The organism is Sphingomonas sp. UYP23 (assembly GCF_054059235.1).
On the sequence record NZ_JBSSBX010000001.1, the window covers coordinates 449,123 to 672,215 of the forward strand.

The 223,093-nt window shown below is 66.4% G+C and carries 214 protein-coding genes, 1 tRNA gene, 1 other RNA gene and 4 pseudogenes (2 of these 220 cut by a window edge); 107 read left to right on the forward strand and 113 right to left on the reverse strand.

Going from position 1 to position 223,093, the window contains the following annotated elements; genetic code table 11:
- The 7 genes in view from ACVWYO_RS02400 to ACVWYO_RS02430 are tightly spaced (at most 36 nt apart) and all read left to right on the forward strand, a layout consistent with a single transcriptional unit that may run on beyond the window.
- Positions 1 to 527, forward strand: the 3' portion of a protein-coding gene (locus tag ACVWYO_RS02400) for a head-tail connector protein (protein ID WP_457348609.1). 130 nt of this gene lie to the left of the window's left edge; the window shows 527 of its 657 coding nt (coding positions 131–657); its start codon lies beyond the left edge, outside the window; its stop codon occupies positions 525 to 527.
- The gene (locus ACVWYO_RS02405) at positions 527 to 868 is read left to right on the forward strand and encodes a phage head closure protein (RefSeq protein WP_457348610.1); all 342 of its coding nucleotides are present in this window, start codon (positions 527 to 529) and stop codon (positions 866 to 868) included. Before ACVWYO_RS02400 ends, ACVWYO_RS02405 begins: the two co-directional genes overlap by 1 nt.
- Positions 868 to 1,401, forward strand: coding sequence for a hypothetical protein (locus ACVWYO_RS02410; RefSeq protein WP_457348611.1), 534 nt, complete (start codon positions 868 to 870; stop codon positions 1,399 to 1,401). The genes ACVWYO_RS02405 and ACVWYO_RS02410 overlap by 1 nt, the downstream gene beginning before the upstream one ends.
- Complete coding sequence (locus ACVWYO_RS02415) at positions 1,398 to 1,808, forward strand: hypothetical protein (protein WP_457348612.1); 411 nt, start codon at positions 1,398 to 1,400, stop codon at positions 1,806 to 1,808. Before ACVWYO_RS02410 ends, ACVWYO_RS02415 begins: the two co-directional genes overlap by 4 nt.
- A 36-nt stretch (positions 1,809 to 1,844) precedes the next feature.
- Positions 1,845 to 2,276 carry a phage tail tube protein gene (locus ACVWYO_RS02420; RefSeq protein ID WP_457348613.1) on the forward strand — a complete coding sequence of 144 codons (432 nt, stop codon included), beginning with the start codon at positions 1,845 to 1,847 and terminating at the stop codon, positions 2,274 to 2,276.
- Positions 2,277 to 2,309: 33 nt separating this feature from the next.
- On the forward strand, positions 2,310 to 2,609 hold the full coding sequence (locus ACVWYO_RS02425; protein WP_457348614.1) for a hypothetical protein: 300 nt from the start codon (positions 2,310 to 2,312) through the stop codon (positions 2,607 to 2,609).
- Positions 2,609 to 3,031: a hypothetical protein gene (locus ACVWYO_RS02430; protein ID WP_457348615.1), complete on the forward strand. Its 423-nt coding sequence runs from the start codon at positions 2,609 to 2,611 to the stop codon at positions 3,029 to 3,031. Before ACVWYO_RS02425 ends, ACVWYO_RS02430 begins: the two co-directional genes overlap by 1 nt.
- 83 nt (positions 3,032 to 3,114) lie before the next feature.
- Here the strand turns inward: ACVWYO_RS02430 and ACVWYO_RS02435 are convergent, their stop codons facing one another.
- Together ACVWYO_RS02435 and ACVWYO_RS02440 are read right to left on the reverse strand one after the other, a co-directional pair.
- The gene (locus tag ACVWYO_RS02435; protein ID WP_457348616.1) at positions 3,115 to 3,576 is read right to left on the reverse strand and encodes a hypothetical protein; all 462 of its coding nucleotides are present in this window, start codon (positions 3,574 to 3,576) and stop codon (positions 3,115 to 3,117) included.
- Positions 3,577 to 3,599: 23 nt separating this feature from the next.
- The gene (locus ACVWYO_RS02440; RefSeq protein WP_457348219.1) at positions 3,600 to 4,532 is read right to left on the reverse strand and encodes an IS5 family transposase; all 933 of its coding nucleotides are present in this window, start codon (positions 4,530 to 4,532) and stop codon (positions 3,600 to 3,602) included.
- 247 nt (positions 4,533 to 4,779) lie between these two features.
- Between ACVWYO_RS02440 and ACVWYO_RS02445 the strand changes: the two genes are divergently transcribed.
- Entirely contained in the window at positions 4,780 to 5,337 is a 558-nt protein-coding gene (locus ACVWYO_RS02445; protein ID WP_457348617.1) for a hypothetical protein, read from the forward strand.
- Between the two features lie 633 nt (positions 5,338 to 5,970).
- On the opposite strand, the gene ACVWYO_RS02450 is transcribed toward ACVWYO_RS02445, so the two are convergent.
- From ACVWYO_RS02450 to ACVWYO_RS02470, 5 genes are all read right to left on the reverse strand, one after another.
- Positions 5,971 to 6,432 (reverse strand): hypothetical protein, encoded by a 462-nt coding sequence (locus tag ACVWYO_RS02450; RefSeq protein ID WP_457348618.1) that lies wholly within the window; start codon positions 6,430 to 6,432, stop codon positions 5,971 to 5,973.
- Between the two features lie 10 nt (positions 6,433 to 6,442).
- Complete coding sequence (locus tag ACVWYO_RS02455) at positions 6,443 to 6,616, reverse strand: hypothetical protein (RefSeq protein ID WP_457348619.1); 174 nt, start codon at positions 6,614 to 6,616, stop codon at positions 6,443 to 6,445.
- Between the two features lie 104 nt (positions 6,617 to 6,720).
- Positions 6,721 to 6,951, reverse strand: coding sequence for a peptidase S24 (locus ACVWYO_RS02460; RefSeq protein ID WP_457348620.1), 231 nt, complete (start codon positions 6,949 to 6,951; stop codon positions 6,721 to 6,723).
- Positions 6,948 to 7,337, reverse strand: coding sequence for a hypothetical protein (locus ACVWYO_RS02465; RefSeq protein WP_457348621.1), 390 nt, complete (start codon positions 7,335 to 7,337; stop codon positions 6,948 to 6,950). Before ACVWYO_RS02465 ends, ACVWYO_RS02460 begins: the two co-directional genes overlap by 4 nt.
- Positions 7,338 to 7,362: 25 nt before the next feature.
- A complete protein-coding gene (locus ACVWYO_RS02470) occupies positions 7,363 to 7,605 on the reverse strand; it encodes a hypothetical protein (protein WP_457348622.1) in 243 nt (80 codons plus the stop codon).
- 140 nt (positions 7,606 to 7,745) lie between these two features.
- Here ACVWYO_RS02470 and ACVWYO_RS02475 point away from each other — a divergent pair, with 140 nt between their 5' ends.
- Both ACVWYO_RS02475 and ACVWYO_RS02480 read left to right on the forward strand, forming a co-directional pair.
- On the forward strand, positions 7,746 to 8,627 hold the full coding sequence (locus tag ACVWYO_RS02475) for a S1 family peptidase (RefSeq protein WP_457348623.1): 882 nt from the start codon (positions 7,746 to 7,748) through the stop codon (positions 8,625 to 8,627).
- Positions 8,628 to 8,701: 74 nt separating this feature from the next.
- Entirely contained in the window at positions 8,702 to 9,124 is a 423-nt protein-coding gene (locus tag ACVWYO_RS02480) for an HIRAN domain-containing protein (RefSeq protein WP_457348624.1), read from the forward strand.
- Between the two features lie 35 nt (positions 9,125 to 9,159).
- Here the strand turns inward: ACVWYO_RS02480 and ACVWYO_RS02485 are convergent, their stop codons facing one another.
- From ACVWYO_RS02485 to ACVWYO_RS02500, 4 genes are all read right to left on the reverse strand, one after another.
- Positions 9,160 to 9,585: a hypothetical protein gene (locus ACVWYO_RS02485; RefSeq protein ID WP_457348625.1), complete on the reverse strand. Its 426-nt coding sequence runs from the start codon at positions 9,583 to 9,585 to the stop codon at positions 9,160 to 9,162.
- A gap of 11 nt (positions 9,586 to 9,596) precedes the next feature.
- Positions 9,597 to 10,871, reverse strand: coding sequence for a tyrosine-type recombinase/integrase (locus ACVWYO_RS02490; protein ID WP_457348626.1), 1,275 nt, complete (start codon positions 10,869 to 10,871; stop codon positions 9,597 to 9,599).
- Positions 10,865 to 11,443 carry an integrase arm-type DNA-binding domain-containing protein gene (locus ACVWYO_RS02495; RefSeq protein WP_457348627.1) on the reverse strand — a complete coding sequence of 193 codons (579 nt, stop codon included), beginning with the start codon at positions 11,441 to 11,443 and terminating at the stop codon, positions 10,865 to 10,867. The genes ACVWYO_RS02490 and ACVWYO_RS02495 overlap by 7 nt, the downstream gene beginning before the upstream one ends.
- 185 nt (positions 11,444 to 11,628) lie before the next feature.
- Positions 11,629 to 11,715 (reverse strand) — tRNA-Tyr (locus tag ACVWYO_RS02500).
- 242 nt (positions 11,716 to 11,957) lie between these two features.
- Between ACVWYO_RS02500 and rlmB the strand changes: the two genes are divergently transcribed.
- On the forward strand, positions 11,958 to 12,704 hold the full coding sequence (gene rlmB, locus ACVWYO_RS02505; protein WP_457348628.1) for a 23S rRNA (guanosine(2251)-2'-O)-methyltransferase RlmB: 747 nt from the start codon (positions 11,958 to 11,960) through the stop codon (positions 12,702 to 12,704).
- A 106-nt stretch (positions 12,705 to 12,810) separates the two neighbouring features.
- Here rlmB and ACVWYO_RS02510 read toward each other — a convergent pair whose 3' ends face one another.
- Entirely contained in the window at positions 12,811 to 13,128 is a 318-nt protein-coding gene (locus ACVWYO_RS02510) for a 2Fe-2S iron-sulfur cluster-binding protein (RefSeq protein ID WP_457348629.1), read from the reverse strand.
- 71 nt (positions 13,129 to 13,199) lie between these two features.
- On the opposite strand from ACVWYO_RS02510, the gene ACVWYO_RS02515 reads away from it, so the two are divergent.
- Genes ACVWYO_RS02515 through ACVWYO_RS02525 form a run of 3 tightly spaced genes read left to right on the forward strand, consistent with a single transcriptional unit; the run spans position 13,200 to position 15,030 of the window.
- Positions 13,200 to 13,823, forward strand: coding sequence for a DNA-3-methyladenine glycosylase family protein (locus tag ACVWYO_RS02515; protein WP_457348630.1), 624 nt, complete (start codon positions 13,200 to 13,202; stop codon positions 13,821 to 13,823).
- A complete protein-coding gene (locus tag ACVWYO_RS02520) occupies positions 13,823 to 14,167 on the forward strand; it encodes a hypothetical protein (RefSeq protein WP_457348631.1) in 345 nt (114 codons plus the stop codon). The genes ACVWYO_RS02515 and ACVWYO_RS02520 overlap by 1 nt, the downstream gene beginning before the upstream one ends.
- Positions 14,164 to 15,030, forward strand: coding sequence for an S-methyl-5'-thioadenosine phosphorylase (locus ACVWYO_RS02525; RefSeq protein WP_457348632.1), 867 nt, complete (start codon positions 14,164 to 14,166; stop codon positions 15,028 to 15,030). Before ACVWYO_RS02520 ends, ACVWYO_RS02525 begins: the two co-directional genes overlap by 4 nt.
- A 36-nt stretch (positions 15,031 to 15,066) precedes the next feature.
- Here the strand turns inward: ACVWYO_RS02525 and ACVWYO_RS02530 are convergent, their stop codons facing one another.
- The 5 genes from ACVWYO_RS02530 to ACVWYO_RS02550 all read right to left on the reverse strand — a co-directional run bounded on the left by ACVWYO_RS02530 (position 15,067) and on the right by ACVWYO_RS02550 (position 23,244).
- Entirely contained in the window at positions 15,067 to 15,882 is an 816-nt protein-coding gene (locus tag ACVWYO_RS02530; RefSeq protein WP_457348633.1) for an HpcH/HpaI aldolase/citrate lyase family protein, read from the reverse strand.
- Complete coding sequence (locus tag ACVWYO_RS02535; protein WP_457348634.1) at positions 15,879 to 17,375, reverse strand: efflux transporter outer membrane subunit; 1,497 nt, start codon at positions 17,373 to 17,375, stop codon at positions 15,879 to 15,881. Before ACVWYO_RS02535 ends, ACVWYO_RS02530 begins: the two co-directional genes overlap by 4 nt.
- Entirely contained in the window at positions 17,372 to 20,560 is a 3,189-nt protein-coding gene (locus ACVWYO_RS02540) for an efflux RND transporter permease subunit (RefSeq protein ID WP_457348635.1), read from the reverse strand. The genes ACVWYO_RS02535 and ACVWYO_RS02540 overlap by 4 nt, the downstream gene beginning before the upstream one ends.
- Positions 20,557 to 21,765, reverse strand: coding sequence for an efflux RND transporter periplasmic adaptor subunit (locus tag ACVWYO_RS02545; RefSeq protein WP_457348636.1), 1,209 nt, complete (start codon positions 21,763 to 21,765; stop codon positions 20,557 to 20,559). The genes ACVWYO_RS02540 and ACVWYO_RS02545 overlap by 4 nt, the downstream gene beginning before the upstream one ends.
- 210 nt (positions 21,766 to 21,975) lie before the next feature.
- Positions 21,976 to 23,244, reverse strand: a complete 1,269-nt coding sequence (locus ACVWYO_RS02550) for an amidohydrolase family protein (protein WP_457348637.1) — start codon at positions 23,242 to 23,244, stop codon at positions 21,976 to 21,978.
- Positions 23,245 to 23,297: 53 nt separating this feature from the next.
- Here ACVWYO_RS02550 and ACVWYO_RS02555 point away from each other — a divergent pair, with 53 nt between their 5' ends.
- Positions 23,298 to 25,487 carry a penicillin acylase family protein gene (locus ACVWYO_RS02555; protein ID WP_457348638.1) on the forward strand — a complete coding sequence of 730 codons (2,190 nt, stop codon included), beginning with the start codon at positions 23,298 to 23,300 and terminating at the stop codon, positions 25,485 to 25,487.
- Between the two features lie 5 nt (positions 25,488 to 25,492).
- Here ACVWYO_RS02555 and ACVWYO_RS02560 read toward each other — a convergent pair whose 3' ends face one another.
- The 8 genes and pseudogenes from ACVWYO_RS02560 to ACVWYO_RS02595 form a co-directional block, all read right to left on the reverse strand.
- The gene (locus ACVWYO_RS02560; RefSeq protein WP_457348639.1) at positions 25,493 to 27,928 is read right to left on the reverse strand and encodes a TonB-dependent receptor domain-containing protein; all 2,436 of its coding nucleotides are present in this window, start codon (positions 27,926 to 27,928) and stop codon (positions 25,493 to 25,495) included.
- Complete coding sequence (locus tag ACVWYO_RS02565; RefSeq protein WP_457348640.1) at positions 27,852 to 28,808, reverse strand: FecR family protein; 957 nt, start codon at positions 28,806 to 28,808, stop codon at positions 27,852 to 27,854. Before ACVWYO_RS02565 ends, ACVWYO_RS02560 begins: the two co-directional genes overlap by 77 nt.
- A complete protein-coding gene (locus ACVWYO_RS02570) occupies positions 28,798 to 29,358 on the reverse strand; it encodes an RNA polymerase sigma factor (protein WP_457348641.1) in 561 nt (186 codons plus the stop codon). The genes ACVWYO_RS02565 and ACVWYO_RS02570 overlap by 11 nt, the downstream gene beginning before the upstream one ends.
- Before the next feature lie 96 nt (positions 29,359 to 29,454).
- A complete protein-coding gene (locus ACVWYO_RS02575; RefSeq protein ID WP_457348642.1) occupies positions 29,455 to 30,327 on the reverse strand; it encodes a glycosyltransferase in 873 nt (290 codons plus the stop codon).
- Positions 30,328 to 30,599: 272 nt separating this feature from the next.
- Positions 30,600 to 32,066, reverse strand: a complete 1,467-nt coding sequence (locus ACVWYO_RS02580) for a hypothetical protein (RefSeq protein WP_457348643.1) — start codon at positions 32,064 to 32,066, stop codon at positions 30,600 to 30,602.
- The gene (locus ACVWYO_RS02585; RefSeq protein WP_457348644.1) at positions 32,063 to 33,352 is read right to left on the reverse strand and encodes an N-succinylarginine dihydrolase; all 1,290 of its coding nucleotides are present in this window, start codon (positions 33,350 to 33,352) and stop codon (positions 32,063 to 32,065) included. Before ACVWYO_RS02585 ends, ACVWYO_RS02580 begins: the two co-directional genes overlap by 4 nt.
- 27 nt (positions 33,353 to 33,379) lie before the next feature.
- Positions 33,380 to 35,736, reverse strand: a pseudogene (locus ACVWYO_RS02590) (transketolase).
- Between the two features lie 52 nt (positions 35,737 to 35,788).
- The gene (locus tag ACVWYO_RS02595; RefSeq protein ID WP_457348645.1) at positions 35,789 to 36,778 is read right to left on the reverse strand and encodes a LysR family transcriptional regulator; all 990 of its coding nucleotides are present in this window, start codon (positions 36,776 to 36,778) and stop codon (positions 35,789 to 35,791) included.
- 159 nt (positions 36,779 to 36,937) lie between these two features.
- On the opposite strand from ACVWYO_RS02595, the gene ACVWYO_RS02600 reads away from it, so the two are divergent.
- On the forward strand, positions 36,938 to 38,236 hold the full coding sequence (locus tag ACVWYO_RS02600) for a spinster family MFS transporter (RefSeq protein WP_457348646.1): 1,299 nt from the start codon (positions 36,938 to 36,940) through the stop codon (positions 38,234 to 38,236).
- Positions 38,237 to 38,283: 47 nt separating this feature from the next.
- Here ACVWYO_RS02600 and ACVWYO_RS02605 read toward each other — a convergent pair whose 3' ends face one another.
- On the reverse strand, positions 38,284 to 40,821 hold the full coding sequence (locus ACVWYO_RS02605) for a TonB-dependent receptor (RefSeq protein WP_457348647.1): 2,538 nt from the start codon (positions 40,819 to 40,821) through the stop codon (positions 38,284 to 38,286).
- Between the two features lie 133 nt (positions 40,822 to 40,954).
- Positions 40,955 to 43,006 (reverse strand): tetratricopeptide repeat-containing sulfotransferase family protein, encoded by a 2,052-nt coding sequence (locus ACVWYO_RS02610; RefSeq protein ID WP_457348648.1) that lies wholly within the window; start codon positions 43,004 to 43,006, stop codon positions 40,955 to 40,957.
- Positions 43,007 to 43,497: 491 nt separating this feature from the next.
- On the opposite strand from ACVWYO_RS02610, the gene ACVWYO_RS02615 reads away from it, so the two are divergent.
- The 5 genes and pseudogenes from ACVWYO_RS02615 (at position 43,498) to ACVWYO_RS02635 (ending at position 48,650) form a co-directional block, all read left to right on the forward strand.
- Entirely contained in the window at positions 43,498 to 45,303 is a 1,806-nt protein-coding gene (locus tag ACVWYO_RS02615) for a two-component system sensor histidine kinase NtrB (RefSeq protein ID WP_457348649.1), read from the forward strand.
- A pseudogene (locus tag ACVWYO_RS02620) lies at positions 45,282 to 45,533 on the forward strand (response regulator); the annotation flags it as partial. The gene ACVWYO_RS02615 and the pseudogene ACVWYO_RS02620, both read left to right, overlap by 22 nt.
- Before the next feature lie 79 nt (positions 45,534 to 45,612).
- Positions 45,613 to 45,894 carry a response regulator transcription factor gene (locus ACVWYO_RS02625; RefSeq protein ID WP_457348650.1) on the forward strand — a complete coding sequence of 94 codons (282 nt, stop codon included), beginning with the start codon at positions 45,613 to 45,615 and terminating at the stop codon, positions 45,892 to 45,894.
- Positions 45,895 to 46,080: 186 nt separating this feature from the next.
- The gene (locus ACVWYO_RS02630) at positions 46,081 to 48,153 is read left to right on the forward strand and encodes a catalase (protein WP_457348651.1); all 2,073 of its coding nucleotides are present in this window, start codon (positions 46,081 to 46,083) and stop codon (positions 48,151 to 48,153) included.
- 35 nt (positions 48,154 to 48,188) lie between these two features.
- Positions 48,189 to 48,650, forward strand: coding sequence for a hypothetical protein (locus tag ACVWYO_RS02635; protein WP_457348652.1), 462 nt, complete (start codon positions 48,189 to 48,191; stop codon positions 48,648 to 48,650).
- A gap of 105 nt (positions 48,651 to 48,755) precedes the next feature.
- Here the strand turns inward: ACVWYO_RS02635 and ACVWYO_RS02640 are convergent, their stop codons facing one another.
- Positions 48,756 to 50,858, reverse strand: coding sequence for an AsmA family protein (locus ACVWYO_RS02640; protein WP_457348653.1), 2,103 nt, complete (start codon positions 50,856 to 50,858; stop codon positions 48,756 to 48,758).
- A 161-nt stretch (positions 50,859 to 51,019) separates the two neighbouring features.
- Here ACVWYO_RS02640 and ACVWYO_RS02645 point away from each other — a divergent pair, with 161 nt between their 5' ends.
- From ACVWYO_RS02645 to ACVWYO_RS02690, 10 genes are all read left to right on the forward strand, one after another.
- Positions 51,020 to 51,220: a hypothetical protein gene (locus tag ACVWYO_RS02645; RefSeq protein WP_457348654.1), complete on the forward strand. Its 201-nt coding sequence runs from the start codon at positions 51,020 to 51,022 to the stop codon at positions 51,218 to 51,220.
- Between the two features lie 79 nt (positions 51,221 to 51,299).
- Entirely contained in the window at positions 51,300 to 52,280 is a 981-nt protein-coding gene (locus tag ACVWYO_RS02650; RefSeq protein ID WP_457348655.1) for an aldo/keto reductase, read from the forward strand.
- A 208-nt stretch (positions 52,281 to 52,488) separates the two neighbouring features.
- The gene (locus ACVWYO_RS02655; RefSeq protein ID WP_457348656.1) at positions 52,489 to 53,610 is read left to right on the forward strand and encodes an 8-amino-7-oxononanoate synthase; all 1,122 of its coding nucleotides are present in this window, start codon (positions 52,489 to 52,491) and stop codon (positions 53,608 to 53,610) included.
- Complete coding sequence (bioD, locus tag ACVWYO_RS02660) at positions 53,607 to 54,233, forward strand: dethiobiotin synthase (RefSeq protein ID WP_457348657.1); 627 nt, start codon at positions 53,607 to 53,609, stop codon at positions 54,231 to 54,233. Before ACVWYO_RS02655 ends, bioD begins: the two co-directional genes overlap by 4 nt.
- Entirely contained in the window at positions 54,230 to 55,489 is a 1,260-nt protein-coding gene (locus ACVWYO_RS02665; RefSeq protein WP_457348658.1) for an adenosylmethionine--8-amino-7-oxononanoate transaminase, read from the forward strand. Before bioD ends, ACVWYO_RS02665 begins: the two co-directional genes overlap by 4 nt.
- Positions 55,490 to 55,554: 65 nt before the next feature.
- Positions 55,555 to 57,690 carry a TonB-dependent siderophore receptor gene (locus ACVWYO_RS02670; RefSeq protein ID WP_457348659.1) on the forward strand — a complete coding sequence of 712 codons (2,136 nt, stop codon included), beginning with the start codon at positions 55,555 to 55,557 and terminating at the stop codon, positions 57,688 to 57,690.
- 18 nt (positions 57,691 to 57,708) lie between these two features.
- Positions 57,709 to 58,011, forward strand: coding sequence for a hypothetical protein (locus ACVWYO_RS02675; RefSeq protein WP_457348660.1), 303 nt, complete (start codon positions 57,709 to 57,711; stop codon positions 58,009 to 58,011).
- Positions 58,008 to 59,549, forward strand: coding sequence for a PepSY-associated TM helix domain-containing protein (locus ACVWYO_RS02680; RefSeq protein WP_457348661.1), 1,542 nt, complete (start codon positions 58,008 to 58,010; stop codon positions 59,547 to 59,549). Before ACVWYO_RS02675 ends, ACVWYO_RS02680 begins: the two co-directional genes overlap by 4 nt.
- A complete protein-coding gene (locus ACVWYO_RS02685; protein ID WP_457348662.1) occupies positions 59,546 to 59,833 on the forward strand; it encodes a DUF3325 domain-containing protein in 288 nt (95 codons plus the stop codon). The genes ACVWYO_RS02680 and ACVWYO_RS02685 overlap by 4 nt, the downstream gene beginning before the upstream one ends.
- Positions 59,834 to 59,908: 75 nt before the next feature.
- Complete coding sequence (locus ACVWYO_RS02690) at positions 59,909 to 61,153, forward strand: NAD(P)/FAD-dependent oxidoreductase (protein WP_457348663.1); 1,245 nt, start codon at positions 59,909 to 59,911, stop codon at positions 61,151 to 61,153.
- A 4-nt stretch (positions 61,154 to 61,157) separates the two neighbouring features.
- Here ACVWYO_RS02690 and ACVWYO_RS02695 read toward each other — a convergent pair whose 3' ends face one another.
- The 15 genes from ACVWYO_RS02695 to ACVWYO_RS02765 all read right to left on the reverse strand — a co-directional run bounded on the left by ACVWYO_RS02695 (position 61,158) and on the right by ACVWYO_RS02765 (position 74,245).
- Positions 61,158 to 61,859: a haloacid dehalogenase type II gene (locus ACVWYO_RS02695; protein ID WP_457348664.1), complete on the reverse strand. Its 702-nt coding sequence runs from the start codon at positions 61,857 to 61,859 to the stop codon at positions 61,158 to 61,160.
- Entirely contained in the window at positions 61,856 to 62,950 is a 1,095-nt protein-coding gene (hisC, locus tag ACVWYO_RS02700) for a histidinol-phosphate transaminase (RefSeq protein WP_457348665.1), read from the reverse strand. The genes ACVWYO_RS02695 and hisC overlap by 4 nt, the downstream gene beginning before the upstream one ends.
- Positions 62,951 to 63,141: 191 nt before the next feature.
- Entirely contained in the window at positions 63,142 to 64,857 is a 1,716-nt protein-coding gene (locus tag ACVWYO_RS02705) for a DEAD/DEAH box helicase (RefSeq protein WP_457348666.1), read from the reverse strand.
- A 90-nt stretch (positions 64,858 to 64,947) separates the two neighbouring features.
- Positions 64,948 to 65,199, reverse strand: a complete 252-nt coding sequence (locus tag ACVWYO_RS02710; protein ID WP_457348667.1) for a hypothetical protein — start codon at positions 65,197 to 65,199, stop codon at positions 64,948 to 64,950.
- Positions 65,196 to 65,612, reverse strand: a complete 417-nt coding sequence (locus ACVWYO_RS02715) for a type II toxin-antitoxin system HicB family antitoxin (protein WP_457348668.1) — start codon at positions 65,610 to 65,612, stop codon at positions 65,196 to 65,198. Before ACVWYO_RS02715 ends, ACVWYO_RS02710 begins: the two co-directional genes overlap by 4 nt.
- A gap of 9 nt (positions 65,613 to 65,621) precedes the next feature.
- Positions 65,622 to 65,813 carry a type II toxin-antitoxin system HicA family toxin gene (locus ACVWYO_RS02720; RefSeq protein WP_457348669.1) on the reverse strand — a complete coding sequence of 64 codons (192 nt, stop codon included), beginning with the start codon at positions 65,811 to 65,813 and terminating at the stop codon, positions 65,622 to 65,624.
- Positions 65,814 to 65,849: 36 nt separating this feature from the next.
- Positions 65,850 to 67,028, reverse strand: coding sequence for an NAD(P)/FAD-dependent oxidoreductase (locus ACVWYO_RS02725; RefSeq protein ID WP_457348670.1), 1,179 nt, complete (start codon positions 67,026 to 67,028; stop codon positions 65,850 to 65,852).
- 55 nt (positions 67,029 to 67,083) lie between these two features.
- Positions 67,084 to 67,437 carry a HesB/IscA family protein gene (locus ACVWYO_RS02730; RefSeq protein WP_140851629.1) on the reverse strand — a complete coding sequence of 118 codons (354 nt, stop codon included), beginning with the start codon at positions 67,435 to 67,437 and terminating at the stop codon, positions 67,084 to 67,086.
- 126 nt (positions 67,438 to 67,563) lie between these two features.
- Complete coding sequence (locus tag ACVWYO_RS02735; RefSeq protein ID WP_457348671.1) at positions 67,564 to 68,025, reverse strand: SUF system Fe-S cluster assembly protein; 462 nt, start codon at positions 68,023 to 68,025, stop codon at positions 67,564 to 67,566.
- On the reverse strand, positions 68,022 to 69,236 hold the full coding sequence (locus ACVWYO_RS02740) for an aminotransferase class V-fold PLP-dependent enzyme (protein ID WP_457348672.1): 1,215 nt from the start codon (positions 69,234 to 69,236) through the stop codon (positions 68,022 to 68,024). The genes ACVWYO_RS02735 and ACVWYO_RS02740 overlap by 4 nt, the downstream gene beginning before the upstream one ends.
- Positions 69,237 to 69,363: 127 nt before the next feature.
- The gene (locus ACVWYO_RS02745) at positions 69,364 to 70,116 is read right to left on the reverse strand and encodes a SufD family Fe-S cluster assembly protein (protein WP_457348673.1); all 753 of its coding nucleotides are present in this window, start codon (positions 70,114 to 70,116) and stop codon (positions 69,364 to 69,366) included.
- A 133-nt stretch (positions 70,117 to 70,249) separates the two neighbouring features.
- Positions 70,250 to 70,993 (reverse strand): Fe-S cluster assembly ATPase SufC, encoded by a 744-nt coding sequence (sufC, locus tag ACVWYO_RS02750; protein WP_457348674.1) that lies wholly within the window; start codon positions 70,991 to 70,993, stop codon positions 70,250 to 70,252.
- A gap of 358 nt (positions 70,994 to 71,351) precedes the next feature.
- Positions 71,352 to 72,836: a Fe-S cluster assembly protein SufB gene (gene sufB / locus ACVWYO_RS02755; RefSeq protein WP_457354835.1), complete on the reverse strand. Its 1,485-nt coding sequence runs from the start codon at positions 72,834 to 72,836 to the stop codon at positions 71,352 to 71,354.
- Positions 72,837 to 72,874: 38 nt separating this feature from the next.
- The gene (locus tag ACVWYO_RS02760; protein ID WP_457348675.1) at positions 72,875 to 73,288 is read right to left on the reverse strand and encodes an SUF system Fe-S cluster assembly regulator; all 414 of its coding nucleotides are present in this window, start codon (positions 73,286 to 73,288) and stop codon (positions 72,875 to 72,877) included.
- 87 nt (positions 73,289 to 73,375) lie between these two features.
- The gene (locus tag ACVWYO_RS02765; protein ID WP_457348676.1) at positions 73,376 to 74,245 is read right to left on the reverse strand and encodes a helix-turn-helix domain-containing protein; all 870 of its coding nucleotides are present in this window, start codon (positions 74,243 to 74,245) and stop codon (positions 73,376 to 73,378) included.
- A gap of 289 nt (positions 74,246 to 74,534) precedes the next feature.
- Between ACVWYO_RS02765 and ACVWYO_RS02770 the strand changes: the two genes are divergently transcribed.
- The 3 genes from ACVWYO_RS02770 (at position 74,535) to ACVWYO_RS02780 (ending at position 79,253) form a co-directional block, all read left to right on the forward strand.
- Entirely contained in the window at positions 74,535 to 75,581 is a 1,047-nt protein-coding gene (locus tag ACVWYO_RS02770; protein ID WP_457348677.1) for a quinone-dependent dihydroorotate dehydrogenase, read from the forward strand.
- Between the two features lie 80 nt (positions 75,582 to 75,661).
- Positions 75,662 to 77,410, forward strand: coding sequence for a gamma-glutamyltransferase (gene ggt / locus ACVWYO_RS02775; protein WP_457348678.1), 1,749 nt, complete (start codon positions 75,662 to 75,664; stop codon positions 77,408 to 77,410).
- 58 nt (positions 77,411 to 77,468) lie between these two features.
- Positions 77,469 to 79,253 carry an AMP-dependent synthetase/ligase gene (locus ACVWYO_RS02780; protein WP_457354837.1) on the forward strand — a complete coding sequence of 595 codons (1,785 nt, stop codon included), beginning with the start codon at positions 77,469 to 77,471 and terminating at the stop codon, positions 79,251 to 79,253.
- An 8-nt stretch (positions 79,254 to 79,261) separates the two neighbouring features.
- Here the strand turns inward: ACVWYO_RS02780 and ACVWYO_RS02785 are convergent, their stop codons facing one another.
- Positions 79,262 to 79,666, reverse strand: a complete 405-nt coding sequence (locus ACVWYO_RS02785; protein WP_457348679.1) for a M67 family metallopeptidase — start codon at positions 79,664 to 79,666, stop codon at positions 79,262 to 79,264.
- A 16-nt stretch (positions 79,667 to 79,682) separates the two neighbouring features.
- On the opposite strand from ACVWYO_RS02785, the gene ACVWYO_RS02790 reads away from it, so the two are divergent.
- The 4 genes from ACVWYO_RS02790 to mtgA are packed head-to-tail and all read left to right on the forward strand — an operon-like array spanning position 79,683 to position 83,633.
- Positions 79,683 to 80,633 carry an RluA family pseudouridine synthase gene (locus tag ACVWYO_RS02790; protein WP_457348680.1) on the forward strand — a complete coding sequence of 317 codons (951 nt, stop codon included), beginning with the start codon at positions 79,683 to 79,685 and terminating at the stop codon, positions 80,631 to 80,633.
- 57 nt (positions 80,634 to 80,690) lie between these two features.
- Complete coding sequence (gene rpoH, locus ACVWYO_RS02795) at positions 80,691 to 81,596, forward strand: RNA polymerase sigma factor RpoH (protein WP_010186101.1); 906 nt, start codon at positions 80,691 to 80,693, stop codon at positions 81,594 to 81,596.
- A 4-nt stretch (positions 81,597 to 81,600) separates the two neighbouring features.
- Positions 81,601 to 82,863, forward strand: coding sequence for a flavin monoamine oxidase family protein (locus ACVWYO_RS02800; RefSeq protein WP_457348681.1), 1,263 nt, complete (start codon positions 81,601 to 81,603; stop codon positions 82,861 to 82,863).
- Positions 82,864 to 82,886: 23 nt separating this feature from the next.
- Positions 82,887 to 83,633: a monofunctional biosynthetic peptidoglycan transglycosylase gene (gene mtgA, locus ACVWYO_RS02805; protein WP_457348682.1), complete on the forward strand. Its 747-nt coding sequence runs from the start codon at positions 82,887 to 82,889 to the stop codon at positions 83,631 to 83,633.
- Between the two features lie 62 nt (positions 83,634 to 83,695).
- Here the strand turns inward: mtgA and ACVWYO_RS02810 are convergent, their stop codons facing one another.
- The 5 genes from ACVWYO_RS02810 to ACVWYO_RS02830 form a co-directional block, all read right to left on the reverse strand.
- Positions 83,696 to 83,944 carry a hypothetical protein gene (locus ACVWYO_RS02810; protein WP_457348683.1) on the reverse strand — a complete coding sequence of 83 codons (249 nt, stop codon included), beginning with the start codon at positions 83,942 to 83,944 and terminating at the stop codon, positions 83,696 to 83,698.
- Positions 83,945 to 84,049: 105 nt separating this feature from the next.
- A complete protein-coding gene (secA, locus tag ACVWYO_RS02815) occupies positions 84,050 to 86,785 on the reverse strand; it encodes a preprotein translocase subunit SecA (RefSeq protein ID WP_457348684.1) in 2,736 nt (911 codons plus the stop codon).
- Between the two features lie 86 nt (positions 86,786 to 86,871).
- A complete protein-coding gene (locus ACVWYO_RS02820; protein ID WP_457348685.1) occupies positions 86,872 to 87,135 on the reverse strand; it encodes a hypothetical protein in 264 nt (87 codons plus the stop codon).
- A 62-nt stretch (positions 87,136 to 87,197) separates the two neighbouring features.
- Positions 87,198 to 87,653, reverse strand: a complete 456-nt coding sequence (locus tag ACVWYO_RS02825) for an energy transducer TonB (RefSeq protein WP_457354839.1) — start codon at positions 87,651 to 87,653, stop codon at positions 87,198 to 87,200.
- A gap of 42 nt (positions 87,654 to 87,695) precedes the next feature.
- A complete protein-coding gene (locus tag ACVWYO_RS02830; RefSeq protein WP_457348686.1) occupies positions 87,696 to 88,538 on the reverse strand; it encodes an EF-hand domain-containing protein in 843 nt (280 codons plus the stop codon).
- 230 nt (positions 88,539 to 88,768) lie between these two features.
- On the opposite strand from ACVWYO_RS02830, the gene argJ reads away from it, so the two are divergent.
- Both argJ and ACVWYO_RS02840 read left to right on the forward strand, forming a co-directional pair.
- On the forward strand, positions 88,769 to 89,995 hold the full coding sequence (gene argJ, locus ACVWYO_RS02835) for a bifunctional glutamate N-acetyltransferase/amino-acid acetyltransferase ArgJ (RefSeq protein ID WP_457348687.1): 1,227 nt from the start codon (positions 88,769 to 88,771) through the stop codon (positions 89,993 to 89,995).
- Positions 89,996 to 90,046: 51 nt separating this feature from the next.
- Entirely contained in the window at positions 90,047 to 90,946 is a 900-nt protein-coding gene (locus ACVWYO_RS02840; RefSeq protein WP_457348688.1) for a glutathione S-transferase family protein, read from the forward strand.
- Between the two features lie 4 nt (positions 90,947 to 90,950).
- Here the strand turns inward: ACVWYO_RS02840 and ACVWYO_RS02845 are convergent, their stop codons facing one another.
- From ACVWYO_RS02845 to ACVWYO_RS02900, 12 genes are all read right to left on the reverse strand, one after another.
- A complete protein-coding gene (locus ACVWYO_RS02845; RefSeq protein WP_457348689.1) occupies positions 90,951 to 91,349 on the reverse strand; it encodes a PEGA domain-containing protein in 399 nt (132 codons plus the stop codon).
- A gap of 100 nt (positions 91,350 to 91,449) precedes the next feature.
- A complete protein-coding gene (gene trxA / locus ACVWYO_RS02850) occupies positions 91,450 to 91,773 on the reverse strand; it encodes a thioredoxin TrxA (protein WP_457348690.1) in 324 nt (107 codons plus the stop codon).
- Between the two features lie 65 nt (positions 91,774 to 91,838).
- A complete protein-coding gene (gene addA / locus ACVWYO_RS02855) occupies positions 91,839 to 95,285 on the reverse strand; it encodes a double-strand break repair helicase AddA (protein ID WP_457348691.1) in 3,447 nt (1,148 codons plus the stop codon).
- Between the two features lie 207 nt (positions 95,286 to 95,492).
- A complete protein-coding gene (gene addB, locus ACVWYO_RS02860; RefSeq protein ID WP_457348692.1) occupies positions 95,493 to 98,453 on the reverse strand; it encodes a double-strand break repair protein AddB in 2,961 nt (986 codons plus the stop codon).
- Positions 98,446 to 99,207: a nucleotidyltransferase family protein gene (locus ACVWYO_RS02865; protein WP_457348693.1), complete on the reverse strand. Its 762-nt coding sequence runs from the start codon at positions 99,205 to 99,207 to the stop codon at positions 98,446 to 98,448. The genes addB and ACVWYO_RS02865 overlap by 8 nt, the downstream gene beginning before the upstream one ends.
- Positions 99,204 to 100,193 carry an aminoglycoside phosphotransferase family protein gene (locus ACVWYO_RS02870; protein WP_457354841.1) on the reverse strand — a complete coding sequence of 330 codons (990 nt, stop codon included), beginning with the start codon at positions 100,191 to 100,193 and terminating at the stop codon, positions 99,204 to 99,206. The genes ACVWYO_RS02865 and ACVWYO_RS02870 overlap by 4 nt, the downstream gene beginning before the upstream one ends.
- Positions 100,190 to 100,630, reverse strand: coding sequence for a tRNA (adenosine(37)-N6)-threonylcarbamoyltransferase complex ATPase subunit type 1 TsaE (tsaE, locus tag ACVWYO_RS02875; protein WP_457348694.1), 441 nt, complete (start codon positions 100,628 to 100,630; stop codon positions 100,190 to 100,192). Before tsaE ends, ACVWYO_RS02870 begins: the two co-directional genes overlap by 4 nt.
- A gap of 1 nt (position 100,631) precedes the next feature.
- A complete protein-coding gene (locus tag ACVWYO_RS02880) occupies positions 100,632 to 100,910 on the reverse strand; it encodes a CcdB family protein (protein ID WP_457348695.1) in 279 nt (92 codons plus the stop codon).
- On the reverse strand, positions 100,849 to 101,106 hold the full coding sequence (locus ACVWYO_RS02885) for a type II toxin-antitoxin system CcdA family antitoxin (RefSeq protein WP_457348696.1): 258 nt from the start codon (positions 101,104 to 101,106) through the stop codon (positions 100,849 to 100,851). Before ACVWYO_RS02885 ends, ACVWYO_RS02880 begins: the two co-directional genes overlap by 62 nt.
- A 55-nt stretch (positions 101,107 to 101,161) precedes the next feature.
- Positions 101,162 to 103,513, reverse strand: a complete 2,352-nt coding sequence (locus tag ACVWYO_RS02890; RefSeq protein WP_457348697.1) for a PAS-domain containing protein — start codon at positions 103,511 to 103,513, stop codon at positions 101,162 to 101,164.
- Positions 103,514 to 104,000: 487 nt separating this feature from the next.
- Complete coding sequence (locus tag ACVWYO_RS02895) at positions 104,001 to 104,324, reverse strand: YbaB/EbfC family nucleoid-associated protein (protein WP_140851660.1); 324 nt, start codon at positions 104,322 to 104,324, stop codon at positions 104,001 to 104,003.
- Positions 104,321 to 105,973, reverse strand: coding sequence for a DNA polymerase III subunit gamma/tau (locus ACVWYO_RS02900; RefSeq protein WP_457348698.1), 1,653 nt, complete (start codon positions 105,971 to 105,973; stop codon positions 104,321 to 104,323). The genes ACVWYO_RS02895 and ACVWYO_RS02900 overlap by 4 nt, the downstream gene beginning before the upstream one ends.
- A 149-nt stretch (positions 105,974 to 106,122) precedes the next feature.
- Here ACVWYO_RS02900 and ACVWYO_RS02905 point away from each other — a divergent pair, with 149 nt between their 5' ends.
- On the forward strand, positions 106,123 to 106,842 hold the full coding sequence (locus tag ACVWYO_RS02905) for a hypothetical protein (protein WP_457348699.1): 720 nt from the start codon (positions 106,123 to 106,125) through the stop codon (positions 106,840 to 106,842).
- Between the two features lie 101 nt (positions 106,843 to 106,943).
- On the opposite strand, the gene ffs is transcribed toward ACVWYO_RS02905, so the two are convergent.
- The 5 genes from ffs to ACVWYO_RS02930 form a co-directional block, all read right to left on the reverse strand.
- An RNA gene (gene ffs, locus ACVWYO_RS02910) (signal recognition particle sRNA small type) lies at positions 106,944 to 107,041 on the reverse strand.
- Between the two features lie 67 nt (positions 107,042 to 107,108).
- Entirely contained in the window at positions 107,109 to 107,324 is a 216-nt protein-coding gene (locus ACVWYO_RS02915; RefSeq protein WP_457348700.1) for a hypothetical protein, read from the reverse strand.
- 44 nt (positions 107,325 to 107,368) lie between these two features.
- Complete coding sequence (locus ACVWYO_RS02920; RefSeq protein ID WP_457348701.1) at positions 107,369 to 107,701, reverse strand: 2Fe-2S iron-sulfur cluster-binding protein; 333 nt, start codon at positions 107,699 to 107,701, stop codon at positions 107,369 to 107,371.
- Positions 107,698 to 109,008, reverse strand: coding sequence for a cysteine desulfurase family protein (locus ACVWYO_RS02925; protein WP_457348702.1), 1,311 nt, complete (start codon positions 109,006 to 109,008; stop codon positions 107,698 to 107,700). Before ACVWYO_RS02925 ends, ACVWYO_RS02920 begins: the two co-directional genes overlap by 4 nt.
- Complete coding sequence (locus ACVWYO_RS02930; RefSeq protein ID WP_457348703.1) at positions 108,966 to 110,135, reverse strand: cysteine desulfurase family protein; 1,170 nt, start codon at positions 110,133 to 110,135, stop codon at positions 108,966 to 108,968. Before ACVWYO_RS02930 ends, ACVWYO_RS02925 begins: the two co-directional genes overlap by 43 nt.
- Positions 110,136 to 110,177: 42 nt before the next feature.
- On the opposite strand from ACVWYO_RS02930, the gene ACVWYO_RS02935 reads away from it, so the two are divergent.
- Positions 110,178 to 110,834, forward strand: a complete 657-nt coding sequence (locus ACVWYO_RS02935) for an alpha/beta hydrolase (RefSeq protein ID WP_133186743.1) — start codon at positions 110,178 to 110,180, stop codon at positions 110,832 to 110,834.
- A 144-nt stretch (positions 110,835 to 110,978) separates the two neighbouring features.
- Here the strand turns inward: ACVWYO_RS02935 and ACVWYO_RS02940 are convergent, their stop codons facing one another.
- On the reverse strand, positions 110,979 to 113,885 hold the full coding sequence (locus tag ACVWYO_RS02940; protein WP_457348704.1) for a M16 family metallopeptidase: 2,907 nt from the start codon (positions 113,883 to 113,885) through the stop codon (positions 110,979 to 110,981).
- Positions 113,886 to 113,981: 96 nt separating this feature from the next.
- Here ACVWYO_RS02940 and ACVWYO_RS02945 point away from each other — a divergent pair, with 96 nt between their 5' ends.
- From ACVWYO_RS02945 to ACVWYO_RS02975, 7 genes are all read left to right on the forward strand, one after another.
- Entirely contained in the window at positions 113,982 to 114,554 is a 573-nt protein-coding gene (locus ACVWYO_RS02945) for a NifU family protein (RefSeq protein ID WP_140851666.1), read from the forward strand.
- Between the two features lie 2 nt (positions 114,555 to 114,556).
- Positions 114,557 to 115,144, forward strand: coding sequence for a malonic semialdehyde reductase (locus ACVWYO_RS02950; protein ID WP_457348705.1), 588 nt, complete (start codon positions 114,557 to 114,559; stop codon positions 115,142 to 115,144).
- Between the two features lie 5 nt (positions 115,145 to 115,149).
- Positions 115,150 to 115,773 carry a tRNA (adenosine(37)-N6)-threonylcarbamoyltransferase complex dimerization subunit type 1 TsaB gene (gene tsaB, locus ACVWYO_RS02955; RefSeq protein WP_457348706.1) on the forward strand — a complete coding sequence of 208 codons (624 nt, stop codon included), beginning with the start codon at positions 115,150 to 115,152 and terminating at the stop codon, positions 115,771 to 115,773.
- Positions 115,770 to 116,243: a GNAT family N-acetyltransferase gene (locus ACVWYO_RS02960; protein ID WP_457348707.1), complete on the forward strand. Its 474-nt coding sequence runs from the start codon at positions 115,770 to 115,772 to the stop codon at positions 116,241 to 116,243. Before tsaB ends, ACVWYO_RS02960 begins: the two co-directional genes overlap by 4 nt.
- Before the next feature lie 108 nt (positions 116,244 to 116,351).
- Positions 116,352 to 116,774, forward strand: a complete 423-nt coding sequence (locus tag ACVWYO_RS02965; RefSeq protein WP_140851670.1) for a MucR family transcriptional regulator — start codon at positions 116,352 to 116,354, stop codon at positions 116,772 to 116,774.
- A 115-nt stretch (positions 116,775 to 116,889) separates the two neighbouring features.
- Entirely contained in the window at positions 116,890 to 117,312 is a 423-nt protein-coding gene (locus tag ACVWYO_RS02970) for a Fur family transcriptional regulator (protein WP_140851671.1), read from the forward strand.
- Positions 117,296 to 118,213: a lysophospholipid acyltransferase family protein gene (locus ACVWYO_RS02975; RefSeq protein WP_457348708.1), complete on the forward strand. Its 918-nt coding sequence runs from the start codon at positions 117,296 to 117,298 to the stop codon at positions 118,211 to 118,213. Before ACVWYO_RS02970 ends, ACVWYO_RS02975 begins: the two co-directional genes overlap by 17 nt.
- On the opposite strand, the gene ACVWYO_RS02980 is transcribed toward ACVWYO_RS02975, so the two are convergent.
- Positions 118,210 to 119,289, reverse strand: coding sequence for an IS630 family transposase (locus ACVWYO_RS02980; protein ID WP_457348493.1), 1,080 nt, complete (start codon positions 119,287 to 119,289; stop codon positions 118,210 to 118,212). The two genes, ACVWYO_RS02975 and ACVWYO_RS02980, sit on opposite strands and share 4 nt — an antisense overlap.
- A 118-nt stretch (positions 119,290 to 119,407) precedes the next feature.
- Here ACVWYO_RS02980 and miaB point away from each other — a divergent pair, with 118 nt between their 5' ends.
- The 9 genes from miaB to ACVWYO_RS03025 all read left to right on the forward strand — a co-directional run bounded on the left by miaB (position 119,408) and on the right by ACVWYO_RS03025 (position 128,176).
- Positions 119,408 to 120,733, forward strand: a complete 1,326-nt coding sequence (gene miaB, locus ACVWYO_RS02985) for a tRNA (N6-isopentenyl adenosine(37)-C2)-methylthiotransferase MiaB (protein ID WP_457348709.1) — start codon at positions 119,408 to 119,410, stop codon at positions 120,731 to 120,733.
- A 156-nt stretch (positions 120,734 to 120,889) separates the two neighbouring features.
- Positions 120,890 to 121,036 (forward strand): hypothetical protein, encoded by a 147-nt coding sequence (locus ACVWYO_RS02990; protein ID WP_457348710.1) that lies wholly within the window; start codon positions 120,890 to 120,892, stop codon positions 121,034 to 121,036.
- Between the two features lie 115 nt (positions 121,037 to 121,151).
- Positions 121,152 to 122,153, forward strand: a complete 1,002-nt coding sequence (locus tag ACVWYO_RS02995; RefSeq protein WP_457348711.1) for a PhoH family protein — start codon at positions 121,152 to 121,154, stop codon at positions 122,151 to 122,153.
- Positions 122,154 to 122,207: 54 nt separating this feature from the next.
- Positions 122,208 to 122,465, forward strand: a complete 258-nt coding sequence (locus ACVWYO_RS03000) for a type II toxin-antitoxin system VapB family antitoxin (RefSeq protein WP_457348712.1) — start codon at positions 122,208 to 122,210, stop codon at positions 122,463 to 122,465.
- Complete coding sequence (locus tag ACVWYO_RS03005; RefSeq protein WP_457348713.1) at positions 122,462 to 122,860, forward strand: type II toxin-antitoxin system VapC family toxin; 399 nt, start codon at positions 122,462 to 122,464, stop codon at positions 122,858 to 122,860. The genes ACVWYO_RS03000 and ACVWYO_RS03005 overlap by 4 nt, the downstream gene beginning before the upstream one ends.
- Entirely contained in the window at positions 122,860 to 123,369 is a 510-nt protein-coding gene (ybeY, locus tag ACVWYO_RS03010) for an rRNA maturation RNase YbeY (RefSeq protein ID WP_457348714.1), read from the forward strand. Before ACVWYO_RS03005 ends, ybeY begins: the two co-directional genes overlap by 1 nt.
- Positions 123,370 to 123,378: 9 nt before the next feature.
- Positions 123,379 to 124,308, forward strand: a complete 930-nt coding sequence (locus ACVWYO_RS03015; protein WP_457348715.1) for a hemolysin family protein — start codon at positions 123,379 to 123,381, stop codon at positions 124,306 to 124,308.
- A gap of 119 nt (positions 124,309 to 124,427) precedes the next feature.
- Positions 124,428 to 126,674: a catalase/peroxidase HPI gene (gene katG, locus ACVWYO_RS03020; protein ID WP_457348716.1), complete on the forward strand. Its 2,247-nt coding sequence runs from the start codon at positions 124,428 to 124,430 to the stop codon at positions 126,672 to 126,674.
- 179 nt (positions 126,675 to 126,853) lie between these two features.
- Positions 126,854 to 128,176: a PQQ-dependent sugar dehydrogenase gene (locus tag ACVWYO_RS03025; RefSeq protein ID WP_457348717.1), complete on the forward strand. Its 1,323-nt coding sequence runs from the start codon at positions 126,854 to 126,856 to the stop codon at positions 128,174 to 128,176.
- A gap of 18 nt (positions 128,177 to 128,194) precedes the next feature.
- Here ACVWYO_RS03025 and ACVWYO_RS03030 read toward each other — a convergent pair whose 3' ends face one another.
- Both ACVWYO_RS03030 and ACVWYO_RS03035 read right to left on the reverse strand, forming a co-directional pair.
- Entirely contained in the window at positions 128,195 to 128,497 is a 303-nt protein-coding gene (locus ACVWYO_RS03030) for a polyhydroxyalkanoic acid system family protein (protein WP_457348718.1), read from the reverse strand.
- A gap of 10 nt (positions 128,498 to 128,507) precedes the next feature.
- On the reverse strand, positions 128,508 to 128,924 hold the full coding sequence (locus ACVWYO_RS03035; RefSeq protein ID WP_457348719.1) for a VOC family protein: 417 nt from the start codon (positions 128,922 to 128,924) through the stop codon (positions 128,508 to 128,510).
- 88 nt (positions 128,925 to 129,012) lie between these two features.
- Here ACVWYO_RS03035 and lnt point away from each other — a divergent pair, with 88 nt between their 5' ends.
- Together lnt and metK are read left to right on the forward strand one after the other, a co-directional pair.
- The gene (lnt, locus tag ACVWYO_RS03040; protein WP_457348720.1) at positions 129,013 to 130,539 is read left to right on the forward strand and encodes an apolipoprotein N-acyltransferase; all 1,527 of its coding nucleotides are present in this window, start codon (positions 129,013 to 129,015) and stop codon (positions 130,537 to 130,539) included.
- A gap of 73 nt (positions 130,540 to 130,612) precedes the next feature.
- Positions 130,613 to 131,833, forward strand: coding sequence for a methionine adenosyltransferase (gene metK, locus ACVWYO_RS03045; RefSeq protein WP_457348721.1), 1,221 nt, complete (start codon positions 130,613 to 130,615; stop codon positions 131,831 to 131,833).
- Between the two features lie 42 nt (positions 131,834 to 131,875).
- Here metK and ACVWYO_RS03050 read toward each other — a convergent pair whose 3' ends face one another.
- The 3 genes from ACVWYO_RS03050 to ACVWYO_RS03060 all read right to left on the reverse strand — a co-directional run bounded on the left by ACVWYO_RS03050 (position 131,876) and on the right by ACVWYO_RS03060 (position 134,088).
- The gene (locus ACVWYO_RS03050; protein ID WP_457348722.1) at positions 131,876 to 132,517 is read right to left on the reverse strand and encodes a hypothetical protein; all 642 of its coding nucleotides are present in this window, start codon (positions 132,515 to 132,517) and stop codon (positions 131,876 to 131,878) included.
- Positions 132,518 to 132,614: 97 nt separating this feature from the next.
- Positions 132,615 to 133,217, reverse strand: a complete 603-nt coding sequence (locus ACVWYO_RS03055) for a phosphatase PAP2 family protein (RefSeq protein WP_457348723.1) — start codon at positions 133,215 to 133,217, stop codon at positions 132,615 to 132,617.
- 61 nt (positions 133,218 to 133,278) lie between these two features.
- On the reverse strand, positions 133,279 to 134,088 hold the full coding sequence (locus tag ACVWYO_RS03060) for a formate/nitrite transporter family protein (RefSeq protein WP_457348724.1): 810 nt from the start codon (positions 134,086 to 134,088) through the stop codon (positions 133,279 to 133,281).
- A gap of 82 nt (positions 134,089 to 134,170) precedes the next feature.
- On the opposite strand from ACVWYO_RS03060, the gene trmB reads away from it, so the two are divergent.
- From trmB to ACVWYO_RS03090, 6 genes are all read left to right on the forward strand, one after another.
- Positions 134,171 to 134,860: a tRNA (guanine(46)-N(7))-methyltransferase TrmB gene (trmB, locus tag ACVWYO_RS03065; RefSeq protein WP_457348725.1), complete on the forward strand. Its 690-nt coding sequence runs from the start codon at positions 134,171 to 134,173 to the stop codon at positions 134,858 to 134,860.
- 109 nt (positions 134,861 to 134,969) lie between these two features.
- Positions 134,970 to 135,824 carry a hypothetical protein gene (locus ACVWYO_RS03070; RefSeq protein ID WP_457348726.1) on the forward strand — a complete coding sequence of 285 codons (855 nt, stop codon included), beginning with the start codon at positions 134,970 to 134,972 and terminating at the stop codon, positions 135,822 to 135,824.
- A complete protein-coding gene (locus ACVWYO_RS03075; RefSeq protein ID WP_457348727.1) occupies positions 135,821 to 136,114 on the forward strand; it encodes a hypothetical protein in 294 nt (97 codons plus the stop codon). The genes ACVWYO_RS03070 and ACVWYO_RS03075 overlap by 4 nt, the downstream gene beginning before the upstream one ends.
- A 112-nt stretch (positions 136,115 to 136,226) precedes the next feature.
- Positions 136,227 to 136,724 carry a 2Fe-2S iron-sulfur cluster-binding protein gene (locus ACVWYO_RS03080; RefSeq protein ID WP_457348728.1) on the forward strand — a complete coding sequence of 166 codons (498 nt, stop codon included), beginning with the start codon at positions 136,227 to 136,229 and terminating at the stop codon, positions 136,722 to 136,724.
- Entirely contained in the window at positions 136,721 to 137,695 is a 975-nt protein-coding gene (locus ACVWYO_RS03085; RefSeq protein ID WP_457348729.1) for an FAD binding domain-containing protein, read from the forward strand. Before ACVWYO_RS03080 ends, ACVWYO_RS03085 begins: the two co-directional genes overlap by 4 nt.
- On the forward strand, positions 137,692 to 139,917 hold the full coding sequence (locus tag ACVWYO_RS03090) for a molybdopterin cofactor-binding domain-containing protein (RefSeq protein WP_457348730.1): 2,226 nt from the start codon (positions 137,692 to 137,694) through the stop codon (positions 139,915 to 139,917). The genes ACVWYO_RS03085 and ACVWYO_RS03090 overlap by 4 nt, the downstream gene beginning before the upstream one ends.
- A 121-nt stretch (positions 139,918 to 140,038) precedes the next feature.
- Here the strand turns inward: ACVWYO_RS03090 and ACVWYO_RS03095 are convergent, their stop codons facing one another.
- Both ACVWYO_RS03095 and ACVWYO_RS03100 read right to left on the reverse strand, forming a co-directional pair.
- The gene (locus ACVWYO_RS03095) at positions 140,039 to 140,311 is read right to left on the reverse strand and encodes a UvrB/UvrC motif-containing protein (protein ID WP_457348731.1); all 273 of its coding nucleotides are present in this window, start codon (positions 140,309 to 140,311) and stop codon (positions 140,039 to 140,041) included.
- Positions 140,312 to 140,317: 6 nt separating this feature from the next.
- A complete protein-coding gene (locus tag ACVWYO_RS03100; RefSeq protein WP_457348732.1) occupies positions 140,318 to 141,451 on the reverse strand; it encodes a GNAT family N-acetyltransferase in 1,134 nt (377 codons plus the stop codon).
- Positions 141,452 to 141,534: 83 nt separating this feature from the next.
- On the opposite strand from ACVWYO_RS03100, the gene ACVWYO_RS03105 reads away from it, so the two are divergent.
- Positions 141,535 to 141,987, forward strand: a complete 453-nt coding sequence (locus ACVWYO_RS03105; RefSeq protein WP_457348733.1) for a DUF2721 domain-containing protein — start codon at positions 141,535 to 141,537, stop codon at positions 141,985 to 141,987.
- Between the two features lie 77 nt (positions 141,988 to 142,064).
- On the opposite strand, the gene ACVWYO_RS03110 is transcribed toward ACVWYO_RS03105, so the two are convergent.
- Both ACVWYO_RS03110 and ACVWYO_RS03115 read right to left on the reverse strand, forming a co-directional pair.
- Entirely contained in the window at positions 142,065 to 143,642 is a 1,578-nt protein-coding gene (locus ACVWYO_RS03110; RefSeq protein ID WP_457348734.1) for an amidase, read from the reverse strand.
- 525 nt (positions 143,643 to 144,167) lie between these two features.
- Positions 144,168 to 144,722, reverse strand: coding sequence for a hypothetical protein (locus ACVWYO_RS03115; RefSeq protein ID WP_457348735.1), 555 nt, complete (start codon positions 144,720 to 144,722; stop codon positions 144,168 to 144,170).
- 190 nt (positions 144,723 to 144,912) lie between these two features.
- Here ACVWYO_RS03115 and ACVWYO_RS03120 point away from each other — a divergent pair, with 190 nt between their 5' ends.
- Entirely contained in the window at positions 144,913 to 145,281 is a 369-nt protein-coding gene (locus ACVWYO_RS03120; protein ID WP_133186673.1) for a PRC-barrel domain-containing protein, read from the forward strand.
- Here the strand turns inward: ACVWYO_RS03120 and ACVWYO_RS03125 are convergent.
- From ACVWYO_RS03125 to uvrB, 3 genes are all read right to left on the reverse strand, one after another.
- Positions 145,278 to 145,676, reverse strand: a complete 399-nt coding sequence (locus ACVWYO_RS03125) for a HigA family addiction module antitoxin (protein WP_457348736.1) — start codon at positions 145,674 to 145,676, stop codon at positions 145,278 to 145,280. The genes ACVWYO_RS03120 and ACVWYO_RS03125 overlap by 4 nt on opposite strands.
- The gene (locus tag ACVWYO_RS03130; RefSeq protein WP_457348737.1) at positions 145,570 to 145,851 is read right to left on the reverse strand and encodes a type II toxin-antitoxin system RelE/ParE family toxin; all 282 of its coding nucleotides are present in this window, start codon (positions 145,849 to 145,851) and stop codon (positions 145,570 to 145,572) included. Before ACVWYO_RS03130 ends, ACVWYO_RS03125 begins: the two co-directional genes overlap by 107 nt.
- Positions 145,852 to 145,949: 98 nt before the next feature.
- Complete coding sequence (uvrB, locus tag ACVWYO_RS03135) at positions 145,950 to 148,157, reverse strand: excinuclease ABC subunit UvrB (protein WP_457348738.1); 2,208 nt, start codon at positions 148,155 to 148,157, stop codon at positions 145,950 to 145,952.
- Between the two features lie 81 nt (positions 148,158 to 148,238).
- On the opposite strand from uvrB, the gene ACVWYO_RS03140 reads away from it, so the two are divergent.
- Positions 148,239 to 148,802: a DUF3617 domain-containing protein gene (locus ACVWYO_RS03140; protein ID WP_457348739.1), complete on the forward strand. Its 564-nt coding sequence runs from the start codon at positions 148,239 to 148,241 to the stop codon at positions 148,800 to 148,802.
- A gap of 44 nt (positions 148,803 to 148,846) precedes the next feature.
- Here ACVWYO_RS03140 and ACVWYO_RS03145 read toward each other — a convergent pair whose 3' ends face one another.
- The 5 genes from ACVWYO_RS03145 to ACVWYO_RS03165 all read right to left on the reverse strand — a co-directional run bounded on the left by ACVWYO_RS03145 (position 148,847) and on the right by ACVWYO_RS03165 (position 152,556).
- A complete protein-coding gene (locus tag ACVWYO_RS03145) occupies positions 148,847 to 149,302 on the reverse strand; it encodes a hypothetical protein (protein WP_457348740.1) in 456 nt (151 codons plus the stop codon).
- Between the two features lie 156 nt (positions 149,303 to 149,458).
- The gene (locus tag ACVWYO_RS03150; RefSeq protein WP_457348741.1) at positions 149,459 to 150,379 is read right to left on the reverse strand and encodes an EamA family transporter; all 921 of its coding nucleotides are present in this window, start codon (positions 150,377 to 150,379) and stop codon (positions 149,459 to 149,461) included.
- Positions 150,380 to 150,410: 31 nt separating this feature from the next.
- Entirely contained in the window at positions 150,411 to 150,704 is a 294-nt protein-coding gene (locus ACVWYO_RS03155) for a type II toxin-antitoxin system RelE/ParE family toxin (RefSeq protein ID WP_457348742.1), read from the reverse strand.
- A complete protein-coding gene (locus ACVWYO_RS03160; RefSeq protein ID WP_457348743.1) occupies positions 150,692 to 150,964 on the reverse strand; it encodes a CopG family ribbon-helix-helix protein in 273 nt (90 codons plus the stop codon). The genes ACVWYO_RS03155 and ACVWYO_RS03160 overlap by 13 nt, the downstream gene beginning before the upstream one ends.
- A 74-nt stretch (positions 150,965 to 151,038) precedes the next feature.
- Positions 151,039 to 152,556 carry a fumarate hydratase gene (locus ACVWYO_RS03165; RefSeq protein WP_457348744.1) on the reverse strand — a complete coding sequence of 506 codons (1,518 nt, stop codon included), beginning with the start codon at positions 152,554 to 152,556 and terminating at the stop codon, positions 151,039 to 151,041.
- A gap of 140 nt (positions 152,557 to 152,696) precedes the next feature.
- Here ACVWYO_RS03165 and ACVWYO_RS03170 point away from each other — a divergent pair, with 140 nt between their 5' ends.
- Entirely contained in the window at positions 152,697 to 154,802 is a 2,106-nt protein-coding gene (locus tag ACVWYO_RS03170; protein WP_457348745.1) for an EAL domain-containing protein, read from the forward strand.
- Between the two features lie 37 nt (positions 154,803 to 154,839).
- Here ACVWYO_RS03170 and ACVWYO_RS03175 read toward each other — a convergent pair whose 3' ends face one another.
- Positions 154,840 to 155,520 (reverse strand): hypothetical protein, encoded by a 681-nt coding sequence (locus tag ACVWYO_RS03175; RefSeq protein ID WP_457348746.1) that lies wholly within the window; start codon positions 155,518 to 155,520, stop codon positions 154,840 to 154,842.
- A 122-nt stretch (positions 155,521 to 155,642) separates the two neighbouring features.
- Between ACVWYO_RS03175 and ACVWYO_RS03180 the strand changes: the two genes are divergently transcribed.
- From ACVWYO_RS03180 to ACVWYO_RS03195, 4 genes and pseudogenes are all read left to right on the forward strand, one after another.
- Positions 155,643 to 156,302, forward strand: a complete 660-nt coding sequence (locus tag ACVWYO_RS03180; RefSeq protein WP_140851706.1) for a response regulator — start codon at positions 155,643 to 155,645, stop codon at positions 156,300 to 156,302.
- Between the two features lie 172 nt (positions 156,303 to 156,474).
- Positions 156,475 to 157,905: an ATP-binding protein gene (locus ACVWYO_RS03185; protein ID WP_457348747.1), complete on the forward strand. Its 1,431-nt coding sequence runs from the start codon at positions 156,475 to 156,477 to the stop codon at positions 157,903 to 157,905.
- A 401-nt stretch (positions 157,906 to 158,306) separates the two neighbouring features.
- Positions 158,307 to 160,247, forward strand: a complete 1,941-nt coding sequence (locus ACVWYO_RS03190; RefSeq protein ID WP_457348748.1) for a ribonucleoside-diphosphate reductase subunit alpha — start codon at positions 158,307 to 158,309, stop codon at positions 160,245 to 160,247.
- Between the two features lie 253 nt (positions 160,248 to 160,500).
- Positions 160,501 to 160,833: pseudogene (locus tag ACVWYO_RS03195) on the forward strand (endonuclease domain-containing protein); the annotation flags it as partial.
- Between the two features lie 168 nt (positions 160,834 to 161,001).
- On the opposite strand, the gene ACVWYO_RS03200 reads toward ACVWYO_RS03195, so the two are convergent.
- Complete coding sequence (locus tag ACVWYO_RS03200) at positions 161,002 to 161,262, reverse strand: DUF2171 domain-containing protein (protein ID WP_457354843.1); 261 nt, start codon at positions 161,260 to 161,262, stop codon at positions 161,002 to 161,004.
- A 71-nt stretch (positions 161,263 to 161,333) separates the two neighbouring features.
- Between ACVWYO_RS03200 and ACVWYO_RS03205 the strand changes: the two genes are divergently transcribed.
- The 4 genes from ACVWYO_RS03205 to ACVWYO_RS03220 are packed head-to-tail and all read left to right on the forward strand — an operon-like array spanning position 161,334 to position 163,336.
- Entirely contained in the window at positions 161,334 to 161,642 is a 309-nt protein-coding gene (locus ACVWYO_RS03205) for a hypothetical protein (RefSeq protein WP_457348749.1), read from the forward strand.
- Positions 161,639 to 161,839 carry a hypothetical protein gene (locus tag ACVWYO_RS03210; protein WP_457348750.1) on the forward strand — a complete coding sequence of 67 codons (201 nt, stop codon included), beginning with the start codon at positions 161,639 to 161,641 and terminating at the stop codon, positions 161,837 to 161,839. The genes ACVWYO_RS03205 and ACVWYO_RS03210 overlap by 4 nt, the downstream gene beginning before the upstream one ends.
- Before the next feature lie 50 nt (positions 161,840 to 161,889).
- On the forward strand, positions 161,890 to 162,954 hold the full coding sequence (locus ACVWYO_RS03215; protein WP_457348751.1) for a ribonucleotide-diphosphate reductase subunit beta: 1,065 nt from the start codon (positions 161,890 to 161,892) through the stop codon (positions 162,952 to 162,954).
- A 40-nt stretch (positions 162,955 to 162,994) separates the two neighbouring features.
- Positions 162,995 to 163,336, forward strand: a complete 342-nt coding sequence (locus ACVWYO_RS03220; protein ID WP_457348752.1) for a hypothetical protein — start codon at positions 162,995 to 162,997, stop codon at positions 163,334 to 163,336.
- An 801-nt stretch (positions 163,337 to 164,137) separates the two neighbouring features.
- Here the strand turns inward: ACVWYO_RS03220 and ACVWYO_RS03225 are convergent.
- The 3 genes from ACVWYO_RS03225 to ACVWYO_RS03235 all read right to left on the reverse strand — a co-directional run bounded on the left by ACVWYO_RS03225 (position 164,138) and on the right by ACVWYO_RS03235 (position 165,482).
- The gene (locus ACVWYO_RS03225; protein WP_457348753.1) at positions 164,138 to 164,425 is read right to left on the reverse strand and encodes a type II toxin-antitoxin system RelE/ParE family toxin; all 288 of its coding nucleotides are present in this window, start codon (positions 164,423 to 164,425) and stop codon (positions 164,138 to 164,140) included.
- On the reverse strand, positions 164,415 to 164,588 hold the full coding sequence (locus ACVWYO_RS03230) for a hypothetical protein (protein ID WP_457348754.1): 174 nt from the start codon (positions 164,586 to 164,588) through the stop codon (positions 164,415 to 164,417). Before ACVWYO_RS03230 ends, ACVWYO_RS03225 begins: the two co-directional genes overlap by 11 nt.
- 195 nt (positions 164,589 to 164,783) lie before the next feature.
- A complete protein-coding gene (locus ACVWYO_RS03235) occupies positions 164,784 to 165,482 on the reverse strand; it encodes a DUF6629 family protein (protein ID WP_457348755.1) in 699 nt (232 codons plus the stop codon).
- A 235-nt stretch (positions 165,483 to 165,717) separates the two neighbouring features.
- Between ACVWYO_RS03235 and ACVWYO_RS03240 the strand changes: the two genes are divergently transcribed.
- Positions 165,718 to 166,305, forward strand: a complete 588-nt coding sequence (locus ACVWYO_RS03240; protein WP_457348756.1) for a hypothetical protein — start codon at positions 165,718 to 165,720, stop codon at positions 166,303 to 166,305.
- 87 nt (positions 166,306 to 166,392) lie between these two features.
- Here the strand turns inward: ACVWYO_RS03240 and dxs are convergent, their stop codons facing one another.
- The gene (gene dxs, locus ACVWYO_RS03245; RefSeq protein ID WP_457348757.1) at positions 166,393 to 168,318 is read right to left on the reverse strand and encodes a 1-deoxy-D-xylulose-5-phosphate synthase; all 1,926 of its coding nucleotides are present in this window, start codon (positions 168,316 to 168,318) and stop codon (positions 166,393 to 166,395) included.
- Positions 168,319 to 168,437: 119 nt separating this feature from the next.
- Between dxs and ACVWYO_RS03250 the strand changes: the two genes are divergently transcribed.
- A complete protein-coding gene (locus ACVWYO_RS03250; RefSeq protein ID WP_457348758.1) occupies positions 168,438 to 168,977 on the forward strand; it encodes a GNAT family N-acetyltransferase in 540 nt (179 codons plus the stop codon).
- On the opposite strand, the gene ACVWYO_RS03255 is transcribed toward ACVWYO_RS03250, so the two are convergent.
- On the reverse strand, positions 168,974 to 169,432 hold the full coding sequence (locus ACVWYO_RS03255) for a Fur family transcriptional regulator (protein WP_010185354.1): 459 nt from the start codon (positions 169,430 to 169,432) through the stop codon (positions 168,974 to 168,976). The two genes, ACVWYO_RS03250 and ACVWYO_RS03255, sit on opposite strands and share 4 nt — an antisense overlap.
- Positions 169,433 to 169,484: 52 nt before the next feature.
- Positions 169,485 to 169,877, reverse strand: coding sequence for a MerC domain-containing protein (locus tag ACVWYO_RS03260; protein ID WP_140851722.1), 393 nt, complete (start codon positions 169,875 to 169,877; stop codon positions 169,485 to 169,487).
- 142 nt (positions 169,878 to 170,019) lie between these two features.
- On the opposite strand from ACVWYO_RS03260, the gene ACVWYO_RS03265 reads away from it, so the two are divergent.
- The 5 genes from ACVWYO_RS03265 (at position 170,020) to ACVWYO_RS03285 (ending at position 174,318) form a co-directional block, all read left to right on the forward strand.
- Positions 170,020 to 170,601 carry a hypothetical protein gene (locus ACVWYO_RS03265; RefSeq protein ID WP_457348759.1) on the forward strand — a complete coding sequence of 194 codons (582 nt, stop codon included), beginning with the start codon at positions 170,020 to 170,022 and terminating at the stop codon, positions 170,599 to 170,601.
- Positions 170,602 to 170,669: 68 nt separating this feature from the next.
- Entirely contained in the window at positions 170,670 to 171,707 is a 1,038-nt protein-coding gene (locus tag ACVWYO_RS03270) for a COX15/CtaA family protein (protein WP_457348760.1), read from the forward strand.
- 150 nt (positions 171,708 to 171,857) lie between these two features.
- Positions 171,858 to 172,337, forward strand: a complete 480-nt coding sequence (rplM, locus tag ACVWYO_RS03275) for a 50S ribosomal protein L13 (RefSeq protein ID WP_010185350.1) — start codon at positions 171,858 to 171,860, stop codon at positions 172,335 to 172,337.
- Entirely contained in the window at positions 172,337 to 172,888 is a 552-nt protein-coding gene (gene rpsI / locus ACVWYO_RS03280; RefSeq protein ID WP_457348761.1) for a 30S ribosomal protein S9, read from the forward strand. Before rplM ends, rpsI begins: the two co-directional genes overlap by 1 nt.
- Before the next feature lie 503 nt (positions 172,889 to 173,391).
- The gene (locus ACVWYO_RS03285) at positions 173,392 to 174,318 is read left to right on the forward strand and encodes a sensor histidine kinase (protein ID WP_457348762.1); all 927 of its coding nucleotides are present in this window, start codon (positions 173,392 to 173,394) and stop codon (positions 174,316 to 174,318) included.
- 11 nt (positions 174,319 to 174,329) lie between these two features.
- Here the strand turns inward: ACVWYO_RS03285 and ACVWYO_RS03290 are convergent, their stop codons facing one another.
- The 3 genes from ACVWYO_RS03290 to ACVWYO_RS03300 form a co-directional block, all read right to left on the reverse strand.
- Complete coding sequence (locus ACVWYO_RS03290) at positions 174,330 to 175,097, reverse strand: metallophosphoesterase family protein (RefSeq protein ID WP_457348763.1); 768 nt, start codon at positions 175,095 to 175,097, stop codon at positions 174,330 to 174,332.
- A complete protein-coding gene (locus ACVWYO_RS03295) occupies positions 175,094 to 175,924 on the reverse strand; it encodes a diacylglycerol/lipid kinase family protein (protein ID WP_457348764.1) in 831 nt (276 codons plus the stop codon). The genes ACVWYO_RS03290 and ACVWYO_RS03295 overlap by 4 nt, the downstream gene beginning before the upstream one ends.
- 69 nt (positions 175,925 to 175,993) lie before the next feature.
- Positions 175,994 to 176,440: a MarR family winged helix-turn-helix transcriptional regulator gene (locus ACVWYO_RS03300; RefSeq protein ID WP_457348765.1), complete on the reverse strand. Its 447-nt coding sequence runs from the start codon at positions 176,438 to 176,440 to the stop codon at positions 175,994 to 175,996.
- Between the two features lie 125 nt (positions 176,441 to 176,565).
- Here ACVWYO_RS03300 and ACVWYO_RS03305 point away from each other — a divergent pair, with 125 nt between their 5' ends.
- Complete coding sequence (locus ACVWYO_RS03305) at positions 176,566 to 178,512, forward strand: OPT family oligopeptide transporter (RefSeq protein ID WP_457348766.1); 1,947 nt, start codon at positions 176,566 to 176,568, stop codon at positions 178,510 to 178,512.
- A 182-nt stretch (positions 178,513 to 178,694) separates the two neighbouring features.
- Here the strand turns inward: ACVWYO_RS03305 and ACVWYO_RS03310 are convergent, their stop codons facing one another.
- From ACVWYO_RS03310 to queF, 3 genes and pseudogenes are all read right to left on the reverse strand, one after another.
- Complete coding sequence (locus ACVWYO_RS03310) at positions 178,695 to 179,975, reverse strand: glycoside hydrolase family 130 protein (protein ID WP_457348767.1); 1,281 nt, start codon at positions 179,973 to 179,975, stop codon at positions 178,695 to 178,697.
- A 42-nt stretch (positions 179,976 to 180,017) separates the two neighbouring features.
- Positions 180,018 to 182,292: pseudogene (locus ACVWYO_RS03315) on the reverse strand (glycosyltransferase).
- A 152-nt stretch (positions 182,293 to 182,444) separates the two neighbouring features.
- Positions 182,445 to 182,891, reverse strand: a complete 447-nt coding sequence (queF, locus tag ACVWYO_RS03320) for a preQ(1) synthase (protein WP_457348768.1) — start codon at positions 182,889 to 182,891, stop codon at positions 182,445 to 182,447.
- A 96-nt stretch (positions 182,892 to 182,987) separates the two neighbouring features.
- Here queF and sseA point away from each other — a divergent pair, with 96 nt between their 5' ends.
- The 3 genes from sseA (at position 182,988) to ACVWYO_RS03335 (ending at position 186,174) form a co-directional block, all read left to right on the forward strand.
- Positions 182,988 to 183,827 (forward strand): 3-mercaptopyruvate sulfurtransferase, encoded by an 840-nt coding sequence (sseA, locus tag ACVWYO_RS03325; RefSeq protein WP_457348769.1) that lies wholly within the window; start codon positions 182,988 to 182,990, stop codon positions 183,825 to 183,827.
- A 105-nt stretch (positions 183,828 to 183,932) separates the two neighbouring features.
- Complete coding sequence (gene metC, locus ACVWYO_RS03330) at positions 183,933 to 185,120, forward strand: cystathionine beta-lyase (protein ID WP_457348770.1); 1,188 nt, start codon at positions 183,933 to 183,935, stop codon at positions 185,118 to 185,120.
- A gap of 199 nt (positions 185,121 to 185,319) precedes the next feature.
- Positions 185,320 to 186,174 (forward strand): TorF family putative porin, encoded by an 855-nt coding sequence (locus tag ACVWYO_RS03335; protein ID WP_457348771.1) that lies wholly within the window; start codon positions 185,320 to 185,322, stop codon positions 186,172 to 186,174.
- A gap of 88 nt (positions 186,175 to 186,262) precedes the next feature.
- Here the strand turns inward: ACVWYO_RS03335 and ACVWYO_RS03340 are convergent, their stop codons facing one another.
- Genes ACVWYO_RS03340 through sppA form a run of 6 tightly spaced genes read right to left on the reverse strand, consistent with a single transcriptional unit; the run spans position 186,263 to position 192,977 of the window.
- The gene (locus tag ACVWYO_RS03340) at positions 186,263 to 186,673 is read right to left on the reverse strand and encodes a DUF3035 domain-containing protein (protein ID WP_457348772.1); all 411 of its coding nucleotides are present in this window, start codon (positions 186,671 to 186,673) and stop codon (positions 186,263 to 186,265) included.
- Positions 186,666 to 187,193 (reverse strand): signal peptidase II, encoded by a 528-nt coding sequence (gene lspA / locus ACVWYO_RS03345; protein WP_457348773.1) that lies wholly within the window; start codon positions 187,191 to 187,193, stop codon positions 186,666 to 186,668. The genes ACVWYO_RS03340 and lspA overlap by 8 nt, the downstream gene beginning before the upstream one ends.
- Positions 187,190 to 190,024: an isoleucine--tRNA ligase gene (gene ileS / locus ACVWYO_RS03350; protein ID WP_457348774.1), complete on the reverse strand. Its 2,835-nt coding sequence runs from the start codon at positions 190,022 to 190,024 to the stop codon at positions 187,190 to 187,192. Before ileS ends, lspA begins: the two co-directional genes overlap by 4 nt.
- Positions 190,025 to 190,074: 50 nt before the next feature.
- Positions 190,075 to 190,464 carry an endonuclease domain-containing protein gene (locus ACVWYO_RS03355; protein ID WP_457348775.1) on the reverse strand — a complete coding sequence of 130 codons (390 nt, stop codon included), beginning with the start codon at positions 190,462 to 190,464 and terminating at the stop codon, positions 190,075 to 190,077.
- Between the two features lie 54 nt (positions 190,465 to 190,518).
- Positions 190,519 to 191,097 carry an N-acetyltransferase family protein gene (locus ACVWYO_RS03360; RefSeq protein ID WP_457348776.1) on the reverse strand — a complete coding sequence of 193 codons (579 nt, stop codon included), beginning with the start codon at positions 191,095 to 191,097 and terminating at the stop codon, positions 190,519 to 190,521.
- A gap of 2 nt (positions 191,098 to 191,099) precedes the next feature.
- On the reverse strand, positions 191,100 to 192,977 hold the full coding sequence (gene sppA, locus ACVWYO_RS03365) for a signal peptide peptidase SppA (protein WP_457348777.1): 1,878 nt from the start codon (positions 192,975 to 192,977) through the stop codon (positions 191,100 to 191,102).
- A gap of 214 nt (positions 192,978 to 193,191) precedes the next feature.
- Between sppA and groES the strand changes: the two genes are divergently transcribed.
- The 3 genes from groES (at position 193,192) to ACVWYO_RS03380 (ending at position 196,004) form a co-directional block, all read left to right on the forward strand.
- Complete coding sequence (gene groES / locus ACVWYO_RS03370; RefSeq protein ID WP_010183565.1) at positions 193,192 to 193,479, forward strand: co-chaperone GroES; 288 nt, start codon at positions 193,192 to 193,194, stop codon at positions 193,477 to 193,479.
- An 87-nt stretch (positions 193,480 to 193,566) separates the two neighbouring features.
- Positions 193,567 to 195,210 carry a chaperonin GroEL gene (gene groL / locus ACVWYO_RS03375; protein ID WP_457348778.1) on the forward strand — a complete coding sequence of 548 codons (1,644 nt, stop codon included), beginning with the start codon at positions 193,567 to 193,569 and terminating at the stop codon, positions 195,208 to 195,210.
- A 218-nt stretch (positions 195,211 to 195,428) separates the two neighbouring features.
- Positions 195,429 to 196,004 carry a Uma2 family endonuclease gene (locus tag ACVWYO_RS03380; RefSeq protein ID WP_457348779.1) on the forward strand — a complete coding sequence of 192 codons (576 nt, stop codon included), beginning with the start codon at positions 195,429 to 195,431 and terminating at the stop codon, positions 196,002 to 196,004.
- A gap of 4 nt (positions 196,005 to 196,008) precedes the next feature.
- Here ACVWYO_RS03380 and ACVWYO_RS03385 read toward each other — a convergent pair whose 3' ends face one another.
- Positions 196,009 to 196,506 (reverse strand): hypothetical protein, encoded by a 498-nt coding sequence (locus ACVWYO_RS03385; RefSeq protein WP_457348780.1) that lies wholly within the window; start codon positions 196,504 to 196,506, stop codon positions 196,009 to 196,011.
- Positions 196,507 to 196,781: 275 nt separating this feature from the next.
- Between ACVWYO_RS03385 and ACVWYO_RS03390 the strand changes: the two genes are divergently transcribed.
- On the forward strand, positions 196,782 to 199,562 hold the full coding sequence (locus tag ACVWYO_RS03390; RefSeq protein ID WP_457348781.1) for a TonB-dependent receptor: 2,781 nt from the start codon (positions 196,782 to 196,784) through the stop codon (positions 199,560 to 199,562).
- Here ACVWYO_RS03390 and ACVWYO_RS03395 read toward each other — a convergent pair.
- Both ACVWYO_RS03395 and ACVWYO_RS03400 read right to left on the reverse strand, forming a co-directional pair.
- Positions 199,559 to 200,044, reverse strand: a complete 486-nt coding sequence (locus ACVWYO_RS03395; RefSeq protein ID WP_457348782.1) for a GNAT family N-acetyltransferase — start codon at positions 200,042 to 200,044, stop codon at positions 199,559 to 199,561. The two genes, ACVWYO_RS03390 and ACVWYO_RS03395, sit on opposite strands and share 4 nt — an antisense overlap.
- Positions 200,041 to 201,099, reverse strand: coding sequence for a mannose-1-phosphate guanylyltransferase/mannose-6-phosphate isomerase (locus tag ACVWYO_RS03400; RefSeq protein WP_457348783.1), 1,059 nt, complete (start codon positions 201,097 to 201,099; stop codon positions 200,041 to 200,043). Before ACVWYO_RS03400 ends, ACVWYO_RS03395 begins: the two co-directional genes overlap by 4 nt.
- A 169-nt stretch (positions 201,100 to 201,268) precedes the next feature.
- On the opposite strand from ACVWYO_RS03400, the gene ACVWYO_RS03405 reads away from it, so the two are divergent.
- The 5 genes from ACVWYO_RS03405 to ACVWYO_RS03425 all read left to right on the forward strand — a co-directional run bounded on the left by ACVWYO_RS03405 (position 201,269) and on the right by ACVWYO_RS03425 (position 208,974).
- Positions 201,269 to 202,657: a TIGR03013 family XrtA/PEP-CTERM system glycosyltransferase gene (locus ACVWYO_RS03405; protein WP_457348784.1), complete on the forward strand. Its 1,389-nt coding sequence runs from the start codon at positions 201,269 to 201,271 to the stop codon at positions 202,655 to 202,657.
- Positions 202,654 to 204,702 (forward strand): XrtA/PEP-CTERM system histidine kinase PrsK, encoded by a 2,049-nt coding sequence (gene prsK, locus ACVWYO_RS03410; protein ID WP_457348785.1) that lies wholly within the window; start codon positions 202,654 to 202,656, stop codon positions 204,700 to 204,702. Before ACVWYO_RS03405 ends, prsK begins: the two co-directional genes overlap by 4 nt.
- A complete protein-coding gene (gene prsR, locus ACVWYO_RS03415) occupies positions 204,699 to 206,048 on the forward strand; it encodes a PEP-CTERM-box response regulator transcription factor (protein WP_457348786.1) in 1,350 nt (449 codons plus the stop codon). The genes prsK and prsR overlap by 4 nt, the downstream gene beginning before the upstream one ends.
- Positions 206,041 to 208,086, forward strand: a complete 2,046-nt coding sequence (locus tag ACVWYO_RS03420; protein WP_457348787.1) for a tetratricopeptide repeat protein — start codon at positions 206,041 to 206,043, stop codon at positions 208,084 to 208,086. Before prsR ends, ACVWYO_RS03420 begins: the two co-directional genes overlap by 8 nt.
- Positions 208,087 to 208,149: 63 nt before the next feature.
- The gene (locus ACVWYO_RS03425; RefSeq protein ID WP_457348788.1) at positions 208,150 to 208,974 is read left to right on the forward strand and encodes a DUF815 domain-containing protein; all 825 of its coding nucleotides are present in this window, start codon (positions 208,150 to 208,152) and stop codon (positions 208,972 to 208,974) included.
- 36 nt (positions 208,975 to 209,010) lie between these two features.
- On the opposite strand, the gene ACVWYO_RS03430 is transcribed toward ACVWYO_RS03425, so the two are convergent.
- Positions 209,011 to 210,804 carry an ABC-F family ATP-binding cassette domain-containing protein gene (locus tag ACVWYO_RS03430; RefSeq protein WP_457348789.1) on the reverse strand — a complete coding sequence of 598 codons (1,794 nt, stop codon included), beginning with the start codon at positions 210,802 to 210,804 and terminating at the stop codon, positions 209,011 to 209,013.
- 374 nt (positions 210,805 to 211,178) lie between these two features.
- Between ACVWYO_RS03430 and ACVWYO_RS03435 the strand changes: the two genes are divergently transcribed.
- The 3 genes from ACVWYO_RS03435 to ACVWYO_RS03445 all read left to right on the forward strand — a co-directional run bounded on the left by ACVWYO_RS03435 (position 211,179) and on the right by ACVWYO_RS03445 (position 213,617).
- Entirely contained in the window at positions 211,179 to 211,484 is a 306-nt protein-coding gene (locus ACVWYO_RS03435; protein WP_457348790.1) for a hypothetical protein, read from the forward strand.
- A 31-nt stretch (positions 211,485 to 211,515) separates the two neighbouring features.
- Positions 211,516 to 212,181, forward strand: coding sequence for a response regulator transcription factor (locus ACVWYO_RS03440; protein ID WP_457348791.1), 666 nt, complete (start codon positions 211,516 to 211,518; stop codon positions 212,179 to 212,181).
- Between the two features lie 110 nt (positions 212,182 to 212,291).
- Positions 212,292 to 213,617 (forward strand): sensor histidine kinase, encoded by a 1,326-nt coding sequence (locus tag ACVWYO_RS03445; protein WP_457354845.1) that lies wholly within the window; start codon positions 212,292 to 212,294, stop codon positions 213,615 to 213,617.
- Positions 213,618 to 213,669: 52 nt separating this feature from the next.
- Here ACVWYO_RS03445 and ACVWYO_RS03450 read toward each other — a convergent pair whose 3' ends face one another.
- The gene (locus ACVWYO_RS03450; protein WP_457348792.1) at positions 213,670 to 213,915 is read right to left on the reverse strand and encodes a hypothetical protein; all 246 of its coding nucleotides are present in this window, start codon (positions 213,913 to 213,915) and stop codon (positions 213,670 to 213,672) included.
- Here ACVWYO_RS03450 and ACVWYO_RS03455 point away from each other — a divergent pair.
- Together ACVWYO_RS03455 and ACVWYO_RS03460 are read left to right on the forward strand one after the other, a co-directional pair.
- Positions 213,914 to 214,819: a tyrosine-type recombinase/integrase gene (locus ACVWYO_RS03455; protein WP_457348793.1), complete on the forward strand. Its 906-nt coding sequence runs from the start codon at positions 213,914 to 213,916 to the stop codon at positions 214,817 to 214,819. The two genes, ACVWYO_RS03450 and ACVWYO_RS03455, sit on opposite strands and share 2 nt — an antisense overlap.
- Before the next feature lie 7 nt (positions 214,820 to 214,826).
- The gene (locus ACVWYO_RS03460) at positions 214,827 to 216,020 is read left to right on the forward strand and encodes an IS91 family transposase (protein ID WP_457348794.1); all 1,194 of its coding nucleotides are present in this window, start codon (positions 214,827 to 214,829) and stop codon (positions 216,018 to 216,020) included.
- A gap of 738 nt (positions 216,021 to 216,758) precedes the next feature.
- Here ACVWYO_RS03460 and ACVWYO_RS03465 read toward each other — a convergent pair.
- The 3 genes from ACVWYO_RS03465 to ACVWYO_RS03475 all read right to left on the reverse strand — a co-directional run bounded on the left by ACVWYO_RS03465 (position 216,759) and on the right by ACVWYO_RS03475 (position 218,995).
- Entirely contained in the window at positions 216,759 to 216,998 is a 240-nt protein-coding gene (locus ACVWYO_RS03465) for a hypothetical protein (protein ID WP_457348795.1), read from the reverse strand.
- A gap of 106 nt (positions 216,999 to 217,104) precedes the next feature.
- Positions 217,105 to 217,884 (reverse strand): TIGR00266 family protein, encoded by a 780-nt coding sequence (locus tag ACVWYO_RS03470; RefSeq protein WP_457348796.1) that lies wholly within the window; start codon positions 217,882 to 217,884, stop codon positions 217,105 to 217,107.
- 112 nt (positions 217,885 to 217,996) lie between these two features.
- Positions 217,997 to 218,995 carry an LLM class flavin-dependent oxidoreductase gene (locus ACVWYO_RS03475; protein ID WP_457348797.1) on the reverse strand — a complete coding sequence of 333 codons (999 nt, stop codon included), beginning with the start codon at positions 218,993 to 218,995 and terminating at the stop codon, positions 217,997 to 217,999.
- Positions 218,996 to 219,184: 189 nt separating this feature from the next.
- Here ACVWYO_RS03475 and ACVWYO_RS03480 point away from each other — a divergent pair, with 189 nt between their 5' ends.
- From ACVWYO_RS03480 to ACVWYO_RS03495, 4 genes are all read left to right on the forward strand, one after another.
- The gene (locus ACVWYO_RS03480) at positions 219,185 to 219,853 is read left to right on the forward strand and encodes a pyrimidine 5'-nucleotidase (protein ID WP_457348798.1); all 669 of its coding nucleotides are present in this window, start codon (positions 219,185 to 219,187) and stop codon (positions 219,851 to 219,853) included.
- The gene (dapD, locus tag ACVWYO_RS03485) at positions 219,850 to 220,686 is read left to right on the forward strand and encodes a 2,3,4,5-tetrahydropyridine-2,6-dicarboxylate N-succinyltransferase (RefSeq protein ID WP_457348799.1); all 837 of its coding nucleotides are present in this window, start codon (positions 219,850 to 219,852) and stop codon (positions 220,684 to 220,686) included. The genes ACVWYO_RS03480 and dapD overlap by 4 nt, the downstream gene beginning before the upstream one ends.
- Positions 220,687 to 220,869: 183 nt before the next feature.
- Complete coding sequence (gene glpX / locus ACVWYO_RS03490) at positions 220,870 to 221,838, forward strand: class II fructose-bisphosphatase (RefSeq protein ID WP_140846573.1); 969 nt, start codon at positions 220,870 to 220,872, stop codon at positions 221,836 to 221,838.
- Between the two features lie 148 nt (positions 221,839 to 221,986).
- Positions 221,987 to 223,093, forward strand: the 5' portion of a protein-coding gene (locus ACVWYO_RS03495; RefSeq protein ID WP_457348800.1) for a CocE/NonD family hydrolase. 756 nt of this gene lie beyond the right edge of the window; 1,107 of the gene's 1,863 nt are visible here — the first part of the coding sequence; its start codon is at positions 221,987 to 221,989; the stop codon falls past the right edge of the window.

Genomic DNA, 223,093 nt, shown 5'->3' on the forward strand with positions numbered 1-223,093 from the left:
TCGACGGGCCGGGCGGTTGGCTGGGGCGCGCAATCGGCGTGCAGACCCTCGAGCTTCGGCTCGATGGCTTCCCTCCTGCGATTTGGGGTTGGTCCAGCGGCAACACCGGCCTGTTCTTTGGTTCCGAGCCTTCGTCAGGCCCGCTATACGGCTCGCGCCTCGGCTCGCCCTCTATTACCCTCCCCTACCCTCCCCTGATCCAGGTCAACTCAGTGACCTATGAGGATGCGAACGGGGTCCAGCAGGCTCTGCCATCGAGCGCGTTTCTGGCGAGCGATGAGGGGCTTACTGCATCGTTCGGCACTGTCTTCCCGTCAGGCCGATGGGAGCCCAGATCGGTGCGGATCCAGTATGATGCGGGCTATGCGTTAATTCCCGCAGCCATTTCCGCCGCGATGCTCCTCATGGTCGGCGATCTCTATGGCAACCGAACGACCGTCGAGACCGGTGTTCGCGCCGCGGCCGTGAGTGTGCCGATGTCCGCTACCGTCGAAGCGTTGCTCGCGCCCTATCGTGTGATCGGCTGATGGCGCTATCCCCGGGCCGCCTCCGTCATCGCGTAACCATCCGCCGCGGCTCGAAGGTCAAGAAAGCTACCGGCCCCGGCTATGACACCACGTGGGGAGACGTGGCGACGGTCTGGGCCGAGGTGATCGGCATCGCCGGCCGCGAGGCGACGATCGGCCAAGCGCTGCAAGGCATCTCCGCTTATCGGATTACGGTGCGATTCGGAGCGGCCGTGACCGAGGCCGATCAGCTTCGGTACGGCGCGATCGATCTCAACATCCATTCGGTCACCGATCCGACGGGTATGCGCGAAGAACTGCTGATCCTGGCCGACACCGGGTCAGCGCAGAAAACCGGCTGATGGCGGGCAAGGACCGCATCCAGGGGCTCGCCGACACCTATGCCATGTTAGGCGCGCTGCCGGACGCTGCGCGCGACGAGGCAGGCGTAGAGCTTGCCCAGATCAGCCGCGATTTTCTGGCGTTGCAGCAGGTCCGCGTACCAAAGGATACCGGCGCACTGGAGGCCGGGCTTACGTTCGCGGTGAATTTCGATAGCCTTCGCGCGCGCATCGGCCTGCTCGGCCTCAAAAGCGCTCGCTCCGGCAAGATCAACCTCGCAAAACTGTTCTACGGCATCATCGTCGATAAGGGGCGCTCTGCCCAAACAGTCATCGTCGAGCGTCGGCGGCGGGTCAACGGCCAGCTCCGCTCGGAAGACGGTCGAAACCGCAAGCGCGTTGAGGATATCGTCTCGACCTATTCGCTGCATGTGAAAGCGCGCGAGGCGGTCGAGTTCATCGAACTCAGCGAGAGCGAAATCGACGACATCGCAACCCGGCGTCTCGCTGACTTCTGGGACAACGCGATGTCGAAGGCGGGGCAAAGCGCATGACCGATATCGTCGATACCGTGAGCGCGGTCCGAATCGCCGTGTTCGATGCCCTAGAGGCGGGCGTCGACATCGCACTTTGCGGTGTTTTCGATGACCTTCCCGAGGGGACGCAGCCCAACTTCCTCAAGATCGGCGTCATCGAGAATGAGAACGACGAGTCGAAAGGCGATCAGTTCGAACGACTGATGGTCGAAGTGCTGGGGGTTTACCGCGGCGCTGATCGCGGCGTTCTAGTTGCGATGATGTTCGCCGGACGCCGCGCCCTCGACCGCCAGAAGCTCGCTGCGCCGGGCGTCAACTTTCTCCGCTGCCGCTTCGTCAAAGGCGTGACTAGCGATGCGTCGCCGCAGGACGGCGTCACCTATGCCGGCCTCATGCAGTTCGAAATCTGGGCCGAGGCTGCCTGATCCTTCCCACCACCCGACCACGTCAAGGAGACGACCATGCCCACCACTTTGCTCGGTAACGATTATCTCGCCTGGGTTGAAACCGCTGTTGCGGGCACGTTCGTCGCCCTCGGCGGCCAGGGGACGCTCAGCGAGACGCGCTCGCAGACCAACATCGACACGTCCGACAAGACGTCGAACGGTTACATGACCGAGGCATATGGCAACATCAAAGTCAGCTATTCGCTCGACGTCCGCGCGAAGCTTCCAGATACGGCCTACACCCGCATGGAAACGCTGATCGCTGCGCGCACGCCGTTCAACTTCCAAGTCCGCAAGAACGGCCAGGCTGGAGCGAGCGCGGACTCGATTTTCACCGCGCTGATGTACGGGACGATCGCCAGCCGGACCTTCACCAAAGACGGCACGGTTGACGTGAAGATCACCTTGTCGCTCGCTGTCGCGCCCACGGTCGACGTCCTGGCGTAACAGCGCCGCTGCCCTGTTTCGGAGAACCCTCCCATGCCGATCACCATCGGCGAGCAGACGCTCGCCACTCAGCGGCCCGCCGACCTCGACGAAAAGTTGGTCGAGGCGACGGGCTGCACAGCCGCCGAACACGCGGCGATGATCAAGAAAGGCGCGACCGCGCCGTATCAGATCGCTCGAGCGGTCGCGCCTTTGTTCGTCCAGTCGATTGATCTGACCGATCTGTCGGTCATGATCGGCGCAGCTGAGTGGGCTCAGGTCGTCACTCAGGCCCGCAGCCTGCTCGCCGAGCCGCTCGTCCTTACCGACGCACATACCGTGGAGGCGCAATAATGGCCGCGCCCAAGCGTACACGCACGCGCGCCGCGGCGGCGGATCTGCCAGAAGCCCAGCCCAGCGCCAACCCAGAGCGCGGCGAGCATGAGCTGGAACTGGGTGGCATTGTGTATCGCCTTCGCCCGTCGTTCGCGGCCAACGTCGCGATCGAGCGTCAGACCGGCCAATCGCTGATCAGCCTAGCGCAGCTGGGCAGCACGAGCAGCCTCACCTTGTCGCAGATCGGCATCATCGCCGCCGAGTGGATCAAGGCCGGTGCTGAGGATGGCCTCACTCGTAATGTCGGTGCCGATCGCATCGCCGAGCTTGCCTATGAAGAAGGTCTGCCCAGCGTGCTTTCACGGCTGACCATCTGTCTCGTCGACAGTTGCACGGGCGGTCGGACTGCGGAGGGAAACGCGAAGGCGGTGGCGGCGTAGCTGAGGCGGACCGTCACCGCAAAATGATGGGGATCGCGCAAGACGCGTTTCAGTGGAGCGCTGACCAGTTCTGGAACGCCACGTCAGTGGAATTTTGGTCGATGGTCGAAGCTCGGCAGGCGTCGAACAGCCCCATCCATTAACTGATCGCCGGTCGTTAGGAGCAGCACATGGCAGCACAAAATCGCCGCGATCTGTTCCTGTCGGTTTCGGCCGACACAAGCGTCATGACTGCCGCGCTCTAGGCTGGGCGGTCGACCCTCGCGGATTTTGGCAAGGACGCGAACGCGGCGGTCGATGCCGTCCAGCAGGCTTTCCAGAAGTTCGCGGAAGGAAATGTCCAAGCTGGGGCGAAAGCGCTCGAGGCGAACTATAACCAAGCATTCGCAGCGATCCGGGCCGGCGCGCGTGCCGTTGGAGATGCGCCGAGCAATATCGCGGCTTTCGATATCCTGAGCGCGTCGGCGACCCGCGAGGCAGTTGCCAATGCTGAGCGCCGCGTTGACGCCTTGAAATGGCTTTGTTGCATAATTACGCGAGAGCATGACCGACGTTTTACTTGAAGATGTTATTGGATGCGGACGGTCACCGGCGTTCCTATTTCGGAGAACCGATTGAGAATTGCAGCACGGACTTTGAGCTCGGTAATCTGACGATCGAAGGTGCGGGCGACAACGCGCTGGCCCAGGAGTTTGAAGCAGTGCATTTTGGTCTCGACCAGACTGCGGCGATGATAGCCGCTCCACTTTTTCCAGATTGCGCGACCAAGCCGCTTTGTCGCGCGTAGCGCTCCATTGCGTGCATCGACGCCGGGACCGCCTTCTGCCCATGGTTGCCCGTTGCGGCGGACCGGGATGACCGCATCGGCACCGCGCCCGGCAATAGCGGCATGGCAGTCCCTGGTATCATAAGCGCCATCTCCGCCGACGCTGAGTATCCGCTCGTCTCCGGGAATTTGCGCCAGGAGAACGGGCAGCGTCGGTGCGTCACCAATGGCATTCGTCGTGACCTCAATGGCCCGGATATCCAGCGTCCCAGCATCAATCCCGAGATGCACCTTGCGCCACTGGCGACGGTAGGACGGTCCGTGTTTGCGCGTCTTCCACTCGCCTTCTCCCGTCATTTTGATCCCGGTGCTGTCGACCAGCAGGTGCAGTCCGCCCGAGCTGATCCGCCCGCCGAGGTTGACCTTCAACGTCTTCTGCCGTCGGCACAGCGTCGTATAATCCGGCACCGACCAATCCAGCCCCGCCATTTTGATCAGGCTCGAAACCAACCCCGTCACTTGCCGCAAAGGCAGGTTGAACAGCGTCTTCAGCGTCAGGCACAGCTCTATCGCGCTGTCTGAAAACCGCATCGGGCGACCAGGGCGACCACACGGCTTCGAAAGCCAGTGCATCTCCGGATCAAACCATATTTCCAGCGACCCACGCCGCTTCAGCGCCGCATTATACTCAGGCCAGTTCGTCGTACGATACACAGGTGCGGCAGGTTTGGGCATTACGCCTATCTATACCGCTCGATTCCCTGCGTGAATCCCCGCCATCAGTTTTGCAACAAAGCCTTGCTCAGTACTACTTACGCTCATCACGACCTCATGCGCGAAGGCGCAAGCACCTTTGGCCCGCAACGCGCTACCCCCGATCAATCTTGCCGGCATGTCGGTTAACGGTTGGTCAGCGGCTTGGACAGCACGAGAGTCGCCCGATAGCATCTTCCGCGTACTGCCATACAAGTTTGATCATGTCGTGAAACGCGGCACCGACGCTGTTCTTGTGATGGATGCCAAGGGCTCCGGGCATCTCCAAGCTCAGAACGCGACCCCGATCTATCGAGATGGCTTGTGGGAGACGTTGGTGACGCTGCCGACGATGCGCGACGGCGTCGATACCGCGGCGTTCTATCTCTACGCCGATGGCAATGCCGACGAGCTCGACTTTGAGTTCTTCGGCCGCCGCGGGCTGTTCGTAACGGTCCACACTGGCGGAAAGATGACAAAGTTCATCAAGGTAGGCGAGGCTGCGGACTTCGACGGCAAGACGGTTCGGTTCGGGATCCGCGTTGATCAGAGCAGCGGCTTCGTCTCGATGATGGTCAACGGCGCTGAGGTTCATCGCTTCGTGCGGGGTGCAACGTTCGCCGATGACAATTCAACGCCTTTGTGGATCACCACGCCGATGAAGGCGCATTACGACATGGAGCCCTCGACACCTGCCCAGGATAGCTGGCTCAACCACTGGGCCGGCTTCACGTCGTCCCACGACAAGATGGAGATGGTCGTTCACGGCTATCGCTACTCCTCGTAAGGACGAGGGGTTTCGTCAGCTTCCGCGTCGACTGGCCGAGCCTTTCGGCGGGCCCGCGAGCCGGCGCCTTAGCGAAAGATGAGTGGCGCCGCTAAAATCGCCCACAGTAGAACCGAGGCCGGAAGCGCAAGCAACATACCGTGGGCTCCAAAGCGGTGGTGGCTGATCCGATGTACATTGGGACCGTGAAAATTTGGTTGGCGCAATTCGTCTCTCCAGGCAGTCCTGTGCAGCCGTTACAGGACCACTCGAAGAACGCCCCAAATCGGGACGAAGATCAATACGTAAAATACCGTTTTTACGAATTTTCGTTCTTGCGGAGCGTTTTGACGCGCAGACGGCCGCACCGGGAGCAGCGGGAAACCAGCTTGTCTGGTCGTAGGGTCGCCGGGCGCGTGACCCACTTGTGAATTTCAAAACTGCACAGCATCGGTCCGCCCCATTTCGCCGATGCTTTACGCCCGGTCGACCAGACAGACAGTAGGAGCGTGATTGTGGCTGTTCGGTTAACGTCCTATTGTCTCTACGTTTTCGTATTTCAGCGCGCGTGCCGATTGGGCCAGCTTTACGCGAGGTGAGGACGTTGTCTGCCGAGTTCGGCCAAGGTAGGGGGCTGCGCGGTAGCGGAGCAAATCACAGTGAAGGTCGTCGACCGCCAACAGGATCTGGCTCTTGGTTTTCCTTGAACCACGCCTCCGGCGGATCCGATTGACGGCGGGGAACTGACGTTGGCATCTGAGGTCCGATCTGGTCCTCCTTAGTTTGGCGAGCCTTGGCGGCCGTCCCTCGAATGTCAGAGAGTGTTTCTACTAAACCGTAAAGCCCGGCGAGGGCGACGACGACTCGATCGTCGAGAACGCTGTGGGCCAAATCTGGATCGAACGGCACGACCATCAAAAGGATATACGTTGGGATCGGGGCTGCTGCAGCCACGGTTCCAAAAATCCACTTTTCGCCGAGATGTCCCACAGACCTTGTGTAGAGGCAGCGTGCATAGATAATGAAGAGGAAGAAAATCGAGGAGAGCACAGCCGCCAAGTAGAGAGCGGTGGCGGTGTGCGGCGCGTAGGCATGCACCCACGCGCCGATTGTCACTGCCCCCACGTCAGGAGTATCGGCTGCCCAGCGCCATCCCCGCTGCGGCCGAAATTATCTCGGCTCCGAGCGTAAGAGAGAGGCCCAGTGAGGCGGCAGCCAGACCGACGACCGAAACCGACAGGATGCCGACGCCCAGCATTGTGGGCAGCTTTTGCACGCCGAGCCGGACGAGATTGGACACTACGTTCTCCATGAGTTGACGAGATGGACTTTCTCAACGCTCGTTTCAACAGAAAGTTGAGTCTTATCTGGTCCACTTAATTCCACGTTATAGCTGTGAAGCTGTTAAGACGACTCAACATCCTCGCCGAACCACCACTCCGGCACACGAAAAAACGCGCCGAGGAGCGCTCGGTCCGGCTCTGCCAGCACGGCTGGATACCCCTCGCGCACGAACGTCGACAGATAGGTGTCGCGTCGCCGCAACATTCGCGACAGCGCGGCGAGGCTTTGCCCGTGATCGTTTGCCAACTGGGCAAGCATCTCGCCGGGTGTGCCGATCGGACCGGGTTTCACAACCCCTCAGCCTTCTGCAACGCGGTGTTGATGCGCCCCTCTCGGTCGGGTCCGTCGGCTCCAAAGCGATCAAGTGCGACCTTCACTCTAGCGCCCTTATTTTTCGAACCGAGCGGGCGGCCTCTTCCGCGCTTTACTGGATTGCTCGCCACGATCTTTTCGTCAGCCTTCACCGAACGGCGCTCAACAATCCGGATATGTTCGGCAGCCACGCCAGACACTTTTCGATTTTTCTCTCCACGATAAATGCCTAGCGTGACCATGCGTGCGGACACGGCCATCTGAGTTCGGTCGAGGTCTCGTGCAATCCCTGGATTTTTAGCGCCGCTCTCGACGAGCCGTAGCAATTCTGCATCTTCTTCAGCAGACCATCGACTGGATCTCATGCTTCCATTCCGAAACCGTTGGGGATCACACGCTCAGCCACTCACTCTCGGCGTCGTCAACGGCTTGGAATACGTCCCCATCGGCCTGCTGCGAACGTAGATGGGCGCGGACTGCCTCAGGGTCGCCGTTCTTCGGAAAGGTTCGATCGCCGCGCGCAGCGAATGCGAGTTCGTCGATCCAATCACCTCGATCCTTTTGAGCGAGAAGCCACAGGCCGAACGGTTCGCGTTCCGGCAGGCAATCCTCGAGATGGTCGTATTCTGGCATCTGCTGCTCCGACTCGCTTCTCTATCAGCCGTAATTTATAGCATCGTTACGGGTTTTCGAGAATTGAGCTGACGCCGGTCATTTACGCATATTGCTGAAAATAGGAGATGGGTGTGTTTGCGAGATCAATTAACTTGGGCTTGGCCGCGCTGCTTATGGGGGCAACGCCCGCGCTCTGCCAATCGCAAACTACTCCGACGGATGGTCCGTTTGATCACTATAGGCAATCAACAGTCTCTTTGGGCATGAGCGGGATTGAGGATGGCAAAAGGGTTTTCAGGACCTTAGGCAGCGGGGTCGTGATTTCGGGCGATGGCCGTACCGTTTGTCTGCTGACTGCCAAGCACATGTTTCTTGACCCTACCAATGATTGGTCGCCGACCCAGATTCTGGTCCGGGTGCCGCCTCCCGCAGAAGGTGTCCCCGTAGCAGGTAACGGGACTATACTTCCGCTTGTTGTGGGCGGGCGTAACCTTTGGAAATCGCCCGAAGGCGGAGCAGACCTTGCGGTAATTCGGCTGCCCACAGACGTCCTGTCGCACATTAAGCACGTCGTGGGAGTTGCTGATATCGGCACATCAGATGATATCTATCAGGGGGCTTCGATTTTGGCCCTCGGTTATCCGTCGCTGGTAAGCGAAAGCTATCTATTTTCCCCGTTGGCTCGAACTGGAGTTATTGCATGGGACAAATTTGGAGACGTTCTGGGAGCACCGTTCCTCATCGATGCCAATCTGTATACCGGAAATAGCGGGGGGCCAGTGTTTCACGTTCGCAGTGGTCTTACCCGAGGTGGGTCGACGGAGCTTGTGCCAGGAGCCAGTTTAATCGGGATCGTTTCGCAAGTAGATGTGGAGGACGCTTTAGTATTTTCCGGGAGTCAGTTTATCACCACCAAAGATCAGAGAACGGGGCAAATATCTCAGGCCAAAGCCAGCGTAATCGGGGTTGGCGGAATTGGCATTATCGAGCCAGTTGGACGCGCGCGCGGGATTTTAGACGACTGTCTAGCGGGACGCTGAATAGTTGCTGCGGTTACGCGCTTCCGCTCGCGGACAGGGTCGCGCGCTCTGCGCGTTGGCGGTAGGGTGGCACGATGGATGAGCGTGAGCTAAGCCTTTCGGTGGTCGGTATCGGCTACGACAACGATCGCAAATCGAAAGGCGACCGTCGTTTCGAGATGATGCTCTGCGCGCCGGGTGATCCAATCGAGCTACGACGCGAGCCCAAGAACAAGCATGACAAGCACGCGGTGGCGGTCTTCACCGAGCGTGGCACGCAGCTGGGCTACCTCACCGCCGAGCGTGCACCGTGGATCGGCGGCAAGATCCTGGCTGGCGAGGAGTATGTCGCGATCTACCAGCAACCGGGAGCGGTGGCAGCGGTGATCCGCGTCCGGTTTGGTGGCGGCGCACCCACCCTGCCCTCGCCCCGTCCGACGCGACTGTCGTCCGACGAGAGCGGACAACTGGGGGATGACTTCGAGGCCGATCCTGACGGGCCGGAATGGGGCGCATAGGCCCATACAGCCCGCCACGAGATCGCCCCCAGGCGCTACCCTTCGGTCTTTGAAAGCCAGGCCTCCGCGTCGCGCCATTGCGAGGTGGAATTGCTTTCGACACGCCCATTCGGCATCTCGATTGCCCAGGTTTTGCTGTGCAAGGCTTCAGCGTCCAACACGATAGGTCGCGTCACCCCATCAGCATAGACGCCCCAACCGATCACGGTTTGGCGGCCGACGATCTCTGAGCCGTCCTCTTCCGAGATGCGCTCCAGGAAGTGAGTACCTGGCTGCGCCGGCATCATAGAAACCAGCGTCGTCTCCAGCGTAAAATCCCATTCATTGTCGCTCACGCTATGCGTTTCACCTTGCGAATCGGTGATCAGATAACCGCCACCGATATGGCGCGCTGTAACGACGTGCTGGAGTGCGATGTCGAAACCCTGAGTCTCTTTCGATCCGTACCGACGTATGAACATTGCTTGCTTCCCTACTTCCGTTTTCCATTGAGCAGCGTGTCCGCGGCGGGCATGCCGGCAAAGAGCATATCTGCCCAGATCTGCGCAAGCTCGCGCCGCCGGTCCATATGAGCCTCGCGGTTATAGGCGCCCTCCACCTTGTCCTCGACGACGTGAGCCAGCATCAAGTTGATCACCTCGCGATCGTCTGGGCGACCTTTCCGGCGGCGCCACCCGTTCATGATCGTGGAGAACGACGAGCGCCAACCATGCGGGCAGTGGCGATTGACGTATTTCCCCTCACCCGCGCGGCGAATCATCACATTGACGGCGTTCTCCGACATCGGACGGTGCGTGTGGCGATCGTTCGGGAAGAGGTATGGCAGGTGGCCCGTGAGCGGCCGCACTGCCTCGATCACCTCGACCGCTTGGCGCGACAGCGGCACGATGAACTCGTACATCACGTCGTCCTTGAGCTTCAGCTTGAGCTTCATCTCGCCCGGCGGCACGCGCCATATGGGCTCGGGGCCATCCAGCCCTTCCAGCTCGCTCCACTTGCACGCGCGCTGCACCGACGAGCGTACTGCTGTCAGCGCCAGCATCCGGTTGGCGAGCTTGGTGATCGGGCTGGCCGCTTCGGCCTCGACGTCCACAAGCAGCTCGCGAACCTCGGGCAGCGTGAGAAGGGCGGGCTGGCTCTGGGACTTCGGCTTAGGCCGGAGCAGCGACTTGATCACGGCGGCGGGGTCTCCGCTCCGGAAGCCACCGGCCGCGGCGAAGGCAAACACGCCGCTGGCGCGCTGGCGCACGCGGTGCGCTGTCTCGATCGCGCCGCGCTTCTCGATCTTGCGCAGAGCCTCGAGCAGGACCGCCTCAGTGATGTCCTTGATCGGCATGCTGCCAATTGTCGGAAAAAGATCCGCTCGTAAGCTGTCGATCACGTTGGCGGCGTGGATCGGGCTCCACTTAGGCTTGTTGAGATCGTACCAGGCGCGCGCGCAAGATTCGAAGGTGTTTTCGGCGCTCAGCGCGCGCGCGGCGCGCTCCTGCTTCTTCTCGTTGGACGGGTCTCGCCCCTCGCGCAGCAGGCGCTTGGCCTCCTCGCGCTTCTCGCGCGCGGCGACCAGAGACACCTCGGGGTAGCTGCCGAAGGTGAGCAGCTTCTCTTTCTTGTCAGCCGTTCGATATTTCAGGCGCCAGGAACGGTGGCCCGAGGTCGACACCAAAAGGAACAGGCCGCCGCTGTCCGAGAGCTTGTAGGGCTTGTCGCCGGGCTTCGCCTTCTTGACCTGGTTGTCGGTCAGCATGGCCATTGTCCTGCCTCAGCAACCTGACGGACGAACTTTTCCAATGGCGGCGTCGGAGAGAACCATTCTCCCCTGTCGCGCGAGCCGGCGAACATACGGTGCACCTCCCGCTCGGGAGCGTGCCCACCCGGAATAGCTGCCAGGAGAAGAAGCGGCTCCGCGTGGCTGGTCTGCAAGTCGAGAATGCGATGCTCAGGATTCGACGTGAGGCCAATTTTGATGTGACCGGTCGAGGCACGAACGAAATAGACGAAGCGCGCGCCTTCGGCCGGCACTGGAATTTCAGCCAGCGTCATTGACGGTGGAGCGTCGGCGCCGATGTGCCAGCGTTTGGGCTCTATACCATCCGCTAACTGGCGGCGCGCCACGTCCGCTCTACGCCGCGCCTCGTGCAGATCGACGAACGGATAGCGGCCTAGCGTCAGCAGCTTCTCGCGCTTTTGGAAGCGGTACTTGAGCCGGAAGGATTTCGCGCCGGTAGGCGAAACATGCAGGTACATGCTCTGCTGGTCGGCGAGTTTGTAAGCGGCGTCCGTCGGGACCGCCGCCGCTATCAATCGATCGTCAAGCATAGCCTTCTCCGCGCTGCTTGGGGGTAGTTTGGTGAGGGGGTATTTCAAAGTACCCCAACGCTACCCCCGGAATCATGACGCTAGGGCCGGTTCATGCCGGACACTGCCGGATGAGCGGACCCACGCGTTTCTGCAAGTTTTGATAGCGTATGTCGGCTGTTCTCGGAAGTCTCCGGAAGAACATATGGTGGACAGGGTAGGGTTCGAACCTACGTAGGAGAAACTCCGGCAGATTTACAGTCTGCTGCCTTTAACCACTCGGCCACCTGTCCCCAGGTGCTCACCCTTGCGGGCGGACGCTCCGAAAAGCGAGGCGTGCCAATGCCGACCGCATCGGCGCGTGTCAACGGCTATAGCGACGCTTTCGCGATCAAATCGCGCAAGGCTTGCGCGAGCGGCGTCCGGCGCATACCCGTGGCGGCAGTATTCGCGCCTCTATTGGCGTTGTCGATCCGAAGGTTTTCGCAATGCAGTCTCTCCCCCTCCCCGCTCGCATTTTCGGTGGGATCGCCTGATGGCCGGCCGTCGCGGACATCGCCCGTCGCAAGCCCCTGCCGGGCGCCCGCGCTTCTGGGGACGGCACGCCGTCACCGCCGCGCTCGAGAATCCCGAACGCGTCGTCCGGAAGATCTGGGCAACGCGCGAGGCGATCGCCAATATCGAGTTCGATCCCGCCATCCCGATCGTCTATGCCCAGGTGACCGATCTCGCGCGGCTCGTCCCGGGCGATGCGCCGCACCAGGGGCTGGTGATCGAGGTCGATCCGCTCGAAGATATCTGGCTCGCCGATCTGCTCCAGCAGGGCGAGGGCGACCAGCGCCCGTTGCTGATCCTCGACGGGGTGACCGATCCGCACAATGTCGGCGCGATCCTGCGTTCGGCCGCCGCGTTCGATGCGCTCGGCATCGTCACGCCCGACCGCAACGCGCCACCCGAATCGGGCACGATCGCGCGCTCGGCCTCGGGCGCGCTCGAGACCGTGCCATGGGTGCGCGTCACCAATCTGGCGCGCGCGCTCGAAGAGATTGCCGAGGCCGGCTTCTGGCGGATCGGCCTTACGGGCGATTCGAACCAGACGCTCGGCAAGGCGATGGGGACGCAGCGCGTCGCGCTCGTACTCGGTGCCGAGGGCGAAGGCATGCGGCAGAACACCGCCGCGCATTGCGACGAGCTCGCCAAGCTGCCGATCTCGGACAAGATCGAGAGCCTCAACGTGTCGAACGCGGCGGCGATTGCGCTCTACGCAGTGGCGACGCGCTGATCAGCGGTCGCCGGCGGTACGGACGCACGCCGGCAAAGCCTTGGTAGGACGGGATCGCCTGCGCGACCGCACCGGCGCCGTCGCTGCGCCGATGCGCCTGCGCGCGTCAGTCCTCCGCGGCGATGGTGACCTTCAGCCCGTCGAGCGCATCGGTCATCGGCAGCTGGCACGACAGCCGCGACGTCGCGGTGCGATCGGCCGACGAATCGAGCAGATCGTCCTCGTCTTCGCTCATCTTGGGGAGTTTGTCGGCAAATTCCGGGTCGACATGGACGTGGCATGTCGCGCACGAGCAGCAACCGCCGCACAGCGCCAGGATCTCGTCGATCCCGGCGTCGCGGATGACTTCCATTACCGACAGGCCTGCCTCGCCTTCGATTTCGCGTTCTTCGCCTTCCCGGGTTACGACGATAAGCTTGGGCATGAAGGGTCCTTTGCGATAGCGAATTTCCACCGCCATGCCGCCAGACGCGGCGCCGATCAAGGGATCACCGCATGGGCCTGAGCGCCGAACAGCTGAAGACCGCCCTCGACGAACTCGCGATCCGCGAACCTGCCTTCGCCGCGGCGCTCGCGCGCGTCGGCTATCCCGAACCGAGGATCAGCGCGCGGGGGTACGCCACGCTGCTGCGCACGATCATCGGGCAGCAGGTCAGCACCAAGGCGGCGCAATCGGTGTGGCACAAGCTCGAGGGGATCGTGGGCGACCTCACCGACCCCGGCAACGTCACCAAGGCGAGCGACGAGCAATTGCGCGAAGCCGGACTGTCGCGCCAGAAAGCGGGCTATGCGCGCAGCCTCTCGGCGCTGGTGACGAGCGGTGAGCTCGATCTCGAGCATCTCCCCGCCGACGACGAGGAAGCGATCGCCAAGCTCGTTGCGGTGAAGGGCATCGGGCGCTGGTCGGCCGAGATCTACCTGCTGTTCGCCGAGGGGCGGCTCGACATCTGGCCGGCGGGCGACCTTGCGATCCAGATCGAGGTCGGCCGTATCCTCGGCCATGAGGCACGCCCGAGCGAGAAACTGGTGCGCGAGCTTGCCGAGCCATGGCGCCCGCATCGCGGCGCGGCGGCGGTGTTCGCCTGGTATCACTATCAAAGCGACATGAAGGTAATCTGATGGCCAAAGCCGACCGCCTCGCCCGGCTCGATGACCGCCGCATCGAGAGCGAAACCGAATATCAGGCGCTGTTGCGCGGCGCCTTGGAGCGGACGGCAGCGGGGCAGATCCGGCTGTTCGGGCACACCAAGGACAAGGCACAGATCGCCAAGGCCGCGCCGATCGTCGCCGAATTGACCGAATTGGGCGACGCGATCGATGCGCTGCGCGATCAATTGTCGATCGAACCGTTTGCGTTGCATGCGCAATTCCTTGCCTCGCGCGGCGCGGTCAGCGCACATGCCGTTGGCGAGGCGAAGCAGGCGCAGGCCTGGCTCGATCAGTGGACGGAGACTCCCGCATGAGCGGCAAATGGAAATTGGGCATTATCGGCGGATCGGGCCTCTACGCGATCGATGCCTTGGAAAACCCGCAGTGGCGCCGCGTCGATACGCCGTGGGGCGCCCCGTCAGACGAATTGCTGTTCGGCTCGATCGGCGATGTCGAGCTCGTCTTCCTGCCGCGCCACGGGCGCGGGCACCGGATCAGCCCGTCCGAGCTCAACTTCCGCGCCAATGTCGACGCGCTCAAGCGCAGTGGCTGCACCGATCTGGTCGCGATCTCGTCGATCGGGTCGCTGCGCGAGGAATTGCCGCCGGGGCATTTCGTCGTGGTCGACCAGTTCATCGACCGGACGGTCGCGCGCGAATCGAGCTTTTTCGGCACCGGCATGGTGGCGCACGTCTCGATGGCCGAACCGGTCTGTCCGCGCCTCTCGGCCTTCGCCGCCGAGGCGGTCCATGCCGCTGGCGGGACCGTCGCCAAGGGCGCGACCTATCTCGCGATGGAGGGGCCGCAATTTTCAAGCCGCGCCGAGAGCCTGCTGTATCGCCACTGGGGGGCCGACGTGATCGGCATGACGGCGATGCCCGAGGCCAAGCTCGCGCGTGAGGCCGAGCTGCCTTACGCGCTGATCGGGATGGTGACCGATTACGATTGCTGGCGCGAGGAAGCCGCCTTCGTCGAGGTCCATGAGGTGATCAAGCAGATGGGCGCCAACGGCGCGATTGCGCGCAAAGCCGTCGAAGCGCTGGTCGCTGCGCTCCCGGCCGAGCGGACGGCCTCGCCGCTCGACACGGTGCTCGACTACGCGCTGATCACCGCCCCCGAGGCGCGCGATCCGGCGGTGCTGGCGAAGCTCGATGCGGTGGCTGGGCGGGTGCTGTAACCCGTAAACCCGCTCCCCTTCAGCGGAGGGGCGATGTCAAATTGCGACGATGCGCTCGGCCTGTTCGAGATGCAGCCGCTCGACCATCTCGCCATCGACGCGGATCGCGCCTCTTTCGGCATTCTCCGGCAGCGCGAACGCCGCGATCACCGCCTGCGCCCACGCCACGCGCGCGTCCGACGGCGCGAAGGCACGATTGGCCGGCGCAATCTGCGCAGGGTGAATCAGCGTCTTGCCGTCGAAGCCGAACGCCGCACCCTGCCCGCATTCCGCAGCCAACTCGGGCGTATCAGCCAGCACGTTCGACACGCCGTCGAGCGCGATCAGGCCATACGCGCGGGCCGCGGTGACGATCGCGGTGAGGTGCGGCAGCAGCGGCAGGCGATCGGCCCCAGGCGTGCAGCGCATCGCCTTGGCGAGATCGTTCGTCCCTGCGACGAGGCAGGCCAATCCAGGCGCAGCCGCAATCGCGGGCAGCGCCAGCATCGCCGCGCACGTCTCGATCATCGCCCAGAGCGGCACCGCGCCAAGCTGCGCGCGCGCCAGGGCCAGATCGCCCGGCGCGGAAACCTTTGGCAGCAGGACAGCGTCGAAACCAGCATCGGCCGCCGCGGCAAGATCGGCCCCGCCCCATTCGGTATCGAGACCGTTGACGCGCAGCACCAGCAAGCGCGTGCCAAACCCGCCTTCGGCCGCCGCGACGATCGCCTGATCGCGCGCCACGGCCTTTTGCTCTGGCGCGACCGAATCCTCGAGGTCGAGGATCACCGCATCGCAGTCGAGCCCGCGCGCCTTGACGATCGCGCGCATGTTCGATGCGGGCATGAACAAGGCGCTGCGGATCGCCCTCACGGAGTCGGCGTCGCGGACTCGCGCCGCACCGGCGCGGGGGCGTCTTCCCAGCCGCCGCCGAGCGCCTTGAACAGGCTGATCTGCGCGTCCGAGACCGCTGCATCGGATTGCGCCAGCGCCGCGCGCGCGCTCGCCCGGTCACGCTCGGCGTCGATCAGCAGCAGGAAGCTGTCGGCGCCGTAATCGAAGCGCAGTTGCGACAGCTTCGCCGCGGCGCTGCTCGACGCCTCGGCGCGGCGCAGTGCGGCGTTGCGGTCGAGCGCGCCGGCATAGCGGGCGAGCGCCTGCTCGACTTCCTGCAACGCGGTCAGCACGCGGCCGTCGAAGGTTGCGAGACTCGCATCGGCGCCAGCGCGCGCCTGACGGATCCGCGCGCGCGCAACGGTCTGGTTGGGGAAGCTCCACGAGATCAGCGGGCCGGCCGAATAGGTCACCGCGCTGCCCTTGAACAGCTGGCTGCCGCGCTGCGCATTGAGGCCGATCGAACCGAGCAGTTGGATCTTGGGATACAGATCGGCCACGGCAATGCCGATCCGCGCGGTATCGGCGGCGAGCGTACGCTCGGCGGCGTGGACATCGGGACGCCGGGCGATCAGCGCGGCGCCGTCGCCGACCGGGAGCACCGATGCGATCCGCGGCGGCGCCTTGCAGGCATCGGCGGCGGCCTCGACTTGTTCGGGCGGCAGGCCGGTCAACACGGCAAGCGCGTAGAGCGACGCACGCCGTTCGGCCTCGAACCCGGGGATCGTCGCCTGTGTCTGTGCGAGCAGCACATCGGCACGCTCGACATCGCGCCGCGTACCGCGCCCCGCGTCGAACAGCGTGTTGGTCAGCGCAAAGGTGCGCTGCTGCAACGCCACCGTCTCGAGCGCAACCGAACGCTGCGCGGCATTCCCGCACGCGGTCGCATAGGCGCGCGTAGTCTCGGCCGCGACCGAAACGCGCGCGGCATCGAGCTGCGCCTGCGCCGCCTCGACGTCGCCGCGCGCCGCCTCGATCGCGCGGGTGATGCCGCCGAACAGATCGACTTCGTACGACGCATCGAAGCCGAGCTTGAAGCTGTTGTATTGGAACGTCTGTTGCGTCGAGGTGCCGGTCGTTCCACCCGTTGCCCCGCCGGTCGCCAGCCCGCCGGCGCCGACGCTGGCGAGATTGGCCTGCCCGCGCGTATATTGCGCGCTCGGGCCGGTCGTCGGGAGCCGCGCGCCACGCTGCTCGTCGAGCACCGCGCGCGCGCGCGCGAGGTTGCCCGCCGCGACGCGAACGTCGGTATTGTGCGCGAGCGCATCGGTGACCAGCCGGTCGACGACCGGATCGTTGTACAATCGCCACCAATGATCGGGCAGCGGGGTCGGCGTGATCGCCGCGCTCTTGCCCGCTTCGGCAAAGCTGCCGCCCACGGCGGGGACCGGGGTGGTCGGCTTGGTGTAATTGGGCCCCACGACGCACGCCGATAAAGCGAGCGCCGGGAGCACGGTCAGGATGCGCTTCATGCCGGCGTCTCCTCGGGCGCGGGGAGGTGCTTTGGCGGCGTGTCCTTCCGGCGCGGCATCTTCGACGAAACCCAATCGCCGAACGTCCGGCTGATGACGTAGAAGCTCGGCGTGAACAGCAGGCCGAAGGTCGTCACGCCGATCATCCCGAAGAACACCGCGACACCGAGCGCACGACGCATCTCGGCGCCCGGCCCCGTCCCGATCACCAGCGGCAGCACGCCGAGAATGAACGCGATCGAGGTCATCACGATCGGGCGCAGACGCTGCTCGGCGGCGTGGATCGCGGCCTCGTGCATTTCCATCCCGGCATCCTCGTTCTGCCGCGCGAACTCGACGATCAGGATCGCGTTCTTCGCCGCCAGGCCGATCAGCACGACGAGGCCGATCTGCGTCAGGATGTTGTTGTCCCCGCCGAACAGGTTCACCCCGACGATCGCGGCCAGCAGGCACATCGGCACGATCAGGATGACCGCGAGCGGCAGCACCAGGCTTTCGTAATTCGCCGCGAGCAGCAGGAAGACGAACAGCACCGCGAGCCCGAACACCAGCGTCGCGGTATTGCCCGCCTGCTGCTGCTGGAAGGCGAGCTCGGTCCATTCGAACGCCATGCCCTTGGGAAGCGTCTCGCCCGCCAGCTTCGCCATCGTCTGGAGCGACTGGCCCGACGAATAGCCGATCGCGGTATCGCCCTGCAGCTCGGCGGAGGGATAGAGGTTGTAGCGCACGACGCGATACGGCCCGCTGTCGTTCTTGAGCGTCATCACCGAATCGAGCGGCACCATGTTGCCCGACGCCGACCGTGTCTTGAGATGCCCGACGTCCGACGTCTGGTCGCGATAGGGCGCGTCGGCCTGTGCCGTCACGCGATAGGTGCGCCCGAGATAGTTGAAGTCGTTGACATAGGTGCCGCCGAGATAGGTGCCGAGCGTCGAGAAGACGTTCGCCGTCGGCACGCCGAGCTGTTCGGCACGTTCGCGGTCGATATCCGCCGACAGACGCGGGGTGCGCGTGTTGAAGGTGGTGAAGGTGCTGACCAGGCCCGGGGTCTGGTTGGCCTTCATCATCATCGCGAAGGCAGCACCTTCGAGCGCCTTGTAGCCGAGGTTAGACCGGTCCTCTATCAGCATCTTGAAACCGCCGCCGGTGCCGATCCCGCGGACGGGCGGCGGCGGCACGATCAGCAGATTGCCGCCATGGACCGCGCTCAGCGCGCCGCGCATCTGGTTGGCGATCTCGTCGGCGGTCTTGCGGTCGCCGAACGGCTTGAGCGTAATGAACATCGCGCCCGCATTCGGTGCGGTCGAGAAGGTCGCACCGTCGAGACCAGCGAACGCGACCGTCGCAAGCGTCGATGGGTTCTTGAGCGCGATCTTGGTCGCTTGCTCCATCACTTCGGAGGTACGCTGCAGCGACGAACCCGGTGGCAGCTGGAGCACCGCGATCAGATAGCCCTGGTCCTGCGCGGGAATGAAGCCCGACGGCGTGGCATAGAGCCGCCACCCGGCCAGCCCGATCAAGCACGCATAGACGATCCCGACGAGCGCCAGCGCACGCACCGCGCGCGCGGTGAACTTGCCGAACCGGCTGCTGATCCTATCGAACCCGCGGTTGAAGCCGCGCGCGAAGCGCGTTGGCCAGCCGAGCACGCCGGCGCGCGGCTCGGCATCATGCTTGGGCTTGAGCAGCAATGCTGCGAGCGCGGGCGAGAGCGTCAGCGACACGAACGCCGAGATGACCGCCGCCGACACGATCGTCAGCGCGAACTGCTGGTAGAACTGCCCCGAAATCCCCGGGATGAAGCTGGTCGGAATGAACACCCCGCACAGCACCAGCGAGATCGCGATCAGCGCGCCCGACACTTCGTCCATCGTCTCGTGCGCGGCTTCGCGCGGACTGAGGCCCTTTTCCTCCATCAACCGCTCGATATTCTCGACCACGACGATCGCATCGTCGACGACGATCCCGACCGCGAGGATCAGCCCGAACAGCGAGAGGTTGTTGAGACTGAAGCCGAACGCCGCGAGCATCGCGAGCGATCCGACGAGCGACACCGGCACCGCGATCAGCGGTACGATCGTCGCGCGCCAGCTCTGCAGGAACAGCAGCACGACGAGCGCGACGAGCACGATCGCCTCGACCAGCGTGTGATAGACCGCCTCGATCGACGCCTGGATATATTCGGTCGGGTTGTACGGGATCTGATATTGCAGCCCGGGCGGGAAGCTCTTCGACGCCTCGGCGATCGACGCCTTGACCGCATCGGCGGTGGTCAGCGCGTTCGATCCGGGAAGCTGGGTGATCGCGATGCCGATCATCGGCTTGCCGCTGAGCACCGCGTTGATGCCGTAATCCTGCGCGCCGAGCTCGACCCGCGCGACATCGCGCAGCCGCGTGAGGCGCCCCTCAGTGTCGCGTTTTACGATGATCTGGCCGAACTCTTCGGGCGTCGTCAGACGGCCCTTGGTCTGGATGCCGAGCTGGAACGCGGTACCGCCCTGGTTGAACGGCGGCGCACCGACCGAGCCGACGGCGACCTGAGCGTTCTGTGCGCGGATCGCGGCGACGATCTCGTCGGTCGTCAGGTTGCGCGATGCGGCGAGATCGGGGTTGATCCACACGCGCATATTGTAGTCGCGGCCGCCAAAGGCGCGGACGCCACCGACGCCGGGAATCCGCGCCATGCGGTCGATCAGCTGCGTCGTCGCATAGTTCGAGACATATTGCTGCGTCAGCGACCCGTCGGGCGAGGTCAGCGCGATCACCATCAGGATGTCGGGCGAATTCTTCGCCACCGTCACACCGACGCGGCGCACGTCGTCGGGCAGGCGCGGCTCGGCGGTCGAGACGCGGTTCTGCACCAGCACCTGCGCCTGATCGACATCGACGCCCTGTTTGAAGGTCACGGTGATCGACAAGGCGCCATCGCCGGTCGACGAGGACGACATGTAGATCATGTTCTCGACGCCGTTGATCGATTCCTCGAGCGGCGCGGCGACGGTTTCAGCGAGCGTTTCGGCGTTGGCGCCGGGATAGGTGGCGGTCACGACGACGGTCGGCGGCGCGATCTCGGGATATTGCGCGACGGGCAGGCCGGGATAGGCGACCACGCCGAACACGACGATCAGGATCGACAGCACCGCCGCGAAGATCGGCCGCTCGATGAAGAAATGGGGGAATTTCACGGGCGCTTACTCGCAGTCGCATCGGATGCGGGGGGCGCGGTGTCGGGCTGGCTAGTCGGCGAGGTGTTCGCCGCACGCGGCTTCATCGTGGTCAGCACCGCCTTTACCGCCATGCCTGGTTGCAGCGCGGTGATGCCCTCGATCACGACATGTTCGCGCGACGCAAGGCCAGTCTTGATGACGCGCAAGCCTTCGACCTGCGGCCCGGTCTCGACCGGGCGCTGGATCGCCTTGCCGTCCTTGCCGACGACATAGACGAGCTTGCGCGTCTGGTCGGTCACGACCGCTTCGTCGGGGACGAGCATCGCATGATAGGTGCCCGAGCCGAGCAGCCGCGCGCGCCCGAACAGGCCGGGGGTGAGGAAGCCGTCGGGATTGGAGATCACCGCATGCGCGCGGATCGTCCCCGAATTGGGATCGACCGCATTGTCGACGAATTCCATCCGGCCGTGCCAGCGATAGCCGCTCTCGTCGGCGAGCTGGACCTCGACCGGGTTCGGCGTGTTGCGCGACGAGCCACGCTCGCCGGCCTTCGCCTGGCGGAGGTATTTCAGGTAGAAGCTCTCGGCGCCGTCGAACGAGAACCAGATCGGGTCGGTCGAGACGACGCGCGTCAGCACCGTGGTCGCGTCGGTCGCGTAATTGCCCTTGCTGACACGGCGATCGGACACGATCCCGGTGATCGGCGAGCGGACCGTGGTGAAGCTGAGATTGAGCTGCGCCGTGGTGACATTGGCATTGCCCGCGCCGAGATCGGCCTGTGCGCTGCGGACGTTGGCGAGCTTGGTCTCATATTCCTCGCGGCTGATCGCCTGCGCGGCGAGCAGCTTGTCGGCACGCGCGAGCTCGGAGCGTGCATTCGTGAGCGCAGCCTGCGACTTGGCGACCTGCGCGCGTGCCTGGGCGAGCGCGGCGGCATAGGGGCGCGGATCGATCGTGAACAACGCTTCGCCCGCGCGGACGCGCTGCCCGTTGGCGAACAGCACCTTGTCGATGGTCCCCGATACACGTGGGCGCAGTTCGACGTCCTGGATCGCCTCGAAGCGCCCGACATATTCGTCCCAATCGACGATATCGCGCTGCAGCGGCAGCGCCACGGTAACCTGGGGTGCGGGGGGTGGCGGGGGCGCGCTCTTCGAACAGGCAGCAAGTGCCGCGAGACTGGCAACGGCCAACAGCGAGCGAACCGAGCTCGTTAGCTTCATCATCTACGTCTATCCCCAAGACCTGGTCGTCACCAATCCACCCTCGTCCAGGTGATCCGCTCTCGGGGGCGGATTCACGGCCATCGCGCCCTAAGTGCGACGGCAAATGCTGCAATGCAAGCGGCCAGCAAGAAACGCTTGGTTTCCGTACCGCCACGAACTGGCAACAAGTGTAACAATCGGAGGATGCCGATCGCTGGCGTCGCCGAGCTATGGCGCGATCGCTACACCATTCTTCATGACCCAGGCAACGTGTCGGATGGACTCGATCGCGCTGGTCGGATCTCCCTTCACGGCGATCAGGTCGGCGAGGAGCCCGGCCCCCACCCTGCCCCGGTCGCTCAGGTGCAATGCGCGCGCATTGCCCGATGTCGCGGCGATCAGCACCTGCGCCGCGGGCATTCCCGCCGCGACCATCAACACCATCTCGCGCGCATTCTCGCCATGCGCGAACACGCCGACATCGCCGCCCATGCAGATCGGCACCCCCGCCGCGCGCGCCAGCGCGAACGACGCGCGGCTCTGCGCGACCGCCTCGGGCACCGGATCGCCGCCGTTCCAGCCGCGATAGCGCGCGACCGCGTCGGAGGCGGCGAGCGTCGGGCACAGCGCGATGTGGTGCGCTGCCATCGCGCGGAAGATTTCGGGCGTGCCGCCATAGCCATGCTCGATCGTATCCGCGCCCGCGGCGATCGCGCGGCGCATCCCCTCGGGCGTGGCGGTGTGGACCGCGACGGTCCGCCCGGCATCGTGCGCCGCCTCGACCGCGGCCGTCATCTCCGCAGTGGAAAAGGTCGGACGGCTCGGCTCGCCCGGACCCCAGCGATAATCGCCATAGAGCTTCACGACGTCGGCCCCAGCCGCGATCTGCGAGCGGACGACGCGCACCAGCTCGTCGACCCCGCTCGCTTCCTCGGCGCCCTGCGGGATGACGAGACCGGGCTCGAACCCCTTGGGCCCGTAGGCGCCCTTGGCGACGATCGCGCGCGTCGCGACGAGCATCCGCGGTCCCGGCACGATCCCCTTCGCGATCGCCTCGCGCAAACCCACATCGGCATAGCCCGCGCCTTCGGTGCCGAGATCGCGCTCGGTGGTGAACCCAGCGCGCAGCGTCGCCGCCGCCTGCGCGACGGCGCGCGCGGTGCGCAGCGCGAGCGGCTCGTGGAGGACCTGATCGTCCCAGCTCGTCTCGTTATAGGGATGGAGGAAAATGTGGCCGTGGCCTTCGATCATGCCCGGCATCAGCGTATCGCCGGGCAGGTCGATCGTCGCTGTCCCGGCCGGCACCGCGAGCGCGGGACCTACTGCGGTAATGCGATCTCCGGTGACGAGCACCTCCCAACCGGGATGCGCAACCGGGTCGACCCCGTCGAACACGGCCGCCGGGCGCAATAATGTGGTTCGCGGTGCAGCCGGTTCGGGCGCGGCGGCGCCGAGCGTGAGCGGGACGAGCAGGATTGCAGCGATCACGCATTTCATCGGTCGGCTCCACGATCATTGTCGCCGCGGACGATGCCCGATAGCGTCGCTTCATGGATAGACTCACCCGCCGCCCGCGCAACCTGTTCGCTTTGGCGGCGCTGCTCGCGGTCGCCGCCGCCCCCGCCCCTGATGAACAGAGACGCTGGCGCGCCGAAGCAGCGCGCGTCACGATAACGCGCGACGATTGGGGAATCGCGCATGTCGCCGGCAAGACCGACGCCGATGCGGTGTTCGGCGCGATCTACGCGCAGGCCGAGGACGATTTCAGCCGGATCGAGGCGAATTATCTCACAGCACTCGGGCGCACCGCCGAGGCCGAGGGCGAAGGCGCGATCTGGGCGGATCTGCGTCAGCGGCTTTATGTCGATCCGCTCGCACTCCAGGCGCAATACCGGGCGAGCCCCGCTTATCTCCGGACGCTGATGACTGCCTGGGCCGACGGGCTCAATTATTACCTCGCGACACACCCGCAGGTTCGCCCCAAGGTCCTCACGCGGTTCGAGCCGTGGATGGCCTTGTCCTTCACCGAGGGCAGCATCGGCGGCGATATCGAGCGGATCTCGCTGTCCGACCTCGCTTCCTTCTACGGCGGCCGGCCGATCACCATAGCGTCGGAGGATACGGGGCCCCTACCCCGCGAACCGCGCGGATCGAACGGCATCGCGATCGCGCCGAAGAACACGGTCGACGGCCATGCGCTGCTGCTGATCAACCCGCACACCAGCTTCTACTTCCGCTCCGAACTGCAGATGACGAGCAGCGAAGGGCTGAACGCGTACGGTGCGTCGACCTGGGGGCAGTTCTTCATCTATCAGGGCTTCAACGAGCAGGCCGGGTGGATGCACACCTCCTCGGGCGTCGACAATGTCGACAGCTTTGCCGAGGAGATCGGGCGATCGGGCGCGACCGCGTCCTATTGCTACGGCAAGACGATGCACCCGCTGCGAAGCTCGGTCGTGACGCTCTCGTACCGCAAGCCCGACGGCACGCTGGCCGCGCGCAGCTTCACGACCTTTGCCTCGCATCACGGCCCGATCGTCGCCGAGCATGGCGGAAAATGGATCGCGCAAAGCCTGATGTGGAAGCCCGTCCCCGCGCTCGAGCAAAGCTGGCTGCGCACCAAGGCACACGATCTCGCCAGCTACATGAAGGTTGCCGAGCGCAAGGCGAACTCCTCGAACGACACGCTGTTCGCCGACGCCAAGGGCGAGATCGCTTATCTCCACCCGCAATTCGTGCCCGTCCGCGACGACCGCTTCGATTATTCCAAGCCGGTCGATGGCGCCGATCCGGCGACCGACTGGCGCGGGCTGCACACCGTCGCGAGCCTGCCCAATGCGATCAACCCAGGCGTCGGCTGGGCACGCAACACCAATGACTGGCCGTGGAGCGCGGCAGGGCCCGACAGCCCCAAGGCGAAGGACTATCCGCGCTACATGGACAGCGTCGGCGAGAACCAGCGCGGCGTGCATGCCGACCTGCTGCTCACCGACCGGCACGATTTCACCCCCGAACGGCTGATCGCCGCCGCCTATGACAGCTACATGCCCGCCTTCGCGACGCTGATCCCGCCGTTGGTGAAGGCGTATGATGCACTCCCCGCAACCGACCCGCGTCGGGCGAAACTCGCCGCGCCGATCGAGATGCTGCGCGGCTGGGACGATCGCTGGGGCACCGAATCGGTCGCCACCACGCTCGGCGTGCTCTGGGCCGGACAGATGTGGCGCGAGGTCGGCAGCTTCGTGCAGGCCGAGCAGATCAACGTGCCGCGCTATATCGCCACGCGCGTGTCCGACAGCGCCAAGCTCGACGCGCTCGGCTCGGCGGTCGACCAACTCAAGCGCGACTTTGGCGATTGGCGCGTCGGCTGGGGGCGGATCAACCGCTTCCAGCGGCTCGACGATGCGATCGCCCCGCACTTCGATGATGCCCGCCCAAGCATACCCGTCCCCTTCGCCTCGGCGCAATGGGGCAGCCTCGCCTCGTTCGGCGCGAAATTCTATCCCAATACCACCAAGCTCTACGGATCGAGCGGCAACAGCTTCGTCGCGGTGGTCGAGTTCGGCCCCCGGCTGCGCGCGTGGGCCGTCACCGCGGGCGGCGAAAGCGGTGATCCGGTCTCGCCGCACTTCGGCGACCAGGCGACGCGCTACGCGGGCGGCGCCTTGCGCCCGGTCTATTTCTATCCCGACGATCTCGCCGCCCATGTCGAACGGCGCTATCGGCCGGGCGAACGCTGAACTCGCTACCAGGCGACCGACACCCCCAGGCGCACGTTGCGCGGCCGCAGCGGCGTCGTCTGCTGGCGTGAGGCGAGGATCAGCGGGTTGCCGAGCGAAAAGCGATTCGCCGTCGCGTTGGTGAGATTGTCCGCCGCCAGCGTCAGATCGAATTTGCGCCAGTGCCACGCGATATCGGCATCGAGCACCGCGTAATTCCCCTGGCTGACGTCGAGAAAATCCCCCGTTCCCAGCACCGACCGCCCGACATAGCGCCCCGACGTCCCGATACTCAGCGTCGAGGCGTCCTGCAGCATCCAGTGGTAGCTCAGTCCGGCATTCCCCGCGAAAGCCGGAGTCTCGGGCAACCGCCGATTGGCCTTGGTCGAGGATTGCGCGAGCGGTCCGTCGACGACGTTGTGCGTATAGAGAAACGCGAAATTGGCGTGCAGCCCGCGCACCGGCACCCAATCACCGGTCGCCTCGAGCCCGATGATGTCGGCATTGCCGATGTTCGCCGTGTAGGGCTGGCCACGGCGCGTATAGAGATCGGCCTGGATGTCGCGCCAGCGCGCATACGAGCCCGCCACCGTCAACTCGAGCCCGGTCGCGCCGGTGCGCTGCTTGCGCAGGCCGGATTCGATCACCGTGATCGAGTCCGAGCCGAAATCCTGCACGCGCCCGACACCGCTCGCCACCGCGAGTCCGCCGGTGCGATATCCCGATTGCAGCCGCGCGAACAGCGCCAGGCGGGGCCCCACCAGCCATGACGCAGCGAGCGTCGGATCGACTCGCCGCGTCGCGCGCCCCTTGACGAAACTGTTGCTGCGCGGGGTGACCGACGGCTCGCCATCGGTGCGCGCGCTGGTCACGCGCGCGCCGCCGGTCAGCGTCAACCGCGCGGTGACCGGCCAGTTCGCCTCGCCGAATACCGAGAGACTGTCGGTTCGGTTGCTCACGCCGATGATGTCGCGCGGCTGGTCGGGAACGCCGAACGTGCGCGCCTGGACGTCGCGATCCTCGAGAAAGGCGAGCCCGACCAGCCAGCCGATCTTGTCGGGCACCGCACGCGACAGGCGCGCTTCCTGGACGAACAATTTGTCGCTCTGCTCCGTGGTGTACACGGTCGGCCCGGTCGCGCCGATCGCGCGCGAGGCGTCGAACGTGTCGAAGGTCCGCAGATCGACATACCCCGTCGCGGAAACCAGATCGAGCCCGCTGTCCCAATGCTTGCGCACCACGCCGCGCGCGAGCTTGATATGGCTGCTATACGGCTGCGCGAACACCGAGCGACGCTCGAGCGGGCCGCTCATCGTCTCGGCATATTGCGCGTCGGTCGCGTCGATCTTCTGCCCGAGCGCTCCGAGCTCGATATTCCAGCCATCGCCCGGCGCGATCACGAGGCTGGCACGGCCACCGAGCCGGTCGGTCCGGTTGATATTGCCGAGCCCCCGCATCGAATCGGTGATGTAGCCGCCGTCGCGCTCGTGATAGCCGACGACCCGCAGACCGACGCGATCGGTAAGGATCGGCAGGTTGATCATCCCCGCCGCGTCATAGCCCGCCTCGCCGCCCTGCGTCGCGGTAACGCCGCCGCTGAGCGAGGCGTGCGCCTTGGCGAGATCGGTCGGGTTGGGCTCGAGATGGATGATCCCGCCGATCGCGCCCGATCCGTACAGCGTCCCCTGCGGCCCCTCGAGCACCTCGACGCTCTTCATGTCGTAGAGATTGAGGCTCGGCTCGGGGCCGGCAAAGCCCAACGGGACTTCGTCGAAATAGAGGCTCGCGGTCGATTGCGTCGGGCCGTTGAAGCTGCTGTCGGCGATGCCGCGGATGAAGATCTTGTTGCGCCCCTCGCCGAGCTCGGTGTTCTGCAGCACCGGCGTGTCGCGCGCGACATCGTCCATCGTCACCGACCGCGCCGCGAGCGAACCCGGCGCGAACCCACCGATCAGCAATGCGCTCCCGGGAAAGCGCAGCAGGGTCGATCCCTGTTTGCTCGCGGTGACGACGATGTCGCCGGTATTTTCGGGCGCCGCGGTACGCTTGTGCGCCGGCGGGCGGGGTCGCGGCACGATGGTCGCGACGGGCGCCCGAACGACGCGGTAGCTGCGCGCATCGATCGCGATCGCGCGATACCCCGTGCCGTCGAGCAAGCGCCGCAACGCCTCGCGCGGCGCCATCTGCCCGCGCACCGCGCGCGCGCGGACCCGCGAGAGGCCCGGCTCGGTGCTGATGATGTCGAACCCGCTTTGTTGGGCGAGCGCAGTGAGCGCGCGATCGAGCGGTTCCGCCGCGATCGATACCTGCACGCCTTGCGCGCTCGCGCTTTCGGGCAGCAAGGTCGCTAAAGCGATCGCAAGTGGCGCGGCGATGCGCAGAGCATTATTGAGGCGAGATAAACCACCGCTCGCCATCGTGATGCCAGTCAGCCCCAACCAATGCGGCCAGATGCGGGACATCCCGCGCCGCCGTCCCCGTCAGGCGGACCATGCCGCTAAAGGGACGCTGCGACAAGCTCGCGTCGATCGAAAGCGTGACCCCGTCGATGCGCAGCACCGCGCTTGCGACGCGACCGAACGGCTCGCCGGCAAAGGCGATCGCGCCGCTGCGCCACGCGCCGACCTTGGCGACATCGATCTTGGACACGGTGATGCTGCCGACATCCTCCTGGACGGTCGCCGCCGCGCCGGCGCGCAACGCGACCGCTTCGCGGTTCGGCTGGAGCAGCACCGATCCTTCGGCGACCTGCACATCGAGCCGCTTGCCGTCGCGCGCGACGTTGAACACGGTGCCGACGTCCTGGACGACCTGCCCGCCAGACCGGACGGTGAACGGGGCGCCGGCGTCATGATGGACGTGAAAGGTCGCCTCGCCCCACTCGAGCGTCGCGATGCGCGGATTGGCGTGGTCGAGCAGCAGCCGGCTCGCGCCGTTGAGCTCGATCCGCGTGCCGTCGTTGAGCGCGATGTCCTGCCGCTGGCCGGGCTTGGTCTCGACCGTGTACGGCGAAGCGCTGCTCCCACCGATGGGGACGAACATCAGCGTCAGGCTGGCCGCCGCCGCGACGGCGAGGCCACCACCGGCCCACGCCCAGACGCGACGTGGTGTGCGCGGCGCAACGGGTGCGTCGATCGGCGCGGCGAGCGGCTCGGCTGGATAAATTTCGGGATGATCGCCCAGCAGCGCCATGTCGAGCGCGACCGCGTCGAAGGCGCGCGCATGTGCGGGATCGGCCTCGAGCCACGCCACGAAGGCATGCCACGCCTGATCGTCCATATCGGCCTGGCGTAGCTGCCAGTCGACGGCGCGATCGACGATGTGCGCTGCTTCAGCGGTCACGGTTCGATTCCCCTTCGCTCGATAGACGATGTGGGTATTCGGAATCCGCCTCACTCGCGGCCTTATAGACTTGTATTTCTTTGACCGCCCTTCGCAATAGCTTTTCGACGCCGCTCAGCGTCATGCCCAGCCGCGCGGCGATCTCCTTTTGCGGCACGTCCTCGAGCCGATAGAGCCGCAGCGCGATGCGCATCCGCTCGGGCATCGCCGCAAGCGCATGTTCGAGCCGCGTGAGCCGCTCGCGGTCGAGCAGGCTGCGTTCGATCGTCGGCTGTTCGTCGGCGGCGGGCTGGACTTCGAGCCAGGCGGTGTCGCGCGCACCCGCGCGCGTCGCGGCGATCCGACGGTCGGCGGCATGGTTGGATGCCATGCGATAGAGATAGGCCGCAGGCTGCGCGACAGGTTGGCTTTCGGGAAGCTGATCGAGCTTGATCCACATGTCCTGCAACGCGTCTTCGGCGTCGGCGCGATTGCCGAGCCGGGCAACGAGCAGGCGCAGCAGCATCGGCTGCTCCGCCAGAAACACGGCCTTGAGCCCGCTTTCGCTCACCGGATCGTCGGAGTGTGGACCATGCCCCAGCGTAGAGCGCCGAACGCGGTCGCCCGCAAGTCCTGTGACACGCAATTGCCCCGTAATGGCGCGAGCTTACGCCGCTTTCTGCAAGTCGGGCGCGAAATCGCCCTCGGCATAGAATTGCCGCTCGCGAATGCGGTCACTCGACAGGCGCCGTGCGGCGAGGCGGCGCGCAAGGAACTGGTAGAAGAACCAGTCGCGCGCTGGTTTCGGCGTGGTGTGATACAGAACGCGCTCGCCAAGCGTCCAGCGGATCGATTCGCGGTCACGCGGTCGCGGCGACGGGGCGCACCACAGGCCTTCGCCGTACGCCAGCCGCCCGAACTTCGCCATGCGATGCATGATCTCGTGATCCTCGAGCACATAGCCCCAGCGCAGCGCGTCGAACTGGCCGGCACGACGCAGCACATCGGTGCGGAACACCTGCCCCGCCCCGCCGGTATGGCATTGCGCCGGGAGCAGCCACGCCGCGCGCGCCATCCGCCTCGCGGCCTGGACATGGTCCTCGTCGGTCGCGCTTGGCGTGACGAAATAGGCCCCGCCCGCGACCGCGCCGCCATCGAGGAGCCGCTCGGCCTGGCGCAGATAATCAGCTGGGTAGAGCGTATCGGCATCGCACGTCGCGACGAACCGCGTGCGGGTGCGATGGACGCCGGTCTGGAGCGCGTTGACCTTGCCCGGTCGCTGCTCGACGAGCAGCGTGAACGCGAGCCCGAGCCGGCGGCAGGTCGCGGCCGCGACCGCGCCGCTGCCATCGGTCGAACCGTTATCGACGAGGATCAGCTCGAACGGCACGTCCTGCGCGGCGAGGCTGGCAAGCGTTCCATCGAGGAAATCGCGCTCGTTAAAGAACGGGATCAGCACGCTCCAGCGCGGCAACGCGGTCGCGGCCGGACGCTTCCCCGGAGCTTCCCACTCGGGATAGTATTGCGATTCGAGCAGCATGGCCGTTTCCTGTGGGCGTCGATCAGACGGTCTTAGAAAAAAGCGGAGAGAGCGCGGATCGCCGGAATGGCCCGCGCTCGGTTTGCGATGGTGCGGCCGCCCCCCGGCCAACCGCACGCAATGCTGGACGCGATACGAGTGGTGAAACCCGTCAATTGGTTCGCGGTCGGCATCGGCAAACGAGATCTCCTCGTTAACAGAACGATACCGATGCCGGATAACCGGACAGGAAATATTGCGCTGCGGAACTTTTTTTGAGGTCGCGCGTGCGGTCAGCGCTGATAGGCGCGATCGGCGCGCAGATAGACGATCGCGCGGTAGTCGTTACGGGCAGTATTGAACACCGGCCGATAGTCGCGCGCGAGCGCTGCCGCGACCGCGACGTGGCTCTGCGTGTTCCACTCGGCGAGCGGGCGGCTGGCGGTGACGATCACCGGTGGGCGGCGCGCAAGGATGCGGCGCACCTCGGCGGCTTCATCGATCCCGGTTGCGCCCTGCTCGGGCGCATAAGCGAGTGTCGACGGGAACGCATAGGCGGTCGGCAAGCAGGCGTCGGCGAGTTGATAGACGATCGCATCGCCGATGAAGACATAGGGACATGCGTCCCCGCTATTGGCCTTCACCACCTTGGCCAGCGCGCGGACGCCCGGCGCATCGTCGGGGCGAATCGCCGCCTCGACCGCAAACACCGTAAGCCCGGCGGCGACGATCGCCAGCGCGACGCGACGATGCCGCGCGAACGTCACCGCAGCGAGCGTCAGCAGCGGCGGCAGCAAGGGCAGCGCGTAATGATCGAAATACACGCCGAGCAGGACGAACGGGACGAGCGCCGCACCCAGCCATGCCGTCGCCAGCCGGACCTCGCCCCGGTGCCACCCGCGCTTCACCGCTACCCCGGCGCAAATCGCCGGCAGGAGGAGCTGCGCGCTGATCCCGGCGAGCCGGCGTGCGGTCAGATCGGGCGGATAGCTGTACGCCCCACGCGCGACGATCGAGCCGAAATTGTCGTACCAGAAGGCCTGGAACGCTGCGGGACCGAGCTGCCAGTAATAGCCGAGCGCCGCGATCGTCGGTGCCAGCCCCAACGCCAGCCACACGACCGCCGCGCCGAGCATGACGCGCGCCCGCGCGCCCGCGCGATGCAGATAATAGAGGTGTGCCAGGCCGAACAGCGCACCCTCCACCGCCGGGGTATATTTGGTCTGGATCGCCAGCCCCGCGAGCAGGCACGCCCCCGCCCCGCTCAGCAAGATCGCGCGCGTCGCGCCCGCCCGCGCCAGCGCCGGCAGACGCAGCAGCAGGACCGCACCCACGGCCATGAACAGGTTGAAGAAGACGGGTGCCTGCCCGGCGCGCCCGCTCAGCAGCGGCAACCACACCAAATAGGCCGCGCCGCCGAGCAACGCCCCGGCCGCATTCGCCCCAGCCAGGCGCGCCGCACGGCCGATCGCCCAGGCGGTCAGCACCGCGAAGAGCAGCGCCACCAGTTGATAGGCAAGGATGCCGTCGCCCGGAAACGCCTGCGTCGCGGCATAGATCAGGAACAGGCCGATCGGCTTGCGATCCCACAGGTCGATATAGGGCAAGGCGCCGTGCCACATCCGCGCCCCGACGAGCACGTAATATTGCTCGTCGGTATGGATGATCGGATTGCCGAAATCGGGCCCGCGCAGCGCGAGCGAGAGCAGCAGCAGGACGAACGGCGGCGCGGCCTGGCGCAGCCGCTTGGTGGCGTTCAAAGCTCGCCCGGCCCGAACCCCAGCGTTTCGAGCAACACCGCCCGCGCCGTCCGGCATCGCCGCCACAGATCGGAATCGCCGAGGTCGTCGGGGGCAATGTGCTCGGGCCAACAGCGCTCGACCACGGCCGCGATCCGGTCACAGCGCGCCGCATCGAGCAGGAAACGCGGATCGATCGCGGCATACGCCGCATCATCGACCGCGACGCGCAGCCGCAAGCAGGCCGGACCGCCGCCATTGCGCATCGATTCGCGCAGATCGAGCACGTCGATCCGCCGCACCGGGCCGTTCCCCGCGACCAGCCGCTGCAACCAGTCCCACACCGCGGGTAGGTCGCGACATTCGCCGGGCACGATCAGCGCCATCGTTCCATCGGGCAGCGTCACCAACTGCGAATTGAACAGATACGATCGGATCGCCGCCTCGAGCGAGACGCTCGCTGCGGGAACCTCGAGGATCACCGCCTGGGGCAGACGCGCGCGGATGAAGGCATAGACCGCAGCGGGGTCCTCGAACGCCTGTTCGTGCGTGAACAGCACGGTCTCGTTGGCGACTGCGACGACATCATTGTGGAACGCGCCCGCGTCGATCGCCGCCTGGCTTTGCTCGACGAGCAGCATGTCCGCCGGATCGAGACCGTGACGGCGCGCGACCGCGGCGCTCGCGGCGCGGGTCTGGCGCGCGGGGAAGCCGGTGTCGCGGCGCACGCCATAAACGAACAGCTCGATCCCGCGCGCGCCGTGGTGGGGTGCGAGCCGCATGAAATTGGCCGCGCCCTCGTCGCCGAGAGCGGCGGGCAGCGCGTCGTGGACCGTGAAATGGCGCGCGTCGCCGAACGCGAGCCGCACCTGGCGCGCGGTCTGCGGCGCCTCGAGGCTGCGGTGGAGCATCGTCGACAGATTGGCGACCGAGATGTGGCAGCGCCCGTCGCCGGTATCGGGCGCGGGCGAGACGGTGCCGGCATTGGCGGTCCACATCGCCGAGGCGGCCAGCACATTGCGCAGCAACCCCGGATCCTCGCGCCACGCCGCAGCAAGCACGGCGTCGTCATCGCCGGCAAAGCCGAGCTGCCGCAACCAGGTCGCATCGGGCCGGTCATGCGGGAGCAGCAGCCCCTGCGGCAGCCCGAGCGCGAGCATGTGGCGCATCTTGGCGATGCCCTGGAGCGCCGCCGCGCGCGGCGCGGAGACCGCGCCCGCGTTGCTCGCCGAGGCGATGTTGCCGAACGACAGCCCGGCATAATTGTGGCTCGGCCCGACCAGCCCGTCGAAATTGATCTCGCGCATTCTCCGCAGCTACCGCACTCGCGGGCGCTAATCCACCGGCCCGAGGCAAAGTTCGGCGACGGCGTCGACGATCGCCTCGGCATCGAGCCGATAGGCGCGGAACAGGTCGGGCAGATCGCCCGTCTGGCCGAAACGATCGGTGCCGAGCGGGCTCACGCGCATCCCGCGCACGCTGCCGAGCCACGACAGCGTCGATGGCGCGCCGTCGATGATCGTGACGAGCTTGGCATCGGGCGCGAGTTCGGCGAGCAAAGTATCGGCATGGCTCGCCGCGGTCGCGCCGGTCCAGCGTCCGGCGTGACGCGCCGACCAGCCGCGATGCAGCAGATCGGGCGAGGTCACCATCAGCAGCCCGAGACCCGGCACATCCTCGGCCAGCAACGCGGCCGCCTCGAGCACCTCGGGCGTCACCGCGCCGGTGAAGACGATCGCGATATCGGCGGCGCCGCCCGGCCGCTTCAACCAATAGCCGCCGCGCAAAGCGTCCTGCTGCCAGCCGTCGTCGGCGCGTTCGATCTGCTGGATCGTGCGCGTCGTCAGCCGGAGATAGACCGAGCCGCCGTCCTCGGCCTGCATGTGCGCGAAGGCCCAGCGCAGGATCAGCGCGAGCTCGTCGGCAAAGGCCGGCTCGAAATAGGTGAGCCCCGGCTGGCCGATCCCAATCAGCGGCGAATTGATCGACTGGTGCGCCCCGCCCTCCGGCCCGAGCGTCAGCCCCGACGGCGTCGCGACCAGCAGGAAGCGCGCGTCCTGGTAACAGGCGTAATTGAGCGCATCGAGCCCGCGCGCGATGAACGGATCGTACACCGTGCCGATCGGCATCAGCCGCGTTCCGAACAGCGGCGCGGCGAGGCCGAGCGCCGCGAGCATCAGGAACAGATTGTTCTCGGCGATGCCCAGCTCGATATGCTGGCCGGCATTGTCCCCGGCCCATTTCTGCGCGGTCGGAATGCGCGCGGCGGAAAAGACGTCCTTCAGTTCCTGCCGACGGAACAGCCCGCGCTGATTGACGAACGCGCCAAGGTTGGTCGAGACGGTCACGTCGGGCGAGGTGGTGACGATCCGGTCCGCCAGCGGGTGCCCCGATTTGGCAAGATCGAGCAGGATGCGTCCGAACGCCGCCTGGGTCGACAGCTCGGCGCCATCGGGCACGGCAAGCCGCTCTGGGACGGGCACCGCCTGTGCGTGCTGCGCCTTGACCGCCTGCGCCAGCGCGCTCGCCTCGACGACCGCGCGCGCCGATGCGGCGGCATTGTCGCCGAGCCCGCCATATGGCGCCCACTCATCCCCCTCGGCAATGCCGAGATCGCCACGCAATTGCGCGATCTGGCCCGGATTCATCAGCCCCGAATGGTTGTCCTTGTGCCCCGCGAACGGCAGCCCGTATCCTTTGACCGTATAGGCGATGAACAGCGTCGGCACGTCGTCGTCGCAGCGCGCGAACGCCTCGAGCAAGGTCGCGATGCAATGCCCGCCGAGATTGGTCATCAACGCAGCGAGCGCAGCATCATCCTGCGCGGCGATCAATGCGAGTGTCTCGCTTTGCCCCGCCAGATCGGCGATCAACCGCGACCGCCAAGCAGCCCCACCCTGATAGGTCAGCGCCGCGAACTCGGCATTGGGGCACGCGTCGATCCAGTCGGCGAGCGCCTGCCCGCCGGGCTCTGCGAACACCTCGCGCTGCTTCTTGCCGTGCTTCAGCGTCTCGACGCGCCAGCCGCACGTCTCGAAGATATCGTCGAAGCGGCGGAACATGCGGTCCGCCGTCGTGCTGTCGAGCGACTGGCGGTTGTAATCGACGATCCACCAGCAATTGCGGATGTCGTGCTTGTACGCCTCGATCAGGCATTCGTAGATATTGCCCTCGTCGAGCTCGGCATCGCCCATCAGCGCGATCATCCGGCCTGCGTCGGCCTCGGCCATCTCGCCATGTGCGATCAGATAGTCCTGGATCAGCGCGGCGAAGGCGGTGATCGCCACGCCGAGCCCGACCGACCCGGTCGAGAAATCACGGGGATCGTATCCTTGGTGCGGCTCGGATAGCTCTGCGCGCCGCCCATCCCGCGATAGCGTTCGAGCGCGTCCTGGCTCTGCTGGCCGAGCATATAGTGGATCGCATGCAGCACCGGCCCGGCATGCGGCTTGACCGCGACCTTGTCGTTCGGCCGCAGCGCGCCGAAATAGAGTGCGGTCATGATCGCGGTGATCGACGCGCAGCTCGCCTGATGCCCGCCGACCTTGAGCCCGTCGCGGCTCTCGCGCAGATGGTTGGCGTTGTGGATCGTCCAGGACGACAGCCAGCGCAGCCGCGTCTCGATCGTCTCGAGCACGGCGATGGTGGCGGGGTCGGTGTGGTGCGCGGGCGGGGTAGCGATCATATCCATGCCGCCTGATAGCCGATCGGCGCGCGACCGCGATGCCCCTTTTCGCAGCCGTTCACCCTGCCGCGACGGGCGTCCCCGCGCGCGCGGCGAATTGCGCGATCAGCCAGCTGCGCACCAGGCTGATCGTCGGATCGGCGAGATCGTCGGCGCGCAGCTTGAGGTAATAGCCAAAGCCGTCGTTGATGACCGTGTCATACGGCACGACTAGCCGACCGGCGGCGATTTCCGGCGCGAACATATCGATATCGGCAAGCGCGACGCCGTCCGAATGCATCGCATAGCCGACCGCGAGGGCATTGGCATCGAAGGCGAGCCCGCGCTCGACATCGAGTTCGATCCGGCACTGGCGCGCGAACGTGCTCCACAACAGCCCGCGCGGCTGCCCCTCGAGCTTGACGTGAAGCAGCGGATTGTCGGCGAGAAACCGCTCGAGCGACTTGCCGGCGTTGCGCCGCGCCACCTGCGGCGAACAGACCGGCGCGACGCGCACCATCCACAAAAGGTCGGTAACGCGGTCGTCGATATTGGGCCGGTCGAACACGATCGCCATGTCGGTCTCGCTGCTCGGCAAGCCGACCGCCGACGAGCTCGAAATGTCGATCCGGATCGCGGGATGCGCGGCATGGAACGCCTGGATCATCGGCATCACGACCTGCTGCAACAGGCTCGGCGGGATATGGAGGCGGATCGGGCGGCCGGTGTCGGGGTTGCTGCTGATCGCATTCATCGTCTGTTCGAGCCGATCGAACGCCTTGCCGACCTCGGGCAACAGCGTCGCGCCCGCCGCGGTCAACGCCAGCCCCTGCCCCGATCGATCGAACAGTTTGTGGCCGAGCAGCTTTTCAAGGCTGATGACATGCCGACTCACCGCGCTTTGCGACACGTCGAGCGCCTGCGCGCCCGCGGTGAAGCTCAGCCGCTGACCGACCGCGTCGAACGCGCGCAACGCGTTGAGCGGGAGCCAGCGCCGATTGACCGGGAATGGGCTGGAAATGGCGAACTCCTGAACGCTCGGTGCGGCACGGCTTGGCCGCCCTACCAAGCGTGTTTTCCAACGCGATGCAACGCTCAGCCGTGGCGAGGCGCACCGCCGCATCACGCCAGGCCTTTCTGCGCGCGCGTTCCGCGGCTAGGATTGTCGGCTTGTGACCCGTGCGGGTGTGGCGCGGGACGGCGAATGATTTGGGGTGCGACAGCGATCATGAAAACCACACCGCGGCTCGAATCGACGCGCTGGTATATCGTGCTCGTGCTCGGGCTGGTCTATGCGCTCAACATCGCCGACCGCTATGTCGTCTCGACCGTGCTTGAGCCGATCCGCAAGGAATTCGGACTGTCCGATTCGGGCGTTGCGTGGCTGACCGGAGTGTCGCTCGCTTTCTTCTACATCCTGGTCGGGCTGCCGATCGCGCGCGTCGCGGATCGTGCCAACCGCCGCAACATCGTCGCCGGCGCGATGATCGTGTGGTCGGCGGCGACGGCGCTGCTCGGCCTCACGCAAAATTACTGGCAATTCCTGCTCGCGCGGATCGCGGTCGGGGTCGGCGAAGCGGGCGGCACCCCGCCCTCGACCTCGATCATCGCCGACAATTTCCCGCGCGAGCGGCGAGCCTATGCGCTGACAATCTACGCACTCGGCCTGCCACTGGGCGCGTGGCTCGGGTCGAGCGCGGCGGGCGCGATCGTCGAGCATTTTCATAGCTGGCGCGCGGGTTTCATCGCGCTCGGGATTCCGGGCGTGGTGTTCGGGCTCGTCATCCTGCTGACCGTGCGCGAGCCTGCGCGCGGCCGCTTCGAACGCCAGAGCGAGGACAGCGAGCCGAGCGCGACCTTTGTCGACACGTGCAAGTTCCTGTGGTCGCAGCGTTCGGCGTGGCACATCAATGCCGCGGGCACGGTGATCTGCCTGTGGGGCTGGGGTCTGCTGTTCTGGACGCAGACCTATTTCGAACGTGCCTACGGCCTGTCGACCGCCGAGGCGGGCGCGCGGCTGGGCACGATCTATTTCTGGGCGGGCACCGTCGCGACGATTGCCACCGGCGCGATCCTCGCGCTGCCGCAGATGCAGGATCCCAAGCGGATCGCACAAGGGCTCGCCGCCATCGTCGCGCTGTCGACGATCCCGTCGTTCGTCATCTACTGGACGCATTCGCTCAGCCTCGCGACCGCGATGCTGTGGATCGTCGTGCCGGCGATCTATCTCTATGTCGGGCCGACGATGGCGCTGCTGCTCAACTTCATGCCCGCCACCATGCGCGCACAGGGCATGGCGATCAGCCTGCTTACCGCCAATGTCGCCAATCTGATCATCGCCCCGACCGCGGTCGGCTGGCTGAGCGATACGCTGGCGGGTCGCCTCGGCAGCAATGCGGAATCGCTGCGCTACGCTCTGCTCGCGTTATCGCTGACCGGCTTCTGGGCGGCATACCATTATTGGACGAGCGTGCGGACCTATGCCGCCGACGATGCGCGGATTCAGGGAGCGCGTGCCGCCGCGTAAGGCGAGCATCCGTCACCCCGGCCTTGCGCCGGGGTGACGCTGGAGGATCAGAACTTGACCTTCGCCCGCACGCCGATCGTGCGCGGGCGCGCATACGTCACGCGCGAGCCCGCCTGGTAGATCGCGTAATAGGTCGCGCGCTGGATATCGATCACCTTGACGCCATCGAACAGATTGTTGCCGAAGATGCCGAACTCGTAATTGCCGATATCATAGGCGATCGACGCGCTGGCATTGTGGCTCTCGGGGATCACCGCATAGGTCTGGCTGCGCCCGCCATTGCTCGCCTTGTCGACGATCAGCGCCTTGGTCGTCGGATCGAGCGTGGTCGAGAAGTTGTTGAACGTCGTCTGCTGCGACGAGATGTATTTGTACGTCGCCTGCAGATGGATCGCCCCGCGCCCGAGATCGGCATCGTAGAACGCCCCCGCCGACGCCGTCACGCGCGGCGAATACGGCGTGCGGTCGCCGTCGAACGCGCCGACCGTCGGGATGTCGCCGCGCGCGGTCGAATCGTTGAACGAGAAGCTGCCGTTGAGCGTGATGTTGCGCGTCGCCTTGACCGCCGCCTCGAGCTCGACGCCCTTGCTCGCGATCTTGCCCTTATTGTCGGTGAAGAAATACGAGCAGTTGAGCCGCAGCCGCGTCTGCACGTTGGACCAGTCGATATAGTAAGCGCTGGCGTTGAGCGTCACGCGACCGCCCGCGAACTTGGCCTTTTCGCCGATCGTATAGTTCCACAATTTGTCGGGCCCGAACGTCCCCGGCGCGGCGCTATACCCGTACGAATTGAGCTGCGTCGTGCAGCGCCCGGCGAGCCCCGCCGTGCCGAGCGGCACCGGCTGGTTCGCGCCGCCATAGCGGAAGCCCTTGGCGGCTTCGGCATAGATCAGCACATTGTCGTCGAGCTTGTACGAGATGTTGGCGCGCGGATTGACGCCGTTCGATTTCAGCGTCGAGCGGATCGACTGGGTGGTCCCCGTCGTGCGCCCCTGCGCGTCCTTGCCGAGCAACACGCCGAACGCGCCGCCTTCATAGAGATAATAGCTCTCCTTGAAGTTGAAGTAGCGCAGGCCCGCGGTCAGATCGAGCCGGTCGGTGACGTGCCACGTGCCGTCGGCATAGGCCGCGAACTGATGTTCATGGACGTCCTGCAGCCCCGAGAAGATGTCGTTCGAGCTGAACGCGCCATCGACGGTCTTCGAATCGTACAGGCCGGTCGGCGTCGCGAACGGGCCGAACGCGGCGTTCTGATACGACAGCGTGTCGAACCCGGCGACCGGGATGTCCTGGACGAGATGCCGGTTCTGCTTTTCGTAGAATGCGCCGACGGTCCATTTGACCGGGCCGTCATTCTTCGACACCAGCCGCGCTTCGGCCATGAAGTCGTTGAGCTTCTGATTGATCGTGTAATTCTCGGCCGGGATCAGGCTGGTGACCGCATGGTTGTAGCTCGCGGGCGGGGCGTAAAGCGGGTATTTTCCGGCGCCGGTGTAAGGCGCGTAATAGTTGGCGAAATAATAGCCGATCTGCGGATCGGGGCTCGCGTTGAAGCCGATCTTGCGGTCGGTATAAGCGCCGGTGACGATCACGTTGGCGAAGCCCGCGTCATAGTCGAAACCGCCGGTGTAGAGCTTGAACAGGTCGCGCGTGCCTTCGGCGCCGTTGCTTTCGTACTGATACGGCTTGAGGCCATCGAGCCCGGTGTTGAGCCCCTTCGCGCGGCTGTTCTCATAGGTGAAGCTGCCGTCGACGGTCAGCCTGTCGGTCGGCGTCCAGCGGACCGCGACGCGGCCCTGCGTCGAGCGGTTGCTGTTGGCGTTGTCGACGCGGTGCTGGCCGATATTGTCGATGAAGCCGCCATCGTTGCCGACGAAGATGTTGCCGCGGACCGCCAGCTCGTCCTTGATCAGCGGGATGTTGACCATGCCGCGGACGTTATAGCTGCCCGCGCCATGCTCGGTGGTCGATCCGCTCGCTTCCGCGGTGCCGAAGAAGCTGCGTGCATCGGGCTTGGCCGTGACGAAGCGCACCGTCCCCGCCATCGAGCCCGCGCCGAACAGCGTGCCCTGCGGCCCGCGCAGCACTTCGACGCGGTCGAGATCATAGACCTTGAGGTCGGGGGTCTGCCCCTGCACCGAGATCGGCGTGTCATCGAGATACACCGCCACCAACGGCCGGTCCGAGGTGTCCGACGTGACGTAACCGCCCGTCGCGAGCCCGCGCAGGTTGAACTTGTTGAACCCGGGCGCGCCCTCGGTGATGACGAGCGAGGGGGTGAACTTGGCGAGATCGGACAGGTTGCCCTGCCCCGATTTGGTGATCTGGTCGACGTTCACCACCGACACCGCGATCGGCACCGTCTGCAGCGATTGCGCGCCCGAGCGTGTCGCGGTGACGACGATGTCGTTCAGTTCGTCGCCCTGCCCCGCCGCTTGCGGCGCGTCGGCGGGTGCTTGTGGATCCGGTGCGGCCAGCGCAACGCCCGGCGCGATCAGCGCAAGCGCCGCCCCCGACGCCATGAGCCGCGCGACGATGCGCGCAGGACGCGACGAAACGCTGTGACCGACAGAAATGCTCAACACGAAAGTCCCCTTTGCAATCCAGCTGCCCCGTCAAGGCAGCCATCGTGCAAGCCATTGGCGGCTGGTGCTTTCGACGCTGTCCCTGATCCCCCGTCTAAAATCGAAAATCGGATAGGGGCATCCAATTTTGGCATCAATGCCGATTGGCGGGCGCCTTGGCAAGCGGTCCGAGCGCATCGGCGAGTGGGGTAAGCCACGCTTCGAAAGGTCGCCATTGGTCGAGGCCATCGCGATTGATCGGCCGGCGGACCTGTTCCGAGCTCGGCGTCCGCACCGTCCGTCCGGTCTCGAAGAAGCGCAGGCACGCCGGCTCGAACGGCAGGCCGCAATAGTCGAGCAGGCGACGGATCTCGGACTCGGGATCGTCGATCAGCGCTTCATAGGCGATGCGGTGCACCCGGCCGGGCAGCACCGCATCGAAATGCGCCATCAGCGCGACGTAATCGCGGTAGTAATGGCCAAGATCGGCGAGGTCGTAGCTATAGGCCTGCCCCCGGGCGAACGCCTGTTTGAACAGCGAGAAGCAGCACGCCATCGGGTCGCGCCGGATATCGATGATCCGCGCGTTCGGCAGCATCAGCTGGATCAGCCCGGTGTGAAGGAAGTTGCCGGGAAACTTGTCGACCAGCCATGCCTTCCCCGTGCGGTGGGCCGCTGTCCGCTCGAGATAGGTTGTGCCGAGCGCATCGAAGGTCGCCTCCGCAACGTCGGCGATCGAGCCAGGGTAGCCCGGATGGCGCTGTGCGACCTCGCGCGCGAGCGTGGTGATGTCGGGCAATTCGGACGCGCCATCGACTGCACTGTGGCTCGCAAGGATCTGCTCGACCAGCGTCGATCCCGACCGTGGCATGCCGAGCACGAAGATCGGCCCGGTCTCGGCGCACCCCGCCGCGGCGTTGCGGCGGAACAGGTCCGCGTCGAATGCGCCGATCGAGTCCGCCACGAAGCGGTGCATCGCCGCGGCATCGTGCGGTTCGAGCACGGCGCGCGCGGCATTGCCCCGCGCGTAATGCGCGAAGGATTCTGCATACCGCGCCTCGTCTTCCAGCGCCTTGCCCAAAGCGAAATCGAGATAGGCGCGGTCGGCCGGATCTGGCGTTGCGGCGGCGGGGAGCGACAGCATTCGGGTGAGCTCGGCAGCGTCGAAGCGGACGGTCTTGAGGTTGGCCAGGCTCCAATACGCTTCGCCATAGCCCGGCCTGAGCGCAACCGCGCGACGATAGGCGGCGACGGCCTCGTCCTGCCGCCCCACTGCGCGAAAGGCGTGGCCAAGACCGTGCCAGGCGTCGGCGTCATCGGGCGTCGCGGCAAGCACAATCTGGTACGCGGCTATCGCCGCGACGACATTGCCGAGCTGCATGTGGATCGCCGCCGCCAGCGTTTCCAACGCGGCAAGCCCCGGCCGCGCCCGCAACGCCGCGCTGATCGCGGCCAGCGCGTCTTCGCCACGCTCCAGCCGGTGAAGCGCGATCGCATGCGCGAACTGCGCAGGAACGAAGTCGGGCGCGACACGGCGTGCCTGCGCGAGCAAAGCTTCGGCCGCGGCAAACTGCCCGTGCTGCAAGGCGATATCCGACAGCAAGCGGACCGCGCCGAGATCATTGAGATCGATCCCGAAGCGCGTGTGGAGCGTGGCACGCGCGTCCGGGCCGCGACCGTCGAAGAACGCCCGCGCTGCGACGCCGAGCGCCTGATCCGCGATACATCCCGGTACCAGCCGCGCTTGCGCCTCCCGCGCGGCATCGCTCCGCCCGAGCAACAGCAACTGGTCGCCAAGCGCGTGCCACGCCAGCGACGATGAAGGATTGGCGCGCGTCGCACGGTCGAGCGCTTCGGCCGTCGCCGGCCCGTCCCCCGACGCTGCGAGCGCCATGCCATATTCGTACTGCACCCCCCATGCCTGCGGCGTGTCGGCGGCGAGCGGCGCCAGCACAGCGCGCGCTTCGTCCCACACGCCCTGTCGCCGCAGCGCCGCGCCAAGCAGAAAGCGCGCTTCGACCGAATGCGGATCCGCCGCGAGAACGCGCCGAGCGCGCATAGCTGCCGCGGCAGGGTCGGCGCCAAGCAGCCGCTTGGCCTCTGCCAGCATGGTTTGCATGTTCGAATTGCCCAGCCGCTTGGTCCCCGCTGCGATCATCGGCGACGCGTCTAGCCAAGCCGCCCCGACAAATCCATCGATCGCCATGGCCCGCGCTCGCTCGAGCATCTGAGGCCGAGGGATATTCGCTCGAGGCCCCATCGGCTCAAGCTCGCTCCGATTAGCGCACAATATCTCGTGAAATCTTATAATAGTTTATGTGAATTTTTGAAGCGCCCCTTGCCTCCATACATATCCAAATAGGGTATTTATTGATATAAGTTCAGTATGGCTATGCCTATAGTACATCGTTGCGCACCATGATTGGTCGAACATACTCTGTACACATGGCGGGGCTCGCGTGCGCCCTCCTGATCCTCTTTGTCTGTATATAGAGGATATTCAGTTTTACCCTATATCCGTTTGATATCAAAGGATATGCGAGCTCTTCCAGCTTATTCGAACTTGGCGTTTGGGCAAGCTTGGCCGCTTGTGCTCTCGCAGTGACGATGATGCTGCTCGATCGACCGCGCAGCGCTACGCTCTTCTCTGCCACGGTCTTGGTCCTGAGTGTCGCCACATTCCGCGATAGTCGGTTTGTGTCCTTCCTCATCGATGGACGCACGGCATTTCCGCTTGGGGTCGGCACGAGCATCGCCGCGCTTTCCAGCTTGATCGCGGCGCTCGTACAGCTTGTATTGGCGGCGGTCTGCCTCACGCTCGGGCTCGATCGGTCGCGGATCCCGCAGGGTATCCGCGTGGGCCTGCTTCTGTTCCTGGCGATCATGATCGCGGCGGGAGCGCTCGCCGTCGGGATCGGCACCGGCCTCAACGGCGCCCACGCGTCGAACGCGTCCGGCGCCATCACCGCGCTCTTGCTGACCCTGCTGGCGGTGGCGATCGGCGCTCAGGCCGAGCGGCTCGACCCGATCCTGCTCGCCCACCCCGGGCTATGGGGAACCGTTTCGCTGGCGCTCGCGATCGCCACGTTCGACCTGGTGGCGACGCACACCGCGGCGGCGCGTTGGGCGTATATCCTGCTCGTCCTGAGCGGACTGCTCTTCCCGCGGCGTGTCTTCGCCCGCGTGTTCACGGTGGTGGCGCTCGGACTGACGCTGTTCGGATTGGCCGCCGCGCCGCGCGGCGAGATCGCGACGTTCGTCGGAATAGCCGATACAGGCCTCGCGATTGGCGCGATCCTGCTCGCGGCGCTCTTCGTCGATCGGACGCTGCGCTCGCGCCAGGCGGAACAGCATATCGCCGATCAGACCACAGCCATCGAACAGATGACCGGGGCGGCGCGCTTCGAGCTGGATCTGGCGAGCATGACCTTCACCCCCACCCCTGCATTCGGTGCGCTCCACGGCCTTTCAGCCGAGCCGCACCAGGTTTGGCGCAGCTTCGTCGCAGCCCACATCACTCCGCAGCAGCAGGTCGAGCTTGCCGCCTCGCTGGCCGCGGCACGGCACGGCCGGACCGCCGATACGCTCGCATACAGCTTCCTGCGCCGCGACGGCGACATGGGCGACGCGCTCCTGCGCTGGGTGCCGATCCGCGACGACCGCGGGGCGATCGCGCGCCTGACCGGGATCGTCCAGGACGTCACCCGTCATTACCGATGCGAACGCGGCAGCGCCGAATTGCGGGCGCAATTGTGCCAGGCGCAGAAACTCGAAACGCTCGGCCTGCTGGCCGGCGGCGTCGCGCACGACCTCAGCAACACGCTGGTCCCGGTGACGATCCTCGCGCCGCTCGTCCTGGAGTCGATCACCGATCCGACCGATCGGCAAAGCATGGCGCTGATCATCGAATCGGCACAGCGTGCGCGCGAGCTGGCGCGCGACATGCTGGCCTATACGCGCGAGGAAGCCGTCACGCTCGAGCGGGTCCGGCCGGACGATCTGATCCGCGCCTATCTTCCGTTGCTGCGCGCACGCGTTCCGGCCGCCATCACCATCGTCGAGGCGCTGGCACCGGTTCCCGCGATTACGGGCAATATCCGCCAACTCTATCAGGTGGTGCTCAATCTGGTGGTCAACGCGGCCCAGGCGATCGGTTCGCGCGGTGGCACGATCACGATCGGGACGATCGCCGAACCCGCTCGCGACGGCGGCCGGCGTTCGGTCCGATTGTTCGTCTGCGACGATGGCGAGGGGATCGATCCGGCGACGCTCGATCGCATCTTCGAGCCGTTCTTCAGCACTAAGCAGGGCGATGAGGCGAACGGGATCGGCTTGGCGATCGTCCGCCGGATCATACAGTCGCATGGCGGGGTGATCTCCGCCAAGAGCGCTCCAGGCCAAGGCGCGCGGTTCGATTTGCTGTTTCCGGCTGCCACCGCTGCCCACCGCCGGAAGCGCTCCCCCCCTGCAAGCGAGGCCGAATGGCAAAGCGCATCTATATAGTCGACGATGACGAAGCGATCCGTCGCTCGCTGCTCACGCTGCTGACACGCTGCGGCGATTACCTGGCCGAAGGCTTTGCCTCGGGCGAAGCCTTTCTTGAGGCGACGCCGCGGTTAGACCCGGGGATCGCGCTGCTCGATCTGCACATGTCCGGACTGTCCGGGTTCGACGTGCTGGCCACCGTGCGGCGCGATGGCCTGCCGTATCTGTGCGTGGTGGTCACCGGTCATGGCAGCATCGCCTTCGCAGTCGAGGCGATAAAGCGGGGGGGCGATCGACTTTCTCGAAAAGCCGTACGATCAGGAAGCCGTGTTCGATCGGCTCGAGCGCGCGTTCGAACGGCTCGCGCGGAGCGACGAGACTGCTGCGCGCACAGCCGCCGCGCAGGAACAGATCGCCCGGCTCGCCCCGCGCGAGATCGATGTGCTGTGCGGGCTGATCGCGGGCAAGATCAACAAGGTGATCGCGCACGATCTTTCAATCAGCCCGCGAACCGTCGAGGTCTATCGCGCGCACATGATGAGCAAGTTGCATGTGCAGTCGCTACCCGATGCCCTGCGGATCGCGTTCGCCGCAGGGCTGGTTCAGTAGCACTCCCATCGCCGGGGGGCGCCGCTCCCGGGGCGCACGCCAAAGCGACGCAAAATATCGTCACGATGCTGTGATCGTGGCGGAAAGAAACCGAGCGCGAGCCGTTATCTAACCGCGTGGTTTGCCCGACAGAGGGCGCCCGCGTGTGCTTGTCGGTCCCCATGCCGACACTTCCGGAGATTTCCCATGGCCACCACCCCCGAAAAGACCCGCGGCAACGCGGGCGAGACCCACCAGCAGGCCGCCGACGGCGATCCCATTCTGACCACCAACCACGGCGTACCGATTTCCGACAATCAGAACAGCCTGCGTTCTGGCGAACGTGGCCCGACGCTGCTCGAGGACTTCGTCCTGCGCGAGAAGATCTTCCACTTCGACCACGAGCGTATTCCAGAGCGGATCGTTCACGCCCGCGGTTCGGGCGCGCATGGCTATTTCGAGGCTACCGACGACATTTCCGATCTATCGAAGGCGGCGGTCTTCACCAAGGGTGAAAAGACCAAAGTGTTCGTCCGCTTTTCGACGGTCGCCGGCGGAACGGGGTCGGTCGACACGCCTCGTGACGTGCGCGGTTTTGCAGTCAAGCTGTACACGCGCGAGGGTAATTGGGATCTGGTCGGCAACAACATCCCGGTCTTCTTCATCCAGGACGCGATCAAGTTCCCCGACCTGATCCACGCCGTGAAGATGGAGGCCGATCGTGGCTATCCGCAGGCCGGCAGCGCGCACGACACCTTCTGGGACTGGGCCTCGCTCACCCCCGAGGCGACGCACATGCTGTTCTGGGCAATGTCCGACCGGACACTGCCGCGCTCGCTGCGGATGATGGAAGGCTTCGGCATCCACACCTTCAAGCTCGTTAACGCCGAGGGCAAGGCGAGCTTCGTCAAGTTCCACTGGAAACCCAAACTCGGCATCCAGTCGACGATCTGGGACGAAGCGCTCAAACTCCAGGGCGCCGATAATGACTATCATCGCCGCGATCTGTTCGAGGCGATCGACGGCGGCGATTTTCCCGAATGGGAGCTCGGCATCCAGGTGTTCGACCAGGAATTTGCCGATGCGCAGCCCTATGATGTGCTCGATTCGACCAAATTGATCCCTGAGGACGACATTCCCGTGCGGATCATCGGGCGGATGGTCCTCGACCGCAACGTCGACAACTTCTTCGCCGAAACCGAACAGGTCGCCTTCCTGCCGACCAATATCGTGTCGGGCATCGATTTCTCGAACGATCCGCTGCTGCAGGGCCGGCTGTTCTCGTATCTCGACACGCAGAAGTCGCGACTGGGGACGACCAATTTCCACCAGATCCCGATCAACGCGCCGCGCTGCCCGTTCGGCAATTTCCAACGCGACGGGATGATGCAGACCCAAGTGCCCAAGGGCCGGGCAAATTACGAGCCCAACAGCCTCGGCGCACATGGCGAGGAAGGCGGCCCGCGCGAGAGCCCGAAGGGCTTCGCCACGGTCAACGCCGCGACCGGCCCGAACGAAACCGGCGACAAGCTCCGGATCCGCTCGGAGACGTTCAGCGACCATTACAGCCAGGCGCGGATGTTCCTGAATTCGCAGACCGAGAGCGAGCAGGCGCATATCGCCTCGTCGTTCGTGTTCGAGTTGTCGAAGGTCGGGACGCTCGAGCAGGTTCCGCCGCGGATGGTAGCGAACCTGCGCAACGTCGATGAGGCGTTCGCCCAGCGCGTTGCGGACGGACTCGGCATTCCGCTGCCCGACAAGGCCGAAGCGGCGCGCGAGCCGGTCGACATGAAGCCGTCCGACGCACTGTCGATCCACAAGAACATGAAGGCGACGCTCGAAGGGCGTACCGTCGGCGTGTTGATTGCGGACGGCACCGATGCGGGCGTGCTCGACACGCTGGTCGCGGCGATTATGGCGGCAAAGGCCAAGCCGTTCCTCGTCGCGCCCAAGGTCGGCGGCGCAAAGCTGTCGGACGGGTCGCAGCAGAAGGCTGACGGCCAGCTTGCTGGTTCGCCGTCGCAGCTGTTCGATGCCGCAGCGGTGGTGCTCTCCGCTGAAGGAACTGCGGCGTTGCTCAAGGAAGGCGCTGCCATCCAGTGGGTAATGGACGCGTTCGGGCATCTGAAGGCGGTCGGCGCGAGCGAGGCGGCAAAGCCTTTGCTCGACAAGGCCGGCGTCGAGGCCGATGAGGGCGTGACGGGGCTCGACGATGGTTTCATCGCCGCTGCCGCAAAGCGCTTCTACGCGCGGGAACCCAACGTCCGCACCCTCGCCTAACGGCGGGGGCTGCGGTCCTCTATCGGGATACACCTATGATCGACCCCTTTGCCTACTGGACGCGTGTCATGTCGGCATGGGGGTCGGTCGGTGCGACCGGCGAGCGGTTGAGCGAAACCGCAACGGCTTCGCACGCGGTGATCGCGTCGCGCACGACGACGATCGGCGAGGCGATGCGATCGCCGCTGAGCGGCGACTATGCAGAGCTCGGGCGAATGGTGCCCGAGAAGGTGGCGGCGTTCTCGCAATCGGGCACCGCCGGATTGAGCGCACTGATGACGTTGCAAGCCGGCTATGTCGCGCAGGCGCAGGAGCTTCGCGCGATGTGGCTGCGCGGTCGTCCGCCGACGCTGTTCGAACTTGCCGCGCTATCCGAACGCTCGAGCATGCATGCGTTGAGCGCGCTCGAAACCGGCGCGCAGATGGGGCGAGACGTCGTCGCGCCGCTGCACAAAGCCGCAACCGGGAACGCGAAGCGCCTGCGCAAGGCACGCTGACGCGCTTTCTCGCTTAACGGCTTCCACGGGTTCGCGCTGTGAGCGCGGCCAAAGCGGTTACGCCCAGGCCACGGCCCGCACCGGGGCGCCGCGGCAAAGACCCCTTCAGAAAATCCCCAGGAATTTCTTCCGCTTGCCTGCACCCTTTTCTGGGGTGCCATTGCCAACATCGTCGCGCGTCTTTCCCTTGGTGGTGCGCTGCGCCGCGGCCGGCTTGGCCGACAGGACGGGGCCGCACGCCGCGGCTTTCGCGTCGCCAACGTCGACGAACGCCAGCAGCGCCGCGGGCGGGGTGGCGATCAGCGCCAGTCCGAGCCCCGTCCCGGCACGCCCGATCAACTCCGGGCTGATCACCGCGATACCAGGCTTGGCGAAGCTGCCATTGAGCCCGACCGGCGACTGCGCCGAGAGCAGGCTGAACTTCTTACCATCGGCGCGGAATGCGAGATCCAGCGCCTCGGTGCCGAAGCTGAACCCGCCGGTCGCGGCGATCACGTTCTTGCTGGTGTCGATCAGGATCGGATCGGCCGCTGCGGCGCCCTTGCGAACGGTGAAGGCCACCAGACCGCAATTGATGCGCACCGGTTCCTTCAATTTGTCCTGGAACATCTTCTGGACGAAGGTGCCGATGTCGAGCTCGCTCAACTGCACGTTGCGCGTCCAGAAACTGCCCGCGGGCATCACGAAGGCGATTCGTCCGTTCGAATTCGCAAGCGAATCGTGAAGGCTGTCGCCGGTGCCGACGAGCTGCAGCCGTCCCTTGATGGTCCCCGTGGTCCCCGCCTCGGCGACGCCGAACCCGGCGAGCAGGCGCCCCATCGGAGTCGAGGCCAGACGAATGTCGTAGCTCGCCTTGGTCGGGCGGCGGCGCGTGTCGAGCACGATATCCGACGCGACATTGCCGCGCGCCATCGAGAAGGTCAGCGGCGAAAGCTTCAGCACGCTGTCCTTGAGCGCAAGCGTCAGATCGATGTTGGAGACCGGCACGTTCTTAGACCGCACGACGCCGACCGTCCATTTGAGATCGGCGTCGAAGGCGTGCAGCGCGGCGATGTCGAGCGAGGCGTCGGGCAACAGCCGCGCCGGCGCCGCGCCCGTTGCCGCTGCCGCCGCGGTCACGCCCTTGGTCGCGATCAGATCGGGATTGTAGCCGATGAACGGCGCCATATCTATGATATCGACCTTCCTGCTCGCCAGCGTCGCGTCGATGTGGATGCGTGGCGCGATATTCTCGACCGTGAAGCGCCCCGCCAGATCGCTCGCGCCGAAGCGACCCCGCAGGTGCGTGAAGGCGTAGGTGTTGCCGGTCTTCACCAGCTGCGCCTTGAGGGCATAGGCGCGCGACTGCGGAATGGCGACGCCGATGATCTGCAGCAATTCGTGCATGTTGCGCCCGCGCGCGGTGACGTCGAGCGGGACATTCTCGATCTCGGCGAGGCTCGGCAAGGTGCCCGCGACATCGATCACGTTATGCGCGGCGTGCGCGGTCATCGTGAGTTTGTTGGCGCCGCGCGCGACGGTCTGGTCGGGCGACAGCAACGCGCCGCTCAGCGTGAAGGGAGTGTCGCGGACCACGCCCTTGCCGGTGAAATCGACCTTGTCGCCGATCTTCGCGTCGTTCGACTTGATCGTCGCGAAGTCCAGATCGGCGAGCAACCGCATCCGCGTGTCGCGATAGCGCACCGTCGTGCCGGCCAGCGTCGCGCGGTCGATCGTCGGAAAGGCGAGCGGCTTGCCGCCCTTGGTCTGGCTGAAGGTCCAGCTGTTGGTGCTGTGGTCGGGGCTCCATTCGAGATCGACCGCGCCCTCGGCCAGGTCGAGGAAGTACAGCCGGCGCTTGCCGAACAGCAGCGACAGCGGGGCGATCCGCGTGTCGATCTTCTTGGCCTCGAACAGATTGGGGCGGCTCGCCCAGGACGGGTTCGAGATGGTCAGCCCTTCGGCGAGGAACTTGATCTGGAACGGGTCGAAAAACAGCTGAAAGTCGCCACGCACCGTCACGGTGCGGTGCGTGAGCGATCCTACCACGCGCTCGAAGGTCGGCTTCAGGAAGCGCCCCTTGGTGATGTAGAGCACCAGCCAGATCGCAAACACCAGCGCGACGATGCCGAGCAGGATGGTGCGCGCGATCCGCCAGCGGCGGCGCGGCGGGGTTTCCGGCGCGGCGGGTCCGGGCGTAATCGGCGTAGCGGCTGCGGTGTCGGTCACGGTCGTTCGGTCTGCATGGCGGGACGCTTCATAAGATCGGGCATCGCCCTGGTACGGAACACAGCCATAGCCGCTTCAACTGAACGCCGCTTGACCGGAAAAGTGCCGGCTCGTCGCACACCGCTGGACAGCGGCGCCGCTCGCTCGCTAACGGCTGCGCCATGAGTGTCACTGCAACGATCATGAATTCCGCCACTGGCGAGCCCATCCAGAAGATGGTGTTCGGCCGCATGCCCAAGCCCTGGGCGTCCTTCACGCTGACCTCGGGCGAGCTCGTCACCGCCGACCGCGTCAATGTCGGCAAGCCCGCGCCGGGCAAGTTCGTCGTGCCGGTCTCGGTCTGGGTCACGCCGAAGAAATAGCCGCGCCGTGGCCGGACCGCTTCCCGCCACCCTTCGTTGACGCGTATCCCATACGTACCGATCACGAAGGACTGCCCGGATGGACTATATCAAGCTCGGCGCGACCGGCCTCGACGTCTCGCGCCTGTGTCTTGGCTGCATGACCTTCGGTGTGCCCGATCGCGGCACCCACGCCTGGACGCTCGACGAGGAAACGAGTCGGCCGATCGTGCAAAGGGCGGTCGAGGCCGGAATCAACTTCTTCGACACCGCCAACGTCTATTCGGACGGCACGTCGGAGGAGATCGTCGGTCGTGCGCTCAAGGATTTCACGCGCCGCGACGAGGTCGTGATCGCGACCAAGGTGCACGGGCGGATGCGGCCGGGGCCCAACGGTGCCGGGCTCAGTCGCAAGGCGATCCTGACCGAGATCGACGCCAGCCTCACGCGGCTCGGCACCGAGTATGTCGATCTCTACCAGATCCACCGCTTCGACCCCGAGGTCGCGATCGAGGAGACGCTCGAGGCGCTGCACGACGTCGTCAAGGCGGGCAAGGCGCGCTATATCGGCGCGTCGTCGATGTTCGCCTGGCAGTTCGCGACGATGCTCCACACCTCCGAGGCGAATGGCTGGACACGCTTTGCGACGATGCAGGATTATCTCAACCTGCTCTACCGCGAGGAGGAGCGTGAGATGCTGCCGCTCTGCGCTGCTGAGGGGATTGGCGTGATCCCGTGGAGCCCGCTCGCGCGCGGTCGGCTGACGCGCGACTGGGATAACGCGACCGAGCGATCGGCGACCGACGCGTTCGGCGCGACTTTGTACAGCCACACCGCCGACGCCGACCGCCGCGTAGTCGAGCGGGTCGCGGAGATCGCCAAGGAGCGCGGCGTGCCGCGCGCGCAGATCGCGCTCGCCTGGGTGCTCGCCAAGCCCGAAGTGTCGGCGCCGATCGTCGGCGCGTCGAAGGTCGCGCACCTCGACGATGCACTGGCGGCGCTCGAGATCGGGCTGACCGAGGCCGAGATCGCGCGGCTGGAGGAGCCGTACGTCCCGCACGCGGTGGTCGGCTTTTCCTGAGACCCGCCCTTCCGTCAGCCCGCCTGCCCCATCATCTCCGCCCCCGTTACCCTCGCGAAAGCGAGGGTCCCGCTTCGTCTGCGCACCGCGGGCCAGGCGTGGGATCCCCGCTTTCGCTGGGATGACGGGAAGGGATGCGGGCGACGGCGATCTGCGTTCAACCGCAACCCCATCGCGCGACGGCACCAACCACGTTAGGGCAAGCGCGATGTCCGTTCTCGCCGCCCATGCCCGCGACCTTGAGTCGCTCGGGCAGACCCACCGCCGCCGCACGCTGACCCCGCGCACCGGGATCGATTTCGCCTCGAACGATTATCTCGGCCTCGCCGCGTCGCCGCGGCTGCGCGAAGCGGTCGCGGCGGCGCTCGCGCGCGGCGTGCCTATCGGCTCGGGCGGATCGCGGCTGCTGCGCGGCAACGATCCCGAGCATGAAGCGCTCGAAGCCGAAGCCGCTGCCTTTTTCGGGAGCGAGTCGGCACTCTATTTCTCAAGCGGGTTCGCCGCGAATGCGGCGCTGTTCGCGACACTGCCGCAGACCGGCGACCTGATCGTCCACGACGCGCTGATCCACGCGAGCGCGCACGACGGGATGCGGCTCGCCCGCGCGCCTGCGCAGAGCGTGGCGCATAACGCTGTACAGGCGTTCGACGATGCGATCACCGCTTGGCGGCGTGCGGGTGGGACGGGCCGCCCATGGATCGCGGTCGAGAGCCTCTACAGCATGGACGGCGATCGCGCCCCACTCGACGATCTCGCCGACGTCGCCGCGCGGCACGACGGCGTGTTGCTGATCGACGAGGCGCATGCGACCGGCGTGTTCGGCCCCGGCGGTCGCGGGCTTGCCGCCGCGCTCGACGGACGCGAGCACGTCATCACGATGCGCACCTGCGGCAAGGCGCTGGGCTGCGAAGGCGCTCTGGTGTGCGGGCCTGCGGTGGTGCGCGACTTCCTGATCAACCGCGGCCGCGCCTTTATCTTCTCGACCGCCCCCTCCCCGCTGATGGCGAGCGGGGTGCGCGCCGCGCTCCGGATCCTCGCCGACGAGCCCGAGCGGCGCACGCGCCTCGACGCGCGGATCGCGCATGCCGGCAAGGTGCTTGCGCCATTAGGAGCGACGGTGACGGACTCGCAGATCCTCCCGCTGATCATCGGCGACGCAGAAGCGACGATGGCGCTCGCCGCAGGCCTGCAGGCGGCAGGCTTCGACGTGCGCGGCATCCGCCCGCCGACGGTCCCGCCGGGAAGCGCGCGGCTGCGCATCTCGATCACGCTCAACGTCGATATCGCCGCTATCGATCGCCTCGCCACCGCGCTGAAAGCTCTCTTATGATCCCCCGCATCGTCGTCACCGGCACCGATACCGACATCGGCAAGACGGTGTTCGCCGCCGCGCTCGCGGGCGCGCTCGGCGCGGCCTATTGGAAGCCGGTGCAGGCCGGGCTCGACGGCGGCAGCGACGCGATGCGCGTCGCCGCGCTGAGCGGCTTGCCCGCGAGCCACATCCTGCCCGAGGCGTATCGACTCGTCACGCCGTGCTCGCCGCACCTCGCCGCGCGGATCGACGGTGTGACGATCGATGCCGACGCGCTCGCCCCGCCACCGCATGACGGCGCGATGGTGATCGAAGGCGCGGGCGGCGTGCTCGTGCCGGTCAACAACACGACGGTCTATGCCGACATTTTCGCGCGCTGGGGCTATCCCGTGGTACTCGTCGCGCGCACTGCGCTCGGCACGATCAACCACAGCTTGCTCTCGATCGAGGCGTTGCGCGCACGCGGCGTGCCGATCCTCGGCGTGGCCTTTAGCGGTGAGCCGGTCGAAGACAGCGAGGCGACGATCGCGCGGATCGGCGGCGTCCGTCGCCTCGGTCGCCTGCCCTTCCTGCCGACGCTCGATGGCGCGACGCTCGCCACCGCGTTCGCCGCGCATTTCTCGCTTGAGGATTTCCAATGAGTTCGCCCGTCTGGCACCCCTTCACCCAGCACGGCCTCGGCGAGTCGATCCCGCGTGTCATGCGCACCGAGGGCGCGTTCCTCTACACCGATGACGGGCGCCGGATCATCGACGCGATCTCGTCCTGGTGGGTAACGACGCACGGCCATTGCCACCCCGCGATCATGGCGGCGATCGCCGACCAGGCGGGCAAGATGGACCAGATCATCTTCGCCGGCTGGACGCACGAACCCGCCGAGACGCTCGCACGCGGTCTCGTGGAGATCATGCCGCCCGCACTTGAGCATGTCTTCTTCTCGGACTCCGGCTCGACCGCCGTCGAGGTCGCGCTGAAGATGGCGCTCGGCTTCTGGGCCAATCGCGGCGCACCGCGCAGTCGCATCCTCGTGCTCGAGCACAGCTATCATGGCGACACGATCGGCGCGATGTCGGTCGGTGCGCGCGGGGTCTACAACCAGGCCTATGCGCCATTGCTGTTCGACGTCGGCACGATCCCCTACCCCGCCCCCGGCGCAGAACAGGCGACGCTCGATGCGCTCGAACAGGCGTGCCGCGCAGGCCCCGCCGCGTTCATCGTCGAGCCGCTGGTGCTCGGTGCAGGCGGGATGCTGTTCTATCCCCCGCGCGTGCTCGCCGAGATGCGCGCGATCTGCGCGCGCCACGATGTGCTCTTCATCGCCGACGAAGTGATGACCGCCTGGGGCCGGACCGGCACGTTGCTGGCGTGCGAGCAGGCCGGCGTCGGGCCCGATATCCTGTGCCTGTCGAAAGGCCTGACCGGCGGCGCCGTCCCGCTCGCGGTGACGATGGCGACCGCCGCGATCTTCGACGCGCACCGGTCGACCGATCGCTCGCGGATGTTCTTCCATTCGTCGAGCTACACCGCCAATCCGATCGCCTGCGCTGCCGCCAACGCCAATCTCGAGATTTGGCGCACCGAGCCCGTACTCGAGCGCGTCGCCGATCTCGCACGGCGGCAGGCGACATGGGCCGAGCAATTGGGTCAGCGCCCGACGATCCACAACGCCCGCGTCTGTGGGACGATCGCGGCGTTCGAGCTTTCGAGTGCAACCGGCACCTATCTCGACGGCCTCGGCCCGCGGCTGCTCGCGTTCTTCAAGGCGCGCGACCTGCTGCTGCGTCCGCTCGGCAACACCGTCTACGTCATGCCGCCATACTGCATCGATGATATCAGCCTGAATGCGATCTACAGCGCGATCGGCGAGGCAAGCGAGACCGCCTCACCCTCTTCCTGATAACGCTATTGATAAGCGTTCGCAAATACGCCACTAGGCCCCCACGACATCAAAGGGACCTGTGAATGAAGCGTTTCGTCATCTCCGCCTTGCTGCTGAGCTCCGCCGTCTATGCCGCACCGGCGATGGCGGAAGACCAGGCGGACGAGAACAATGCGATCGTCGTCACCGGTGCCCGTCCGCGCAGCGAGGCGACCGCGGGCACCAAGAGCTCGGCGCCGATCGCCGAAACGCCGCAATCGATCAGCGTCATCAGCGCCGCCGACATCGCCGATCTCGGTCTGTCGAACCTCAACCAGGCGCTGCGCTTCGTCGCCGGCGTCACCACCGAGCAGCGCGGATCGAGCGCCGAAGTCTATGACCAGTTCAAGCTGCGCGGCTTCGATGCCCCGCAATTTCTCGACGGGCTCAAGCTGATCGACGGGGCGAGCTATCTCAGCCCGCAGATCGACGTTTCGCGGCTCGACCGGATCGAAGTGATCAAGGGGCCGGCCTCGGTGCTCTACGGCCAGTCGGGCCCTGGCGGCCTTGTCGCGTTGTCGAGCAAGCTGCCGCTCGACAAGCCGTTCTACGGTGCGGTGTCGGGCACGTACGGCACCTATGACCTCTATCGCGCCGATGCCGATGTCGGCGGCAAGATCAGCGACTCCGTACTCTGGCGCGTCACCGGCAGCGTCAACGGCGCACACACCCAGCAGACCTTCAGCGGGCGCGAGCGCCAGACGATCTCGGGCGCGCTGACCTTCAATCTCGATCACGCGACCAAGCTGACGCTGCTCGGCGCCTATTCGAACGATCCGCAGAACGGCAGCTACGGCGTGTTCCCGGCATCGGGCACCTTCCTGCCCAACCCCAACGGCACGCTGTCGACCTCGACCGATTTCGGCGAGCCCGGCAATTACTTCAAGCGCGAGCAGGTCGCCGCGACCTATATCCTGACGCACGAGATCAACCCCGACTGGAACATCCGCGCGTCGGGCCGCTACCAGCACGGCACCGCGCGGCTCGGTATCGTCTATGCCGCGGGATCGCTGGTCGATGCCGCCGCCAATCCCACCTCCACGCTCTACAACCGCGCCTCCTATGCAACGCGCGAGCGCAGCGACTCCTGGGTGTTCGACAATCAGGTGCACGGCCGTTTCGCCACAGGCGCGGTGAAGCATGACGTGCTGTTTGGCGTCGATTACCAGACCGGCAACGCGCGCTCGATCAACGCCTTCGGCTCGGCGACGCCGCTCAACGGCTATGCCCCGGTCTATGGCACGATGGTCGTGCCGCAGAGCCCGGCGCAGGTGCCGAACTATTTCAGCCTTAACGACAACAAGCCGCGCTCGAACCAGGCCGGCGTCTATGCGCAGGACGAGCTTTCGTACGGCGCCCTGCGCGTGCTGCTCAGCGGACGGCAGGATTGGGCGTCGGTGCGCACCGCGCCCGGCACCGCATCGCAGGATTCGCAGAAGTTCACCTATCGCGCCGGGGCGCTCTACACACTGCCGTTCGGGCTTGCGCCCTATGTCAGTTACGCGACCTCGTTCGAACCCAACGGCACGCTCACGCAACCGAACGGCGCGATCACCGTCGCCAAGCCGTCCGAGGGCAAGCAGATCGAGGCCGGCGCCAAATATACCGTGCCGGGAACGCAGATCCTCGTCACCGGCGCATGGTTCCAGATCGACCAGACCAACCTCATCACCACCAATCCGCTGACCAATGTCTCGACGCAGAGCGGCAAGGTCCGCTCGACCGGCGTCGAGGTCGAAGCGAGCGCGCCCTTGCCATACGGCTTCAACGCCAAGCTCGCCTACAGCCGCCAGAAGGTGCGCACCATTGCCGATGCCGACCCCGCCAATATCGGTAAGGGAATCATGGGCGTCGGGCGCGGTGGCGTGTCGGGCAATCTCGAATGGGCGCCGCGCGGCGGCAAGTGGCAGGGCTTCGCGATCGGCGGCGCGGTGCGCCATGTCGACAGCATCTATGCCGGTGGTGCGGCGCGCCAGAGTACGCCGGGCTTCACGCTGGTCGATGCGCTGGTGCGCTTCGATCTCGGCACGATCGCGCCGCGCTTCCAGGGCGTGTCGCTCGGGGTCAACGCCGCCAACCTGTTCGACAAGAAGTACGTCACCACCTGCTATCTCGATTATGCCTGGTGCTGGTACGGCAACCGCCGCACCGTGCAGGGCACGATCGCGTATCGGTTCTAACCGCGAATGCCGCACCGCATGACCGAAGCGCGCCGCCAGTGGCGCCGCCGCGCCGACACCGCGCTGCGGATCGTCGTCGCGGTGCCCGGCGGCTATGCGGTGGCGAGCCTGTGGGCGATGGCGCTTGCGCGGATCCTGCCGGGCGGGCCGGCTCAAGCGACCCTCACCGCCACGCTCGTCGCCTTCGCGCTGTGCGCGTTCACCGCGATGTGGGCCTTCGCCGCGCGGAGCGGGTGGCGCGCGGCGTGGACGACGCTGCTCGGCGGCGGCATCGCCGCGGCGATCGCCTTCGGCTCGATCGTGCTGACGGGCCGCGCGTGAGCAAGGGCTTCCGCCAGAGCCAGGCGACGCTCCACACCTGGTCGGGGCTGCTCGTCGGCTGGGTGCTGTTCATCGTCTTCGTGACCGGCACCGCCGCCTATTGGCGCGAGGCGCTCAACCGCTGGGCGCAACCCGAACTCCCGCGGATCGAGCAGCCCGCGCGGGTCGTACGCGGCGCACAGGCACTGCTGCAGCGCGAGGCGCCGAATGCTGCGAGCTGGTTCATCACCGTGCCGAGCACCCGCTCGGCGAGCGGCAGCGTCTTCTGGGTGCCGGGCGCTGGCGCACCGCCCACACGCAGCGAGACGAGCGCGCTGATCGACGGCACCGGCGCCAAGGTCGTCGCGCGCGCGACACGCGGCGGCGACTTCTTTTACCGTTTCCATTTCGACCTGCATTACGTGCCCTATTACGTGTCGCGCTGGATCGTCGGGATCTGCGCGATGTTCATGCTCGTCGCGATCCTCAGCGGGATCGTGACGCACAAGAAGATCTTCCGCGATTTCTTTACCTTTCGCGGCGGCAAGGGGCAGCGCTCGTGGCTCGACGGGCACAATGCCGTCGCGGTGCTCGGCCTGCCCTTCCATCTGATGATCACCTATACCGGGCTGGTCACGCTGATGACGCTGCTGATGCCATGGGCGGCGATCGCCAATTATACCGACCCGGGCAGCTTCGGCCGCCTGCTCTATCCCGAAGCCCCGCCCGTCGCGCGCGCCGACCGCCCCGCGCCGCTGGTCGATCTTGTCGCCGTGCTGCGCGATGGCGAGCGGCGGCTGGGCGCGCCGGTCGACGTTATCAGCGTGACCGCGCCCGGCGATGCATCGGCGCGGATCCTGCTGTCACAGAGCAACAACGGCACGCTGTCGAGCCTGACGCCGCGGCTGACCTATGACGGCGTAAGTGGGCGGCCGCTCTGGGCCTCCCCGCCACCCGGCGCGGCGCTGGTGACCGCGGGCGCGATGATCGGGCTGCACGCCGGGCGCTTCGCCGACACCGCGATCCGCTGGGTCTATTTCCTGTGCGGGATCGGCGGATCGGTGATGGTCGCGAGCGGGCTCGTGCTGTGGAGCGTCAAGCGCCGCGAGAAATTGCCCGACCCCGATCACCCGCCGTTCGGCGTCCGCCTGGTCGAGCGGCTCAATATCGGCTTCGTCGCGGGCTTTCCCGCCGCGCTGGTCGGGTTCCTCTGGGCCAACCGCCTGCTCCCGCTCGCGTTGCCGGGGCGCGCCGAAGCCGAGATCACTGCGATGTTCGTGCTGTGGGGTGCGCTGCTGGTCCACGCCTTCGTTCGCCGGCCGCGCCGCGCCTGGGTAGAGCAGCTCGGGCTGACCGCGGCGCTGCTGCTTGCCTTGCCGCTGTTCGACATGCTCGCGACGAACCGCGGATTGCCGGCGACGATCGCATCGGGCGACACCACGCTCGCAGGCGTCGACCTGACGCTTCTTGCGCTCGGGCTCGCCTATGCCGCGATCGCGCGGGCGGTCCACCGGCACATCCCCTCGCCGCGCCGGTCGCGCAGCCGGGCGACCGTATGACCGCGCTGCCCTTCCTCACCTCCATCCTGGCGTTCCTGCTGTTCGGGCTGGCGACCGACCAGCATCATGGCAAACGCTTCCGGCGTCCCTGTCCGAAGCCGTGCGCAATCGCATTACGGACCGCGGCGTGGGCGCTGCTGATCGTCGGGTTCGCGCTGTCGCTGCAGGCCTGGGGCGTCGTATTCGGGCCGATCGGGTGGGTCGCAGCGGTGATGAGCGGGGCCGCGCTGGTATTCGGCGGGTTGAACTTCATCCCGCTCTCCGCACCCGCTTCGCGGAGGTAATATCGCGCTTCGGGCACTGGACAGATCCGTGCATTGCCCGCACTTCAGCGCGAACGATCCCAGGAGAGGGCTGAAATGACCGACACCGCGCTTTCGTTCGACGTTGTGATCGTGGGGGCGGGGCATGGCGGGGCGCAAGCGGCGATCGCGCTGCGCCAGCGCGGGTTCGCGGGGACGATCGGCCTGATCGGCGACGAGCCCGAACTGCCCTATGAACGCCCTCCCCTGTCGAAGGACTATCTTGCCGGCGACAAGCCGTTCGAGCGGATCCTGATCCGGCCAGCCGCTTTCTGGATAGACCGCAAGATCACGCTCCAGTCGCGCCGGACGGTGGTGTCGGTCGATCCGGTCGCACATCGCGTGACGACCGCCGATGGCGCGACGATCGGCTATTCCACGCTGATCTGGGCGACCGGCGGCCCGCCGCGCCGGTTGACCTGCGCCGGACATGATCTGCGCGGCGTCCACGGCGTGCGCAACCGCGCCGATGTCGACCGGATGATCGCCGAACTTCCCGCGGTCGAACGCGTGATCGTGATCGGCGGCGGGTATATCGGGCTTGAGGCGGCCGCAGTGCTGACCAAGCTCGGCAAGCATGTCACCGTGCTCGAAGCCGCACCGCGCGTGCTGGCGCGCGTTGCGGGCGAAGCCTTGTCGCATTTCTACGAGGCCGAGCACCGCGCGCACGGCGTCGATCTGCGCACCGGCGTCACGGTCGTGGGCATCGAGGGGCACGACGGTGCAGCGACCGGGGTACGGCTTGCCGATGGCAGCGTGGTTGCCGGCACGATGGTGATCGTCGGGATCGGGATCATCCCCGCGGTAGCGCCCCTGCTCGAGGCCGGCGCCGCCGGCGGCAATGGCGTAACCGTCGACGCGCTGTGCCGCACGTCGCTACCCGACATGTTCGCGATCGGCGACTGCGCGGCGCACCCCAACCCGTATGCGGAGGGCGCGACGATTCGGCTTGAATCGGTGCAGAACGCCAACGATCAGGCGACGGTCGTCGCGCGCGCGCTGACGGGCGATCCGCAGCCTTATGATGCGGTGCCGTGGTTCTGGTCGAACCAATATGATCTGAAGCTGCAAACCGTCGGGCTTTCGACCGGCTTCGATGCGGCGGTGCTGCGCGGCGATGTCGACACGCGGCGGTTCTCGGTCGTCTATTTAAAGGCAGGCAAGGTGATCGCGCTGGATTGCGTCAACATGACGCGCGACTATGTCCAGGGCCGCGCGCTGGTGATGGCGCGCGCGGTGATCGACCCGGCGCTGCTGGCCGATGCGGCCGTGCCGTTAAAGGAGATGCTGGCGGCAGGCTGAAGCGTCAGCAGCCGAGACGGTCGGCCAATTCGGTCAGCGACTCGGCGATGTAATCCCATGCCTGTTCCGCCGCGCGGTCGGGCTTGGGCGCGCCGCCCAATTCCATCGGCCGATCGACATAGGCGGTCGCCAGCCCACACGCCCGCGCCGCGGCAAGATCGCTGTGATGCGCGGCTACGAGGCATAGCTCTTCGGGCGCAATCCCCAGGATATCGGCGGTGCCGAGATAGGCTTGCGGCAGCGGTTTGTAGATGCCGGTCGCCTCGGCACCGAGGATCGCATCCCAGGGCAATCCACCGAACCGCGCCAGCGCGAGCATCAGCGCGACATTGCCGTTCGAGAGCGTGACGACCGGGAACCGCGTTGTAAGCCGCTTCAGCCCGGCGACCGAGTCGGGCCACGGATCGAGCCGTCTCCAGGCGAGCGCGAGATCGGCCAGCGTCGCCGCGTCCGCCGCGATGTCGAAGCGCTCGACCAGCACGTCGAGCGTCTCGCGATTGAGCAGGTCGAGCCGCGTATAAGCGCGCCGGCCCGAACGGCATTCCTCCATCGCCGGCTGATACAGGCCGCGCCAATCGTCTGCAAAGCGCGCCGGATCGATATCCTCGCGCCCGATCGCTGCGAGCACAGCCGCCACCTCGCGCGCGACGCTTGTCCGCCAGTCGACGACGGTGCCGAACACGTCGAAGGCGAGCGCCTTGATCACCCCGCGACGATCTCGCGCAAGGCCTCGGCGAGCCCACGCGTCTCGGCCTCGGTGCCGATCGTCATGCGCAGGCCGTTGGCGAGCCCCTGCCCCGGCAGCCAGCGCACGATATAGCCGCGCTCGAGCAGCGCCTTGTATGCCGTCTCGGCGGTAACCGCGCCTTCGAACAGCACGAGCAGGAAGTTTGCCTCGCTCGGGACAACCCGCAGACCCGCATTGCCGAGCTTGCCCATCTCTTCGCCGAGCCACGCGCGCCACACGCGGTTATGCTCGCGCGAGGCGGTGATGAAATCGGCCGCGCCGAGCGCGGCGATCGCGGCTTCCTGGCCGGCGGTGGTGCAGCAGAACGGCGCGCGGATGCGGTGCATCGCGGAGATCGCCTCGTCCGACCCATAGCCCCAGCCGACCCGCTCGGCCGCAAGGCCGTGGATCTTCGAGAAGGTGCGTGTGACGATCACGTTGGGCGCGATGCGCGCGAGATCCAGACCGCCGTCATCGTCCTCGGGGGCGAGATATTCGGCATAGGCCTGGTCGAGCACCAGCATCACCTGCGCGGGCAGCCCGGCGTGCAGCCGCGCGATCTCTTCCTTCCGCGTAAAAGTGCCGGTCGGGTTGTTGGGATTGGCGACGAACACGACGCGGGTCCGCTCGGTCACGGCGGCGAGGATCGCATCGACGTCGGTCGCATAGTCGCGGTCGTCGGCGGTGACGAGCGTCGCGCCGACGCGGCGCGTGGCGATCTCATAGACCGCGAAGCCGTAACGCACCTGGATGATCTCGTCGCCCGGGCCCGCATAGGCACCGGCGATCAGGTGGAGCACCTCGTCCGATCCGGTGCCGTAGATAACCCGCGCGGGGTCGAGATCGTGATGCGCGGCGATCGCCTCGCGCAGCAGGGCTGCGCCGGCGTCGGGATAGCGCGCTAGATCGCCCGAATGGCTGGCAAACGCTTCGACCGCCTGTCGGCTGGTGCCGAGCGGATTTTCGTTCGACGACAGCTTGATGACGGGTGCCCCGCCCTCGCTCGTCGAGCGACCGGGCACGTAGGGGGCGATGGCCATGACCCATGGCTTGGGAACCGGTGCGTTCATGGCGCGTGCGTTAGCGGGGAATGCCCACAACTTCAAATCCTCCCCGCCACGGGGCGCGGAACCATGAGCATTCGGCGAATGGTGAAAGGGGGCCTCTCAGCGGGCGTGACGCGCGTGGCGGCCCCCTCCACCGCCAGCCTGAAGAAGGCTGGCGGTCCCCTCCCCCGCTTCGCGAGGGAGGATTGAATAAATTACCGTTGCGGCCGCTTGTTCGGACCACCCGGACGCAGCGTCGGGCGCGGCTGGTGGCGCACCGGCGCCGGGCCATTGGCACGCCGTGGGCTACGCTCAGCCTCGACCGGCCCGCCCTGGACCTGCTCGAACTGCACGCCGCCTTCGGCTTCCTCGCCAGCGGTGCGCTTCACTGCCGCCATGAACTTGCCCGCGATGCCGCTCGGCACCTGGAACATCGTCTCGTTGGCGGCGATGCGGATCGCGCCGACCTCGTTCTTGGTGATGTGCCCGCGACGGCAGATCAGCGGCAGGATCCAGCGCGGATCGGCGTTCTGGCGACGCCCGATGTCCATGCGGAACCAGACGATGTCGTCGAAGCCCTCGCGGTGATGCTCCTTGCCCGCCTCGCGCGGCGAAGACCCGCTCGCCTCGATCATCTCCTCGGGCGCGGGCATCCGCGCACGATAGCTGCGCACCAGCGCCGCCGCGATATCCTCGGGGCTCTTCTTCTCGAGCAGCTGCTGCGCCAATGCGCGATCGTCCTCGTCGACTTCGACGTCTTCCATCAGCATCGTCATCAGCCGCGACTTGTCGGCCTTGCGAATGTCGTCGACCGTCGGCGCGTTCATCCACTCGACCGCGATCCGCGCGCCGCGCAGCATCATCTCGACGCGGCGCTTGCGCTGGTACGGCACGATCAGGATCGCGGTGCCCTTCTTGCCCGCGCGGCCGGTACGGCCCGAGCGATGCTGCATCGTCTCGGCATCGCGCGGCAGCTCGACGTGAACCACGAGGCTGAGCGAGGGCAGATCGATCCCGCGCGCGGCAACGTCGGTCGCGACGCAGACGCGCGCGCGCTTGTCGCGCAGCGCCTGCATGGCGGCGTTGCGCTCGTTCTGGCTATGCTCGCCCGACAAGGCGACGGCCGCAAAGCCGCGCTCGATGAGGCCGGCATGGAGATGGCGGACATTGTCGCGCGTCGCGCAGAACAGCATCGCGGTTTCGGCCTCGTGCAGGCGCAGCAGGTTGACGACGGCGTTCTCGATATCGGCGGGCGCAACGGTCACCGCCTGATATTCGATGTCGCCATGCCCGCGATCCTCGCCGACGGTCGAGATGCGCAGCGCGTCCTTCTGGTAGCGCTTGGCGAGCGCGACGATCGACTTGGGCATCGTCGCCGAGAAGAGGAGCGTGCGGCGCTCGGACGGCGAAGCGTCGAGGATCAGCTCGAGATCCTCGCGGAAGCCCATGTCGAGCATCTCGTCGGCTTCGTCGAGGATGACCGCCTTGAGGTTCGACAGGTCGAGCGCGCCGCGCTCGATATGGTCGCGCAGACGGCCCGGCGTGCCGACGACGATATGCGTGCCGTGCGCCAGGCTGCGACGCTCGCGGCTGGCGTCCATGCCACCGACGCAGGTCGAGATGCGCGCGCCGGCCTTGCCGTAGAGCCATTCGAGCTCGCGGCTGACCTGGAGCGCGAGTTCGCGCGTCGGCGCGATGGCGAGCGCGAGCGGTGCGCGCGGCGGCGGCAGGAGGCCGTCTTCGGTCAGCAGCTGCGGCGCGATGGCGAGGCCGAACGCGACGGTCTTGCCCGAGCCGGTCTGCGCCGAGACGATGACGTCGCGGCCTTCGCCCTCGGGCTGGATGACGGCGGCCTGGACCGGGGTCGGGGCTTCATAGCCACGGGCGGAAAGCGCTTCGGCGAGAAGCGTGGGGAGGTGTGTGAAGGGCATGGTATTCCGAATATGGGGGCGGCGGGTTCGCGCGCCAAAAAGGGCCCTTAGCACGGGCGCGCGGGAAAAGCACGGGGGGTGTGGATTCCGTCAGAAGCGCTGGTAGGCGAGCGTCTCATTCGTGGCGAAAGGCGGCTGGCTGACGGCAGCGAACCAATCGCTGCGGAATCCGGGAAGCGTCTCAAGGGTTGCAATCAGACCCGGCCATTCAAGCATTTCCTCATGGAAAATCCATGTTTGCCCAAGGGCCTCGATGTCGCAGCAGATCAGAGCGGTGGTGAATTCGTCGCGTTTGTAGAAAATGACGCGCGCGACATCGGCAAGCATCAAGCCCAGCGTCATGCGGCATGCTCGACTGACGGGTCCGGCGAATCGAGCGTTAGCGAGGCGATGTAGCTTGACCGGCTCTGCCCGGCAGCGCGGGCCATTGCGTCGAGGCGCTTCAGGACTCGCCTTGGCAGGGTTACGTTGACCCGCTCGATCGTGTCTTCGAATAGCGCAGGGTCGAGCGAGATCACACCGAATGCCCAGCCGTCAAAGTCCGGATCCAGCCGCAGCGTATCGAGGCTTCGCGCCGGCGGAATTGCCGTGCCCGCGTCGAGCGCAGCATCGATCCACGCCGCTGCGGCTTCCTCGACGCCGACGAGCGCCTCGTCGAGCGTATCACCCGCGGAAAAGCACCCCGGCAGATCGGGCACCACGACGCCGAAGGCAGTGCTGTTGCTACCAGGTTCGATGGCGATGGGATACCGCATGGGGAACACCTAGACCTTTGCCTGCTTGCGGATCGCCGCGACCAGCCCCGGCCCGAGATCCCTCTTGGGATGCGGCACGACGATATGCCCGCCGTGCTGTGGATGGGTGAAAACGTGGTGCGATCCCCGCACCCGATCGAGTGTCCACCCTGCCGATTTCAACTCACGAATGAGATCGGCGCTTTTCATCGTGCGCATCATACACACCGCCAGCTAAAAAGCAATTCGGTAGACGACCTAAACCACCTGCCCCGCCGCCCAGCCGCTCGCCCAGGCCCATTGGAAGTTGTAGCCGCCGAGCCAGCCGGTCACATCGACCGCCTCGCCGATCGCGTACAGCCCCGGCACCTTGCGCGCTTCCATCGTCTGCGACGACAGTTCCGCCGTCGAAATCCCGCCCGCCGTCACCTCGGCCTTGGCGAAGCCTTCGGTGCCGTTGGGGCTGAAGCGCCAGTCGGCTAGTTGCCGTGCCGCCGCATCGACCACCTTGTCGGTCGCCGCGCCGAGTTCGCCCTCGATGCCGAGCCGGTCGGCCAATGTCTCCGCGAGACGGCCGGGCAAATGGTTCGACAGCACCGACGCGAGCGACACCCGCGGCCGGGCGTGCTTCACGCCGACCAGCCAGCCGGGCTTGAGGTCGGGCAGGAAGTCGATCCCGACCGGTTCGCTGTGGCGCCAGTAAGACGAGATCTGCAGGATCGCCGGCCCGCTCAGCCCCTTGTGCGTGAACAGCGCCGCTTCGCGGAACTTGGTCTTGCCCGCCTTGGCGACAACCTCCGCCGCGACACCCGAAAGCGAGCGGAACAACGTCTCTTCGCCACCCAGCGTTAGCGGCACGAGTGCCGGGCGCGGCTCGACCACTTTCATGCCGAAGCGGCGCGCGAGATCGTAAGCGAAGCCGGTCGCGCCCATTTGCGGGATCGACGGCCCCCCAGTGGCGATGACGAGCGACGGCGCGCTGGCGGTGCGGTAGCCGAAGGTGACGCGATAGACGCCATCGGCATGGTCGATGTCGCGGATCGCCGCGCCGAGCGCGATCTCCACCCCTCCCTTGTCGCACTCGTCCTGCAGTAGCGCGACGATCTGCTTGGCCGAGCCATCGCAGAACAATTGCCCGAGCGTCTTCTCGTGCCAGGCGATGCCGTGCGCCTCGACCAGCGCCAGGAAATCCGCCGCGGTGTAGCGCCCGAGCGCCGACTTGGCGAAATGCGGATTGGCCGAGATGTAGCGATCGGCCGCCGTGTGCATATTGGTAAAATTGCACCGCCCGCCGCCCGAAATCAGGATCTTCTTGCCGATCGCCTCGGCATGGTCGAGCAGCAGCACGCGCCGCCCGCGCTGGCCGGCGGTAAAGGCGCACATCAACCCGGCCGCGCCGGCGCCGAGGATGATGGTGTCGTAAGTGGAGCTCGTCATCGCCCGCCTGTGGACGCAAATGCGCGCTCAAGCCAGTGCGGGGTGACCGCTCGAGTCAGACGGTAAAGCTCTCGCCGCACCCGCACGCGCCCTTGGCGTTGGGGTTCACGAAGACGAACCCCGCCGCGAAATCGTCCTCGACCCAATTCATCGTCGATCCGATCAGATACAGGATCGACCCGCCATCGACGAACAGCGTGCCGCCCGGGGTATCGATCCGTTCGTCGAACGGCTTGGCCTCGGTGACATAATCGACCGAATAGGCGAGCCCCGAACACCCGCGCCGCGGGGTCGACAGCTTGACACCGATCGCGTCGGCTGGCGCCTTGGCCATCAGCGCGGCGATGCGCGCCTCGGCCGTGGGCGTCAGGATCAGCGCAGCGGGGCGAACGCGGGTGGCAGTTGTCATTGGTTTCTTCCTCCAAAGCCCCTCCTCTTCAGGGGAGGGGTAGGGGGTGGGGGAAGCCTCGCAGAGCTCAACGCCCGTGACCTCCCCACCCCAACCCCTCCCCTGAAGGGGAGGGGCTTTAGTGCGTTACAGCATACCCAGTTCGAGCTTGGCGTCGTCGGACATCTTGGCGGGATCCCATGCCGGGTCCCACACCAGATTGACCTCGGCCGATCCGACGCCGGGCACCGCGCCGACGCGCAATTCGACCTCCATCGGCATCGATTCGGCGACCGGGCAATGCGGCGTGGTCAGCGTCATCGTGACCACGGCATGGCCGGCTTCGGTCACCTCGACGCCGTAGATCAGCCCGAGATCGTAGATGTTGACGGGAATCTCCGGATCGTAGATTTCCTTGAGCGCCGAGACGACGCCCTCGTACAGCGCCCCGCCCGGCTCGCCGACGACCTCGCCTGCGGGCTTCTGACTGAGGAAGCCCTCGAGATAGTCGCGCTTGCGCTCACCCCCATCGGCCGCAACGTCTTCGACGCGCGCACGCGGCGGCTGCTCGACGGCGCCGACTTCCTGGATCTCGATTCCGTTGCTCATCCGAAAATCCTCGTCACTCGCTCAATACCCTTGACCAGCGCGTCGACGTCCGCCGCGCTGTTATAAACCCCGAAGCTCGCGCGCGCCGTGGCATCGACCCCAAGCATCTCCATCAACGGCTGCGCGCAGTGATGGCCGGCGCGCACCGCGACCCTGGCTTCATCCAAGATGGTGCCGATGTCGTGCGGATGCACCCCCGCGATGCTGAAGCTGACGATCCCGGCGGAATCTTCGGGGCCGAACAGCGTCAGCGAATTGAATTGCGACAGCGCATCGCGCGTCAGTTTCACCAGCGCAGTCTCGTGCGCGTGGATCCGATCGAGCCCGATCCGCGTGACATAGTCGATCCCTGCGGCAAGCCCGAGCACGCCGACGATATGCGGCGTCCCCGCCTCGAACCGCCCGGGCGGCGGCGCATAGGTGGTCTTGGCGAAGTTGACCTTGTCGATCATCGATCCGCCGCCCTGGTACGGCGGCATCGCCTCGAGCAATTCGGGCCGCGCCCACAGCACGCCGATCCCGGTCGGACCATAGAGCTTATGCCCCGAAAAGACGTAGAAATCGCAATCGAGCGCAGCAACATCGACCGTCATCCGCGGGACCGACTGGCAGCCGTCGAGCAGGATCTTCGCGCCGACAGAGTGCGCAATGTCGGCGGCACGACGGCCGTCGAGCACCGAGCCGAGCACGTTCGAGACATGCCCCAGCGCGACGAGCTTGTGCTGCGGCGTGATCATCGCGGCCATCGCATCGAGATCGATGCGGTGATCCTCAGTCAGCGGGATCACGTCGATATGCGCACCGATCCGCTCGGCGATCATCTGCCACGGCACGATATTGCTGTGATGCTCGAGCGTCGAGAGCAGGATGCGGTCGCCGGCCTCAAGCTGCGTGCCCGCCCAGCACTGCGCCACGAGGTTGATCCCCTCGGTCGCGCCGCGGACGAAGACGATCTCGTTTTCAGAACCCGCGTTGAGGAACGTGGCCACCTTGCGACGCGCCGCCTCATAGGCGAGCGTCATGTCGGCCGAGCGCTGGTACACGCCACGGTGGACCGTCGCATAGTCGGTGTCATAAGCGCGGGTGATCGCGTCGATCACCGCCTGCGGCTTCTGCGCGGTCGCCGCGGTGTCGAGATACGCCCAGCCGGCCGGGATCGCAGGGAAATCCGCGACATGGTCGAGCGGACGGGTCTGGGTCAGCACGCTCATTGCCTCGCCTCCCTGGAAGGGAGGGGTTGGGGGTGGGTCGGTCTGACGGGTGAAGTCCGCCCGACCAACGGGCCGACCCACCCCCGGCCCCTCCGTTCCAGGGAGGGGAGAAGGTTGCGCGCGCTGCTCACAGCATCCGCTCCAGCGCAGCCTGCGCGCCGGCTTCGACACGCTCGCGCTCACCCGCGTCTTCGATCCCCTCGAACACCGACCCGATGAACGCGCGCAGCAGCATCGCCTTGGCCTGCGGCGGTGCGATCCCGCGCGACGCCAGATAGAACAACGCATTCGCGTCCAGCTCGCCGACCGTTGCGCCATGCGCGCACTTCACGTCGTCGGCGAAGATCTCGAGCTCGGGCTTGGCGTTCGCGGTCGCGGTGCGGCTGAGCAGCATCGCCTTGACCGATTGCGAGGCATCGGTCTTCTGCGCATGCCGCGCAACCGCGACCTTGCCGAGATACGACCCCGTCGCGCGCCCGCCGAGCACCGACCGCACCACCTGGTTCGAGGTGGCGTTGGGCTCGATATGGTTGAGCACGGTGACGATCTCGAGCGTCTGGTCGCCGCCGCCGAGCATCGCACCACCAAGCTCGAAGTGCGACCCCTCATGGCACCTCACGTCGATCGTCACGCGGCCGAGCTTCCCGCCCACGTTGAGCACATGGAAGGTCGCGGTCGCCCCGGCGTTGAGGATCACGCGGTAATCGCGGATCGCCACGGCATCGGTCGCGGCGTCCTGCACGATGACGCGCGACACATGGGTGCCGGCGGGGACGTCGATGATTTCGGCGGCCGGGATCGGCCAGACCGAGGCGACGGCTTCGAGGTCGGAATAGCGCCACGATTCATCGCGGCGGGTTGGGAGCGCGAGCACGTTCATCGCCCCTCCCCTTCAGGGGAGGGGTTTGGGGTGGGGGACGCCTCGCAGAGACCGCCGCCGGCGTGCGACGCGCGGCACGGCCCCACCCCAACCCCTCCCCTGAAGGGGAGGGGCTTGATCGTTGCAAGGCCGCTCACGCCAGCACCCCCGCATAGCCTTCGCGCTCGAGCTCCGCCGCGAGCTCCGGCCCGCCCGAACGGATGATCCGCCCGGCCGACAGCACATGCACGAAATCGGGCGCGACATAGCTCAGCAGCCGCTCGTAATGCGTGATCAGGATCACCGCCTTGTCGGGCGCACGCATGATCCGGTTGATACCGTCGCCGACGATGCGCAACGCGTCGATGTCGAGCCCGCTATCGGTCTCGTCGAGGATCGCGAGCTTGGGGTTGACGATGCCCATCTGCACCATCTCGTTGCGCTTCTTCTCGCCGCCCGAGAAGCCGACATTGACCGGACGCTTGAGCATCTCGGCATCCATCGACAGCGCGGCGGCCTGCTCGCGCGCGAGCTTGAGGAACTCGGCACCCGACAGCGGCTTCTCGTCGCGCCCGCGACGTTGCGCGTTCAAAGCCTCGCGCAGGAACTGCACGTTCGACACGCCGGGGATCTCGACCGGATACTGGAAGCCAAGGAACAGGCCCGCAGCGGCGCGCTCGTGCGGCGCCATCTCGAGCAAATCCTTCCCGTCGAATTCCACCGAGCCCGCGGTGACCTCATAACCGGGCCGCCCGCCGAGCACATAGCCGAGCGTCGACTTGCCCGCGCCGTTCGGCCCCATGATCGCATGGACCTCGCCCGCATTGACGCTGAGCGAGAGGCCCTTGAGGATTTCCTTGCCGTCGATTTCGGCGTGGAGGTCGGTAATTTTAAGCATCAATTCTTACCCGTCCCGGATTTTAAGTTCACAGCGACCCGCGCCGATAGGGCGTCAACAGCGCGCTGTAGTCGTAATCGATTTTCGCTGGCGGTTTCCGCGAACATCAAACCGTAATCTTTTAAATATCTGTCTCGATCGTAGCCCGACGCGGCATCATGACTCATCCGCTCAATCGCTGCGTCAGCAAGGTGCTTGCAACTATGCTCGGCACTTCGAGCAGATCCCGCCACGTCAGTTCCGCGTTCTAACTCGACGTGAGCACTAACTCCGACGCAGGTCATGTAGCTATCCAAGGGATGTGCTGGCACCGACGTACCTAAGATTTGCATGAAGGTCGTGATCGTGGCGAGAGCAATCACCCCACCGACCCTTCAAGGCTGATCCCCAGCAACTTCTGCGCCTCGACCGCGAACTCCATCGGCAGCTGCTGCAGCACTTCCTTGGCAAACCCATTGACGATCAACGCCACCGCGGCCTCCTGGTCGAGCCCGCGCTGCATCGCATAGAACATCTGGTCGTCGCTGATCTTCGAGGTGGTCGCCTCATGCTCGATCTGCGCGCTAGGGTTGCGCACCTCGATATACGGCACGGTATGCGCGCCGCACTGGTCGCCGAGCAGCAGCGAATCGCACTGGGTGAAGTTGCGCACGCCCTCCGCGGTCGGCGCGACGCGCACCAGCCCGCGATAGGTATTGTCAGACCGCCCCGCCGAAATGCCCTTCGACACGATCGTCGAGCGCGAGCCCTTGCCGAGATGGATCATCTTGGTGCCGGTATCGGCCTGCTGGCGATTGTTGGTAACGGCAACCGAATAGAATTCGCCGACGCTGTTCTCGCCCGCGAGCACACACGACGGATACTTCCAGGTGATCGCGCTGCCGGTCTCGACCTGCGTCCACGACACCTTGGAGTTCTTGCCCTGGCAGAGCGCGCGCTTGGTGACGAAATTGTAGATCCCGCCCTTGCCGTTCTCGTCGCCGGGATACCAGTTCTGCACCGTCGAATATTTGATTTCGGCGTCGTCCAGCGCGACCAGCTCGACCACCGCCGCATGCAACTGGTTCTCGTCGCGCATCGGCGCGGTGCAGCCCTCGAGATACGAGACGTACGATCCCTTGTCGGCGACGATCAGCGTGCGTTCGAACTGCCCGGTATTCTCGGCATTGATGCGGAAATAGGTCGACAGCTCCATCGGGCAGCGCACGCCCTCGGGGATGTAGACGAAGGTCCCGTCGCTGAAGACCGCGCAATTGAGCGTCGCAAAATAGTTGTCGTGCTGCGGGACGACCTTGCCGAGCCACTTGCGGACCAACTCGGGATATTCCTTGATCGCCTCGGAGATCGACCGGAAGATCACCCCCGCGGCCTCCAGCTCCTTGCGGAAGGTGGTCGCGACCGAGACGCTGTCGAACACCGCGTCGACGGCAACGCGGCGCTTCGGCTGGCCCTCGGCATCGAGCTCCTCGACGCCCGCGAGCATCTTCTGCTCCTCGATCGGAATGCCGAGCTTCTCATAGACGCGCAGGATCTCGGGATCGACCTCGTCGAGCGAGCCGAGCTTCGGCTTCACCTTGGGCTCGGCGTAATAATAGGCGTCCTGATAGTCGATCGGGTCCATCTGGAGCTTGGCCCAGTCGGGTGCCTCCATCGTCAGCCAGAGGCGAAACGCCTTCAGCCGCCAGTCGAGCATCCACTGCGGCTCGCCCTTCTTGGCGGAAATGAAGCGGACGGTGTCCTCGCTCAACCCCTTGGGGGCGAAGTCCTGCTCGATGTCCGAATGGAAACCCCATTCGTACGTCTTACTGACGGCTTCATAAGCTTCGGCGTTCTTGGTGGCCATTACATCGTCCCTGCCGTCACGCGGCTCGTTAAAATCAGTCATGCCGGGATCCTCGACAGGCTCGCCAGCGACACACCGTCGAGCGCCCCGCGAACCGCGCCGTTGACGACGCCCCAATGCGGCTTCACCCGGCAATCGCCCTCGAGCGCGCAGTCATGCCGCGCCTCGTCGACGCAGGTTGTCAGCGCGATCGGTCCCTCGATCGCCTCGATGATATCGGCGAGACTGATCGCCGCCGCCGGGCGCGACAGGCGGAAACCGCCGCCGGTGCCGCGCGTGCTCTCGATCAGCCCGCCCGCCGACAGCCGGCTGACCAGCTTCTGCACGGTCGGCAGCGGCAGTCCGGTCTCCTCGGCAAGCATCGTCGCATTGAGCCGGCCCACGCTACCGCAATGTCGCGCGGCGGCGGACATCATCACGACGGCATAGTCGGCAAGGCTGGAAAGACGCATCGGGTCCAATCGGATGAATTCGCTCCGATTGCAAATGGGCGCGCGCACGAGTCGGGTCAACCCCTGCCCCGGCATGAACCGGCAAAGTTAGGTTCCACTCACCAGCGGGCTGACCACCCCCTCGAGCGCGCTGCGATGCGCGATCGTGAGTTGCGACAGGATGCCCGGATCGGCGCGAATCTGCCCCGGGGTCAGACCGGTAAACTGCTTGATCTCGCGGATCATGTGCGATTGATCGTAGAAACCGCGATCCACCGCATCGCCAACGGTCTCATCGCCCGCCACCATCGCCACCGCGGCCCGCAGCGCGCGATATTTGCGCGCGAGCAATTTGGGCGGAGCGCCATACAAAGCGTTGCACTTACGCTCGACCTGCCGCCGCGACAGGCCAGTCGTGGCGAGCAGGCACTCCATCTCCGGCGACGGACTCGCCGCGAACCAAGCATCGACCTGGCGTACGAACCAGATCGCGCCGAGCGTGCAATGGCCGTCGCCGCTGCGCACCAGATCGCGCACCAGCCCTTCGCCGACCGCAGCGCGCGCAGCGATCCCCTCGGTCTTGCGGAGCGCGGCGGCCGCGACCTGCAACCGCCCCGCGCCAAACAAGCGACCGGCATCGATGACGCGGTTTACCATGGTCGAGGCGTCCGACCCGATCATCGCCGCCCAGCCGACAGCGGTGAGGCCCATCCCGAACAGGACGACCGGCCCCTCGGCCACCACGTGCACTGCCCCGCTGGTCGGGCCGATCACATGGCAATCGGGCGAGTCCTGCTGGGTCCCGTCGGCGAAGCGATAGGTCGCGCCGCCCGCTGACAAGCGAAAGCGGATCTGCGCATTGTCGGCGCGCTCGATATCATCGAACACCGCGACATCGGCGAAAAAATCGTAGAATAGCGTGACATAGTCGGTGAGGTCCGCTGCCGGCACGGCATAGTCCAGCCGAATATCCCCCACTGTTGCGCACCCCTCTTTTCTTTGACGGCGAGCGTAACGCGTTCGCGCCTCAAAGAAAAGTGGGCCAGCCAGCGAACTGGCCAGCCCAAGGAAGGAAGCTCCAATTTGGGGCTTCCCGGGTCGCACTTCTTCTTATGCCGATTCGAGGGTTCGGGTATTGGACAGATTCGCCAAAATGGGTGATCCGACTGCCCCGCGGCAGCCCAGCCCTGGACCGGGTGCCAAGCGGCGAGGTGCGACCTCCTGCTTCGGCTTTGACGCGCTCGCCCCCCGCTGCCATCACGCGCTTATGCTGTTCCCTCTGCTCCGCCCTGCTCTCTTCGCGCTCGATGCAGAACGCGCGCACGAGATCACGCTCACCCTGCTCGCGACCGCCAGCAAAACCGGCATGGCGATGAGCCAGGGAGCTGCGATCCTGCGCACGCACGTCGCCGGCCTCGATTTTCCCAATCCGCTTGGGCTCGCCGCGGGGGTCGACAAGAATGGCAGCGCGATCGACGGGTTCTTCGGCCTCGGCTTCGGTAGCGTCGAAATCGGGACGCTGACCCCGTTGCCGCAGGTGGGCAACCCGCGGCCGCGACTGTTCCGGCTGGTCGAGGACCAGGCGGTGATCAACCGGATGGGATTCAACAATGGCGGGATCGCCGCCGCCTTGCCGCGCGCGGTCGCGGCGAAGCGGCGCGGGGTGCTCGGCATCAACGTCGGCGCGAACAAGGACGCGCCCGATCGCGTCGCCGATTACGCGCACGGCGTCGCCGCGGCGGCGCGGGTCGCCGATTACGTCACGGTCAACATCAGCTCGCCCAACACGCCGGGCCTGCGTGATCTGCAGCATGGCAACGAACTGCTCGACGTTCTCGCCGCCGCCGATGAGGCGCGTCGCGCGCCGATCGAGCGACCGCGGCTGTTCCTCAAGGTTGCACCCGATCTGGACCCATCGGCGATCGACTTCATCGCGCGCGCCGCGGCGGCGCATAATGTCGATGCCCTGATCGTCAGCAACACGACCGTCTCGCGCCCGGCGTTGCGCTCGGCGCATGCCGGCGAAACCGGCGGGCTGTCGGGTGCGCCGCTGGCAAGCCTCGCACGCCAGCGGCTCGCCGATTTCCGCAGCGCGACCGGCGGGGCGATGCCGCTGATCTCGGCAGGGGGGATCGACAGCCCCGAAGAGGCCTATGCGCGCATTTGCGCAGGCGCGAGCCTCATTCAGTTATACTCGGCGCTGGTCTATCAGGGCCCCGGCCTAGCGCAGCGGATCCTGCGCGGGCTTGCGAAGCGGCTCGCGCGCGACGGTTTTGCCAGCGTCGCCCGGGCGGTCGGCACGCAAGCCGCCTGAGCGCACCCCGGTCGGCAAGCAGAGCGCGCTTCGGCCGATCGCGTTCTTGCCTGCGCCGCGCAGCGCGCTACGGTCGAATCATGACCAGACCGCTCGTTGCTTCGCTGCTCCTGCTGATCACGCCCGCCATCGCGGAGGCCAGACACCCCGCCTCCACCCCGCCGCCCGCGCTCGGCATGGTGAGTGCAGCCGACCCGCGCGCCGCCGCGGCCGGGGCGGAGATCCTGCGCAAGGGCGGCAGCGCGACCGATGCCGCGATCGCGACGATGCTCGTGCTCAATGTCGTCGAGCCGCAGAATAGCGGGATCGGCGGGGGTAGCTTCATGCTCCACCACGACGCCGCGACCAATGCGATCACCGGGTTCGACGGGCGCGAGGCCGCGCCGGCCGCGGCCGACCCGAAATGGTTCTACGGCCCCGACGGCAAGCCGCTCCCCGTCTTCGCGGCGATCCCGGGCGGGCGCAGCGTCGGCGTGCCGGGCAATCTGCGGATGATGGCGCTGGCGCATCAGCGCTACGGCAAACTACCCTGGGCGACGCTGTTCGGTCCCGCGATCAAGCTCGCGCAGGACGGCTTCGCGATCACCCCGCGGCTGCATAACGGGCTCGCCAATTTCGGGCGGCATATCGACCCGTGGGCGCGTACGCATTTCCTCTCAGCAGACGGCAAACCCCTACCGGTCGGCACGCTGTTGAAGAGCCCCGAACAGGCCGCCTTGTTCGCAGCGATCGCCAAGAACGGCCCCGACTATTTCTACACGGGCGCGGTCGCGCAGAAGATCGTCACCGCGGTCAACACCGCCGCGCAGAACCCGTCGAGGATGACGCTCGCCGATCTTGCCGGCTACCGCGCCAAGGAGCGCGCACCGCTCTGCATCCTGTACCGCGTCTACAAGGTCTGCGGCATGGCCCCGCCGTCGTCGGGCGGAACCGCGGTGCTGATGATCCTCAAGCAGCTCGAACGCTTCGACATGGCGGGGCTCGGCAAGGATTCGCCCGTCGCCTGGCATCTCTTCGCCGAGTCCGAGCGGCTCGCTTACGCTGACCGCGATCTCTATCTCGGCGATCCCGACCACGTCACCGTGCCGATCAAGGGCCTGCTCGATCCGGCCTATCTGGCAAAGCGTTCGGCGCTGATCTCGCCCGAACGCAGCATGACGAGCATCGCCGCCGGCACCCCGCCCGGCGACCCGCCCCGCACGCTCGCGCCCAATGCCGACGTTCCCGGCACGAGCGATCTCGTCGCGGTCGACAAGAAGGGCAATGTCGCCGAAGTCACCACGACGATCGAAAGCTATTTCGGGTCGGGCCTGTCGGTCGATGGCGTGATGCTCAACAACGAGCTGACCGATTTCGATTTCGTCCCCGCCAAGGATGGCTATCTCGTCGCCAACCGCGTCGACGGCGGCAAGCGCCCGCGCAGCTCGATGGCGCCGACGATCGTCTATGGCCCCGACGGCAAGGTCCGCATCGCAATCGGCGCGGCCGGCGGATCGACGATCATCGCGCAGGTGGCGAAGGCGCTGGTCGGCGTGCTCGACTGGAAGCTCAGCGCGCAGGACGCGATCGCGATGGGCCTGCTCTACGCGCCCAAGCTTGACGCCGTTGCAGAGAAGGGCACGCAACTCGATGCAATGGTGCCTGCGCTGCAGGCGCTCGGCGAGCGTATCCAAATCGCGCCGTTGGGTTTAAAAGCCAATGCAATCGAGCACGTCAACGGCGTCTGGGTCGGCGCCGCCGATCCGCGCAGCGAAGGCGTCGCGGTGCGCGAGGACGGGCAGACCACGCAGATCGTCCGCGCCGGCGCGTTGCCCCGTCCGGCCGAGTAAAGCGTTACCCCGCAGCCGAACACGGCGCGTCCTCCCCGGGAGAGAGAGAATGTCAGACATCCGCCGCCTCGAACATTTCCCCAACCTCGTCGCGATGTTCCTCACGCGCGCCACCGAGAAGGGCGATGCGCCGTTCCTGTGGCACAAGGCCGGCGGCCGCTGGGTGTCGCGCAGCTGGAGCGAAACCGCGCACCAGGTCGCGAGCATGGCAGCGGCGCTCAAGGCGATCGGGCTCACGCCCGGCGACCGCGTGATGCTGGTCAGCGAGAATCGCCCCGAATTCTGCATCGCCGATCTCGCGATCATGGCGGCGGGGTGCATCACCGTGCCGACCTACACCACCAACACCGAACGCGATCACATCCACATCCTCGAGAATTCGGGCGCCAAGGCGGTAATCGTCTCGACCGCGAAGCTCGCCAAGACGCTGCTCCCCGCGGCAATTCGCGCAAGCACCGCGCAGATCGTCATCGGGATCGAGGATCTGCGCGCCAACCAGTCGGGTGCGCTCGAATTCCATCAGTGGAACGCGCTGCTCGCCGATCACGCCGCCGCGCCATCGACCATCGCCGCCACCGCCAGGCGCGACGATACCGCGTGCCTCATCTACACCAGCGGCACCGGCGGATCCCCGCGCGGCGTGATGCAGCATCACGGCGCGATCCTCCACAACGTCCAGGGCTGCTGCACGATCATCTCGGAGGATTTCGGCTGGGACGACGAGATCTTCCTGTCGTTCCTCCCGCTCAGCCACGCCTATGAGCATACCGGCGGACAATATTTCCCGATCGGGCTCGGCGCGCAGATCTATTACAGCGAAGGCCTCGACAAGCTCGCCGCCAATATCGAGGAAGTCCGCCCGACGATGATGATCGTCGTGCCGCGGCTGTTCGAACTGCTGCGCACGCGAATCACCAAGGCGGTCGAGAAACAGGGCAAGCTCTCGACGTACCTGCTCGGCCGCGCCCAGGCACTCGGCGGCAAGAAGGCCGCGGGCAAGGCCGGCTTGTTCGACAAGCCGATGGATTTCCTGCTCGGCGCGACCTTGCGTCCCAAGATCCAGCAGCGCTTCGGCGGGCGGATCAAGGCGCTGGTGTCGGGCGGCGCGCCGCTCACGCCCGAGGTCGGCACCTTTTTCGAGGCGGTCGGGATCACCGTCCTGCAAGGCTATGGCCAGACCGAGACCGCGCCGGTCATCTCCTGCAACCGCCCCAAGGCCGGGTTGAAGATGGACACGGTCGGCCCGCCGATGCCCGATACCGAAGTGCGCATCGCCGACGACGGCGAGATCCTCGTGCGCGGCGAACTCGTGATGCACGGCTATTGGCGCAACCCGACCGAGACCGCGCGCGTGCTCCACGACGGCTGGCTGCATACCGGCGACATCGGCGTGATCGACGCGAAGGGCCGCATTCAGATCACCGACCGCAAGAAGGACATCATCGTCAACGACAAGGGCGAGAATGTCGCGCCGCAAAAGGTCGAGGGGATGCTGACGCTCCAACCCGAGATCGCGCAGGCGATGCTGTTCGGCGACCGGCGGCCGTACATGGTCGCGGTGATCGTTCCCGATTCGGAGTGGACCCAGCAGTGGTGCGCGCGCGAAGGCAATGTCTGCAACTTCGCGCGGCTGGCCGAGAATAGCGCGTATCGCACCGCGCTCGGCCAGGCGGTCGAGCGGGTCAACGCCGATCTTGCAGTGACCGAGCGCATCCGCCGTTTCGTCCTCGCCGACGAACCCTTCGCGATCGAGAACGAGCAGATGACGCCCAGCCTCAAGATCCGGCGGCACGTGTTGAAGGCGGTCTACGGCACGCGGCTTGAGGCACTGTACAAAGGCTGAGCGAACGCTCAGTCGGGCCCATCGACCGGAACATAATCGACCGCGACGAACGTTCCGGATAGGCGTGTTTGCCACAACCGCGCCTCGGCCGCCGTCACGATCAGCCACAGCGCATCGTCGCCCATCGCCCCCTCTGCATCGCGTGCGGAAGGGTTGGCGACACCCGATGGATGCGAATGGTAATGCCCGATCACGGCGGGGCCACCGTGGCGCGCGGCGCGGTGGGCCGCGAACAGCGCTGCCGGATCGATCTCGAAATGCCGGCTCGGGTCGGGGGCGGTGTTCGGACAGGCTTGCGCTGTTTCGATCCGATCGGGCGTGCCAAACAACAGCCCGCATATCTCGTGCGTCGGCGACAATCGCGCTTCGTTTAGCAGTCTCGACAGGAGAGTGCTTGAAATTTCCACCGCCATGCCCAGATTCTAGACCATGAACCGGGGGGTCGTCACCATCGAAGCGCGCGTGTCCGAAAAGGCGTTAGGCCTTCGGCTCGACCGCGCTCTTGCCGACGCGCTGCCCGAGGTTTCGCGCGAGCGGCTCAAGGCGCTGATCGCCGGCGGTGCGGTCACCGATCCGCGCGGCGCAGTGGTGAGCGATCCGTCGAGCAAGGCGGTCGCCGGCGGCCTGTATGTCGTGTCCGTTCCCGAAGCGACTCCATCGACCAACGAGGCGCAGGACATAGCGCTCAATGTCGTGTTCGAGGACGACCACCTCATCGTGATCGACAAGCAGGCCGGGCTCGTCGTCCACCCCGCCGCGGGCAATGCCGACGGAACGCTCGTCAACGCTTTGCTCCACCACTGCGCGGGCAATCTCTCGGGAATCGGCGGCGTCGCACGCCCGGGGATCGTCCACCGAATCGACAAGGACACGTCGGGGCTGATGGTCGCCGCGAAGACCGATCGCGCACATGAGGGTCTCGCCCGCCAGTTCCACGACCATTCGATCGACCGCCGCTACAAGGCGATGGTGTCGGGCCGGCCGACCCCCACCGCGGGCTCGGTCGACGCCCCGCTCGCGCGCTCGCCGTCGAATCGCAAGAAAATAGCGATCGTCCCCGGCGGGAAACGCGCCGTGACCCACTATACTACGCTTGAGCGGTTGAACGGGGGCGCGTTGGTGGAATGTCGATTGGAAACGGGGCGCACCCATCAGGTCCGCGTGCACATGGCCTCGCTCGGCCATCCCTTGATCGGCGACCCGGTTTACGGTAGAACAAAGCAAGGCCACAAAGCGCTTCTGGAAACCTTGGGTTTCCGACGTCAGGCGTTGCACGCCGCCCGTTTGGGGTTCATTCATCCGGTGAATGGTAACGCTTTGGCGTTCGACAGCGAAATGCCCGCGGACATGCAGGAACTGTTCACCGCACTCTTGGTATAGCATCCGGCCTGGCGTCCGCGTTTCACGGCACCCGACCTATTAAAGGGAGACACGATCATGGCAGCCCGCAGCAACGTCCCCGCGACGATTCCCGCCCTCGGTGGCGAAGCGAGCCTCAATCGCTATCTTTCCGAGATCAAGAAATTCCCGATCCTCGCGCCCGAGCAGGAATATATGCTCGCCAAGCGCTTCGAGGAGCATGGCGACACCGACGCCGCTGCGCAGCTGGTGACGTCGCATCTGCGCCTCGTGGCGAAAATCGCGATGGGCTATCGCGGCTACGGCCTGCCCGTCAGCGAGTTGATCTCCGAGGGCAATATCGGCCTGATGCAGGGCGTGAAGAAGTTCGAGGCCGATCGCGGCTTCCGCCTCGCCACCTATGCGATGTGGTGGATCCGCGCCTCGATCCAGGAATTCATCCTGCGCTCGTGGAGCCTCGTCAAGATGGGCACCACCGCTGCGCAGAAGAAGCTGTTCTTCAACCTGCGCCGGATGAAGTCGAAGCTCGACGCGTTCGAGGACGGGGATCTCTCGCCAGAGCATCTCGCCAAGATCGCCAAGGATCTCGGCGTGACCGAGGCCGAGGTGACCAGCATGAACCGCCGCATGGCGATGGGCGGCGACACGTCGCTCAACGTGCCGATGCGCGAGGATGGCGACGGCCAGTGGCAGGATTGGCTGCAGGATGATGCGCCGCTGCAGGACACCGTCGTCGCCGAAGCGCAGGAGGCGGACGTCCGCCACTCGATGCTGACGGCTGCGATGGAAGATCTCAACGAGCGCGAGCAGTTCATCCTGACCGAGCGCCGCCTGACCGACGAACCCAAGACGCTTGAAGAGCTGTCGCAGGTTTACGGTGTCTCCCGCGAGCGCGTCCGCCAGATCGAGGTGCGCGCGTTCGAGAAGCTGCAGAAGGCGATGATGCGGATCGCTGGCGACCAGCGGATGCTCGTCGCAGCGTAAGACTATGGCTGGTGCCGATGCGATCATCGTCGGTGCCGGCGCCGCTGGCATCGCTGCGGCCCGTGTGTTGCACGACACCGGGCTCGACGTGCTGCTGCTTGAGGCCCAGGACCGCATCGGCGGCCGCGCGCATAGCGTGGAGCTCGCGCTCCCCTCCGCAACGCCAACGCCCGTCAGCGTAACCGTCGATTATGGCTGCGGCTGGCTCCACTCCGCCAAGCGCAACCCGTGGACCGAACTCGCCGGCACTTACAGCCTCGCCGTCGATCGCCATCCCGCCAACTGGGGCAGCCAGTGGCGCAATCTCGGTTTCCCGCCCGACCAGCAAGCCGCCTATCGCGCTGCGTGGGAGCGCTGGAACGCCGCCGCCCACGCGGCACTCGACGGCCCCGACCGCCCGCTCAGCGATTTCATCGCCAGCGACGATCCGTGGCGCGCAATGATCGATGCGATCTCGGGCTACGCCAATGGCGCGCCGCTCGCCAAGGTGTCGCTGCACGACTGGGCCGCGTATGAAGATGCCGCGACCGACGACAATTGGGCGGTCGAGCAAGGCTATGGCACGCTGGTCATGCGCCACGCACACGACCTGCCAGTGCAGCGCGACACCACGGTCACACGCATCGACCATCGCGGCACGACCATCCGAATCGAAACCACCCGCGGCACGCTCGAGACGCGCCACGTCATCATCGCCGTGCCCACCACCGTGCTTGCGCGCGAAGCGATCCGCTTCGATCCCCCGCTCCCCGCCAAGCACGCCGCCGCCGCCGATTTGCCGCTCGGTCTCGCCGACAAGATCTTCCTCCACGTCGCCGATGCCGATCTGCCCGACAACGGCCATCTCATCGGCGATCCGCACAGCGCCTGCACCGCCAGCTACCGCCTCGCGCCGTTCGGCACCCCGCTGATCGAGGGTTTTCTCGGCGGCGACTGCGCGGAGATGCTCGAAGACAAGGACGACCGCGCCGCTGAAGACTTCGCGATCGGCGAACTCGTGACGCTGCTTGGCAGCGACTGGCGCGCGAAACTGACACCGCTCGGACGGACGCGCTGGCGGCACGCACCGCACATCCACGGCAGCTATTCGCACGCCCGGGTCGGCGCGGCGGACCAGCGCGCGGTGCTCGCCGCACCGGTCGACGATCGCCTGTTCTTCGCAGGCGAAGCCTGTTCACGCCACGATTTCTCGACCGCGCACGGCGCCTATGCGACCGGCATCGCCGCCGCAGAAGCCGTGCTTGCCGCACGTGGTGGACAGCGCTGACCACAGCGCCCTAAGACGCGGGAATGAGCGACACCAGGCAATCCCGCGCCGCCCCCCTCTCCAACCGAACCAGACTGCCGCGCCGCCGCGGCTGGATCGGTTGGGCGATCGGCTGGGCCCTCCGGCTGGTCCTCGCCTTTCTGCTCATCTCGGCGGTGATGGTGGTGGTGTATCGCTTCGTCCCGCCGCCGATCACGCTGACGATGATCGGCGATGCGCTCGGCGGGCACGGCATCGACAAGAGCTGGCGCCCGCTGTCGGACATCGACCGCAACATGCCGCGCGCCGCCATCGCTGGTGAGGATTCGCGTTTCTGCGCGCATCATGGCTTCGATTTTATTGCGATCGAGACGGCGATGGTGCGCAATGCCCGCGGTGGGCGGATTCGCGGCGGATCGACGATCAGCCAGCAGACCGCCAAGAACGTCTTCCTGATCCAGGGCGGCGGCTACCCGCGCAAGGCGCTCGAAGCCTATTTCACCGTGCTGATCGAGACGATCTGGGGGAAGCGCCGGATCATGGAGGTTTATCTCAACGTCGCAGAGACCGGGATCGGGACGTACGGCGTCGATGCCGCGGCGCACCGCTATTTCGGGCACGACGCTTCGCGCCTGTCACCCGATGAGGCTGGCCGGATCGCAGCCGTGTTGCCGCTGCCGAAGAAGCGGGCAGCAGTCGCACCGCGGGGCTTCACGCGCCGCCACGGCAATACGATTGCGCGCAGGGTGAATGTGGTGCGGAGCGACGGTCTGGACGCCTGCCTCCGCTAGCCCCCTTCCCATCCCGTCACCCCGGCCTCTTGCCGGGGTGACGTTAGGGTCAGAAGCAAACCTTACTTAGCCGCGTCGTCGGTCGCCTTCGACGCGCTGTCGCCGATCTTCTTCGCGCTGTCGCCGACCTTGTCCGCCGCGCCCGAGATCGCATCGGTACGGATGTTGTCGTTCTGGCTGCGATTGAAGAGATAGAACGCGCCAACGACGACGGCCACCAGCAAGACAATCCCTATAAGGATCGCGGCGCCGCCGCCGCCCTTGCGCTCGATGACGGTTACGTTCGGCGTTTCGGTATACTTGTCGCTCATTGTTCGTCTCCCTGTTACGTCTGGGAAACAAACCCAAGTCTTCGCAATTCGTTCCGGCGACTTCGTGTTAGCGCGGCACCGTATCGGCGCCGCGCTGGATCGCGTTCAGACGGCGCCGTGGCAGTGCTTGTACTTGCGGCCCGATCCGCACGGGCACGGCGCGTTGCGGCTGACCGTGCTCTCCCACTGCGCCGGGTCCTGCCCGATCTCGCTGCCATCGGGCTGCGGGATCGACAGCGGGGCGAGCCGCGTCGTGATGTGCCCCGACGACGCGCCGTCCTGGTCGTACGTGTCGTCCTCGCCGGTGAACGGATCGAAATGCTGCGTGATGAAGTCGGGCAGCGTCGGCAGTTCGGGCGCCTGCTCGAGCTGGAACTGCGCGAACGCGATCGTCCGCGTCACGTCCTCGCGGATGTTGGCGAGCATCCGCTCGAACAGCGAGAACGCCTCCTGCTTATACTCGTTGATCGGCGTCTTCTGCGCGTAGGCGCGCAGGTGGACGACCTGGCGCAACGCATCGAGCGTCGCGAGATGCTCCTTCCAGTGATGGTCGAGGTTCTGCAGCAGGATCGACTTCTCGACGCGCACCCAGGTGTCGGGATCGAGCGAGGCGGCCTTCTCCGCGATCATCTCGTCGGCCATCGCCTGGACGCGGCTCTCGATGATCTCGGGGTCGATCGCCTCTTCCTCGAGCCATGCCTCGATCTGCGGCTCGAGGTTGAGCGTCTCGGCGAGCTGCGCCTTCATCCCGTCAATGTTCCACTGCTCGGGGTACGTACCCGGAGGGCAGGCGCCGCCGACGATCGTGTTGACCGTCTCGGCACGCATGTCTTCGACCACGTCGCCGACGGTGTCGGCGTCCATGATGTCGGCGCGCTGCTCGTAGATCACCTTGCGCTGGTCGTTCATGACGTCGTCATATTCGACGACCTGCTTGCGGATGTCGTAGTTGCGCGCCTCGACCTTCTTCTGCGCGGTCTCGATCGCCTTCGACAGCCACTTGCTGCCGATCGCCTCGCCATCGCCGATATTGTTGCGCATCATCTTGGCGAACAGCGTGTCCGGCCCGAAGATGCGCAGCAGATCGTCGTCGAGGCTGAGATAGAAGCGCGACAGGCCCGGATCGCCCTGACGCCCCGAACGTCCACGCAGCTGATTGTCGATGCGGCGGCTTTCGTGCCGCTCGGTGCCGAGCACGAACAGCCCGCCCGCCGCGAGCACCGCGGCCTTCTCGGCAGCGATCTGGTCCTTGATCTTGGCGATCGCCGCCTCGCGCTCGGGCCCCTCGGGCATCTCGGACAGCTCGTCATTGACGAGGAATTCGAGATTGCCGCCGAGCTGAATGTCGGTCCCGCGGCCCGCCATGTTGGTGGCGATCGTCACCGCGCCGGCGCGGCCGGCCTGCGCGACGATATGCGCCTCGCGCTCATGCTGGCGTGCGTTGAGCACGGCATGCTCGACGCCTTCCTTGACGAGGAAGTCGCTGAGCAGCTCGGACTTCTCGATCGAGACGGTGCCGACCAGCACCGGCTGGCCGAGATCGGCATGATGCTTGATCTTCTTGGCGATCGCCGCGAACTTGTCGGCGGTATCCTTGTAGAATTCGTCTTCCTCGTCGACGCGCTTGACGCCGACATTGGTCGGGATCGTCACCACGTTCATCTTGTAGATGTCGTAGAATTCGGCAGCCTCGGTCGCCGCGGTGCCGGTCATGCCCGCGAGCTTGGGGTACATGCGGAAATAGTTCTGGAAGGTGATCGAGGCCATCGTCTGGTTCTCGGGCTCGATGTCGACGCCCTCCTTGGCCTCGACCGCCTGGTGCAGGCCGTCCGACCAGCGCCTGCCGTCCATCATGCGGCCGGTGAACTCGTCGATGATGATGACCTTGCCATCCTTGACGATGTAATCGGTATCGGCCTTGAACATCATGTTGGCGCGCAGCGCCTGGTTGAGGTGGTGGACCACCTGCGTGTTCTCGAAATCGTAGAGGTTCGCGCCCTCGAGCAGCCCGGCATTCTCGAGCATCCGCTCGACCTTCTCGGTGCCGTCCTCGGTCAGGATGATCGACTTCTGCTTCTCGTCCTTCTCGTAATCCTCCGCGGCGAGTTCCTTCACCACCAGATCGACCGAGCGATACAGATCGGACTTGTCGTCGGTCGGGCCCGAGATGATCAGCGGCGTGCGCGCCTCGTCGATCAGCACCGAATCGACCTCGTCGACGATCGCCATCGCGAACGGCCGCTGGACCATCGATTCGCGGTCGTACTTCATGTTGTCGCGCAAATAATCGAAGCCGAACTCGTTGTTCGTGCCGTAGGTGATGTCGGCGGCGTAGGCGGCGTGGCGCTGCTCGTCCGACAGGTTCGGCACGATCACGCCGACCGTCAGCCCGAGGAAATTATAGACCTGCGCCATCCAGCCGGCATCGCGTGCCGCCAGATAGTCGTTGACCGTAATGACATGAACGCCCTTGCCCGGCAGCGCGTTGAGATAGGTGGCGAGCGTCGCGACGAGCGTCTTGCCCTCGCCGGTGCGCATCTCGGCGATCTCGCCGCGGTGGAGCACGATGCCGCCGATCATCTGTACGTCGTAATGCCGCTGACCGAGCGCACGCTTGGCGGCCTCGCGCACCGTGGCGAAGGCTTCGGGGAGCAAATCGTCGAGCTTCTCGTCGGCGGCGAGCCGCTCGCGGAAGCGCACCGTCTGCGCCGACAAATCCGCGTCGGACATCGCCGAGATGACGGGCTCGAAGTCGTTGATCTTGGTGACGATCGCACCGAGCGATTTGACGTAGCGGTCGTTGGACGAACCGAAGAGCGTTTTGGCAAGGCCACCGAACATGGGGAATTCCTGTACGATTAGAGCGCGCGCACCAAGGCTGCGCAAAATAGGATGGAGAGCTGGCGAGCGCGATCAGCGCCGCCGGATCAAGCCCGTGGGCGATCCAGATACAGTCGCGACACCGATGGCCGCATCGCGGGCAGCGCATCGGCGACCGCAAAGCTGTCGTTCAGCCCGAACGCGCCGAGCAAATGCCGGTGGCCGATCACAAACGGCGCGACCGCAACCGCAAGCCGCTGGATACCGGCGACCGCCGACGGACATTGCGCGCTGATCTCGACTGGGCGCACGCCGCTCACCACGCCGGTGAGCGCGGTCAGGAGGGCAGAGAGAAGCAGCAGAAACGGCATGGCTCCGCGCGATCTAGGGACTAACCGCGCATACGTCCAGCGACTCGCGCCCGCATTACCGATCAGGACGGAAGGCGCCAAACGACATTGCGGTGCCAGGTCGCGGCAATCGGCGTGCCGTTCGCATCGCGCGCCGGGGCGAAGCGTGCGCGACCGCGCAGCGCGCGGCACGCCGCCTGGTCGAGCGACTCATGGCCGCTGCTCTCGTTGATGCGGCACGCGACCACCCTACCGGTATCGCCGATCGCCAACTCCACACCGACCTTGCCCTGCTCATTGCGCTCGAGCGCCGCAGCAGGATAATCAGCGGCGGTGATCCAATCGGCGGCTCCGCCGGTCGGGATCGCACCATGCGGATAGGGCGGCTCCGACGACGCGCGGTAGCCGCGCGCGACCGATTCGGCGCGGTCGCGTGGCGCATCCGGATCCCAGTCCGCAGGCGAATCGCGCACAGTCGCGATCCCGATGCTCAGCAGCAGGATCACGGCGATCCCCAGCACGCCGCAGGCCACGATCATCACCGCTTCGCGACGTTTGCCCTCCCCCAGCACGACGCGCGCTTACTCGTCGTCGCGGACCGGGCGTGGACCACCCGGCCGTGGACCGCCTGGGGGGTGCGGTCGCGCGAAACTCTCAGCCGAGACGCGCGGCAGATCCTTCAATCGCAGCACACCGGCATGGGCCGAGTCGAGCATGGCAAAGCGCTTATCGGCGGCGGCCTCGAACTCGGCCGGGCTGATGCCGCGGTTGAAATTGGTGTCCATCGGCGTGATGGGCTCGGGATAGTCGAACAGGCCATAGCGGGCGGCACCGGCCTTCGAATTGTCGGGTTGGCGCATAGGCCGAGCCGCCTCGCTGTCGCTGCCCTCGCCCCCGCCGCCGCCAGGCGGGCCGCCCATACCGCCGCCTCCCATACCGCCACCATCCATGCCACCGCCGCCCATTCCGCCCCCGCCCATTCCGCCGCCGCGCCGACCACCGCCGCGCCCGCCGCCACCGCCGCCGCGCGGGCCCCCACCACCACCAGGACCACCGCCGACGCGAACTTCGGGCAGAAGCTCGGATTCGTAGACCTCGATATCGTCGGGATCGATCTCGCCGTCATGCCCGCGGTCGAGCACAGCGAAGAAGCGCATCGCATCCGCGGTAAATTCGGCCGGCGTGAGGATGCCGTCATGATTGGTATCGGCAGTCTCGAACCAGCGCGTTTCGGGGTCGACGCCGTTCGCCTCCGCACGCACCGGCTCGCCCATCGGGCTGACGAACAACTTGCCGCGGACGGGACCGCGGCGGTCTGGCCCGACATCGCCGCGCGGCGCGCCGGGCATCGGCTGCTGCGCGGTCGCACTTCCTGCATGGGCCGTGGTCGTCAGGGCAAGGCACGTCAGCAGGATCAAACGCATGATCGAAACTCCGGAAAAGGGGGCGATCGCGATCAGTCGCGGCGCACCGGGCAGCATCAAGGCAGACCATGACGGGTGCGACGAAACGGGCCAGTAGACCGACGAACCGATCAGCGTCCGCTTTCTCGAGCTTCGGCAGGGGCTTGTCTGGTCCGCCGTTGGCACCGCTCGATGGGCTCCGCGGAAGCTCGCCCTTTGCGTCGCTGCGGCGGCGCATCTATGAGCGAAGCATGACCAGCCCGCGCTCCCCGCTCGCCCGCCCCTTCCCGCTTTTACCGCAGATCGCCGGCGTCACGCCGCATGTCGCGCGCGCAGGCTACAAGGCGTGGGAGCGCACCGACCTGACCTTCATCACGCTCGACCCGGGCACCAGCGTCGCGGGCGTGCTGACGCAGAGCAAATGCCCCTCGCCCGAGGTCGAATGGTGCCGCGCCGCGCTCGTGCTCGGCCAGGCGCGCGCGATGGTGGTGAATGCCGGCAACGCCAACGCCTTCACCGGCGCGCGCGGCCGCGCTGCGGTCGAGGCGATCGCGGCGCGCGCGGCGGGGCAGCTCGGCTGCCGGCCGTCCGATATCTTCGTCGCCTCGACCGGCGTGATCGGCGTGCCGCTGCCGATCGACAAGGCCGAGGCCGGCCTCGACGCCGCCTTCGCCGCCGCGCCGTGTACGTGGGAAGAGGCGACCAATACGATCGGCACGACCGACACCTTCGCCAAGGCGGCGATGACCACCGCGGTGGTCGATGGCCGCACCGTGACGCTCGTCGGCATCATCAAGGGTTCGGGGATGATCGCGCCCGACATGGCGACGATGCTCGGCTTCATCTTCACCGATGCGGCAGTCGAGCCCGCCTTCCTGCAAGCGGCGCTCGGCGAGGCGAACCGCGCGAGCTTCTCGTGCATCACGGTCGACAGCGACACCTCGACCAGCGACAGCGTGCTGGCCTTCGCGACCGGCAAGGCGGGCAACACGCCGCTCGCCGACGCCGAGGATGCCGGCGCCGACGCCTTCCGCGCGGCCCTGTCCGACCTGTGCCTGCAGCTCGCGCATCTCGTCGTGCGCGACGGCGAAGGGGCGACCAAGTTCATCGAGATCGCGGTAACGGGCGCGGAGAGCGACGTGAGCGCCCGCACAATCGCGCTGAGCATCGCCAACTCGCCCCTGGTCAAGACCGCGATCGCCGGCGAGGACGCCAATTGGGGCCGCGTCGTGATGGCGGTCGGCAAGGCCGGCGAACCCGCCGAGCGCGACAGCCTCGCGATCCGCTTCGGCGACACGCAGGTGGCGCAGGGCGGCCTCGCAGTGGTCGGCTATGACGAGGCGCCGGTCGCGGCGCACCTCAAGGGGCAGGACATCGAGATCGGTGTCGATATCGGCCTCGGTGAGGGTAGCGCGACGGTGTGGACGTGCGACCTGACGCACGGCTACATTTCGATCAACGCGGACTATCGCAGCTGAGCTGTCGCTCCGCCGGGCAGGATAACGATAAAACACAGCAGGAGAGCCACGATGTCCGAGATCATCCTCCACCATTATCCGCGCTCGCCTTATAGCGAGCTGCTGCGGATCGCGCTCGGCATCAAGGGCGCGGCGTGGCGCTCGGTGATCATCCCCGACATCGCGCCAAAGCCCGACCTTACCCCGCTCACCGGCGGCTATCGCAAGACGCCGGTGCTGCAGATCGGCGCCGACATCTATTGCGACATCGCGATCGAGGCGATCGAGGCCGCGCTGCCCGGCCCGAGCCTGTTCCCCGCCCCGCTCGGTCGCTTGCACGCGGTGCTCGCGCTGCAGGCGGGCGGCGCAACCTTCAGCCAGGCGGTCGGCTCGGCGATGGCGCCGTTCCTCGACCGGATCCCCGACGCCTTCTTCGATGACCGCAAGAAGCTGTTCGGCTTCGACCGCGACCGCATCGCCAAAGCCGCGCCGCATCTGCTCGCACAATTCACCGGCTGGCTCGCGCGGCTCGACGATGCGCTGAGCGACGGGCGCGCGTTCCTCGGCGGCGACGCGCCCGGCTATGCCGATTGCGCGGCGGCGATGAACCTGTGGTTCCACGGCAATTTCGGGATGAAGGACGCGCGCACCGCCCGCCTCCCGCATCTCGCCGCCTGGTTCGAGCGGATTGCCGCGATCGGCCATGGCACGCCGAGCGACCTCTCGGCGGCCGAAGCGCTGGCGATTGCGCGCGATGCCGAACCGACGGCGATCGAGCTGATCGAGCAGGACAGCGGATTCACGGCCGGCCAGACGGTCACCGTTCGAACCGAAGACCCTGGCGCGGATGTGGTAGACGGCGCGCTCGTGCGCCTGACGCCGCGCGAGATCGTGATTCTGCGCGAGGATCCGCACGTCGGGCGAGTGGCGGTGCATTTCCCCCGAATCGGCCAGATCCTCGCACCAGCCTGACGCGTCAGCGTCGCTGCGGCGGCTCGGGCGTCAACGTCACATCGATCGGGTTTGGCTTGAGCGCGCGCAACGCCCCGTTGCGGTGATCGACGAGATAGCCGACCAGTCCGGTGGTCAGCGCACTGCGGGCAACGGCGCCCGGCCGTTCGGTATCGACACTGCTGACCGTAACCTCGAGCGGTTTATAGCCAGGCTTGCGGACCGTCACGACCAAGCCGGTCTTGCGCTTGAGCGTCAGCGTACATGGCGTGACGCACGCCACGCCGATCGAGGTGCTGACATCGGCGCCAAGCGGCTGCGAACGGACGTCCAGGGGCTGCAAGGTGCCGTGCGACACCGTCGAGCATCCGCCCAGCAGGAGCACGGCTACCACCAGCGAGCCCTCGCGTTTTGCTATGCTCATCACATACCTCCGCCAGCGCATGAGCCTCACGCGCTCGCGGGAAAGTATCCGGGAAAGGCTAGCGTTTCAAAGCGCTAACAGCCTAATCCGCGATAGCAACTCAGGCGAGTTCGCCCTCGAGCCAGGCCTTCAACCGGCCCTTGGGCTCGGCACCGACCTTGGTCGCGGCGGGCGCGCCGTTCTTGAACAGGATCATCGTCGGGATGCCGCGCACGCCGAACTTGCCCGGCGCATCGGGATTGTCGTCGATGTTGAGCTTGGCGATCGTCACCTTCTCGCCCAGTTCCTCGGAGATTTCCTCGAGGCTCGGCCCGATCATCTTGCACGGGCCGCACCACTCCGCCCAGAAATCGACTAGCACGGGGCCAGTTGCGTTGGTGACGTCGGCTTCCCAGCTCGCGTCGGTGATCTTCTTGGTCGCCATGGTGAAACTCCTTCGTGTGAACGCAGAGATAGGATGCGCACGCAGCACACTCAAGCGCACGACTGCTAGCTTTGCTCCACCCCGGCAAAGCCAGGCTTGTGCGCATCGAGCAGGTCGTCAGGCAGCGCATGCAGCGCCGGCCCGCTGGTATAGAGCAATGCCGCCTCGACGCGACGCTGCGGGAAGATCACCGCGAGCGCAGCGACGTACGCCGCCATCTGCTTGAGATGATAGGCGGGCACGTCGGCCAGCCCCGCCGGCACCGCCCGCCCGGTCTTGAAATCGACCACGCGGATCAGCTCGGGCGTGACGAGCAGCCGGTCGACCGTCCCCGACACGACGAACCCATCGCGCAGCACCGCGGCGATCGGCGCCTCGGCGAGGGCGTTCGGGCCGAACAGCTCGGCCAGCGCCGGATCGCCCAGCACCGCGAGCACCGGCGCGACGATCGCAGCACGCGCCTTCGCATCCGCGACCGCGCCAGCCTGAGCGAGCCAGCGATCCGCCGCTTCGGCCCGCATCGCGGGCGCGACCGCGGGCAAGCGTTCGAACAGCGCATGGATCAGCCGCCCGCGCTCGGCCGCGGCGCGCATGGCAGGCGTCGGCGGCGCGTCGGCGACCGCATCTTCGCCGAGCGACGACGGCGCGAGCGGACGCGGCGGGCGGGCTTCCTGCGGCGCGGGGCGCAGCGCCCAGTCGGGAACTGGCTCGTGCATCGCTGCCCCGCGCGCAGCCCGGCGATCGGGCGCGACGGGACGTTGCGGCTCGCGCCCCGCAAAGTCGCGCGCGCCCTCGCCCGCGTTCCCGAGCGCGGTCATCGCGCGGTCGGCGGCGGCGTACCAGCTTTGCTCGGGCGCGGTCCCCTGTGCGCGCGGGCCGACCGATCCGGCGATCACCAGCCGCTCTTCGGCGCGCGTCGCGGCGACATAGAATAGCCGCCAATGCTCCTCGAGATCGCGCGCCGCGGTTTCCTCGACCAACACGGCGAGCGGCCCGGTCGCCTCGCCATTGCGCGGGCGGATCACCGGCAGCTCGTTCGCCATGTCGCCCGCACGCCAGTTGAGCGTCGAGCGCGGCGAGCGCGTCGGATCGACCGCGGCATCGGCGAGGATGACGAGCGGCGCCTGCAGCCCCTTGGCGCCGTGCGCGGTCATGACGCGCACCGCATCGAGCGGGGCGGACGGATCGCGCTTGATCTCGACCTCGCCGCGATCGAACCAGTCGAGGAAGCGCTGCAACGACGGCGTCCCGAGCGATTCGAAGTCGAGCGCGGCGCTGAGCAGTTCCTCGATCGGATCGCGCGCCTCCTGCCCCAACCGCCGCACGAGATTGCGCCGCGCGCCGAGCGGCCCCGACAGCAATTCCTCTAGAAACTGGTAGGGCGTCGCAATATCGGCGCGCGCCAGCATCGCGAACAGCGGCGCGATGTCCTCGCGCGGTTGGGTCGCCGAAATATGCCGCCACAGGCTGCCGGTGCGCGGCGGTGCCGCCAGCATCAGCCGCTCCTGGCTCCACCCGATCAGCGGCGAGACGAGCAGCGCAGCAAGCGAAAGGTCGTCGGCCGGCTGCAGCACGAAGCGGATCGCGGCGAGCAGATCCTGGACCGACAGCGGCGCATTGAGCCGCAAGCGGTCCACGCCCGCCACCGGCACCCCCTCGGCATAGAGCCGCGCGACGATCAGTGAGGCGAGCTCGCCGCGCCGCTTGACGAGGATCATGATGTCCTCGGGCCGCAGCGTCCGCCCCTTGCTCTCGAGCATCAGCGTGCCGATCCAGCCCTTGATCGTCCGCGCGATCTGCCGCGCGAGTTCGCGCGTCGAATCGGAGATCCAGCTCTCCTCATCCTCGTCGCTGCCGCCCGCGACGACGAGCGGCCACAGCGTGACGGTGCCCGGTCCCGGCACTTCGCTTGCGTGCACTTCGCGGTCGGCGATCGCGCCAAGCCCAGGCTCGGGCAGCGCCTCGATCGCGGCATCGACGAATTCGAGCACCGGTCGCGTCGAGCGGAACGATTGCGTCAGCGACAGCCGGTGCCACGGCCGCGCGCGCATCGTGCCGGTCTGGCGGCGCTGCTCGTCATCGGCCTCCCACGCGTCGCGCGCGAGCGTGCCGAGCTTCTTCTCTGCCGCGGCAAAATAGAGCGGGTGCGTGCCCTGGAAACCGAAGATCGCCTGCTTGAAATCGCCGACGGTGAACAGCGTGCGAACGCGCGCATCCTGCGCGCCCTCGCCGGCGAAGAACTCCTCGACCAGCGCATGGATGATCGCCCATTGCGCGGGATTGGTATCCTGCGCCTCGTCGATCAGCACGTGATCGGTCGCCTGGTCGAGCTTGTAGCGCACCCATTCGCCCATCCCCGGCTGGCCGAGCAGGCTGATCGTCGCGCGGATCAGATCGTCGAAATCGACCGCGCCGAGCCGCCGCTTGGCGCGCTCATAGGTGACCGCATAATCGCGCCCGACCGACAGCGCATCGGCGAGCAGGTCGGCATAAGCCGCGCGCTCGCGAAGGCCCAGCAGATGCGCGCACGCCTCACCAATCTCGATCGCGAGATCGGCATATTCCGGATCGGCGGCGAGCAGCTTGGGCGAGTATTTGCGCGGCTCGCGCTTGGCGGTGAACGGTACGCCGATCAGATCGCCGAGCATCCGCGCGCGCATCGCCGGGTCCGCCTCGACCCAGCATTCGGCCAAATCGGCATGGTTGCCCCCGGTCGCGGTGCCCCAGGCGCGATTGGCCGCCGCGAGCCGGGCGACCGAGCCGACATCGAACGAATCATCGCTGCACGCAGCGGTGATCTCCGCCTCGATCTCGCCCTGCGGCAAATCGAGCGCGCGGCGGATGAAGGGCCGCACGCCCTCCCCCATCGGCAACTCGGCCATCGCCGCGGGTGCACGCGCACAGGCGAGCAGGAACTTCTCCGCCTCGCCCTCGCCGAGCCGCAAGCTCAAAGCCCCGACCGTCGCGACCGACGCGTCCCGTCCCTCGGCCTCGGCGGTAACCAGCATCTCGGCGAGCGCGTCGCGCGCCATCACCGCTTCCTCGCGCGCCTCGATCGGGCGGAAGCCGGGGACGAGCCCCGCCTCGACCGGGAAGGCGGCGAGCAGGCTCTGGCAGAAGCCGTGGATCGTCTGGATGCGAATCCCGCCGCCCGGCGAATCGAGCACGCGCGCGAACAGCGTCCGCGCCCGCGCGCGGAGCGCCGGCGACGGATCCTCGCCGAGCGCTTGCAGGTCGGAGACGAGCTCGGGCTCGGGCATCCGCACCCAGGCGGCGAGCCGATCGCCGATCCGCCCCGCCATCTCGGCAGCACCCGCCTTGGTGAAGGTGAGACACAGGATCGCGCCGGGATCGACGCCGGTGAGCAGCAACCGGAAGACGCGTGCGGTGAGCACCTGCGTCTTGCCCGTGCCGGCCGAGGCGGAAAGCCAGACATGGCCGCCGGGATCGCTGGCGCGCGCCTGCGCATCTTTGAGGATCGGGAGCGGACGTTGGGTGTGGGTGACGCTCATGCCTTTCCTCCCCTCCTTGAAAGGGAGGGGTCGGGGGTGGGTCGGCCCGTGGCGTGCGTACCGCTCCTATTGAGAGCAACCCACCCCCAGCCCAGTGTCGGGTCGGTCATGCCCCCAACATGACCTGAACAGCGCGGGGCGCTGTTCACCCGACACTCTTCCAGGGAGGGGAGGAAGAAGGTCAAGGAGGGGGAAAGACGGCCGACCTCACTCACGCCCATACCATTCATCCCGCCGCATCAGCTGGTCATATTCCGCATACGGCGCATATTCCGGATGCAGCTTCGCCTCGAACGCCCGCATCCCCGTCAGCCAGTCCGCAGCAGCAGCCGAAAAATGCCGCTCGGCAACGCCCGTGAAATCCTCGGGCAAAACCTTGTCGCCCTTCCCCGCCGCGTCGACCGGCGAGGTGACATAGCCGAACGCGTCCCCCTTCTTCGACAGCGACCAATATTCGAAACCGCGCGCCTTGCCCGCGATCGCCTCGAACCCGCCGCGCTCGGCAATCAGCCCAAGCAGCCCCAACTGCAAACTGAACCCCTCGCGCACCGCCGCCGGCGACGGCGGTTTGCCCGTCTTGTAATCGATCACCGCCAGCGTCCCATCGGCAAGCCGGTCGATCCGGTCGAACTTCCCCGTCAGCATCACCCCAGCGAGCGACACCGCCCCCGATTGCTCGACCGCAAGCACCTGACGCCCCTCGTCAAGGTTGCGTCCCATCTGCGCGACGATCCAGTCGATCGCCTCCATCAGCCGCGGCTTCCACAACGCGCGCTGCATCGGATGCGCGCCCTCGAACATCGCCAGCGCACGCGCGTGCAGCCGGTCGAGCGCGCAGCCATCCTCCTTCGCCCAGCGCTCGAGAATGTCGTGGACCGCAGTCCCCCGCCACGCCGCACTCGGATCGGCATCGACCGGATCGAGCGGCGCGAGCCCCAAGATGCGCTTGGCATAGAAGGCATACGGGTCGGCCTTGAGCCGGTCGACATCGGTCACCGCGATCTTCTCGGGTCGGCGCTCGCGCGGCGGCACCGGCGCAGGCTGCTCGGCGGGTTCGTGCACGCCCGGATCGTCGAGCGCCCGCGCCCAGCCCTCGAGCGCCGAAGCACGCTCGAACCGCTCGCCCGCCAGCGCCTGCAACCGCAGCCAGAAGCGCGACGCGATCGCCGGCTGCGTCCCCCCGCGCCGTGCGCGCGTGATCAGCGCGGTCGGCGCGCCGAGCGCCTGCGCCAGATCATGCGCCGCCAAACCAACGCCACGGTCGAGCCCGGGCAGGCCAAGTTCAGCGCGGATCCGCGGCGACAGCCACGGATCGGGCGCAGGCAGGCCCGGCCACGTGCCTTCGTTGAGCCCGCCGAGAATCATGATGTCGGCGGTCTGCAGCCGCGCTTCGATCAAGCCATAGATCGCAAGGCGCGGATGCTCGCCCTGGCGCGAGCGCACCGCGACTTCGTCCATCAGCGTCTTGAGCAAAGCTGCAATGCTCGCCGGGTCGATCCTGGGCGGCCCCTGCACGGCATGCGCCTCGGCCTCGTTGAGCAACTCTGCCGCCGCGCGCCCGTTGGGGCCCGACCACAAGGCATCGCCGCACAGCGCCTGCGCGGTCGTGCGCAGCGCCTCGAGCACTGCGCCGAGCGGCAGCGCACCCGCCCCGAACACGTGCTCGATCGGCGCGAGCAATTCGCGCGCCTCGGGCCACCATTCGAGTGCAGCGCGCGCGTGCCGCGCCTCGCGCAGGTGCGCGTCGATCCCCGTCAGCCCCGCCGCCGGCCGCGGCCCACGCAACGCGCGGTCGAGCGCGCGCACCCCCGACAACCACGCCGCACGCGGCGCTCCGCTGCGCACCAGCGGATGCTTGAGCAACGTCAGCAAGGCGAGCGGCGCGAACCGCTGCGTCGCCGCCTCGGCGAGCGCCGTCAGCAAGGTCCCCGGCGGCAGGATCGACAGCGGTCGCCCCGCGGAATCATCGACAGTGATCCCCCACCGCTGGAGATGCGCTGCAACACGGCGCGCCAGCCCACGATCCGGCGTGATCAGCGCTGCGGTGCGCGTGCCGATCAGCTCGCCCGCCTCCGGCTCGAGCGCAGCGCGCAAGGCAAGCGCGATCGCCTGCGCCTCCTCGCCCGGCGTCGCGAGTTCGGCGGCGGAAATCCCCGCAAGCCGCCGCTGCTCGGGCCCGAGCGTCGTCCAGCGCGCGGTATAATCGGCGACCGACAGCGCGTTCGCCACTGCCTTGCCGCGCGCGATCGTCGCGTCGTGATCGCTGCCGTCGCGCCAGGTGCGGAACTCGCCGCGATTGACGCCCATCCGCTCGAGCAGCAGCTTGAGATGAAATTCCGGATGCGTCTCGATCGAGCGCCGCGACAGGCCGCTCACCGGATCAGGCGCATGCGGCCCGAGCGCCTGCCACTCGCCCTCATCCATCCCGGTCGCGAGATCGGCGAGCACCACCATTCCGCGCGGGCTGTCGGCGATACAGCGCAGCAGCCGCGCCACTGCGGGCGCGCTGTCGATCACCCCCGCCGCGCAGATGAAACCGGAAGGCGGTGCGGCGCGCCAGCGCGTCGCCAGCCGCTCGAACAGCATCCCGCGCCGCGCCGCCGCGTCGATCCGGCCGAGCCGACGCAACTCGTCGGGCCAGCGATCGAGCACGATCCCGAACAAGGCAAGCGCGCGCTCCCAATGCGCCGACATCGCCTCGCTCAGCTCGATCTCGCGCAACTGCCGCGGGGCGATCTCCTCGACGAGCAGCTGGTCGAGCGTACGCGCGAGATCGCCTGCAAGCCGCACCGCCTCGGCCGCATCGACCGGCAACCCGACACGCGCGCGCTCCTCGGCAACGAGCCGCGCGAGGATCATCCGCCGTTCGAGCGGCGCGACCGCGGGCAAGACCGGATCGGGATCGTCCGCCGGATCGAGCGCTGCGCCGATCGCTTCGTCGAGCGCAGGATCACCGATCGCGACCAGCCGCGGCAACAGCAATCCGCCCGAACTCGCGCGGACGAACGCGTCGGTCAGCGCCAGCTTGGCGCGGTTGTTGGGGAGCAGCACGAGGCCCTTGGCGAGCCCGAGATCATCCCCATCAAATTGTCGGATCAACCCCGCCGCCAGCGCATCGGCGAACGCGCGGTGCGCGGGGATCGTGAAGAGCCTGGGGCCCTCAGCCATCCGCGAGCATCGCCTCGGTCTTGGGAATCGCAGCCGGCGTGCCGACGTCGAACCACAGGCCCTGATGGACGATGCCGAACGCGCGCCCCGCCTTGATCGCGCGATCCCAGAAGACGTTGGTCGAAAACGCGTCGCTCGGCGGATCGACGATCAGCCGCTTCGACAGCATCTGGATCCCGGTCCAGACATACGGCGCCACCCGCCCCGATTTGCGCCGCGCGATCCGCCCGAACGGATCGAGATAGAAATCGCCCAGGCCCGCATTGTGGTTGGCGCGCGCCTGCGGGACCATCAGCATCAGCACGTCCATCCGCGCATCGTTCCACGCATCGGCCATGAGTTTCAACGAATCGAGCGGTCCGTCGAGCCAGATATTGTCGGTGTTGACGCACAGGAACGGGTCGGCATCGATCAGCGGCAGCGCCTTGACGAGCCCGCCACCGGTCTCGAGCAGCTTGCCGCGCTCGTCCGAAATCGTCACCTCGAGCCCATGCCCGTTTACCGCGAGATGCGCCTCGAGCATGTCGGCCATGTAATGCGTGTTGACGACGATCTTCGACACGCCCGCGCTGCGCAGATGGTCGAGCACATGGTCGATGAAGGTCGTGCCGCCGATCTTGATCAGCGGCTTGGGTCGCATTGCCGAAAGTGGGCGCATCCGCGTGCCGAGCCCCGCCGCCATCACCATCGCGGTGGTCGGCACCTTGGCGTCCGAATCGGGCCGCAGGCGCAGCGTGCGTTTGGGCTGCATCACGCCGCGGCGCTCGTCGCGACCTGCAGCGGGTCGCCGCGCAACTCGGCCGGCAGCGTCGCGTCGAACCACGCCTTGACCGGGGCGAGTGCGGGATGCGCGAGGTCGCGCTCGAAATAGCGCCAGACGCGCGGGCACAAAGCGGCGTAGCGCGGCTTGCCGTCGCGCTGCCACAGCCGCGTGAAGATCCCGACGATCTTCGCATTCCGCTGCGCACCGAGCACGTGATAGGCCGTGTCGAACGCATCCCCCGCGCCCGTTGCCGTCTTGTACCGCGCCAACATCTCGGCCTCCACGCTCTCGTCGACATCGCGCCGCGCATCCTGCAGCAACGAGACGAGGTCATAAGCGGGATGCCCGACCAGCGCATCCTGGAAATCGAGCAGACCGAGCGTGCGTTCGCCCGTGCCGCCGCGGATCATCATCAGATTTTCGCTATGATAATCGCGCAGCACGGTCACGCCCGGCTCGGCGAGGACGGGCGCGAAGACGGCGTTCCATGCTGCGTCATAGCGCGCCTGGTCGGGCACCACACCGACCGCCGGACAATACCACTGCGTCAACAGATCGACCTCGCGGTGCAGCACCGCTTGGTCATAGGGCGGGACCGGCGCTGCGGGCACGCCGTGGAGCCGCACCAGCGTATCGATCGCGGTACCGTACAGCGCGGGGGCCCGCGCCGCATCGGCATCGACCGTCTCGCGCATCTGGACGTCGCCGAAATCCTCGAGCAGCACCAGACCCTGGCCGAGATCGACCGCGTCGATCGTTGGCGCGGCAAAGCCATGTTCGCCGAGCCAGCGCGCGATCGCGATGAAGTCGCGCGGATCTTCGTGCGGCGGCGGCGAGTCCATCAGGATCGCGCTGCGCGCGCCGTCGCGTACGCGGAAATAGCGCCGGAACGACGCATCGCCCGCGACCGGAAGTATCGCCGCGCCGCCCCAGCCGTGCGCCGCGAGAAACGCCGGCGCGCCGGAGGGTGGAATCATATCTGCTGCCATCGCGCTCTCCAGCCAGCGGGTACGCTGGCTGTCAAGCGGCGGGTGCCGTCGGGGAGCATCTCGAGCGCCAGCGCGAGCGCCTCGGGCCACCAGCCGGGCGCGCGTTCGGGCCATTCGATCAGCAGCACCGAATCGCCCGCGGCATCGTCGAGCCCGAGTTCCTCGATCTCGTCGGGATCGTCGATGCGATAGAGATCGACGTGCAGCACGGGCACCCGCACTTCTGGCGGCGCATAGGGCTGGACGATCGCGAAGCTCGGCGACGGCGCCTCGCCCGGCAGCCCGAGCGCGGCGAGAAGCCCGCGCGCGATGCTGGTCTTGCCGGCCCCGAGCGTCCCCGACAGCGTGATGACATCGCCCGGCGCGACGAGCGTCGCCAGGCGCGCGCCGAGTGCCTCGCTGGCCTGCGGATCGGCAAGGATCATCTCAATGGCCCGTCAGCAGCCTGTCGAGCGCGTTCATGATCTCGAAGCGATGCGCTACAAACGAGCCGACCGCGTGCCCAAACTCCCGCAAAAGAACCGTAGCGGCATTTTGCGGTAACAGCACGAAACTGCGCGTCTCGAATTCCAGCACCGGATTGAGGTGTGTCACCGGCGCAGGCCCAGACCGCCGCGCCGCGCGAACAGGTCGAATTGCGCCATCAGAACATCCGATGTTCGGCGAGCGGAATGCCATTCTCCTCGATCCACGCGTTATACGCATCGATCGCGCCGCGATTTTCGTCCTGCCAGCGCTTGCTGCGCTCGTCCGACACCTGCTTCGCCAGACCTTCTTCGCAAGCGCGCGAAACGTTGATGCCGTAGGCCTTGGCCGCCGCGACCAGCTTGGTGTCGAACGAGATGTTCGTCGCGCGCCGCACCGCGGGGGCGTCTTCACGCCGGGTCGATCGAGCGGGCATTTGCAACCTCCAAGGAATGCGCACCCTATATGCGCATCGCTGCACCCAAGCAACGTCACCGCCGCGGCAGCGTCACCGTGATCAGCGTCCCCTGCCCCGGCTCGGACACCAAGTCGATCGTCCCGCCATGCGCCTCGACGAACTGTTTCGCGAGCGGCAGGCCGAGCCCAAGCGCGCGCTCGCCATCGCGCGTGATGCCGGGCTGACCAAAGCGATCGAACGCGCGCGCGACCGCCTGCGGGGTCATCCCCGCGCCATCGTCCGACACGACGATCCGTGCGCCCTCGGCGGCGCCATCGACATGCAGCAGGATGCGGCCACCCTCAGGCGTTCCCGACACGGCGTGGCGCAGCAAATGCTCGACGACTTGCTGCAAGCGTTTCGCATCGCCCGCGATCTCGCCGGTCGAGGGCAGGATCTCGACCGCAAAATCGAGCTTGCGCTTGACCGCGAGCGGCGCGACCGCATCGGCGGCGGCGCGCGCGAGCGGCGCGAGCGCAACCGGATGCAGTTCGAGCGCCGGGGTGCGCCCCTCGGCCTGTGTCAGGTCGAGCACTTCATCGACCAGCATGCCCAATCGCTCGACCGATTCGAGGATTGCCTCGACATAGCCGACCGCCGCCTTGCTGAGCTTGCCCGCATAGCCCTCATGGAGCATCTCGGCGAAACCACTGATCGAGGTCAGCGGCGTGCGCAGTTCGTAACTCATCGTCGCGACGAACGCGGTCTTGATACGGTCGGCCGCCTCGAGCGCCTCGTTGCGATCGCGCAGTACGGTCTCGATCCGGCGGCTGTCGGAAATGTCGAGCATCGTGAACAGCCCGTTGCCGTCGGGCAACGGCACCGCGGCGAATTCGAAATGCCGCCCGTCGGCAAAGGCGACCCGCCCGCCGCGCTGCTGCCGCTCGACCGTGGCGGCGCGCACCAGATCGCTGATCAGCACCGCGCGTTCGGGGTTGGACAATTGCCGCGCGGCGCGTTCGGCGAGCGCATCGACGCGCGGATGCGTCGCGAGGAAGGCCTCGTCGAAACCCCAAGTCGCGCGGAACTTGTTGTTCCACAATTGCAGCCGCCCATCGGCGGCGAACACGCCAAGCGCCTCGTGCAGATTTTCGAAGGTCGCGGTGCGCACGCGCAGCAGCGTATCGCGTGCGCTGGCGAGTTGGACCTCTTCGGTGCGGTCCTCGAAGATCATCAGCAGCCCGCCATCGGGCAATGGCTGTGCGACCACGCGAAGATGCACGCCGCCCGGCAGATGCCATTCCTCTTCCTCGCCGCCCCCGGCGAGGAACCAGTCGCGCCGCTCGGCCTTCCAGCCGGGGAAGTCGCGCACTTCGGGCAGCCGCTTGGTCTCGCGCATCCGTTCGAGCACGCGGTCGAACTCGGGACGATCGGCGAGCCACTCGGCCTTCATCGCGAACAGCCGGCGGAACGGCTGGTTGCAGAACACCAGCGAACGGTCGGCAGCGAACTGCACGACGCCCGCCGAGAGCCGGTCGAGCATCGCACGCTGTGCATCGTCGAAGCGCTTGAGCCGCGCGCGCGCCTGCTCGAGGTCCTCGATGTCGATCGCGAAGCCGGCGACGCCGCCGGTCGACAGCGGCGCATCGAACACGCGCAGCATCCGCCGCTCGCCGTGGATCGTCGCGGGCATCGCCTGGCTCTGCACCGCCTGGGCGTCGCGCGCGCGCACCGCATTGGCGAGCGGCCCGCCCATCCCCGATCCTTCGACCAACTCGAGCCCGCGCGTGACGACATCCTCCGCCGACGCGCCGTCGACCGCATCGACGTAATGCGAATTGACCATCGCGAGCCGCAGATCGGCGCCGCGATACCACATCGGCATCGGGGCGGCCTGGATCACGCCGCTCAACTCCTCGTACAGCGTCGTCGCATAGCCGACCGCGGCGCCGAGCCGGACGATCTCGGCTTCGCTTTCGGTCGCGTCGAACACCCACAGGATCACCCCGCCCGGCGCCTGCACCTCGCGCGCCGCGCGGCTGCCCCGGATCATCAGCGCGCGGTCGGAGCCTTGCGCGCGCACGGTCCGCGAAAAGCCGCGTCCCGACTTTTGCGCGGCCTTGACGTCGGCGGCGAGCGCCGAAGCATCCTCGGCGGTAAGGCCGGCATCGGCTTGTGCCAGATCGTCGAGATAGCGCGGCGGCGTCGCCAATCCGAGCCACGATGCGAGCCGGGCACTGCAGTCGACCCGTCCGTCGGCACGCACGACCATCGCCAGCGCGGGGGCCGAGGAAAGCATCGCGCTCAACCGGGCGTTGAGCGCGATGGCATCCGCCGCCGCCCGGCGCGCGCGCAAGCCGGAATAGAGCATGGCTGCGCCGCCGCCGATGAGCAGAGCCAGCGCCAGTGCCACAAGGGCGGCCGTAAGGGTCGGAATCTCTTGCATTGCGATCGCTGCATCCTTGCCGGGTTCGCCGTCCTCCGTCGATCCCCAAAAGCCGCGACCGGGATCGCCGAGCACGCCATGCCGACGGAACGCTGTCGCTCCACCCCAACCGCGCGCGCCGTTTCGAAATCGCATCGTACCGCCGTCCGCACCCGGCGAGGGGAACGAGCCCGTCGGCAGTCGGATAAGCGCCAAAAAACGACGTTCGTGGCCCAGACGTTTTAGGGGCGCATCTCCGGTCATTCCGGTCCACGCAAACGTGATAGACGCCAATACCTGATCAGGCTTTCCCCCGTAATGGGCGAAGCGGATCGTGGGCACAGCGACCGCAGCGGACGCGTATGATCCGCTCGAACGCCGCTTCCAAGCCCGTGGGCAGATCCACCTCCAGGACCGTCATCGTTCGACACGAAAAAGGGAGCGCGGGCGACCGCGCTCCCTTCTCTTCCTCGTTTGGGGAAGTCCGACGCTAGCGAACGCCGCCCGTTCAGAACGGCAGCTTGAACCCCGGCGGCAGCGGAATGCCGCTCGTCATCTTCGCCATTTCGGCACCCGACGCCGCATCGGCCTTGACCTTCGCGTCGTTGAACGCCGCGACCACCAGATCCTCGACCATCTGCTTTTCGCTCGGCTGGAGCAGCGACGGGTCGATCTCGATCCCGATGATCCGCCCCTTGGCCGAGGCGCGGACCTTGACCAGGCCACCGCCGGCCGCACCCTCGACCTCGATCTTGTCGAGCCCGTCCTGCGCCTTGGTCAGCTCGGCCTGGACGTTCTGCGCCATCGCCATGATGTCTTCGATGCTCTTCATGCGGTATGTCTCCTTCTTTCGAGCAAGCTCTTGATCTCGGTCTCGGGCAGCTCGGCCCCCGGAAACGCGGCAAACGCCGCTTCGATCATCGGGCTTGCCAAGATGCTGGCCTTGAAGCTCTCATATTGGGCGGCTTCGGCCTCGCGCAATGTCGGCCTGCCGGGTTTGGGCGAGGTCGTGATCGTCCACGCCCGTCGGGTAAGCGCTTTGAGCGCGGCGCCGAGATCGCCGACCAGATCGGCCGGCAGCGGCCGCGCGTTGCTCAGCACGAGCTCGGCCTCGACGATGCTGATCACGCTCGCATGGTGCACGATCCGTGACGACAGCGCGAGTTCGCCGGCATCCTCGAGCAGCGCGACAATCCCCTCGATCGTGCTCGGCAAGACCGCCTCGGCCGCCGGGGCCTGCGCAGGTGCTGCGGCGGCTTGCGCGACCGGTGCCGCCATCATCGGCGCGCCCGCCGCAATCATCCGCGCAAGCTCGCCCGGATCGGGCAGGCTCGAGGCATGGACGAGCCGCAGCAGCGCCATCTCGCACGCCTCGATCGGCATCGCCGCGCGGGCGACCTCGTCATGGCCCTTGAGCAGCAACTGCCACAGCCGATGGAGCACTGCGAACGACAGCGTCTCGGCCCAGCTGACGAGCGCCTCGCGCTCCTCGGTCGCCTGCCCCGCTTCCTGCGTGGCACCCAATTTCACCAGCGTGGTCGCATGGACCGTCTCGAGCAGCCCGCGCAGCACGCCAAGCGGATCGACGCCGAGATCGTACTGCCGCCGGAGCGCCGCGAGCGCGCCGACGCCGTCGCTCGCGATCAGCAACGCCATCAGGTCGCGGATCGCGCCGCGGTCGGACAGGCCGAGCATGTCGCGCACCGCGGCGGCACTCACCGCCCCGCCCTCCATGTCGGCATGCGCGATCGCCTGGTCGAGGATCGACAGCCCGTCGCGCGCCGACCCTTCGGCCGCCCGCGCGATCAACCCCAGGGCCTCGGGTTCGGCCTCGACACCCTCGGCCTTCGACACGCGCGCGAAATGCTCGGCGAGCTTCTCGGCCGGGATGCGCCGCAGATCGAAGCGCTGGCAGCGCGACAGCACCGTCACCGGCACCTTGTTGACCTCGGTCGTTGCCAGCACGAACTTGACGCCCTCGGCCGGCTCCTCGAGCGTCTTCAGGAGCGCGTTGAACGCGTTCTTCGACAGCATGTGGACTTCGTCGATGATGTAGATCTTGTAGCGCGCGACGAACGCCGTCATCCGCGAGGCATCGATCACCGCGCGCATGTCGTCGACGCCGGTATGGCTCGCGGCGTCCATCTCGATCACGTCGATATGCCGCCCCTCGGCGATCCCGACGCACGGTTCGCACACGCCGCACGGGTCGATCGTCGGGCCGCCGGTGCCGTCAGGGCCGATGCAGTTGAGCGCCTTCGCAAGCAAGCGCGCGGTAGAGGTCTTGCCGACCCCGCGCACGCCGGTCAGCAGGAACGCATGCGCGAGCCGCCCGCGCCGGATCGCATTGCCGAGCGTGGTGACCATCGCGTCCTGACCGATCAACTCGCCAAAGGTCTGCGGACGATATTTGCGCGCAAGGACGCGGTACGCGTCCTTTGAGGCGGTGGTCGGAAGGTCAAGATCGAAGGAGTCGGACATCGTGGCGGGTCTAGCGTGCCGGGGCGCGTAAGTCGAAGGGTTGGTTGCGACACGCGCTCGGATCGCGGTCGGCATCCCGGACCACTGACGGGAGGGGATTTGAGAATCCCGCGAAATCGCGTACAAATCGGCGGCGGGGGACAAACCGGATGCTGCGACGTTTTGCCACGTTCGGACAGGCGGTTATGGAACTGCGATGGCGCGAAGCAGCCGTCGATCTTGCGATCGTCGTGCTTGGCTTGCTGATCGGGCTGCAGCTCAACGACTGGGTCGACGCGGCGAAGCGGCAGCGCGAGGAACACGGCTATCTGCTGCGACTGCGCGACGAAACGCGCGTCAATCTCGCCACCGCGGTGGCGATCGAGCGCAGCCAGCGCGCCACTGTCGCAGACCTGTTGCGAATCGCGCGAAGCGAGGCGACGACGACCGCGGGCGCATTGCCGCTCGCAAAGCCCGATTTCGGCTGCAGCATGCTACAACTGCCCGCCGCGCGCGTGATCAACACCGCTTATCGCGAGCTATCGGAAGGCGCCAAGCTCGATATTCTCGAAGATCGCCCGCTGCGCGTCACGCTTGGGCAGGCCATTTCCCGGCACGACTTCACCGACAGCCAGATCCAGTATTTCCGCTTGTCGTATCAGCAATACAGACAGACGCTAGGACGCTTCTACCATTTCGACATCGCGGCGGACGGCACGGTCGCATGCCGGATCGAACTCGCAGCGTTGCTGCGCGAGGCGCGCGCGATGCAGGTGCTGAAATGGTTATATCGCGATCAATCTGTGGTGCTGCGCTATCGTCAGGCCGAAACGCTCATGACACGACGTGTGTACGATCGGCTGGAGGCGTTGCTCCGCCCTGGTAGGTGAGTACAGAATTGGGGCAACAAGCCCATCCGCGGTTTCCGATGGCGCTGTCAGGGCCACCGGACGCGCTCAAGCACCGCGCTCGGGTTGCAGCGTGACGGCTGTACGGTGGGAGCCGGAACGACCCGGGGCGAAATCGTTGTGGCTGCTTCCTTCCGGATCTGACCAGGTTGGCGACGACCCCGTCCGCCCGACTCCCGCGGCGCATATGGCGGGGTCGGGCGGTGGGATCAAGCCCGCTTGAACAAACGGGCCAGCGTCATGGTCGCTCAGTAGCGAACGGTGCGGCAGACGCGCACGCGGTGATGATTGCGATACTGCATCTTGCAGACCTTGCGCGTGCGGTGGCGATTGACGCCGTGGCGCTCGGTATGGACGGTCCGGGTAACGACACGGTCATGGCTGTTCTGCTGCGCGCTGGCAGCGGCCGGGACGATGGCGGCGGCGGCGATCAGGCCGGCCGAGATCAGGGCTGCGATTTTCATGAGTGTCTCCTGGTTCGTACGTAAGGGGTACGGGAGCGTAATGATCAACGGCCCTGCATGTTCCGAACTTCGCCCGGAATCCGGACAGTTAATTGATTCAGATCAACGCTGAGCAGGATCTGGCACGCGAGCCGACTCGTGCGCGTGGCGCCGGCGGCGAGGTCGAGCATGTCCTCCTCATCCTCGCTTGGCGGCGGAAGCTTGGCGAAATCCTCGGCCGCGACGATGACGTGACAGGTCGAGCACGCCATCTGCCCCTCGCACGTCCCCTCGAGCGGCTGCCCGTCGGCCTGCGCGATTTCGAGCAGCCGCGCGCCCGGCGCGGCATCGACCTCGCGCAGCGTGCCGTCGATTCCGATGAAGCGTACCAGCGTCATGCCGCAATTCCTCCCGCGATCCGTTGCGCATCGGCCGCCGCCATGATCCGGTCGATCGCTTCGGTCAGCTCCGCCTCGGTCGTGTAGCGACCAAAGCCCAGCCGGATGCTGGACCGCGCGTGCGCCTCGGAGAGCCCGATCGCGCGCAGCACATGGCTCGATCGGCCCGAGCCACTCGCACAGGCCGACCCCGCCGAAAACGCGATATCGCGCAGGTCGGACATCAACCGCGCGACATCGAGGCCGTCGCGGCGGATGTTGAGATTGCCAGGATAGCGATGGGTACGCTCGCCATTGAGCACCCATCCTCCCCTCCCTGGAAGAACGTCAGGTGAACCATGCCCCGCACGGTTCAGGTCATCCCGGGGGGATGACCGACCTGACGCTGGGCTGGGGGTGGGTTGGTCTGAAGAGAGGATCGACGCCGCCACGGGCCGACCCATCCCCAACCCCTCCCTTCCAGGGAGGGGAGGCGAAAGCCCCAACCGTTCCGCCGCCAGATCCCAGAGCCGTTCGACATGGCGCGCATCGGATGCCTCGTTTAGCTGCAACAACCGCGCAGCTTCGCCGAACCCGGCGCAGAGCGCGGGCGATAGCGTGCCCGATCGTCCCGCTGCTTCCTGCCCGCCGCCATGCAGCAAGGGTGCGAGCTCCACGCCCTTGCGGATCCACAGCGCCCCGATGCCCTTGGGCCCATAGACCTTGTGCGCCGACAGCGCGACGAGATCGCAGCCTGGCGGGATCGAAACGCGCCCAAACCCCTGCACCGCATCGCACAGCATCAACGCCCCGACGCCATGCGCGATCTCGGCCAGTTCGGCGATCGGCTGGACCACGCCGATCTCGTTATTGACCAGCATCGCCACGACAAGCCCCGTCCCCGGCCCGATCGCCGCGCGCGCAATGTCGAGATCGACCAGGCCATCCGCGCCGATCGGCAGGATCGTGACGCCGCGTCCTCGCGCGCGCTCGGCCTCGACCGTGTCGAGCACGGCGGCATGCTCGCTCGCCAGCGTAACGATAGCGCCCTGTGTGCCCTTGATCGCCCAGTTGAGGGCTTCGGTCGCGCCGCTGGTAAACGCCACATCGCCATCGCCCGGCAACAGCGCAGCGACCTGCGAGCGGGCATATTCGACCGCGGCCTTGGCCTTGCGCCCGGCGGCATGGGTCGAATGCGGATTGGCGTGCTGGTCGCGCAGCCACGGCAGCATCGCGTCGAACGCCTCGGGCGCGAGCGGGGTCGTCGCCTGGTAATCGAGATAGATCACGCCGCAAACGCCCGCGCCGAGCGGGCGATGCTGCGCCATTCGGCGATGAAGCGGTCGACATCGGCCTCGGTCGTCGCGCGCCCGAAGCTCACGCGCACCACTTCGCGCGACGCCTCCACGCTCCACCCCATCGCGCCGAGCACATGGCTCGGCTTCATGCTGCCCGACGAACACGCGCTCCCCGCCGACACCGCGATCCCCGCCATGTCGAAGCGGATCAGCTGCGTCGCCGCCGCGAGCCCGGGCATGCGATACGCCCCGATCGCCGGATGCCGCGGCGCCTCGGAAGCGACCACCTGCCCGCCCGACCGCGCGACCGCATCGTCGAGCTTCGCGCGCAGCGAAACCATCGCCGCAACGTCCTCCGCTTCGGCGAGCGCGGCGGCAAAACCAAGCGCGGCGGGGACATTCTCGGTCCCGCCGCGATACCCGCGCTCCTGCCCGCCACTCGGGGAAAGCGTCGCCACGTCGCGCACGAGCACCGCGCCGATCCCCGGCGGCCCGCCGCGCTTGTGCGCCGAGATCGCGACGAAATCGGCCAGTTCGGCGACCACCGGATCGACCCCTGCGGGCATCTGCGCGGCATCGACCAGCAGCAGCGATCCCGTGCGATGCACGATCTCGGCAATCTCGGCGATCGGCTGGCGCACCCCGGTCTCGCTGTTGCACCATTGCACCGCGACGATCGCCCGTCCGCGTTCGAGCGCTGCGGCAAGCTGGTCGAGATCGAGCAGCCCCTCGGCATCGACCAGGAGCACCGCGGCGTCGCCGCCTGCGCGAATCACCGCATCGTGCTCGACCGCCGAGATCAGCCGCCGCGGCGCCTCGCTGCCGATCACGCCGCGCGCGAGCACGATTCCCAGCGCCTCGCTCGCCCCGCTCGTCAGGATCGTCTCGCCACCCCAGCCATAGGCCGCGGCGATCTTCGCCCGTGCCGCCTCGAGCGCGGCGCGCGCCGCACGGCCCTCGGCATGCGGCGAAGACGGGTTCGCCCAACCGCGCATCCCCGCCTCCACCGCAGCGATCGCGGCCGGCAGCATCGGCGTCGTCGCCGCATGGTCGAGATAAAGGCGGGTGGTCGGGGGGGCGGTCAAAAGCGGGTCGGCTCCGTTATGATTGCGAAAAGCAGGGTCATGGCTATATAGCGCGCAAGCCCTCGCGCCCATATCCCACGGGCCGCGCCACACAATTGATAGTCAGCAGGTCCGATGCCAGAAGTCATTTTCCCCGGCCCCGATGGTCGCCTCGAAGGTCGTTTCGTCCCCGGACCCCGCCCGCGCGCGCCCGTCGCGATGATCCTCCACCCGCATCCGCAGGCCGGCGGCACGATGAACAACCACATCGTGATGGAGCTCTACAAGACCTTCCAGCGCCGCGGCTTCGCGACGCTGCGCTTCAATTTCCGCGGCGTCGGCAAGAGCCAGGGCACGTTCGACAACGGCGTGGGCGAACTGTCCGACGCGGCGTCGGCGCTCGACTGGGTGCAGAGCTTCCATCCCGAAGCGCAGACCACCTGGATCGCGGGCGTCAGCTTTGGTGCGTGGATCGGCATGCAGCTCTTGATGCGTCGCCCCGAAATCCGCGGCTTCATCTCGGTCGCGCCGCCAGCGAACATGTACGACTTCACCTTCCTCGCGCCGTGCCCGGCGAGCGGGATCATCATCCAGGCCGAGAATGACGAAGTCTCGCCCCCGCTCGCGACGCAGAAGCTCGTCGACAAGCTCCGCACGCAGAAGCACATCACGATCCATCACGACACGATCCCCAAGGCGAACCATTTCTTCGAACACGAAATGCCGCAACTGATGGGCAGCGTGGACAAGTATCTGGATATGCGGCTGGATCCGAACTCGCCGATCCGCTGATTTCGGCCCCGCACCCGTAACTCGTCACCCCGGCCTTGTGCCGGGGTCCACCGTGCCGCGCGTGCTACACCGCCAGCGCGTGTGTAGCGGTGGACCCCGGGATGAGCCCGGGGTGACGGGTTTGGCCCGCCCCCCCAACCCGCCTTACTTCTTCGACTCACCCCCCGGCACCACCTGCAACGTCCAGTCGCGATCGGGCCGCAGATACTTCGCCGCCGTCTCCTGCAGCTGCGCCGCCGTCATGTTCGAAATATCCGAATAGAGATGCATCAGCGCGTTGATCCGCGTCGGATCATAGGTCGCGCCATCGAGCTGGTTCATCCAGAACTGGTTGCCGGTCGACTGGCGCTGGATCGACTGTTGCATCGGCCCGATCGTCCGCTTCAATTCGTCGGCATCGATCGGCGTCGACACCAGCTCGGCCGCGATTTCGCGCGAGAGCTTGAAGAACAGCGGAATGTTCTCGGGCGCGACCTGGCCGATCGCGACCATCTTGCCGCCGGTCGGAAAGCCGGTCGGCCAGTCGCTCGACACGTTGGGGCTGTAGCTCGCCCCCGCCTGCGAGCGCAGCCGGTCGAACAGCCGATCGCTGAAGATCGCCGCCAGCACTTCGAGTCGCCGCGCCTCGCTCAGGCCGGCAACCCCGCCCCCGGTCGGCCAGGCGATCACCGCCGCCGCCTGGTTCGCCGGGCCATCATGCGTGCGCGTGACCGGTGTCGTGGTGTGCGCCGGGAAGTGCGGCGGCGGGGTCTGCTCGGTCGTCGCGGTGCGCGGTGGCAGCGCGCCGAGCGTTTTCTGCACCGCGGCGATCGCGACATCGGCCTTGACGTCGCCGAACACCATTACCTCGATCGGCCCGGTCTTGAGCAACGGCTCCCACAAGGCACGGAAGGCGGCGGGCGTCGTCGCGTTGATTGCGTCGAGGCTTGGCGTACCCCAGCGCGGGTCGCCGTCGCGCAGCAACCGATCGAGATCGCGCGACAGCACGCCCGTCGGCGACGCGTTCGATCCGGCATAAGACGACACCGCGACCGCGCGCGCGCGCAGCACCGGCGCCGGATCCCATGCGGGCGCGGTGAGCGCGGCGGCGATCAGCTTCAACTGATCGTCGAGGTCGGTCGGCGAGGTCAGTGCATTATAGGTGAAGGCATCCTCGTCGATCCCGAAATCAAGCCCGATCCGCCGACCCGAGGTGAGCGCGTCGAGATCGCCCTGATTGAGCTTGCCGATACCCCCTGCGGTGAGCGCGAGGTCGGCCGCCCAGGCGGGAGTCTCCTTGTTCGACGGCAGCGCGTTATAGCCGGCGCCGAAGCGTACGCGGACATAGACGCGGCTGTCCTCCGACGTCGTCGGATAGACGAGCACGCGCACGCCGTTCGACAGGTTATACTCCTGCATCTCGAACTCCTTGATCGGCGTGTTCGAGAGGATCGTCGCCGGCGCGCCGAGCTTGGGCAGGCTGGCAAAGGTCACATTGCCCTGGCGCGCGCGCTTGCCGGCCAAGCCCTTCACGTCGACCTTGAGCGCATTGGCGAGCGTCGTCTCGATCCCTGGCTCGGCCGTTGGCGTCGAGATCAGCGCGCGCGTCGCGGTGCCCTGGAACAGCCGCTTGGTCGCGGCGAGGATCTTGTCCGGCGTGAAGAAGCCCTTCTTCTCGGCATCCTCGAACACGCCCTGGATCACCGCCGGCGAGGTCGTCGTCTCGCGAATGTCGAGCGCCTGGACCATGTCGTCGGCTTCCTTGCTCCCCGCCTCGGCGCGATACGTGTCGACTTGCGTCTTGAACGACACGCGCTGCTCGGCGAGCTCGCGCTCGATCTCGGCCTTGGTCGGCGCCGAGGCCTGCGCGTCAGCGATCACCGCGCGCACGTCCTTCAACGCCGGATCCCAGGCCGAGCCGACCGGCAGGATCGTCACGAACGTGCCATTGGCCGAGCGCGAAGGATCGTCGAGCCGCACTGCCGCCGCGATATAGCTGCCACCCGAGCGCGCGCGCGTCTCGAGCCGACGGTTGATCACCGAGAGCGCGATGAAATCGGCGAGCCGCTTCTGGTTGAAGATGATGGTATCGTCGTTGTAATGCCACGGCCGCACGATCGCCATTTCGATCCGCGTCGGGATGCCCGGCTCGACCACCGCCTTGGTGGTGGTCTGCTTCGGGTCGGGCTGGCCGAAATCGGGATCGGCGGGATTGGGGCCGATGCCCTTCCACCCGCCGAAATTCTTCGCGACCATCGTCTCGAGCTTGGCCGGGTCAAAATCGCCGGCGATCACGACGAGCGTGCGCTCGGGGCGATACCAGCGATCGTGAAACGCACGCACGGTTTCAGCGGTCGCCGCCTCGAGCTCCTTGACGTGCCCGATCGGCGAACGATCGGCGAGCGGCTGCCCGGCGAAGAAGGTCGCATTCAGCGCGTCGATCACGCGCACCTGTGCGCCCGGCTGCTCGCGCTGCTCGGCCAGCACCGCAGGGCGCTCGGCACCAAGCGCGGTCGGCGTGATATTGGGGTTCGAGACCATGCCCGACAGGATCTTGAGACTCTCGTCGATCCCCGCCTCGGTCGCGCTCGGTAGATCGAGCTTGTAGACGGTCTGCGTCGGCGTGGTCGAGGCGTTGGTGTCCGAGCCGAAAGTGGTGCCCATCCGCTGCCAGATGCGCTTGGCCTCGCCATCGGGGACATATTGCGAGCCGCGGAACGAGAGATGCTCGATCAGATGCGCAAAGCCGCGCTCGGGATCGGTCTCGTAGAGCGACCCCGCGTCGATCCGAACGCGCATCGAGATCTGCCCCGGCGGGACGCCGTTCTTGCGCACCGCATAGCGCAGCCCGTTCTTGAGCGTCCCGAAATGCCACGCCGGATCGGGCGTGATGTCGCTGCCCTTGTAGAGCCACGCATCGCGGCTCGCGATCGCGCTTTGCGGGTCGACCGGCGCGTTGGCGGCCCGCAGCGCGGGCTGCGCAGGAGCGGTCTGGGCTACGACCTGCGGCACGGCAGCCAGGACCAGGAGGGAAGCAAAGGCGAAGCGCGTCATACGCGAGGGCGAGATCATCCCGCGTAGATAGCGGCGGAAAGCGGCGACCGCCAGCACCCCAGCGTTTCCATATCCACCCTTGCACCCGCCGCCCCTGCGCGCCACATGGCTGGCATGTTGATCGAAACCGAAACGACGCCCAACCCGGCGACGCTCAAATTCCTGCCCAACCGTGTCGTGATGGAAGCGGGCACCCGCGATTTCGTCACGCCCGAGGAAGCCGAGGCCTCCCCACTCGCTGACGCCCTGTTTGGGTTGGGCGACGTGACCGGCGTGTTCTTCGGGCGCGACTTCGTCTCGGTCACTGCCGCAGCCGGGGTCGATTGGGCGGGGCTCAAGCCCGACGTGCTCGGCCTGCTGCTCGATCATTTCAGCGCGAACATGCCCTTGTTCAAGCCAGGCAATGCCGGCGGCATCGCGGTCCCGGCCGAGGACTCGTTCAACGACGATCCCGCCGACGCCGACATCGTCGCACAGATCAAGGATCTGATCGAGACGCGCATTCGTCCGGCGGTCGCCAATGACGGTGGCGACATCGTCTATCGTGGTTTCGACAAGGGCAAGGTGTTCCTCGCGATGCAGGGCGCATGCGCCGGTTGCCCGTCGTCGAGCGCGACGCTCAAGAACGGCATCGAGCAATTGCTCAAATATTACGTCCCCGAAGTCACCGAAGTGCGAGCAGTTTGAGCATGGCCATCCTCGACGACGCAGCACTCGACCAGATCTTCCGCACCGCGCGCACCTATAACGGCTATACCGATCAACCGGTTCGCCAAGAGGATCTGCACGCGATCTGGGATCTGATGAAATGGGGACCGACCGCGACCAACCAGCTGCCCGGGCGCTTTGTCTGGTGCACCAGCGATGACGCCAAGGAAAAGCTCGCCGCCTGCTGCTCGGACTCGAACGCCGCCAAGGTGCGCAAGGCGCCCGTCACGGTGATCATCGCGATGGATCGCGACTTCCACCACCACCTCCCTGAACTCTTCCCGCATGTCGATGCGCGCCCGTGGTTCGCGAGCGAGACCGGCCGCGCCGAATCCGCGTTCCGCAACTCGACGCTGCAGGGCGCCTATTTCCTGATCGCGGCGCGCGCGCTCGGGTTCGACACCGGGCCGATGTCGGGGTTCGACGGCAAGGCGGTCGACGCCGCGTTCTTCGCCGACACGCCGGGCGTCAGCACCAACTTCATCGCCACACTCGGCCACGGCGACCCTTCGACGATTTTCGGTCGCCTGCCCCGCCCGGCGTTCGACAAGTTCAACACGCTCGCCTGACGCCCTTGTCGCGCACGCTCGTCCTCGAAACCGCCACCGCCGCCTGCTCGGTGGCGCTCATCGAGCACGGCGTGGTCATCGCCCAGGCGCATGAAGTCGTCGGGCGCGGCCATGCCGAGCGCCTGATTCCGATGATCGCCGACTTGCCGGGTGGTGGCCGCGCCGACGCGATCCTGGTCGATTGCGGTCCGGGCAGCTTCACCGGCATCCGCGTCGGCATCGCCGCCGCACGCGGGCTCGCGCTCGGCTGGGGCGCGCGACTGACGGGCTATACCTCGCTCCATCTGCTCGCCGCGACGGCGTTCGCCGACGACGCCAGCGACGATCTTGCGGTCATCCTCGAAGGCGGGCATGGCGAGGTCTTCATGCAAGGTTTCGCCCCGCCTTATCGGGACACCGGTCCCTTCGCATCGCTCAAGCCCGAAGCGGCGCTTTCCGCGCTCGCCGGGCGTCGCGCGATTGGCAGCGGCGTGCGCTTCCTGACCGCACTCGATCCCAGCATCGCGGCCGACCCGCGCCTGCCCGACGCCGCCGACGCGGGACTGCTCCCGCCCCATTGGGCGACGCTCGAACCCAAGCCGATCTATGGCCGCGCGCCCGACGCGAAGCCGCTCGTGCCTGCGCCATGAGCACGACGATCGGCATCGCGTTGCGATCGGGCGCGGTCGCCGATCTGGCGAGCGTCGATCGCGTGATGCAGGCGGCGTTCGATCCACGGTTCGGCGAGGCGTGGACGCACAATCAGGTGCTCGGGCTGCTTGCGATGCCAGGCGTCTGGCTGACCATCGCTGAACTGGCCGGCGAATCCGCCGGTTTCGCGCTGTCGCGCCGCGTCCTTGACGAAGCCGAACTGCTGTTGCTCGCCACGACCCCGCATTTGCGCCGCCGCGGCGTCGCCGGTGCGTTGCTCCGCGCGGTGATCGCCGATGCCGGAATGCAGGGCGCGACGAGCATCCATCTCGAAGTGCGCAGCGACAATGACGCGATCAAACTATATAGTTCCGAAGGCTTTATGATCGCAGGCCGGCGCCGCGATTACTATCGCGGACAGGCCGGGCAGACTTACGACGCACTGACGTATCGTCGCACAATAGCTTAAACCTTTTGTCATTCAGTCATTACTGCTTGCACAGGGAGATTGGAGCGCCGATAGGCCGCCGTGCGGAGGCATGTCACATGCCGCCCAATGAATTGTGAAAGGATTATTATGGACGTGATGGATGAACTGCAGGAGACCCTGATAACGCTAACCGCCGACATTGTTGCAGCACATGTCAGCAACAACAGCGTCGCAGTTTCGGATCTGCCGGTATTGATTGCCAACGTTCATGGCGCTCTGGCTGGCCTTGGCGGCCCTGCCCCCGTCGAAACCATCAAGCAGGAACCTGCGGTTTCGGTGCGCTCTTCGATCAAGCCCGACTTCATCGTCTGCCTCGAAGACGGCAAGAAGCTGAAGATGCTCAAGCGCCATCTGATGACGCATTACCAGATGACCCCCGAGCAATATCGCGCGAAGTGGAATCTTCCTGCCGATTACCCGATGGTCGCGCCCAACTATGCCGAGCAGCGTCGCACGCTCGCCAAGAAGATCGGTCTGGGCACCAAGCGCCGCAAGGTCGCCGCGCGCTGAGCCATTGACACTGCCCCTTCCCGCGACGGGGAGGGGCCTGCCGTCCCGTGCGGCCCGGCTTATTGCGACTCACTATCCCCTTTCGCAACAAGTCCGAAGCGCCTACATCGGCCGGATGCCGCGTCATATCGATCTTGAAGCCCTCTGCGCCGAAAAGGGCCTGCGCATCACCGACCAGCGGCGTGTCATCGCACGCGTGCTGTCGGATGCCGAAGACCATCCCGATGTCGAGAAGGTCTATGAACGCGCCTCGGCGATCGATCCCGGTATTTCGATCGCGACGGTGTACCGCACCGTACGCCTGTTCGAGGAAGCCGGCATCCTCGACCGCCACGACTTCGGCGACGGCCGCTCGCGCTACGAGCCCGCGCCCGAGGCGCATCACGATCATCTGATCGACGTCGAGACCGGCAAGGTCATCGAATTCGTCGATCCGGAACTCGAGCAGCTGCAGAAGGCGATCGCCGAACGTCTGGGCTTCCGCCTGGTCGATCACCGCATGGAATTGTACGGCGTCGTCCTTGACCGCAAGGGCTGAAGCGGCTGCGGCCCGCGCGTCCGCGCGGGCCGAGGCGGCCGCCGGCCGCCCGCCCCCGATCTCTTGGCTCGGCTGGGTTCGGCTGTGGACACGCGTGAGCCTGCTCGCGGTGACGCTGCTGCTCGCCATTCCGCTGCATTATCTGTGGCGGACGGTGCGGCTCTCGTCGCCTTGGCCGCGACTGTTCCTCGGCACCGCGGCGCGGATCTGCGGCGCGCGCGTGCGCGTCGTCGGCGTGCCGCTCAAGCGCGACGTCTTCTACGTCGCGAATCACGTCAGCTGGATCGACATCCTCGCGATCGCCGGTGCGAGCGGTACCGCCTTCGTCGCCAAGGCCGAAATTCGCGAGGCGCCGGTGGTCGGCTGGCTCGCGACGCTCAACCGTACCGTGTTCGTCGCCCGCGAGGATCGCCTGGGCGTTGCCGAGCAGATCAACGCCTTGCGCGAGACGCTCGCCGAGAATTGGTCGGTCACGGTGTTCCCCGAGGGCACGACCACCGATGGCCGCTCGCTGCTGCCGTTCAAGACGCCGATGCTCAAGGTGCTCGAGCCGCCGCCGCCGGGCGTGATGGTCCAGCCGGTGCTGCTCGATTACGGCCCGGTCGGCGCCGACATCGCCTGGATCGGCGACGAGACCGGCAAGGCCAATGCGATGCGGCTGCTGGCGCGCAAAGAGCGGTTCCGCGTCGCGGTGCACTTCCTCGAACCCTTCTATCCGCGCGACTTCCCAGGCCGCAAGCTGATCGCCGCCGAGAGCAAGCGGCGGATCGAGGCAGCGCTGTCGGTGGTGATGTGCGGGCCCGTCCCGCCGTTCATCGGGCATGATGCCTGGGCGGGCAAAGGCACCACCCTCCCCGCCGCGCTCGCCGCCGGTCTCGATCGCCCCGCGCCGACCGCCTAGTGGTCCGAATCTAACACTTGGTGCCCGCGTCTGACGGCGGCGATGATTTTATCGGGGTCGGCGGTCCAGACGAAGGGCTTTGAGCTTTCGTTGTGCTCGACCAGGAAGCGGTTGATGGCGGCCTGAAGGTCGACGAGCGAATGAAACACGCCGCGTTTGAGTCGACGGTTGGTCAGCCTGGCGAAGAAGCCCTCGACGGCATTGAGCCAGGAACAGGACGTAGGCGTAAAGTGGAAGGTGAAGCGCGGGTGGCGCTCGAGCCACTCGCGAACCTTGGGGTGCTTGTGAGCGGCGTAATTGTCGAGGATCACATGGATCGCCTTGCCGGCGGGCACGCGCGCTTCGATCAGATTGAGAAAGCGGATGAATTCCTGGTGGCGGTGCCGTTGCATGTTGCGGCCGATCACGGTCCCGTCGAGGATGTTGAGCGCGGCAAAGAGCGTAGTGGTGCCGTTGCGCTTGTAATCATGGGTCATGGTGCCGGCCCGCCCCTTTTTCAGCGGCAGGCCGGGCTGGGATCGGTTGAGGGCCTGGATCTGGCTCTTCTCGTCGAACGACAGGACGATCGCGTGGGCGGGCGGCGCGACATAAAGGCCCACGACATCGCGAAGCTTGTCGATAAACTCGGGATCATTGGACAGCTTGAACTGCCGAACGCGGTGAGGCTGGAGGCCGTGGGCGCGCCAGATCCGGTGAACCGAACTGGCGCTGATGTCGGCTTCGCGGGCCATCAGCGAGGCTGTCCAATGGGTCGTCTCACCCGGCGGCGCCTCATGCGTCCGGCTCGCTACCCATGCGACAACCTCCGCGGTTAGGGGAGGGATGCGCGACGGACGGGTCTTGTCGCGCAGCAGCCCCTCCACCCCTTCCTGCATGAACCGCTCCTGCCAGCGCCACACGCATGTCTTCGATGTGGCCGTCCGCCGCATGATCTCGCTGGTGCCGATCCCCTCGGCGCTCAAAAGCACGATCTTGGCGCGCCAGACGTGCTTTTGGGGCGCGTTACGATCCTTGCAGATCCGCTCGAGACGCTCTCGGTCCGCCGACGCAAGGTCGATGATTATACCACTTCGCATCCCCGATGACTCGCACGGCAAAACGGCGACGGGAATCCCTAATCGGACTCAACTGTCAGGCGATAACCACTAGCAGGGGTTCTGCCGCGGCGCTTTTGCGCCTATAGCGCCGCCGATCATGTCAGACGCCACCACCGCCCCCAAGACCGCTCCCAAGACGTACGCCGTAAAATCGTTCGGCTGCCAGATGAACGTCTATGACGGCGACCGCATGGGCGAGCTGATGGCCGCGCAGGGACTGACGCAGGTTGATCCCAAGGACGCCGACCTCGTCGTGCTCAACACCTGCCACATTCGCGAGCGCGCGACCGAGAAGGTCTATTCGGACATCGGCCGGCTGCGCAAGGATGCTGGCAAGCAGGGCCGCACCCCGATGATCGCCGTCGCCGGCTGTGTCGCACAGGCCGAGGGCGCCGAGATCGTGCGCCGCGCCAAGGTCGACGTCGTCGTTGGCCCGCAAGCCTATCACAACCTTCCCGATCTTGTGGCGAAGGCCGCGCGCGGCGAAGCGGCGCTCGATACCGACATGCCGGTCGACCTCAAGTTCGGCCACCTCCCCGCACGCCGCCGCGTACCGCCGAGCGCGTTCCTGACGGTGCAGGAAGGCTGCGACAAGTTCTGCACCTATTGCGTCGTGCCCTATACCCGCGGCGGCGAGGTCTCGCGCAGCTGGGGGCAGATCGTCGACGAGGCCAAGGCATTGGTCGACGCCGGAGCGCGCGAGCTCACGCTGCTCGGCCAGAACGTCAACGCGTGGAGCGATGGCGCGCGGGGCTTGCACGATTTGATCGCCGCGCTCGATGCGATCCCGGGACTCGCGCGGATTCGCTACACGACGAGCCACCCCAACGACATGACGCAGGGGCTGATCGACGCGCATGCGCAGGTCGAGAAGCTGATGCCGTTCCTGCATCTGCCGGTGCAGGCGGGCAGCGACCGCATCCTCAAGGCGATGAACCGCAGCCACAGCCGCGATTCGTATCTGCGCATCCTCGACCGCGTCCGCGCCGCACGGCCCGACATCGCGCTGTCGGGCGATTTCATCGTCGGCTTCCCCGGCGAGACCGAGGCCGATTTCCTCGAAACGCTGAGCCTCGTCGATGCCGTCGGCTATGCGCAGGCGTACAGCTTCAAATACAGCCCGCGCCCCGGAACGCCCGCGGCGACGATGGGCGATCAAGTTCCAGAAGACGTGATGGACGACCGCCTCCAGCGCCTTCAGGCCGCGCTCAACCGCGACCAGGCGGCGTTCAATGCGGCGACCGTCGGGCGGACGTGCCAGGTGTTGATGGAACGCGCTGGCAAATTGCCCGGCCAGTTGATCGGCAAGAGCCCGTGGCTGCAATCGGTCCATCTGGTGAGTGATGCGGCGATCGGCGACCTGGTCGAAGTGACGCTGGCCGAGGCGGGTGCGAATTCGATGCTTGGGCAGCGGCCCGCCTAAATCCTCCCCTCCCTGAAAGGGAGGGGTCGGGGGTGGGTCGGCCCGTTGTTACGCCGGACGCCTGCCCTAGGCTGACCCACCCCCAGTCCCTCCCTTCCAGGGAGGGGAGGCGCAGAAACTCTCGACACCGCACAACAAAAAGCGCAAAACCAGCCCATGCGCAAACCCGCTCCGACCGAACTCGTGCCGCCGCAATGGAAGCGCAATCCGGCGGCCTTGTGGGTCTATATCGCGGCCGGCGTCGGCATGATCCTGCTGTCGGGCGGACGCATCGTGCTCGAACGGATCGGCCTGCGCCGCTGATCCTCGCGCGCGAGCCCAGCGCCTGCGGGCGCCGCATCGGAATATTCCGATCGCCACCTATCTATCCGCGCCGCACCCCCTACCTTTTGCTCACCCTCCGACGTTAAGGAACCGCATGAGCCGCAAGCCCGTCCCCGCGCAATCCGGTGATCGCAGCCGCACCGAACTCGTGTTCGATCGTCCCCAATTGATGGCGCAGCTGTTCGGCGAATTCGATCAGAACCTGCTCGCGCTCGAGAACAAGCTTGGCGTCTACATCACTGCGCGCGGCAACAAGGTCGGGCTCGAGGGCAGCGCCGAGGCGGTCGCCCAGTCACGCGACGTGCTGCACGGGCTCTACAATCGCATCGTACGCGGCGAAGTGGTCGATACCGGGCTGATTGACGCCGTGATCGCGATGTCGAGCGAGCCGACGCTCGCCGGGATCATCCAGGCCGATGCCGGCGGCGGCGCCGTCCCGCAGATCATGATCCGCACGCGCAAGAAGACAATCGTCCCGCGCACGATCGCGCAGGCGCATTACATGCGTCAACTCCTCAACAACGACATCATCTTCGCGCTCGGGCCAGCGGGCACCGGCAAGACCTATATCGCGGTCGCGCAGGCCGTCGCGCAGCTCATCACCGGCAGCATCCAGCGCCTCATCCTGTCGCGCCCCGCGGTCGAGGCGGGCGAGAAGCTCGGCTTCCTCCCCGGCGACATGAAGGAGAAGGTCGATCCCTACCTTCGCCCGCTCTACGACGCGCTCAACGACTGCCTGCCTGCCGAGCAGGTCGAGCGCCGCATCGCCAGCGGTGAGATCGAGATCGCGCCGATCGCCTTCATGCGCGGACGTACGCTGGCCGACGCCTTCATCATCCTCGACGAGGCGCAGAACACCACGCCCGCGCAGATGAAGATGTTCCTCACCCGCTTCGGCGAGAACAGCCGGATGGTGGTGTGCGGCGATCCCAAGCAGACCGATCTGCCCGGCGGCATGAATGCGTCCGGGTTGAACGATGCGGTCGGGCGGCTCGAGGGAGTCGAAGGCCTGTCGATCTGTCGCTTCGGCTCGGGCGACGTTGTGCGGCACCCGATCGTCGGACGCATCGTCGAGGCATATGAAGGCGCAAGCTGATTGAAAGCGGGGATATCCTGACCTATAAGGAACGGATATCCCCGGAGACGGAAGATGGCATCGCTTTACATCAAGGATGAGGAAACCGCTGCCCTGGTGACTCGCGTCGCCGAACGGTCGGGCCTCACCAAGACCGCGCTTGTCCGCGAACTCGCCGCAGCGCGAGAGGCCGAACTCGACCGCGCCGCGCCGCAGATCTCGGCGCGCGAGAAATTGGATGCGTTGTGGGCCAGCCACAGCTTTCCGCCAACAGCGGGCGCAGATGCCGACAAAGCGTTTTTCGACGAGATGTGGGGCGAGGACCCGGATTGACCCTGTTCGTCGATGCCTCCGCGCTCGTCGCCATGATCACCAATGAACCGGAGCGCGACCGCTTCCGTCAAACCGTGCTGGCGGAAGCCGACTCGCTCTGGTCTGCGATGTCGTGCTGGGAAACCGTAAGCGCGGTCCGCAAGCGCGGCGGCTTATCGGTGCCGGAAGCGCGCGCACTGGTGGAAGAGTCGGCCGAGTTGCTGTCCTTGCGTTTGGTCGATGTCGGATCGACGGAACTGATCGCTGCACTTGACGCTTACCAGACCTACGGCCGCAACAGCGGCCATTCCGCCAAGCTCAACATGGGCGACTGTTTCGCCTATGCCTGTGCCAAGACCAATAAGGCCACGCTCCTGTACAAGGGCAACGACTTTGCAAAGACGGACCTTGCCTGATGCTTGAAATCGCCCTCTCCCACGAAGACGTCTGGCCCGAGCACGACTGGGAAGCGCTCGCCACCCGCGCCGCCACCGCCGCGCTCTCGCGCACGCCGCATGGCGAGCTCGTCACCGGCGCCGCCACGGTCGAGGTCTCGATCCGCCTCGCCACCGACGCCGAGGTGCAGGTCCTCAACGCGCAATATCGCCAGAAGGACAAGCCGACCAACGTGCTCTCCTTCCCGATGGTGCAAGCCGACCTGCTCGACACGATCGGGCAGAACAGCGACGATGGCGAGGTCCTCCTCGGCGACATCGTGCTCGCGCACGAGACCTGCGCGCGCGAGGCGATGGAAAAAGGCGTCAGCCTCGAAGATCACGCAACGCATTTATTCGTGCATGGCACGCTGCATTTGCTAGGCTATGATCACATGGGCGGCATGGAGGCCGAGGCGATGGAGGCGATCGAGATCGACGCGCTGAAGAGTCTTGGCCTTGCCGATCCCTATCTCATCGAAGAGGACTAACTGACCGCCATGCCCGACGGCCAAAGTATTGCCGGCACCGCCAGCCATCTCGGCGGTGCCCAGCACGCGGAAACCAGCATCTGGCGGAGCTTCCGCAGCTGGATCTCAGGTCACACCGGCGACGAATCGCTCCGCGCGACGCTCGAGGAAGCGATCGATGCGCATGAGGATGACCCCGCGCCCGACGCCAAGGGCGATCTCTCGCCGCTCGAACGCACGATGGTGCGCAACCTGCTTCATTTCGGCGAGCGCGATGCCGGCGACGTCGGCGTGCCGCGTGCCGATATCGTGGCGGTCGAGGAGCGCACCAGCTTCGCCAACCTCGTCGCGCTGTTTGCCGAGGCCGGCCACAGCCGCCTGCCCGTCTATCGCGAGAAGCTCGATACGATCATCGGCATGGTCCATATCAAGGATGTGTTCGGCATCCTCGCGACCGGTGCGCCGCACCCGCCGAGCATTGCCGATTTGATCCGCGAGCCGCTCTATGTGCCGATGTCGCGCGGCGCGCTCGATCTGCTCGCCGACATGCGCCAGAAGCGCGTCCATCTGGCGATCGTGCTCGACGAATATTTCGGCACCGAAGGTCTTGTCACGATCGAGGATCTGATCGAGGAAATCGTCGGCGATATCGAGGACGAGCATGACGATGCCCCCGAGGCCTTGCTCGTGCCGCTCGACGGCGGCGCCTGGGAAGCCGATGCACGCGCCGAGCTGGAAGATGTCGGCGAGACGATCGACCCGCGGCTCGCCGAGGTCGATGGCGATATCGACACGATCGGCGGTCTCGCCGCGGTGCTCGCAGGCCATGTCCCGCAAGTCGGGGAATGCATCGTCCACGACAGCGGCTGGACGCTCGAAGTCACCGCCGCGGATACGCGCCGCGTGCTTGGCCTGCGGCTGCATCCGCCCAAGGCCGAACCCGAGGGTCGCGACGGCTGACGGTCGGCCGCAGAAATCACCCGGTCGATCACTCTCTGCGGTTTAATACATTTCCTCGATCACGGCGTTCATGGCATCTTCCCTTTCGAGATCACAAGCCTCGACACATGGAGAGACACATGGACGCCATTACCTCAGGCAGCCCGCTGAGCGATCCGAGCAAGGAGCCCGCCGCGCTCCGCTCGCTGCTCGGCCGCACCAATCGCGATTGGTGGCCCAACCAGCTCAGCCTCGAAATCCTTCAGCAGAACGGCCTGTCGGGCAACCCGATGGGCGACGACTTCGACTATGCCGAAGCCTTCAACACGCTCGATTACGCCGCGGTGAAGCGCGACCTGACCGCGCTGATGACCGACAGCCAGCCGTGGTGGCCGGCCGATTACGGGCATTACGGCCCGTTCTTTATCCGCATGGCGTGGCACTCGGCCGGCACCTATCGCACCGGTGACGGTCGCGGCGGCTCGTCGTCGGGCTCGCAGCGCTTCGCGCCGCTCAACAGCTGGCCGGACAACGGCAACCTCGACAAGGCGCGCCGCCTGTTGTGGCCGATCAAGGCGAAGTACGGCAAGCAGCTGAGCTGGGCCGATCTGTTCATCATGGCCGGCAACGTCGGTATCGAATCGATGGGCGGCCCGGTGTTCGGCTTCGGTGGCGGACGCGAGGACGTGTTCGAGCCGCTCAAGGACATTTACTGGGGCACCGAAGAAGAGTGGCTCGGTGAAACCCGCATCAACGAGGAATCGGGCAAGGCGTTCGAAAACCCGCTCGCCGCGATCCAGATGGGCCTCATCTACGTCAACCCGGAAGGCCCCGGCGGCTGCCCCAACCCGATGGGCTCGGCGCGCGACATGCGCGAGACCTTCGCGCGCATGGGCATGAACGACGAGGAAACCGTTGCGCTCACCGCCGGCGGCCACACCTTCGGGAAGGCGCACGGCGCGGGTGATGCCTCGCTCGTCGGCGTCGAGCCGGAAGGCGCGGACATCGCGACGCAGGGCATGGGCTGGGTGTCGACGCACGGCACCGGCATGGGCGACGACACGATCACCTCGGGGATCGAAGGCGCCTGGACCCCGACGCCGATCACCTGGGATCAGACCTATTGGGACATGCTGCTCGATCACGAATATGAGCTGGTGAAGAGCCCGGCGGGCGCACACCAGTGGCAGCCGGTCGGCAACCCCGAGGAAACGCTTGCCCCCAAGGCGCACACGCCCGGCGTCAAGGTCCCGACGATGATGACGACCGCCGACATGGCGCTCAAGAAGGACCCGGCGTACCTCGAGATCAGCAAGCGCTTCCAGAAGGACCCGGCGGCGTTCGCCGATGCCTTTGCGCGCGCCTGGTTCAAGCTGACGCATCGCGACATGGGGCCGAAGGTCCGCTATCTCGGTCCCGACGTTCCCGCCGAAGACCTGATCTGGCAGGATCCGATCCCCGCTGCCGATTATGCGCAGATCGACGCGAGCGACGTTCCCGGCCTCAAGCAGGCGATCGCCAATTCCGGGCTTTCGGTTGCCGAGCTGGTGACGACGGCCTGGGCATCGGCCTCGACCTATCGCCATTCGGACCATCGCGGCGGCGCCAACGGTGCGCGCATCCGCCTGGCCCCGCAGAAGGATTGGGAGGTCAACCAGCCCGAGCAGCTCGCCAAGGTGCTGGGTGTCTACGAAGGCATCAAGGCCGATTTCGACGGCAAGGGAGCGAAGAAGGTGTCGATCGCCGATCTGATCGTGCTCGGCGGCTCGGTCGGCGTGGAAGCGGCTGCCAAGGCAGCGGGCCACGCGATCGAAGTGCCCTTCGCGCCGGGTCGTACCGACGCTTCGGCCGAGCAGACCGACGCCGAGAGCTTCGATGTGCTCGAGCCCAAGGCCGACGGCTTCCGCAACTATCTCTCGGTCAAGTTCAGCGTTCCGACCGAGGAATTGCTGGTCGACCGCGCGCAGTTGCTGGGTCTCAGCTCGCCTGAGATGGCGGTGCTGGTCGGCGGCCTGCGCGTCATCGGCGCCAACCACCCCAAGGCCGAGAAGCATGGCGTGTTCACCGACCGCAAGGGCCAGTTGACCAACGACTTCTTCGTGCATCTGCTCGACATGCAGACCGCGTGGAAGCAGATCAGCGACGACAGCGACGAGGAATATCTCGGCACGCTGCGCGAGACCGGCGAGGAAAAGTGGACCGCCTCGCGCACCGACCTGGTGTTCGGCGCCAACTCGCAGCTCCGGGCCTTGGCCGAGGTTTATGCCTCGGGCGATGCCGGCGACACGTTCGTGAAGGACTTCGTCAAGGCGTGGGTCAAGGTGATGAACGCCGACCGCTTCGACCTGGCCTCGGGTCATGTCCGTGGCGAGCCTGCGGTCGCCTAAGTACAGACTTAGCCCCTCCCCTTCAGGGGAGGGGTTGGGGTGGGGACGTCACAAGCGCCGATCTCGGCGAGGCGTCCCCCAACCCCCTACCCCTCCCCTGAAGGCGAGGGGTATTCTTTGTCACCGCGCGCGGCGAGAACGCGCTTCCCCTGCCCGCCTTCGCCGCCTATTTCCACTCCATGCGTAAACACATCCTCATCATCCTCGCGATCGTCGTTCTGGTCGCGATCGGGCTCCTCTGGTGGCTGTTCCAGCCCGAACCCGCCCAGCTTTCGGCAAGCGCGGTCGAGGGTGACCGTCCGACCATCTCTGCCCCGCGCGAACAGACGATCCCGACCATCAAGGTCGCCGATGCGATCGGCTGGAAGAACGGCGCGACCCCCGTTGCCGCGCCCGGCCTCAAGGTTGCCGCCTTCGCCACCGGGCTCGATCATCCACGCTGGCTCTATCGCCTGCCCAATGGCGACGTCCTCGTCGCCGAGACCAACTCGCCGCCGCGCGCGACCAAGGGCGTGGCCGATGTCGTGATGGGCTATCTGATGAAGAAGGGCGGCGCCGGCGTCGCCTCGCCCAACCGCATCACGCTGCTGCGCGACACCAATGGTGATGGGATCGCCGAAACGCGCACCGTGCTAATCTCGGGGCTCAACTCGCCGACCGGCATGGCACTGCTCGACGGCCAGCTCTATATCGCCGACACCGACGCGCTGGTCCGCGTGCCCTTCACGCCCGGCCAGACCCAGATCACCGCCAAGCCCGAAAAGGTCATCCCGCTCAATGGCGGCGGCAATCACTGGGCGCGCACCTTGCTCGCCGGGCCCGACGGGCTGCTCTATGTCGGCGTCGGATCGTCGAGCAACATCGCCGACAACGGCCTCGACGCCGAGAAATTCCGCGCCAACATCCTTCAGGTCGATCCCAAGGCGAAGACCTTCCGCGTGTTCGGCGCCGGCCTGCGCAACCCGCAGGGCATGGCGTTCGAGCCCAAGTCGGGCGCTTTGTGGGTCGCGGTCAACGAGCGCGACATGCTCGGTTCGGACATCGTCCCCGATTACATCACCCGCGTCGGGCTTGGCGACAATTTCGGCTGGCCCTGGTATTATTGGGGCGGCTATCCCGACGCCCGCGTGAAGCCTGAAAACCCCGCGCTGCAGGAATATTCCAAGCGCCCCGATTACGCGATGGGCCCGCACGTCGCGGCACTCGGCCTGACCTTCGCGACCGACGCCAAGCTTGGCGGCAAGTTCGCCAACGGCGCGTTCGTCGGCGAACATGGCTCGTGGAACCGCGTGCCGGTTTCGGGCTACAAGGTCGCGTTCGTGCCGTTCGGTGCCACCGGCTTCCCGGTCAAGGGCAGCAAGCCGGTCGACGTGCTGACGGGCTTCCTCAACGCCAAGGGCGAAGCGCAGGGGCGGCCGGTCGGGGTGATCACCGACCAAGCCGGCGCGCTGCTGGTCGCGGACGATGTCGGCAACACGATCTGGCGGGTGAGCGCACGGTAAAGCGCTACCGCCTAGCGGCTACTCCAGCATCTTGGGCGCTTCCTTCGCCAGCTTCGCGCGGATCTTGTCGGCGAAGAGGCGGAGGAAGATCGGCAGATCGATCTCGGCGCGCACCTTGTCCTGCGCCACCGTCAGCCGGCTCGCAACGCGCTGGCCGAGCGCGGCGACGGTGAAGTGCATCGTATCGCCCTCCCAATGATGATCGACCGAGGTCGCGCCAGGCACCATTTCGACGATCTTGCCGACCCCGCCCTCGACGCGCGCGCGAGCGCCCGCCAGCCCGAGCTTGTGCGGAATTTCGAGGGTGATCGGGTCGCTCATCACAAATCCTTCATGTCGCGAAGATCATCGCGTCATCGGCAAACGCCTTGAACTCGAGCGCGTTGCCCGAGGGGTCATAAAAGAACATCGTCGCCTGCTCGCCCGGCTGCCCGACGAAGCGCAGGTGCGGCGCGATCCCGAAGCGCGTGCCGGCGGCGGTGAGCCGGTCGGCGAGCGCCTGCCAGTCGGGCATCGTCAGGACGACGCCGAAATGCGGCACCGGCACGTCATGGCCGTCGACCGGGTTCGACACGGCAACGGGCTTCGCGGCTGGGTCGAAATGCGCCACGATCTGGTGGCCGTAGAGATCGAAATCGATCCACGCGTCGGAGGAACGCCCCTCGGCACAACCGAGCGTCCCGCCATAAAAGGCGCGCGCAGCGGCAAGGTCATGAACCGGGAAAGCCAGGTGAAAAGGACGTGTCATCCGCATGCCCTACCAAATCCTCTCCCGCAGGGGGAGGATCAAAGCGCAGCGTTGCGTTGCTCCGCCGATCCCGCGATAGCCGCACGCGATGACCCAACGCCCCGCGCTCTTCTCGTTCCTGCTCGGCGGAATCGCCGCGGTCGGCTTCGCACCGCTCGGCTGGTGGCCCGTCACGCTTGGCTGTCTCGCGGCATGGATGCTGCTCGTCCACCAGGCGCCGACCCGCAAAGCGGCACTGTGGCGCGGCTGGCTGTTCGGCTTTGGCCATTTCGCGATCGGCAATAACTGGATCTCCAAGGCGTTCAGCTATCAGGATGCGATGCCGCATGCGCTCGGGTCGATCGCGCCGGCCTTGCTCGCGCTCTACCTCGCGATCTTCCCGATGCTCGCCGCGACGGTCGCGTGGAAGCTGCGTCGCCCGGTGATCGACGCCAGCTATGTCCTGCTCTTCGCCACCGCCTGGATCGCGACCGAATATCTGCGCGGCACGCTGCTGACCGGCTATCCGTGGAATCCGCTGTCGGAGATCTGGCTGCCGCTGATCGGCGTCGCGCGCAGTGCACAGTGGATCGGCACCTATGCGCTCTCGGGCGTGACGATCCTCGTCGCCGGCGCGCTATTGCTGGCGCTGCGCCGCGACTGGGGCCTGCCCGCCGCGGTGGTCGCGCTGCTCGCGATCCTCACACTTGCATCGCTCGCGCCGGCGATCGCCCCCAGTGCACCGAACGCCCCGCGCATCCGCGTCGTCCAGCCCGATGCCGCCGACGAACAGCGTCCGCGCGACGATTATGCCGAAACCAATCTCCAGGCGCTCGCCCGGCTCAGCGGCAAGCCCGGCCCCGCCCCGCGATTGATCGTCTGGCCCGAGGGCGCGCTGCGCTATTTGCCCGAAAGCGGCTATCCCTTCCAATATTATGCCGAAACCCCCGGAACCGTTCGCCGGCGCATCGCCGCCGTGCTCGGCCCGCGCGACGTCGTGCTGACCGGCGGCAATGCGCTCAATTTCGATGGTGCCGGCGCCGTCACCAGCGCCACCAATTCGATCTTCGCGATCGACGCGAACGCGCGCATCCTCGGCCGGTACGACAAGGCGCATCTGGTGCCGTTCGGCGAATATCTCCCCGCGCGCTCGCTCCTCTCGGCGATCGGCCTGTCGCGGCTCGTCCCCGGCGATTTCGACTTCGCCCCAGGCCATGGTGCCGACGGGCTCGATCTGCCCGCCTTCGGCCGCGTCGGCTTCCAACTCTGCTACGAAATCATCTTCTCCGGGAGCGTCGTCCAGCCCGGCCACCGCCCCGCCTTGCTGTTTCAGCCGTCGAACGACAGCTGGTACGGCTATTGGGGCCAGTCCGAACACCTGGCGCAAGCGCGGATGCGCGCGATCGAGGAGGGCCTGCCCGTGATCCGGGCGACGCCGACGGGCATCTCGGCGATCATCGACGCGCACGGCAGGATCCTCGCGTCGATCCCGGCCGAAACCGCAGGCGCGATCGAACTGCCGATCCCGCCCGTCGCGTCCCCCACCCTGTTCGCGCGCTTCGGCAATGCGTTGGCGTTCCTGATCGGGATCATCCTTGCCCTTTCGGCATTTGCATTGCGCCGTTTGGCACGATAGGGCGTCATATAAGGAAAGCTTTATATCAGGCATGGCAACGGCCGAAGCTCTCCTCAACATGAGGATCTTACACATGCGTTCCAATTTTCTCTTCACCTCCGAGTCGGTCTCCGAAGGCCATCCCGACAAGGTCGCCGACCAGATCAGCGACACCGTCGTCGATCTGTTCCTCGGCAAGGACCCCTATGCGCGCATCGCGTGCGAGACGCTGACCACCACCAACCTCGTCGTCCTCGCGGGCGAAATCCGCTGCAAGGGCGTGTACGAGAATGGCGAATGGGCCGATGGCGCGCTCGCCGAGATCGAGGCGGCCGTCCGCAACACCGTCAAGGAAATCGGCTACGAGCAGTCGGGCTTCCACTGGGAAACCTTCGCGTTCTACAACAATCTCCACGGCCAGTCGGCGGAGATCGCGATGGGCGTCGACGAAGGCGCGAACAAGGACGAAGGCGCTGGCGACCAGGGCATCATGTTCGGCTATGCGACCGACGAGACCCCGGGCCTGATGCCCGCGACGCTCTATTACAGCCACAAGATCCTCGAGCGCCTCGCCGCCGATCGCCACTCGGGCGCCGCGCCGTTCCTCGAGCCCGACGCCAAGAGCCAGGTCACGCTCGCCTATGAGAACGAAGTGCCGGTCCGCGCGACCGCGCTCGTCGTCTCGACGCAGCACAAGGCGGGCTATTGCCTGCAGGGCGACAACGCCAATCCGGCGCTGTACGAAGAGCTGCGCGCCTATGTCAGCGGCGTGATGCACGACGTCCTTCCTGACGGCTTCATCAGCGACAAGACCGCGATCTACATCAACCCGACGGGCGCGTTCGAAATCGGCGGTCCTGATGGCGACGCAGGCGTCACCGGCCGCAAGATCATCGTCGACACCTACGGCGGCGCAGCCCCGCACGGCGGCGGCGCCTTCTCGGGCAAGGATCCGACCAAGGTCGATCGCTCGGCGGCCTATGTCGCGCGCTACATGGCGAAGAACGTCGTCGCCGCCGGCCTCGCGCGGCGCTGCACGATCCAGCTGTCGTACGCGATCGGTATCGCCGAGCCGCTGTCGCTCTATGTCGATCTGCACGGCACGGGCACCGTTCCCGAAGCCAAAATCGAGGAAGTGCTGCCCAAGCTCGTTCGCCTGACGCCGAAGGGGATCCGCGAGCACCTCAAGCTCAACGCGCCGATCTACAAGCGGACCGCCGCCTATGGCCATTTCGGGCGCGAGCCCGATGCCGATGGCTTCACCTGGGAGAAGACCGATCTGGTCGACGCGCTCAAGAGCGCCGTCGCCGCCTGATCCAACGCCGAGCGCGGGCTGATCCCGCGCTCGGCGCCCGCGTTACGGCCGGTTGGCCGAGAAGACCGACGGATCGAACCGCGCCGGCAAAGCGCGCGGCGCCACATCGGGCATGACCTGCGCGGCCTGGGTCGCCTCGGGCCGCACGGTGAAGCGCAGATCGTCGGCGAGATAGGCGGTGATCGGCGAGTCGGCCGGCAGCCGCCCGCTCGTGCCGTGAATGAATATCATTGGCCACGACACGAACAGCGCACCGCCGATCGCGAGCACGCCCTGCCCCGTCCCCTGCCGCGCCGAGCGTCCCGAAATGCGCACCGGACCCGACGGGGTCTGCACATAATCGAGCCGCACATCGAGCTGGCCGCGCTTGCCGAAATGGCCGTTGCGCTCGGACCGCATCACTTCGCCGACTGCGATCGATCCAACCGGCACCACCACTTGGCCATGATAGACCAGCGGTTCGGCCACTTCGAGATAGAAGCGATCGCCCGAATGCGCTTCCTTGGTGTTGAGTTCGGTGCGCGTCGTCAGTTGCAGCGGCATCCCCATCGGAAAATAGGCCGAAGGCCCCGCTCCCGCCGCCGTCGCCGCCGCCGGCGCGGCCCATTGCACCCTATATTGCGCCGCCGCGAGCGACGGAATGCAGGTGGCGAGCGCAAGGCTTGCCCAATATGTCAGCTTCATGTCACGCCCCTTTTGTATCGATTAAGGGCCATGAGTATTTCGTTCGGTTTTACCGGCACTTACGAATTGAAATGAAGGTTTCGTTAAGGACAGCGGCTCAGCGCGCGCGTTTGAACAGGCGGACCAAGGCTGGCTCGGCCGCCCGGATGATCAGGCTCGTCGCCTTCTGTGCGACGAAGCCGACCGCAGCCCCGGCGACGGTATCGAGGATGTAGTGCTTGCCCCGCGGCATCTGCACCGCCGCGACCCCCGCCGCCGCCGCATAGGCCGGGGCCAGCGCGCCCGGCACATCCTGCGCGATCGCGCCTGCTACCGCGACCGCGCCGGCGGTGTGGCCGAAGGGGAAAGACGTATCGCCGTGCGCCGCGCTCTTGCCCGGCGCGAAGCGGTGCTTGCCCGTCTCGATCGCCTTTTGCGGGCGCGTGCGGTCGATCGAGCGCTTGATGCCATTCTTGATCGCGGTGGCGAGCACTTCGCTCGCCAGCATCCGCACGCCGTTGCGGATCACCGTAGGACGGCGCAGCACGGCGCCGACCACAATCGTCCCGACGCCGAGCAGCAGCAACGGCGGCTGGTCGGCGACCTCGCTCGCCGCCCCCGCCAGCTTGACCACGGGCGTGTCGCGATGCGCAGCGGCGAGGTGCGTGGCCTTGCGATCGGCATGGGCGATCTTGCGCGCGGCCTTGGCGATCTTGCTCATGTGCGTACTCCCCATCTATCGCACGCCCAACGCCGCGGACAGCGGATTGGCTCCGCCCGGATCAGGCGCCTTCTTCCTGCACCTGCGCATGCGCCAGCACAGCGAACAGACCTGCCCCGCCAAACAGATTCCCGAGCACCGCGGGTACGAGAAACGCAAGGGCCTGTCCCCCGCCGATCTTGCCCGAAAAGAGCAACAGGAAGGTTTCGCTCGATCCGACCACCGAATGGCTGAACCCGCCGATCGCGACGACGTAGACGATCCCGAACACCACCAGGAAAGCCTGTTCGCGCGCATTGGGCAAGGTCCAGGCAACGATCGCGATCAGGAAACCCGCTGGCACCGCATTGACGAAAGTGCCGAGCATGTCGTGCTCGGTGATCTTCATCGACACTTCAAGCATCCCGGCGCGCAGCGCGGGATCGCTGAGATCGAGGGTTGCAAAGGCGAGCGCGACGAGCGCGGTCCCGAGCAGATTGCTCCCCAGCACTACCCCCCACAGCCGCAAGGTACGCCCGAGCGCGGCCCAGGACGGCTCGGTCACGAGCGGCAGCATCGCGGTCACCGTGCTCTCGGTGAACAGCTGCATCCGCCCGAGGATCACCATCAGAAAGCCGATCGGATAGCCGATCGCGATCAGCAGCGGCCGCGCCGGCGACGGCGCGGTATGCGCCGCGATCGCCGCCTCGGCGATCAGCGAGGCGTTGATCGCCAGCCCCCCCGCCAGCCCCGACCAGAACAGCGAGGTAATCGGGCGTTCGAGCTCCTCCTGCCCCTCCTCGCGCACCGCACGGTGCAGTTCGCGCGCATTGGCGGCCTTCAGTTCCTCGACGTCGCCGCCGTCGGTCTGCTCTTGATTCGTTTGCGCCATCGTGTCCGCCCGTTCGTTGAAGCGGTGTAACGACCGCAACGGGACTTTGCTCCGTACGCTGCGCCCGCTAGAGGCTGCGCGGATGACCGATCCGATGACGACTCGCCGCCTCTATGGCCGCCGCCAGGGGCACAAGCTCCGCTTGGGCCAGGCCGATTTGGTCGAGCGCCTGCTCCCCGAAATCAGCGTCCCCGAGGAAGGCCCGCTCGACGCCGTCACGCTGTTCGGCAGGGACTGCCCGCTCGAGGTCGAGATCGGCTTCGGCGCGGGCGAGCATCTCGCCGGCCAGGCGATGGCGCGGCGCGAGACGGGGTTCATCGGCTGCGAGCCGTTCCTCAACGGCGTCGTCGGCGCGCTGACGCATGTCCGCGACGAAGAGCTCGACAATGTCCGCCTCCACATGGGCGATGCGCTCGACGTGCTGGAGCGGCTCCCCGACGCGTCGCTGTCGCGCGTCTATCTGCTCCACCCCGATCCGTGGCGCAAAGCGCGCCACGCCAAGCGGCGGATGGTCAATCACGGCCCGCTCGATCTGATCGCGGCGAAGCTCAAGCCCGGTGCCGAGTTCCGGCTCGGCACCGACGATCCGACCTATTGCCGCTGGGCGATGATGGTGCTTGGCCAGCGCCGCGATTTCGTGTGGAGCGCGAAAGGCCCCGCCGACTTCCTGACGCGTCCCGACGACTGGCCCGAGACGCGCTACGAACGCAAGGCGCGCCGCCAGGGGCGCGAGGTCTGGTACTTCCGTTACGTCTATCAGCCGGTGGCGTAGCCGCTCCCCTCGTCGCGCTGGGCGCATGCCGCACGGGCAGTAGCGGAACCCTTGGTCCTCCTGCCTCGTTTGACACGCATATTCCCAGCCCCAGAGGGGAAATCCCATCGTGTCCAAATTCCGGCGCCTGCTGGCGACCGCGTTAAGCTGCTGCCTCTTTTCGGGCTCTAGCGCGATCGCGCACGCCGCCTGCCCCGCGGGCGGTTTCGATTATATGGGCGTACCGATCGCGTTCAGCCCCGATCACGCGGCCTATTATTTCGCGACCGACCACAAGCTCGTCGACGCCGACGGAGCGCCCAACGCCTATCACCCCGCCGACGTGCCCAACACGTGCCCCGAGACGGGCCGCGGCATCGATTGCCTTGCAGCGGCGGGCTATCCCGACGGATCGTGGTGGCAGACCGTGCTTGTCGCCGACCCCGCAGACCCGACCAAACCGGCGATCCAGCAGGATGGGCCGTACAAGGGCTTCTTCGTCTCGATGACATCGCTGCGGAATACCGAATTCGCCGGTCCCGCTAGCACCGCAAGCTATGTCGATGCCGCCGCGATCCCGTACATCGTCTTGCCAGCGCCCATCTATCGCACCGACGGCATGGGCGAGATGGGCGACATCGGCTTTGCGACCAACCTCGACACCGGCCGCACTACGCCGTTCGTCATCGCCGATGAAGGCCCAGTCGAACGGCTTGGCGAGGCGTCGGTCGCGTTCTGGCATGCCCTCGGCGTTCAGGCGCCCAACCCGCGCAACGGCGAGGGACTGCCCGATGGACGGATCGCCTATGTCGTCTTCCCCGGAAGCGCCAAGGACGCCAAGATCGGCTGGCCGATCGACAAGGCCGCGCTCGCCCGCGAAGCGCGCACCCGGCTCGACGCGGTCGGTGGGCTCACCGCGCTGCGATCGTGCGCGCAACCGACGATCGAGATCGCCGCGGCATCGGCGGTACGGCTCAGCAAATGATCACGGCGCTATCGCTCGCGTTGGTGTTGGCCACCCCCGCCCCGACGCCTGCGCACGCAAAGGCATGGACGCCGCATTCGGCGGCCGCTTTGCTCGACGCGAGCTTCCCGAGCGAGCACGCCTGCCAGATCGCGCTCGACGCGGCGCGCGAGCATGAGCGCCTGACCCCTTCCAAGCCGGTCCACGATCTCAGCTATGCGCGGCTATTCGCGCAGGCGCGCTGCGGCAGCGCCGTACGCAAGACCGGCGTCGTCTGGCGGATCCGCATGCACTGGCCGCGCCGCCTCTGATCACGCGCGACCGGCCGATGCCGGCCCGCGACGATCGGCGCGCAATATCTCCGCTCGTGCGGACCCGAATTCCGAAGCGCGCGTTTACCTCGCCGAACCGCAGGGGTCTGACATGCACTTCACCATCAATGGAACGGCGTATACCGCCGAACCCGACATTCGAACCTCGCTGCTCGATTTGCTGCGCGAGCATCTTGGCCTGACCGGCTCGAAAAAGGGCTGCGATCACGGTCAGTGTGGCGCCTGCACCGTGCTCGTCAATGGCCGTCGCATCAACAGCTGCCTGTCGCTCGCGGTGATGCATCAGGATGACGAGATCACCACGATCGAGGGCCTCGGCACACCCGAGGATCTCCACCCGCTGCAAGCTGCGTTCGTCAAGCATGACGGCTACCAGTGCGGTTATTGCACGCCGGGCCAGATCTGCTCGGCGGTCGGCATGCTCGACGAGGTCCAGAAGGGCTGGCCGAGCCATGTCAGCGAGACGCTCGGCGACGTCGAGTTCAACGACGGCGAAATCTCCGAGCGAATGAGCGGCAACCTCTGCCGCTGCGCTGCCTATCCCAACATCGTCGACGCGATCCGCGACGTGGCGGAGGCCAAGGCATGAAGACCTTCACCTACGAAAAGCCCGCGAGCGTTGAGGAGGCCGTCGGCTTCGTCGGCGAGGGCACGCGCTTCATTGCGGGCGGCACCAACCTGCTCGACCTGATGAAGCTGCACGTCGAGACGCCCGACAAGCTAGTCGACATCAGCCGGCTCGATCTCGCTAGGATCGAGGACACCGAAGCCGGCGGTCTGCTGATCGGCGCGCTCGTGCCCAACAGCGATCTCGCCGCGGATACCCGCGTTCGCGAGAAGTATGAGGTGCTCAGCCGCGCTTTGCTCGCCGGCGCCTCCGGCCAGCTCCGCAACAAGGCGACGACCGGCGGCAATCTGCTCCAGCGGACGCGCTGCTATTATTTCTACGACCCCGCCATGGCGTGCAACAAGCGCGCACCCGGTAGCGGCTGCTCGGCGATCGGCGGGTACAACCGCATCCTCGCGATCCTCGGCACCAGCGAGTCGTGCATTGCAACGCACCCCGGCGACATGCCCGTCGCGATGCGCGCGCTCGACGCGACGATCATCACGCTCACCCCAGGCGGGGATCGCCGCCGGATCAGCATCCACGATTTCTATCGCCTCCCTGGCGACACGCCCGAAATCGAGACCGTGCTCGAACCCGGCGAACTGATCACGCATGTCGAGCTGCCCGCGCCGGTCGCCGGCAAGCAGCTGTACCGCAAGGTTCGCGACCGCGCGTCCTATGCGTTCGCGCTCGTCTCGGTTGCCGGCCTAGTGTCGGTCGAGAATGGCACGATCGCCACCGCGCAACTCGCCTTCGGTGGCCTCGGTCCGATGCCGTGGCGCGACAGCCGCGTCGAGGAATCGCTGATCGGCAAGGCACCATCCGACGAAATCTTCGCCGCGGCGGCAGACATTTTGCTCGCCGATGCACAGGGCTACGGGTCGAACGATTTCAAGATCCCGCTGATGAAACGCACGCTGATCGCGTGCCTGCGTGAGTTGACCGCATGAGCAACACCAACAGCCTCAAGATGGACAAGCCCGTCCCCGCCAGCCTGCTCGACGCGGGTACGCAGGGCATCATTGGCCGCCCGCTCGACCGCAAGGAAGGCCCGCTCAAGGTCACCGGCCAGGCGACCTATTCCGCTGAATACCAGATCCCTAACCTTGCGTACGGCTATCTCGTCGGCACCAAGTTCGGGCGCGGCAAGGTCACCAATCTCGATGCCGACAGCGTCCGCGCGATCCCCGGCGTGATCGACGTCGTCACTGACTTCAAGACCTTCCTGCAGAACTCGCAGCAAGGCGGCGAAACCAGCGCGCCGACGCAGGGCGTGCAGGACGTCCATTATTTCGGCGAGATCGTCGCGATCGTGCTCGCCGAAAGCTACGAGGCCGCGCGCGACGCCGGGATCCGCATCAAGGTCGAATATGAGGAAGCCGAGGGCCGCTTCGATTTCGAGGCCCACAAGGACGAAACCACCAAGCCGCCGCCCAACAATATCCCCGCACATTTCAAGCAGGGCGATGTCGAAAAGGCGATGGCGGACGCCGCCACCTCGGTCGACGTCACCTACACCACGCCGAGCCAGAACAGCTCGGCGATGGAGCCGCACGCCTCGATCGCGGTGTGGGACGAGGACGGCGCGCTGACGCTGTACGGCTCGTACCAGATGCCGACCTCGGACAAGACACAGCTCGCCAAGTCGCTCGGGGTCAGCGACAAGAAGGTCCGGATCATCGCGCACTATATCGGCGGCGGGTTTGGCTCGAAGCTCGGCATCGCGCCCGAATCGGTCGCCGCCGCGGTTGCCGCCAAGCAGCTCGGCCGGCCGGTAAAGGCCGTGATGACGCGTCCGCAGGTGTTCGAGACCACCGTCCGCCGTTCGAACACCGAGCAGCGCGTGCGCTTCTCGGTCGATGGCGCGGGCAAGCTCACCGGCGTCGGTCACGAGACGCTGACGAGCAACCTCCCCGGCGAAGGCTTTTTCGAGCCGACCGGCATCGGCACGCATTTCGCCTATTCGGGCGAGAACCGGCTGATCAACCATGATCTGGTCGAACTCGACTGGCTGCTGTCGGGTTCGATGCGCGCTCCCGGCGAAGCGGTCGGCATGATGGCGACCGAGGCCGCGCTCGACGAACTCTGCCACAAGCTCGGCGTCGACCCGATCGACTTCTGGAAGCAGAACGAGCCGAGCGAAGACCCCGAGGAGAAGATCCCCTTCTCGACGCGCCAGCTCGTTCGCTGCCTCGAGGAAGGCGCCGAAAAGTTCGGCTGGTCGAAGCGCAACGCGACGCCCGGTCAGGTGCGCGACGGCGAATGGATGATCGGCATGGGCGTGGCGGCTGCGGTGCGCACCAACATGCTGATGGAATCCTCGGCCAAGGTCGCGATCGACGCCAACGGTCGCGCGACCGTCAGCTCGGCGATGACCGACATCGGCACCGGCAGCTACACGATCCTCGGCCAGATCGCCGGCGAACTGCTCGGGCTCCCGCTCGATCAGGTTAGCGTCGTGCTCGGCGATACCGATCTGCCGGATGCGGCGGGTTCGGGTGGCTCGTGGGGCGCAGGTTCGAGCGGCTCTGCGGTCTATCTCGCCTGCGAGATGCTGCGCGAGAAGCTTGCCAAGGCGATGGGCTGCGACCCCGAAGCGCTGACGCTCAAGGATGGTCAGGCGATCGCCGACAACCGCCAGGTGTCGCTCGGCTCGCTCGTCGGCGACGGGATCGAGGCGATCGGCTCGATCGCGCCCGGCAAGATGGAGAAGGAGCGCAAACAGTCGAGCTATGGCGCGCATTTCGTCGAGGTCGGCGTCAACGCGACCACCGGCGAAGTCCGCGTCCGGCGGATGCTCGGTGTCTTCTCGGCCGGCCGCATCCTCAATGCCAAGACCGCGCGCGCGCAGTGCCTCGGCGGGATGACCTTCGGCATCGGTGCGGCGCTGACCGAGGACCTCGTCCACGATCCGCGCAACGGCAAGCTCGTGAACCACGATCTCGGCGAATATCACGTGCCGGTGAATGCCGATGTGCCGCAGATCGAGGTTGAGTTTCTCGAGGAGCGCGATCAGTTCGCCAACCCGATCCACGCCAAGGGCATTGGCGAGCTCGGCATCTCGGGCTGTGGCGCGGCGATCGGGAATGCGGTGTTCAACGCGACGGGCATTCGCGTGCGCGACTATCCGATCACGGTCGACAAGCTGCTCGATCACCTGCCGCCAGTGTGATCCCCCCCACGACCGTCACCCCGGCCTTGTGCCGGGGCCCACCGGGAAGCGCGCGCCGCAAACGCAGTACGCGCGTCACGGTGGGCCCCGGCACAAGGCCGGGGTGACGAAGGCGCGCCAATCACCGCTTGCGCGAACGCCCCTTGGTCATAGGATCGGGCTTGACCGGCTTCTTCCAGCCCGGCGGCGGGGTCATCCGCTGTTGGCTCGTCCCCAGCCCCATCGCGCCGGGTTGCTGGCGGGTCAGACCTACCGTTTCAGCCTCGGCAGCGTCGTCGGCGCTGGCGCCACCGCGCAACAGCGCGAGCCGGTCGCGCAGCCGCCGCGCCTCTTCGAAATCGAGCGCTTCCGCCGCGACTTCCATTTCAATACGAACGCGTTCGATCTCATCCATGCAGCCCTAAACGCCGCGAGACGCGCTTGGCTCCAGCCTGCGCACCGACCGCAACCCTATCCCTGCGGAATTCCCACTCGCCGCCCATGGCCCCCTGAACATCGCCCCGACAAACGCCGGCGCCCCCGGCCGCACGAACAGCCAGTCGCGGATCGCCGGCCCCCGCTCCGCGCCGAGCGTCGTCTTGTAGCCGCTGTCGCCCGCGCCCCAGTCGACACTGCGCATGCCCGCGTCCCGCGCCCGCATGAGATTGCGATAGGCGAGCAGCTTGCCCGGCGAATGCTTGGCAAACGCCGGGTCGTAGCTGTTGGCGATCGCATAGCGCGTCGTCCCCGCGTCGAGATCGAACGAGAAGGCCGCGGGTGCCCCGTCGACGCTCAGCACCGCCGCCGACAGCATCCGCGCCAGCACCGGATCCCGCGCCGCCTCGCGCCAGAACGCGCCGTGTCCCGTCGCGGTGAACTTGGCGTCGCGCCCGTCGGTCTTCGCGGCGATCCAGCTCTTCTGCTCGACCGCAGCGAGCCAGTCGAACCCCGCATCCCAATTGCCAGCACCCAGAAACCCCCAGTCGAGCGGGCCATGCTCGGCGAGGTGTTTTTCGTGGAAGCGGTTTTTGCGCAGCGTCGATCCGCGCGGCCAGTCGGGCTGCTGCAGATCGAGCACGAAACTGTTCGCGACAAAGCGATCGAGCACAGCCCACCCCTTTGCCCGCGCGCGCGGCACCAGCGCGTCGAGCGCCGGATCGCCGTCGATCACCGGTCCGATGCGCAGTGCATTGATGCTGCGCGCCAGCGTGTCGAGCAGCGCATCGACCGCGGGTACATCGACCTGGCAGTGGATCGGAAAGCTGCGGAACGGCCAGTAACTGCCCGGCACGCTCGCCAATCGCGCGAACGACGGGCCGACTCGCACGAACGGCAACGCGATCACCGGCACGTCATCCTCCTCGACGAGGATCGTGCGCGCCGCGCCACCATAAGCGGCGAGCGCTGCCGCATACCAGGCGTAGCGCAGAAATGCATGGCTCGGCGCCGCCGCCTCGGCGACGAGGTCGATCGCGCCCGACAGCCCGGCGCCCACGCTCGCACGCGTCGGCGACGGCAGGCGGGTAAACTCCGAGAGCAGCATCGGCTTGGTCATCGCGCCGAGTCTAACGCCGCGGGGTTACCAATCTGTGGCCAACGCCTTGCGCCCGCGCCGACCACATCGCACAAAGGGCCATCATGAATCCCTACCCCGCCGTCTCGACGATCGCCCAGACGATCCAGCTGTCGCTCTCGCCGATCTTCATGCTCGCGGCGATCGGCCAGTTGCTCAACGTGCTCGCCGGGCGGCTGGCACGCGTCGTCGATCGCGCGCGCGTGGTCGAGGAATGGCACCCGCTGTCGAGCGGACCCGAGCACGATCGGCACGTCTGGGAATTGCGGCTGCTCGACCGTCGCATGACGGTGATCAACCGCTCGCTTGTGCTCGCCGTGTCGAGCGCGGCGATGACGTGCATCGTCGTCGCCTTGCTGTTCGTCGCCAGCCTGTTCGCGCTGCATATCGGCACCGTTGTCGCGGTGATCTTCATCGTCGCGATGGCTTTGCTGATTGCCTCGCTGTTCGGCTTCCTGATCGAGGTGCGGATTTCGCTCTCGGCGATCCACGTCCGCGACGAACTGCTCGAACGCTGAGGCGAAAGGGGCGCCTCGAACGGGCGCCTCCCCTTTTTGAAGGGTGCCTCCCCTCCCTGGAAGGGAGGGGAGTAAGTTCAACGAGCGCCCTCCAACCCAGGCCCGGCATCATTGATTGCCGCATAGCCGGGCGCGACGCGCGCATGCGCCGCCTGCTCATAGACATAGCCCGCATTCAGCACGCTCTGGTCGGCCCACGCGGTCGCGATGAACGACAGCCCGACCGGCACGCCACGCACCAACCCCATCGGCACCGTCAGATGCGGATAGCCCGCGACCGCCGGCAGCCCGGCAGCACTCGGCCCCTCGCCGCCATCCCCCGACACCGTGTCGGACAGCCACGGCATGCCGTAGGTCGGTGCGACGATCAGTGTTGCGTTGGCGCTGGCGAGCATCGCGTCGATCCCCTCCTTGCCCGCCAGCCGCAGCGATTTCGCGCGCGCGCCGAGATATTCGGGATCGGCCAGTCCCCGCGTCTGGTTGGCCACCTCGAAGGTCTCCTGCTGGAAAAATGGCATCTCGCGCGCGGCCTCGGCGCGATCGAACGCGATGACATCGGCCAGCGTGCGCGTCTTTACCGCCTGCGGTGTCGTCGCCAGATAGGTGTTGAGATCGGCCTTGAGCTCGGCGTGCAGCACCAGCGATTCGGCCTCGCCGAGCCCGTCGAGCTTGGGCGGCACGACATCGACCAACACCGCGCCCTGCGCCTTCAGCACCGCGAGCGCTGCAGCATATTTCACCTTGAGCAGCTCGGACATCTCGGGATGCAGCACCGCGACACGTACCCCGGCGAGCGAGGCGCTTGCCAGCGGCGCCGCAAAATCATGCGCATATTTGGCCGTACCCTTGGTCGCCGGATCGGCCGGATCGACCGCGATCAGGCCGTTGAACAGCAACGCTGCGTCGCGCACGCTGCGCGCCATCGGGCCCGGCGTATCCTGGCTATGGCTGATCGGCACGACATGCGTGCGGCTGATCATGCCGAGCGTCGGCTTCAATCCGACCAGCCCGTTCATCGCCGACGGGCACACCACCGAACCGTCGGTCTCGGTCCCGACCGCCACCGCAGCGAAGCTCGCCGCCACCGCCGCACCCGATCCGCTCGACGATCCGCACGACGTCCGATCGAGCGCGTACGGGTTGCGCACCAGCCCGCCGACCGCGCTCCACCCGCTCATCGAATGCGTCGAGCGGATATTGGCCCATTCGGACAGGTTGGTCTTGCCGAGGATCACCGCGCCCTGCTTGCGCAGGCTCGCCACCAGCGGCGCGTCGCGCAGCGTGACATTGTCCTTGAGCGCAAGGCTCCCCGCGGTGGTCGCGATCGGATCCTTGGTCTCGATATTGTCCTTGATCAGCACCGGCACGCCGTCGAGCGGCCCGAGCGGCTTTCCCGCCTTGCGCCGTGCGTCGGCGGCGCGCGCCTGCACGATCGCATCGGGATTGGTCGCAATCACCGCGCGTAGGGTCGGCCCGGCACGGTCCATCGCGGCGATCCGCGCGAGATAGGCCTGGGTGATCGCCGCACTGCTCGTGCCCGCCGCCATCATCGCCTGGACCTGATCAATCGATTTTTCGGCAACGTCCGGAAGCGTATGCGCATGCGCGGTTCCAGCGAGAACGGTCGAAAGCAGCAGCGACAGCGGTAAGCGCATCTTGGTCTCCGGTCGAGCGACGCAGCCAGACCCGCGCGCGTCCCGCGATCATGGGTCATCAGCGCATCGGCGACAAGCAGATCGTCACCGTCAAACCGCACAATCTCGACGCCTGCGCGCGCCGATCCCAGACATGAAAAGAGGCTGCCGATGCCCTTATCGAGGACATCGGCAACCTCCTGACATGGTCAGCGGCCGGAAGCTCCAGCTTAGAGGACCATGCGTACCGCAAAGCCTCGACGCTTGGTGGCGTTGATTGGGGAAGAATACCCCCCGCCCCAATGTCGCAGGACTAGCCTTAAAGGCCTAGCGGTGCGTCCTCCGAACGAACTGAACCGACCCCATTGCTGAACCATGAGACATCGGATCACCTCCTTTCGCTAGTTAAAACAGCGTGACCAGGCCTGGTCACGACTCGTGTTTGAATCATATTTTTAGGTGAAACAAGTCTTGTAATATCGGCATGTTTGGACGATTCTCTTCCGCCTGCCCGAAGCGCATTTGCCAGCGCCGCGTGACGCTCCCTCAGCGGCGGCAATCCTCGGTAACGCGACCGACTTCGGCCCACGCCGGAACGACCAGCGTCGGCATCCCCGCCTGCTCGACCAGGAACCGCCCGCGGCTGAACGCCATCGCATCGAGGATCGGATCGCGCGGGGTCAGCGCGGTCGCGACATAGGCGGGCGCGGCACCGGTCGGCTGGACGGTGACGCTGCGCGCCAGGCTCGACGTGCGCAACGTGAACGGGCCGCTCGCCTGCCCCTGACGCGAGAGATACACCATGTTGGTCTGGCGGTCGCAGCGCAGCGTCAGCACCGCATCGACACCCGGCGTCCCGAACAGCGCGATCGATCCGCGCGCATCGATCCGGTAGCTCCAGTCGCCGGGCGTCACCGGCCAATCGCGCCAGTCGGCGGCTTGCGCGACGGGCGCGGGCGGCGGCGGGACCGGTCGTAGCGGCGCGACGCGGGGCGCGACGGCGCGCGGCGGCGTGGGAGCGCCGACGCACCCGGCCAGCACGACGAGCGTGGCGACCACGGCGAAGCGTGCAGGGGCGAAGCGAGTGGGAATCAGCGACATGGCTGGTCTATGCGGCAAGCGACCGCCGTGCTCAACCGCCCGCACCGGCTCCCACCCCGAATCCGCGTCCGCTCGCACCGACGATGCGCGCAGCCGCACGGGAACCCGCCCCCGGGGTGCAATCGTTCAAGTCCCAGGGAACCGAGGCGGCACACGCGCCGTTACGATCGCGACACGAAGGATGTGATTCATGGCCCAGACCGAACCGACCCAATTGCTGCTCCAGTCGAACAAAGCCGACACGATGCCGATCCGCAGCCGCGACGGCGACAAGATCGGCACGCTGTTCTCGCTGATGGTCAACAAGCGCACTGGACGCGCGGTCTATGCCGTGCTGTCGATCGGCGGCTTTCTCGGCATGGGCAAGGCGTACTATCCGATCCCCTTCTCGCTGCTCGCCTTCGATCCGGTCAACGACACCTATGTCGTGACGATCGACCGCCGCGTGCTCGAGGGTGGCCCGAGCTGGGCGGCGAATGCGCCAGAGTTCGACCAGGCCTATGCCGACCGGGTTTCGAAATATTACGATGTGGCGGGTGAGGATTTGTCGCTCGGTTAAGCGGCGCGCGGGACGATCCGGTCGAGTGCGCCGTTCAGGGCGCGCTTGGCTTCGACGATTTCGTACCGGTCCTGAAGGCGCAGAAAAAAGCCCTCAGACATACCGAAATAGCGGCCAAGGCGCAGATCAAGATCGGCATCGACCGGACGAACGCCTTCGATCACCTCGGTGATTCGCTCGGTCGCGACTCCGATACCGTCAGCAAGCAGCTCGACGCTTAGATTTTCGGGTTCGAGAAATTCACTGAGCAACATCTGGCCAGCATGCTCATTCTCGAGCCAATCCGGATTAGTGATCGTCTGCAATTTCGACGTCATATGCGTCTCCGTCCTTCCAGACGAAACATATACGCCATTGGTCGTTAATTGAAATGCTGTGCTGGCCCGCCCGATCATCCTTCAGCGCATGGAGCCGGTTCCCACGCTGATTTCCAAGCTCGTCGAGTGACTGAGCCGCATCCAAAACCGTAAGCTTACGCATCGCGCGTTGCTGGATGTCGGGCGGTAGCTTTCGACTACGCTCTCGGTTCCACACTCGCTCGGCATCAGGGTCGGCGAAAGATCGGATCACGACTCACATCCTATGCTTGCTGTTTACACAACAAGCTCGTGAAGGAGTTCAGCCGAGCCTTGAATCGACTTTACTACAAATGCCGCTTCGTCGCAAAATCACCGCGCCCGCCGCGAACTCCCCGCCATCCCGGCCCGCATCTTCTGGCTTTTGCCATAGCGCGTCTTGCGCGTGCCCGGCTTGCCTTCGTTCGAACGCCCCATAACCGGCGCCTTCTGCTGATCAACCGGCAGCCCGAGCTCTTCCTGCTCCAATTGCCGGATTTCGTCGCGCAAGCGTCCAGCCGTCTCGAACTCGAGATCGGCCGCCGCCGTCCGCATCTGCTTTTCCAGATCCTCGATATACGCGCGCAGATTGTGACCGACCATGTGCGGCCGGTCCTCGTCGATTTCGATCGTCACCTGGTCGCGCTGCGACACGTCCTGGATGATGTCGCCGATGTTGCGGCGGATCGTCGTCGGGGTGATGCCATGCTCGGCATTGTAGGCAAGCTGCTTCTCGCGCCGCCGCCCGGTCTCGTTCATCGCCCGCTCCATCGAGCCGGTGATGCGATCGGCATAGAGGATCACGCGCCCGTCGACGTTGCGCGCCGCGCGGCCGATCGTCTGGATCAGCGACGTCTCCGAACGCAGGAACCCCTCCTTGTCGGCATCGAGGATCGCGACCAGCCCGCATTCGGGAATATCGAGCCCCTCGCGCAGCAGGTTGATGCCGATCAGCACGTCGTACACGCCGAGCCGCAGGTCGCGGATCAGCTCGATGCGCTCCAACGTCTCGACGTCGCTGTGCATGTAGCGGACGCGCAAGCCCGCCTCGTGCATGAACTCGGTGAGATCCTCGGCCATGCGCTTGGTCAGCGTCGTGACCAACGTGCGATAGCCGAGCTCGGCGGTCTTGCGCGCCTCGACGATCAAATCCTGCACCTGCTCCTCGACCGGCTTGATCTCGATCGGCGGATCGATCAGCCCGGTCGGGCGGATCACCTGTTCGGCGAACACGCCGCCGGTCTGCTCCATCTCCCACGCGCCCGGCGTCGCCGAGACATAGGTCGTCTGCGGCCGCATCGCGTCCCATTCGTTGAAGCGCAGCGGGCGATTGTCGATCGCCGACGGTAGGCGGAAGCCATACTCCGCGAGCGTCAGCTTGCGGCGGTGATCGCCGCGCGACATGCCGTTGATCTGGCCGACCGTCACGTGGCTCTCGTCGACGAACAGCAGCGAATTCTCGGGCAGATATTCGAACAAGGTGGGCGGCGGCTCGCCCGGCATCCGACCGGTGAGGAAGCGCGAATAGTTCTCGATGCCAGCGCACGATCCCGTCGCAGCGATCATCTCGAGATCGAAGTTCGTCCGCTGCTCCAACCGCTGCGCCTCGAGCAATTTGCCCTCGGGCACCAGTTCCTTAAGCCGCTCGGACAATTCGAACTTGATCGCCTCCATCGCCTGTTTGAGCGTCGGCCCCGGCGTTACATAGTGCGAGTTGGCATAGACGCGGACCGAGTTGAGGCTCGCGATCTTCTTCCCCGTCAGCGGATCGAACTCGACGATCTCCTCGATCTCGTCGCCGAAGAACGAGATCCGCCACGCAGTGTCGTCATAATGCGACGGGAACAGCTCGAGATTGTCGCCGCGTACGCGGAAATTGCCGCGCTGGAAGGCGGCGTCGTTGCGCTTGTACTGCAACGCGACGAGCTTGCGCACGATCTCGCGCTGGTCGACCGTCTGCCCCTTCTTGAGATCGAAGATCATCGCCGAATAGGTCTCGACCGAGCCGATGCCGTAGAGGCACGACACCGAGGCCACGATGATGACGTCGTCACGCTCGAGCAGAGACCGGGTGGCGGAATGCCGCATCCGGTCGATCGCCTCGTTGGTCGAGCTTTCCTTCTCGATATACGTGTCCGAGCGCGCAACATACGCCTCGGGCTGATAGTAATCGTAGTACGACACGAAATATTCGACGGCATTGTCGGGGAAGAACGACTTCATTTCCCCATACAGCTGCGCCGCCAGGATCTTGTTCGGCGCGAGGATCAGCGCGGGGCGCTGCACCGCCTCGATCACCTTGGCCATGGTGAAGGTCTTGCCCGAGCCGGTCACGCCGAGCAGCACTTGGTCGCGCTCGCCCGCCTGCGTCTGCGCGACAAGTTCAGCGATCGCGGTCGGCTGGTCGCCCGCGGCGGTATATTCCGACGCTAGCGTGAAGCGCTTACCCCCTTCGGCCTTGGGCGGACGCGCCGGACGATGGGGGACGAAGCTCTGCCCGGTTTCGGGCTCGTCGAGACTGGTGCGAATCTGGATTGCCATAGCTGAGCAATATGGGAAGGAACACCGCAACAGACAACGCACGCCGACCGCCGGTGCGCGCACTCCCGGGGAGATTCTTCTATGTCATTCCGCACGCTGGCCACACTGCTCGCTTTGCCCACCCTCGCGCTCGCCGCCTGCTCGCCCTCGGGCCCGATCAAGCGTCAGGCCGGCAGCTGGTCGCAGAAGATCGAGATCCTCAAGCTCGAGGGCCGCGGCGCGACGCCCGAGACCAAGACGCAGATGCAGAAGATGTTCGATTCGATGGCGGGTACCGCGGTCTGCCTGACCCCCGCTGCCGCCGCGAAGGAAGATTTCGGCAAGGCGATGGAGCAGATGGCGTCGCGCGGCCAGAACTGCACCTTCGACAAGAAGGACGTGTCGGGCGGCACGATCCATGTCGCTGCGACCTGCAAGCAGCCGACCGGCGGCACCGTCAAGATGACGATCGACGGCACCAACAGCGCGACCAAGCAGGACATGACGATGCAGACCGAGGGCTATGCCGCCACCGGCGCCAAGGAAGGCACGATGCAGATGCACATCATCTCGACCCGCGCCGGCGACTGCAAGCCCGGCGACATCACCCCGCCCGACGCGCCGGCGGCAGGGCCCGCGCCGATCGCCCCGGCCGCCAAGCCGTAAGCACCCCCGGCCCCGGCCGTGGCCGGGGCCTTTGCATCGCGGATCTAGCCTATCCGCCGATACGCGACGCGCCACATCGTCCAGCCGATCAGTGCCGCGACCGCCGCCAGGATCAGGCTGGTCGCGATCGCGCTCATCCAGCGATACAGCAAGGTCTGCGAGTCCTCCGGCGGCATCGCGAAGATCCCGAAGCCGTACGTCTGCCCGCCGAGAAACAGCGCGAAACCGGCGAGCGCGCCGACGCTCACCGCCATCCACGGTCCGCGTCGGCCGAGCGCATGGCAGACGATCCAGATCGGTCCCCCGATCGCGACGACCGCCATCGCGGTAATCACCGCGCCGACGAGGAAACCGATCAGCATCGGAAAGGGATCGAACCCGCTGCAGATCGAAACCAGCACTGCGGCGAACAGCCCCCCGACCACGCCCCCCGCCCCAAGCGCGAGCCCTGCGCGATCGAGCGATGCTTCATATCCCGCCGGTGCCAACGATGCTGCCACGTCAGATCCCCCCCGCGCGGGGGTTAGCATCGTCCCGCGCCCGCCCCAAGCAGATCTCGTTACGAATCCGTACCTAGCTTGTCCTGAAATATGCGAGTCGATATCGTACGCCACCCACTCGCTCGATCCGTCGAACCCGCGCACCGCAACTGCGGTTTACAGGCTGCCGATCAAGGCCAGCACGACGCCGATCGCGACCAGCACCAGCCCGGCGACCTCGCTCCGGCTGGTCTTCTCGCCAAGATAGAAATGCGCAAACGCCATTGTGAAGGCGACCTCGATCTGCCCGACGATCCGCACCAGCGCGACCGGCGCCGATGCGAACCCGGTGAACCAGCACGCCGAAGCGACCGACGACATCAGCCCGACCTGCCCCGCGACGCGCCACTGCGCGAAAACGCGCGCGACCTGATCGCGCTCGCGCAGATAGACATAGGCGCCCTGCAGTACGGTCTGCACCGCGACCGTCGCCGCGAGCACGATCAGCGCGGCGCGGATATGATCGGGCGTGCGCACTTCCTGCGTCGCGGCGCGGATGCCGATCGTCGTCAGCGCGAAAGCGAAGCCCGAGGCGATCCCATAGCGCGCCGCCGGCTGCCCGAGCGCGTGCAGGAAGGCGAGCGGCGACATCCGCTTGCCCCCCGTCGACAGGACCATGACGCCGACCACGCCGAAACCGATGCCCGTCCAGGTCGATGCGCTGAGATGATCGCCGAGCAGCAGCACTGACAGCAACGCGCTCTGCACCGCCTCGGTTTTCGAATAGGCCGTCCCGACGACGAAATTACGCTCGCCGAACGCCATCAGCAGGAGGTTGGTAGCGATGATCTGGCCTATTCCACCGCCGAGGCAGAAGGGGAGAAACCACGCGCCGAGCACGGGAAACGGCGCCGGCGCCACGAGGTATTGATACCCGACGACGAGGAGCACCGCGACCGGCAGGCCGTACAGATAGCGCACCAGTCCTGCGGCATTGACCGACAGCGTCCGCGAAACGCGCCGCTGCACCGCCGTCCGCCACGCCTGCAACGCCCCGCCGATCAACGCGGCGGGGAGCCATAATGGGGTGGCGATCACCGGATCTCAGCCCGACCGACCGGAAATGCTTTCAATAGCCTGCCTCTCGTTGATGGCGGAATGCAACGACATAGACGGCGTCGTCCGCCGGGTCATACCGATACAGCGCGACATAACCCGCCGCGCCGAAGCCGATGACCAACTCGCGCAGGTCGGTGTCGTCCCCGTAGGGCCGACCGATCGCCGGATTGCTTTCGAGCAAGCGAAGCTGCCGCGCAATCTCGGCACCGGCACGCTGCGCCGCTTGCGGGCTCTTTTCGGCAAGAAAGGTGCGGCAGCGCGCGATCCCGCGCACCGCGCCTTCCGCGACGATCAGTCGTGGCACTCGGGCGCCTCGCGCTCAGACTCCGAACCCCAGCTTTCGAGCCAGCCGACCGTTTCCGCAGCCGTGAGATGGCGTCCGGTTTCCTGATACGCCGTCCAGGCATCCAACGCCTCTTGCCGGAAACCTTCGCGCGCCTCTTCGCGATCGACATATTCGCGGATCGCCTCGCGCATGATCCAGTGCGCCGAGCGGTCGCGTTGCTGCGCCAGCGCCTGGATCCGGCTTTTCATTTCGGGATCGATCTTGAGCGATGTCGACACGGTATCCACCTCGGTAGTCGGAGGTACTACCTCGTACTAATAGCGGATCGCGAGTTTCCCGACAATCGCCACCGTCACACCAGCAACCCCTCGCGCGCGATCTTCTCCTTCCACACCAGCGGCGCGAGCTGGTGGACATTCGCGCCGGTCGAATCGACCGCCACCGTCACCGGGAAATCCTCGACCTCGAATTCGTAGATCGCCTCCATCCCGAGATCCGCGAACCCGACGACCTTCGATCCCTTGATCGCGCGCGCGACGAGATACGCCGCCCCGCCGACCGCCATCAGATAGGCCGACTTGCCCTCGGCGATCGCCTTGGTCGCATCGGGCCCGCGCTCGGCCTTGCCGACCATCGCAAGCAGCCCCTGATCGAGCATCATCCGTGTGAACTTGTCCATCCGCGTCGCCGTCGTCGGGCCAGCCGGCCCCACCACCTCGTCGCCGACCGGATCGACCGGTCCGACATAATAGATCACGCGGCCCTTGAACTCGACCGGCAGCGGCTCGCCCGCATCGAGCATGTCCCTGATCCGCTTGTGCGCGGCATCGCGGCCCGTGAGCATCTTGCCGTTGAGCAGCAGCCGGTCGCCCTGCTTCCAGCCCTGCACCATCTCGGGTGTCAGCGTATCGAGATCGACGCGGATCGCGGCGCTGTCGGGCTGCCAGTCGACCTTGGGCCATTCGTCGAGCTTGGGCGCCTCGAGGAAGCTCGGGCCCGACCCATCGAGCACGAAATGCGCATGGCGCGTCGCCGCGCAGTTCGGGATCATCGCGACGGGCTTGCCCGCGGCATGGCATGGCGCGTCCATGATCTTGACGTCGAGGATCGTCGACAGACCGCCCAGCCCCTGCGCGCCGATGCCCAGCGCGTTGACCTTGTCGAAGATCTCGATCCGCAGCGCCTCGATGTCGGTCTTCGGCCCGCGCGCCTTCAACGGCCCCATGTCGATCGGCTCCATCAGCGCCTGCTTGGCGAGCAGCACGCAATGCTCGGCGGTCCCGCCGATGCCGATACCGAGCATCCCCGGCGGGCACCACCCTGCCCCCATCTGCGGCAGCATCTCGAGCACCCAGTCGACGATCGAATCGGACGGGTTCATCATCTTGAACTTCGACTTGTTCTCGCTGCCGCCGCCCTTCGCCGCGACATCGACCGAGACTCGCGAGCCCGGCACCATGTCGACGTGGAGCACGCACGGCGTATTGTCCTTGGTGTTGCGGCGCGTGAACGCCGGATCGGCGAGCACCGAGGCGCGCAGCTTGTTCTCGGGGTTGAGGTACGCAAGCCGAACGCCCTGGTCGACGATCTCCTGCAGCGAGCGGCTGGTATCGTCGAAGCGGCAGTCCATGCCCCATTTGATGAAGACGTTGACGATGCCGGTGTCCTGGCAGATCGGGCGATGCCCCTCGGCGCACATCCGCGAATTGGTCAGGATCTGCGCGATCGCGTCCTTGGCCGCCGGTCCCTGCTCGGCGTCATACGCTTCGCCCAGCGCGCGGATATAATCCATCGGGTGGTAGAATGAGATGAATTGCAGCGCGTCGGCGACGCTTTCGATCAGATCGGCTTCGCGGATGATGGTGGTCATGGGGCTACTCCTGTCGCCGCGGCCTTAAAGCCATGTCCGCCGCCCGCCAAGCCGTCCGCCGCACGGCCCCTGAGAGCGATCGCGCTGCGATCGTCCGCATACAAGGATTTTGGAAAGGATCACGCCGTATAGCAGCAGGGATGTACGTCTCGCCGCTTATCCTATCGATTCTTGCCCTCGCGCTCGCGCTGAGCGGCGCCGCCGCCGGCCTGTTCTGGGCGCGCCGGCGCACCCCGGTCGTATATGCCGAATGCGATTCGCGCGATCGCCTTGCCCGGCTGCTGGTCGACGAATTCGAAGCGCACTCGAACGGCTGGTTCTGGCGCACCGATGCCGAGGGTTGCCTGAGCTATGTCTCGGCCAAGGTTGCTGCCGAGCTCGAATCTGCCGATGCGCCCGTGCTCGGCCATCCCCTGCCGGCGGTCTTCCGGATGGACAGCGCCTCGCCCGAAACCGAACGCACGCTCGGCTTCCACCTCGCTGCGCGCACCGCCTTTTCGAATTATTCGGTGCGCCCGGCGAGCACCGCCAAGCTCGGCCGCTGGTGGTCGATTTCGGGTCGGCCGTTCACCGATGAGACGGGCCAGTTCGTCGGCTTCGTCGGCAGCGGCAGCGACCTCACTGAGACGCGCCGCGCCGATGCCGAGATCACGCGGCTCGCATTGTTCGATGGCCTCACCGGTCTCGCCAACCGCCAGCGGTTGCGCCTCTCGCTCGAACAGACGCTGAGCGCGAGCAGCGTCTCGCCGCGCACCAGTGCGCTGTTCCTGCTCGATCTCGATCGCTTCAAATCGGTCAACGATACGCTCGGCCACCACACCGGCGACGCGCTGCTCAAGCAGGTCGCGCAACGCGTCCAGCGCGCGATCGGCGCGGACGGTCTCGTCGGACGGCTCGGCGGCGACGAATTCCAGGTAATTCTGCCCAACGAGACCGACCGCGTCCGGCTCGGCGATCTCGCGCGGCGCGTCATCTTCGACCTGTCGCAACCCTATACGATCGAGGGCTCGGCGATCAGCATCGGCTGCTCGATCGGGGTCGCGATCGCGCCCGAGGACGGCCATGATGCCGAAACCCTCGTCCGCAACGCCGATCTCGCGCTTTATGCCGCCAAGGGCGACGGTCGCGGCATCCACCGCTTCTTCCGCCCCGAAATGCTCGCTGGCGCGCAAAGCCGCAAGCAGCTCGAGGACGATCTGCGCGATGCACTCGCCGCCAACCAGTTCTTCGTCGCCTATCAGCCCGTCGTCAGCACCACGACCGAGCGGATCGTCGGCTATGAGGCGCTGCTGCGCTGGGAGCATCCGACGCGCGGGCTGATCAGTCCCGCCGACTTCGTCCCCGTTGCAGAGGATTGCGGGCTGATCGAATCGATCGGCGAATGGGTGCTGCGCACTGCCTGTCTCGATGCGGCCGACTGGCCGAAGGATGTGCGCGTCGCGGTCAACGTCTCGCCGATCCAGTTCGCCAACCCCGCGCTACCGACGGTCGTGACCTCGGCGCTCGCCAAATCGGGGATCGCGCCGCACCGGCTCGAACTCGAGATCACCGAGGGCGTGTTCGTCGACGAAAACGCCGCGACCGAGCAGATGTTCAAGACGCTCAAGGGCTGCGGCGTGCGGCTTGCGCTCGATGATTTCGGGACGGGCTATTCGTCGCTCGGCTATCTGAAGAAGGCGCCGTTCGACAAGATCAAGATCGACCAGAGCTTCGTGCGGGGTGCTGCGATCGCGGGCAATCGCAACGCCGCGATCATCAAGGCGATCGTCAGCCTCGCCGAGACGCTCGGCATGGAGACGACCGCCGAGGGGGTCGAGAATCACGACGAGATCGCGCTGATCCGCGAACTCGGCTGCAGCCACATCCAGGGCTATGTCTATGGCAAGCCGGCACGCGCGGCCGACGTCCTCGAACAGCTGACAGCAGGCGCCGGCCGTGCGATCGCCAGCGGCTACCGCATCAGTCGCAGCCCGCGTACCGCGATGCTGCGCACCGCACGGATCCAGGCGGGCGACGTCGTCGGCGAGGTGCGGATCCGCAACCTCTCGACGACGGGCGCGATGATCGACGGGATCGATGTCGAGGCCGGGACGGGCGAGCTCGAAGTGTTGATCGAACTGCTCGACGACCAGATGTTCCCCGCCACGCTGCGCTGGGCGGCCGACGGCAAGGCCGGCCTCGCCTTCACCGAGAATTTCAACCTCGACCGCCTCGCGACCCCACCGGCTGCCCGCAAGGCCGGGTGATGCGGCTCCCCTCCCGCTCGGGAGGGGAGCCGCAGCCTCAGCCCGCGCGGTTCGCCGGAGCGGCGGGTGCCGTCGCGGCGGCTGGCGCCGCAGCGGGTGCGGTGGGCGCAGCCGTGCCCGTTGCGGGCGGCGGCGGTGGCGGCGGGGCGTCGTTGGCACCAGGGCCGCCATCGGGTCCGGCGCCCGGACCGCGCGGACCGTGGCGCGGACCATCGGGACCATCGGGCCCGCCCGGACCACCGGGACCACCGGGACCACCCGGACCGTGATGCGGCGGGCCCATCGGGCGCAGCGCGACGACCTTGCCGTCGGCGGCGACGAGGAACGAGGCATGGATCATCCCGCGGCCATAATGGCCCTGGACGGTCACCGCCTGCCCCGTGCTGACGAGGCCGGTGCCATCACCCTGCCGCCCGAGGTCGACCAGCGCCCGACCGCTGCCGTCGGTCAGCACGAACATCGGCCCATAGGTTTCGGCAACGCGGCCGCGCACGCTGATCACGCTGCCGCTATCGGCGAGCGAACGGATCGCCACCGGGTTGAGCGGCGCCATCTCGACCGAGGGGCCGGTCATCTGCGCGATCGTCGCACCGCCACCGATGCCGAGCGCGAGCAGCGCGGCGCCGACGATCGCGGTGCGCACCGGCAGCTTGCGGCGCGGGCGGTGGTCCGCCACGGTGTCGAACGGGGCCTGGGGGCCTTCGATTTGGTCGGTCATCATTGCACTCCTGCTTGGTTGATGACCGCTTTCTACGGGAGCGTCCCGACACCGCGCTGAACTTGTCGGTTCAGTCTCGGTTTAGGCAATCTGCCTAGCGCGCGGTGCAAAGGACTCAGGACATGCGGATATTGTTGGTCGAGGACGACACGGCGCTCGCCGAGGGAATCGCAAAAGCGCTGCGCGCCGAGCATTTCGCGGTCGATGTCGCGGCCAATGGCGAGGATGGCGCGCATCTTGGCGATACCGGCGGCTATGACGCCGCGGTGCTCGATCTTGGCCTGCCGATCAAATCGGGGATCACCGTACTCGAGGAATGGCGCGCCGCCGGGCGCGTGCTGCCCGTGCTGATCCTCACCGCACGCGACGGCTGGTCGGAAAAGGTCGCGGGCTTTCGCGCCGGCGCCGACGATTATCTGACCAAACCATTCCGCGTCGAGGAACTGGTCATGCGGCTCCGCGCTTTGGTGCGCCGCGCGACGGGCAATGCCGCGGCGCGGATCGTGTGCGGCCGCGTCGCGTTCGATTCGCAGACTGGCCAGGTCGAGCTCGACGGCCTCCCGCTGCGGCTCACCGCGCTCGAATGGCGCGTGCTCTCGGCGCTGATGCTGCGCAAGGGCGTGGTGGTCGAGCGACTGTATCTGCTCGACCATGTCTATGAGGGCGATTCGGACCCCGATTCGAACTCGCTCGAGGTGATCATCGGCCGGCTGCGCAAGAAGATCGGCGCCGAAGCAATCGAGACCGTGCGCGGGCGCGGGTACCGGATGGTCGAAGGGTGAGCGCGCTGATCGCCACAATTGCCGCCCTGGCCAGACACGCGCCGCGCCGCCCCTCCAGGGGAGGGGTTGGGGGTGGGGCGGTGTCTCACCGAGCGTGTCGTCCGTTACTTCCCCACCCCAACCCCTCCCCTGAAGGGGAGGGGCTTGCGGGTTGCACGCCTGCCCAGACCCCATGACCCTCCTCCCCCGCTCGCTCTACGGTCGCCTCCTCGTCACCGCGCTCGTCGCCACGCTCGCCGCGCTCGCCTTTGCCGCGGTGACGATCGGCGCGGTGCTCGATCGCTTCGTGATGCACGGGCTCGACGAGCGGCTCGACGCGCAGATCGCGGTGCTCGAGCAAGCCGTCCGCCCCGACGGCACGATCGACCGCGCGCGCCTCGTGCTTGCCGCGCCGTATGCCGATGCCGCCGGCGGCTGGGGCTGGCGGATCGACGCGCCCGGCCGCACGATCACCTCGCCCGCCGCGCCCGAGCTCGACGCGACACGCGTCCCGCCCCTTCCATCCTTGCCCACGCCCGCGACACGTCCGGCGTCCCGGTTAGGCCCGCCCCCGCCCGACGGGCCGCACGACCGAAACCTCGGCCCACCCGACCGCGGCGACCGCGCGCAAGCGCTCGACTGGCGTGGCGTTGACGGCATGCGCCACGCACGCAGCCTGACGCTCGCCACCCCCGCCGGCACGGTGCGCATCACCGCATCGGCGCCGCGCGCGATCGTCGATCGTCCCTTGCGCGCCGCAATGGCGCCGCTGCTCGGCGCGCTGCTCCTGCTCGGCATAGCGCTCGCAACCGCGACGCTCGTCCAGCTCCGGATCGGCCTGCGCCCCTTAAAGACGATGCGCACCGGCCTCGCCGCGATCCGCGCCGGCACCGCGCGAACGCTGCCCGAGGATCAGCCGACCGAGCTCGCCCCGCTCGCGCACGAGATCAACGCGCTGCTCGCCGAAAACGCCGCCGCGCTCGCCAATGCGCGCGGGCACGTCGCGAACCTGGCGCATGGCCTCAAGACCCCGCTCGCCACGCTCGCGCTCGCACTGCCGGCGCATGATCCCGACGGCACGCTCGCCGCACAGGTCGCGCGGATCGATCAGGCGGTGCGCCACCATCTCGGTCGCGCGCGCGCCGCGACGCCGGGCAGCGGGCTGCGCTTTGCAACCCCGCTCGCTCCGGTCGTCGCCGACCTGACGACCGCGCTATCGCGAATCCATGCCGAGCGTGGCGTCACCGCCAGCGCGACGATCGCCCCCGCGCTCAGCGTCGCGGTCGATCGCCAGGATCTCGACGAGCTGATCGGCAATCTGCTCGACAATGCCTGGCGCTTCGCCGCCACGCGGATCGCGGTCACCGCCGCGCCGGCGCCCGACCCGCGCTTCCTCCGCCTGAGCATCGCCGACGACGGCCCGGGCATCGCCCCCGAGGCGCGCACGGCGGCGCTCGCCGCGGGCCAGCGGCTCGACGAACGCGGCGATGGCCACGGCTTCGGTCTGTCGATCGCATACGAACTCGCGACGCTCTATGGCGGGACATTGGTGCTCAAGGCGGCGTCGCTTGGGGGCCTGGACGCGATCGTCACACTACCGGCGGCGCTTTTCGCCGAGGCGTGAAAATATTGTCACGTTCCCGCTTCGGTCTCTTGCGTTTGAGCGAGGCCAGCTTTGACCGCGCGTCGCGCGGGACGGGCTCGCGAGGCCGTCCGCCAAGCGTCGCGGATTAGCGACGAACCGAGTCCCGAATGTGTCATTTACCGTCTTGTGTCCTCGCGCAATCCGGCACAATCTGTAGGGGTTGAGTTCGGGGCCGAACCCAAGAGCTAGTGAATCATGACCCGCAACCCTATATTGCGGTAATGATCTGTCCTGCGATTGTACCGCGGGATGGTCTGTTTTTGTTCTGGCGTTCGCCCACGAAATGCTATGCTGGGAGCTCGCTTCCCGATTCGAACGGATCGGGAACAGAGGCGGTCCCGGTCGACACAGGTTTGAACGAGTTTACAGGGACGCGAAATATGGATTTTCGGGATACCGGGGAAGTGAGTACCGACATGGCCACCGATATGATCGAGGCGCTCGCCGCCGCTGCGGCACCCTCCGACGATGGGAAGGGCACGGCCGACCGCAAGCTCTCCGCGCGTAGCGATTCGAAGGAGATCCATGTCCAGCTCTACCCGGTCGAGGTCGACCATTCGCGCGATGCATTGCTGACCGATTTCGGCAAGGACACGCTCAAGGACCGCTATCTGCTCCCGGGCGAGACCTTCCAGGATCTGTTCGTCCGCGTCGCCTCGGCCTATGCCGATGACGCGGGCCACGCCGAGCGGCTATACGGCTATATCTCGAAGCTGTGGTTCATGCCCGCCACGCCGATCCTGTCGAACGGCGGCACCGGACGCGGCCTGCCGATCTCGTGCTTCCTCAACTCGGTGCCCGACAGCCTCGGCGGCATCGTCGACACCTGGAACGAGAATGTCTGGCTCGCCTCGCGCGGCGGCGGCATCGGCACCTATTGGGGCAATGTCCGCGGCATCGGCGAACCGGTCGGCCTCAACGGCAAGACCTCGGGCATCATCCCGTTCGTCCGCGTGATGGACTCGCTGACGCTCGCGATCTCGCAAGGCTCGCTGCGCCGCGGGTCGGCCGCCTGCTATCTCGACATCTCGCACCCCGAGATCGAGGAATTCCTCGAGATCCGCAAACCCTCGGGCGATTTCAACCGCAAGGCGCTCAACCTCCATCACGGCGTGCTGATCACCGACGCCTTCATGGAAGCGGTCCGCGCCGGCAGCGAGTGGAACCTGACGAGCCCGAAGGACGGCTCGGTCCGCGCGACGGTCGATGCCCGTTCGCTCTTCCAGAAGCTGGTCGAGACGCGCCTCGCCACCGGCGAGCCGTACATCGTCTTCGCCGATCATGTGAACAAGGGCATGCCCAAGCATCACCGCGACCTCGGGCTCAAGGTCTCGACCTCGAACCTGTGCTCGGAAATCACGTTGCCGACCGGCAAGGATCATCTCGGCAACGATCGCACCGCGGTCTGCTGCCTGTCCTCGCTCAACCTCGAGACGTGGGACCAGTGGAAGGACGAGAAGGGTTTTGTCGAGGACGTGATGCGCTTCCTCGACAACGTCCTGCAGGACTTCATCGACCGCGCCGAACCCGGCATGGAGCGCGCCGCCTACTCGGCGATGCGCGAGCGTTCGGTCGGCCTCGGCGTGATGGGCTTCCACAGCTTCCTCCAGGCGCGCGGCCTGCCCTTCGAGGGCGCGATGGCCAAGTCGTGGAACCTGCGGATGTTCCGCCACATCAAGGGCCAGGTGGACGAGGCCTCGATGCACCTCGCGACCGAGCGCGGGCCGTGCCCCGACGCTGCCGACATGGGCGTGATGGAGCGCTTCAGCTGCAAGATGGCGATCGCGCCGACCGCGTCGATCTCGATCATTTGCGGCGGGACCTCGGCGTGCATCGAGCCGATCCCGGCGAACATCTACACGCACAAGACGCTGTCGGGCTCGTTCTCGATCAAGAATCCGTATCTCGAGAAGCTGCTGATCGAGAAGTCGAAGAACAGCGACGCGATCTGGAACTCGATCCTCGAGCAGGGCGGTTCGGTCCAGCATCTCGACTTCCTCGATCAGGAAGAGAAGGATTGCTACAAGACCAGCTTCGAGATCGACCAGCGCTGGCTGATCGAGCTTCAGGCCGATCGCACGCCGTTCATCGACCAGTCGACCTCGCTCAACCTGTTCATCCCGGCCGATGTCGAGAAGTGGGACCTGCTGATGCTCCACTTCCGCGCGTGGGAGCTGGGCGTGAAGTCGCTCTATTACCTGCGCTCGAAGAGCATCCAGCGCGCCGGGTTCGCAGGCGGGGTCGAGAACGACAACACGATCGAGAAGCCGCAATACGAGTTCGAAACGACCGATTACGACGAGTGCCTGGCGTGCCAATGATCCCCCGGATCATTGGCTTCGCGCTCGGCACTCTGGCGTGCCAGTGAGGTGGGAGTAAGTCACCCTCACCCTCCCATTGCTGCCGCAATGGGCCAGTTTCGGGTGAACAGCGCCCAGCGCTGTTCAGGTCATGCCGGGGGCATGACCGACCCGAAACTCCTCTCCCGCTAGGAGAGGGGCTGCAGCGCGCGCCAATTTCCTCTCCCTTTGGGAGAGGAAGGGAGCGGCGAAGCCGCGGAAGGGTGAGGGTGACATGCGACTCTACCGGGATCAGCCTTCTGGCACCGTGACGCGCGCGCGGGACCTTCGACGCAATGCGACCGAGGCGGAAAAGCGCCTGCGCCGCGCGCTGCGCGAGACGTTCCCGCAGCTCAAATGGCGCTTCCAGGTCCCGATCGGCCCTTACTATGCCGACTTCCTGAGCTTCGGCGCGAAACTGGTAATCGAGGTCGACGGCGGCCAGCATAGCGAAGCGGAAGGCTATGACGCTGCCCGCACGCATTTCATCGAAGACGAAGGCTACCGCGTGCTGCGCTTCTGGAACAACGACGTGCTCGCCAACACCGACGGCGTGATCGCCCAAATCTCCCTCTCCCTCCGGGAGAGGAAAGGGGCCCAAGCGAAGCTTGGGAAGGGTGAGGGTGACCGTCCAAAGAAAAAGGGCGCGGCCGACCGCAGCCGTCGCACCCTCATGCTTCCCACCGCTGACGCGGCGGGCCCCTTCCCTCTCCCGATGGGAGAGGGAAAAGTGAGCTTATTTCTCTTCTTCGAACGTCACCGCCACGTCGGCATTGGCGGACAACCGCACCTTGCCGCCCTCGACATCGGCAACAAGGCCGAGCGAGATGTAATGGTGATGCCCTTCATGCGAACCCGAACCCTCGTTGACCTGCGCCCCCGAGTCCTTCTTGGTCAGCTTGATACGACCGCCCTCGACGTGATCGACGGTGCCGACATGGACGCCGTCTGCGCCGATGACTTCGGCATGTTCCTGGATCTGCGATGCGTCGACCATGATGGTAGCTCCTGTGCTATGATTACGAGCCCCCAACGCGCCGTTGGTGCATTGGATGCACGGGAGATTCGATGATGCGAATATTACGCCTCCGCAACGCTTTGCTGGCTGCCCCGCTGCTGCTCGCCGCGTGCGCGCATCAGGTGTCGAGCGCGGTGCAGCACACCGCCGACACGCCCGGTTTCCTGCTCGGCGTGTGGCACGGCTTCATCTTCCCGGTCGCCTGGGTGCTGTCGCTGTTCGTGCCCGATATCGCCGTCTATGCCGTCCCCAACCAGGGCGGCTGGTACGATTTCGGCTTCTTCATCGGCATCGTCTTCCTCGGCGTCGGCGCGAACCGCACGCGCACCGTTTACGTCACGCGCGTGGTACGGCGATGAGCCTGTCGATCGGGATCATGTACGCGGTCGCCGCGTTGTTCACGCTGATCGGTGCGGGCCTCCTGCTATCGCTTGCGCGGCCGAGCGCGCCGGGGAAGGTCTACGCCTTCCGCATGATCGGCATCATGGCGCTGTCGCTCGGTATCGTGCTGCTGATGTCGGCCAGCGCGATGTGGCGCTGGAGCGTCGCCGCCTGAACCCTTCCCCGTCTTACCCCATTTTCAGAACACAGTCCCGGAGTACCCCAATGTCCCTCACCGAAGCCCGCAAGCAGTATAAGCCGTTCGAATACCCCTGGGCGTTCGATTTCTGGAAGCGCCAGCAGCAGATCCACTGGATGCCCGAGGAAGTGCCCTTGGGCGAGGATTGCCGCGACTGGGCGCAGAAGCTCAGCGACCATGAGCGCAACCTGCTGACGCAGATCTTCCGCTTCTTCACCCAGGCGGACGTCGAGGTGCAGGATTGCTATCACGAGAAATACGGCCGCATCTTCAAGCCGACCGAGATCAAGATGATGCTGGCCGCGTTCAGCAACATGGAGACGGTGCACATCGCCGCCTACAGCCATCTGCTCGACACGATCGGCATGCCCGAGAGCGAATACGGCGCCTTCCTCGAATATAGCGAGATGAAGGACAAGCACGATTACCTGCAGACCTTCGGCGTCGACACCGACGAGGACATCGCCAAGACGCTCGCGATGTTCGGCGGCTTCACCGAGGGGCTGCAGCTCTTCGCCAGCTTCGCCATGCTGATGAACTTCCCGCGCTTCAACAAGATGAAGGGCATGGGGCAGATCGTCACCTGGTCGATCCGCGACGAGAGCCTCCACTGCGAGGGCATCATCAAGCTGTTCCACGCCTTCTGCGCCGAGCGCAACTGCATGACCAAGTCGGTGCGCGACGACATTGCCGACATGTGCCAGCACACCGTCCGGCTCGAGGACAATTTCATCGATCTCGCGTTCGAGATGGGCCCGGTCAACGGCATGACCCCCAAGGAGATCAAGAAGTACATCCGCTACATCGCCGACTGGCGCCTTGGGCAGCTGGGCATGAAGCCGATCTACATGATCGACGAACACCCCCTCCCCTGGCTCGCGCCGATGCTCAACGGCGTAGAGCACGCCAACTTCTTCGAACAGCGCGCCACCGAATATTCGAAGGCGGCGACGCGCGGGAACTGGAACGAGGTTTGGGACGGCTTCGACAAGCGCCAGAAGGCGAAGGCGGGTGTCGGGGTTGCCGTGGCGAACGAGGATGCCGGCGACGCGGGGGATATGTTCTCGCGCGCTGGGGTGGCAGCGGAGTAAATCCAGGTTCGACAAGTGGACGGGGGCGAGACTCAAGCTAATGGTAAAAAACTATCGGCTGGTTCTACTCGCATCCATCAGTTGGCTAATACTAACGGGGGCGGCTCCACAATACAAACTAGCCGCCCCGAATCGTCACGGATCGCCTATCCAAATCCAACGGTCGGCGAAATCAACACCTAGCGACGAAGATTTTTGCAAAGGCGCCTATCAGCACGATAAATCTTGTGGTGCGATTGCGGCCAATGCTGCAATAGATCAATCAAGATACGCCGCATGGCAAGCAATTGCGGCCTTCGTTGGTTTAGCGATTGGAACTGGAACGCTTGTCGCTGCGATTATAGCTGCTCGCTGGGCAAAAAAAGGCCGCTCTAGAGACTGAGCGAAGTGCTGCAGCCGCGGAGAAGGCTATCGACAACAGCCGACTCTCTGAGGAGCGGCAAAGCCGTGCTTATATTTTCGTAGAATCTATATCTCTTGGGCGGGCGACCAAAGGTCCTGCCCGAAACCAACCCGGAGCCATTATGTTGCTTCGCAATACGGGAAAGACACCCGCATTTGACGTGCTACACTACAGCGAACTCCAAGTGTTGCCCGTCGCTAATGAACACAACCTGATGCTTCCTGATTGCCTCGAACGAAGATCCGAGACCGACCTCCCTTCCGGCGGGACGATCAATGCCATCCGCTCGATTGGCAGAACCCTTACCGGCCAAAAGATTTCCGGAATAAGGTCGGGTTCCATGGCACTGTTTTGTCATGGAAAAATTGAATACTCAGACACGTTCGGGATAAGACGGCGTACGACTTACCGAAACAGATATTCTGGAATGTGGCCGACGGAAGCTACCCCTCTGATGACTTTTTGTGACGGTGGCAATGAAGCGACATAGGATTGAATGTAAACGACACGCCTAGCGATGCGGATTAAGCTCGTCACGGGCAATCCCGATCGAGACTCCACTGCGCGTCTGTCGTTTTGAGACTGATCCACCGCACGCTGGTCCGCCGCGGACTATATCGTTCGCGACACGGTGATGATTCGCCCCCTCTCCGCCCCCGCATTCTTTGAGCGTGCTTTCATCGAAAGCGGTGCGCTAATCTGGCCCAATGGCTTCGAACTGTCCGCCGATGCCCTACATCGCCGGCTCGACGCTGCCGGGGAACTGGTACGAACAGCTGCCTAAACGAGAGGCGGATACCGTCGCCGCGTATGCAGCACCGTCAGAACATCGATCTCGCCCTCGGGCGCGATCGCGTAGACGATCCGATACGGCAGCCCGGGCACCGCAAAAGCCCGCGTCCCCGCAACCTCGCCGACACGCCCAAGCTTCGAGAACTGCCCGAACATCATCGCGGTCTGAAGTATCCGGCTCACCACCCGCTCGGCGGCGCGCTCATTGTCCTGCGCGATCCAATCGCGGATCGCGACCAGATCGTCCCGCGCCTGCGGCGTGAGGTTAACCTTCAAGCTTGAGGTCGCGCCACACCTGCTCGACCGGGATCATCGCCGAACGATCGCGGCTTTGCGCCAATCCGCGCTCGATCTTCGCGCGCTCCCAGGCCGCATAGCCGGGGTCGGGCTCGCCAGCTTGCTCGGAGACCTTCTCGGCGGGGATCGCGATCGGCTTCATGCTCGCGAGTGTATCACCGTTTGCGCATTATGAAAAATCGCCGCTTGCGACCGTTCAATCCTCCCCCGCCAGGGGGAGGTGGCGGCCGCAGGCCGACGGAGGGGGCGGAAGCGGTGTCCTTTGCAAGAGAGCGCACTCTTACCTCCCCCTCCGGCGCATACGCGCCACCTCCCCCTGGCGGGGGAGGATTCAAGGTCACCCCCGCAACCAAGACAAAACAAACGGCCGCCTCGGCGCGCTCGTCCCGTTAGGCGTCGCCACATCGATGTCCTGCCGGTTGAACTGCCGATACAGCACCACGCTCAGCATCGCGGCATAGAAGCACCACACCGACGCGAACGCATAGCCCTTGACCAGATGCACGATCGTCAGCCCGATCACATTCAAAACCCCATACCCCCGCACCACCCGGTGCGTCGACAGCAGCAGCGCCCCGCACGTCGCGAGGATGTAGAGCAGCGACACCCACATCTGGCTGGTGATCGGGTTGGCATACGTAATCGAATGCTGCTCGATCACCGCGCAGGTCGGCGCGACGACGAGGCCGGTCATGTCCCACGCGAACACCACCGCCCCCACGCCGCACAGGCCAAGGATCACGCGCCGCCGCCACCCCGGCGGCTCCATCAGCACCACCGCGACGGGCATCAGCAGCGGCAGGATCCCGATCGCATAGAGCGTGAAGAGGAACACGCTATGGTCGACCGCCGTCGCCCCGAGCCGCCCCTCGAGCGCGAGCCACACCATCCCTTCGGAAAACTGGTGCACCGCGAACAGCAACGGCACGCACGCGAACAGCAAGGCGCGCGGCTCGCGGACATGCCGCAGCGTCGCCACCCCGACCACCCCGAGGACGGCGGAGGCGGTAAAACTGGCGGTGGCCGAAAAGCACATGAGCGCGGACTTTCAGGAAGCAGGAGGCCTCCAGATGCGGAACATCGCGGGCGATTGCCAGCGGCATCTCGCGCCCCCCACCCCCAGCGCGCGGCCCGCCGGGCAACACGGCCGTCCCACACCGGCCAGGCCGCTCGGCCAAGGCCACGCCCCGTCCGGTCTGCAACAAAAACCGGCTGTCCTACACGTACCATTTGGGTTAAATGGTGTGCCGCCCAAAAACGGAGGTGGCACAATGTCCGATTTCGAAGACCTGTACCCCCGCGAATATTTCCGCGTCGAGGCCGAGCGCCGGATCCGCGTCGAGATGGCTGAAGCCCGCCTGCGCGTCCGCAAGGACGGCAGGACCGCCGAGCGCCAGCGCGATTTCCTGGCGACGCTTGCCGATACCGGCTGCGTCTCGGTCGCGGCCGAGGCGGCGGGGATTCGCCCGCGCTCGGCCTATCGCTTGCGCCGCCACCCGGCGGGCGCTGGCTTCGCCAAGGCGTGGGACGAGGCGCTGATGGTCGCCGCCGGCCGGCTCACCGCGATCGCGTTCGAGCGCGCGGTGGTCGGCACGCCGCGCGAGGTGTGGCGCGGCGGCATGCTGATGTCCGAGATGAGCGTGCCGTCGGACAAGATGATGATGTTTCTGCTCCAGCACCTGTTGCCAAGCACCTTCGGCGGGCGCGGCGTCGAGCAGCAGAGCGTCGAACAGCGGATGGCCGATGCGCGCTTCACGCTGCCCGGTTCGCTCGAATCGCTGGTCGATGTGCCGGGCGATGTCGATATGCTGCTCGAGGTTGATTACACGCCGATGCCGCCGCGCGACGAGAGCGCCTGACGCCCGTGATGGTGTGACTTTCGCGTGACTTTCCGCGTGCGGCGAGCACAGCCCCTCCCGTTGCCGGGAGGGGCTGTCTAGCAGCGCTTACGCCCGCGCGCCCTCGACCACGCCGCCCGAATTGTGCCGCAGCGCCTTGAGCACCGTCTCGACGATCGCCTCGGCATCGAGCCCGGCCTGGGCATATTGCAGCTCGGGCTTGTCCTGGTCCTGGAAGATGTCGGGCAGCCGCATCGTGCGCAGCTTGAGCCCCGCGTCGATCAGCCCGGTGTCGCTGGCGAAGGTCAGCACGTGCGCGCCGAGACCGCCGACGGCACCTTCCTCGATCGTCACCGCGACCTCGTGCGTGGTGAGCAGCTTGCGGATCAGCTCCTCGTCGAGCGGCTTGGCGAAGCGCAGATCGGCGACCGTCGTCGACAGCCCCTTCGCCTCGAGCGCCTCGGCCGCGCGCAGCGCCTCGCCGAGCCGCGTGCCGAGCGACAGGATCGCGACCTTGTGCCCCTGCCGCACGATCCGCCCCTTGCCGATCTCGAGCGCCTCGGGAACCGCGGGAAGCTCGACCCCGGTGCCGTTGCCACGTGGATAGCGCACCGCGATCGGCCCGCTGTCGTGCAGGATCGCGGTGTGCGTCATATGCACCAGCTCGGCTTCGTCGGCCGGCGCCATCACCACCATGTTGGGCAGCGTGGCGAGATAGGCGACGTCGAACGACCCGGCATGCGTCGCGCCGTCGGCACCGACGAGGCCTGCACGGTCGATCGCGAAACGCACCGGCAAGTTCTGGATGCAGACGTCGTGGACGACCTGGTCATAGGCGCGCTGCAGGAAGGTCGAATAGATCGCGCAGAACGGGCGCATCCCCTGCGCGGCGAGGCCGGCCGCGAAGGTCACGGCATGCTGCTCGGCGATGCCGACGTCGAAGAAACGCTCGGGATGCGCTTTGGCGAAGGCGTCAAGCCCGGTGCCCGACGGCATCGCCGCGGTGATCGCGCAGATCCGCGGATCGGTCTCGGCTTCCTTGGAGAGCTGGGCGCCGAACACGTTCTGGTATTGCGGTGGCCCGGGGGGCGCCTTGGTCTGCACGCCCGAGATGACGTCGAACTTCTGCACGCCGTGATACTTGTCCGCTGCGGCCTCGGCGGGGGCATAGCCCTTGCCCTTCTTGGTCACGACATGGACGAGGATCGGGCCCTCTTCGGCATCGCGGACATTCTCGAGCACCGGGATCAGCTGGTCGAGGTTATGGCCGTCGATCGGGCCGACATAATAGAAGCCGAGCTCCTCGAACAAGGTGCCGCCCATCGCCATGCCGCGGGCGAATTCGTCGGTCTTGCGCATCCCCGCAGCGATCGGCCGCGGCAGCTTCTTGGCGAGCCGCTTGGCGAGATCGCGCAGGCCGAGAAACTCGCGGCTCGACACGATGCGGCTGAGATAGGCCGACAGCCCGCCGACCGGCGGTGCGATCGACATGTCATTGTCGTTGAGGATCACGACCAGCCGGTTGCCCGCTTGGGCTGCGTTGTTCATCGCCTCATACGCCATGCCGGCCGACATCGCGCCGTCGCCGATCACCGCGATACCCTTGCCGGGCTTGTCGGCGATCTTGTTGGCGACGCCGAAGCCCAAGGCGGCCGAGATCGAGGTCGAGCTGTGGGCTGCGCCGAACGGATCATATTCGCTCTCGGAGCGCTTGGTGAAGCCCGACAGGCCGCCACCCATGCGCAGCGTGCGGATCCGCTCGCGCCGACCGGTGAGGATCTTGTGCGGATAGCATTGATGCCCGACGTCCCAGACAAGCTTGTCGTTGGGCGTGTCGAACACATAGTGAATCGCGACCGTCAGTTCGACCACGCCAAGGCCCGAGCCCAGATGGCCACCGGTGACGCCAACGGCTGCGATCGTCTCCTGGCGGAGCTCGTCGGCAAGCTGGCGGAGCTGGGTGGGGGCAAGCGTCCGAAGATCGGCGGGAATGTTCACCGTGTCGAGCAGCGGCGTTTGGAGAATATCGACCATCCGGCCTGCTTAGCGTGGTGCAATCCGCCTGTCGATTACCTCGATCGCCACGCACACATTCTTGACGCACCGTACTTTGCGGCATCACATCGCGCCGACTCGTCCCGGGGGGAAATGCCATGACCGCGCTCAGCCATCGCCTCGCCGACGAGGCCGACATCCCCGCGATCGCCGCGCTGATGGAGCGCGCGATCGATACGCTGCAGCACGGTTTCCTGTCGCCCGACGAAATCGCGGCGAGCCGGTTGAGCATGGGGCTCGACACGCAATTGATCGCCGACCGCACCTATTTCGTGGTCGAGCAGGACGGGCAACCCGTCGGTTGCGGCGGCTGGAGCTACCGCGCCACGCTCTATGGCGGCAACGCCGGTGCGGCGCCACGCGATGCCCGGACGCTCGATCCGGCGACCGAACCCGGGCGGATCCGCGCGATGTACACCGACCCCGGCTTCGTGCGCCGTGGCATCGGTCGCCTGATCCTCGCATTGTGCGAGGACGCCGCCCGCGCCGCCGGCTTCGGGCGGGTCGAGCTGATGGCGACGCTGTCGGGCGAGCCGCTGTACCGTGCGGCGGGCTATCAGGAGATCAAGCGGGTCGCCAGGATGGCCGAGCGCGGCACGCCGGTGCCGGGCGTGCGGATGGGCAAGGACCTGGCCTAGCCGCAGTCGGCGCACTTGCCGCGCACTTCGATCACCGGGCGCACCGGCGAGAAACCCGCGGCTTCCGCCGCCGAGCGCACGCCCTTGGTGATCCGGTCGTCATCGAGATGCGTCGTCTGCCCGCAGCTGTCGCACACCAGGAAGATGCAGTCGTGCAGGCAATCGGGATGCGCGTTGGCGATATAGGCGTTCGAACTCTCAACCCGCCGCGCCAGATTGGCGCCGACGAACAGATCGAGGATGCGGTACACGCTGTTGGCGGCGACGCGGCGCCCTTCGGCCTTGGAGACCGCCTCGGCGATGTCATAGGCCGAGGCCGGCTTGTCGAACCCGGCAAGCGCGCGAAAGATATTGGCACGCATCGCGGTCCACTGTTCGCCCGAACGCTCGAGCGTCGCCTGTGCGGCCAGCGCGAGATCGGCGCCTTGCGGCTCGGTATGATGATGCGTGGCCATGGGACAGAGATAGGCGGTGCGGGCCCTCCCCGCAACGGCGCGACTCAGTCGGTCAGTTGGCGGCGCGGCGGTTGAGGTCGTGGCCGAGCGCGAGTGTCGCCACGCCGATCAGCGTCCACACCGTCTCCATCCCCGATCCGTCATGCGGCAGCGAGATCGCGCCGGCCATCGTGCCGAGCCCGGCCGAACCGACCACTGCCGGCATCATATAGCCATGCGTGAAGATCCCGCGCCCGAGCGCGAACACGCCGAAGCCGATCGCGATCGTCAGCCCGATTTCGTGGAACAGCGGGTTGAGTAACAGTCCGCCCGCGGTCGAGGCGAGCGCGATGAACACCGAGCTCGCGATGCAATGCACCATGCATAGCCCCGACAGGCCGATCGCCATCGTGTCGAACCGCTGTTCGATCCACCGGATGGCGGGGGTTTGTGCGAGAGTCGTCATGCTGCTCGCCATGTGGCATGTCGGCGGTCAGGTTACAACATATCATCGATGTTTTTTTGTGGTGGTGAGACGATCGATCTGGCGCGTCACCCCTGTTGGCGCCTAGCATTCGCCACCATTCCAAGGCCTTGGAGAACCCGCCATGCGTGCCGTGCTTGTCAGTCTGCTGTTGCTGTGCGCCACGCCTGCCTTCGCGACCCCTGCCGCAGCGGGGCCGGAAAGCATCGACATGTCAGATGCGACCAGGCCATCCAACGCCGAGATGACGGCGATCTACGACGCCGATCAGGCGGTGCGCATGAGCAAAACCCCGATCGACTGGAAACTGGTGCGTCCGGCCGACCGTGCCCGCCGGACACGGACGCAAGAGCTGCTCGGCACGGGATCGCTGCACAGCGCCGACGATTTCTACCATGCCGCTTACGTCTATCAGCATGGCGACCTGCCCGAGGATTATCTGACCGCACACGCACTGGCGGTGATCGCGGCAGCGCGTGGCAAGCCCGAGGCCGCATGGATTGCGGCCGCGACGCTCGACCGCTATCTCCAGAGCATCGGGCAGCCGCAAATCTATGGGACGCAGTTTCGGCGTTCGACCGGTTCAGACTGGTCGCAAGAGCCGTATCGTCGCGATCTCCTGTCGGACGCGCTTCGCCGAGCAAACGGTGTCCCCCCGATCGCCGAGCAGGAGGAAAAGCGCAAAGGCCTGCCCACCCAGCCATGAACACGCGGATCGCAGGTCGGACGCATTGTCCAATCGACGCGGCCCCCGGCGAAGCGTAGGATCACCCGATGCTCCAGGCGTCTTCGCTCCCCTCCACCGTCCGCCCGCGGACGCTGTCCAACTGGCTGCTCTTCGTCGCGGCGCTGATCGTCGCGATCGTCGTGATCGGCGGGATCACGCGACTGACCGAATCGGGGCTATCGATTACGCAGTGGAAGCCGCTCAGCGGCTCGATCCCGCCGCTGACCGACGCGCAGTGGCAGGCCGAATTCGCCAACTATCGCACGATCCCGCAATACGAGGCCTTCAACCAGGGCATGACGCTCGCCGGCTTCAAGGCGATCTTCTTCTGGGAATATCTTCACCGCATGCTCGGCCGCGTGATCGGCCTCGCGTTTCTCGTGCCGCTCGTATGGTTCGCGGTGCGGCGGCGGATCCCGCGCGGCTATCTCGTGCGCCTCGTCGCGCTGTTCTCGCTGATCGCGCTGCAGGGCACGTTCGGCTGGCTGATGGTACGGTCGGGGCTGAGCGGACGGACCGAGGTCGCGCCGGGCTGGCTCGCGACGCATCTGCTCACCGCATTGTTCACGCTCGCGGGCATGGTGTGGACCGCGCTCGATTTGCGCGCGCTCGCCGACAACCGGCTCGCGCGCCCGGCCCGGTTGAGCCTTGTCCCCGCGATCGCGATCACGCTGCTGTTCGTGCAGATCCTGTTCGGCGCGCTTACCGCGGGCCTGCGCGCCGGTTACGCCTTTGCGAGCTGGCCGCTGATGGGCGACGCGGTTTTCCCGATGGCGACGCCTTTCACCGATCCGCTGTGGCGCAACCTGTTCGACAACCCGATCGTCGTGCAGTTCATCCATCGCTGGCTCGCCTTTGCGGTCGCGGGCGGCATGATGATGCTGGCGGCACGTGCGCGGCGCGCCGGCGCTCCCCGCGTCGCGCTGGTGCTGATCGGCTTGGTCTGCGTCCAGATCGTGCTCGGCATCACGACATTGCTCAGCGGGGTCCAAATCGGCGTTGCGGTCGCGCACCAGGCCAATGCCGCGTTACTCGTCATCGCTGCCGCCGATGCGGCGTTTGCCGTCGGGCGCCGCACGATCTGACGGCCGGCACCTACCCCGGTATCCTGTTACCCGTCAGCAAACCCGCACTTTGCTTGACTTTGCCGCGTCTCCACAGCAATAGCGCGTTCAACGGTGCCGTCCTCGAAGGGGCGGCATCTGTCATTTTAGCATGTAAAGGTCACAAGCCCCATGAAGGCGCTGATGAAGACCACCAAGCCGGCATTGCCGCATGAGGTGGAGAAGAAATGGATCATCGTCGATGCCGACGGTCTGGTCGTCGGCCGTATGGCGTCGATTATCGCCAACATCCTGCGCGGCAAGCATAAGCCGAGCTTCACCCCGCACGTCGATTGCGGTGACAATGTCATCATCATCAACGCGGACAAGGTGCGGTTCACGGGCAACAAGCTCAAGGACAAGATCTACTACCGCCACACCGGCTATGCCGGCGGCATCAAGGGCGTCGCGGCCGGCAAGATCCTCGAGGGTCGTTTCCCCGAGCGGATCATCGAAAAGGCCATCGAGCGGATGATTCCGCGCGGGCCGCTGGGTCGCGCCCAGCTGCGCAACCTGCGCGTCTTCGCCGGTACCGAGCATCCGCACGAAGCGCAGAACCCCGAAGTCCTCGACATCGGCAGCATGAACCGCAAGAACAAGGTGGGCAACTGATGTCCGACAACCGCCAGTCCCTCGCCGATCTCGCCGGCCTGACCAACACGCCGGCACCCGCAGCCGCTGCGACGACCGCGCCTGCCACGGGCGAAGATTACGTTGCTGCCCCCGCAGCGCCGACGCACGAGCCGATGCCGCTGCGCGAGCAGATCCTCGACCAGTACGGCCGCGCCTATGCGACCGGCCGTCGTAAGGACGCCGTTGCACGCGTCTGGATCAAGCCCGGCACCGGCAAGATCACGATCAACGGTCGTGACCAGGAAGTGTATTTCGCACGTCCGACGCTGCGCCTCGTCATCAACCAGCCGTTCGGCGTGACCGAGCGTGACGGTGCCTATGACGTCGTCTGCACCGTCAAGGGTGGTGGCCTTTCGGGCCAGGCCGGCGCGGTCAAGCATGGCATCAGCCAGGCGCTTACCCGCTTCGAGCCGATCCTGCGTGCGCCCGTCAAGGCAGCCGGGTTCCTGACCCGCGATAGCCGCACGGTCGAGCGTAAGAAGTACGGCAAGGCGAAGGCCCGTCGTAGCTTCCAGTTCTCGAAGCGCTAAGCTTTCGGATCTGTGGTACGCAAAAGGGGCGGTCCGGCAACGGGCCGCCCTTTTTCGGTTCAGGCGGACCCGAGCGGCGCGATCTTGAATTGCGACGCACCCGCGCTGAAGTACGCGCAACCGCCAGACAATGACGAAAAGGGATGTCCGGGTTTTGACCGACGATCGCATGCCGCCTGCCGCGGGCCAGACCGCCTTGCTTGATGGTCCATCGGACGATGTAGTCGAGACGCCCGACTGCGCGACGAACGAACCGACATCCTTCACCGCCGCAATCGAGCAGGTCGGTGCCGGATCGCTGCTCGGCTATCGCCTCCAGCAGCAGGCAATCCTGTCCGATTTCGGGCTGTTCGCGCTGCAATGCCGCGACAACGAAGCCCTGCTCGCCAAGGCGGCCGAGATGGCGGCCGACGGGATGCGGACCGGGCTGTGCAAGGTGCTCGAATACCGACCGGAACAGCACGACCTCCTCTTTCGCGCCGGCGTCGGGTGGGCGTGCCGGAGTGATCGGGGTCGTCAGCCTCGCCGCCGACGACAAGTCGCCCGCGGGCTTCGCCTTCCAGAACGGCACCCCCGTCATCTCGAACCATCTCGAGGGCGAGGACCGCTTCCGCACGCCGCAGATCATGGTCGAGCACGGCGTCCGCCGCGCGATCAACGTGCTGATCTCGACCACGGCGGGGCCATGGGGCGTGCTCGAAGTCGACAGCCCCAGCGCCGGCCAGTTCGAGGCCGCCGACATCGCCTTCCTGCAGGGCTTTGCCAATTTGCTCGGCGTCGCGATGGATCGGCAGGACTATGAACGCCGCCTTGCCGAGGCGCTCGACTATCAGAAGGTGCTCGTCCGCGAGGCGAGTCACCGCGTCAAGAACAGCCTGACCATGCTGTCGAGCATCCTCCATCTCCAATCGCGCGGCAATCCGCTCCCGGAAGTGTCGAGCGCGCTCAACGAAGCCTCGGGCCACATCATCGCCATCGCCCGGACGCACGATCAATTGTGGCGCCAGGATACCGGACGGATCGAGCTCCCCGCGCTCGCCGAAGATCTCTGCGCGAGCCTTTCCGGGCAGCTCCCCAACGTCAGGATCGAGTGCGAAGCCGACGCGGTGTCGCTCCATGCCGATCAGGCGGTCGCAGTCGGGCTGCTGATCACCGAACTCGTCACCAACGCGGCCAAACACGCCTATGATGATGCCGGCGGTCGCGTGCTCGTCGCCGCGCGGACCGAGGGCGACTCGGTCGTCATGACGGTGTGCGATTTCGGCAAGGGGCTCCCGCCGGGGTTCGACCCTCACAACCGATCTTCGGCAAGCCTCGGCGTCCAGCTGATCCGCACGCTCGCGCGCAGCCTAGACGGCGTCGTCGAGGTGCGGCCTGGCGAGGGCACCTGCATCGCCGTCACCTTCCCCGCCCGGCCCGCCGACGGCTGATTCGGCTCGGCTCAGCCGACCCGTTCGCGCGCGAGCGGTCGGTCGGGTGCGGGAGTCATCGTCCGCAGCAGTACGTCGAAGCGGCCGTCGGCAACGCGGATCTCGTTGAACGACGGCGGCGTCGTGCGCGTCCGCTCCGACAGTGTCCCCGCGCCGATCATCCGCACGATATTGCCGTCGACGTCATGCGCGATGTCGAACGGGTCGTGGACATGCCCCGTCAGCACCGCAGTCGCACCCGCCGCCGCCAGCGCCTTGAGCGCCTCCGCCCCGTTATGCGTCTGCGCCGAGGTCCGCGTCTCGGGCTCGACCAACGGGTGATGGCAGGCGATGAAGATCAATTTGCCCGCAGGCACCTTGGCCAGCAAGGCGAGCGTGCGATCCAGCGCACCGCGGCTGACCTTGCCCTTCGACCAATTGAACCGCCACTGCGCCCGCGCGGTCGTCACCAAGGGCACGATCGCGACACCGGGCAGATCGAGCGGCTGCTCGACCATCCGCTCGATCTTGGTCATCCGCCGATAGGGGCGGAAGAAGCGGTCGATCGGGTTGAAATAGGGCAGATCGTGATTGCCGACCTCGACCGTCACCGGCACGCCGAGCCCCTGCAGCCACTCGAGACCCGCGGCGAACTCGCGCTGCCGCGCGCGCATCGTCAGGTCGCCCGTCATGATGACCGCGTCGGGTTGTTCGGCTTTGACCAGCGCGCCGAACCACGCGACCGCCGCCGCATCCTCGCGCCCGAAATGCACGTCGCTGACATGAAACAGGCGCATCACGCCTCCTCTTTGGTCGTGATGAAGAGGTCGCGCGTCGTGCCGATCCGGATCTCGCTGCCGGGGTCGAGCATGACGGGTTCGCCGTCGACGAGCGCGAGCGCCGGCTTGTCGCCACGCGTGCGAAAGGTCGCGGCATGGCATTGCGTCACCTCGGACGCGGCGACCCAATCCCCCGTCACCCATTCCCAGCCGAGCCGCGTCAGCGCGCGAAAATCGCGCGCGTCGATCGCCGCGATGTCGAGCTGCCCCGCCTCGGCGCGCACGAACACCGCTTGCGCACCGGGCTTGAGACCGGGAACGCCGTCGAGCCGGATGCCACGGCCGAAGGTGCGCCGCCACGCATGGCGCAGCGCACGGAACAGGCCGCGCACCCGTCCGGCCCGCACCATTTCGCGCGCGCGCACCCAGCTCGCAGCTGGCCCGAGGATGAGTCCGACAAGCGCGCGGTGCTCGGGCAGCTCGACCACCGGAAGCGCGATCCTACGCCCGCGCGTGATCGCGGCGGTGACGATCGCGGCGGGATCGGTCGAGCCGTGCAGCGCCTTGGCGAGCATGTTCATCGTGCCGCCGGGCAGGATCAGCACCGCGCCGCGCCACTGCGCCAGCGCATTGACCGCAGCATTGATCGTGCCGTCACCGGCGAAAAGCACTGCGGTATCGACCCCCGCCGCATCGAGCGATTCGGGGGTCGGCAAGGCGTCGTCGGGAAAAGCGGTGCGCCCGACCAGAGTCAGCCCCCGCTCTGCAAACAACGTCGCAATCGCGTCGGCCTTGGCGGGAGTAGCGGTGCCCGATTTGATGTTGGTGATAAACCAGAGTTTCTGCATGGCGCGCTCAACGCATGGTGCGGCCAGAAGTACCGCCTGCGCAACGGAAAAAACCACGGGTTGACGTCGTCAGCCGTTCGCCACGTCTTTTGCCGGTTGTGGATCGGACAGGTTGCCGCGGATCTGCTGCAACGTCGCCACCACCCGCGCCTGGTCGGCATCCGAGATCCCCGCCAGCGCGCTGTCGAGCATTTCGTCGGCGAGCAGCCCGAGATCGTCCAGCAGCGGCCGCGCGCGATCGGTCAGATAGATCTGCCACGCCCGCCGATCGTTCGGATCGCGCCGCCGTTCGACCAGCTCGGCTTCGGCGAGCCGGTCGATCATCCGGCACGCGGTGATCGGCTCGACCTCGAGCAGTTCGGCAAGCCCGCCTTGGTTGATCCCCTCGCCACGCTGAAGGATCTTGAGCACGCGCCACTGCGTCCGCGTCACGCCGATCGTGCGCGCTCGTTCGTCGAAGCGGCGCCGCATCAGCCGCGAGACGTCGCTGATCATGAAGGCGATCGAATCTTGCATGCCTCGCCCTATCATAAGCATACTCACGATATCCAGCTTTCGATTTGGCGTCCAAGGCGGGCGGCCCGTTCGCCCCCGGGCAAAAAGCGCTGTCGCCGCAGGTGTCGCTTGTGCCAGATGGTGCGATGACCGACCCCCGCCCTACCCCGATCGCCGAACTCACGCTGCGCGGCGTCCTGCTCGGCGGCGTCATCACGCTGCTGTTCACCGCGGCCAACGTCTATCTCGGGCTCAAGGTCGGGCTGACCTTCGCGACCTCGATCCCCGCCGCGGTGATCTCGATGGCGATCCTCAAGCTGTTCAAGGGATCGACGATCCTCGAGAACAATATCGTCCAGACGGTCGCGAGTGCCGCGGGTACGCTGGCGGCGATCATCTTCGTGCTGCCCGGGCTCGTGATGATCGGCTGGTGGCAGGACTTTCCCTATGTCCAGACCGCCGCGATCACGATGACCGGCGGCATTCTCGGCGTGATGTTCTCGGTCCCCTTACGCCGCGCGCTCGTCGTCGATACCGACCTGCCCTATCCCGAGGGTGTCGCCGCCGCCGAAGTGCTGCAGATCGGCGCCGGATCGCGCGAGGGCGAGGCGGAAGCGCGGCAGGGTTTGCTCGTGCTGATCTGGAACAGCATCGCTTCGGGCGCCTTCGCGATCTTCACCCAGACCAAGATCATCACCGACACCGCCGCGACGACCTTCCGCGTCGGTGCCGGCGCGACGGGGATTTCGGGCAGCCTGTCGTTCGCGCTGATCGGGGTCGGGCATCTCGTCGGCATCTCGGTCGGCGCGGCGATGGCGCTGGGGTTGGTGATCGGCTGGTTCCTGCTCGTCCCGATCCTGACGGCGGCGCACCCGGCACCGGGCGATATCGCCGCCTGGGTCAACACCGTGTGGAAGGGCGATGTCCGCTTCTTCGGTGCGGGTGTGATCGGCATCTCGGCAATCTGGACCTTGGTGAAGATCGCCGGCCCGGTGATCGGCGGCGTCCGCTCGGCGCTCGCCGCCAGCGCAGCGCGCGGCAAGGGCGAGACGCTCGCGCTCGAGGAGCGCGATCTGCCGATCGTGTGGGTTGCGCTCGTTGCGGTGCTGACGCTGCTGCCGATCGCCTGGTTGTTGTGGGACGTCATCGCCGGCGGCGCGCTGGCCGGATCGGCATTCCTGCTGATCGCAGGCGCGCTGGTGTTCGTGCTCGTCGCAGGCCTGATGATCGCGGCGGTGTGTGGCTATATGGCGGGGCTGATCGGCGCGTCGAACTCGCCCGTGTCGGGGATCGGCATCCTCGCGGTGATCGGATCGTCGCTGATGCTGGTCGGGCTGTTCGGGCAGCATCCCGGCGCCGACACGACCCGCGCGCTGATCGCCTATGCGCTGATCGTGACCGGCATCGTGTTCGGCGTCGCAACGATCTCGAACGACAATCTGCAGGATCTCAAGACCGGCCAACTCGTCGGCGCGACGCCGTGGAAGCAGCAGGTCGCGCTCGTGATCGGCGTCGTGTTCGGCTCGCTGATCATCCCGCCGGTGCTCAACGTGCTCAACAGCGGGATGGGCTTCGTCGGCGTTCCCGGTGCCGGGCCGAACGCGCTCGCCGCACCGCAGGCCGGGCTGATCTCCGCACTGGCCAAGGGCGTGCTGTCGGGCGACGCCAATTGGGCGATGCTCGGCTATGGCGTGCTCGCTGGGGTCGTGCTGATCGCGCTCGACGAACTGCTCGGCAAACTGCGCCTTCTGCGCCTGCCGCCGCTGGGCGTTGCGCTCGGCATCTATCTGCCGATGGCGGTGATCCTCCCGACGGTGCTCGGCTCGGTGTTCGGCTTTGCCTACGATCGCTGGGCGCGGGGCAGCGCCAATCCGGACGTCGCCGAGCGGATGGGCACGCTCACCGCGACCGGCATGATCGTCGGCGAGAGCCTGTGGGGCGTGGTGTTCGCCTTGATCGTGTGGCTGAGCGGCAGCGATGCGCCGCTCAAGCTGATGTCGGGACACGAAACCGAAGCGCTGGTCGGCGGGACGGTGCTGTTCTTCGCGGTCGCCGCGCTGCTGTATCGCCGCGCGATAGCGGCCACGCGCTAAAATCCCTCTCCCTTCGGGAGACCGTGGCCGCGCGCAGCGAGGTCGGGTGAGGGCAGTCACCGCTGGTCAGGCGAGCCGCCCTAACCCTTCCCACTGCGCTTCGCCCAGCGGGCCCAATATCGGGTGAACAGCGGCCCGCGCTGTTCACCCGGCATTCCTCTCCCTCCAGGGAGAGGAAGCAATCACGCCATCGCCTCGAGCAGCGTCTTGATGTTGATGAACGCGAACGCAACCGAGCTGTCCGCCACGCCATACGGCACGAACAGCGTCTCACCATGTCGGATCGCGCCGCAGGTATAGACCACATTGGGCACATAGCCCTCGCGGTCCTGGTTCGCCGCGGCGAGGATCGGCTCGCGCGTACGGCCGATCACCTTGGCCGGGTTTGTCTTGTCGAGCAGCACCGCCCCGATCGCATATTTGCGCATCGCTCCGACGCCGTGCGTCAGCAGGAGCCAGCCCTCGTCGAGCTCGATCGGCGGTCCGCAATTGCCGATCTGCACCAGCTCCCAGGGGAATAGCGGGCCGAGCAGCTTCTCGCCCTCGTCCCAATGCGTCAGCGTGTCGGACTTGATCAGGTATAGATTCTCGCCGTCCTGCCGACCGATCATCATGTACTGGCCGTTCACCTTGCGCGGGAACAGCCCCATGCCCTTGTTGCGCGAGGCCGAGCCCGACATCGGCACCAGATCAAACGCGCGGAAGTCGCGCGTCCGCATCAGCTCGGACTGAATCGTCGAGCCGTTATAGGCGGTATAGGTGCCGAGCCATTCGTAGCTGCCATCGTCATGCTGAAACTGGACGAGGCGGAGATCCTCGAGGCCCTTCGACTGCGCGGCCGTGATCGGGAAGATTACCGTGCCCGACAGCGTCGAATCGCGGTGACGATAGACGGTGATCGGCCCCTCGGGGAGTTCCTCCTCATCGAGCCCGACCGCATCGGTCGCGGTCGCGAAGGGCGGCTCGGGCGCGAGCTTGAGCTGGTTACCGTCGGTGATGATGCCCTCGCGGAAGGCGACCGAGGAGATATGCCCCTCACCCACTGCCCGCAGCGACATCAGGATGCGCTGCGATCCCGCCGGCATGCCCGACTGGTCAAAATGCGGCACCGCGCTGGGGTTCATCAGCGCCGCGGCGGCATAGCTGTACTCGTGGCAGAAATAGGCGCCGATCAGCTGGCGCTTTTCGTCGCCAATCTCGCTGCCGTCGAGCCCGAGCATCGACTCGATCTCGTCATACCGCGTCATGAAGACACGCCGCGTCTGCCAGTGCCGCGCCTCGAAATCCTTGAGCACAACCTCAAGCTCAGCGCGTGTTTCGGCTGCGTCGAGCGCCATCACCGCATTGACGATCCGCTCGGTACGATTTCCACCATTGCCGCTCCAAGCCAGATGGAAGGGCCGCACGACGACGCGTGACGGGTCGGCATGGAGTCGCAATGGGTGTTCAAACAGCTCGATCACAATATCGCCTCGCGTAACGCCTTGGCGACGTCGCGAGCGAGGCTACGCGACGGCGCGGTTTGGTCCTGCCACGCTTTGCGCTCGCTTTGCCAGCCCGGAAATGGTGCAACCGGCCAATTGCAGCGCCAAAATCGACTCGGCACCCTGATTTCGGTTGAGCCCGGTCGGCATCAGGCCGTCGAAACATCCGCCGTCTTGGGCTGTTGCCAGCGGCAGATCGAGATCGTTCTGGCCGAGATACCAGCGATAGGCGCGGTTCGCTTCCTCGACCCAGCGCATATCCTGCGACGCGTCGAATGCCGCGCTACAGGCGTCGATCGTCGCCTGCGCCTCGAGCGGCTGCTGGTCGAACTGCAGCGGTTCGGCATAGACGCGCCCGAAGCTCTCGCTGCCGACCGCGCGGAAGCGGCCGTCGGGCGAGGTCTGCTTGGCGACGATCCATTCGAGCGTGGTCAGGCCGCATTGGATCATGTCGTCCCGCTTGAGCGCGATCCCGGCGCGCAGCAGCGCCTCGGGAAGCCGTGCATTGTCATATGCGAGCACGATCTCGAACCATTCCCATTGCAGGCGACGCGCATCCTCGAGCAGGGCGACGAGTTCATCGCCGAAGCGCGTCAGGATCGTGCGCGCCAACGAGTGGTCCGGCACCGCCTCGAGCATTGCCGCTGCACCCAGCATCGCAAAGCCGTGCGCGCGTGGCGAACCAAGTTCCAGCGCGAGCGACGCGGTCATGTCGAACATCGACGCGGCCCACATGCGGTGCTTGTCCATCTGCGCATCGCGCGCGGTCACGCCGAACGCCCACAAAGTCCGGCCGTTCGAATCCTCGGATCCGAAATCCTCGCACCAGGTACGATCGAAATTCATGAAATTGCGGAAGCGCCGCGCTTCGGGGTTCCACGCATAATTGGAGGAACGACGCGTAGATCGTCATCCACTTGTCGCGCTGCACATCGTCGAGCGACGTCATCTGGCTGACGAGCATCAACGCGCGCGCATTGTCGTCAATGCAATAGCCGTGGCGGCGATCGGGGATCGAGAAGATCGAGTGCTGCAGCATGCCCGTCGAGTCGCTCATCCGCTCGACCGCGGCGAAATCGGGCGCGAGCGGCGTCAGCGCGGCCGTGCTGCTCGGCAGGCGAAGCGGCTTGGCGGCGACCATCTGCGCGATCTCGCGCATCGCGACTTCGGCGAGACGCGGCCAGATCATCGTTCGGCCACGCGCATAGGCACGCTCCGACAGCTTGATCCGATTGCGCTCACTGCCGAGCAGCGCGTTGATCTCGCGGGCAAACGCGGCCGAGTCCCCGAAATCGACCAGTACGCCATGCCCATCGGCAAGGATTTCCGTCGCGTGGACGTATGGCGTCGAGACGACCGCCTTGCCGACGCCGACGGCGTAGGACAACGTCCCCGACGTGATCTGCGCCGGGTTGAGGTACGGCGTCGCGTAGATATCCGCTGCCTGCAGATAATCGATGAGTTCATCATGCTCGAGGAACGCATCGATAAACTCGATGTTGCGTCCGACCCCATGGTCGAGCGCGAGCGCCTTCAGCTTGTCGCGATACTTCTCGCCCTCATGCGCAACAAGGTTGGGATGCGTCGCACCGAGCACGGCATAGAGCACGTTCGGATTCTGCTCGACGATGGCCGGCAGCGCATTGATCATCACCTCGATGCCCTTGCCAGGCGCCAGCAGCCCGAAGGTCAGGACGACATCGCGCCCTTCCCAGCCGAAGCGCGCCTTGAGCGAGTCCGGAACGACGAACTCGCGATCGGGGACGCCATGCGGAATCATCACGATCGAGCGGCCCGCCGCGCCATAGACGCGTTCGAGGATCTCGCGACCGCGTTCGGCCATCACCACCACGCGCGAGGCACGGCGCAACAGGCCCTCCATCACGCGGCGCTGATCGGCATTGGGCTTTTCGAGGATCGTGTGAAGCGTCACGATGACGGGCATCGACACACGCTCGAGCAAGGCGAGGATGTGCTCGCCGGCCGGCCCACCGAAAATGCCGTATTCGTGCTGCAGCCACAGGGCCTGAGCGCCGCTCGCCTCGATCTCGCGCGCGGCCTCCAGATATTGCATCCGGTCCTGCTCGGGAATGCTGCGCGTCACCTCGGGGGGATATTCGTACCGGCCTGGATGATCGTCCATTGCGTAGACGTCGATCTTGAGATCCGGGAACCGGCCTTTCAGAGCGGTAAAGGTGTCGGTGGTATAGGTCGCGAGGCCACATTTGCGCGGCAGGAAGTTACCGACCAAGGCCACGTGGTCGATCGAGTTCACGACATCCGCCAACTGCACCATGATCGCAAATCCTGTTTTTTTACGGGGTTTATACCCTCGAGTACCCTCTCCCGAACGGCCAAGTTTCAATATGGTTGCAGGAATGTTGCATTGCAACAGAATGAATCGGCTGATCCGGATCAACCTTGCGGTAAGATGAACGGCGGCCGCGTTTAACCACGACCGCGATACCCCGGAACGTCTTGCGACGGCAACCACAACCCATCGGGCGGAGCGCCAGACTGCCAGAAAACATCGATCGGGATGCCCCCGCGCGGATACCAATAGCCGCCGATTCGCAGCCATGCCGGCTGCATCTCGGTGAACAGGCGCTCGCCGATGCCGACCGTGCAATCCTCGTGAAATGCCTGATGGTTACGGAACGAGCCGAGAAACAGCTTCAGCGACTTCGACTCGACGATCGTCGCCGCCGGGGCATAGTCGATCACCAGATGCGCGAAATCGGGTTGGGCCGTAACCGGGCAGAGCGATGTGAATTCGGGAACGGCGAAGCGCACCAGATACAGACGGCCCGGGCGCGGATTGGGGACATAGTCGAGCACCGCCTCTTCGGGAGAGGCGGGCAGCGTGCTGGTTTGGCCGAGATGCGTAGGGGTCATGCGGGCAATATAGGACGGCGAAGCAGCCGCGTCATCCCGCGGTCTCGACGTCGCGCGAACAGGTGGTTAGGCTGCAAAAAAACGAGGAGACGATCGATGGATTCGCTGGTGACGACCGAGTGGCTCGCAAACGAGCTGGGCGCGAACGACCTGAGGATCGTCGACGCGACGTATTTCGCCGGCTTCGGCGATCGCGACGCCGCGGCCGAATATGAAGCCGCGCACATCCCCGGCGCGGTGTTCATGGATCTCGCGGAGATCGCCGACACGAGCAGCCCCCTGCCCGCGATGCTCCCCGCGCCCGAGAAGTTCGCAAGCCGGATGCAGTCGCTCGGCCTTGGCGATGGCAGCCGGATCGTGCTCTACGACAATTCGCCTTACCACACCGCGGCGCGCGCCTGGTTCATGCTCCGCACCTTCGGCGCGCACGACGTCGCGATCCTCGATGGCGGGCTCACCAAATGGCAGGCCGAAGGCCGCGAGACGGCAAGCGGCAAGGAGCAGCTGCGCCACCGCCACTTCACCGTCTGGGCCGACGACACCGGCGTGCGCACGCTCGATCAAATGAAGCGCAATGTCGACAGCGGGGCCGAGCAGGTGCTCGACGCGCGTTCGGCCGCGCGCTTCACCGGCGAGGAACCCGATCCGCGCCCAGCGACGCATCCCGGCCATATCCCGGGCTCGAAGAACCTGCCGGTCGGCGAGCTCTTCAATACCGACGGCACGTGGAAGACGGGCGACGCGCTCAAGGCGGCGTTCGAAGGCGCGGGCATCGATCTCGCCAAGCCGCTCGTCACCACCTGCGGCTCGGGCATCACCGCCTCGGCGCTGGCATTCGGCGCGCATCTGCTCGGCAATCAGGCGGCGGTCTATGACGGCAGCTGGTCCGAATGGGGCGCCGAGCGCTCGACGCCGAAGGCGACGGGCGCGGCGTAGTCCCTTCAAAAGCCCCTCCCCTTCAGGGGAGGGGCTTAACGACTACACACTTGCGTTCGCGACGGTCTCCCGCTTTGCAGGACCTGCATTGCAGGATTTCGAGCCATGAAGAAGACCGATGCCCTCAAGGGCGACTCCACCCGTGTCGTCACCGCGGGTCGCCGCAAGGAATGGACGCAGGGGATCGTCAACACGCCCGTGTGGCGCGCCTCGACCATTCTGTACGATTCGGTCGCGGATCTGCGGGAGGCCGGCGGGCGCGATACGCATCACCGGCTGTTCTATGGCCGCAAGGGCACGCCCACGCAGTGGAGCCTTGCCGATGCACTGACCGAGCTCGAACCCGGCGCCGAAGGCACCTTCCTCTATCCCTCGGGCGTCGCCGCGATTGCCGCTGCCTTGCTGTCGGTGCTCTCGCCCGGGGATGACGTGCTGGTCCCCGACAGCGCCTATGACCCGACTCGCGCGATGGGCATGGGGCTGCTCAAGCGAATGGGCATCACCACGCGCTTCTACGATCCGATGGTCGGCGCCGGCATCGCCGACCTGATCACCGACGCCACGCGCGCGATCCTGCTCGAAAGCCCCGGCAGCCTGACCTTCGAGGTACAGGATATCCCCGCGATCGTCGCCGTCGCCAAGGCGCGCGGCATCACGACGCTGCTCGACAACACCTGGGCAACCCCGCTCTTCTTCCCCGCGATCGCGCACGGCGTCGACCTCACGATCCTCGCCTGCACCAAATATATCGTCGGCCATAGCGACGTGATGATGGGCTCGGTCACCGCCGCGCCAGGCCATTTCGCGCGGCTGCGCGACACCAGCTTCCAGCTCGGCCAGATCGCCAGCCCCGACGACAGCTGGCTCGCCAGCCGCGGCCTGCGCACGATGGCGATCCGCCTCAAACAGCACCAGGCGAGCGCACTCGAGATCGCGCAGTGGCTCGACCGGCAACCCGAAGTCGCGACCGTGCTCCACCCGGCTTTGCCGAGCTGCCCCGGTCACGCGCACTTCCTCCGCGACTTCAAGGGCTCGTCGGGGCTGTTCTCGTTCGTCCTCAACGGCGGCGGCGAGGCAGATCGCGCACGACTGATCGACGGGCTCGAGCATTTCGGGATCGGGTACAGCTGGGGCGGATTCGAGAGCCTCGCCCTGCCGGTCGACCCGCAACGCCATCGCAGCGTCACGCGCCGTGCCGATGCGGGGCCGCTCGTACGGTTGCAGATCGGGCTCGAGGACCCGGTCGATCTCATCGCCGACCTGGCCGCCGGACTGGCACGATTCGCCGCCTAGCAATGATTTGAAACAGAACTGTTGCGCAACAGCCACAATCCCCGGCTATCCCGCGCGCGCGCGAGAATTAAGTTGTGCGATGCAGCGTGGCTCGGCAATGAAAGAACTTGCCGCTTAGCTGCGCGGGAGGTCTTGCGCCTCCGACAGACGCCGCATCGGTAAAGCAGGCGGGGACAGTCGCATTTTCGAAAGGGAAACGATGCGCTTCTCCACATCTACTCTTGGCGCGCTCTTGCTCGCCGCCTCCGCCACGCCCGCCTTTGCGCAGGATGTCCCGACCACCACCACGCCCGACGCCAAGGATGCTCCCGCTGCGGCGCCTGCCGCGCCCGACAAGCCGTTCAAGATCACCGGCGGCGCAACGCTGATCAGCGACTATCGCTTCCGCGGCCTGACCCAGACCAATGGCGAAGGCGCCGTCCAGGGCACGATCAACATCAACAGCTCGACCGGTTTCTACATCGGCACCTGGGCCTCGACGATCGACGGCAGCGGCAAGACCCCGCTCCTCACCGGCTACGGCGATGCCGAGGTCGATCTGTACGCCGGGTATACCAAGACCTTCAGCGGTCTGACGGTCGATGGCGGCCTGCTCTATTATTACTATCCGAGCGGCGTATCGGGCCTTAACACCGATTTCTTCGAGCCGTACGCCTCGGTCAGCTACACGCTCGGCCCGGTCTCGACCAAGGTCGGCGGCAACTATGCGTGGGGCGGCCAGAAGGGCCTCGATTTCACGGCGAACAACAAAGACGACAATATCTACGTCTATGGTGAAGCCTCGGTCGCGGTGCCCAAGACGCCGATCACGCTCAAGGGCCATGTCGGCTATACCGATGGCTCGCTCGGCCTTGCCAATCTCAACGGCAACGACCGCAACTATCTCGACTGGTCGGCCACCGCCGAAGCCGTCGGCGGTCCGTTCAAGGTTGGCGTGACCTGGGTCGATACCGACATCAGCAACAGCAAGGTCGGCGGTCTCTATCGCCACGGTTATGCTTCGCGATTCGGCCGCGGGTCGAGCGTGCTGGCCTATGTCGGCGTGAACTTCTGATACGAAAACGGGAGCGCCCTTGCGGACGCTCCCTCTGATCGGTCCCGAAACCCTCTCCCGCATCCGCGGGGGAGGGTTTTGTTTTGGGTCACTTCGGCGCGGTCGCCTTGGCTGCCTGCCCGTCGCCCTCGGGCGCTGCGACGACGTCACGCGTCGTCGTGCCCTTGTCGACCACGGTCGTGCCGGGATCGCCAACCGACGAGCGGATGCCGGGATCGTCCGAATCGACGCCCGCCTGCGAAAGCGTCGCGCTCTCGGCGGCGCTACGGGCCGCCGTGCCGCCGAACAGCGCGTCGAGCGCCTGTGCGTTGGCGCTCACGTCATTGGCGCGCGCCGCACCCGGCTTGGGCGGGGTCAGCGAGAAATCGGGCGGAATGACGAGCGGCGCCTGGCGCGCGACCGAGAATTCGTCGGGCCCGGCGCGGCCGCCCTTGCCATGCGCGCAAGCGCCCAGCGCGAGCAGCGCCACGCCGGCCGTCAGAATCGAAAACTTACGCATGGATATTCTCCGTTGGGCTTTGTTCCGCCCCAGAATCTTGGTTCGGTGTATCTCGTATCAGAAGCGCGCGCGCGAGCAAGATGAGCACGCCGATGCTAATCGCGGCGTCGGCAATGTTGAACACCAAAAACGGCTGCCACGCGCCGAAATGCAGATCGGCGAAATCGACGACATAGCCGAGCCGGATCCGGTCGAGGATGTTGCCGAACGCGCCGCCCAGCACGAGCCCGAGCGCCATCTGGTCGGCGCGCTTGGTCTCGCGCAGCATCCACACCAGCACGCCGAGCGCGATCGCGCCGGTCATCAGCACGAGCAGCCAGCGCGTCGTGTCGGTATCGGCGTGGAGCAGCCCGAGCGACACGCCGCGATTGGCAACGAAGCGCAGGTTGAAGAACGAGGTGACGTAATGCGCGTTGGTCATCGCATCGAGCTTGAGCCCGTCGGTCACGCCGAGCTTGGCAGCCTGGTCGGCGACGAAGAGCGCGATCGCGGTCGCGAAGCCTGCGAGCGGGAGCCTCATGCCACCACCGCCTCGCAGCGATCGCACAGATCGCCGTCTTCCTGAACTTCGGGGAGCAGCCGCCAGCAGCGCCCGCATTTGTGGAAATCGGTCCGCGCCACCGCGAGCGTGTCACCGAGCGTGACCTGCGCGACGATGAACAGCTCGGCGAGCTCGGCGGCGGGTAGCGGCGCCTCGGGCACGACCACCTCGGCCTCGAGGCTCGAGCGCACGATCTTTTCACGGCGCAGCGGCTCGATCGCCTCGGTCACTTGCTGGCGCAAGGCGCGGACGGCGTCCCACTTCGCCGCATCGACGCTATCGACCGCGGGCACATCTGGCCATTCGAGCAGATGCACCGAGCCATCCTCGCTCGGGAAGCGCGCCTGCCACGTCTCCTCGGCGGTGAAGCACAGCACGGGCGCTGCATAGCGGACGAGCGCGTGGAACAGCGTGTCGAACACGGTGCGCACGGCGCGGCGCTTGGAGTCGGTCGGCGCGTCGCAATAGAGCGAATCCTTGCGGATATCGAAGTAGAAGGCCGAGAGATCCTCCTGCGCGAACTCGGTCAGTAGCCGGACATAGCTGTTGAAGTCGTACACCAGCACCGCCGCGCGCAGCTTGGCGTCGAGTTCGGCGAGCAGATGGAGCACATAGCGTTCGAGCTCGGGCATCTCCGCCACCGGCAGCCGCTCGGCCTCGTCGAACCCGTCGAGCGCGCCGAGCAGGTAGCGGAAGGTGTTGCGCAGCTTGCGATACTGGTCGGAGACACCGCCAAGGATCTCCTTGCCGATGCGGTGGTCCTCGGTGAAATCGACCGACAGCGCCCACAACCGCAGGATGTCCGCGCCCGATTCCTTCATCAAATCGAGCGGGTTGATCGTGTTGCCGAGCGACTTGGACATCTTCATGCCCTTGGAGTCCATCGTGAAGCCGTGCGTCAGCACCGCATTGTACGGCGCGCGCCCGCGCGTGCCGCACGCCTCCATCAGCGACGACTGGAACCAGCCGCGATGCTGGTCCGAGCCTTCAAGATAGAGATCGGCCGGCCATTGCAGGTCGGGCCAGCGTCCGCTCTCGAGCACAAAGGCGTGCGTGCAGCCGCTGTCGAACCACACGTCGAGAATGTCGGTGACGCGCTCGTAAGCGGCGAGGTCATAGTCGGGGCCGAGCAGGGCCTGCGCCGCTTCCTCGCTCCACGCATCGACGCCTTGCGCGGTGATCGCGGCAACGATCCGCGCGTTGACCGCGGGATCGACGAGATACTGGCCGGTCTTGCGATCGACGAACAGCGTGATCGGCACACCCCAGGCGCGCTGGCGGCTGATCACCCAGTCGGGGCGCCCGGCGACCATCGCGGTGATGCGGTTCTGGCCCTTGGGCGGATACCAGGTGGTCGCTTCGATTGCCGCGAGCGCGGTCTCCCGCAAGGTCCGCCCAAGACTCCCCTCCCCTGAAGGGGAGGGGCTCTCGGGAAGCGCCTGATCCATCGGAATGAACCACTGCGGCGTAGCGCGGAAAATGACCTTCGCCTTCGACCGCCACGAATGCGGATAGGAATGCGCGAAATCATCGCTCGCCGCGAGCAACGCACCCACGCCGCGCAGGTCCGAACAGATCGGCCCCTCGGCGGAGACGAACTTCTTGTTGATCACCGAGCCCTGCCCGCCGAGCCACGCCCAATCGTCGCGATACATCCCCGCGCCATCGACCGCGAAGACCGGCTCGATGCCGTATTGCTTGCACAGCAGGAAATCGTCCTCGCCGTGGTCGGGGGACATATGGACGAGCCCGGTACCCGCGTCGGTGGTGACGAAATCCCCCGGCAGGAACGGCCGCGGCTTGGCGAAGAAGCCGCCGAGCTCGTGCATCGGATGGCGCGCGGTGGCGCCTTCGAGGTGCGATCCCTTGACCGACTGGAGCGCGGTCACCGTCCCTGCGCTGTCGCCGATCTTGAGGATCACCGGATGCCCGATCCGCGCACCAAAGCTCTCGAGCAGCTCCTGCGCGATCAGCAGCGTGCGCGGCCCCTCGGCCATGTCGTCGAAGCGGACAAGCAGGTATTCGATCTCCGGCCCATAGCTCAGCGCCTGGTTCACCGGGATCGTCCACGGCGTCGTCGTCCAGATCACCGCATGCGCGCCGACCAGCTCGGGCGCGTTCGGCGCGTCCACGATCTCGAACGCCACGTCGATCTGCGTCGACACGACGTCCTCATATTCGACCTCGGCCTCGGCGAGCGCGGTCTTTTCGACGGGCGACCACATCACCGGCTTGGCGCCGCGATAGAGCTGGCCGCTTTCCGCGAACTTCATCAGCTCGGTGACGATCGTCGCTTCCGCTGCAAAATCCATCGTCAGATAGGGATGGTCCCAGTCGCCATTGATGCCGAGCCGCTTGAGCTGCTCGCGCTGGACGTTGACCCAATGCTGCGCATACGCCCGGCACTCGGCGCGAAATTCGTTCGCGGGGACTTCGTCCTTGTTGCGCTTCTTGGCGCGGTACTGCTCCTCGACCTTCCACTCGATCGGCAGGCCGTGGCAGTCCCAGCCGGGGACGTACGGCGCGTCCTTGCCGAGCAGCCCCTGCGTGCGGCACACCGTGTCCTTGAGGATATGGTTGAGCGCATGGCCGATATGCATGTCGCCGTTCGCGTACGGCGGGCCGTCATGCAGGATGAACTTCTCAGCCCCGCGGCGCGCTTCGCGCATCTTCTCGTAGAGGTTCATCGCCTGCCAGCGCGCGAGAATGCCCGGCTCCTTGGCGGGCAGGCCGGCCTTCATCGGAAAGTCGGTCTTCGGCAGGAAGACGGTGTCGCGATAATCGCGGGCGGGGGCTGGTGTGTCGGTCATAGGTAAAGCGCGCTTAGCGTGAAGCCGGGCGCGTAGAAAGCCCCTCCCCTTCAGGGAAGGGGTTGGGGTGGGGAAGTGCGCTGCCATCGATTGGACAGCGTGGAGGCGGTGGTGGAGATCACTTCCGCTACGCCCGAAAGGTTCGACATAACATCGGCATTGCTGAAGCGGACGATCGTGAAGCCTAGCGCGGCGAGCCTAGCGTCACGACGCGCGTCTCGATCGGCGCCGTGCGTTTCGCCATCAACTTCTATTCCGAGGCCGATCGCGGGACAGAAGAAGTCTAGAATCGCTTGAGCTTCGAAAACCACATGCTGGCGACGGAACTTCAAACCATCGAGCTGCGAATTGGAAAGCGCCCGCCATAGCCGGATCTCCGGCTCGGTCGGATTGCGCCGCATCTCGTGTGCGCGCTTCAGGAGTTCGGCTTCCGTGGCCATCACTTCCCCACCCCAACCCCTCCCCTGAAGGGGAGGGGCTTTTTGCTCATGGCGTTACCAATTCCACACCATCCCCGTTTCCGAGAACGGCTTGGGTTCCATCGGAGGGATCGTCGCGTCGTTGAGGTCGCAGTGCCAGTATCCGACGTCGATCCAGCGCCCGTCCTTATACCCCGCCTCGCGGAAGAACCCGGCGCGCTTGAAACCGACCGATTCGTGCAGCCGGATCGAATGGTCGTTGGGCAAGGCGATCACGCCGATCGCGTGCGTGAAGCCCTGCGCGCGCACCGTGTCGATTAGCGCGTCGTACAGCTGCCGCCCGTTGCCGCGCCCCTGCGTGCCCGTCTCGAGATAGACCGTCGTCTCGATCGTGTAGCGATACGCCGGCCGATCGCGGAACGCCGAGGCATAGGCATAACCGAGCACCGCCCCGCCCTCGCCCTCGGTCGCCACGAGCCACGGATACAGCCCGCCCGAAGACGCCATCCGCTGCGCGATCACCGCGGCATCGGGCGCCGCCGTCTCGAACGAGACCACGCCGCGCTCGACATACGGGCGGTAGATCGCCGCGATCGCCGCGGCATCGTCGGGCGTCGCGGGGCGGATCGCGACGCGAGTGGGGGCGGGGTCCATGCTCACAGCCCGAACCGCGCGAGCACGAAGTCCATCAGCCGCGCGTCCCCAGCGCGCGGCGCATTGCCGCCGACGCCCTCGCACTCGAGGCAGCGCGCCTGGATGGCAGCACCGGTGCCGATCCGCGTCACGTCGCCGAGCGCGCGCGCGAACACCGCGCGCCGCTCGGCCGCCATCCGCGTGAAGGCATCACCCGCCGAGGTGTCGTCATCCTTGTTCGAGTCGGCGAACTGCTGGATCATCTTGGCAAACGCGCTCGGTTTCTTCTCGAGATATTCGGCGTGATAGCCATCGGCCTTCAGCCCCGCGCGCCGCGCTGCCTCGGCGATCGCATCCTGCAAGCCGCCGAACTTGTCGACCAGATGCAGCTGCAACGCAGTCCCGCCGTCCCAGACGCGCCCCTGCCCGATCTCGTTGACCTGCTCGGGCGTCATTTTCCGCGCATTGGCGACCCGCGTGATGAACTGGCGATAGCCATTCTCGATCCCCGCCTGGAAGATCGCATCGGTCTCGGGGTTGGTGCCGCCATAGATGTCCGGCTGCCCCGACAGCGGCGTGGTGCGGACGCCGTCGGTGGTGAGCCCGACCTTCTTGAGCGTGGTCTCGAAGGTCGGGATGATCCCGAAGATCCCGATCGAGCCGGTGATCGTCGTCGGCTGCGCGAACACCATGTCGCCCGCGGTCGACACCCAATAGCCGCCCGAGGCCGCGACCGAGCCCATCGACACGACGATCGGCAGCTTCTGCGCCTTCGCCTCCTGGATCGCGCGCCGCATGTCTTCCGATGCGAGCGCCGAACCACCGGGCGAATCGACGCGCACGACGAGCGCCTTGAGGTCCTTCTTGGCGAGCGCGTCGAGCAGCAGCTTCGACACCGTATCCGAGCCGACATTCCCGCCCTGCGACTTGCCGTCGACGATGTCGCCGGCGATCGTCAGCACACCGACCTTGTCGCCGCCGGTGGGCAGCGGATTGGCGGCGACATAGGCGTCGTACTTGATCGTCTTGAACAGTCCGGCCGCCTTCCCGGCATCGGCGCCGGCGATCTCCGCCACACGCTTGCCGAAATCGAGCCGCGTGCCGAGCTTGTCGACCAGCCCCGCATCGAGATTGGCCTTGGCGATATCACCCTGCGCCGCGGTGATCACCGCGCCCGGCGTCGCGAGGAAGGGCGCGAACTTCGCCTTGGGCCGTGCGGCTGCGACCGACTGCTGCCAATTGGCGAACAGCACCTGGTACAGCTTGACCACCTCTTCCTTCGCCTCGGGCGAGGCTTCGGTGCGCGTGTAGGGCTCGACGAACGACTTGTACTTGCCGACGCGGTAGACGTGCGCGTTGACGCCGAGCTTGTCGATCAGGCCCTTGTAATAGAGCTGCGATCCGCCCGGCCCCATGAACAAGGTGCCGCCCATCGGACTTTCCCAGATCTCGCTGGCATTGGCGGCGAGGCGATAGCCGGAATCGGTATAGGCCGTGGCGAACGCCAGCACCGGCTTGCCACCATCCCGCACGCGCTTCAGCGCCGCGCCGACTTCGTTCAGCGCCGCCGGATAGCCGCCGCCGAACGAGTCGAGATCGAGCACGACGACCTTGACGCTGGCGTCCTTGGCCGCCTTGTCGAGGCTGCGCACCACGTCGCGCAGGCGATATTCATGCGCGCCGCCGCCGCCGCTCAGGCTGGCGAACGCACCGACCTCCTGCGTCTGCTCGACGATCGGGCCATCGAGCTTGAGCACAAGCGCGCCGTCGCCGACCGCGCGCTTGTTCGGTTTGGCAGCGAGTGCCGCGAACAGCAGGCCGAAGAACAGCAGCATCGCGATGAGGACCAGCGCGTCCTTGATGCCGACGAGTATCTTCCACGCGCCCCGTACGAGTTTCATCTGGCCGATCCCTGCTTGGCGGAAATAGGGCTCTTCGCTACGGCAAGCCACGGCGCGAGTAAATGCGTGTTAGTTTGCCAACACGCGTAATCTTTCGTGCCAGAAAATGCGGTGGCGGCGGTTGACGATGCGTGGTGTCGCTATCATATCCCGCCCTGCTGGCACTCACCAACGTCGAGTGCTAACACCTGTTCATCATTAAGGGACTTCGCCCATGACCTTTCGTCCGTTGCACGACCGCGTGCTCGTCCGCCGCGTAGAGGCAGAAGAAAAGACCGCCGGCGGGATCATCATCCCCGAGACCGCCAAGGAAAAGCCGCAGGAAGGCGAAGTCGTCTCCGTCGGCACCGGCGCCCGCAACGAAGCCGGTGAAATCCACCCGCTCGAAGTCAAGGCCGGCGACAAGATCCTGTTCGGCAAATGGTCGGGCACCGAGGTCAAGATCGACGGCGAAGACCTGCTGATCATGAAGGAATCGGACATCCTCGGCATCGTTGGCTGAGCTGCCCCCCGTCTGCGCGCAGGCGCGGATGGTGTGACTTTCGTGTGACTTTCCAGACTCAACAGACATAGAAAGGGTAGCCTCATCATGGCAGCCAAGGACGTAAAATTCGGTCGTGACGCGCGTGAGCGCATCCTCCGTGGCGTCGACATCCTCGCCGATGCCGTCAAGGTCACGCTGGGGCCGAAGGGCCGCAACGTGGTGATCGACAAGAGCTTCGGCGCACCGCGCATCACCAAGGACGGCGTCACCGTCGCCAAGGAAATCGAGCTCAAGGACAAGTTCGAGAACATGGGCGCGCAGATGCTGCGCGAAGTCGCCTCGAAGACCAACGACATCGCCGGCGACGGCACGACCACCGCAACGGTTCTGGCGCAGGCCATCGTTCGCGAAGGCATGAAGTCGGTTGCAGCGGGCATGAACCCGATGGACCTCAAGCGCGGTATCGATCTCGCGGTTATCAAGGTCGTCGAGGACGTCAAGTCGCGCTCGAAGCCGGTTTCGGGTTCGCACGAAGTCGCCCAGGTCGGCATCATCTCGGCCAATGGCGATCGTGAAGTCGGCGAGAAGATCGCCGAAGCGATGGAGAAGGTCGGCAAGGAAGGCGTGATCACCGTCGAGGAAGCCAAGGGTCTCGAGTTCGAGCTCGACGTCGTCGAAGGCATGCAGTTCGACCGCGGCTACCTCTCGCCCTACTTCATCACCAACCCCGAGAAGATGTCGGTCGAGCTTCAGGATCCTTTCATCCTGATCCACGAGAAGAAGCTGTCGAACCTGCAGGCGATGCTCCCGATCCTGGAAGCCGTCGTTCAGTCGGGTCGCCCGCTCCTGATCATCGCCGAGGACATCGAGGGTGAGGCACTCGCCACGCTCGTCGTCAACAAGCTGCGCGGCGGCCTCAAGGTCGCAGCGGTCAAGGCACCGGGCTTCGGCGATCGTCGCAAGGCGATGCTCGAGGACATCGCGATCCTGACCAAGGGCGAGATGATCTCGGAAGACCTCGGCATCAAGCTCGAGAGCGTCACGATCGGCATGCTCGGCACCGCCAAGCGCGTCACGATCGACAAGGACAACACCGTCATCGTCGATGGCGCTGGTGACCATGACGCGATCAAGGGCCGCACCGATGCGATCCGTCAGCAGATCGAGAACACGACGTCGGACTACGACAAGGAGAAGCTCCAGGAGCGTCTCGCCAAGCTTGCTGGCGGCGTTGCTGTCATCAAGGTCGGCGGTTCTTCGGAAGTCGAAGTCAAGGAGCGCAAGGACCGCGTCGACGACGCGCTGCACGCAACCCGCGCAGCCGTTGAAGAAGGCATCGTCCCCGGCGGCGGCACGGCCCTCCTTTACGCCAGCAAGGTCCTCGACGGCCTGACCGGTGCGAACGAAGACCAGACGCGCGGCATCGATATCGTCCGCAAGTCGCTGACCTCGCTGGTGCGTCAGATCGCCACCAACGCTGGCCATGACGGCGCGGTTGTCTCGGGCAAGCTGCTCGACGGCAACGATCCGACGATCGGCTTCAACGCTGCGACCGACACGTACGAGAACCTGGTGGAAGCCGGCGTGATCGATCCGACCAAGGTCGTCCGCACCGCGCTGCAGAACGCAGCATCGGTCGCCGGCCTGCTCATCACGACCGAAGCGGCCGTGAGCGAGCTGCCGGAAGACAAGCCCGCAATGCCGATGGGCGGCGGCGGCATGGGCGGCATGGGCGGTATGGACTTCTGAGCCAACGCGGCCTGACATAGCGAAAGCTATGTCAGGACTCGCGTGGTTCCGGCCGGCGGGTCGGCGAGCGTGCTCGACGATCCCGTCCGACGCAGCACCGGCTTCGCCGGTGCCGGAAGCCCGCACTACCCGGCCTCCTTGGCTGGACAAGACGAAGGGCCGGCGGAGCGACCCGCCGGCCCTTTGTTTGTCCGGCGATCGGCGGTATATTCTGCGCCATGCCCGCGACCTCTCTCGATCTCGACCCGGCCTATCGTCGCATCAGCGTCGAGGAGTTCCTCGAGATGGATTTCGGCGGCGCCAAGGCTGAGCTCGAAGACGGCCTGATCTACATGATGGCGGGCGGCAGCGAGCAGCATGCGCGAATTGCTGCCAATATCCTGATGCCGCTCGGCCCACGTTTGCGTGGCACAGGCTGCCGGCCATATGGCTCCGATCTCGCTGCGCAGACAGACGATCGCACCGTGCGCCTCCCCGACGTCAGCGTCTATTGCAACAACCCAGCAGCGCCCGAGAACGCGCACAAGAAGCTGCTCGGTGATCCGCAAGTGGTTTTCGAAGTCCTGTCGCCCTCAAGCTTCGCTTACGATCAGAAGGTCAAGCTTGCGGAATATTGTGCGCTCGCCGGGACGCGCGAAGTCATTCTCGTCGATCCGGCGGAGGAGCGGATCCACGTCGTCCAGCGGACTCCGGCGGGCGGCTGGACCGCCGACTGGCTTGGCCCCGACGAAGACGTGACGATCGCTTCGCTCAACCTGACCATTCCCCGCTCGGAAATCTTCGCGCGCGATTGAAGGCTCAGTTGGGCCCGGGCATATCCGCCACCGCGGCACGCGTCGGCGCGGCGGGTACCGGGCATTTGCGCGCATAGCCCAGCCCTTTCAGAAAGGCGCGGCGCGTCTGCCCGGCATAGACGGCCGCCTCGGCGCGGCGCTGCTCCTTGTCCGCACCGGTCAGCACGCGCACCAGCCCGAGCCCCGGGATCAGCGTGCTCACCGCGGTCCGCGCGGCGACCGCCGCGACCTCAGCCCCCTCGCCCTTCGGCTTGCCGGGTACATCGGCATCGGGGCCGAGCGCCGCGTCGAGCTTGCGGACTTCGGTGGCAATCGTGCCGCAGCCCTGGGTGTGCGCGGCTGAATAGGGGGCCGAGGCGGCAAGCTGCAGGATCGGCGGAATCTTGGTCTTGGAAATCCGGGTGTCGCGCAACGGCTGCGTGATGACGTGCCCCAGACTGTCGCGCTGCTGCGCCGCCGCGCTTGCCGACGCGACGGTCGCCGCCGCTGCGATCAAGTTCAAAAGTACCGTCGTGCGCCGCATCATCGTTCTCCAGCCGCGTGTGTCCGAGCAGTGTCGATAGCACGGGAAAGCGCCACCTTTCGCACGCACTGAAAAACATGGCGAAATCGTCACGCTACCGTCATCGAGCGCCGATAGGGAGCCCGCAACGCCACGCGCTCGAACTCGCCGAGCACGCGTCGCGATCAGGGGAAAAATTGATGTTCGGACACATCCGGGCGCGTCGCTTCGCGCCTACGGCAGGCCTATGCGCGGCGTTGTTGGGATCAACGGCAATGCCGGCTTTTGCCGCCGACGTGTCGGGCCGCGTGCTCGATCCGACAACCGGCGCCGCCCTGCCCGGCGCGACGATCGCCGCCGCCGGACGCACCGCGATCGCCGACCGCGACGGCGTGTTCGTGATTCGCGATCTTCCGGCGGGACCGGTCGAGCTGACCTTCACCTATGTCGGCTATCCGAGCGTGACGCGCAGCGCGACGTCGAGCGACAGCGCTGCGATTGTCGATTTCCGGCTCGATCCACCATCGGGCGAAGTCGGCGGCGGCGAGATCGTCGTCACCGGCCAACGGGCCGCCGAGCGCCGCGCACTGCAAGCCAAGCGATCTTCGAATTTCATCCAGGACACGCTCAACGCCAATGACGTCGGCAAGCTGCCCGACCAGAACGTCGCCGAGGCGGTCCGCCGCCTGCCGGGCATCTCGGTCGCCAATGACCAGGGCGAGGGCCGCTACGTCATCATCCGCGGCGTCAATCCCAACCTCGCCAACGTCACCGTCAACGGCCAGACCGCGCCCGCGCCCGAACCCGAGAGCCGCCAGGTCAAGCTCGACGACATTCCCTCCTCGCTGATCGGCTCGGTCACCGTCGTCAAATCGCTCACCGCAGACCGCGATGCCAATGCGATCGCCGGTCAGGTCGACATCAACACTCTGACCGCGTTCGACCGCACCAAGGCGTTCGCCAACGCGCGGATCGTCAGCGGCTACAACACGCTCAACAGCCGCAGCCCGTATGAGGGCGACATCACCGCGGGGACGCGCTTCGGGCCGGACAAGACCTTCGGCGTGGTGCTGTCGGGCAACTATTCGAGCCGCCCGATCGAGTCCGAGAACCTGCAGGGTTCGTCGAACTGGGGCACGCCGACCGGCGCGAGCCGCGCGCTGCCCGATGATTACCGCCTGCGTGACTACAATCTCAACCGCACGCGCTACGGCGTCGTCGGCAATTTCGACTGGCGGCCGAGCTCGGACGTCAACATCTACCTCCGCACGCTCTATTCCACCTTCAAGGATCACGAGACGCGCGACCAGTCGCGGATCGAGATCCCGGTCACCTATGCGACGACCAATGCCGCTGGCGTCACCACGCAGCCGACCGCGGAGCAGCAGGCGGTGAATGCCGCGATCTCGAACGGCGGCACCTTCAGCGGCCGTGGCACGCGCTTCCTGCGGCTGCGTAACGAGGATGATTCGACCTTCTCGGGCGAGCTCGGCGGCAAGTTCCGCTTCGGCGGCTCGGAGCTGCAGGTCGAGGGCACCTATAGCAAGGCGCTCAAGAAGGACCCGCTGCGCTCGGAATTCTCGTTCCGCACCGGCAGCACCGCGCTGACCGGCCTATCGCTCGACCTCGCCGACACGCTGTTCAAGGTCAACACTGCCAACGGCACGCCGTACAATAGCGCGCTCTACAGCGGCTACCGCGTGACCTACGACCGCCGCCGCGCCGAGGAGAATCTCTACCAGGCGCGCGCCGACCTGACGATCCCGATCGGCTTCGGCAGCGACAGCACGATCAAGCTCGGCGGCAAGTTCCAGCAGACAGACAAGACCAACAATCGCGATTTCCAGCAATATTCGCTCGGTAGCACGCTTGCCGCGACGGGTGCCGCGGGCGACGATGGCAGCACGATCTATAACGGCCGCTATCTGGTCGGTCCGCGGATCAATTACGATCAGGCACAGACCTATTACACCGTAACCAATCCATCCGCGCGAACGCAGAGCGCGTCGGACTCCGCAACGTCGGTCGCCAACTCGTTGGTCAACGATTACGATTTGAGCGAGAAGGTGTTCGCCGGCTACGTCATGGGGACCTTCAAGGTCGCCAAGCTGACGATCGTCCCCGGCGTCCGCGTCGAACACACCGACGGCACCTATAAGGGCAAGGCCTTCACCGCGACCTCGTTGGTGAGCCAGGGCTACAACGTCTCGAATTCGCGCGCCTATACCGACGCCTTCCCCGATCTCAATGTGCGCTTCGACGTCAACGATCGGCTCGTCCTGCGCGCCGCCGCGACCACCGCGATCGGCCGCCCCGACTACAATCTGCTGGCACCCTATGTGAACGTCAGCGACACCACGCCCAACGCCGGCGTCGTTGCGCTCGGCAATCCCAACCTCAAGCCGTACAAGGCGGTGTCGGGCGATCTCTCGGCCGAATATTATCTCGCGGGCCAGGGCATTCTGTCGATCGCCGGCTTCTACAAGCATCTCGACGATCCGATCTTCACCGTCGGCACGACGCAGGGCGGCACCTTCGGCGGCACAACCTTCACCCGCGCGCAGGTGACGCAGCCGGTCAATGGCGACAGTGCCAGGATCTACGGTGTCGAGGCCAACCTCCAGGCGCAGCTGACGTTCCTGCCGGGCGCGCTGTCGGGCTTCGGTGTATCGGGCAACTTCACCTATACCGACGGTTCGTCGCGCGGCGTGATCGGTCGGGCAGGCTCGGTCCCCAACCTGCTCCAGTCGAAATACATCGGCACGGCGCAGCTCTCGTACGAGAAATACGGCGTGACCGGGCGGCTCGCCTACACCTATCGCTCGGCCTATCTCGACACGCTCGGCACAACGGCGGCGACCGATCAATATACCGACGAGAACAATTCGCTCGATGCGCGCATCGGCTATTCGCCGGTCAAGCAATTCACCATTTTCGTCGAGGCGAGCAATCTGCTCGATTCACCGTGGCGGCGCTATCAAGCGATCAAGACACAGCTGATCGAGAATGAGCGCTATCGCCAGACCTTCCGGATTGGCGTCCAACTCGCTTATTAAATGGTCTCGAGCGGGTAGAGCATCGCCACATTGCACCGTTCGTAGCGTGCACCGAACTCCGCCATGATCCCCGGATCATGGCGGAAGCCGGCTTTTTCATAGAGGCGGATCGCCGTCGCGCTCTTGGCATTGCTGAGCAGATACAGCCGGCGCGCGCCCATCGCCTCGGCGCGCGCGATCATCGCATCGAGCAGGAACGCGCCCGCGCCGCGCCCACGTGCGGTGTCGAGCACGCCCATCTTGGTCAGCTCATATTGATCCGGGCCGGTCCGCTGCAACGCGCATGCCCCAACGATCCCGAGCCCCTCAGCCTCGACGAACAGGACATCGCCGCCGGGCGCGATGATCCGTTCGTAGGGATGCTCAAGCACGTCGCGATCGGTCGGCTCGATCCGATACATGGCGCCGATCCACTGCGCGTTGATATCGTGGAACGCCTGCGCCAGGTCGTCGCGATACGCGTGGATCGTCAGACCCGTCATCCGCGCTTCTTCATCGCCTCGATCAGCGCCTTCACCTCCTGGCTCCGGCCACGCGGGAGGATCAGGATGTCGGTGCCGCTTGCTACAACGATCAGGTCCTGAACGCCGACCATCGCAATTCGCGCGCCGTCGCTGCGCACCAGACAATCGGCAGTGTCGATCGCGATCACTTCGCCCTGATGCGAATTCCCGCTCGCGTCGAGCTCGCTGATCTCGTGCAGCGCGTCCCAGCTGCCCAGGTCGCTCCAGCCCATCCGGACGGGGATGACGGCGACGCGATCGGCCTTTTCCATCACCGCATAGTCGATCGATTCGGATGGCGACGCCGCGAATTCGGTCGCGTCTGGATAAATCCGCGTGCCGTCGCGGCGCGCTGCGTCCATCGCCTTCTGACAGGCCGACAGTGTTTCGGGATCATGCAGCGCGAGCGCGGCAAGATAGGCGTCGGCGCGAAACAGGAAGATCCCGCCGTTCCAGGCATGATCGCCCGCCGCGAGCATCGCTTCCGCCGCATCGCGCGGCGGCTTCTCGACGAACTTGGCGACACGGTGGACGCCGTTCGAAATCTCATCGCCCATATGGATATAGCCATAGCCCGTTTCGGGCGCATGCGGGTCGATTCCGAACGTCACGAGCCAGCCCTGTTCGACCAACGGGATGGCCTGACCGATCGCCGCATGAAAGGCCGGGACGTCAAGGATCACGTGGTCCGACGGCATGACCAACAGCGCTGCGTCGCCCGAGCCAGCCGCGATCGCTGCCAGTGCAATCGCTGGTGCGGTGTTGCGGCCGATCGGTTCGAGGATCAGCGCTTGCGCTTGGGCCGATATGGCTTCGAGCTGCGCTTCTACCATCGCCGCATGTTGCGCATTGGCCACGACGATCGGCGCGGTGAAGCCTGCGCCGTGTGCCCGTCTGGCCGTCAGCTGAAGCATGGTCTCGTCAGCAGTTAGCGCGAGCATCTGTTTTGGCAGTTCGGGCGTCGACATCGGCCATAAACGCGTTCCCGACCCGCCCGACAGAATGACCGGCACGATCGGCTTGGTCTGTGGCATGAAATTCCTCCTCTAACCCCTCCGTAGCGGCTCTGGGCTTCGAGCGTAACTCCCCCTAACCGTCCGCGATCCAGATCGTTCAGGTTTTCTTTGTCAATTTATGGGACAGGGTCGTGTCCGTGTCGGATTTGTTTACACCCCGCGCGGGCGCGGACGAGGTTCACCGCTGATGATCAGGCTGTTCAAGCACTACATCCCCAATGCCGTGCTGCTGCTCGGGCTGATCGACTTCGTCCTGCTCATCGCCGCGGGAGAGGTCGGCTACACGCTGCGGATGGGCCAATTGCTCATGCCGATGACGCCGATGCAGGCGCGGATCCCGCAGTTGCTGACCTTTGCCGCCTCGCTCGAAACGGCGATGCTGGCGGTCGGCGTATACGGGGCTGGCGCATTGCAATCGCTGCGCTACGCCACCGCGCGGCTGCTGGTGGCGATCTCGCTCGGCGTGATCTTCCTGAGCGTCGTCTTCTTCATCCTCCCATCGGCAAGCTTCTGGCGCTCGAACCTGCTCTACGCGATGGGCGTGGCCGCGGTGCTCCTGATCGCGCTGCGCGTGCTGGTCGGCAAGCTGATCGGCGGGCAGGCGTTCAAACGGCGCGTCGTCGTCCTCGGTGCCGGCGCGCGCGCCGCGCGGTTGAAGGCGCTCGCGCAGACGCCGGGCGCCGGGTTCGTCGTCGTCGGCTACATCGCGATGAGCGAAGCCGCACGCGTCATCCCCGAGGCGATCGCGCGCGATGCGATCTACAATCTTGCCGATCACGTCGTCCTGCTCAACGCGAGCGAAGTCGTGCTCGCGCTCGAGGAACGCCGCAACGCGCTGCCGCTCAAGGACCTGCTGCGGATCAAGACCACCGGCGTCCACGTCAACGAAATATCGACCTTCCTCGAACGCGAGACCGGCCGGATCGATCTGCAGAGCGTCAACCCGAGCTGGCTGATCTTTTCCGATGGCTTTTCCTCGGGGCGGATGTTCTCGAGCCTGTTCAAACGGCTGTTCGACGTGACCGCCAGTCTCCTCCTCCTCGGTTTGACGCTGCCGCTGATCCTGCTCACCGCCATCGCGATCAAGCTCGAAAGCCGGGGGCCGGCTTTCTATCGCCAGCGCCGCGTCGGCCTCTACAATGTCGGGTTCGATTGCGTGAAGCTGCGCTCGATGCGAATCGATGCCGAGGTCGCTGGCCAAGCGGTGTGGGCCGAGAAGAACGATCCGCGCATCACCCGCGTCGGCCGCATCATCCGCAAGCTCCGGATCGACGAATTGCCGCAGACCTGGTCGGTCCTCAAGGGCGAAATGAGCTTTGTCGGCCCGCGCCCCGAGCGACCGCAATTCGTCGAGGATCTCGAGCAGCAGCTACCGTATTACGCCGAACGCCACATGGTGAAGCCGGGGATCACCGGCTGGGCGCAGATCAACTATCCCTATGGCGCGTCGATCGAGGACAGCCGGCAAAAGCTGGAATATGATCTTTATTACGCAAAGAACTATTCGCCCTTTCTCGACCTGCTGATCCTGCTCCAGACGGTCCGCGTCGTCTTGTGGCCTGAGGGCGCGCGATGACCGGCGCCGCCACGCTGATCCTGTGGAGCCACGCGCTTGCCGCCTTCCTGTTCGCGGGGGTTGCCGTGTCGCGACTGCGCGAAAAGGGAAAAGGGCTGCCGCGCCTGCCGTTGGTCAGCGCGCTTGGCCTGACGGCTTTGTGGGCGCTCGCAGTCGCAGGAATCGAGGGCGTCGATGTCGTGACGCGCGTCGTCGAGGCGCTGCGCAATCTGGCCTGGCTCGGCTTCATGTACGCGCTGGTGGCGCGCGACCGTGCGGCGCACGAGCATCGCGCGGTCAGTGTGATCTATGGCGTCGTCGCCCTCGTCCTGATCGCCGGGATCGGACTTGCGATCCTAGAACAGGCGATCGGCACCGCGCTGATCCCACAACTGACCGCCGTTCGCCTCCTGCTGCGCAGCATGGTCGCGATCGGCGCGCTGCTGCTGCTTCATCACCTCTATGCCGCCGCGACGCCCCGCGCGCGCGCCGGCTTGCGGCTCGTCGTATTCGCGCTCGGTGCGATGTGGGGCATCGATTTGCTGCTCTATCTCTCGGCCTATGTCAGCGGCAGCTGGCCGGTTACGCTGACGATCGGGCGCGGCTTCGTGATGGCGCTGGTCGCGCCGGTGCTGGCGGTCGCGGTACAACGCAATGGCGAGTGGACGCTGCAAGTCTCGCGCACCGTTGCGTGGCAGACGGTCTCGTTCGCCGTCACCCTGCTCTACGCCGCGGTGATGCTCGTTGCGACCAGCGCGATCGCATCGATTGCGGGCGCCGACGCGCGGTTGTGGCAGACCGCGTTCGTGTTCGGCTCGACTGCTGCCGGCGTGACGATCCTGTCCTCGCCCTGGGTGCGCGCCTGGGCCAAGGTCAAGGTGTCGAAGCACTTCTTCCGCCACCGCTATGACTATCGCGCCGAGTGGATCCGCTTCACCGATACGCTCGGCAAGCCCGACGACGCCGCACCGCTCGACGCGCGGATCGTCAAGGCGGTCGCCGATCTCACCGATTCACCCGCCGGCCTGTTGCTGGTGCCCGATGGCGCGGGACTTGGCGTCGGCGCCGGATGGAACTGGGAAGCGCCAAGCGCAGGGGCCGAGGCCTCTCTGGTAACCCACCTCGCCACCACGGGCCGGATCGTCGAACTCGACGCAGTGCGGACCGATGCGACCGACGCTGCGGAAAGCGCGAGCGTACCCGTCTGGATGCTCGATGCCGATGGCTGGGTGTTGCTGCCGCTGGTCCATCTTGACCGGCTGCAAGGCGCGATCCTGCTCGCGCGCCCGCCGATCGACCGCGCGCTCGACTGGGAGGATTTCGACCTTTTGCGCATCGCCGGGCGCCAGGTCGCAAGCTATCTGGCGGAAGAGCGCGCGCAATCGGCGCTTGCCGAGGCCAAGCGCTTCGACGAGTTCAACCGCCGCTTCGCCTTCATCCTGCACGACATCAAGAATCTCGTCAGCCAGTTGAGCCTCGTCGCGCGCAATGCCGAGCGCCATGCCGACAACCCTGCCTTCCGCGCCGACATGATCGCGACGCTGCAGGATTCGGCCGGGCGGATGAACGATCTGCTCGCGCGGCTGTCGCAGCATCACAACACCCGCGCCGAGGAACTGCGCCCGGTCGATCTGCTCGCGCTCGCCGAACAGGTCGCAGCGCGGCGGCGCGCGCAGCATCCGGTCGTGGTCAGCGGCACACCGCAGTTCGCGCATGCCGACCCGCTCCGGCTCGAGCAGGTGCTCGGACACCTCTTGCAGAATGCGATCGAGGCGAGCGCACCCAGCGAACCCGTCACGCTCGCTGTCTCGGGCGATGGCAAGCGTGTGTCGGTCGCCATCATCGACCAGGGTTGCGGGATGAGCCCCGCATTCCTGCGCGAACAGCTCTTCAAACCCTTCGCCTCGTCCAAATCGGGTGGCTTCGGCATCGGCGCGTTCGAAGCGCGGCAATTGACCGAAGCGATGGGCGGCAGCGTCGCGGTCGAAAGCCGCGAGCGCACAGGCACCACTTTCCACGTCACGCTTGCCGCGGCGCGGACGATCTCGCTGGACGAAGCCGCATGACCGACAAGCCCAAATTGCTGATCATCGAGGACGATCTTGGCCTGCAGCGCCAGTTGCGCTGGGCGTATGAAGGCTATGCCGTGGTGACCGCGGTCGATCGCACCACCGCGCTCGACGCGATCCGCGCCGAGGAGCCAGCGGTGGTCACCCTCGATCTCGGCCTGCCGCCAGATCCCGACGGCACCAGCGAGGGTTTTGCCACGCTCGCCGAGATCCTGCGGCTCAAGCCCGACACCAAGGTGATCGTCGCCTCGGGCCACGGCGCGCGCGAAAGTGCGCGGCAGGCGATCGCCGATGGCGCATGGGATTTCTACGCCAAGCCGATCGACATCGACGCGCTCGGCCTCATCGTCGCGCGCGCCTTCCACGTCCATGCGCTCGAGGCCGAGAACCGGCGGCTTGCGGCGCGTGGAAGCGGCACCGGATTGGGCGGGCTGATCACCGCGAGCCCCGAAATGCTCAAGGTCACGCGTACGATCGAACGTGTCGCGGGCGCCGACGTGTCGGTGATGCTGCTCGGCGCGAGCGGCACCGGCAAGGAATTGCTCGCGCGCGGCCTCCACGATGCCAGCCCGCGCGCGAAGGGCGCATTCGTCGCGATCAATTGCGCCGCGATCCCGGAAACCTTGCTCGAAAGCGAATTGTTCGGGCACGAAAAGGGCGCGTTTACCGGCGCGGTGAAGACCACCGAGGGCAAGATCGAACAGGCGCAGGGCGGGACCTTGTTCCTCGACGAGATCGGCGACGTCCCGCTGCCGCTCCAGGTCAAATTGCTGCGCTTCCTCCAGGAGCGCACGATCGAACGCATCGGCGGGCGCAAGGCGATATCGGTCGACACGCGGATCGTTTGTGCAACGCACCAGGACGTCGATGCGATGGTCGAGGCGGGCTCGTTCCGCGAGGATCTCTATTACCGCCTCGCCGAGATCGTCGTGCGGATCCCGTCGCTCGCCGAGCGCAGCGGCGACGCGGCGTTGCTCGCACAGCATTTCCTCAAACTTTACGCCGCGTCGATACGCTCGGGCGTCACCGGCCTTGCGCCCGACGCACGCGCCGCGATCGCGTCCTGGCCGTGGCCGGGCAATGTCCGCGAGCTCGAGAATCGGATGAAGCGCGCGGTGATCATGGCCGAGGGCAAGCTGATTACCGCGGTTGATCTCGATCTCGCCGAGGGACGCGAGGAACCACCGCTCAACCTGCGCGCGGCGCGCGAGGGTGCCGACCGCGCGACGATCACCCAGGCGCTCGCGCGCGCTGAGGGCAACATCTCGAACACCGCCAAATTGTTGGGCGTCAGCCGCCCGACGCTGTACGATCTGCTCAAGAGCTATGACCTCCATGCGTAAGACCATATCCAGCCGCTTGGCATCGCTCGCCGCGATCGGGACCGCGGGTCTGCTCGTGGCCGGCTGCCACGCCCCGGCGCGGGTCGATCCCGCGGCCGCGCGGACCGAGCTCGCGCTCAGCGTCAAGGCGCTCGGCATCGGCAATTACAGTGCGGCGCGCAACCATGCGCAGTCCGCGATCAAGGCCGATCCCCGCTCGGGGCTTGCGCACGCGCTGCTTGCGCGCAGCTATCTGTCGGTCGGCGACGGCATCGCCGCCGAAGGCGAACTCGGCCGCGCCCGCGCGCTCGGGTTCGATTCGGCACGCACGCACCATCTGCTCGCGCAGGCCTGGCTGCTGCAGGGGCATGCCGACCGTGCGCTCGCCGAGGCCGCCAAGGCGCCACCTCGTTACACGGGCTATGCGATCCGCATCGGCGCGCGCGCGCTGGCGGCACAGGGCGATCCCGCCCGCGCGCAGGCGGTGCTCGCGGCGCTGCTCTCCTCCACGCCGACCGACAGTTTTGCCTGGTCCGACCTTGGCCGCATTCAATATCAGACCGGCAATATCGCCGGCGCGATCACCGCCGCGACGCGTGCGACCGCGGCGAATGCGGACAATGTCGAGGCGCTGACGCTGCGCGGCGAGCTCGTCCGTACGCAATACGGCCTGGTCGCAGCCCTTCCCTGGTTCGAGGCGGCGCTCGCGCACGATGCCTATTACGTCCCCGCCCTGATCGAATATTCCGCGACGCTCGGCGAGGTCGGGCGCTATCAGGACATGCTCGCCGCGACACGCAAGGCGCTCGCCGCGCGGCCCGGGAACGCGCAGGCACTGTATCTGCAGGCAGTGCTCGCCGCACGCGCCGGCAAGGACGATCTCGCCCGCCAGTTGATGGCACGCACCAAGACCAAGCTCGATGCCCTGCCCGGTGCGCTGCTGCTCAACGGCGCGCTCGCCTATCGCGCCGGCGTCTATCAGCAGGCGATCGATGCCTGGTCGCTGCTCGTCGGCCAGCAACCGACCAACATCGAGGCGCGGCGCTTGCTCGGGGCCGCGCTGCTCCGCTCGGGCGACGCCCGCGGCGCGCTCGACATCTTGAAGCCGGTCGCACTGCGCGCCGATGCCGACAGCTACACGCTGTCGCTCGTCGGGCGCGCATTCGAGCAAGCGGGCGAGCGCGACTGGGCCGCCAAATATCTCGACCGCTCGGCGATCCCCGTGGTGGCGGGTTCGGCACCGCTTGGCACCGATGATGGATTGGCCGGGCTGAGCCTCGCCGCGCGTGAGGCACCGAACGAACCCGTCGCACAACTTGCCCTCGTGCGCGGCCTGCTCGAGGCAGGCGACACTGCCGCCGCGCTGAGCAAGGCGCAGGGCTTGGTAACGCTGACCCCCGGCGCCCCCGACGCCTATCTCGCACTCGGCGATACGCTGATGGCGCTGACCCGCTACGGCGACGCCGCTGGGGCCTATCGCCATGCAATCGACATCCGCTTCGATGAGCCGACGATGCTGCGCACGGTCGATGCGCTCGATCGCGCCGGGCGCGCCAGCGAGGCGGCGAATGTGCTCGCGCTGTTCGTCTCGCAGAACCCGCAGAACATCGCGGGCCAGCGACTCGCGGCGCATTGGCAGATCGCAGGCGGCGATTGGGAGGCGGCGATCGAGACGCTCGAACGCCTGCGGCTGCGGATCGGCAATCGCGATGCGGCGCTGCTCGCCGAACTGTCGTATGCCTATACCGGCGCAGGCGATGCCGATGCCGGCCACATCTTCGGCAAGGCGGCCTATGCGCTCGCGCCGATGAACCCGGCAACCACCGACGCCTATGGCTGGGCGCTCTACCAGCAGGGCAAGAGCGCCCCCGCGCTGCAATTGCTTGAAAAGGCCGCGTCGATCGCACCCGATCGCTCGGCGCTCCGCTGGCATCTGGGTCAGGCCTATGCCGATCTCGACCGCGGTGCCGAAGCGAAGACGCAGATCCGTGCGGCGCTTGCCGATCCGCGCTTCGGCGATCGAGCGGCGGCGCAGGCGGCGCTCAAGGCGCTGGGCTGACCATTGCAGCGCAGGGCCAAACGCGCCTAGCGAAGCATCCGTCCGGCGTGTAGCAGACGCGACATGACCGAGCCCAGCACCGATCCCCTTGTCCGCATCGCCGCCGCGCTCGAACGCCTTGCACCGCCGCGGCCCGCGAGCGCCGATCCACTCGCGCACCCCGCCTATGTCTGGCGCGGTGCGGTGCTCGAGCCCGTGCGCGATTTCCGGCCGTTGCCGCTCGATCGGCTGCACGGCATCGACGCGCAGCGCAGCGCGATGCTCACCAACGCGCGCCACCTCGCAGCCAGCGCCGCGGCGCATGACGTGCTGCTGTGGGGCGCGCGCGGGACGGGGAAATCGGCCCTGGTCAAGGCGGTGACGGGCGCGGTGCAGGCCGAGGGGGCCGCGCTGGCGCTGGTCGAGATCGTGACCGCCCAGCTCGATACGCTGCCGGCGCTGTTCGCGCAGATCGCCGACCTGCCCCGCGCTTTCCTGCTGTTCCTCGACGATCTCGGCTTCGACGCCGCCGCCGATGGGCGCGCGTTACGCTCGATGCTCGACGGCGGGGCGGAAGCGCGACCGGTCAATGCCCGGCTCGTCGTCACCTCGAACCGCCGTCATCTGGTGCCGCGCGAAATGATCGACCAGCCGAACGCGGTCAATCCGCGCGACGCGGCCGACGATGCGCTCGCGCTCGCCGATCGCTTCGGGCTCAGCCTTGGCTTCCACGTCGTCGATCAGGGCGGCTATCTCGCGATCGTGGCGAGCTATGCGACGGCGTACGACCTGCCGTTCGATTCGATGGATGCCATCGGCTTCGCCACCCGGCGCGGCGCGCGCTCGGGGCGCGTGGCGTGGCATTACGTCGTCGAGTTAGCCGGGCGCCAGGGGCGGGCGCTGGAATAACCCAGGTCCTCCCCGGCACAGGGCGGACCTAAGCTATCACCCCTGCCCCTCGACCATCTCCGCGAGCTCGAGCCAGCGCAGCTCGGCCATCGTCTTGTCCTCCTGCGCCTGGCCGATCGCCTCCATCAGCCGCTCGAAGGCATCGGGGTCGCGCGTGTAGAGATCGGGGTCCTCGAGCAGCGCCTGGTCGCGCGCGATCGCCGCGTCGAGCGCTTCGATCCGCTTGGGGAGCAGTTCGTAGTCGCGCTGATCCTTGTAGGTCAGCTTGACCTTGGCGCCCGGCGCCGGCGCGGCAACCGCCGCCACCGCGTTCTTGGCGATCGCGCCGCGCTTGGTCGGCGCCTTGGCCTTGCGACGGCGCTCCCAATCCTCATAGCCGCCCGCGACGACATCGACCGTGCCCGAGCCGTCGAGCCCGAGCGTGATCGTGACGGTGCGATCGAGGAAGTCGCGGTCGTGGCTGACGATCAGCACGGTGCCTTCATAATCGCCGATCACGTCCTGCAGCAGGTCGAGCGTCTCGAGGTCAAGATCGTTGGTCGGCTCGTCGAGGATGAGCAGGTTCGACGGCTTGGCGAATTCGCGCGCGAGCAACAGCCGCGAGCGCTCGCCACCCGACAGCGTGCCGATCTTGGCATCGAGCACGCCGGGTTCGAACAGGAAATCCTTGAGATAGCCGACGACGTGCTTGCGCGAGCCCTGCACCTCGACCCAGTCGCCGCCATCGGCGAGCACGTCGCGGATCGTCTTGTCGGGCTCCATCTTGCTGCGCTGCTGGTCGATGACGATGCGTTCCAGCCCCTGCGCCATCTTGATCGTGCCGTGGTCGGGCGCGAGTTCGCCGGTGAGCAGCTTGAGCAGCGTCGACTTGCCGGCACCGTTCGCGCCGACGATGCCGATGCGATCCTTGCGCGTCACGCGCAGCGTCAGGTCGTCGATGATCGTGCGGTCGCCGAACGCCTTGCTGATGTGCTTGGCGTCGATCACCACCTTCGACTTGGCGTCGCCGGTGCCGATCGAGAGGTTGGCGGCGCCCGCCGGGCCGACCATCGACGCGCGTTCGGCGCGCATCTCGACCAGCTTCGTCAGGCGGCCCTGGTTGCGCTTGCGACGCCCGGTCACGCCGCGCAGCAGCCAATGCTCCTCGAGCTTCAGCTTGGCATCGAGCTTCTCGGCGTTGCGCGCCTCGTCGGCATAGACCGCCTCGGTCCAGGCGTCGAAGCCGCCGAAGCCGATTTCGGCGCGGCGCAGATTGCCGCGGTCCATCCATAGCGTCTGCTTGGTCAGCTTGGTGAGGAAGGTACGGTCATGGCTGATCACGACGAAGGCGCCGCGGAAACGCTGGAGCCATTCCTCGATCCATTCGATCGCGCCGATGTCGAGATGGTTGGTCGGCTCGTCGAGCAGCAGCACGTCGGGGTTCTGTGCGAAGGCGCGGACGATCGCGGCGCGGCGGCGCTCGCCGCCCGAGGCCTTGGCGGCCTCGCGGGTGAGATCGATGCCGAGTTGGTCGGCGATCGCCTCGGCCTCGTGCTGGCGCGGCGCATCGTCGCCGCCGAGCACATAATCGGCGAGCGTCGTGCAGCCGGTCATCGCCGGTTCCTGCTCGAGCAGGATGACGCGCGTGCCGGGGACGATCGTGCGGCGACCTTCATCGCTGTCGATCTTGTTGCCGAGCAGCTTCATCAATGTGGTCTTGCCAGCACCGTTGCGGCCGATGAGGGCGAGCCGGTCGCGCGGGCCGATATGGATGTCGAGGTTCCGGAACAACCAGCCGGAGCCTTGGATGACGCCGAGATTTTCGTATGCGAGGATTGGTGCTAATGCCATGGCCGCGCGGCCTAGCGATTTAGCGCAGCTAAATCGAGGCTAAAGCGCGGGGCGACCGGGGTGGCCCGGAGCGAGGACCGACAACGCTGCTTTGCCGCAGCGCGTTTGGGGAGTGTCGGCCAGTGCCTCTTCCGTCGCCCCGGCGGAGGCCGGGGCCGGTCGATTTGTGTCCGGCCGGTCGCCTCGAACGCGGCGGCCCCGGCCTTCGCCGGGGCGACGGAAGCGGTAGGACCCGCCGCGGCAAAGCCGCGTCGTCGGACGGGTTCGCTGGCGCGACCCGCCAGCCGGCCTTGCGCGAGTCAGCCGGGCGTGGCCGGCTGCCGCGCTGCGGCTCATTCACAGGCTGTTCAAGCCTTCGTCCCTATGCGAAGCCGATGTCGATGCTCGTGTCCGTATTGTTGGGTCTGGCCACCGCCACCGCCCCGCCCCCGCTGGCGGGCGTGTGGCTGCAACATGTCGATCAGCGCGAGGCATGGCGCGCGCGGCGTGAGGGCCGCATCCTGCCGATCCGTGAGATCGAGGGGCGCGTGCTGCCGACGATGCGCGGCAGCCAGTATCTCGGCTTCGACTTCGACGGGGAGCGCGGGATTTACACGCTCAAGTTCCTGCGCGATGGAACCGTCATCTGGGTCGAGGTCGATGGTCGTTCGGGCCAGATCATCGGCCGCACCGGCAATTAAGCGCGTCCGCGCTCGTAAAGGGAACACAGACATGCGCGTATTGATCGTCGAGGACGAACCCAGCCTGGGTCAGCAGCTCAAGGCCACGCTCGAGGGCGCAGGCTATGTAATCGACCTCGCCACTGATGGCGAGGAGGGGCATTTCATGGGCTCGACCGAGAATTACGACGCGATCATCCTCGACCTCGGCCTGCCCGAGATCGATGGGCTGACCGTGCTCGACCGCTGGCGCAAGGAAGGCCGCACCGCCCCGGTGCTCGTGCTGACCGCGCGCGACAGCTGGTCGGACAAGGTCGCCGGGCTCGATGCCGGCGCTGACGATTATGTCGCCAAGCCCTTCCAGTCGGAGGAACTGATCGCGCGGCTGCGCGCCCTGATCCGCCGCGCTTCGGGCAATGCCTCGTCAGAACTGACTGCGGGCGGCGTCCGCCTCGACACGCGCAGCGGCAAGGTCACGCTCAACGGCGACCCGGTGAAGATGACCGCGCAGGAGTATAAGTTGCTCAGCTACCTGCTCCACCACAAGGGCAAGGTGGTCAGCCGCACCGAGCTGATCGAGCATATCTACGACCAGGATTTCGACCGCGATTCGAACACGATCGAAGTGTTCGTGACGCGGATCCGCAAGAAGCTGGGCCAGGACGTGATCACCACGATCCGCGGGCTTGGCTACAGCCTTGAAGACCCGGATGCCTGATCGTGGCTGAAGCCGACGCGTCCGATCTGGTAGCGCCGCCGCTGCCCCCGCTCGAGGGCGATGCGCATCCGGCGATCCCGGTGCGCACCACGGGGTCGCTGTCGCGTCGCATGATCCTGATCGCGGCGGCGTGGATCCTGCTGCTGCTCACCGGCGGCGGGTTTGCGCTTGACCGCGTGCTGACCACCGCGATCACGCGCAATTTCGACGATCAGCTCGAATATGTGCTGACCGCCCTGATCGTTTCGGCCGAGATCGGGCCGCAAGGCGAGGTCCTGTCGAACCGCGAACTCGCCGATCAGCGTTTCATCGAGCCCAATTCCGGCCTCTATTACCAGATCGGCGCGCCTGGCCAGGAACCGTATGCGTCGCGATCCCTGTGGGATCGGCGCCTGGCCTATGGCGGCACGCACAACGATCTCGGCGTCCATGCCTATGACAGCAAGCAGTTCGTCGACCCCAAGGCGGAGAATCCCGAGCGGCTGCGAATCGTCGAACGCGACGTCACGCTGCCGGGATCTAAGGTGCGCTGGCGCTTCCAGGTGGCGCAAAATCGCGACGGGCTCGACGCGCAGATCAAGGTGCTGCGCAAGACGCTGCTGCGCAGCTTCGCGTTGCTCGGCTTCGGGCTGATCGTGATGGCGGGCCTGCAGACCTTTTACGGGCTGTGGCCGCTGCGCAAGGTGCGCGAGGAAATCGCGCGGATGCGCGCGGGCAAGGCGCGCCAGATCGAGCGGCCCATGCCGATCGAGGTCGCGCCGATGGTCGAGGAACTCAACGCGCTGATCGCGCATAACGAACGCCAGGCCGAGGAAGCGCGCCGCCATGCCGGCAACCTCGCGCATGCGCTCAAAACGCCGCTCACCGTCATCATGAACGCCGCCACCGCGCAGGCCGACGATCTCGGCGAGACGGTGGTGCGCGAGGCGCGGACGATGCGCCGCCAGGTCGACCATCACCTCGCGCGCGCCCGCGCGGTCGGGCGGCGTGGATCGGCGCACAGCCGGGCGGACGTCTGGCCGAGCCTCGAATCGGTCGAGCGCGCGGTCGGCATCCTCTACCGCCACGTTCGCATCGACACCGACGGGCCGAAGGATCTGCAAGTCCATGTCGAGCGCCAGGATCTCGACGAGATGCTCGGCAATCTGATCGAGAATGCCGCCAAGTACGGCGGCGGATCGGTGTTCGTCACCGTCTCGAAGCATTCGGGCTTCGTCGAGTTCCTGATCGAGGATGACGGCGTCGGCATTCCCGAGGAGCAGCGCATCCGCATCTTCGACCGCGGCGTGCGGCTTGATTCGGGCAAGCCGGGCACGGGGCTCGGCATGGCGATCGTGCGCGACGTGGCGGAAATTTACGAGGGTACGGTGTCGCTGGAGGAAAGCGAGGATCTCGGCGGGTTGCTCGTACGGTTGCGGTTGCCCGCGGCGAACTGAGCGCTGCGACGACCCGAGTATCGCCTGACTCGATTGAGCCCAGACGCGGTAATTACGACGACGATCGTTTGCGCCTTTGCGCGAATGCGTTCCAGCGGGTTCCAGAGATCTCAAAAAGCTTCATGCCACTCATCATGAGCGCCCCGTTTAGGACAGCGGCATGTCCGCTTTCGAGCAGAGCACGAAGCCGCTGCGCGGCATTGGTGTTGGTGGTGAGGTAGCGCCTTTGCGGTGAGGTTTGGCCCGGCGGCAGCGGCGGCAGACGATGGAGTTCCTTCAACCAAAGGAACTTGATCATGGCGATTGTACCGATCGAACGACCCGTCACCCCGCTGCGTCAGCGGATGCTCGACGACATGGCGATGCGCGCGATGCGGTCGCGGACCCAGCATGATTATATCCGCCACGTCCGCGCCTTCGCGGCTTTCCTCGGGCGCTCGCCCGATACCGCGACCGCCGAGGATGTGCGCCGCTTCCAGCTTCACCAACGCGAGCAGGGTGTCGGAGAGTCCACGATCAACGGCTCGGTATCGGCACTGCGCTTCCTGTTCGACGTGACGCTCGAGCGACCCGACCTGTCGCGGCGGCTGGTGCTGGCGCGTCGTCCCAGGAAGCTGCCCGACGTGCTGAGCGTCGATGAGGTGGGACGGCTGCTCGAGGCGGCACCGGGCATCAAGTACCGGGCGGCGCTGGGCGTGGCCTATGGCGCTGGCCTGCGCGTGTCGGAGGTCGCGCACCTCAAGGCCGACGATATCGACAGCAAGCGGATGCTGATCCGGATCGAGGAGGGCAAGGGCCGCAAGGATCGTAACGCCATGCTGTCGCCGCAGCTGCTCGAGCTGCTGCGGCTGTGGTGGCGCGAAGGCAAGCGGCGCAGTGTCCTTCTGCCGCACGGCTGGCTCTTTCCAGGGCGCAGCTACACCGACCCGATCTCGACCCGGCAACTGCACCGCGCGGTCTGCGAGGCGGCCGAGGCGGCGGGGATTCGAAAGCGCGTCAGCCCGCACACGCTGCGGCACAGCTTCGCCACTCACCTGCTCGAACAGGACGTCGATATCCGCGTGATCCAGGTGCTGCTCGGGCACAGCAAGCTCGAGACGACCGCGCTCTACACCAAGGTCGCAACGCGCACGATCCGCGCCGTGACCAGCCCGCTCGACCGGCTGATGGCGCTCATGGAGGGCAAGACGCCGCCCGGTTGACGCCCTCGTGCGGACCTCCCTCGAGGTCGCCAACATCTTTCGCGGCGCTGGTCCCGCATATCGAACGGCGCATGCGGGGCACCTGAGCCTGCACCAGCTGAAGGTCATGTCGGCGATCGAACATTGCCGTACCGCCGTCATGGGCGGTCACGTCGAAGCCTGCACCGACTGCGGGCATTGGCGGGTGGCCTATAACAGCTGCCGCAACCGACACTGCCCGCGGTGCCAGGGTGCCGCCGCGCGCGCCTGGCTGGCCGAGCGTGAGGCCGACCTGCTCCCGGTCGGTTACTTCCATGTCGTGTTCACGCTGCCGGCCGAGGTCGCCGATATCGCCCTCCAGAACAAGGCCGCGCTATACGGCCTGCTGTTCCAGGCGGCGTCCGAGACGATGACCACCATCGCCGCCGACCCCAAGCATCTTGGCGCACGCATCGGCATCACCGCTGTCCTTCATACGTGGGGATCGGCGATGACCCATCACCCGCACATCCACATGATTGTGCCGGGCGGCGGGCTGTCGCCCGACGGCAGCCGCTGGGTGTCGTCGCGCCCGGCGTTCCTCTTGCCGGTGCGCGTGCTCGGCAAGCTGTTCCGCCGCCTGTTCCTCACCCGACTGATGGCGCTGCGCGACACCGGGCGGCTCGGCTTCTTCGGAAGCATGGGCCATCTCGCCGACCGGCGTGCGTTCCTGCGCCACCTGTCGCCGGTCCGGAAGAAGAACTGGGTCGTCTACGCCAAAGCACCGTTCGCGGGACCAGAGGCGGTGCTCGCCTATCTGTCGCGCTACACCCACCGGGTGGCGATCTCGAACGGCCGGCTGCTGCGCTTCGACGAGACCGGCGTGACGTTCCGCTACAAGGATTACCGCCGAGACGGAGCCGACCGCCAGCAGACCATGACGCTCGCGGCCGATGAGTTCATCCGCCGCTTCCTGCTCCATGTCCTGCCAAAAGGCTTCCACCGCATCCGTCACTACGGCCTGCTCGCCGGTGCCACCCGCAAGGGGCAGCTCGAGCGGATCCGTGAGCTACTTGGCGTTGCACCGCCGGCCATCACCGATGCGCCGACCGGGCCGGAAGACGTTCGACCGCCATGTCCATGCTGCGGCGGGCACATGGTCGTCATAGAGACCTTCGAACGCTGGCGGCAGCCGCGCGCACCGCCGCAGAGCACCGCATCGACCGGGACGACCACGCCATGACCCCGCATGGCTCAGCTTCATCCCGCCACGCAGGTCTTGCGGTTCCGGCGATGCTGCCGCTCGTGCTGGCAACATCACCGACTGCATCAGCGGCACCTTCAACCTGCGATCATGGGCAAGATGCACCCCGGACACTGCCCCTCGGGACCATGATCTCGGCCGCCGATACGCGCCTCGACAGCCGTCACACGCGCCGCACAGCCGGGCCAAACTCGAAATCCCCATAGCCAGTACACGTGGCCCGCGGCTTCCTGCTTTGGAGGATATCGTACGCCTCACGGCATCCGATTTCCTTCACAAAAGCGGACGCAATGCGCTTGCCATATTGCCGCTGTATCGAAAAACTTTTGGAGAGAGATGCCGTATGCCCACCTACGCACTCGCGATACTCATGGCGGCCGTTCTCCTGAGTAGCACCTCAGGTCGAAGCGCGCCGTCTGGAGGAAGGCCATTTGCGATTACGGTCATGAATTTGGGGGGGTGCAAATTGGCACAGGGTGATCTTCTTTTTAGGCCTTCTGAATTTCAACGCTTAGCAGCCCGCGAGATGGACACCAGGCGTCGTATTATGGTGTATCGCGGTCGATTTGTGCCGGACACCTGCATGTTAGAAGTAGTGCGGGGATTGAAGATTGCTGGTTTTCGTGACGTTCGTCTGGCCACGACCAAGAGCAAGTGAACGAGCGATCGATGTCAGCTCCCCACCAAACTCTGACATACCCCGCGCCCCGCACCTGCTCAAAGCCAGCTACGGCCGTCCGCTCCGGCGCATCCATAAGGCGGCACCTGCCCCGAAAAACGCTGTTGCAGCTTGTGGCAGCCCCAGCCTCGGACCGGCGCGGGCATATAGCCGTTGAGCGCGATGCCGACCTCGTCATACGGGCTCTCCGCTTGCGCGACGTACATGTACCAGCGTCCGCCGAACATCACCGCGGCTGCGACGAGGACGACACATACGACTTGGATGATTTTCTGCATTACGGCCCTTCTTGAAATGGGGGCCGCCCTTGGCAGACAAAGCCGATGCGATTCAACCGCTAACGGGCGAACCGTGCCGACCGTCCGCCCGCCTTCGACCCGCCGCTCATTCGTTCCCGAGCAACCCGCCGAGCAGCCCGCCGACCACCGCGCCTGCCGCACCACCGCCGACCAACCGACCGATCCCCGCGCCCGCTGCCGCACCGCGCTCCTCATTCCCCGGCAGATGGCGCGCCACCTCTTCCGCCAGATTCATGATCGGCATCGATTGCAGCCAGACCTTGCCCGGCCCGGTCAGCGTCGCGAGGAACAACCCTTCGCCGCCGAACAGGATGTTGCGAAAGCCGCGCACCATCTGGATGTCGGTCGAGACGGTCGGCTCCTGGATGCCGATATGCCCGGCATGGACGCGGAGGCGCTCGCCGGGGGCGAGGTCCTTCTCGATCACCTCGCCCGACAGGTCGAGCCACACCGTTCCCGGGCCGGTGACGCGCTGGAGGATGAAGCCCTCGCCCGCGAACACGCCCGCGCCCAAGCGCTGCTGGAAGGCGATGTCGAGCGACACCGAATATTCGGCGCAGAGGAAGGTCTCCTTGCGGCAGATCAGCGATTCGCCGGCGCGCAGGGTGCGCGCGATGATCTTGCCGGGGAAGCGCGGGGCGAAGGCGACGTGCGCGGCCTCGTCGGCGATATATTCGGTGATGAAGATGCTGCCGCCCGACATCGCGCGCTTGAGGCCCGCGAACAGGCCTCCGCCGGTGTGGGTGTCCATGCGGATGCCGTCGCTCATCCAGGCCATCGCGTGCGTCTGGCTGACGATCCGTTCGCCGCGATCGAGATCGATCGAGACGGTCTGCATCACGGTGCCGGCGATGTCGTAGCGCATGGTTGGAGCGTCCCTGGCTGTGGTGCACTGACGTAACACAGCCAGGGGAACGATGGAATACGACGCCCCTCCCCTGGTCACCCCGGGCTTGTCCCGGGGGTGACGGGGGGCGTTACGCCGCGATGGCGACGTCCTGCATCACCTGCGCGGTAATCGTCAGGCTGCGCTTGCGGGCTTCGTGGTCGTAGATCGAGCTCGCGATCATCAGCTCATCGACACCGGTGCGGGCGACGAACGCGGCGATCTCACGCGCGACCTTGGCCGGGCCGCCGACTGCCGAGCAGGACAGGACGTGATCGAGGATCGCGGCACCTTGCGCGCCGAGGCTCTCGCGATAGCCCGCGACGGGCGGCGAGAGCTGGCGCGGGTTGCCGGTGCGCAAGGCAACGAACGCCTGCTGCTGCGAGCTCGCCAGCAATTCACCCTGCGCATCGGTATCGGCGGCGAAGACGTTGAAGCCGGCCATGACGTGCGGCTTGGCGAGCGCGGCCGAGGGGCGGAAGGTGCGACGGTAGATATCGATCGCCGCCATCAGCGAGTCGGGCGCGAAGTGCGAGGCGAAGGCATAAGGCAGCCCGAGCATCGCGGCGAGCTGCGCGCCGAAGGTGCTCGACCCGAGGATCCACAGCGAGACGTCGGCGCCCGCGCCGGGCGTCGCGACGATGCCGGTCTGGCCGTCGTTTGCGAAATAGCTCTGCAGCTCGACGACGTCGCGGGGGAAGGCGTTGGCGTCGGTCTCGAGGTTGCGGCGCATTGCGCGCGCGACGATCTGGTCCGAACCCGGCGCGCGGCCGAGGCCGAGGTCGATCCGGCCGGGGAAGAGCGCGTCGAGCGTGCCGAACTGCTCGGCGATCGCGAGCGGAGCGTGGTTGGGCAGCATGATCCCGCCCGCGCCGACGCGGATCGTCGAGGTGTTCGCCGCGATGTGCCCGAGCACGACCGAGGTGGCGGCGCTGGCGATGCCGGTCATGCCGTGATGCTCCGCGGTCCAGTAGCGGTGGAAGCCGTGGCGCTCGGCGTGCTTTGCGAGGTCGGCGGCGTTGGCGAGCGCCTGGGACACGGTGCCGCCTTCGACGACAGGGACGAGATCGAGCAGGGAATATTGGGTCATGGTAGGGATGTGGGGAGAGCGGCGGTCGTTTCAAAGCCCCTCCCCTCCAGGGGAGGGGTTGGGGTGGGGAAGTCCAAAACGCCGGCGTCTCTGCGAGGCACCCCCCACCCCCATCCCCTCCCCTGAACGGGAGGGGCGAAGATACGTCTCCGCCTTGCCCCTACGTCCCGCCCCGCTTAGAGCCACCCCATGGACCCACGCCTCGCCCATATCCGCACCTGGATCTTCGATCTCGACAACACGCTCTATCCTTCGAGCGCGCGACTGTTCGACCAGATCGATGCGCGGATGACAGGCTATATCGCCGACAAGTTCGCGGTCGATCCGATCGAGGCGCGCCGCATCCAGAAAGGCTATTTCCACGCGCACGGCACCACCCTCGCCGGGCTGATGGCCGAGCATGACGTCGACCCGCACGCCTTTCTCGACCATGTCCACGACATCGAGATGGACGTGCTCGAGGAAAACGCCCCGCTCGCCGCCGCGATCGCGAAGCTGCCGGGGCGCAAGCTCGTCTTCACCAACGCCGACACGCCCTATGCCAGCAAGGTGCTCGCCAAGCTCGGTCTCGGAGACAGTTTCGAGGCGATCCACGACGTCCATGCGATGGACCTCATCCCCAAGCCGCAGGCCTCGGCGTATGCCGGGCTGTGCGCGGCGTTCGATCTTGACCCCGCGACCTGCCTGTTCGCCGAGGACATGGCGCGCAACCTCGCGCCCGCCAAGGCGATCGGCATGACGACTTTGTGGGTCGACAACGGATCCGAACAGACGCCGGGCGGTGCCGACCGTTCTTTCATCGATTTTACGTGCGCCGACATTACGGCGTGGCTTCACGACCATATGGGGGATTCATGAGCGACCTGCAGCAGACCATCGACGGCGCGTGGGACGCGCGCGACACGATCAGCTTCGCGACCAAGGGCGATGTCCGCGACGCGGTCGAGCAGGCGCTGCTCCAGCTCGATTCGGGCGCGATGCGCGTCGCCGAGCCGACCGGGGATGGGAGCTGGCAAGTCAACCAGTGGCTCAAGAAGGCGGTGCTGCTGTCCTTCCGCCTCAACGACAACAGCCTGATCGACGGCGGCGCCGGCGGCGCGCCCGCGTTCGACAAGGTGCCGTCGAAGTTCGCCGGCTGGGGCGAGGCCGAGTTCCGCGCAGGTGGCTTCCGTGTCGTTCCGGGTGCGGTCGCGCGGCGCGGCGCGTTCATTGGCAAGGGCGCGATCCTGATGCCGAGCTTCGTCAATATCGGCGCCTATGTCGGTGAAGGCACGATGGTCGACACCTGGGCGACGGTCGGCAGCTGCGCGCAAATCGGCAAGGGCGTGCATCTGTCAGGCGGCGCCGGGATCGGCGGGGTGCTCGAGCCGCTCCAGGCCGACCCGGTGATCATCGGCGATGGCGCGTTCATCGGCGCGCGTGCAGAGGTCGCCGAGGGCGTTCGCGTCGGCGAAGGCGCTGTGCTGTCGATGGGGGTCTATCTCGGCGCGAGCACCAAAATCATCGACCGGGCGACCGGCGAAGTGTTCCGCGGCGAAGTGCCGCCGTATTCGGTGGTCGTGCCCGGCTCGATTGGCGGCGGCGCCAGTGAGAATGGGGGCACGCCGGCGCTGTATTGCGCGGTGATCGTCAAGCGCGTCGACGCGCAGACGCGGTCGAAGACCAGCATCAACGAACTGCTGCGCGACTGACCTTATTCCCCCCTCCCGCTTGCGGGGAGGGGCCGGGGGTGGGCGCGCGCTATCGACGGCAACTGACGCTGAAAGCGCGCGCCCACTCCCAGTCCCTCCCGCAAGCGGGAGGGGAGAAGGTCAGTCTCGACAACGTACCACACCCCGCCTAGTCCCACCGCAAACTAAGAGGATGCTTCACCAATGACCGCTACCGCTTCCAAGACGCTCGATCGTGTTCTCGTGCTCGAAATGGTCCGGGTGACCGAAGCGGCGGCGATCGCTGCTTCGACGCTCACTGGGCGCGGTGACGAGAAGGCGGCGGATGCGGCGGCGGTCGATGCCATGCGCACCGCGCTCAACTCGCTCTACATGGACGGCACGGTGGTGATCGGCGAGGGCGAGCGCGACGAGGCACCGATGCTGTTCATCGGCGAGAAGGTCGGCTCGGCGATCGGCAAGGGCCCCAAGATCGACATCGCGCTCGATCCGCTCGAAGGCACGACGATCTGCGCCACCGCAGGCCCCAACGCGCTTGCAGTGCTCGCGATCGCCGAGGAAGGCGGGCTGCTCAACGCGCCCGACGTCTATATGGACAAGATCGCGGTCGGTCCGGGCTATCCCGAGGGCATCATCGATCTCGACAAGTCGCCGACCGAGAACGTCACCGCGCTCGCCGCGGCGAAGGGCGTCAAGCCGTCGGACATCATCGCCTGCGTGCTCGACCGCCCGCGCCATGCCAAGATCATCGCCGAGCTGCGCGCGATCGGTTGCGGGATCATGCTGATCGGCGACGGCGACGTCGCCGGGGTGATCGCCACGACCAACCCCGACACGACGATCGACATCTATATGGGTTCGGGCGGCGCGCCCGAGGGCGTGCTCGCATGTGCGGCGCTGCGCTGCGTCGGCGGCCAGTTCAAGGGCCGCCTGCTGTTCCGCAACGATGACGAGCGCGCGCGTGCCGCGAAGTGGGGCGTGACCGATCTCGACAAGCAGTACGATCTGACCGAGCTCGCGCGCGGCGACTGCATTTTCGCGGCAACGGGCGTGACCGACGGCTCGCTGCTCGCCGGCGTCAAGCGCAAGGGCACGATCATGACGACCGAGAGCGTCGTGATGCGCGCGAGCTCGGGCACGGTGCGCTGGGTCAAGGGCGAACACCGGATCTGATCTAAAGCCCGTCCCCTGAAGGGGATAGGCCAACCAAATCGTCACCCCGGGCTTGTCCCGGGGTCCACCGTGTCGCACACTTGCCGCGTCGTCGGGTGCGGCGCGGTGGACCCCGGCACGAGGCCGGGGTGACGATTTGGGGGTCGGTATGCTGAAACTGATGGTGGCGCTTGCAGCGAGTGCTGCGCTGGGCGGCCCGATCGCCGCGCGCCCGCAAACCGCCAACGCCCCCGCCCCGACCCCGACGCTCTCCCCCTACACCTACGAAGAAGTGATGATCCCGATGCGCGACGGCGCTCGGCTGCAGACGGTGATCCTGCGCCCGCGGAACCAGACCGGGCCGCTGCCGATCCTGTTCTCGCGCACGCCCTACGGCGTTCCCGATTCCGCGCCGAAAAAGACCCCCGGCAACCAGGTCGCGCTCGACCATGACGGGTATATCTATGTCGAGCAATCGATGCGCGGGCGCTTCAAGTCCGACGGCGTCTTCACGCTCTCGACCGCGGTGCATCCGGGCGACCCGAAACAGGTCGACGAATCGACCGACGCCTATGACAGTATCGACTGGCTGGTGAAGAACCTCCCCCAGAACAGTGGCAAGGTCGGGATGTGGGGCGTGTCCTACCCCGGCTTCGCCGCGGCGATCGCTCTGATCGGCCCGCATCCGGCGCTCAAGGCGGTGAGTCCGCAGGCGGCATGGGTCGATTATTGGCAGTCGGACGATCTGCATCGCAACGGCGCGCTGCGCCTGTCCTATGCGACCGACTGGCTGGCGATGCTCCAGCTCGACAAGACGCAGGATACGTCGTTCCAATACGATCGCTACGACACGTACGACTGGTTCCTCGCCAAGGGGCCGGTCGAGCAAATCGACAAGACCGAGTTCAAGGGCAAGGTGCCGATGTTCACGGCGTTGCTCGACCATCCCAACCACGACGCCTTCTATACCGACCAACGCTGGAGCGACCGGCTCGGCAAGACCGTGGTGCCGACGCTCAACGTGGCGGGCTATTGGGACCAGGAAGACCCTTCCGGCTCGTGGCAGATCTATTTCAAGCAGGCGCAGAACGACCCCGATCATCTCGCGACGATGGTCGCGGGGCCATGGGCGCATGGCTGGTGGCAGCGACCGACCAATGCGCTCGGGCCGATCCCGTACGGCGTCCCGAGCGGGCAGCAGTTCCAGGAACAGATCCAGGCACCGTTCTTCGCCTATTGGCTCCACGGCACGGGCACCAAGCCGACGACCGGAGTG

What these genes read in the sequence shown, in the direction of transcription:
- ACVWYO_RS02405 (WP_457348610.1), top strand. Translation starts at nt 527, where the DNA reads ATGGCGCTATCCCCGGGCCGCCTCCGTCATCGCGTAACCATCCGCCGC.
- ACVWYO_RS02410 (WP_457348611.1), top strand. Translation starts at nt 868, where the DNA reads ATGGCGGGCAAGGACCGCATCCAGGGGCTCGCCGACACCTATGCCATG.
- ACVWYO_RS02415 (WP_457348612.1), top strand. Translation starts at nt 1,398, where the DNA reads ATGACCGATATCGTCGATACCGTGAGCGCGGTCCGAATCGCCGTGTTC.
- ACVWYO_RS02420 (WP_457348613.1), top strand. Translation starts at nt 1,845, where the DNA reads ATGCCCACCACTTTGCTCGGTAACGATTATCTCGCCTGGGTTGAAACC.
- ACVWYO_RS02425 (WP_457348614.1), top strand. Translation starts at nt 2,310, where the DNA reads ATGCCGATCACCATCGGCGAGCAGACGCTCGCCACTCAGCGGCCCGCC.
- ACVWYO_RS02430 (WP_457348615.1), top strand. Translation starts at nt 2,609, where the DNA reads ATGGCCGCGCCCAAGCGTACACGCACGCGCGCCGCGGCGGCGGATCTG.
- ACVWYO_RS02435 (WP_457348616.1), bottom strand. Translation starts at nt 3,576, where the DNA reads ATGCTCTCGCGTAATTATGCAACAAAGCCATTTCAAGGCGTCAACGCG.
- ACVWYO_RS02440 (WP_457348219.1), bottom strand. Translation starts at nt 4,532, where the DNA reads ATGCCCAAACCTGCCGCACCTGTGTATCGTACGACGAACTGGCCTGAG.
- ACVWYO_RS02465 (WP_457348621.1), bottom strand. Translation starts at nt 7,337, where the DNA reads ATGAGATCCAGTCGATGGTCTGCTGAAGAAGATGCAGAATTGCTACGG.
- ACVWYO_RS02470 (WP_457348622.1), bottom strand. Translation starts at nt 7,605, where the DNA reads ATGCCAGAATACGACCATCTCGAGGATTGCCTGCCGGAACGCGAACCG.
- ACVWYO_RS02480 (WP_457348624.1), top strand. Translation starts at nt 8,702, where the DNA reads ATGGATGAGCGTGAGCTAAGCCTTTCGGTGGTCGGTATCGGCTACGAC.
- ACVWYO_RS02485 (WP_457348625.1), bottom strand. Translation starts at nt 9,585, where the DNA reads ATGTTCATACGTCGGTACGGATCGAAAGAGACTCAGGGTTTCGACATC.
- ACVWYO_RS02490 (WP_457348626.1), bottom strand. Translation starts at nt 10,871, where the DNA reads ATGCTGACCGACAACCAGGTCAAGAAGGCGAAGCCCGGCGACAAGCCC.
- ACVWYO_RS02495 (WP_457348627.1), bottom strand. Translation starts at nt 11,443, where the DNA reads ATGCTTGACGATCGATTGATAGCGGCGGCGGTCCCGACGGACGCCGCT.
- rlmB (WP_457348628.1), top strand. Translation starts at nt 11,958, where the DNA reads ATGGCCGGCCGTCGCGGACATCGCCCGTCGCAAGCCCCTGCCGGGCGC.
- ACVWYO_RS02510 (WP_457348629.1), bottom strand. Translation starts at nt 13,128, where the DNA reads ATGCCCAAGCTTATCGTCGTAACCCGGGAAGGCGAAGAACGCGAAATC.
- ACVWYO_RS02515 (WP_457348630.1), top strand. Translation starts at nt 13,200, where the DNA reads ATGGGCCTGAGCGCCGAACAGCTGAAGACCGCCCTCGACGAACTCGCG.
- ACVWYO_RS02520 (WP_457348631.1), top strand. Translation starts at nt 13,823, where the DNA reads ATGGCCAAAGCCGACCGCCTCGCCCGGCTCGATGACCGCCGCATCGAG.
- ACVWYO_RS02525 (WP_457348632.1), top strand. Translation starts at nt 14,164, where the DNA reads ATGAGCGGCAAATGGAAATTGGGCATTATCGGCGGATCGGGCCTCTAC.
- ACVWYO_RS02535 (WP_457348634.1), bottom strand. Translation starts at nt 17,375, where the DNA reads ATGAAGCGCATCCTGACCGTGCTCCCGGCGCTCGCTTTATCGGCGTGC.
- ACVWYO_RS02545 (WP_457348636.1), bottom strand. Translation starts at nt 21,765, where the DNA reads ATGAAGCTAACGAGCTCGGTTCGCTCGCTGTTGGCCGTTGCCAGTCTC.
- ACVWYO_RS02550 (WP_457348637.1), bottom strand. Translation starts at nt 23,244, where the DNA reads ATGAAATGCGTGATCGCTGCAATCCTGCTCGTCCCGCTCACGCTCGGC.
- ACVWYO_RS02555 (WP_457348638.1), top strand. Translation starts at nt 23,298, where the DNA reads ATGGATAGACTCACCCGCCGCCCGCGCAACCTGTTCGCTTTGGCGGCG.
- ACVWYO_RS02560 (WP_457348639.1), bottom strand. Translation starts at nt 27,928, where the DNA reads ATGTCCCGCATCTGGCCGCATTGGTTGGGGCTGACTGGCATCACGATG.
- ACVWYO_RS02575 (WP_457348642.1), bottom strand. Translation starts at nt 30,327, where the DNA reads ATGCTGCTCGAATCGCAATACTATCCCGAGTGGGAAGCTCCGGGGAAG.
- ACVWYO_RS02585 (WP_457348644.1), bottom strand. Translation starts at nt 33,352, where the DNA reads ATGCGCGAGATCAATTTCGACGGGCTGGTCGGGCCGAGCCACAATTAT.
- ACVWYO_RS02600 (WP_457348646.1), top strand. Translation starts at nt 36,938, where the DNA reads ATGAAAACCACACCGCGGCTCGAATCGACGCGCTGGTATATCGTGCTC.
- ACVWYO_RS02610 (WP_457348648.1), bottom strand. Translation starts at nt 43,006, where the DNA reads ATGGCGATCGATGGATTTGTCGGGGCGGCTTGGCTAGACGCGTCGCCG.
- ACVWYO_RS02630 (WP_457348651.1), top strand. Translation starts at nt 46,081, where the DNA reads ATGGCCACCACCCCCGAAAAGACCCGCGGCAACGCGGGCGAGACCCAC.
- ACVWYO_RS02635 (WP_457348652.1), top strand. Translation starts at nt 48,189, where the DNA reads ATGATCGACCCCTTTGCCTACTGGACGCGTGTCATGTCGGCATGGGGG.
- ACVWYO_RS02645 (WP_457348654.1), top strand. Translation starts at nt 51,020, where the DNA reads ATGAGTGTCACTGCAACGATCATGAATTCCGCCACTGGCGAGCCCATC.
- ACVWYO_RS02650 (WP_457348655.1), top strand. Translation starts at nt 51,300, where the DNA reads ATGGACTATATCAAGCTCGGCGCGACCGGCCTCGACGTCTCGCGCCTG.
- ACVWYO_RS02655 (WP_457348656.1), top strand. Translation starts at nt 52,489, where the DNA reads ATGTCCGTTCTCGCCGCCCATGCCCGCGACCTTGAGTCGCTCGGGCAG.
- bioD (WP_457348657.1), top strand. Translation starts at nt 53,607, where the DNA reads ATGATCCCCCGCATCGTCGTCACCGGCACCGATACCGACATCGGCAAG.
- ACVWYO_RS02665 (WP_457348658.1), top strand. Translation starts at nt 54,230, where the DNA reads ATGAGTTCGCCCGTCTGGCACCCCTTCACCCAGCACGGCCTCGGCGAG.
- ACVWYO_RS02670 (WP_457348659.1), top strand. Translation starts at nt 55,555, where the DNA reads ATGAAGCGTTTCGTCATCTCCGCCTTGCTGCTGAGCTCCGCCGTCTAT.
- ACVWYO_RS02675 (WP_457348660.1), top strand. Translation starts at nt 57,709, where the DNA reads ATGACCGAAGCGCGCCGCCAGTGGCGCCGCCGCGCCGACACCGCGCTG.
- ACVWYO_RS02685 (WP_457348662.1), top strand. Translation starts at nt 59,546, where the DNA reads ATGACCGCGCTGCCCTTCCTCACCTCCATCCTGGCGTTCCTGCTGTTC.
- ACVWYO_RS02690 (WP_457348663.1), top strand. Translation starts at nt 59,909, where the DNA reads ATGACCGACACCGCGCTTTCGTTCGACGTTGTGATCGTGGGGGCGGGG.
- hisC (WP_457348665.1), bottom strand. Translation starts at nt 62,950, where the DNA reads ATGAACGCACCGGTTCCCAAGCCATGGGTCATGGCCATCGCCCCCTAC.
- ACVWYO_RS02705 (WP_457348666.1), bottom strand. Translation starts at nt 64,857, where the DNA reads ATGCCCTTCACACACCTCCCCACGCTTCTCGCCGAAGCGCTTTCCGCC.
- ACVWYO_RS02710 (WP_457348667.1), bottom strand. Translation starts at nt 65,199, where the DNA reads ATGACGCTGGGCTTGATGCTTGCCGATGTCGCGCGCGTCATTTTCTAC.
- ACVWYO_RS02715 (WP_457348668.1), bottom strand. Translation starts at nt 65,612, where the DNA reads ATGCGGTATCCCATCGCCATCGAACCTGGTAGCAACAGCACTGCCTTC.
- ACVWYO_RS02720 (WP_457348669.1), bottom strand. Translation starts at nt 65,813, where the DNA reads ATGATGCGCACGATGAAAAGCGCCGATCTCATTCGTGAGTTGAAATCG.
- ACVWYO_RS02725 (WP_457348670.1), bottom strand. Translation starts at nt 67,028, where the DNA reads ATGACGAGCTCCACTTACGACACCATCATCCTCGGCGCCGGCGCGGCC.
- ACVWYO_RS02730 (WP_140851629.1), bottom strand. Translation starts at nt 67,437, where the DNA reads ATGACAACTGCCACCCGCGTTCGCCCCGCTGCGCTGATCCTGACGCCC.
- ACVWYO_RS02735 (WP_457348671.1), bottom strand. Translation starts at nt 68,025, where the DNA reads ATGAGCAACGGAATCGAGATCCAGGAAGTCGGCGCCGTCGAGCAGCCG.
- ACVWYO_RS02740 (WP_457348672.1), bottom strand. Translation starts at nt 69,236, where the DNA reads ATGAGCGTGCTGACCCAGACCCGTCCGCTCGACCATGTCGCGGATTTC.
- ACVWYO_RS02745 (WP_457348673.1), bottom strand. Translation starts at nt 70,116, where the DNA reads ATGAACGTGCTCGCGCTCCCAACCCGCCGCGATGAATCGTGGCGCTAT.
- sufC (WP_457348674.1), bottom strand. Translation starts at nt 70,993, where the DNA reads ATGCTTAAAATTACCGACCTCCACGCCGAAATCGACGGCAAGGAAATC.
- sufB (WP_457354835.1), bottom strand. Translation starts at nt 72,836, where the DNA reads ATGGCCACCAAGAACGCCGAAGCTTATGAAGCCGTCAGTAAGACGTAC.
- ACVWYO_RS02760 (WP_457348675.1), bottom strand. Translation starts at nt 73,288, where the DNA reads ATGCGTCTTTCCAGCCTTGCCGACTATGCCGTCGTGATGATGTCCGCC.
- ACVWYO_RS02770 (WP_457348677.1), top strand. Translation starts at nt 74,535, where the DNA reads ATGCTGTTCCCTCTGCTCCGCCCTGCTCTCTTCGCGCTCGATGCAGAA.
- ggt (WP_457348678.1), top strand. Translation starts at nt 75,662, where the DNA reads ATGACCAGACCGCTCGTTGCTTCGCTGCTCCTGCTGATCACGCCCGCC.
- ACVWYO_RS02785 (WP_457348679.1), bottom strand. Translation starts at nt 79,666, where the DNA reads ATGGCGGTGGAAATTTCAAGCACTCTCCTGTCGAGACTGCTAAACGAA.
- ACVWYO_RS02790 (WP_457348680.1), top strand. Translation starts at nt 79,683, where the DNA reads ATGAACCGGGGGGTCGTCACCATCGAAGCGCGCGTGTCCGAAAAGGCG.
- rpoH (WP_010186101.1), top strand. Translation starts at nt 80,691, where the DNA reads ATGGCAGCCCGCAGCAACGTCCCCGCGACGATTCCCGCCCTCGGTGGC.
- ACVWYO_RS02800 (WP_457348681.1), top strand. Translation starts at nt 81,601, where the DNA reads ATGGCTGGTGCCGATGCGATCATCGTCGGTGCCGGCGCCGCTGGCATC.
- mtgA (WP_457348682.1), top strand. Translation starts at nt 82,887, where the DNA reads ATGAGCGACACCAGGCAATCCCGCGCCGCCCCCCTCTCCAACCGAACC.
- ACVWYO_RS02810 (WP_457348683.1), bottom strand. Translation starts at nt 83,944, where the DNA reads ATGAGCGACAAGTATACCGAAACGCCGAACGTAACCGTCATCGAGCGC.
- secA (WP_457348684.1), bottom strand. Translation starts at nt 86,785, where the DNA reads ATGTTCGGTGGCCTTGCCAAAACGCTCTTCGGTTCGTCCAACGACCGC.
- ACVWYO_RS02820 (WP_457348685.1), bottom strand. Translation starts at nt 87,135, where the DNA reads ATGCCGTTTCTGCTGCTTCTCTCTGCCCTCCTGACCGCGCTCACCGGC.
- ACVWYO_RS02825 (WP_457354839.1), bottom strand. Translation starts at nt 87,653, where the DNA reads ATGATCGTGGCCTGCGGCGTGCTGGGGATCGCCGTGATCCTGCTGCTG.
- ACVWYO_RS02830 (WP_457348686.1), bottom strand. Translation starts at nt 88,538, where the DNA reads ATGCGTTTGATCCTGCTGACGTGCCTTGCCCTGACGACCACGGCCCAT.
- argJ (WP_457348687.1), top strand. Translation starts at nt 88,769, where the DNA reads ATGACCAGCCCGCGCTCCCCGCTCGCCCGCCCCTTCCCGCTTTTACCG.
- ACVWYO_RS02840 (WP_457348688.1), top strand. Translation starts at nt 90,047, where the DNA reads ATGTCCGAGATCATCCTCCACCATTATCCGCGCTCGCCTTATAGCGAG.
- ACVWYO_RS02845 (WP_457348689.1), bottom strand. Translation starts at nt 91,349, where the DNA reads ATGAGCATAGCAAAACGCGAGGGCTCGCTGGTGGTAGCCGTGCTCCTG.
- trxA (WP_457348690.1), bottom strand. Translation starts at nt 91,773, where the DNA reads ATGGCGACCAAGAAGATCACCGACGCGAGCTGGGAAGCCGACGTCACC.
- addA (WP_457348691.1), bottom strand. Translation starts at nt 95,285, where the DNA reads ATGAGCGTCACCCACACCCAACGTCCGCTCCCGATCCTCAAAGATGCG.
- addB (WP_457348692.1), bottom strand. Translation starts at nt 98,453, where the DNA reads ATGGCTGAGGGCCCCAGGCTCTTCACGATCCCCGCGCACCGCGCGTTC.
- ACVWYO_RS02870 (WP_457354841.1), bottom strand. Translation starts at nt 100,193, where the DNA reads ATGATTCCACCCTCCGGCGCGCCGGCGTTTCTCGCGGCGCACGGCTGG.
- tsaE (WP_457348694.1), bottom strand. Translation starts at nt 100,630, where the DNA reads ATGATCCTTGCCGATCCGCAGGCCAGCGAGGCACTCGGCGCGCGCCTG.
- ACVWYO_RS02880 (WP_457348695.1), bottom strand. Translation starts at nt 100,910, where the DNA reads ATGCGTATAACGCGTGGATCGAGGAGAATGGCATTCCGCTCGCCGAAC.
- ACVWYO_RS02885 (WP_457348696.1), bottom strand. Translation starts at nt 101,106, where the DNA reads ATGCCCGCTCGATCGACCCGGCGTGAAGACGCCCCCGCGGTGCGGCGC.
- ACVWYO_RS02890 (WP_457348697.1), bottom strand. Translation starts at nt 103,513, where the DNA reads ATGCAAGAGATTCCGACCCTTACGGCCGCCCTTGTGGCACTGGCGCTG.
- ACVWYO_RS02895 (WP_140851660.1), bottom strand. Translation starts at nt 104,324, where the DNA reads ATGAAGAGCATCGAAGACATCATGGCGATGGCGCAGAACGTCCAGGCC.
- ACVWYO_RS02900 (WP_457348698.1), bottom strand. Translation starts at nt 105,973, where the DNA reads ATGTCCGACTCCTTCGATCTTGACCTTCCGACCACCGCCTCAAAGGAC.
- ACVWYO_RS02905 (WP_457348699.1), top strand. Translation starts at nt 106,123, where the DNA reads ATGCTGCGACGTTTTGCCACGTTCGGACAGGCGGTTATGGAACTGCGA.
- ACVWYO_RS02915 (WP_457348700.1), bottom strand. Translation starts at nt 107,324, where the DNA reads ATGAAAATCGCAGCCCTGATCTCGGCCGGCCTGATCGCCGCCGCCGCC.
- ACVWYO_RS02920 (WP_457348701.1), bottom strand. Translation starts at nt 107,701, where the DNA reads ATGACGCTGGTACGCTTCATCGGAATCGACGGCACGCTGCGCGAGGTC.
- ACVWYO_RS02925 (WP_457348702.1), bottom strand. Translation starts at nt 109,008, where the DNA reads ATGGCGCAGCATCGCCCGCTCGGCGCGGGCGTTTGCGGCGTGATCTAT.
- ACVWYO_RS02930 (WP_457348703.1), bottom strand. Translation starts at nt 110,135, where the DNA reads ATGGGCGCGAGGGCTTGCGCGCTATATAGCCATGACCCTGCTTTTCGC.
- ACVWYO_RS02935 (WP_133186743.1), top strand. Translation starts at nt 110,178, where the DNA reads ATGCCAGAAGTCATTTTCCCCGGCCCCGATGGTCGCCTCGAAGGTCGT.
- ACVWYO_RS02940 (WP_457348704.1), bottom strand. Translation starts at nt 113,885, where the DNA reads ATGATCTCGCCCTCGCGTATGACGCGCTTCGCCTTTGCTTCCCTCCTG.
- ACVWYO_RS02945 (WP_140851666.1), top strand. Translation starts at nt 113,982, where the DNA reads ATGTTGATCGAAACCGAAACGACGCCCAACCCGGCGACGCTCAAATTC.
- ACVWYO_RS02950 (WP_457348705.1), top strand. Translation starts at nt 114,557, where the DNA reads ATGGCCATCCTCGACGACGCAGCACTCGACCAGATCTTCCGCACCGCG.
- ACVWYO_RS02960 (WP_457348707.1), top strand. Translation starts at nt 115,770, where the DNA reads ATGAGCACGACGATCGGCATCGCGTTGCGATCGGGCGCGGTCGCCGAT.
- ACVWYO_RS02965 (WP_140851670.1), top strand. Translation starts at nt 116,352, where the DNA reads ATGGACGTGATGGATGAACTGCAGGAGACCCTGATAACGCTAACCGCC.
- ACVWYO_RS02970 (WP_140851671.1), top strand. Translation starts at nt 116,890, where the DNA reads ATGCCGCGTCATATCGATCTTGAAGCCCTCTGCGCCGAAAAGGGCCTG.
- ACVWYO_RS02980 (WP_457348493.1), bottom strand. Translation starts at nt 119,289, where the DNA reads ATGCGAAGTGGTATAATCATCGACCTTGCGTCGGCGGACCGAGAGCGT.
- miaB (WP_457348709.1), top strand. Translation starts at nt 119,408, where the DNA reads ATGTCAGACGCCACCACCGCCCCCAAGACCGCTCCCAAGACGTACGCC.
- ACVWYO_RS02990 (WP_457348710.1), top strand. Translation starts at nt 120,890, where the DNA reads ATGCGCAAACCCGCTCCGACCGAACTCGTGCCGCCGCAATGGAAGCGC.
- ACVWYO_RS02995 (WP_457348711.1), top strand. Translation starts at nt 121,152, where the DNA reads ATGAGCCGCAAGCCCGTCCCCGCGCAATCCGGTGATCGCAGCCGCACC.
- ACVWYO_RS03000 (WP_457348712.1), top strand. Translation starts at nt 122,208, where the DNA reads ATGGCATCGCTTTACATCAAGGATGAGGAAACCGCTGCCCTGGTGACT.
- ybeY (WP_457348714.1), top strand. Translation starts at nt 122,860, where the DNA reads ATGCTTGAAATCGCCCTCTCCCACGAAGACGTCTGGCCCGAGCACGAC.
- ACVWYO_RS03015 (WP_457348715.1), top strand. Translation starts at nt 123,379, where the DNA reads ATGCCCGACGGCCAAAGTATTGCCGGCACCGCCAGCCATCTCGGCGGT.
- katG (WP_457348716.1), top strand. Translation starts at nt 124,428, where the DNA reads ATGGACGCCATTACCTCAGGCAGCCCGCTGAGCGATCCGAGCAAGGAG.
- ACVWYO_RS03025 (WP_457348717.1), top strand. Translation starts at nt 126,854, where the DNA reads ATGCGTAAACACATCCTCATCATCCTCGCGATCGTCGTTCTGGTCGCG.
- ACVWYO_RS03030 (WP_457348718.1), bottom strand. Translation starts at nt 128,497, where the DNA reads ATGAGCGACCCGATCACCCTCGAAATTCCGCACAAGCTCGGGCTGGCG.
- ACVWYO_RS03035 (WP_457348719.1), bottom strand. Translation starts at nt 128,924, where the DNA reads ATGACACGTCCTTTTCACCTGGCTTTCCCGGTTCATGACCTTGCCGCT.
- lnt (WP_457348720.1), top strand. Translation starts at nt 129,013, where the DNA reads ATGACCCAACGCCCCGCGCTCTTCTCGTTCCTGCTCGGCGGAATCGCC.
- metK (WP_457348721.1), top strand. Translation starts at nt 130,613, where the DNA reads ATGCGTTCCAATTTTCTCTTCACCTCCGAGTCGGTCTCCGAAGGCCAT.
- ACVWYO_RS03050 (WP_457348722.1), bottom strand. Translation starts at nt 132,517, where the DNA reads ATGAAGCTGACATATTGGGCAAGCCTTGCGCTCGCCACCTGCATTCCG.
- ACVWYO_RS03055 (WP_457348723.1), bottom strand. Translation starts at nt 133,217, where the DNA reads ATGAGCAAGATCGCCAAGGCCGCGCGCAAGATCGCCCATGCCGATCGC.
- ACVWYO_RS03060 (WP_457348724.1), bottom strand. Translation starts at nt 134,088, where the DNA reads ATGGCGCAAACGAATCAAGAGCAGACCGACGGCGGCGACGTCGAGGAA.
- trmB (WP_457348725.1), top strand. Translation starts at nt 134,171, where the DNA reads ATGACCGATCCGATGACGACTCGCCGCCTCTATGGCCGCCGCCAGGGG.
- ACVWYO_RS03075 (WP_457348727.1), top strand. Translation starts at nt 135,821, where the DNA reads ATGATCACGGCGCTATCGCTCGCGTTGGTGTTGGCCACCCCCGCCCCG.
- ACVWYO_RS03080 (WP_457348728.1), top strand. Translation starts at nt 136,227, where the DNA reads ATGCACTTCACCATCAATGGAACGGCGTATACCGCCGAACCCGACATT.
- ACVWYO_RS03085 (WP_457348729.1), top strand. Translation starts at nt 136,721, where the DNA reads ATGAAGACCTTCACCTACGAAAAGCCCGCGAGCGTTGAGGAGGCCGTC.
- ACVWYO_RS03090 (WP_457348730.1), top strand. Translation starts at nt 137,692, where the DNA reads ATGAGCAACACCAACAGCCTCAAGATGGACAAGCCCGTCCCCGCCAGC.
- ACVWYO_RS03095 (WP_457348731.1), bottom strand. Translation starts at nt 140,311, where the DNA reads ATGGATGAGATCGAACGCGTTCGTATTGAAATGGAAGTCGCGGCGGAA.
- ACVWYO_RS03100 (WP_457348732.1), bottom strand. Translation starts at nt 141,451, where the DNA reads ATGACCAAGCCGATGCTGCTCTCGGAGTTTACCCGCCTGCCGTCGCCG.
- ACVWYO_RS03105 (WP_457348733.1), top strand. Translation starts at nt 141,535, where the DNA reads ATGAATCCCTACCCCGCCGTCTCGACGATCGCCCAGACGATCCAGCTG.
- ACVWYO_RS03110 (WP_457348734.1), bottom strand. Translation starts at nt 143,642, where the DNA reads ATGCGCTTACCGCTGTCGCTGCTGCTTTCGACCGTTCTCGCTGGAACC.
- ACVWYO_RS03115 (WP_457348735.1), bottom strand. Translation starts at nt 144,722, where the DNA reads ATGTCGCTGATTCCCACTCGCTTCGCCCCTGCACGCTTCGCCGTGGTC.
- ACVWYO_RS03120 (WP_133186673.1), top strand. Translation starts at nt 144,913, where the DNA reads ATGGCCCAGACCGAACCGACCCAATTGCTGCTCCAGTCGAACAAAGCC.
- ACVWYO_RS03125 (WP_457348736.1), bottom strand. Translation starts at nt 145,676, where the DNA reads ATGATCGGGCGGGCCAGCACAGCATTTCAATTAACGACCAATGGCGTA.
- uvrB (WP_457348738.1), bottom strand. Translation starts at nt 148,157, where the DNA reads ATGGCAATCCAGATTCGCACCAGTCTCGACGAGCCCGAAACCGGGCAG.
- ACVWYO_RS03140 (WP_457348739.1), top strand. Translation starts at nt 148,239, where the DNA reads ATGTCATTCCGCACGCTGGCCACACTGCTCGCTTTGCCCACCCTCGCG.
- ACVWYO_RS03165 (WP_457348744.1), bottom strand. Translation starts at nt 152,556, where the DNA reads ATGACCACCATCATCCGCGAAGCCGATCTGATCGAAAGCGTCGCCGAC.
- ACVWYO_RS03170 (WP_457348745.1), top strand. Translation starts at nt 152,697, where the DNA reads ATGTACGTCTCGCCGCTTATCCTATCGATTCTTGCCCTCGCGCTCGCG.
- ACVWYO_RS03175 (WP_457348746.1), bottom strand. Translation starts at nt 155,520, where the DNA reads ATGACCGACCAAATCGAAGGCCCCCAGGCCCCGTTCGACACCGTGGCG.
- ACVWYO_RS03180 (WP_140851706.1), top strand. Translation starts at nt 155,643, where the DNA reads ATGCGGATATTGTTGGTCGAGGACGACACGGCGCTCGCCGAGGGAATC.
- ACVWYO_RS03185 (WP_457348747.1), top strand. Translation starts at nt 156,475, where the DNA reads ATGACCCTCCTCCCCCGCTCGCTCTACGGTCGCCTCCTCGTCACCGCG.
- ACVWYO_RS03190 (WP_457348748.1), top strand. Translation starts at nt 158,307, where the DNA reads ATGGATTTTCGGGATACCGGGGAAGTGAGTACCGACATGGCCACCGAT.
- ACVWYO_RS03200 (WP_457354843.1), bottom strand. Translation starts at nt 161,262, where the DNA reads ATGGTCGACGCATCGCAGATCCAGGAACATGCCGAAGTCATCGGCGCA.
- ACVWYO_RS03205 (WP_457348749.1), top strand. Translation starts at nt 161,334, where the DNA reads ATGATGCGAATATTACGCCTCCGCAACGCTTTGCTGGCTGCCCCGCTG.
- ACVWYO_RS03210 (WP_457348750.1), top strand. Translation starts at nt 161,639, where the DNA reads ATGAGCCTGTCGATCGGGATCATGTACGCGGTCGCCGCGTTGTTCACG.
- ACVWYO_RS03215 (WP_457348751.1), top strand. Translation starts at nt 161,890, where the DNA reads ATGTCCCTCACCGAAGCCCGCAAGCAGTATAAGCCGTTCGAATACCCC.
- ACVWYO_RS03220 (WP_457348752.1), top strand. Translation starts at nt 162,995, where the DNA reads ATGGTAAAAAACTATCGGCTGGTTCTACTCGCATCCATCAGTTGGCTA.
- ACVWYO_RS03230 (WP_457348754.1), bottom strand. Translation starts at nt 164,588, where the DNA reads ATGAAGCCGATCGCGATCCCCGCCGAGAAGGTCTCCGAGCAAGCTGGC.
- ACVWYO_RS03235 (WP_457348755.1), bottom strand. Translation starts at nt 165,482, where the DNA reads ATGTGCTTTTCGGCCACCGCCAGTTTTACCGCCTCCGCCGTCCTCGGG.
- ACVWYO_RS03240 (WP_457348756.1), top strand. Translation starts at nt 165,718, where the DNA reads ATGTCCGATTTCGAAGACCTGTACCCCCGCGAATATTTCCGCGTCGAG.
- dxs (WP_457348757.1), bottom strand. Translation starts at nt 168,318, where the DNA reads ATGGTCGATATTCTCCAAACGCCGCTGCTCGACACGGTGAACATTCCC.
- ACVWYO_RS03250 (WP_457348758.1), top strand. Translation starts at nt 168,438, where the DNA reads ATGACCGCGCTCAGCCATCGCCTCGCCGACGAGGCCGACATCCCCGCG.
- ACVWYO_RS03255 (WP_010185354.1), bottom strand. Translation starts at nt 169,432, where the DNA reads ATGGCCACGCATCATCATACCGAGCCGCAAGGCGCCGATCTCGCGCTG.
- ACVWYO_RS03260 (WP_140851722.1), bottom strand. Translation starts at nt 169,877, where the DNA reads ATGACGACTCTCGCACAAACCCCCGCCATCCGGTGGATCGAACAGCGG.
- ACVWYO_RS03265 (WP_457348759.1), top strand. Translation starts at nt 170,020, where the DNA reads ATGCGTGCCGTGCTTGTCAGTCTGCTGTTGCTGTGCGCCACGCCTGCC.
- ACVWYO_RS03270 (WP_457348760.1), top strand. Translation starts at nt 170,670, where the DNA reads ATGCTCCAGGCGTCTTCGCTCCCCTCCACCGTCCGCCCGCGGACGCTG.
- rplM (WP_010185350.1), top strand. Translation starts at nt 171,858, where the DNA reads ATGAAGGCGCTGATGAAGACCACCAAGCCGGCATTGCCGCATGAGGTG.
- rpsI (WP_457348761.1), top strand. Translation starts at nt 172,337, where the DNA reads ATGTCCGACAACCGCCAGTCCCTCGCCGATCTCGCCGGCCTGACCAAC.
- ACVWYO_RS03295 (WP_457348764.1), bottom strand. Translation starts at nt 175,924, where the DNA reads ATGCAGAAACTCTGGTTTATCACCAACATCAAATCGGGCACCGCTACT.
- ACVWYO_RS03300 (WP_457348765.1), bottom strand. Translation starts at nt 176,440, where the DNA reads ATGCAAGATTCGATCGCCTTCATGATCAGCGACGTCTCGCGGCTGATG.
- ACVWYO_RS03305 (WP_457348766.1), top strand. Translation starts at nt 176,566, where the DNA reads ATGACCGACCCCCGCCCTACCCCGATCGCCGAACTCACGCTGCGCGGC.
- queF (WP_457348768.1), bottom strand. Translation starts at nt 182,891, where the DNA reads ATGACCCCTACGCATCTCGGCCAAACCAGCACGCTGCCCGCCTCTCCC.
- sseA (WP_457348769.1), top strand. Translation starts at nt 182,988, where the DNA reads ATGGATTCGCTGGTGACGACCGAGTGGCTCGCAAACGAGCTGGGCGCG.
- metC (WP_457348770.1), top strand. Translation starts at nt 183,933, where the DNA reads ATGAAGAAGACCGATGCCCTCAAGGGCGACTCCACCCGTGTCGTCACC.
- ACVWYO_RS03335 (WP_457348771.1), top strand. Translation starts at nt 185,320, where the DNA reads ATGCGCTTCTCCACATCTACTCTTGGCGCGCTCTTGCTCGCCGCCTCC.
- ACVWYO_RS03340 (WP_457348772.1), bottom strand. Translation starts at nt 186,673, where the DNA reads ATGCGTAAGTTTTCGATTCTGACGGCCGGCGTGGCGCTGCTCGCGCTG.
- lspA (WP_457348773.1), bottom strand. Translation starts at nt 187,193, where the DNA reads ATGAGGCTCCCGCTCGCAGGCTTCGCGACCGCGATCGCGCTCTTCGTC.
- ileS (WP_457348774.1), bottom strand. Translation starts at nt 190,024, where the DNA reads ATGACCGACACACCAGCCCCCGCCCGCGATTATCGCGACACCGTCTTC.
- ACVWYO_RS03355 (WP_457348775.1), bottom strand. Translation starts at nt 190,464, where the DNA reads ATGGCCACGGAAGCCGAACTCCTGAAGCGCGCACACGAGATGCGGCGC.
- ACVWYO_RS03360 (WP_457348776.1), bottom strand. Translation starts at nt 191,097, where the DNA reads ATGGACCCCGCCCCCACTCGCGTCGCGATCCGCCCCGCGACGCCCGAC.
- sppA (WP_457348777.1), bottom strand. Translation starts at nt 192,977, where the DNA reads ATGAAACTCGTACGGGGCGCGTGGAAGATACTCGTCGGCATCAAGGAC.
- groES (WP_010183565.1), top strand. Translation starts at nt 193,192, where the DNA reads ATGACCTTTCGTCCGTTGCACGACCGCGTGCTCGTCCGCCGCGTAGAG.
- groL (WP_457348778.1), top strand. Translation starts at nt 193,567, where the DNA reads ATGGCAGCCAAGGACGTAAAATTCGGTCGTGACGCGCGTGAGCGCATC.
- ACVWYO_RS03380 (WP_457348779.1), top strand. Translation starts at nt 195,429, where the DNA reads ATGCCCGCGACCTCTCTCGATCTCGACCCGGCCTATCGTCGCATCAGC.
- ACVWYO_RS03390 (WP_457348781.1), top strand. Translation starts at nt 196,782, where the DNA reads ATGCCGGCTTTTGCCGCCGACGTGTCGGGCCGCGTGCTCGATCCGACA.
- ACVWYO_RS03395 (WP_457348782.1), bottom strand. Translation starts at nt 200,044, where the DNA reads ATGACGGGTCTGACGATCCACGCGTATCGCGACGACCTGGCGCAGGCG.
- ACVWYO_RS03400 (WP_457348783.1), bottom strand. Translation starts at nt 201,099, where the DNA reads ATGCCACAGACCAAGCCGATCGTGCCGGTCATTCTGTCGGGCGGGTCG.
- ACVWYO_RS03405 (WP_457348784.1), top strand. Translation starts at nt 201,269, where the DNA reads ATGATCAGGCTGTTCAAGCACTACATCCCCAATGCCGTGCTGCTGCTC.
- prsK (WP_457348785.1), top strand. Translation starts at nt 202,654, where the DNA reads ATGACCGGCGCCGCCACGCTGATCCTGTGGAGCCACGCGCTTGCCGCC.
- prsR (WP_457348786.1), top strand. Translation starts at nt 204,699, where the DNA reads ATGACCGACAAGCCCAAATTGCTGATCATCGAGGACGATCTTGGCCTG.
- ACVWYO_RS03420 (WP_457348787.1), top strand. Translation starts at nt 206,041, where the DNA reads ATGCGTAAGACCATATCCAGCCGCTTGGCATCGCTCGCCGCGATCGGG.
- ACVWYO_RS03425 (WP_457348788.1), top strand. Translation starts at nt 208,150, where the DNA reads ATGACCGAGCCCAGCACCGATCCCCTTGTCCGCATCGCCGCCGCGCTC.
- ACVWYO_RS03430 (WP_457348789.1), bottom strand. Translation starts at nt 210,804, where the DNA reads ATGGCATTAGCACCAATCCTCGCATACGAAAATCTCGGCGTCATCCAA.
- ACVWYO_RS03435 (WP_457348790.1), top strand. Translation starts at nt 211,179, where the DNA reads ATGTCGATGCTCGTGTCCGTATTGTTGGGTCTGGCCACCGCCACCGCC.
- ACVWYO_RS03440 (WP_457348791.1), top strand. Translation starts at nt 211,516, where the DNA reads ATGCGCGTATTGATCGTCGAGGACGAACCCAGCCTGGGTCAGCAGCTC.
- ACVWYO_RS03445 (WP_457354845.1), top strand. Translation starts at nt 212,292, where the DNA reads ATGATCCTGATCGCGGCGGCGTGGATCCTGCTGCTGCTCACCGGCGGC.
- ACVWYO_RS03455 (WP_457348793.1), top strand. Translation starts at nt 213,914, where the DNA reads ATGGCGATTGTACCGATCGAACGACCCGTCACCCCGCTGCGTCAGCGG.
- ACVWYO_RS03450 (WP_457348792.1), bottom strand. Translation starts at nt 213,915, where the DNA reads ATGATCAAGTTCCTTTGGTTGAAGGAACTCCATCGTCTGCCGCCGCTG.
- ACVWYO_RS03465 (WP_457348795.1), bottom strand. Translation starts at nt 216,998, where the DNA reads ATGCAGAAAATCATCCAAGTCGTATGTGTCGTCCTCGTCGCAGCCGCG.
- ACVWYO_RS03470 (WP_457348796.1), bottom strand. Translation starts at nt 217,884, where the DNA reads ATGCGCTACGACATCGCCGGCACCGTGATGCAGACCGTCTCGATCGAT.
- ACVWYO_RS03475 (WP_457348797.1), bottom strand. Translation starts at nt 218,995, where the DNA reads ATGACCCAATATTCCCTGCTCGATCTCGTCCCTGTCGTCGAAGGCGGC.
- ACVWYO_RS03480 (WP_457348798.1), top strand. Translation starts at nt 219,185, where the DNA reads ATGGACCCACGCCTCGCCCATATCCGCACCTGGATCTTCGATCTCGAC.
- dapD (WP_457348799.1), top strand. Translation starts at nt 219,850, where the DNA reads ATGAGCGACCTGCAGCAGACCATCGACGGCGCGTGGGACGCGCGCGAC.
- glpX (WP_140846573.1), top strand. Translation starts at nt 220,870, where the DNA reads ATGACCGCTACCGCTTCCAAGACGCTCGATCGTGTTCTCGTGCTCGAA.